At 69.6% G+C, this 230,686-nt stretch carries 187 protein-coding genes, 5 tRNA genes, 3 pseudogenes, 1 CRISPR repeat array and 2 riboswitches (1 of these 198 cut by a window edge); of the genes and pseudogenes, 64 read left to right on the top strand and 131 right to left on the bottom strand.

Annotated elements, in window-relative coordinates:
- Positions 1-752: the 5' portion of an ATP-dependent Clp protease ATP-binding subunit gene (locus D4740_RS07800; protein ID WP_119836364.1), read on the bottom strand. The gene continues 1,846 nt to the left of window position 1, outside the view; the window shows 752 of its 2,598 coding nt (coding positions 1-752); its start codon is at positions 750-752; its stop codon lies off the left edge, out of view.
- A gap of 667 nt (positions 753-1,419) precedes the next feature.
- Here D4740_RS07800 and D4740_RS07795 point away from each other — a divergent pair.
- From D4740_RS07795 to betT, 3 genes are all read left to right on the top strand, one after another.
- Positions 1,420-2,949, top strand: a complete 1,530-nt coding sequence (locus D4740_RS07795) for an aldehyde dehydrogenase family protein (protein ID WP_119836363.1) — start codon at positions 1,420-1,422, stop codon at positions 2,947-2,949.
- A 136-nt stretch (positions 2,950-3,085) separates the two neighbouring features.
- Positions 3,086-4,852, top strand: a complete 1,767-nt coding sequence (gene betA, locus D4740_RS07790) for a choline dehydrogenase (RefSeq protein WP_119836362.1) — start codon at positions 3,086-3,088, stop codon at positions 4,850-4,852.
- A 146-nt stretch (positions 4,853-4,998) separates the two neighbouring features.
- Complete coding sequence (betT, locus tag D4740_RS07785; protein WP_259390733.1) at positions 4,999-6,984, top strand: choline BCCT transporter BetT; 1,986 nt, start codon at positions 4,999-5,001, stop codon at positions 6,982-6,984.
- Between the two features lie 83 nt (positions 6,985-7,067).
- Here betT and D4740_RS07780 read toward each other — a convergent pair whose 3' ends face one another.
- Positions 7,068-8,027, bottom strand: coding sequence for an NAD(P)-dependent alcohol dehydrogenase (locus D4740_RS07780; RefSeq protein WP_119836360.1), 960 nt, complete (start codon positions 8,025-8,027; stop codon positions 7,068-7,070).
- Between the two features lie 273 nt (positions 8,028-8,300).
- On the opposite strand from D4740_RS07780, the gene D4740_RS07775 reads away from it, so the two are divergent.
- Entirely contained in the window at positions 8,301-8,927 is a 627-nt protein-coding gene (locus tag D4740_RS07775; protein ID WP_119836359.1) for a TetR/AcrR family transcriptional regulator, read from the top strand.
- Between the two features lie 47 nt (positions 8,928-8,974).
- Here D4740_RS07775 and D4740_RS07770 read toward each other — a convergent pair whose 3' ends face one another.
- The 7 genes from D4740_RS07770 to D4740_RS07740 all read right to left on the bottom strand — a co-directional run bounded on the left by D4740_RS07770 (position 8,975) and on the right by D4740_RS07740 (position 15,001).
- Positions 8,975-9,961, bottom strand: coding sequence for a hypothetical protein (locus D4740_RS07770; RefSeq protein ID WP_147392874.1), 987 nt, complete (start codon positions 9,959-9,961; stop codon positions 8,975-8,977).
- A 235-nt stretch (positions 9,962-10,196) separates the two neighbouring features.
- The gene (locus D4740_RS07765; protein WP_243106895.1) at positions 10,197-10,856 is read right to left on the bottom strand and encodes a 4'-phosphopantetheinyl transferase; all 660 of its coding nucleotides are present in this window, start codon (positions 10,854-10,856) and stop codon (positions 10,197-10,199) included.
- Positions 10,853-11,314, bottom strand: a complete 462-nt coding sequence (gene dtd / locus D4740_RS07760; protein WP_119836357.1) for a D-aminoacyl-tRNA deacylase — start codon at positions 11,312-11,314, stop codon at positions 10,853-10,855. The genes D4740_RS07765 and dtd overlap by 4 nt, the downstream gene beginning before the upstream one ends.
- Positions 11,314-11,721 (bottom strand): DUF2516 family protein, encoded by a 408-nt coding sequence (locus D4740_RS07755; RefSeq protein ID WP_243106894.1) that lies wholly within the window; start codon positions 11,719-11,721, stop codon positions 11,314-11,316. Before D4740_RS07755 ends, dtd begins: the two co-directional genes overlap by 1 nt.
- A gap of 77 nt (positions 11,722-11,798) precedes the next feature.
- Entirely contained in the window at positions 11,799-13,136 is a 1,338-nt protein-coding gene (locus D4740_RS07750; RefSeq protein ID WP_119836356.1) for a folate-binding protein YgfZ, read from the bottom strand.
- Positions 13,136-13,873, bottom strand: coding sequence for an FABP family protein (locus tag D4740_RS07745; protein ID WP_119836355.1), 738 nt, complete (start codon positions 13,871-13,873; stop codon positions 13,136-13,138). Before D4740_RS07745 ends, D4740_RS07750 begins: the two co-directional genes overlap by 1 nt.
- Positions 13,874-13,933: 60 nt before the next feature.
- A complete protein-coding gene (locus D4740_RS07740) occupies positions 13,934-15,001 on the bottom strand; it encodes a hypothetical protein (RefSeq protein WP_119836354.1) in 1,068 nt (355 codons plus the stop codon).
- A 124-nt stretch (positions 15,002-15,125) separates the two neighbouring features.
- Here D4740_RS07740 and D4740_RS07735 point away from each other — a divergent pair, with 124 nt between their 5' ends.
- The gene (locus D4740_RS07735; RefSeq protein WP_119836353.1) at positions 15,126-15,803 is read left to right on the top strand and encodes a response regulator transcription factor; all 678 of its coding nucleotides are present in this window, start codon (positions 15,126-15,128) and stop codon (positions 15,801-15,803) included.
- Between the two features lie 313 nt (positions 15,804-16,116).
- Here D4740_RS07735 and pstB read toward each other — a convergent pair whose 3' ends face one another.
- The 8 genes from pstB to D4740_RS07695 form a co-directional block, all read right to left on the bottom strand.
- Positions 16,117-16,896: a phosphate ABC transporter ATP-binding protein PstB gene (pstB, locus tag D4740_RS07730; RefSeq protein WP_119836352.1), complete on the bottom strand. Its 780-nt coding sequence runs from the start codon at positions 16,894-16,896 to the stop codon at positions 16,117-16,119.
- A gap of 49 nt (positions 16,897-16,945) precedes the next feature.
- Positions 16,946-18,082, bottom strand: coding sequence for a phosphate ABC transporter permease PstA (gene pstA, locus D4740_RS07725; protein ID WP_119836351.1), 1,137 nt, complete (start codon positions 18,080-18,082; stop codon positions 16,946-16,948).
- The gene (gene pstC / locus D4740_RS07720) at positions 18,079-19,110 is read right to left on the bottom strand and encodes a phosphate ABC transporter permease subunit PstC (protein ID WP_119836350.1); all 1,032 of its coding nucleotides are present in this window, start codon (positions 19,108-19,110) and stop codon (positions 18,079-18,081) included. Before pstC ends, pstA begins: the two co-directional genes overlap by 4 nt.
- Positions 19,111-19,162: 52 nt before the next feature.
- Positions 19,163-20,254, bottom strand: a complete 1,092-nt coding sequence (gene pstS, locus D4740_RS07715; RefSeq protein WP_259390732.1) for a phosphate ABC transporter substrate-binding protein PstS — start codon at positions 20,252-20,254, stop codon at positions 19,163-19,165.
- A 301-nt stretch (positions 20,255-20,555) separates the two neighbouring features.
- Entirely contained in the window at positions 20,556-20,987 is a 432-nt protein-coding gene (locus tag D4740_RS07710) for an SRPBCC family protein (RefSeq protein WP_119836348.1), read from the bottom strand.
- A 119-nt stretch (positions 20,988-21,106) separates the two neighbouring features.
- Entirely contained in the window at positions 21,107-22,198 is a 1,092-nt protein-coding gene (locus D4740_RS07705; protein ID WP_119836347.1) for an NUDIX hydrolase, read from the bottom strand.
- A gap of 7 nt (positions 22,199-22,205) precedes the next feature.
- Complete coding sequence (locus D4740_RS07700; RefSeq protein ID WP_119836346.1) at positions 22,206-24,905, bottom strand: RNA degradosome polyphosphate kinase; 2,700 nt, start codon at positions 24,903-24,905, stop codon at positions 22,206-22,208.
- 172 nt (positions 24,906-25,077) lie between these two features.
- Positions 25,078-25,743 (bottom strand): hypothetical protein, encoded by a 666-nt coding sequence (locus D4740_RS07695; protein WP_119836345.1) that lies wholly within the window; start codon positions 25,741-25,743, stop codon positions 25,078-25,080.
- Positions 25,744-26,011: 268 nt separating this feature from the next.
- On the opposite strand from D4740_RS07695, the gene D4740_RS07690 reads away from it, so the two are divergent.
- Positions 26,012-26,088, top strand: a tRNA-Lys gene (locus D4740_RS07690).
- A gap of 247 nt (positions 26,089-26,335) precedes the next feature.
- Here the strand turns inward: D4740_RS07690 and D4740_RS13310 are convergent.
- From D4740_RS13310 to D4740_RS07670, 5 genes are all read right to left on the bottom strand, one after another.
- Complete coding sequence (locus D4740_RS13310) at positions 26,336-26,695, bottom strand: NYN domain-containing protein (protein WP_259390731.1); 360 nt, start codon at positions 26,693-26,695, stop codon at positions 26,336-26,338.
- 18 nt (positions 26,696-26,713) lie between these two features.
- Positions 26,714-26,977 (bottom strand): hypothetical protein, encoded by a 264-nt coding sequence (locus D4740_RS13305; RefSeq protein WP_259390730.1) that lies wholly within the window; start codon positions 26,975-26,977, stop codon positions 26,714-26,716.
- Positions 26,978-27,212: 235 nt separating this feature from the next.
- Entirely contained in the window at positions 27,213-27,491 is a 279-nt protein-coding gene (locus D4740_RS07680) for a type II toxin-antitoxin system YafQ family toxin (RefSeq protein WP_119836344.1), read from the bottom strand.
- On the bottom strand, positions 27,484-27,738 hold the full coding sequence (locus tag D4740_RS07675) for a type II toxin-antitoxin system RelB/DinJ family antitoxin (RefSeq protein WP_119836343.1): 255 nt from the start codon (positions 27,736-27,738) through the stop codon (positions 27,484-27,486). Before D4740_RS07675 ends, D4740_RS07680 begins: the two co-directional genes overlap by 8 nt.
- A gap of 427 nt (positions 27,739-28,165) precedes the next feature.
- Positions 28,166-28,555, bottom strand: a complete 390-nt coding sequence (locus D4740_RS07670; RefSeq protein WP_147392873.1) for a helix-turn-helix transcriptional regulator — start codon at positions 28,553-28,555, stop codon at positions 28,166-28,168.
- Positions 28,556-28,631: 76 nt separating this feature from the next.
- Between D4740_RS07670 and D4740_RS07665 the strand changes: the two genes are divergently transcribed.
- Complete coding sequence (locus tag D4740_RS07665) at positions 28,632-29,120, top strand: helix-turn-helix domain-containing protein (RefSeq protein WP_119836341.1); 489 nt, start codon at positions 28,632-28,634, stop codon at positions 29,118-29,120.
- Between the two features lie 206 nt (positions 29,121-29,326).
- Here the strand turns inward: D4740_RS07665 and D4740_RS07660 are convergent, their stop codons facing one another.
- From D4740_RS07660 to D4740_RS07620, 8 genes are all read right to left on the bottom strand, one after another.
- Positions 29,327-30,673, bottom strand: a complete 1,347-nt coding sequence (locus D4740_RS07660; protein WP_220475025.1) for a DEAD/DEAH box helicase — start codon at positions 30,671-30,673, stop codon at positions 29,327-29,329.
- A 653-nt stretch (positions 30,674-31,326) separates the two neighbouring features.
- The gene (locus D4740_RS07650) at positions 31,327-32,364 is read right to left on the bottom strand and encodes an AEC family transporter (RefSeq protein WP_119836340.1); all 1,038 of its coding nucleotides are present in this window, start codon (positions 32,362-32,364) and stop codon (positions 31,327-31,329) included.
- Between the two features lie 8 nt (positions 32,365-32,372).
- Entirely contained in the window at positions 32,373-33,347 is a 975-nt protein-coding gene (locus D4740_RS07645; protein ID WP_119836339.1) for an endonuclease/exonuclease/phosphatase family protein, read from the bottom strand.
- Between the two features lie 3 nt (positions 33,348-33,350).
- A complete protein-coding gene (gene msrB, locus D4740_RS07640) occupies positions 33,351-33,845 on the bottom strand; it encodes a peptide-methionine (R)-S-oxide reductase MsrB (protein WP_119836338.1) in 495 nt (164 codons plus the stop codon).
- 176 nt (positions 33,846-34,021) lie between these two features.
- Complete coding sequence (locus tag D4740_RS07635) at positions 34,022-35,782, bottom strand: mechanosensitive ion channel family protein (RefSeq protein WP_119836337.1); 1,761 nt, start codon at positions 35,780-35,782, stop codon at positions 34,022-34,024.
- 228 nt (positions 35,783-36,010) lie between these two features.
- Positions 36,011-36,083 (bottom strand) — tRNA-Phe (locus D4740_RS07630).
- Between the two features lie 51 nt (positions 36,084-36,134).
- Positions 36,135-36,208, bottom strand: a tRNA-Asp gene (locus tag D4740_RS07625).
- A 52-nt stretch (positions 36,209-36,260) separates the two neighbouring features.
- Positions 36,261-36,333 (bottom strand) — tRNA-Glu (locus tag D4740_RS07620).
- Positions 36,334-36,588: 255 nt separating this feature from the next.
- Between D4740_RS07620 and D4740_RS07615 the strand changes: the two genes are divergently transcribed.
- The 10 genes from D4740_RS07615 (at position 36,589) to D4740_RS07570 (ending at position 48,159) form a co-directional block, all read left to right on the top strand.
- On the top strand, positions 36,589-36,990 hold the full coding sequence (locus D4740_RS07615) for a metallopeptidase family protein (RefSeq protein ID WP_119836336.1): 402 nt from the start codon (positions 36,589-36,591) through the stop codon (positions 36,988-36,990).
- Between the two features lie 126 nt (positions 36,991-37,116).
- Positions 37,117-38,478, top strand: coding sequence for a glycoside hydrolase family 3 N-terminal domain-containing protein (locus D4740_RS07610; protein ID WP_119836335.1), 1,362 nt, complete (start codon positions 37,117-37,119; stop codon positions 38,476-38,478).
- 156 nt (positions 38,479-38,634) lie between these two features.
- Positions 38,635-39,516: an ABC transporter ATP-binding protein gene (locus D4740_RS07605; protein WP_119836334.1), complete on the top strand. Its 882-nt coding sequence runs from the start codon at positions 38,635-38,637 to the stop codon at positions 39,514-39,516.
- A 4-nt stretch (positions 39,517-39,520) separates the two neighbouring features.
- Entirely contained in the window at positions 39,521-42,091 is a 2,571-nt protein-coding gene (locus D4740_RS07600; protein WP_119836333.1) for an ABC transporter permease, read from the top strand.
- 277 nt (positions 42,092-42,368) lie between these two features.
- Entirely contained in the window at positions 42,369-44,255 is a 1,887-nt protein-coding gene (locus D4740_RS07595) for an ABC transporter ATP-binding protein (protein WP_119836332.1), read from the top strand.
- Positions 44,255-45,991 carry an ABC transporter ATP-binding protein gene (locus D4740_RS07590; protein ID WP_119836331.1) on the top strand — a complete coding sequence of 579 codons (1,737 nt, stop codon included), beginning with the start codon at positions 44,255-44,257 and terminating at the stop codon, positions 45,989-45,991. Before D4740_RS07595 ends, D4740_RS07590 begins: the two co-directional genes overlap by 1 nt.
- Before the next feature lie 403 nt (positions 45,992-46,394).
- Positions 46,395-46,841, top strand: coding sequence for a phage holin family protein (locus D4740_RS07585; RefSeq protein WP_119836330.1), 447 nt, complete (start codon positions 46,395-46,397; stop codon positions 46,839-46,841).
- Positions 46,838-47,392, top strand: a complete 555-nt coding sequence (locus D4740_RS07580) for a DUF3618 domain-containing protein (protein WP_119836329.1) — start codon at positions 46,838-46,840, stop codon at positions 47,390-47,392. The genes D4740_RS07585 and D4740_RS07580 overlap by 4 nt, the downstream gene beginning before the upstream one ends.
- Positions 47,389-47,706, top strand: a complete 318-nt coding sequence (locus tag D4740_RS07575) for a DUF3618 domain-containing protein (protein ID WP_119836328.1) — start codon at positions 47,389-47,391, stop codon at positions 47,704-47,706. Before D4740_RS07580 ends, D4740_RS07575 begins: the two co-directional genes overlap by 4 nt.
- Positions 47,707-47,955: 249 nt before the next feature.
- Positions 47,956-48,159 carry a DUF3073 domain-containing protein gene (locus tag D4740_RS07570; RefSeq protein ID WP_119836434.1) on the top strand — a complete coding sequence of 68 codons (204 nt, stop codon included), beginning with the start codon at positions 47,956-47,958 and terminating at the stop codon, positions 48,157-48,159.
- 365 nt (positions 48,160-48,524) lie between these two features.
- Here D4740_RS07570 and purM read toward each other — a convergent pair whose 3' ends face one another.
- From purM to D4740_RS07555, 3 genes are all read right to left on the bottom strand, one after another.
- Entirely contained in the window at positions 48,525-49,679 is a 1,155-nt protein-coding gene (purM, locus tag D4740_RS07565; protein ID WP_119836327.1) for a phosphoribosylformylglycinamidine cyclo-ligase, read from the bottom strand.
- A 93-nt stretch (positions 49,680-49,772) separates the two neighbouring features.
- Positions 49,773-51,461 carry an amidophosphoribosyltransferase gene (gene purF / locus D4740_RS07560; RefSeq protein WP_119836433.1) on the bottom strand — a complete coding sequence of 563 codons (1,689 nt, stop codon included), beginning with the start codon at positions 51,459-51,461 and terminating at the stop codon, positions 49,773-49,775.
- A 71-nt stretch (positions 51,462-51,532) separates the two neighbouring features.
- Positions 51,533-51,958 carry a sterol carrier family protein gene (locus tag D4740_RS07555; protein ID WP_119836432.1) on the bottom strand — a complete coding sequence of 142 codons (426 nt, stop codon included), beginning with the start codon at positions 51,956-51,958 and terminating at the stop codon, positions 51,533-51,535.
- Positions 51,959-52,272: 314 nt separating this feature from the next.
- Between D4740_RS07555 and D4740_RS13445 the strand changes: the two are divergent.
- Positions 52,273-52,476 (top strand): annotated as a pseudogene (locus D4740_RS13445) (Abi family protein); the annotation flags it as partial.
- Between the two features lie 296 nt (positions 52,477-52,772).
- Here the strand turns inward: D4740_RS13445 and D4740_RS07545 are convergent.
- The 10 genes from D4740_RS07545 to gdhA all read right to left on the bottom strand — a co-directional run bounded on the left by D4740_RS07545 (position 52,773) and on the right by gdhA (position 65,423).
- Positions 52,773-54,101, bottom strand: a complete 1,329-nt coding sequence (locus D4740_RS07545) for an MFS transporter (RefSeq protein ID WP_147392872.1) — start codon at positions 54,099-54,101, stop codon at positions 52,773-52,775.
- A 408-nt stretch (positions 54,102-54,509) separates the two neighbouring features.
- Positions 54,510-54,644, bottom strand: coding sequence for a hypothetical protein (locus D4740_RS13295; RefSeq protein ID WP_259390729.1), 135 nt, complete (start codon positions 54,642-54,644; stop codon positions 54,510-54,512).
- Between the two features lie 161 nt (positions 54,645-54,805).
- Positions 54,806-54,985 carry a hypothetical protein gene (locus D4740_RS12730; RefSeq protein ID WP_147392871.1) on the bottom strand — a complete coding sequence of 60 codons (180 nt, stop codon included), beginning with the start codon at positions 54,983-54,985 and terminating at the stop codon, positions 54,806-54,808.
- 673 nt (positions 54,986-55,658) lie between these two features.
- Positions 55,659-57,029 carry a GntP family transporter gene (locus D4740_RS07535; protein ID WP_119836324.1) on the bottom strand — a complete coding sequence of 457 codons (1,371 nt, stop codon included), beginning with the start codon at positions 57,027-57,029 and terminating at the stop codon, positions 55,659-55,661.
- A 12-nt stretch (positions 57,030-57,041) separates the two neighbouring features.
- Positions 57,042-58,088, bottom strand: a complete 1,047-nt coding sequence (locus D4740_RS07530) for an NAD(P)-dependent oxidoreductase (protein WP_119836323.1) — start codon at positions 58,086-58,088, stop codon at positions 57,042-57,044.
- A 77-nt stretch (positions 58,089-58,165) separates the two neighbouring features.
- Positions 58,166-59,647 (bottom strand): four-carbon acid sugar kinase family protein, encoded by a 1,482-nt coding sequence (locus tag D4740_RS07525; RefSeq protein WP_119836322.1) that lies wholly within the window; start codon positions 59,645-59,647, stop codon positions 58,166-58,168.
- A gap of 195 nt (positions 59,648-59,842) precedes the next feature.
- A complete protein-coding gene (locus D4740_RS07520) occupies positions 59,843-61,942 on the bottom strand; it encodes a fructose-specific PTS transporter subunit EIIC (RefSeq protein WP_119836321.1) in 2,100 nt (699 codons plus the stop codon).
- A 125-nt stretch (positions 61,943-62,067) separates the two neighbouring features.
- The gene (locus tag D4740_RS07515; RefSeq protein WP_119836320.1) at positions 62,068-63,084 is read right to left on the bottom strand and encodes a 1-phosphofructokinase family hexose kinase; all 1,017 of its coding nucleotides are present in this window, start codon (positions 63,082-63,084) and stop codon (positions 62,068-62,070) included.
- The gene (locus D4740_RS07510) at positions 63,081-63,851 is read right to left on the bottom strand and encodes a DeoR/GlpR family DNA-binding transcription regulator (RefSeq protein WP_119836319.1); all 771 of its coding nucleotides are present in this window, start codon (positions 63,849-63,851) and stop codon (positions 63,081-63,083) included. The genes D4740_RS07515 and D4740_RS07510 overlap by 4 nt, the downstream gene beginning before the upstream one ends.
- A 216-nt stretch (positions 63,852-64,067) precedes the next feature.
- A complete protein-coding gene (gene gdhA / locus D4740_RS07505) occupies positions 64,068-65,423 on the bottom strand; it encodes an NADP-specific glutamate dehydrogenase (protein ID WP_119836318.1) in 1,356 nt (451 codons plus the stop codon).
- A gap of 310 nt (positions 65,424-65,733) precedes the next feature.
- On the opposite strand from gdhA, the gene D4740_RS07500 reads away from it, so the two are divergent.
- Complete coding sequence (locus D4740_RS07500; RefSeq protein WP_119836317.1) at positions 65,734-68,739, top strand: WD40 repeat domain-containing protein; 3,006 nt, start codon at positions 65,734-65,736, stop codon at positions 68,737-68,739.
- Positions 68,740-68,880: 141 nt separating this feature from the next.
- Here the strand turns inward: D4740_RS07500 and purL are convergent, their stop codons facing one another.
- Entirely contained in the window at positions 68,881-71,268 is a 2,388-nt protein-coding gene (gene purL, locus D4740_RS07495) for a phosphoribosylformylglycinamidine synthase subunit PurL (protein ID WP_119836316.1), read from the bottom strand.
- A gap of 262 nt (positions 71,269-71,530) precedes the next feature.
- Here purL and D4740_RS07490 point away from each other — a divergent pair, with 262 nt between their 5' ends.
- Positions 71,531-72,949, top strand: coding sequence for a glycosyltransferase (locus tag D4740_RS07490; RefSeq protein ID WP_119836315.1), 1,419 nt, complete (start codon positions 71,531-71,533; stop codon positions 72,947-72,949).
- A gap of 1,316 nt (positions 72,950-74,265) precedes the next feature.
- Here the strand turns inward: D4740_RS07490 and purQ are convergent.
- The 6 genes and pseudogenes from purQ to purD form a co-directional block, all read right to left on the bottom strand.
- Complete coding sequence (gene purQ / locus D4740_RS07485; protein WP_119836314.1) at positions 74,266-74,973, bottom strand: phosphoribosylformylglycinamidine synthase subunit PurQ; 708 nt, start codon at positions 74,971-74,973, stop codon at positions 74,266-74,268.
- 119 nt (positions 74,974-75,092) lie between these two features.
- A pseudogene (gene purS, locus D4740_RS07480) lies at positions 75,093-75,329 on the bottom strand (phosphoribosylformylglycinamidine synthase subunit PurS); the annotation flags it as partial.
- Between the two features lie 167 nt (positions 75,330-75,496).
- A complete protein-coding gene (locus tag D4740_RS07475) occupies positions 75,497-76,525 on the bottom strand; it encodes a PsbA protein (RefSeq protein WP_259390728.1) in 1,029 nt (342 codons plus the stop codon).
- Complete coding sequence (locus D4740_RS07470) at positions 76,522-77,139, bottom strand: hypothetical protein (RefSeq protein ID WP_119836313.1); 618 nt, start codon at positions 77,137-77,139, stop codon at positions 76,522-76,524. The genes D4740_RS07475 and D4740_RS07470 overlap by 4 nt, the downstream gene beginning before the upstream one ends.
- Before the next feature lie 168 nt (positions 77,140-77,307).
- The gene (locus D4740_RS07465) at positions 77,308-78,342 is read right to left on the bottom strand and encodes a phosphoribosylaminoimidazolesuccinocarboxamide synthase (RefSeq protein WP_119836312.1); all 1,035 of its coding nucleotides are present in this window, start codon (positions 78,340-78,342) and stop codon (positions 77,308-77,310) included.
- 123 nt (positions 78,343-78,465) lie between these two features.
- A complete protein-coding gene (purD, locus tag D4740_RS07460) occupies positions 78,466-79,719 on the bottom strand; it encodes a phosphoribosylamine--glycine ligase (RefSeq protein ID WP_119836311.1) in 1,254 nt (417 codons plus the stop codon).
- 191 nt (positions 79,720-79,910) lie between these two features.
- Here purD and D4740_RS07455 point away from each other — a divergent pair, with 191 nt between their 5' ends.
- Positions 79,911-80,846, top strand: a complete 936-nt coding sequence (locus D4740_RS07455; RefSeq protein WP_259390727.1) for a hypothetical protein — start codon at positions 79,911-79,913, stop codon at positions 80,844-80,846.
- A gap of 202 nt (positions 80,847-81,048) precedes the next feature.
- On the opposite strand, the gene D4740_RS07450 is transcribed toward D4740_RS07455, so the two are convergent.
- A complete protein-coding gene (locus tag D4740_RS07450) occupies positions 81,049-82,896 on the bottom strand; it encodes a phosphoenolpyruvate carboxykinase (GTP) (RefSeq protein ID WP_119836310.1) in 1,848 nt (615 codons plus the stop codon).
- A gap of 285 nt (positions 82,897-83,181) precedes the next feature.
- Between D4740_RS07450 and D4740_RS07445 the strand changes: the two genes are divergently transcribed.
- The gene (locus D4740_RS07445) at positions 83,182-84,036 is read left to right on the top strand and encodes an LppM family (lipo)protein (protein ID WP_119836309.1); all 855 of its coding nucleotides are present in this window, start codon (positions 83,182-83,184) and stop codon (positions 84,034-84,036) included.
- Positions 84,037-84,183: 147 nt separating this feature from the next.
- Here D4740_RS07445 and D4740_RS07440 read toward each other — a convergent pair whose 3' ends face one another.
- The 10 genes from D4740_RS07440 to D4740_RS13280 form a co-directional block, all read right to left on the bottom strand.
- Complete coding sequence (locus D4740_RS07440; RefSeq protein ID WP_119836429.1) at positions 84,184-84,954, bottom strand: anaerobic ribonucleoside-triphosphate reductase activating protein; 771 nt, start codon at positions 84,952-84,954, stop codon at positions 84,184-84,186.
- A 111-nt stretch (positions 84,955-85,065) separates the two neighbouring features.
- A complete protein-coding gene (locus D4740_RS07435) occupies positions 85,066-87,021 on the bottom strand; it encodes a ribonucleoside triphosphate reductase (protein WP_396027236.1) in 1,956 nt (651 codons plus the stop codon).
- A gap of 967 nt (positions 87,022-87,988) precedes the next feature.
- The gene (locus D4740_RS07430; RefSeq protein WP_259390726.1) at positions 87,989-88,396 is read right to left on the bottom strand and encodes a TfoX/Sxy family protein; all 408 of its coding nucleotides are present in this window, start codon (positions 88,394-88,396) and stop codon (positions 87,989-87,991) included.
- Between the two features lie 135 nt (positions 88,397-88,531).
- Positions 88,532-89,050 (bottom strand): nuclear transport factor 2 family protein, encoded by a 519-nt coding sequence (locus tag D4740_RS07425; RefSeq protein WP_259390725.1) that lies wholly within the window; start codon positions 89,048-89,050, stop codon positions 88,532-88,534.
- 109 nt (positions 89,051-89,159) lie between these two features.
- A complete protein-coding gene (locus D4740_RS07420) occupies positions 89,160-89,594 on the bottom strand; it encodes an SRPBCC domain-containing protein (protein ID WP_119836308.1) in 435 nt (144 codons plus the stop codon).
- Positions 89,587-90,177: a helix-turn-helix transcriptional regulator gene (locus D4740_RS07415; protein ID WP_119836307.1), complete on the bottom strand. Its 591-nt coding sequence runs from the start codon at positions 90,175-90,177 to the stop codon at positions 89,587-89,589. The genes D4740_RS07420 and D4740_RS07415 overlap by 8 nt, the downstream gene beginning before the upstream one ends.
- A 333-nt stretch (positions 90,178-90,510) precedes the next feature.
- On the bottom strand, positions 90,511-90,645 hold the full coding sequence (locus D4740_RS13290) for a hypothetical protein (protein ID WP_259390724.1): 135 nt from the start codon (positions 90,643-90,645) through the stop codon (positions 90,511-90,513).
- Between the two features lie 63 nt (positions 90,646-90,708).
- The gene (locus tag D4740_RS07405) at positions 90,709-93,183 is read right to left on the bottom strand and encodes a glycoside hydrolase family 3 N-terminal domain-containing protein (protein WP_182911370.1); all 2,475 of its coding nucleotides are present in this window, start codon (positions 93,181-93,183) and stop codon (positions 90,709-90,711) included.
- A 484-nt stretch (positions 93,184-93,667) separates the two neighbouring features.
- Positions 93,668-93,979: a DUF4143 domain-containing protein gene (locus D4740_RS13285; protein WP_259390723.1), complete on the bottom strand. Its 312-nt coding sequence runs from the start codon at positions 93,977-93,979 to the stop codon at positions 93,668-93,670.
- 27 nt (positions 93,980-94,006) lie between these two features.
- Positions 94,007-94,150: a hypothetical protein gene (locus D4740_RS13280; RefSeq protein ID WP_259390722.1), complete on the bottom strand. Its 144-nt coding sequence runs from the start codon at positions 94,148-94,150 to the stop codon at positions 94,007-94,009.
- A 389-nt stretch (positions 94,151-94,539) separates the two neighbouring features.
- Between D4740_RS13280 and D4740_RS07395 the strand changes: the two genes are divergently transcribed.
- Positions 94,540-95,196: a hypothetical protein gene (locus D4740_RS07395; protein WP_119836306.1), complete on the top strand. Its 657-nt coding sequence runs from the start codon at positions 94,540-94,542 to the stop codon at positions 95,194-95,196.
- On the opposite strand, the gene D4740_RS07390 is transcribed toward D4740_RS07395, so the two are convergent.
- Both D4740_RS07390 and D4740_RS07385 read right to left on the bottom strand, forming a co-directional pair.
- Entirely contained in the window at positions 95,162-95,938 is a 777-nt protein-coding gene (locus D4740_RS07390; protein WP_119836305.1) for an SDR family NAD(P)-dependent oxidoreductase, read from the bottom strand. The genes D4740_RS07395 and D4740_RS07390 overlap by 35 nt on opposite strands.
- A 203-nt stretch (positions 95,939-96,141) precedes the next feature.
- Entirely contained in the window at positions 96,142-97,152 is a 1,011-nt protein-coding gene (locus D4740_RS07385; RefSeq protein ID WP_119836304.1) for an alpha/beta hydrolase, read from the bottom strand.
- A 286-nt stretch (positions 97,153-97,438) separates the two neighbouring features.
- Here D4740_RS07385 and D4740_RS07380 point away from each other — a divergent pair, with 286 nt between their 5' ends.
- Positions 97,439-98,368, top strand: a complete 930-nt coding sequence (locus D4740_RS07380; RefSeq protein WP_119836303.1) for a LysR family transcriptional regulator — start codon at positions 97,439-97,441, stop codon at positions 98,366-98,368.
- Here the strand turns inward: D4740_RS07380 and D4740_RS07375 are convergent.
- Positions 98,347-99,030, bottom strand: coding sequence for a response regulator transcription factor (locus D4740_RS07375; protein WP_119836302.1), 684 nt, complete (start codon positions 99,028-99,030; stop codon positions 98,347-98,349). The two genes, D4740_RS07380 and D4740_RS07375, sit on opposite strands and share 22 nt — an antisense overlap.
- Positions 99,027-100,130: a sensor histidine kinase gene (locus D4740_RS07370; protein ID WP_259390721.1), complete on the bottom strand. Its 1,104-nt coding sequence runs from the start codon at positions 100,128-100,130 to the stop codon at positions 99,027-99,029. Before D4740_RS07370 ends, D4740_RS07375 begins: the two co-directional genes overlap by 4 nt.
- A gap of 242 nt (positions 100,131-100,372) precedes the next feature.
- Here D4740_RS07370 and D4740_RS07365 point away from each other — a divergent pair, with 242 nt between their 5' ends.
- The 9 genes from D4740_RS07365 to D4740_RS07325 all read left to right on the top strand — a co-directional run bounded on the left by D4740_RS07365 (position 100,373) and on the right by D4740_RS07325 (position 115,610).
- Complete coding sequence (locus D4740_RS07365; RefSeq protein ID WP_119836426.1) at positions 100,373-101,431, top strand: ABC transporter ATP-binding protein; 1,059 nt, start codon at positions 100,373-100,375, stop codon at positions 101,429-101,431.
- Between the two features lie 57 nt (positions 101,432-101,488).
- Complete coding sequence (locus D4740_RS07360) at positions 101,489-102,652, top strand: ABC transporter permease (RefSeq protein ID WP_119836300.1); 1,164 nt, start codon at positions 101,489-101,491, stop codon at positions 102,650-102,652.
- Complete coding sequence (locus D4740_RS07355) at positions 102,639-103,826, top strand: ABC transporter permease (RefSeq protein WP_119836299.1); 1,188 nt, start codon at positions 102,639-102,641, stop codon at positions 103,824-103,826. Before D4740_RS07360 ends, D4740_RS07355 begins: the two co-directional genes overlap by 14 nt.
- Positions 103,827-103,854: 28 nt before the next feature.
- Positions 103,855-106,611, top strand: a complete 2,757-nt coding sequence (locus tag D4740_RS07350; RefSeq protein WP_119836298.1) for a DEAD/DEAH box helicase — start codon at positions 103,855-103,857, stop codon at positions 106,609-106,611.
- A 414-nt stretch (positions 106,612-107,025) separates the two neighbouring features.
- Positions 107,026-107,409, top strand: a complete 384-nt coding sequence (locus D4740_RS12885) for a cyclophilin-like fold protein (RefSeq protein ID WP_182911365.1) — start codon at positions 107,026-107,028, stop codon at positions 107,407-107,409.
- Between the two features lie 329 nt (positions 107,410-107,738).
- Entirely contained in the window at positions 107,739-111,014 is a 3,276-nt protein-coding gene (gene cas9, locus D4740_RS07340; protein ID WP_119836296.1) for a type II CRISPR RNA-guided endonuclease Cas9, read from the top strand.
- Positions 111,015-111,023: 9 nt separating this feature from the next.
- Entirely contained in the window at positions 111,024-111,944 is a 921-nt protein-coding gene (gene cas1 / locus D4740_RS07335) for a type II CRISPR-associated endonuclease Cas1 (protein WP_119836295.1), read from the top strand.
- Positions 111,934-112,254 carry a CRISPR-associated endonuclease Cas2 gene (gene cas2 / locus D4740_RS07330; protein ID WP_119836294.1) on the top strand — a complete coding sequence of 107 codons (321 nt, stop codon included), beginning with the start codon at positions 111,934-111,936 and terminating at the stop codon, positions 112,252-112,254. The genes cas1 and cas2 overlap by 11 nt, the downstream gene beginning before the upstream one ends.
- Positions 112,255-112,303: 49 nt before the next feature.
- Positions 112,304-113,682: direct repeats of the CRISPR family, unit length 36 nt; unit sequence GAAGCCTACCAGGGGGAAGGGTGACCGATTCCCAGT.
- Between the two features lie 563 nt (positions 113,683-114,245).
- Positions 114,246-115,610 (top strand): DEAD/DEAH box helicase, encoded by a 1,365-nt coding sequence (locus D4740_RS07325; protein ID WP_259390719.1) that lies wholly within the window; start codon positions 114,246-114,248, stop codon positions 115,608-115,610.
- A gap of 83 nt (positions 115,611-115,693) precedes the next feature.
- Here D4740_RS07325 and D4740_RS07320 read toward each other — a convergent pair whose 3' ends face one another.
- The 8 genes from D4740_RS07320 to D4740_RS07285 all read right to left on the bottom strand — a co-directional run bounded on the left by D4740_RS07320 (position 115,694) and on the right by D4740_RS07285 (position 124,884).
- Complete coding sequence (locus D4740_RS07320; RefSeq protein ID WP_119836293.1) at positions 115,694-116,203, bottom strand: hypothetical protein; 510 nt, start codon at positions 116,201-116,203, stop codon at positions 115,694-115,696.
- A gap of 9 nt (positions 116,204-116,212) precedes the next feature.
- Positions 116,213-117,139 carry a hypothetical protein gene (locus D4740_RS07315; RefSeq protein WP_119836292.1) on the bottom strand — a complete coding sequence of 309 codons (927 nt, stop codon included), beginning with the start codon at positions 117,137-117,139 and terminating at the stop codon, positions 116,213-116,215.
- A gap of 815 nt (positions 117,140-117,954) precedes the next feature.
- Positions 117,955-121,029, bottom strand: a complete 3,075-nt coding sequence (locus D4740_RS07310; protein WP_119836291.1) for a type I restriction endonuclease subunit R — start codon at positions 121,027-121,029, stop codon at positions 117,955-117,957.
- Entirely contained in the window at positions 121,026-122,036 is a 1,011-nt protein-coding gene (locus D4740_RS07305) for a GIY-YIG nuclease family protein (protein WP_119836290.1), read from the bottom strand. The genes D4740_RS07310 and D4740_RS07305 overlap by 4 nt, the downstream gene beginning before the upstream one ends.
- Positions 122,033-122,659 carry a restriction endonuclease subunit S gene (locus tag D4740_RS07300; RefSeq protein ID WP_119836289.1) on the bottom strand — a complete coding sequence of 209 codons (627 nt, stop codon included), beginning with the start codon at positions 122,657-122,659 and terminating at the stop codon, positions 122,033-122,035. The genes D4740_RS07305 and D4740_RS07300 overlap by 4 nt, the downstream gene beginning before the upstream one ends.
- A complete protein-coding gene (locus D4740_RS07295; protein WP_119836288.1) occupies positions 122,656-124,215 on the bottom strand; it encodes a type I restriction-modification system subunit M in 1,560 nt (519 codons plus the stop codon). Before D4740_RS07295 ends, D4740_RS07300 begins: the two co-directional genes overlap by 4 nt.
- Before the next feature lie 147 nt (positions 124,216-124,362).
- Complete coding sequence (locus D4740_RS07290; RefSeq protein ID WP_259390718.1) at positions 124,363-124,560, bottom strand: type II toxin-antitoxin system RelE/ParE family toxin; 198 nt, start codon at positions 124,558-124,560, stop codon at positions 124,363-124,365.
- 63 nt (positions 124,561-124,623) lie between these two features.
- A complete protein-coding gene (locus tag D4740_RS07285; RefSeq protein WP_259390717.1) occupies positions 124,624-124,884 on the bottom strand; it encodes a type II toxin-antitoxin system Phd/YefM family antitoxin in 261 nt (86 codons plus the stop codon).
- 80 nt (positions 124,885-124,964) lie between these two features.
- On the opposite strand from D4740_RS07285, the pseudogene D4740_RS07280 reads away from it, so the two are divergent.
- Positions 124,965-125,183 (top strand): annotated as a pseudogene (locus D4740_RS07280) (hypothetical protein); the annotation flags it as partial.
- Between the two features lie 278 nt (positions 125,184-125,461).
- Here D4740_RS07280 and D4740_RS07275 read toward each other — a convergent pair.
- Entirely contained in the window at positions 125,462-127,021 is a 1,560-nt protein-coding gene (locus D4740_RS07275) for a hypothetical protein (RefSeq protein ID WP_147392870.1), read from the bottom strand.
- Positions 127,022-128,300: 1,279 nt separating this feature from the next.
- Positions 128,301-129,701, bottom strand: a complete 1,401-nt coding sequence (locus D4740_RS07270) for an ATP-binding protein (RefSeq protein WP_220475024.1) — start codon at positions 129,699-129,701, stop codon at positions 128,301-128,303.
- Between the two features lie 497 nt (positions 129,702-130,198).
- On the opposite strand from D4740_RS07270, the gene D4740_RS07265 reads away from it, so the two are divergent.
- Entirely contained in the window at positions 130,199-131,932 is a 1,734-nt protein-coding gene (locus tag D4740_RS07265) for an ABC transporter ATP-binding protein (protein WP_119836286.1), read from the top strand.
- Positions 131,929-133,968 carry an ABC transporter ATP-binding protein gene (locus tag D4740_RS07260; RefSeq protein ID WP_119836285.1) on the top strand — a complete coding sequence of 680 codons (2,040 nt, stop codon included), beginning with the start codon at positions 131,929-131,931 and terminating at the stop codon, positions 133,966-133,968. Before D4740_RS07265 ends, D4740_RS07260 begins: the two co-directional genes overlap by 4 nt.
- Here D4740_RS07260 and D4740_RS07255 read toward each other — a convergent pair.
- The 8 genes from D4740_RS07255 to fbaA form a co-directional block, all read right to left on the bottom strand.
- On the bottom strand, positions 133,958-135,244 hold the full coding sequence (locus tag D4740_RS07255; RefSeq protein WP_119836284.1) for an adenylosuccinate synthase: 1,287 nt from the start codon (positions 135,242-135,244) through the stop codon (positions 133,958-133,960). The genes D4740_RS07260 and D4740_RS07255 overlap by 11 nt on opposite strands.
- Before the next feature lie 165 nt (positions 135,245-135,409).
- Positions 135,410-136,468, bottom strand: coding sequence for a hypothetical protein (locus D4740_RS07250; RefSeq protein ID WP_119836283.1), 1,059 nt, complete (start codon positions 136,466-136,468; stop codon positions 135,410-135,412).
- Positions 136,469-136,638: 170 nt separating this feature from the next.
- Positions 136,639-137,289 carry a hypothetical protein gene (locus tag D4740_RS07245; protein ID WP_119836282.1) on the bottom strand — a complete coding sequence of 217 codons (651 nt, stop codon included), beginning with the start codon at positions 137,287-137,289 and terminating at the stop codon, positions 136,639-136,641.
- Positions 137,286-137,900: a hypothetical protein gene (locus tag D4740_RS07240; RefSeq protein ID WP_119836281.1), complete on the bottom strand. Its 615-nt coding sequence runs from the start codon at positions 137,898-137,900 to the stop codon at positions 137,286-137,288. The genes D4740_RS07245 and D4740_RS07240 overlap by 4 nt, the downstream gene beginning before the upstream one ends.
- An 85-nt stretch (positions 137,901-137,985) precedes the next feature.
- On the bottom strand, positions 137,986-138,606 hold the full coding sequence (locus D4740_RS12880) for a hypothetical protein (RefSeq protein WP_182911364.1): 621 nt from the start codon (positions 138,604-138,606) through the stop codon (positions 137,986-137,988).
- On the bottom strand, positions 138,603-139,217 hold the full coding sequence (locus tag D4740_RS07230) for a hypothetical protein (RefSeq protein WP_119836279.1): 615 nt from the start codon (positions 139,215-139,217) through the stop codon (positions 138,603-138,605). Before D4740_RS07230 ends, D4740_RS12880 begins: the two co-directional genes overlap by 4 nt.
- Positions 139,218-139,254: 37 nt before the next feature.
- Positions 139,255-141,648 (bottom strand): glycoside hydrolase domain-containing protein, encoded by a 2,394-nt coding sequence (locus D4740_RS07225; RefSeq protein WP_119836278.1) that lies wholly within the window; start codon positions 141,646-141,648, stop codon positions 139,255-139,257.
- A 255-nt stretch (positions 141,649-141,903) separates the two neighbouring features.
- Positions 141,904-142,953 (bottom strand): class II fructose-bisphosphate aldolase, encoded by a 1,050-nt coding sequence (gene fbaA, locus D4740_RS07220; RefSeq protein WP_119836277.1) that lies wholly within the window; start codon positions 142,951-142,953, stop codon positions 141,904-141,906.
- Positions 142,954-143,308: 355 nt separating this feature from the next.
- On the opposite strand from fbaA, the gene D4740_RS07215 reads away from it, so the two are divergent.
- Positions 143,309-143,746, top strand: coding sequence for an Hsp20/alpha crystallin family protein (locus tag D4740_RS07215; protein ID WP_119836276.1), 438 nt, complete (start codon positions 143,309-143,311; stop codon positions 143,744-143,746).
- Positions 143,747-143,989: 243 nt separating this feature from the next.
- Here D4740_RS07215 and D4740_RS07210 read toward each other — a convergent pair whose 3' ends face one another.
- From D4740_RS07210 to D4740_RS07180, 7 genes are all read right to left on the bottom strand, one after another.
- Complete coding sequence (locus tag D4740_RS07210; RefSeq protein WP_119836275.1) at positions 143,990-144,667, bottom strand: TrmH family RNA methyltransferase; 678 nt, start codon at positions 144,665-144,667, stop codon at positions 143,990-143,992.
- A 57-nt stretch (positions 144,668-144,724) separates the two neighbouring features.
- Positions 144,725-145,066 carry a hypothetical protein gene (locus D4740_RS12725; RefSeq protein WP_147392869.1) on the bottom strand — a complete coding sequence of 114 codons (342 nt, stop codon included), beginning with the start codon at positions 145,064-145,066 and terminating at the stop codon, positions 144,725-144,727.
- Positions 145,067-145,083: 17 nt separating this feature from the next.
- Positions 145,084-145,317, bottom strand: a complete 234-nt coding sequence (locus D4740_RS07200; RefSeq protein WP_119836273.1) for a hypothetical protein — start codon at positions 145,315-145,317, stop codon at positions 145,084-145,086.
- Positions 145,318-145,319: 2 nt separating this feature from the next.
- On the bottom strand, positions 145,320-145,733 hold the full coding sequence (locus D4740_RS07195) for a hypothetical protein (protein ID WP_147392868.1): 414 nt from the start codon (positions 145,731-145,733) through the stop codon (positions 145,320-145,322).
- Between the two features lie 91 nt (positions 145,734-145,824).
- Positions 145,825-146,394: an orotate phosphoribosyltransferase gene (pyrE, locus tag D4740_RS07190; protein ID WP_119836271.1), complete on the bottom strand. Its 570-nt coding sequence runs from the start codon at positions 146,392-146,394 to the stop codon at positions 145,825-145,827.
- 151 nt (positions 146,395-146,545) lie between these two features.
- Positions 146,546-147,043 carry a thiol peroxidase gene (tpx, locus tag D4740_RS07185; RefSeq protein WP_119836270.1) on the bottom strand — a complete coding sequence of 166 codons (498 nt, stop codon included), beginning with the start codon at positions 147,041-147,043 and terminating at the stop codon, positions 146,546-146,548.
- A 48-nt stretch (positions 147,044-147,091) separates the two neighbouring features.
- The gene (locus tag D4740_RS07180; RefSeq protein ID WP_119836269.1) at positions 147,092-147,952 is read right to left on the bottom strand and encodes an SDR family oxidoreductase; all 861 of its coding nucleotides are present in this window, start codon (positions 147,950-147,952) and stop codon (positions 147,092-147,094) included.
- 124 nt (positions 147,953-148,076) lie between these two features.
- Between D4740_RS07180 and D4740_RS07175 the strand changes: the two genes are divergently transcribed.
- The gene (locus D4740_RS07175) at positions 148,077-149,018 is read left to right on the top strand and encodes an exodeoxyribonuclease III (protein WP_119836268.1); all 942 of its coding nucleotides are present in this window, start codon (positions 148,077-148,079) and stop codon (positions 149,016-149,018) included.
- A 41-nt stretch (positions 149,019-149,059) separates the two neighbouring features.
- Here the strand turns inward: D4740_RS07175 and D4740_RS07170 are convergent, their stop codons facing one another.
- The 3 genes from D4740_RS07170 to D4740_RS07160 all read right to left on the bottom strand — a co-directional run bounded on the left by D4740_RS07170 (position 149,060) and on the right by D4740_RS07160 (position 152,276).
- Complete coding sequence (locus D4740_RS07170) at positions 149,060-150,145, bottom strand: XRE family transcriptional regulator (protein ID WP_182911363.1); 1,086 nt, start codon at positions 150,143-150,145, stop codon at positions 149,060-149,062.
- A gap of 2 nt (positions 150,146-150,147) precedes the next feature.
- Positions 150,148-150,942 carry a hypothetical protein gene (locus D4740_RS07165; RefSeq protein WP_119836266.1) on the bottom strand — a complete coding sequence of 265 codons (795 nt, stop codon included), beginning with the start codon at positions 150,940-150,942 and terminating at the stop codon, positions 150,148-150,150.
- A gap of 266 nt (positions 150,943-151,208) precedes the next feature.
- The gene (locus tag D4740_RS07160) at positions 151,209-152,276 is read right to left on the bottom strand and encodes a serine hydrolase (protein WP_243106875.1); all 1,068 of its coding nucleotides are present in this window, start codon (positions 152,274-152,276) and stop codon (positions 151,209-151,211) included.
- 383 nt (positions 152,277-152,659) lie between these two features.
- Here D4740_RS07160 and D4740_RS07155 point away from each other — a divergent pair, with 383 nt between their 5' ends.
- Both D4740_RS07155 and D4740_RS07150 read left to right on the top strand, forming a co-directional pair.
- Complete coding sequence (locus D4740_RS07155; RefSeq protein WP_119836264.1) at positions 152,660-153,745, top strand: NAD(P)-dependent alcohol dehydrogenase; 1,086 nt, start codon at positions 152,660-152,662, stop codon at positions 153,743-153,745.
- Positions 153,746-154,100: 355 nt separating this feature from the next.
- Entirely contained in the window at positions 154,101-155,093 is a 993-nt protein-coding gene (locus D4740_RS07150) for an AraC family transcriptional regulator (RefSeq protein ID WP_220475023.1), read from the top strand.
- Positions 155,094-155,204: 111 nt separating this feature from the next.
- Here D4740_RS07150 and D4740_RS07145 read toward each other — a convergent pair whose 3' ends face one another.
- Positions 155,205-155,957: a nitroreductase family protein gene (locus D4740_RS07145; RefSeq protein WP_259390744.1), complete on the bottom strand. Its 753-nt coding sequence runs from the start codon at positions 155,955-155,957 to the stop codon at positions 155,205-155,207.
- A gap of 284 nt (positions 155,958-156,241) precedes the next feature.
- On the opposite strand from D4740_RS07145, the gene D4740_RS07140 reads away from it, so the two are divergent.
- Positions 156,242-157,147 carry a 3'-5' exonuclease gene (locus D4740_RS07140; RefSeq protein ID WP_119836262.1) on the top strand — a complete coding sequence of 302 codons (906 nt, stop codon included), beginning with the start codon at positions 156,242-156,244 and terminating at the stop codon, positions 157,145-157,147.
- A 170-nt stretch (positions 157,148-157,317) separates the two neighbouring features.
- Here the strand turns inward: D4740_RS07140 and D4740_RS07135 are convergent, their stop codons facing one another.
- The 5 genes from D4740_RS07135 to D4740_RS07120 all read right to left on the bottom strand — a co-directional run bounded on the left by D4740_RS07135 (position 157,318) and on the right by D4740_RS07120 (position 162,538).
- The gene (locus D4740_RS07135) at positions 157,318-158,445 is read right to left on the bottom strand and encodes a hypothetical protein (RefSeq protein ID WP_119836261.1); all 1,128 of its coding nucleotides are present in this window, start codon (positions 158,443-158,445) and stop codon (positions 157,318-157,320) included.
- The gene (gene dcd / locus D4740_RS07130; protein WP_119836260.1) at positions 158,442-159,152 is read right to left on the bottom strand and encodes a dCTP deaminase; all 711 of its coding nucleotides are present in this window, start codon (positions 159,150-159,152) and stop codon (positions 158,442-158,444) included. Before dcd ends, D4740_RS07135 begins: the two co-directional genes overlap by 4 nt.
- A gap of 252 nt (positions 159,153-159,404) precedes the next feature.
- Positions 159,405-161,156 carry an ABC-ATPase domain-containing protein gene (locus D4740_RS07125; protein ID WP_119836421.1) on the bottom strand — a complete coding sequence of 584 codons (1,752 nt, stop codon included), beginning with the start codon at positions 161,154-161,156 and terminating at the stop codon, positions 159,405-159,407.
- Positions 161,149-161,418 carry a hypothetical protein gene (locus D4740_RS12720; protein ID WP_147392867.1) on the bottom strand — a complete coding sequence of 90 codons (270 nt, stop codon included), beginning with the start codon at positions 161,416-161,418 and terminating at the stop codon, positions 161,149-161,151. Before D4740_RS12720 ends, D4740_RS07125 begins: the two co-directional genes overlap by 8 nt.
- 424 nt (positions 161,419-161,842) lie before the next feature.
- On the bottom strand, positions 161,843-162,538 hold the full coding sequence (locus D4740_RS07120) for a TM2 domain-containing protein (RefSeq protein ID WP_119836420.1): 696 nt from the start codon (positions 162,536-162,538) through the stop codon (positions 161,843-161,845).
- A gap of 190 nt (positions 162,539-162,728) precedes the next feature.
- Here D4740_RS07120 and D4740_RS07115 point away from each other — a divergent pair.
- Positions 162,729-162,799, top strand: a tRNA-Gly gene (locus D4740_RS07115).
- A gap of 111 nt (positions 162,800-162,910) precedes the next feature.
- Here D4740_RS07115 and D4740_RS07110 read toward each other — a convergent pair.
- The 12 genes from D4740_RS07110 to D4740_RS07055 form a co-directional block, all read right to left on the bottom strand.
- Entirely contained in the window at positions 162,911-164,164 is a 1,254-nt protein-coding gene (locus D4740_RS07110; RefSeq protein WP_119836259.1) for an extracellular solute-binding protein, read from the bottom strand.
- 296 nt (positions 164,165-164,460) lie between these two features.
- A complete protein-coding gene (locus tag D4740_RS07105) occupies positions 164,461-165,114 on the bottom strand; it encodes a M50 family metallopeptidase (RefSeq protein ID WP_119836419.1) in 654 nt (217 codons plus the stop codon).
- A 162-nt stretch (positions 165,115-165,276) separates the two neighbouring features.
- On the bottom strand, positions 165,277-166,014 hold the full coding sequence (locus tag D4740_RS07100) for a TetR/AcrR family transcriptional regulator (protein ID WP_119836258.1): 738 nt from the start codon (positions 166,012-166,014) through the stop codon (positions 165,277-165,279).
- Between the two features lie 45 nt (positions 166,015-166,059).
- Positions 166,060-166,578, bottom strand: a complete 519-nt coding sequence (locus tag D4740_RS07095; RefSeq protein WP_119836257.1) for an NUDIX domain-containing protein — start codon at positions 166,576-166,578, stop codon at positions 166,060-166,062.
- A 95-nt stretch (positions 166,579-166,673) separates the two neighbouring features.
- Positions 166,674-167,591, bottom strand: a complete 918-nt coding sequence (locus D4740_RS07090) for a tetratricopeptide repeat protein (RefSeq protein ID WP_119836256.1) — start codon at positions 167,589-167,591, stop codon at positions 166,674-166,676.
- On the bottom strand, positions 167,588-168,670 hold the full coding sequence (locus tag D4740_RS07085; protein ID WP_259390712.1) for a VWA domain-containing protein: 1,083 nt from the start codon (positions 168,668-168,670) through the stop codon (positions 167,588-167,590). The genes D4740_RS07090 and D4740_RS07085 overlap by 4 nt, the downstream gene beginning before the upstream one ends.
- Positions 168,667-169,713: a VWA domain-containing protein gene (locus D4740_RS07080; protein ID WP_259390711.1), complete on the bottom strand. Its 1,047-nt coding sequence runs from the start codon at positions 169,711-169,713 to the stop codon at positions 168,667-168,669. The genes D4740_RS07085 and D4740_RS07080 overlap by 4 nt, the downstream gene beginning before the upstream one ends.
- Positions 169,713-170,234 carry an alpha-amylase gene (locus D4740_RS07075; RefSeq protein ID WP_119836254.1) on the bottom strand — a complete coding sequence of 174 codons (522 nt, stop codon included), beginning with the start codon at positions 170,232-170,234 and terminating at the stop codon, positions 169,713-169,715. Before D4740_RS07075 ends, D4740_RS07080 begins: the two co-directional genes overlap by 1 nt.
- Positions 170,235-170,236: 2 nt before the next feature.
- The gene (locus D4740_RS07070; RefSeq protein ID WP_396027235.1) at positions 170,237-171,325 is read right to left on the bottom strand and encodes a DUF58 domain-containing protein; all 1,089 of its coding nucleotides are present in this window, start codon (positions 171,323-171,325) and stop codon (positions 170,237-170,239) included.
- Between the two features lie 14 nt (positions 171,326-171,339).
- Entirely contained in the window at positions 171,340-172,680 is a 1,341-nt protein-coding gene (locus D4740_RS07065; protein WP_119836253.1) for a MoxR family ATPase, read from the bottom strand.
- A gap of 236 nt (positions 172,681-172,916) precedes the next feature.
- Positions 172,917-173,852: a DUF2993 domain-containing protein gene (locus D4740_RS07060; RefSeq protein ID WP_119837095.1), complete on the bottom strand. Its 936-nt coding sequence runs from the start codon at positions 173,850-173,852 to the stop codon at positions 172,917-172,919.
- A 115-nt stretch (positions 173,853-173,967) separates the two neighbouring features.
- Entirely contained in the window at positions 173,968-174,888 is a 921-nt protein-coding gene (locus D4740_RS07055; protein WP_119836251.1) for a PP2C family serine/threonine-protein phosphatase, read from the bottom strand.
- A gap of 207 nt (positions 174,889-175,095) precedes the next feature.
- On the opposite strand from D4740_RS07055, the gene D4740_RS07050 reads away from it, so the two are divergent.
- The 4 genes from D4740_RS07050 to D4740_RS07035 all read left to right on the top strand — a co-directional run bounded on the left by D4740_RS07050 (position 175,096) and on the right by D4740_RS07035 (position 180,665).
- Entirely contained in the window at positions 175,096-176,643 is a 1,548-nt protein-coding gene (locus tag D4740_RS07050) for a hypothetical protein (protein ID WP_119836250.1), read from the top strand.
- 80 nt (positions 176,644-176,723) lie between these two features.
- Complete coding sequence (locus tag D4740_RS07045; RefSeq protein WP_119836249.1) at positions 176,724-177,959, top strand: MFS transporter; 1,236 nt, start codon at positions 176,724-176,726, stop codon at positions 177,957-177,959.
- 164 nt (positions 177,960-178,123) lie between these two features.
- The gene (locus tag D4740_RS07040; protein WP_396027234.1) at positions 178,124-179,524 is read left to right on the top strand and encodes a glycosyltransferase 87 family protein; all 1,401 of its coding nucleotides are present in this window, start codon (positions 178,124-178,126) and stop codon (positions 179,522-179,524) included.
- A gap of 16 nt (positions 179,525-179,540) precedes the next feature.
- Entirely contained in the window at positions 179,541-180,665 is a 1,125-nt protein-coding gene (locus D4740_RS07035; RefSeq protein WP_119836416.1) for an App1 family protein, read from the top strand.
- Between the two features lie 93 nt (positions 180,666-180,758).
- On the opposite strand, the gene D4740_RS07030 is transcribed toward D4740_RS07035, so the two are convergent.
- Positions 180,759-181,523, bottom strand: coding sequence for a VIT family protein (locus D4740_RS07030; protein ID WP_205570073.1), 765 nt, complete (start codon positions 181,521-181,523; stop codon positions 180,759-180,761).
- A gap of 234 nt (positions 181,524-181,757) precedes the next feature.
- Here D4740_RS07030 and D4740_RS07025 point away from each other — a divergent pair, with 234 nt between their 5' ends.
- The 3 genes from D4740_RS07025 to D4740_RS07015 all read left to right on the top strand — a co-directional run bounded on the left by D4740_RS07025 (position 181,758) and on the right by D4740_RS07015 (position 184,164).
- Positions 181,758-182,042, top strand: coding sequence for a YtxH domain-containing protein (locus tag D4740_RS07025; RefSeq protein WP_119836246.1), 285 nt, complete (start codon positions 181,758-181,760; stop codon positions 182,040-182,042).
- A 129-nt stretch (positions 182,043-182,171) separates the two neighbouring features.
- Positions 182,172-183,089 carry a cation diffusion facilitator family transporter gene (locus tag D4740_RS07020; protein WP_119836245.1) on the top strand — a complete coding sequence of 306 codons (918 nt, stop codon included), beginning with the start codon at positions 182,172-182,174 and terminating at the stop codon, positions 183,087-183,089.
- Positions 183,090-183,225: 136 nt separating this feature from the next.
- Positions 183,226-184,164, top strand: a complete 939-nt coding sequence (locus D4740_RS07015) for a copper homeostasis protein CutC (RefSeq protein WP_119836244.1) — start codon at positions 183,226-183,228, stop codon at positions 184,162-184,164.
- Positions 184,165-184,250: 86 nt separating this feature from the next.
- On the opposite strand, the gene metE is transcribed toward D4740_RS07015, so the two are convergent.
- The 3 genes from metE to D4740_RS07000 form a co-directional block, all read right to left on the bottom strand.
- Positions 184,251-186,632 carry a 5-methyltetrahydropteroyltriglutamate--homocysteine S-methyltransferase gene (gene metE / locus D4740_RS07010; protein WP_119836415.1) on the bottom strand — a complete coding sequence of 794 codons (2,382 nt, stop codon included), beginning with the start codon at positions 186,630-186,632 and terminating at the stop codon, positions 184,251-184,253.
- 384 nt (positions 186,633-187,016) lie between these two features.
- Positions 187,017-187,103: riboswitch (SAM riboswitch) on the bottom strand.
- A 103-nt stretch (positions 187,104-187,206) separates the two neighbouring features.
- Positions 187,207-187,479 carry a hypothetical protein gene (locus D4740_RS07005; protein ID WP_119836243.1) on the bottom strand — a complete coding sequence of 91 codons (273 nt, stop codon included), beginning with the start codon at positions 187,477-187,479 and terminating at the stop codon, positions 187,207-187,209.
- A gap of 225 nt (positions 187,480-187,704) precedes the next feature.
- The gene (locus tag D4740_RS07000) at positions 187,705-188,829 is read right to left on the bottom strand and encodes a methylenetetrahydrofolate reductase (RefSeq protein WP_119836414.1); all 1,125 of its coding nucleotides are present in this window, start codon (positions 188,827-188,829) and stop codon (positions 187,705-187,707) included.
- An 8-nt stretch (positions 188,830-188,837) separates the two neighbouring features.
- A riboswitch (SAM riboswitch) is annotated at positions 188,838-188,920 on the bottom strand.
- Between the two features lie 125 nt (positions 188,921-189,045).
- Between D4740_RS07000 and D4740_RS06995 the strand changes: the two genes are divergently transcribed.
- Positions 189,046-189,849, top strand: a complete 804-nt coding sequence (locus tag D4740_RS06995; RefSeq protein ID WP_119836242.1) for a S9 family peptidase — start codon at positions 189,046-189,048, stop codon at positions 189,847-189,849.
- Positions 189,850-189,969: 120 nt separating this feature from the next.
- On the opposite strand, the gene D4740_RS06990 is transcribed toward D4740_RS06995, so the two are convergent.
- Positions 189,970-191,085: an endonuclease/exonuclease/phosphatase family protein gene (locus D4740_RS06990; RefSeq protein WP_147392866.1), complete on the bottom strand. Its 1,116-nt coding sequence runs from the start codon at positions 191,083-191,085 to the stop codon at positions 189,970-189,972.
- 283 nt (positions 191,086-191,368) lie between these two features.
- Between D4740_RS06990 and D4740_RS06985 the strand changes: the two genes are divergently transcribed.
- The 8 genes from D4740_RS06985 to D4740_RS12870 all read left to right on the top strand — a co-directional run bounded on the left by D4740_RS06985 (position 191,369) and on the right by D4740_RS12870 (position 198,172).
- Complete coding sequence (locus D4740_RS06985) at positions 191,369-191,878, top strand: PTS sugar transporter subunit IIA (protein ID WP_119836240.1); 510 nt, start codon at positions 191,369-191,371, stop codon at positions 191,876-191,878.
- A gap of 1 nt (position 191,879) precedes the next feature.
- A complete protein-coding gene (locus D4740_RS06980) occupies positions 191,880-192,332 on the top strand; it encodes a PTS sugar transporter subunit IIB (RefSeq protein ID WP_119836239.1) in 453 nt (150 codons plus the stop codon).
- Complete coding sequence (locus D4740_RS06975; protein ID WP_119836238.1) at positions 192,329-193,621, top strand: PTS ascorbate transporter subunit IIC; 1,293 nt, start codon at positions 192,329-192,331, stop codon at positions 193,619-193,621. The genes D4740_RS06980 and D4740_RS06975 overlap by 4 nt, the downstream gene beginning before the upstream one ends.
- Before the next feature lie 12 nt (positions 193,622-193,633).
- Positions 193,634-194,239: a tetratricopeptide repeat protein gene (locus D4740_RS06970; protein ID WP_119836237.1), complete on the top strand. Its 606-nt coding sequence runs from the start codon at positions 193,634-193,636 to the stop codon at positions 194,237-194,239.
- A 146-nt stretch (positions 194,240-194,385) separates the two neighbouring features.
- Positions 194,386-195,237: a class II fructose-bisphosphate aldolase gene (locus tag D4740_RS06965; protein WP_119836236.1), complete on the top strand. Its 852-nt coding sequence runs from the start codon at positions 194,386-194,388 to the stop codon at positions 195,235-195,237.
- Positions 195,224-195,880: an AAA family ATPase gene (locus D4740_RS12875; protein WP_119836235.1), complete on the top strand. Its 657-nt coding sequence runs from the start codon at positions 195,224-195,226 to the stop codon at positions 195,878-195,880. Before D4740_RS06965 ends, D4740_RS12875 begins: the two co-directional genes overlap by 14 nt.
- An 8-nt stretch (positions 195,881-195,888) precedes the next feature.
- Positions 195,889-197,925 (top strand): BglG family transcription antiterminator, encoded by a 2,037-nt coding sequence (locus tag D4740_RS06955; protein WP_119836234.1) that lies wholly within the window; start codon positions 195,889-195,891, stop codon positions 197,923-197,925.
- Between the two features lie 82 nt (positions 197,926-198,007).
- A complete protein-coding gene (locus D4740_RS12870; protein WP_162933759.1) occupies positions 198,008-198,172 on the top strand; it encodes a hypothetical protein in 165 nt (54 codons plus the stop codon).
- A gap of 593 nt (positions 198,173-198,765) precedes the next feature.
- Here D4740_RS12870 and D4740_RS06950 read toward each other — a convergent pair.
- A complete protein-coding gene (locus tag D4740_RS06950) occupies positions 198,766-200,562 on the bottom strand; it encodes an ATP-binding protein (RefSeq protein WP_119836413.1) in 1,797 nt (598 codons plus the stop codon).
- A gap of 227 nt (positions 200,563-200,789) precedes the next feature.
- Between D4740_RS06950 and D4740_RS06945 the strand changes: the two genes are divergently transcribed.
- The 4 genes from D4740_RS06945 to D4740_RS06930 all read left to right on the top strand — a co-directional run bounded on the left by D4740_RS06945 (position 200,790) and on the right by D4740_RS06930 (position 209,838).
- Entirely contained in the window at positions 200,790-205,934 is a 5,145-nt protein-coding gene (locus D4740_RS06945; RefSeq protein WP_119836233.1) for a DUF3418 domain-containing protein, read from the top strand.
- Between the two features lie 285 nt (positions 205,935-206,219).
- The gene (locus D4740_RS06940) at positions 206,220-206,876 is read left to right on the top strand and encodes a GPP34 family phosphoprotein (RefSeq protein ID WP_119836232.1); all 657 of its coding nucleotides are present in this window, start codon (positions 206,220-206,222) and stop codon (positions 206,874-206,876) included.
- Between the two features lie 385 nt (positions 206,877-207,261).
- Entirely contained in the window at positions 207,262-208,608 is a 1,347-nt protein-coding gene (locus tag D4740_RS06935) for a DUF4921 family protein (RefSeq protein ID WP_119836231.1), read from the top strand.
- Between the two features lie 252 nt (positions 208,609-208,860).
- Positions 208,861-209,838, top strand: a complete 978-nt coding sequence (locus D4740_RS06930) for a hypothetical protein (RefSeq protein WP_259390710.1) — start codon at positions 208,861-208,863, stop codon at positions 209,836-209,838.
- A 180-nt stretch (positions 209,839-210,018) separates the two neighbouring features.
- On the opposite strand, the gene D4740_RS06925 is transcribed toward D4740_RS06930, so the two are convergent.
- The 11 genes from D4740_RS06925 to D4740_RS06875 all read right to left on the bottom strand — a co-directional run bounded on the left by D4740_RS06925 (position 210,019) and on the right by D4740_RS06875 (position 225,725).
- Entirely contained in the window at positions 210,019-210,495 is a 477-nt protein-coding gene (locus D4740_RS06925; protein WP_119836230.1) for a hypothetical protein, read from the bottom strand.
- Between the two features lie 4 nt (positions 210,496-210,499).
- On the bottom strand, positions 210,500-211,264 hold the full coding sequence (locus D4740_RS06920; protein WP_147392865.1) for a hypothetical protein: 765 nt from the start codon (positions 211,262-211,264) through the stop codon (positions 210,500-210,502).
- A gap of 2 nt (positions 211,265-211,266) precedes the next feature.
- Complete coding sequence (locus D4740_RS06915) at positions 211,267-212,628, bottom strand: hypothetical protein (protein WP_147392864.1); 1,362 nt, start codon at positions 212,626-212,628, stop codon at positions 211,267-211,269.
- Positions 212,629-212,926: 298 nt separating this feature from the next.
- On the bottom strand, positions 212,927-213,790 hold the full coding sequence (locus tag D4740_RS06910) for a glutathione S-transferase C-terminal domain-containing protein (RefSeq protein ID WP_119836227.1): 864 nt from the start codon (positions 213,788-213,790) through the stop codon (positions 212,927-212,929).
- Positions 213,791-213,893: 103 nt separating this feature from the next.
- A complete protein-coding gene (locus tag D4740_RS06905) occupies positions 213,894-217,115 on the bottom strand; it encodes a hypothetical protein (protein ID WP_119836226.1) in 3,222 nt (1,073 codons plus the stop codon).
- Positions 217,116-217,175: 60 nt separating this feature from the next.
- Positions 217,176-218,972, bottom strand: coding sequence for an HSP90 family protein (locus tag D4740_RS06900; RefSeq protein WP_119836225.1), 1,797 nt, complete (start codon positions 218,970-218,972; stop codon positions 217,176-217,178).
- A gap of 229 nt (positions 218,973-219,201) precedes the next feature.
- Positions 219,202-219,921: a DUF6620 family protein gene (locus D4740_RS06895; RefSeq protein WP_119836224.1), complete on the bottom strand. Its 720-nt coding sequence runs from the start codon at positions 219,919-219,921 to the stop codon at positions 219,202-219,204.
- A gap of 70 nt (positions 219,922-219,991) precedes the next feature.
- A complete protein-coding gene (locus D4740_RS06890; protein WP_119836223.1) occupies positions 219,992-221,125 on the bottom strand; it encodes a hypothetical protein in 1,134 nt (377 codons plus the stop codon).
- A gap of 270 nt (positions 221,126-221,395) precedes the next feature.
- The gene (locus D4740_RS06885; protein WP_243106869.1) at positions 221,396-222,703 is read right to left on the bottom strand and encodes an ABC transporter ATP-binding protein; all 1,308 of its coding nucleotides are present in this window, start codon (positions 222,701-222,703) and stop codon (positions 221,396-221,398) included.
- A 2-nt stretch (positions 222,704-222,705) separates the two neighbouring features.
- Complete coding sequence (locus D4740_RS06880; RefSeq protein WP_259390708.1) at positions 222,706-224,541, bottom strand: iron ABC transporter permease; 1,836 nt, start codon at positions 224,539-224,541, stop codon at positions 222,706-222,708.
- Complete coding sequence (locus D4740_RS06875; RefSeq protein WP_310732074.1) at positions 224,538-225,725, bottom strand: thiamine ABC transporter substrate-binding protein; 1,188 nt, start codon at positions 225,723-225,725, stop codon at positions 224,538-224,540. Before D4740_RS06875 ends, D4740_RS06880 begins: the two co-directional genes overlap by 4 nt.
- A gap of 436 nt (positions 225,726-226,161) precedes the next feature.
- Here D4740_RS06875 and D4740_RS06870 point away from each other — a divergent pair, with 436 nt between their 5' ends.
- Positions 226,162-226,734, top strand: coding sequence for a hypothetical protein (locus D4740_RS06870; RefSeq protein WP_147392863.1), 573 nt, complete (start codon positions 226,162-226,164; stop codon positions 226,732-226,734).
- Positions 226,735-226,952: 218 nt separating this feature from the next.
- Positions 226,953-228,017, top strand: coding sequence for a hypothetical protein (locus tag D4740_RS06865; RefSeq protein ID WP_119836221.1), 1,065 nt, complete (start codon positions 226,953-226,955; stop codon positions 228,015-228,017).
- 143 nt (positions 228,018-228,160) lie between these two features.
- Here the strand turns inward: D4740_RS06865 and D4740_RS06860 are convergent, their stop codons facing one another.
- From D4740_RS06860 to D4740_RS06850, 3 genes are all read right to left on the bottom strand, one after another.
- On the bottom strand, positions 228,161-229,240 hold the full coding sequence (locus D4740_RS06860) for a DNA cytosine methyltransferase (protein WP_119836220.1): 1,080 nt from the start codon (positions 229,238-229,240) through the stop codon (positions 228,161-228,163).
- Positions 229,237-229,728 (bottom strand): MAE_28990/MAE_18760 family HEPN-like nuclease, encoded by a 492-nt coding sequence (locus D4740_RS06855; RefSeq protein ID WP_259390742.1) that lies wholly within the window; start codon positions 229,726-229,728, stop codon positions 229,237-229,239. The genes D4740_RS06860 and D4740_RS06855 overlap by 4 nt, the downstream gene beginning before the upstream one ends.
- Positions 229,729-230,047: 319 nt before the next feature.
- Positions 230,048-230,476, bottom strand: a complete 429-nt coding sequence (locus D4740_RS06850) for a hypothetical protein (protein WP_119836218.1) — start codon at positions 230,474-230,476, stop codon at positions 230,048-230,050.
- Positions 230,477-230,686 lie beyond the last annotated feature (210 nt).

The following is a 230,686-nucleotide window of genomic DNA, read 5'->3' as shown; positions in this document are numbered from 1 at the left end:
GAGCCCATGTCCAGGGAGTAGAGCTGCTTGTCCCGCAGCGACTCAGGGACGTCGCCGTGGACGATGGCCTGGCTCAGCCCCTCCACGACGGCTGTCTTGCCCACGCCGGGCTCCCCGATGAGGACGGGGTTGTTCTTGGTGCGGCGGGAGAGGATCTGCATGACCCGCTCCATCTCCTTGTGGCGCCCGATGACCGGGTCCAGCTTGCCCTCACGGGCCGCCGCGGTCAGGTTGCGGCCGAACTGGTCCAGGATGGCGCTGCCCGACGGCGTGCCCTCCTTGGAGGGGCCGCCCGCGTTGACAGTCTCCTTGCCCTCGTAGCCCGACAGCATCTGCAGCACGGTCTGGCGGACGCTGGAGAGGTCCCCGCCCAGGTTGGTCAGCACCTGCGCGGCAACGCCCTCCCCCTCGCGCAGCAGGCCCAGGAGCAGGTGCTCGGTGCCGATGTAGTTGTGGCCGAGCTGGAGCGCCTCACGCATGGACAGCTCGAAGACCTTCTTGCCCCGGGGAGTGAAGGGGATGTGGCCGGTAGGGGCCGACTGCCCCTCGCCGATGATCTCCACCACCTGTGCACGCACGGCATCCAGGGAGATGTCCATGGACTCCAGAGCCTTGGCAGCCACCCCCTCGCCCTCGTGGATGAGGCCAAGAAGGAGGTGCTCGGTGCCGATGTAGTTGTGGTTGAGCGCCCGGGCCTCGTCCTGGGCCAGGACGACGACGCGGCGGGCACGGTCAGTAAAGCGTTCAAACATCAGTGGTTCCTCCTCGGCACGTGCTCGGTGCGGCACCCTCCTGCGTCTCAGGAAGCCAGGTGGCGGAGCGCCTAGGAGCAGAGGGCGCTTGGGCACGTGCTGACAAGGCTAACCAGGACGGACAGGGGCCCATGCCCCTGTTCGCGGTAGGCGTGAGGCAAGGTTGAGTCAGGGCGGCTCAGGAATAGGCGCGCCACCGGGCGACCGGGACAGGCTCGCCGCCCGACACGCATGCCGCCACATACCGGCAAGTTCCAGTGAAATTCATACCCCACTCCACCGGCCCACCGGTCAGCCGAGCACGGCCGCAGAACGGACCACCCAGGCGGTATACGCAATCCGTCTACACATAAGCCTAACGCTCTCATGCAGCCATACAAATACAGTCGGTATAGCCCATAATGACGCCTCCCCCCTGCACTCAGCAACTATCGCCGCTAGGATGAAATCACTTCGTCACCACGGGCCCCGGCTCCTGCCAGCCGCTGCGGCTCCCCGGCCCCGGTCGCGCATGACAACTGCACAGCGGAAGGCCCACCCAGAAGGACCTGGACACGAGCAGCCTCACCAGGTCTACGACCGCATCAGCACCTCGACGTCCACCGACATCATCAGCCCTGAAGACACAGCAACATTCCAGACACCCGACCAGACATAGGGGGCAACCGTGACTCAGGAGACACAGGACACACTCGTCAACCAGCTGCTCATCGGCGGCCAGTGGAGAGCCGCATCAGACGGAGGCACCCGGTCCATCGTGTGCCCGGCTGACGGGACACAGGTGGCCGAGGTCCCCGAGGCCACCGTCCAGGACGCCCGGGCTGCCGTGGCCGCAGCCCGCTACGCCTTCGACCACGGCCCCTGGCCTGGCACCCCGTCCCCCCAGCGCGCCAGGCTCCTGACCGCACTGGCCGACAGGCTCGAGACGGAGTCGGACGCAGTGGCCCGCCTGGAGTCGCTGGACACCGGCAAGCGTCATGTGGAGAGCCTTGTCGACATGGCCGACATCGTGTCCGTGTTCCGCCACTTCGCGTCCCTCGCCCAGGACGAGGCCGGCCGGGTGGTCGACGCCGGGGTGCCCGACGTCGCCAGCCGTGTGGTGACCGAGCCGGTTGGCGTGTGCGCACTGATCACCCCGTGGAACTACCCGCTGCTCCAGACAGCCTGGAAGGTCGCGCCCGCCCTCGCGGCGGGCAACACCTTCGTCCTCAAGCCAGCGGCGCTCACACCCCAGACCGCCGTGTGGCTGTGCCGCACGCTTACCGAGCTCGGCCTGCCCGACGGTGTGGCCAACCTGGTGCTGGGCTCCGGCGGGGTCGTGGGCCCGGTCCTCACGGAGTCGCCCGACGTCGACCTGGTGTCCTTCACCGGCGGGCTGGATACCGGGCGGTCGATCATGGCCTCCGCCTCCGGCACGGTCAAGCGGGTGGCACTGGAGCTGGGCGGCAAGAACCCCAACGTCGTCTTCGCCGACGCCGACCTGGACGCCGCGGTCGACAACGCGCTCACGGCCGTCTTCCTCGACTCCGGGCAGGTCTGCTCAGCGGGTGCACGGCTGGTGGTCGAGGAGTCGGTCCACGACCAGGTGGTCGACGAGCTCGTCCGGCGGGCCGAGGCCATCCGTCTGGGTGGTCCCTTCGACCCCGAGGCGGAGACCGGCCCGCTCATCAGCCAGGCCCACCGAGACAAGGTGGAGCAGTACGTGGCCCAGGCCGTGGCCGAGGGCGCCGTCCTGCGCTGCGGCGGGCAGCGTCCCAGCGGCGCGGGGCTGGAGTCCGGCTGGTACTACCCGCCGACGATCCTGGACGGCTGCACCTCCGATATGGCCTGCGTGCACGAGGAGTCCTTCGGCCCCGTCCTCACCGTCGAGACCTTCAGCGGGTCAGCGCCCCAGGAGGCCGAGGACGCTGCGGTGGCCATCGCCAACGACACCATCTACGGGCTCGCGGGCGCGGTGTGGACCGAGAACGCCGGACGCGCCGAGCGCGTAGCCCGGCGGCTGCGCCACGGGACGATCTGGATCAACGACTACCACCCCTACGTGCCGCAGGCCGAGTGGGGCGGCATGAAGCAGTCCGGGGTCGGCCGCGAGCTGGGAGTCGCCGGCCTGGCCGAGTACCAGGAGCACAAGCACATCTGGCACAACCTCCGGCCGGCACGGGCCGGGTGGTTCGCCGACCCCTGCGCAGCAGGGTAGCCCCGTCGGCGCTACGCGGAGGAGGCGTACAGCAAGGCACATCAAAAAGGCACATCAAAGTCGCAAAGTACAGCAGCCTGCCCGCGAAGAGCACCAGGAAGCACAGGAAACACACCAAGAAGAGGGAGAAGCTCACGTGAAGAAGCGCTACGACTACGTCATCGTCGGAGGAGGATCAGCTGGATCGGCCCTGGCCAACCGCCTGTCTGCGGACCCCGCTACCTCCGTCCTTGTCCTGGAGGCCGGCCGCGCCGACTTCCTCCTCGACCCTCTTGTGCACATGCCGGCCGCGCTCATGTTCCCGGCTGGCAACCCCCTCTACGACTGGGCCTACGAGACGGACCCCGAGCCCTACATGGGGGGACGCCGCGTCAAGCACGCTCGGGGCAAGGTTCTGGGCGGGTCGTCGTCGATCAACGGCATGATCTTCCAGCGCGGCAACCCGGGTGACTACGACCGCTGGGCTGCCAGCCCGGGGATGGAGGAGTGGGACTTCGCCCACTGCCTGCCCTACTTCAGGCGCATGGAGACCCGCCGGGCCGGCGCCAACGCCTGGCGAGGTGGAGCGGGCCCGCTCCACCTGGACCGCGGCCCCGCCACCTCACCACTGTTCCAGGCCTTCTTCGAGGCGGCGGCCCAGGCCGGGTACCCGCATACCGACGACGTCAACGGCTACCGCCAGGAGGGGTTCGCGCCCTTTGACCGCAACACCCGACACGGCTCCCGCTGGAGCGCGGCGCGCGCCTACCTGCGCCCGGTGCGCGACCGCAGGAACCTTGACCTCACCACCCTCGCGTACGTGACAAGGCTGACGTGGAGCGGCACCCGTGTGACCGGCGTCAACTTCAGCCGCCTGGGCAGGTACCACCACGTGGAGGCCGACGAGGTCATCCTGTGCGGTGGCGCCTTCAACACCCCCCAGCTGCTGGAGCTGTCCGGGGTGGGTGACCCCGGGGTGCTGCAGGCCGCGGGCGTGCGGCCGCGCGTCGAGCTGCCAGGCGTCGGTGAGAACCTGCAGGACCACCTGGAGGTCTACCTCCAGCACGAGTGCCTCCAGCCGGTCTCGATCGCCCCGTGGCTGAGGATGTGGAAGGCACCCTACATCGGCGCTCAGTGGCTGTTCCTCGACTCGGGCGTAGGAGCTTCTAACCACTTCGAGGGCGGCGGCTTCATCCGCACCAACGACGACGTGGCCTACCCGAACCTGCAGTTCCACTTCCTGCCCATCGCAGTGCGTTACGACGGCTCCGCCCCGGCCTCCAAGCACGGCTACCAGGTGCACATCGGGCCGATGAACTCCGACGTACGCGGCCGCATCCACATCACGAGCCCCGACGCCGGCGTGCGCCCGTCCATCCTGTTCAACTACCTGTCCACAGAGCGCGACCGACGTGAGTGGGTCGAGGTGGTCCGTGCCGCCCGCCACATCCTGGCCCAGCCGGCCCTGGCCCCCTTCGACGCCGGGGAGATCTCCCCCGGTCCCGAGGTCTCCTCCGACGAGGAGATCCTCCGCTGGGTCGCCCAGGACGCCGAGACCGCACTGCACCCCTCGTGCTCGGCGAAGATGGGTACCGACGACATGTCCGTCGTCGACCCCTCCTCCATGCGGGTCCACGGCACCCAGGGGCTGCGCGTCGTCGACGCCTCGGTCTTCCCGACCATCACCAACGCCAACATCTACGCGCCGGTCATGATGGTGGCGGAGAAGGCGGCCGACCTCATCACCGGCAGCACCCCGCTGGCACCCGAGCACACCCCGGTCTTCAAGGCCGACGGGTCGATGCCGGCCTACCCGCCAGGGGACCCTCGCAACAACAGCTGGGACGCTCCCACGGAGCTCCCCAGCGCCGCGCAGGCCGAGGCGCAGCACCCGGCCTTAGCCCGCCATACCGGGGGTGCCTGATGAAGGAGGCGGGCCAGAAGACGAAACAACTAAGGGAAAAACCGGGAGACAACGACAAAGACGGAGGCAACCAGACACCACGACAACCAGCCCAGGGTGCCCGGCAGGCGGCCGTCCAGGACAGCCTGCCACCCGTCAAGCGACCCGTGCTTATCACCTCCCTGCTGGTCACTGGGCTCATGGCCACCTGGTGCCTGGCGACACCGACGGCGGCGGGCCGCGTCCTGGACACCACCGTGGTGTGGGCTGCCGACCACCTCGGCTGGTTCTACATCACACTGGCCACCGCAGCGCTGCTGTTCGTCATCTACGTGGGCTTCCGCTACGCCAGCGTGCGCCTGGGGGGTGACTACGACCGCCCCCAGTACTCCACCTTCTCCTGGGCGGCCATGCTGTTCGCCGCAGGCATCGGCACGGACCTCATGTTCTACGCCGTCGCCGAGCCTGCGACACAGTTCCTCTCCCCGCCCCAGGTGCCCGGACAGACCGTGGAGGCCGCCCGTGAGTCGACCGTGTGGACGATCTACCACTATGGCGTCACCGGCTGGGGGATGTACGCCCTCATGGGGCTGGCCCTGGGATACTTCGCCCACCGCAAGAAGGCGCCGCTGGCCGTGCGCTCGGTGCTGGTGCCCCTCTTCGGCAAGCGAGTCCGCGGTCCCATCGGGCACTCGATCGACGTCGCGACGGTGATCGGCACGATCTTCGGTGTCGCCACCTCGCTGGGCATCGGCGTGGTTATGCTCAACGTGGGCCTGAACATCCTGTTCGGGGTGCCGCAGGGGCTCGGGGCCCAGACGATGCTGGTGGTCCTGGCGGTAGTCCTGGCCACGGTATCGGCTACCACCGGCGTCGACAGGGGTGTGCGCCTGCTGTCCCAGCTCAACGTGGCGCTGGCGATCGTCCTGGCCGGCTGGGCGCTGGTCACCGGCAGCACCACGTTCCTGCTGCGCGCCATGGTCATGAACGTCGGCGACTTCGTCACCATGTTCCCCGGGATGACCCTGGACACGATGGCCTACAGCTACCCGAGTGAGTGGATGCAGTCCTGGACGCTCTTCTTCTGGGCGTGGTGGATCGCCTGGGCCTCGTTCGTGGGCATGTTCCTGGCACGCATCTCCAAGGGGCGCACGATCGGCCAGTTCGTCCTGGGCACCCTGGTGATCCCCTTCTCCTACATCATCATGTGGATCTCGATCTTCGGCAACACCGCGGTGAAGCGGATCATGGACGGGGACTCCGCGTTCGGGCAGGCCGTGGAGGCCTCCCCGGAGCAGGGGTTCTTCGAGCTGCTCACCACGGTGCCGGGCACCCCCATGCTGGTCGCCCTGTCGACACTCGTAGGGCTGCTGTTCTACGTCACCTCCGCCGACTCCGGCGCCCTGGTCATGGCCAACCTGTGCAGCGAGCTGCCTACGGCCGACACCGACGCCCGCCCCTCGCTGCGCATCCTGTGGGCGGCGGTCACAGGGGCGCTGACGATCGGCATGCTGCTGGTCGGTGGCATCACGGCCCTGCAAAGCGCCACGATCATCATGGCGGTGCCCTTTGCCCTTGTCCTGGTGCTCGTCATGGTGGGCCTCAACCGGGCTCTGCGCGAGGAGCACGAGCACGAGCAGGCGGTCTACCGTTCTTTCGCGGTCCAGTGGACCAGTCCCGAGCCGACGATCTCGGTGGGGTCGTGGCGGCGGCGCCTGTCGCTGTCGCTGGGCTCGGTGTCCTCCCGCCAGGCCGAGCAGCGGCTCCAGAACGTCATCATGCCCGCCCTGGACGAGGTTGCCGCGGCCCTGCAGGAGCGCGGGGTCCCCGCCGTGGTCCGTGAGATATCGGACGGCCTCCAGCACGACGTCTTCAAGCGTGTCCAGCTGGAGGCGCTGTCACAGGACGAGGACGGCGAGGACTTCATCTATCCGGTCCAGATCCGGCGCTCGCGAGCCACCTCCTACGGTGCTCGCATGATCAGGGCAGAGGACACGACGATCCACCTCGAGGTCACGCTTGGGGAGGGGCTGAGCTACAGCATCTACCCCTACGAGGGCAACCAGATCTGCAACGACGTGCTCGACCACTACGAGCGCTACGAACTGGTGGCCGCTTCCAGGGAGGAGTCCCTGGAAGCAGAGCAGTACTGACCTCTGCTGGCCCTATCGGTGTGCCGGGACGCCTTTGTGGCACCCCGTGACGTGGGGAGCAGGCCCAGCAACCCCGGTGCCGCTCAGTGCTGCCCCACAACCACCACACGCTTTCCGCAGGCCGACCGCGCCTGCGCGTCCTCGTGCATCCGGGCGACGTCCTTGAGCTCGTAGCTCGTGTCGATGATGGGGACTAGCGACCCGTCGTCTACACGGTCGGCCAGCCAGGTCAGGTCCTCGGGCACCGACCTGGCCGACATCGTCCGGATCCTGGCACCGGGACTGAGGAGAGACAAGACGACCAGCGGTATCGCAGCCGGGGACAGCGCCATGACCTCGCCTCCGCGGGCAGTCGTCCTCCTGTAGGCGAGCATGCTGGCCCCCGCGGCGTTGACGACGGCGTCGTACTTCCTGGTGATCTGCTCCGGCCCACCAGAGTGGTAGTTGTAGAGCTGCCTCGCGCCAGCCCGCTCAGCCGCCTGACTCTGCCGACCGACCACCGCGTCCACCTCGGCACCGAGCAGGCGAGCCACCTGGATGGTAGCCGACCCGACCCCGCCATTGCCCCCGACGACCAGGACCTGCTTGCCGCTGCCCACACGCAGCGCCCGCAGCGCCTGCAGAGCGGTCAGCCCCACCAGCGGGAGCGCGGCCGCCTCACCCGGGGGTATGGTCCTAGGCGCCCTGGCTACCTGGTCAGCGCCAGTGGCCACGTACTGAGCCGCAGCGGCGGCCCGCCCCGGCGGCTTCAGGCCGGTGTAGCCCCACACCACGTCGCCGTCATCTACTCCTGCTGCACGACCACCGCCCTGCACAACCCTGCCGACGAAGTCCACCCCCGAGCCCTTAGGGAAACCGAACCCCATCATGGGCCGCATCCTCCCGGCCCGCCCGTCCAGGTCCAGCTGGTTGAGGCTGAACGCAGATACCTCGACCAGCACCTGCGCAGCCGAGGGGCTCGGCACAGCCGCCTGCCCCACCTCCATCACCTCGGGTCCGCCGTAGCGGCGGTACTGAACGGCCCACATCTGGCTCTCGTCCATCGAGTCCTCCTCAGACGATGTTTACGAAACGTATCGTAGCACCTCGATGGCGTGCCCCAGCCCTTCGTGAGCACACAGCAACGTGTCGCGTCGGAGTCGACAGGTCCGCGCCCGCCTCAGCAGGTGGCGCAGGCGCTGCCCACCGGGGTGCCAGCGCTGTAGTAGTCTGACTTTCCTCCCAGAACTGTGCGCCAGCGGCGATCACGGCGCGTGCACGCGCACCAGCGGAGCACCGCGGCACTGTTCATGACCACAAGGAGAGACCCCACCACCATGGACCCCGCAGAGCCACGCAGAACCAGCCACTACGCCTCGCGACGCGCCCACACCGATGCACAGCTGGCGGCTGCCGTCAGGGACCTCGTGGTCCAGCACGGCTACACGGGACTAACTATCGAGGGAGTCGCGCAGGAGTCCGGGGTAGCCAAGACCACCATCTACCGCCGGTGGGGCTCCAAGGCGGAGATGGTCTTCGACCTCATTCTCCACCCCACGGCACAGGGCGAGGATGGCCAGGCCGCCAGTGACCCGAGCTGCGTCCAGGACAGCATCCGGCAACTGGCGGAGAGCACTGTGACGATGATCGCCTCCCCCGTCGGCCTGGCTGTCATCCCAGGACTCCTGGCGGAGATGGCGGGCAACCCCAAGCTTCGCGCCTCCATGGAGAGCGTCCTGATCAAGAGTGCCCACGACGACATCTCCTCCGTCCTCAACGAGCCGGTCCCCCACCCTGTCAACATCAACGAGTTTCACGCCACCCTGCTGGGCGTCCCCTACGTCCGCCTCTACCTGCTCAACGAGAAGGACGTGGACAGGATCACCGACCAGCTCACCGACCAGCTCCTCCTCCTCATCGGTTTGCCTCCCCGACCCGATCCCGCCTCATGTCCCTCAGCCTGAGGGCTGAGCGCCCTTGATGTCATCCCGCGACGTGTCATCCCCCGATGTCATCCCCCAATGTCGCTGTAGACGATCATGGCCTGGTCGATCTCGCACACGAGCCTGTCGCCCACCCAGGCCCTGGCTCGGAGCAGAGCCGCGGGGCTGCCGATGTGGTCGGCCTCCACCTCTGCGGTGACCGTGTCCCCGGGGAAGGCGTCACCCAGGAACCTGACGCCCCTGGCCCGCGTGAACAAGGGTGGGGGGCCGTCAGCCCCTCTGCCGCTGCTGTAGGAGCACAGCAGTACCGCAGCCTGGCCGATGAACTCGGTCATCAGGGTCCGCGGCCAGGGAGCGGGGCACGGGGTGTCCGTCAGGCAGGCACCCCGGAAGCAGGGCTCGTCAGTACTGACGCGGTGGGTCGCCCGCACCGTCCTGCCTGCCTCGATGCCGAGGACCTCCGACAGAAGAAGCATCTCACCCCGGTGCGGGATGAGTGAGTGGGTATCCCAGTCACCGGCGGCCTCCCTGCCGACCGGCACCTCGGCCGTCGTCCTAGTCCTGCCTGTCCCTGTTCCTGCTGCTGTTCCTGATGCTGCCGTCGCAGACTCCCCGTCCTCCTCGTCCGCAGCCTCGGCCCGCCGGAGGCGAAGCACCAGGTCTGCCAGGCGCTGGCCGTCGCGCGAGCGCAGGCACTGCGCCCGGACCTCCCAGCAGGAGGCGGACAGCTGGCGCGTCCCGGCCTGTACCGTGAACGAGTCCCCGGGGAACCCGGGGGCGGAGAAACGTGCCCTGCTGACCTCAGCCAGGCAGAGCCGACCACCACCGCGGCTCTCTAGGTAGAGGCACGCCGCCCTGAAGGCCGTCTCTATGAGAAATACCCCGGGATACACGGGGGCACCCGGGTAGTGGCCGTCCTGGTAGGGAGAACTGGCAGGGGCGTGCTGGACAGCCGTAAACCCCTCTGCCTCCTCCTCCATGAGCACGGGAGCCTCCACCGGGGAAGGCGGTTGCCCACGCTGCCCAGCTGGTCCGGCTGGGACCGCACTGCTCACAGGAACCTCCGCTCCATAACTACAGGCGCCGCACGGAGGACGACGTCAGGACGCGCTCCTCTAACAACCAGCGCCTTAACTTTCATATGAAATAACAAGAAGCAGCCTAGCAACCGGTGTCACAGCGGGTCAACCACGTCCCGACCCCTCCTCCCGGCCACGGGGCCTGCCAGGGAGCAGGGAGCTGGTGGGCCGCCCAGCAGCAATCCGGCACCTACCCCGGCACACAGTAGGCCTAGAACGTAGCGGGCATGACCACGACGCTGGCGACATGGCTCCCGCTGCACGCCCACGCCCCCCTCACGCTGTGCCACGGCGCCGCGGCAGCCTGCAGACGGGCCTGAAAGCCACCTCCCAGGTCGATCCGTACCTCGGCGTCGTCGAACCCCAACCAGCAGCGCTCCAGGGGGAACCACGCCTTGTACACGCTCTCCTTGATGCTGAACAGCAGACGGTCAAAGGCGACCTCGGGACGCTGGGCGGACACGGCTCCCAGGTGGTCACGCTCCGCAGCGGAGGCGACGACGTCCAGGACCCCTGAAGGCAGCGGGCTGTTGGGCTCAGCGTCGATACCAAGGGAGGACACCTCCTGCGAGCGCGCGACGCCCGCCGCCCGGTAGCCCTCACAGTGGGTGAGGGAGCCCACCACCCCGTCAGGCCAGGTCGGCTCGCCCCGGTCGCCCGGCACCATGACCGGACGTTGCCGCCCCAGGCCCCGCAGCGCCTGGCGGGCACAGTAGCGCACCGTGGTGAACTCGGCACGCCGCTTGGCGACCGCCCGGGCAATGTGCCTCTCCTCCGCGGGGAACAGCGGCTCCTCGACATCAGTCCCCACCTCGCAGACCACGACACAGGGAGGGACCACGCGGTCTAGCAGGTGCGCCCCAGCGCTCACTGCGCCTCCACCAGGAGCGTCACGGGACCGTCAGCAACCATGTCAATCTCCATGTGCGCCCCGAAGCGACCGCTTGCGACCTCCAGGCCACGAGCGCGCAGGTCAGCCACCACCGCCTCCACCAGCGGTTGGGCCACCTCTGCGGGAGCCGCCCGATTCCAGGTGGGGCGCCGTCCCTTGCGCGCGTCCCCGTAGAGGGTGAACTGGGAGACCACGAGCACCGGCGCACCCAGGTCGGCCACGGAGCGCTCGGGGCCGGGCGCACCCGCGTGGGCGTCCCCGTCATCCTCCAGCAGCCGCAGGTCTGCAATCTTGCGGGCAATGACACCCGCTTGGGCGACGCCGTCCTCGTGGGTCACCCCCACCAGGGCCATGAGCCCCGGCCTGGTGATCTCACCGACCACCTCACCGTCAACCCGCACGGCAGCGCGCCTGACGCGCTGGAGCACGGCGCGCATCAGCGTCCCGGACGCCAGTCGCGAGGACCGCGCCCACCACCGCGCTGGCCCCCCGGCCGCTTTTGCTGGGCACGCCCCGGGATACGGATGGAGGAGCGTACTCGCACCGGGGTGTAGAGACGCAGGGCGGGGCGGACGTCAGCCAGGTACACCGCGCTGGCTACGACCCCTAACAGCCCCAGCAGGGAGGTCGGCGCTGTGAAATAGGCCAGGACGGTGCCAGCGGCGGTGAGACCGACCCAGAACCCCTTGGTGCGCTTGCCCGCAGCCACAAAGTGGGAGGAGTCGCGCATGAGGGCGTCGATGAGTGCCCACACGCCCAGGAGGACAGCGACAAGCTGGCTGAGCCTCCAAGCCCAGAGGACAGCCTGGTCCAGGTAGATCGCAGTCATCACCAGCACATCCACGCCGTCAGTCTACCTTCCGGCCTGGGCCAGCCCTCAGGACGGCCAGAACTGTCCTCTCCCAGCGGAGCCCGGCTGTATCAGCCCTGACCCGTCCCGCGTGTCCCGGCACTGCGCAGCCCGGCCCCGGGACGCTCGGCGGGACTGGCCTGGGCACGCCCCTGAGGGGAGACCAGGGGCTCCTGAGCGGCCGCGACGCGCCCCACCTCACGCAGCTCCTGCGATCCGGTCCCAGAGTCCCTGCCGTCCTGGCCACCGTGGCCAGTCTCCTGGGCCGTCTCCTCCCGGCCGATGTCCTGGTCGGCCTCGGTCACCGCCACCGTCAGCGGCTCACCCAGCGGCACCCCCCGACGCAGCAGAGCCAGCGCCATCGGTCCCAGCTCGTGGTGGCGCGCCACCGAGGTCACGGCGCCCACAGTACGCTCCCCCAGGCGCACCGCCGCACCGGGAGCGGGCAGCTCCCCGCCCAGGCCGTCGAGCTGGAGGACGGTCAGGCGGCGCGGGGGCCGCCCCAGGTTGACGGTGCGCGCCACCGTCTCCTGGCCCGGGTAGCAGCCCTTGGTCAGGTGCACGGCGGTACGCAGCCAGTCCAGCTCGTGGGGGATGGCACGAGCGTCAGCCTCACGCGCCTGGCGCGGGCGCCCCGCCTCCACCCGCAGCGCCTCCCAGGCCATGGAGCCAGCCAGGGCACTCCCGGCGACCGCGTGCTCCCCTCCCTGCGCCCCACTGATCGAGCCGCCCTGCCCGGCAGCCTCCCCGGCGGCGTCCCTGTCCAGGCCGCGCTCGTAGGCGCGCACCACCTCAGGGACGTCACCGGCGGGAACAACCACCCAGCCCGCCCGGTACCCGGCACCGGGGTGCGGGCGCCCCTCCAGGCCGACGTCGTAGCTGGTCCCGCCCTCGACCACCCCCGGCCAGGGGTCACGCCAGGTGCCCAGCCAGTGCTCCGGCCGGGCGGCCTCCTCCAGACGGGCCACGCCGTCTCCCATGGCACCCAGTACGGCCAGCTCCTCGGCAGCCCGCACCTCGACCCGGAGCATGAACCGCATCGACTCCAGGAAGCCCGCCAGGTCCTCGCCGAACCCGGCCTCGGTCACCAGAAGAAGGCGCTGGCCGTCATCAAGAGCCGCCAGGGCGTGGGTGATACGGCCGTGGGCGTCCATGAGCAGGGCCTCAGCCCCGCCGTCGCCGGGGGCAAGATCGGTCAGCACCTGGCTGGACAGGGTGGTCAGCCAGCTCAGGCGATCAGGGCCGGTCACGATCACGACGTCGCGGGCCAGGGCGCTCAGTGCCCGCCCGGCGGCCAGGGCGACCTGCTCGCGCAGCGGGTCCCCGTAGTGGGCGGGCACAGCTGAGTCCGGGTCCCCCCCGGGCCCGGCGACGGCACCGGTACGGCCCAGCAGCGGCGAGGGCAGCATCAGGACGTCCTTCCCCGTCCGCCCCCCTCGGGGCCAGCGCTCCCGGCGCCAACGCCTTGCGCAGCGGCGTCCTCCAGGCCGACACCGCGGCCGCCCGGGGCGGAGGCGGGCGCAGCGGGATCACTGGGAGGGGCGTCAGGCTCCGCCACCCTGCCCAGACGGCCGGAGGCGTAGGTGGTCAGCTCCTCGACACCGAAGGCGGCCATGTCCTGGGTCCACATGAGGTCCCCGCCGACGAGGCCGACCATGCGTGACATCTGGGTCACCGCGGCCGCGGTGCGTGACCGTCCCACCGCCTGGGAGGCCACCTGCGCCCGCGGTCCCTGGATCCAGCCCTCCCAGACGGCGACGTGCCCGGCAGGGTCGGCGGAGACCAGCTCCAGGCGGGTGACAGGGGTGCGGGTGTCGGCGTCATCGGGGTCCGGCTCCTCCTGGGCCACCGGGCGCCAGTAGGCGGTCTCGGTGGACCACACCTGGGCGGGGGCCAGGCGGTCCCCGCCCTCCAGCCCGGGCATCTCGAAGTCGAGGTCCTGGCTGCGGGTGGCGTCCACCGTCCAGATCGTCGTGCGCTGGCGCAGGTAGGGGCCGCCGTCGTGGTCGAAGACCATCTCCTGGTAGACGGCCTGCTCAGGAACGGTCTCGCCGTAGGTGAGGACACCGTAGCCACGCCAGCCGCCGACCAGCCAGGCCAGCGGATAGAGCTCAGGTGCGAGGCCGTCAGGAAAGGTGAACGCCATGACCCTAGCCTACGGCAGGACGTCGGCACGACACGGACCCCGGCAGCGGCCAGCGACCAGTCACCCCGCGATAAAGCCGCCCATGAGCCGGGCGATGGCATACACCGGAACCCCCACCGCCAGGACAGGCACCAGTGCGGAGGCCACGGCGGCCCGCCCCCCCGGGACCCAGCGGTGGGTCCACAGCACCCGGTTGCCCGCCGCCATGAGCACACCCGCCACGAAGCCGACGATGACGCAGGCGGCGGCGCTCTGGAGGGCAGCCGCAGTTCCCGTGTGGGTCACGCCGAAGAAGCCGGCCGAGGCCAGCAGTCCCCCGGCCACACCCGCCGTGAGCACCGGGACAGTGACAGTCAGCAGGTCCAGGACGGTAGCTCGCACCTCCAGGACCGTCAGTGCCGCCCCGACGAACAGGGCCAGGCAGGTGGGGACGGTCACCGCAGGGTCCGCCACCCCGGCCTCCAGGGCGCACCAGGCTGAGCCGGAGACCACCACCAGGCACCCGGACACAGTTGAGGACAGGTCCTCTACCAGGTGGGGCCGGCCGTCACGGCGACAGATCTGAGCCACAAAGGCCGCCAGGACCGACCCGGCCATGACCAGACCCGCCGCGCCGAGGTCGTGACGCAGAAACACCAGGACCGCCGCCAGGAAGCCGCAGGCCGTCAGCACGACCGTCGCACCGCGGTCGTGCTGGGCACGCACCAGGGCCGACCAGCCCTGCGCGGCGGAGGGCACCAGCAGCAGGACGAGCACCAGGCGCACCCACGGCGGCAGGACCGCGCTCACTGCCAGGAGCACAGGAACCAGGCCCGCGAAGGCCAGCCGTGTCCACGCCGGGTCCACGAGGCCAGGCTCGGTGGGAGGGTGGGCGTCGAGCCGGGTGGCGTAGGCGCCGTCCTCCTCGGGGTAGAGGTCCAGGTCACCAACGCCAGCCCCCGCCGTACCCGCACCCGTTCCAGCGGCACGTGCAGCACCGCCCGGACGGGCTGCCGCAGACCCGGCTGCTGGCTTCTGGGAACGTGGTTCCTGAGACCACGGCGGTGCCACGGGGGGCTCGTCCCCGCCCTCGTACCAGGGCCGCGCATCCGGTCGGGAGGGTCCGTGATGGGTGCTCACGAAACGCATCGTGCCACACCAGGCACCCGGACATGTGGTTGACTGGCTCCGGGCCGGGGTGCTGAGGCACGGCCGCCGGGCCAGGAGCAGCCGGGACCGGTGGACGGGGACCGCGGCCAGAGAGGAGAGCGCCGTGCGGATCATCATGTTCACCCGTGAGACGGACGCTTCTGACGTCGTCCCGGCGGCGGCCTTCCTCGACCCCCAGGTCGACTGCCTCCCGCCCGTCCCCGCCTCCTACGTGGCGGTCGACTCCGCCGACGTCGTCATGATCGACGCCCGCGGCGACCTGACCCGGGCCCGCGCCCTCTGTCAGCTCCTGACCGGCCCCATGGAGTGCCCACCCGTCATGCTCGTCCTGGAGGAGGGCGGGGCCGCCGCCCTCCAGAGCGACTGGGGCAGCGCGGACTTTGTCATGCCCACCGCGGGGCCGGCCGAGCTGTCAGCCCGCCTGCGGCTCCTGCGCGCCCACGTCCCCCCCGTCGAGTCGACCAACGACGCCCTCATCGAGGTCGGTGACCTGGTCATCGACGTGACGGCCTACACCGCCAGGCTGCACGGCTCCATCCTGGACCTCACCTACAAGGAGTTCGAGCTGCTGAAGTTCCTGGCAGCCAACCACGGCCGGGTCCTCACTCGCGAGACGCTCCTGGACGAGGTGTGGGGCGAGGACTACATCGGCGGCTCGCGCACGGTTGACGTCCACATCCGGCGCCTGCGTGCCAAGCTTGGCACGGACCACGACCACCTCATCGGAACCGTGCGCAACGTCGGCTACCGTCTGGACGCCCCGCAGGAGCAGGACTCCTAGTCCTCCTGCAGCCCTCCTACCCACTGCCCTCCTAGCGCGGCCTCTGCCCGGCCGACCCGCCAGCCACACCCGTCCCGGCACCTTGTGGCAGGCCCCGGGACACGCCGGGGCCTGAGTACCGTCGGCACCCTGTATGCTGGTGCACGGCGTCGGGTCGCGACGGGCCCCGGGCTCCAACTCAAGCCGCCGCGAGCGGCACACGCGCCGACTGGCGCTCTCCGGCCCGACGTCACCTCTTTCGTAGTCCCCTCGGTCCCTTGCACCCACCCCCGCCAGTGGTCTCTGCCAGTGACTGCCGTGGAGTGTAGGCGCGTCAGCCGAAGCGCCCGGAAATGTAGTCTTCCGTCGCTTTCTGGGACGGGGCGGAAAAGACCTTGGCGGTGGCGTCGTACTCCACCAGCTGGCCGGGCCGCCCGGTAGCCTCCAGGTTGAAGAACCCGGTCATGTCAGACACGCGCGAGGCCTGCTGCATGTTGTGGGTGACGATGACGATCGTGTAGTCGCGCTTAAGCTCGGCGATAAGGTCCTCGACAGCCAGGGTGGAGATCGGGTCCAGGGCGGAGCAGGGCTCGTCCATGAGCAGCACGGAGGGCCTCACAGCAATCGCGCGCGCGATGCACAGGCGCTGCTGCTGCCCACCGGACAGGCCTGCACCGGGACGGTCCAGACGGTCCTTGACCTCGTCCCACAGGTTGGCACCGCGCAGGGAGGTCTCGACCAGCTCCTCGGCCTCGGCCTTCCTGAGCCTGCGGTTGTTGAGGCGCACACCCGCCAGGACGTTCTCCGCGATAGACATCGTGGGGAAGGGGTTGGGCCGCTGGAACACCATGCCGATGGCGCGACGCACCTGGACGGCGTCCACACCGGGGTCGTAGAGGTTGACACCGTCGACGACGACCTGGCCCTCCACGCGCGCACCGGGTATGACCTCGTGCATCCGGTTGAGCGTGCGCAGGAACGTCGACTTCCCGCACCCGGAGGGCCCGATGAGGGCGGTGACCGTGCGTGGCTCGATGCGGACGTTCACGTCCTTGACGGCCAGCACGTCACCGTAGTAGATGCTCTCGTTGATGACGTCGATGCGCTTGGACACGTCAGCTCCTTCCAGTGCTTTCAGGACGGGTCGCGGCCTGGGCGGCTGCTCACCTACGCCCCCGGGGGCTGAAGCGCCAGGCGACCAGCCGGGCTGCCAGGTTGAGCAGCATGACGATGACGATGAGGGTCAGCGCCCCGGCCCAGGCCCGCTCCATGGTCGCGGCCTCCCCCCGGGCGTACTGGTCGTAGACGAGGACCGGCAGGGTCGCCATGGACCCCTCCACCGGGTTGACGTTGGTGCGGATCGTCAGGCCCACGGTGATGAGCAGGGGGGCGGTCTCACCGATGACCCGGGCGACCGCCAGCATGACCGAGGTGGTGATACCGGCGGCTGCGGTGCGCAGGACCACCTTGATGATGGTTAGCCACTTGGGCACCCCCAGCGCGTAGGAGGCCTCCCGCAGGTCGTTGGGGACCAGCTTGAGCATCTCCTCCACCCCGCGCACGACGACCGGGGTCATGAGCACGCTCAGGGCTACCGCCCCGATGACGCCCGCCTGGTAGCGGGGACCGGCCAGCAGCAGGAACAGGGAGTAGGAGAACAGACCCGCCACGATCGAGGGGACCCCGGTCATGACGTCCACGAGGAAGGTCACAGCCCTGGCCAGCCAGCCGCCGTCGTACTCCACCAGGAAGACGGCGGTCAGCAGCCCCAGCGGCACCGAGACGGCCGAGGCGATCGCAGTGATCTCCAGGGTACCGACGATACCGTGGTAGAAGCCTCCGTTGTCCTCCTGCGCCCCGCGCATGCTGGTCAGCAGGAACTCCGGGCCGAAGCGCTGCGCCCCGCCGACAACTGCCATCCACACCAGGGAGACCAGCGGGACCATAACGGCGGCGAAGGCGAGGTAGACCAGGACCGTCATAAGGGTGTCACGTCCCCACCGCTCCCCTTCCGCGACCCAGGAGACGACCGTGGCCGCCACCAGCCAGGTCACGGCCGTCACGGCGAGCACGACGGCAGCCGACCACCCCGCCGCCAGGCCAACGCCACCGGCAAGGACGAAGGCAGCCCCCAGGGCTGCCCAGAGGAACCCCCCGGGAAGGCGGTAGGAGGTCAGCGGCACGCCCTCAATACTGGGAGGGTCGGCCAGAGGGTCCTGGGCAGGGGGCACGCCGCCGCCCGAGGTGGTCTGGGTGGCCCGAGCAGCCGCAGCCCGGACAGTCCGGCTGAACCTGGTCATGCCCGCCTCCTTCTTCCTGCCCTGCCTACGCCCCCGTAGACGGCACCGCGCCGCGCCACGACCCAGCGGGCCAAGGAGTTGACCACGAAGGTGATGATGAACAGGACCAGGCCGGTGGCGATGAGGACGTCGACGCTCAGACCGAAGGCCTCACGGAACTGCGCGGCGATGTTGGCCGCGATGGTCTGGTGCCGCCCTGCCTGGAGGAGGTGAAGGCTGGTGGTCATGCCCGGGGACATGATCATGAGGACCGCCATGGTCTCCCCCAGGGCGCGTCCCAGCCCCAGCATGGAGGCTGAGACGATGCCGGAGCGGGCATAGGGCAGGACCGCCTGGCGGATCATCTCGTAGCGGGTCGCCCCCAGCGCCAGGGAGGCCTCCTGGTGGAGGGTAGGGGTCTGGAGGAAGACCTCCCGCACCGTGGCGGTGATGATCGGCAGGATCATGACCGCCAGGACCAAGGAGGCGGTCATGATGTTCTTGGCGGGTGCCGTGTAGCCGGAGAAGAGAGGGACGAAGCCGAGGGGGCCCTGGCTCAACCAGGTGTAGAAGGGGTCCAGCAGGGGCATCAGCCACAGGAAGCCCCACAGGCCGAAGACGACCGAGGGGACGGCGGCCAGCAGGTCCACCAGGTAGCCCAGCCCCTGGGCCAGGCGGCGGGGAGCAAAGTGGGAGATGAACAGGGCGACCCCGATACTCAGGGGCACCGCTACCGCCAGGGCCAGGAGCGAGGACAGGAGTGTGCCGAACACCAGGGGAGCCACGTACCCCCACAGGTCCCGCCCCCGCATGAAGGAGACGCCCTCCAGATCCTGCGCGGAGGCGGTGAGGGCTGGCAGCGCCCGGTAGACCAGGAAGGCCGTGACCAGGGCGAGCAGGCCCATGATGATGACGCCGGCTCCGTAGGACAGGGCGGTGAAGACGCTGTTGCCCGCCCGGCCCGGTGCCCGGCCCGGGCGGATCACGCCAGCCTCGGAGGTGCTGGCAGCCTGAGGGGCCGGGGAGGGGGTGGAGTAGGTGGTGTCCACTGATGAGCCTTCCGTGTACGTCCGCTGTGTGCGTTCCTGTGCCGCGGAGGTCTCAGGGAGAGATCATGGCGATGGCGGAGGCCGCCCTGGAGCGCAGGGCCTGCGGGACGGGGACGCACCCGGCCCGCAGGGCGGCCAGGTCCTGTCCCTGCGCGGAGACGGCGTAGCTGAGGTAGGCCCGGACCACGGCAGCGGTATCAGCGTCCTCGTAGTCCTGACGGGCGAGCAGGTAGGACACCAGGACAACGGGGTAGGCGCCCGGCGCGTCGTAGTCGAGGGAGTAGGCCAGCCTTGCGCCGCCGTCGCCCTCGACCAGCTGCGAGGAGGACAGGGTCACAGCGGCGGCCTCGCTGGAGCAGGCGACAAAGTCCCCAGGCTCGCCCACTGCCACCGTGCCCAGAGAACCGGGAACCTTGGAGGCATCAGCGTAGCCGATCGTGCCGGGAGCCGCGGAGACCGTCTGGACCACCCCGGAGGTCCCGTCCCCGGACTGCCCCTCCAGAGGCCAGGTCTCGGAGCTGCCGTAGGGCCAGGCCTGTGGGGCGGCAGCGCTAAGGTAGTCGGTGAGGGTCCTGGTGGTCCCGGAGTCGTCAGAGCGGTGCACCACGGTAATGTCCAGGTCAGGAAGGTCGGTCCCCTCGTTGAGGGCGACAAGGGCCGGGTCCTTCCAGGAGGTGATCGTCCCGGCCAGGACACGGGCGAGGACCTCACCGGTCATGCTGACGTGGTCGGTTGCGTCCAGGCCTGGCAGGTTGTAGACGAGCGCGATCGGGGAGACGTACAGGGGCAGCTCGACGACGCCGCCCAGCCCGGCGGCCTCATCGTCGTCCACCGCCACGTCAGAGCCGGCAAAGTCCACCGCGCCAGCGGCGAGCTTGGTGCGTCCCGCCCCGGAGCCACCACCCGCGTAGTCGACAAACGCCTGGAGGTTGGCGTCCATGAAGCCGTTCATCCAGGCCTCCTGGGCAGTGGACTGGGACGTGGCCCCCGCCCCGCGGATCCCTCCCTCCAGGTCGGAGGAGCCGCCGGAGGCAGGGGTGCCTGCGTCTCGCCCGCAGGCCGCCAGCACGGCCACCGAGGCGGCGCCCACGGCACCGAGCGCACCCAGGCAGCGGCGTGTCACAGAACTGTGCGAAAGGAGCACAGGAGCAGTCCTTGTCTCACCTTGTACCTCACCGTGGTGGTGTCTCGTCTTTCTGTCCGGTTTTCTGTCCGGTTCCTGCCCGGTCGTTCTCTGTCTGGTCTTGTCGTGGCCTGCTGCATGGTCACCCACCTTTCCGCGACGTCCCTGGGAATCCTGGTGGAGACCTGCCCCGCTGCCAGGTGCTGCCGGGAACCGCAGGACAGGCCACCACGATAACCGCCCTGGGTGACGGCTCCGGGTGCCATAGGCAAACAGGAGGTTAACGGCGTGTCCGGTACGGCACAGTCTCTGTCAGGCGCTGTCAGGGCTCCGCCAGACCCGGCTCCTCCGCCAGACGGACGAGGTTGCGTATGGCCTGGGGCACTCCGGCAGAACTCGGAGCACCGACCAGCCGGGAGAACAGGAAGGTGAGCGGACCGGTGACCCTGAGACCGTGGGTGACCCGGGTCCCGCCCTCCACCGCCTCCAGAGTGTGGAAGAACTGCAGCCGGGCCAGCGGAAGCCGTGCCGTATCAGTAAAGCTGCGCCCGGGGGTGACCTCGGTGAACGTGAAGGATATCGTCGGGCCGCTGGCAGGCCTCAGCCTGCCTCGTGTCCCAACCCGCACAGGACCGTCCACGCTGACGGATCGCACCGCAGGGTCCCAGCGTTTCCACTGAGCCGGGTCGGCGTAGAACTGCCACACCCGCTCAGGGGCGGCTGCCGTCACCTCGCTGTGAGAAAAGGTCCACATCGTCTTCCTCCGCTCTTTGGCAGGGGTCTCCCACCAGGGTGCGAACCAGGCTAGCGTGAGATAGTGACACAGGAACCGGCATCTGTGCCTTCCCCGAAAGGCGGGTAGACGATACGGGGCTAGCGTCCCTCGGCCAGGACGGGGCGCTGCTTCTCAATCGCCACTGCTCGCACCTTGCCCCGAGGGCGGCGGGCCAGGTGCACCACCAGGATCTCCCCGGTCTTGAGCCACGGGTCGCGATCTGGCACGGAGCGCAGCAGCCGCCCCGGGGCCGCCTGCGCCACGACGTCCATGACCGTCGGCAGGACCGGCCGGTGGGTGCACAGGGCGACCGGCGCCTCCGGGTGGCGCAGCTCGCGGGCCACCACCGCACGTACCTCCTTGGGCTGCTGCGCGTGCGCGGCCTCGGTGAGCGAGCCCACCTGCTCCGCCTCCAGCCCGGCCGCCCGGGCGTAGGGAGCCACGGTGTCAGCACAGCGTCTCCACGGGCTAGTGACGACCCGGGCTACCCCGTAGGCGGACAGGATCGGTACCAGTGCCTGCGCCCGCCCCTCACCCTGGTCACGGGTCAGGGGACGAGTAGCCTCGTCGGTCTCCTTGTCGCGCTTGCGGGGCCGGTTCCACACCGAGCGCTTGACCGCCCGGGCGTGACGCACCAGGACCAGCGTCCAGGTGTCCAGCTTGCCGTCCTCCCACAGGTCCACCAGCTCGCCCAGCAGGTCCCGGTCACGTACGTGGGTCAGGCGCTTGCGGGCCTTCTTGGCGCTCATCCACTCGACGTCGTCAATCTCCCTGCGTGAGGCAGGCTCCACCGCCGGCCGCGCCCTCAGGGGGGCCGAGTCCGCAGGCAGCAGGCGGGCGGCCCAGTAGCTGACCTGCTTACGGGTACCGTCGCCCAGGCGGTAGCGCACAGTGGTCAGCGGCTGGCCCAGGACCACGTGGCGCCCGGTCTCCTCGGCAACCTCCCGCACCGCGCAGGTACGCACCGACTCACCTGGCTCGACCTTCCCCTTGGGGAAAGACCAGTCGTCGTAGCGGGGACGGTGCACCACCAGGACCTCCAGGCGCCCACGCCTGTCACGCCACACCAGCGCCCCGGCCGCTCGAACCGCAGCCTTGCCGCCTTTCCCGGTCTTTCCTCCCCCCTTCTTCGCGGTCTTGCCCCCGGCCGTCTTCCCGGTCTTCTTCTCCGACGTCCTCTCGCTGCTCATGGCACCCTCAGCGGCGACCCTTGACCCGCGAGCGCGCCCGGGCCATAAGGCTGTCCTGGACGTCCTCCAGGCGGCTACCGTCCTCACCGCTCACGTGACGGGTCCACGTGCCGTCGGAGTTGAGGTGCCAGGAGGAGACCTCATCGCTGACGCAGCGGGTCACCAGCTCCTCCAGCTGGGCCAGCATGGCAGGGTCGGTAATGCGGACCAGGGCCTCCACGCGGCGGTCCAGGTTACGGTGCATGAGGTCGGCTGAGCCGATGTAGAGCGCGGTGTCGCCCCCGTTGGCGAAGGCGTAGACCCGCGAGTGCTCCAGGAAGCGCCCCAGGATCGAGCGCACCCGGATATTCTCGCTCAGACCCGGCACCCCAGCCCGGATACCGCAGATACCGCGCACCACGACGTCCACGGGCACCCCGGCACGCGAGGCCCGGTAGAGCGCGTCGATCACTGTCTCGTCAATGATGGAGTTCACCTTGATACGGATCCAGGCAGGCAGGCCTGAACGCTTGTTGGCGATCTCCTTGTCAATGTGCTCCACCAGGCCGTCGCGCAGAGAGCGGGGCGCCACCAGCAGGCGACGGAAACGTGCTCTGGGGGCGTAGCCGGAGAGCTGGTTGAACAAGGTAGTCAGGTCCTGGGCGACATCACGGTCCGTCGTGAGCAGGCCCAGGTCCTCGTAGCCACGTGCTGTCCTGGGGTGGTAGTTGCCGGTACCCACGTGACAGTAGCGGCGCAGCCCGTCGCCCTCCTCCCGGACCACCAGGAGCAGCTTGCAGTGGATCTTGAGCCCCACCATGCCGTAAACCACGTGGACTCCGGCCCGCTCCAGCTTGCGCGCCCAGGAGATGTTGGCCTCCTCGTCAAAACGAGCCTTGATCTCCACCACCGCTACCACCTGCTTGCCGGCCTCGGCGGCATCGATGAGGGCGTCGATGATCGGGGAGTCTCCGCTGGTGCGGTACAGCGTCTGCTTGATGGCCAGCACCTGGGGGTCGGCGGCGGCCTGGGCCACCAGCTCCTGGACCGAGGTGGAGAAGGAGTCGTAGGGGTGGTGGAGCAGGACGTCGTGCTCGCGCATCGCTGCGAAGATGTCCGGTGAGGTGGAGGACTCGTAGGCGGCCAGCCCGGCGGCGGTGACCGGAACGAAGCGCGGGTACCGCAGCGCGGGGATGTCCAGGTCGTGGAGCTCGTTGAGGCAGCGCAGGTCCAGCGGCGCGGGGAGGGCGAAGACGTCATCCTCGCGCAGCCCCAGGGAGCGGGCCAGGTAGCGCCGGGTAAAGGGGGAGATCGTGTCCTCCACCTCCAGACGCACCGAGGCGCCGAAGCGGCGACGCTCCAGCTCACGCTCCATGGCGGTCAGGAGGTTCTCCGCGTCGTCCTCCTCCACCTCCAGGTTCTCGTTGCGGGTGACCCGGAAGAAGTGGTGCTCCAGGATGTCCATCCCGGGGAAGAGGTGGTCCAGGTGCTCACCGATGACCACCTCGATAGGGATGAAGGCCGTGCCCGCCTCCTTGTTGGAGGCGTCAAGCTCACGGCCGGGTACGGTCACCAGGCGCGGCAGGGAGTCAGGAACCTTGATCCGGGCGAAGTGCTCCTTGCCGCTGCGGGGGTTGCGCAGGATGACGGCGAGGTTGAGGGACAGGCCGGAGATGTAGGGGAAGGGGTGGGAGGGGTCCACGGCCAAGGGGGTGAGGACGGGAAAGATGTGGTGGCGGAAGTAGCGGGCCAGTCGCTCCTGCTGCTCCGAGCCCAGCTGGTCCCACATGAGGATCTCGATACCGTGCTCGGCCAGGGCCGGGCGCACGTCCTCCTGGAAGAGAGCCACCTGGCGGGCGGTGAGCTCCTTGGCACGGGCAGTGACCTGGGCCAGCACCTGGTGGGCATCCAGCCCGGAGGCACGCACCGGGGTGATGCCAGCCTTGATGCGGCGCATGAGTCCAGCAACGCGCACCATGTAGAACTCGTCCAGGTTGGAGGAGAAGATCGACAGGAACCAGGCGCGCTCCAGCAGGGGGAGATCACGGTCCTCCGCCTGCTCCAGGACCCGCGCGTTAAAGTCCATCCAGGTGAGCTCCCGGTCGGTGAAGCGGTCCTCGAAGGACTCCAGAGGAGGCAGGACGGAGTCCGGGACCGGGGAGGGAAGCTCCGGGGAGCTGGCCACGGGGGCCTGGCCCGCCTCCGCAGGGCTGGCAGGAGTGCGGCTGGCAGGGGCCGAGCCCGCTGCGGCGCTGCGGGCAGCCTCGGCCGCACCAGCAGCCGGAGCCAGGAGGGCGCCAGCCTCCTCCAGGTCCTCGAAGTCCTCGTCCTCGTACTGGGGACCAGAGTCGTCAGCGAAGTCTCGCGGGTCAGCCGCCTCAATAACGTGCTCCTCAGCGTCCTGGGCGCCCTGCCCGTCCGTGTCCTGGGCACCCTGCGCCACGCCAGAGCCCTGCCCGGCCCACTCCACCTCACCACCGCCGTCAGAGCCGGAGGGGTAGGCGCCGGGCCGGGCGGGCAGCCCACCGCCACCTGTCGCCGCCTCACCCGCAGCAGGCTCCTCCGTCGCAGCCGCATTGAGGCTCTCCGCAGGGGTGGGCGGCGCCACCTCCGCCGGCTCCCCCAGGTCCTGCGGGCCAGGGGCCGCCAGGGGAGCAGGAGGATGGGCACGACCACCGACGAAGGCAGACAGCGGAACGGGATCAGGCTGGGGGGCGTGGCTGGTCATGGGTGCATCGTCCCACGTCCCGGGCCGGGGCGACAGGCCCGGACGCACGCGGCGCGGCCGCAAGGCGGACCAGCCGCACCAGTAGCGACGGGAAGCGAGCAGGCCGCACGGAAGAACCGCCCGCCGACGGCCCGGTGACCGGGCCAGTACCGTGCCAGTGGCGGCAGGCGGCTCAGTCGAGCAGGCCAGCGCGGGCACGACGAGCCGACTCAGCCAGCTCCTCGGCCGTCGCCACCAGGGCGGAGTCCCGGCGGGTGACGCGGTCCGCCAGCTCGTCGGCGTCGTCCTCGATCCACACCGCGCTAGAGCCTGCCGCCAGAGCGCGCAGGAAGCCAGAGGTGACGCCGAGCAGAGGCTCCAGCGCCGTCACCCCGCCCTCAAGCCGTCCGGCCAGGAGCAGGTCAAGGCGCTCCCGGAGCCACTGCGGCGTCGGAGCGCGCCGGGCCTGGGAGCGAGCCTCCTCGAAGCGGGCCTGGGCCTCCTCCCCCGCCCCGGTGAGGTCCACGACAGTGGCGTACCGGCGCTCGACCAGCGCGGGGTCGCGTCGGATCCACTCCCTCACCAGGAACAGGCGCCACAGGGTGCCGGGCAGTGTGGCGGCCGGGGAGTCAGCCCACAGCTCGGCGACGTCGTCCACGCCGTTCCCCGACACCGCCGCGACGACGCTCTCCCGGGTAACGGGGTCGTCCTGCGACCCTGCGACACCGGGGAAGCCCCCGACCAGGGCCTGGGCGGCACGGTGGGCGACCTCTGAGGCAACGGCTGTGTCAGCCGCACCCTCGATCTGCTCGGCAGCCTCAGGGTCAAGGCGAGCCGGACGGTGGAACTGGCGGGCCATGACGGACCCCTCCCTCTAGGACCTGCAGGAGCAGCAGCCGGGCGGCACTGGGCCAGCCGGGTGACCCCGCACAGCGTCGCGCCGGGCTGCCGCCCCCTATTGTGCCGCGAGACAGGCAGGCGGGACACCAGGCGACCAGATAGGCGACCGGCTACACTTGCGCGTAGTTAGCCTGTGCACGGGAAGCGACGGCCTGCCCGCGCCCCACCCGGCCAGGCCAGGTACCTGACGGTGCCAGCCGCCACCGGGAGCAGGACTGTCAGGCAAGGCCCCCTTAGCTCAGTTGGTCAGAGCTGCGGACTTTTAATCCGAAGGTCGTGGGTTCGAGCCCCACAGGGGGTACCAGGGCGGGCGACGGGACGGAGCCGGGCGGCCGCGACCGGAGTAGCCCAGGCTCATCCCAGCGGCCACGCCCCGACCTCAAGTTGGCCGTGGCTGCTGGAACCGGTCGCCAGGACCGTGCTGCCCCTGCGCACCCCAGCGTGTGCTGCACTCCTGGCGCTGGCGCAGGTGCCGCACACTGTGACTACCGGCACGACGCGAGTCCTCGTCCTGGGAGCCCGGCGATGACAAGGGCGGTGAAACAGGCGGGTCAGGGGTAGGTGCGTGGGTCGAGACTGGCCATGAAGTGCTCCCTGGTCATTGATGTGGTCCACAGCCTTGTCTGGGTACGGATGTTTCCATGGGTCCGCCGGTCAGCCGGGTCGTACCACTTGGCGGCCTCGACCTTGGTGCCGCTGGTGCGGGCGGCCGCGTCGAGTGCGGGAGCCAGGTCGGTGTCCCTGGATGCCAGGACCACGACGTCGTAGCGTCCCGAGCGGGCCAGGTCGACCAGGGCCAGGACGCACAGCACGTCAACACCTTTTTCTCTGCGGGACTCCCGTACCGGCACCTTGTGGCCGTCACGGTAGTCCCAGGTGTACTTCAGCGGGCGCAGGGTCACGCTGACCATGCCGTGGTGCCCACGCTCCTACTGTGCGCGCTGGGCCTGGTTACGTCGGTTGGCGTCCAGGTCGTCCTCCGGGACAGGCAGGCCGCGGAAGACCTCAACACGCCCCACCGATGTCCGGTAGCGTTCATTATCGATCTTGGCGTTGCGCGCGCGTGCGAGCTGGCGGGCGAACCGGAGCGGGTCGATCAGGCCCTCCTCAGGAGGTCGCCCAGGGAGGAACAAGGAGGTTCCTGTCAGGTGGACGTTCTGGTAGTCGACAACCACTGCCATCGTGAGGGTCACAGGAGCCTCCCTGAGACAAAGTTAGACCCCGCCAGTCCCGGAGGACGGCGGGGAGTTACAGTGCGAAGGTACGCGGCTGCGGCCGACCGAGTCAAGGTGGCATACCTCACGTCATTCGGAGGTGCAGCCACCGACCACAGTGGTCGGGTGCCCGGTCGCGAACAGCCCACCCGGGTAGCGGGTCACGGAGTACGGTGCCCTCCCACCGGAACGCGGTGATAACGCACCAGAGGCATCATAGGAGCTGGTCGTGGCTGCCGGTGCGTGCCAGGACGAGGGTGCCGTCGTCCTCAATGGCGTAGAGGAGGAGCCAGTCGGCTGTGATGTGCAGCTCGCGGTAGGCTGCGAGCCTGCCAGCGAGCCGGTGGTCGCGGTGCTGCCTGAGCCAGTCAGTGCGGCGTGCGGCAACCGCCCGGATCGCGGTCTTGAGCGCGTCCATGTCGTAGTGCTTGCGCTTGAGGCGCTTCACGTCACGCAGGAAGGCTGGCCGGTAGGCGATCTCGCGCTCACGCACAGTCGATGAGGTCCATCAGCTCGTCGACGTCTCGGACCTTGACGGCGGGCTCAGCCTCGGCCTCACCGATCGCGTCAGCGTAGGGGGTGAGGCTGGGCTGGAAGGGCAGCCTCTGATCGTGGACGACCTGGCTGAGGAACATGTTGATCGCGGTGGGCATGTCGATGCCCATCCGGTCAAGGGTCCTCGTGGCCTGCTCCTTGAGGTGGCGGCTGGTACGCACCTGGATGCGCGTGTCGAGCTCCATAACCCTGGCTCCTCCGTCTCCACCTGTGGGACTGGTGTACTCCTATTGTACTCATTCAGGGGTGATGTCGGCAGCCTACCACCAACCACTCACCCCATGAAGGGTAAGAAGAAGGGCAAGAAGGCGACAGAGGCCGGTGACGGGGCGCGAGCGGCCCTGCGGGGACACGAGATCCCTCCCACGCCCCGGCCCGGGCCAGCACGCCGGGCAGCCCCCGCAGACCCAGGAGGCCCGCACGAGCACCTCGGCGTGCTCGGCGGCCACGACGAGGCGGGCGAGGAGCCGGGCCAGCACGCCCGCCAGGCCCAGCCAGGACAGCTGCGGACTTTTAATCCGAAGGTCATGGGTTCGAGCCCCGCAGGGGGTACCAGGGCGGGGTGGCCGCGACCTGCCCCCAGCCAGACCCCCTCAACATCACTCCTCGTGATCACTCCTGGTGGGGTAGCTGCGACTCCTCGCCGACATCACCCCACTGGCGCGACGCGGCGTGCTCCGGACGGTCCCCGACAGTTCGAGCAGCCCGAGGCTGCGCCTGGGCACCATGCGTCTGCGGGTCCGCACCCCGGCTGCGAAGGCGACGCTCGGCCTCGCGGATTATCTCTGAGCTCTGAAGCTCCAGCACCTCCGCGATCACTGCCAGCTCACCGACCGTCGGCGCAGGACCCTCTGCCCGAAAGATAATGCCGACCCGGTTGAGCGACATCCCTGCCTCGCGGGCCAGCCGACGCTGCGAGACCCCGGCGGCCTTCTGGCGGGCAGCCAGGATGTCGATCACCTCGCGATCAAGCGGTTCCAGCGGCTTAGGCTTCCTTGGCACGTCACAAGAGTACCAACGCCTGCACCAACGTCGGGCACACATTGACTTTGACCCTAAATAGGCCCAAAATAACGCCATGACATGGACCCCGCTTCGGTACATCTTCGACGAGGCGGTCTCCGCCGAGGTCCGCTCCCAAGCGCACCGGACAGGTCTGAGCGCGGAGGATCTCAGCGTCGTCACCGGCCTGAGCCTGGTCACCGTCCAGGATGGGCTCAGCGGTCAGGTCCCCTTCTCGGTCAGCGAGCTCAGCAAGGTCGCCGCCCCGCTGGGGGTCAGCGCCTCCGAGATCATCGCCCGGGCCGAGCGCGTCGTGGCGGCGCAGGGCAACCAGCACCGTACCGCTCCCACACGCCCGGTCCCCGCCACTGAGGAGAGCACTGAGGAGAGTCCGCGCCACGCCGCACCCGCCCCGCGCGCCACGGCCCGCACCACAGGACCGTCCGACGACCAGGCGCCGTTAGGCGCGGAGGCCCTCGACGAGTTCCTCGCCCACATTGACCGCCGACTCAGCGAGGCTGTCCAACATCGCCACTGCTCCCTTGCTGACCAGGACGACGCATAAGCCGGATGCCGACGTAGCCCACATGGCAGGAAACCCCCATACCAGGCTGTGCCCACCCAGCGTCAGAGCCCGCCTGCTCGCAAGAACCAGAGACTGGATCTGACAGCGCTCAGCGCCCAGCCACCGCACCCCGGGGAGCTCGTCGCCCCCGCGCGCGGGACGAGCCCCCTTCCCGGGACGACAGGTTGGGAGATCCCTGCCTACTCCTACCTACTCCTACCCCTGGCACCCTGCCGTCCCCGGGAGCGCCTCCCACCGGTCCTGCTGACTGGCCCAGGCTGCCCAGACTGGTCGCGCCGAGCCCCCTGGACGGCCTGGCCACCGGCCCCGCCCTTGACCGCCACACCCTCGGGCATGTCCTCGGTCGCCACCGGGCCTGCGGCCTCCCCCACCAGGGCAGAGACGACGTCGTCGTCAGGTCGGACGCCACGCCTCGTCTGCGCCCGGATCCGGGCTTGACGCAGCAGCACCTCGACGTCACGCTCCTGCTCGGGCAGGACCAGGGTGACCACCGTGCCCGCGGCTCCTGCGCGCGCGGTGCGCCCCGAGCGATGCAGGTAGGCCTTGTGCTCTGGGGGCGGGTCCACGTGCACCACCAGCTCCACGCCGCTGATGTCGATCCCTCGGGCGGCGATGTCGGTGGCCACCATGACGTGGACCTGCCCGGAGGAGAAGGCTCGCATGGAGCGCTCCCGCGCGTTCTGGCTCATGTTGCCCTGGAGCTCCACGGCGGGGACCCCGTCGCTGGTGAGGTTGCGGGCCAGGCGCCGGGCCTGGTGCTTGGTCCGGGTGAACAGGATCCGCTGACCTGTCCCGGAGGCCAGCCGCCGCACGACAGCATCCTTGGCCGCCTTGTCTGCCACGTGCAGCACCGTGTGGTCCATGGCCTGCACGGGCGAGCTGGCGGGGTCGACGGCATGGTGGAGCGGGTCGTGCAGGAACTCGCGGACCAGCCTGTCCACGCCGTTGTCCAGGGTGGCGGAGAAGAGCAGACGCTGCCCGTGCGCAGGTGTAGCGCGCAGGATGCGCCGGACACCGGGGAGGAAGCCGAGGTCCGCCATGTGGTCGGCCTCGTCCAGGACGGTGACGGCGACCTCGTCGAGGCTGATCATCCCCTGCCCCATGAGGTCCAGGAGCCGCCCGGGGCAGGCGACGACGACGTCCATCCCCCTGGCCAGGGCGCGTTCCTGGGGCCTCTGGGAGACACCGCCGAAGACCGTCGTCACGCTCATGCCTGCCGTGGCGGCCAGGGGCCTGATGACGTCGTGGATCTGCAGGGCCAGCTCCCGGGTCGGGACCAGGACCAGCCCCAGGGGTCGACCTGGGCGCGCCCTGTCCTGCTCAGCCAGACGCTGGACCACAGGGAGGCTGAAGGCGAGGGTCTTTCCGCTGCCAGTGCGGCCCCGCCCCAGTACGTCGCGCCCTGCGAGCGTGTCAGGCAGGGTCGCGGCCTGAATGGGGAACGGGGCGCTAAAGCCCCGGGAGCCGAGGTCGGCGGCAAGGCTGGCCTCCACGCCGAGGGAGGAGAAGGAGGTCTCTGCGTCGGCAAGCACCCGGCCAGAGGTAGGTGCTTCGACAGGTCTGGGGGTCTTGCCGGTTCCCGCCCGCCCGGCGTAGGTGCCGGGGCTGGTCGCCTCTGCTGGCGTGACGGATCGAGCGGGTCGCGCCCGCCGAGCATGACGGGCTGCCTTCACAGGCCTGTCAGATCGAGCAGGTGGAGCGGTCGTGGTCGGCGTAGTCGGCACAGGGGTCCTGTCAGTCGGGGGTATCCGCCACCACGTACCCGACGGCGCGTGCCCGTCCGGGAGCCGCACCGGAGCAGGGCACCGAGCAGGACACCGGTGCGGGGCCGCAGCAGGGCGCCGGGCCAGCCGACATTATGCCGCACGGCCACGACCTGGGCCGCGGTGGCGATCCCTCACCCAGAGCTCCCGCTTGTGAGACGGGACATGGGAGCACCCCTGTGTACCGCCAACCAGGCCACGGTAGTGGAGGGCATAGCACCGAACAGCGAGACCGCGAAGCCTGCGCCGATGTAGGTCGAGGTGGCGGCGCCGATGAACACCAGTGGTGCGGGAACGACGGAGGCTGTAGTGGCCGCCTTCCGGACAGCATACGCGGGTAGCGAGGCACGCACCCGGGCATTCTCGCCCCACCGACAGACCCGGCCGCGCGTCTTCACCTCCCCGGCTGCAAGCCCTCCCGTTCAGCCCAGGAGGGCCGCCTCCAGCACAATCACGGGCACGAAGCCCGCTGTCGTCACCAGGACGGCGTCACGTGCCAGGTCCGTGGCCACCCCGTACCGGGAGGCGTACATGAACACGTTCTGGGCAGTGGGCAGGCTGACCGTCACCACGGGAGCCAGCAGATCGCGCCCCTCCAGACCCGCAGCAAGACCAAGAGCCACAGCCGTGGCGGGCATAACCACCAGCTTCCAGCCCACAGCCCACCACAGGGCCGCAGTGCCCGTGCGGGGGTCCCGACTGCCAGCCCGGTCGCTCTCGGTGTCCCTGGCACCTCCATCGGCACCGCCCTGGACTCCAGGCCCCTGACGCCGCAACGGCGCGGAGCGCCCGCAGCGCAGGGGCCGGGGCGCCCCGGCCAGGCTGGCCCCCAGGGACAGCATCATGAGAGGCACCGCCACCCGTCCCAGCATGTCCAGCAACTGGGCGAGGTAGCCGCCAGCGGCCCCGTGCAGGTCCCACCCTGCCACGTTGAGGACCACCCCCGCCGCTACTGCCCACAGCAGCGGGTTGCGCAGCGGCACGGTCAGGGTGGCGATCCGGGAGGGGCTGCCCCGCCGCGTCACGGTGTCAAGCACCAGGAAGACGACCGGGGTCACGACCAGGAGCTGGAGCAGCAGGACCGGGGTGATGGCCGTCGCGTCCCCCAGGACCAGGACGGTCACCGGTATCCCTAGGTTGGCTGCGTTGACGTAGCCAGAGGCCAGCGCGCCCACGACCGACTCCGCCACGCTGCGCCGCAGCACCAGGTGGTGGAGGAGCCCGGCGGCAAGGAGCGCCACCAGCGCGGAAGCCATGGTCGTCACGGTGGCTGCAGAGGCGACCACGCCCAGGTCCGCCTGGCTGACGGTCGTCAGCAACAGTGCCGGGGTCGCAGCAAAGAAGCACACCCGAGTCAGGACGGCGTCGGCGTCGGAGGGCAGCGCCCGTAGACGCACCAGCAGCCACCCCACGGCGATGACGAGGCCGAAGACCCCCAGCCCGGCGACGACCTCGGCCACGGCAGCCCTCAGGCCTGCGCGGGCGCCAGGTCCACCCAGGTACCTTCGTGGTCGGAGACCACGAAGGTACGGGTACCCCAGCTGAGGGCCCTGAGCGGCGGGGCCTGGCCGGGCCCGCCAGCCTGTCCCTCCAGCGGTTGTCCCTGGGGTCCGGTGGGCCACGGATCGGTCAGGAGGTGGTCGATCCGGCGGGAGGGTGCACCCGCCGGGAACGTGTGGCCCTGTCCGACCTGACGCGCCACACGGAGGGCCGCCACCCTTTCGGCGGGCAGGTTGTAGTCCCCCGCCAGGACGTGCGGCCCGGGCATCCCAGCCAGCGCCTCCCAGGCCCGGCGGAGCTGGCGGGCCGCCGTGTCCTGCCGGGTCGCCAGGTGGGTCGAGGCGACCGAGACCTGCCCCAGGGACGCGCAGGCCCGGCCGTCCAGCTCGACAGTAGCGGCCACCATGACCCTGCTGGAGGCGGGGAACAGCCGGTAGGAGCGCGGGTCCCAGGCGCGGTGTCCGCGACGCACCACGCTGGAGGGGCCACGTCCCAGCCGGGTGACGTGCCAGCTGCTCACCGGGTAGCGGGAGAGGAGGGCGTTGCCGTAGCCGACTGGCCGAGCGCCGACAGCAGCCCGCGCGGGTCCCAGGACGTCGTGGGTGGGCGCCTCCAGCTGGCTGCGCAGGGGTCGGCGCCGCAGCCCCGCCACCGGCCCCGCATAGCTGGCCGCAAACCGGTAGTAGGGCATACCCAGGGCCTGGGCCAGCACAGCAGCCTGGTGGAGGCGTCCGGAGCGAGCCTGGTGCAGGTCCACCTCCTGGAGGGCCACCACGTCGGGCGCGAGCTCAGCGACCTGCTCAGCCAGGGCGACCAGGACCGCCCGGGCGGCACCAGGGTCGGCGATACGGGCCGCGGACAGGGAGCCTGTCAGGGCGCTGCCATCCCCCGCCCCCGGTCCCGGCTGGCCGTGCAGGAGGTTGAGGGTGAGCACGCGCAGCACAGGTCAGGCCTGCTCGGTAGGCCCGGAAGCGTGCGGGCCTCCGGCATCCTCCGGCCCGGTCTCCTCCGCGCCCTCATCCGTAGCCTCAAAGGTGAGGCTGACGGAGTTCATGCAGTAGCGCTGGCCGGTGGGGGTGTGGGGGGCGTCGTCGAAGACGTGCCCCAGGTGGGAGCCGCAGCCAGCGCAACGGACCTCGGTGCGGACCATGCCGTGGGAGGTGTCCGTGCTCAGGGTGACAGCGGTGCTGTCACGGGGGTCGTAGAAGGAGGGCCACCCGCAGTGGGAGTCGAACTTGGTGGCGGAGCGGAACAGCTCCGCCCCGCAGCCACGGCAGCGGTAGATGCCCTCGCGGTGCTCGTCCAGCAGGGCGCCCGTGAAGGGTCGCTCGGTGCCCGCCTCACGCAGCACGTGGTACTCCATGGGGGTCAGTGCAGCCCGCCACTGGGCGTCGGTCCTGGCGGCGGCGGAGGGGTCAAGGGTCGGCTCGGTGCTGGTCATGGCCCCATCGTCGCCCCTCGGACAGCCAGAGAGGGACAGCGTTCACGCAGCGGGAACACACCCCCGGCACCGCTGACCACAGCGCACCCTCCCGGCAGCGGGCTACGGCGAGCAGGGCCGCCTGCAGACCCTCGCTCTGCCTCAGCAGCCCTGATCAGCAGCGTGACTCAGCGACCCTAGGAGGATCCTCCAGGCTGACGCCTCCCGCCCTGGCCCGCAGGTCCGCCCGCCGACGTACCCGGCGTCGCCGGAGCTCCTGACGGATCACTCACTGCCGCCTGCCGTGGCGGCCTGCTCACGGGCTCTCCTGCAGGTCCACCCGTCTGCCTGCCAGTCGCCTCCTCTGCCGACCCGTCGGCGGGCCTGTCCCCCGGCCTGCCCGCTGACCCGCCTGACTCAGCCAAGGTCTCCATCTCCGTGGTGGGGAAGACGGTCGTCGGCTCCTGGCGGCCTGGGCGGGCGGCCTGTGGCTCGGGTGCGGCCTGCTCCTGCGGGTCACGTCGCAGCAGGCTGCGCCTGCGGGCGCGCTCACGCCGGATCCGGCGCAGCGGGGACAGGCCCCTGGCGGCCGCACGCAGCCGGGCCGCCTCAATCGGGTCGCTCGTGGCGGCGATCTGGGCAGTCACCGCCGCAGCGTCGTAGCCCTCCTCGAGACCCTCCGCCCTGGCACTGCCGGGCGTCGGCTGGGCTGCCGCCTGGCCGGAGGCGTTGCCGACCTGAAGTGCGGCCAGCTCCTCCGCCAGACGAGCCACCTGCTCGGGCGCAGGGTCCTGGGCGACCTCAACCTGGTCAACCTCCACTCGGGTACGGGGCAGGGCGTAGGATGCCTGCTTCTGGAACCAGGCGACAAGCTCCTCGTTGACGTAGCACTTCAGTGCCCACACGTCGCTGGGGTTCGCTCCGGACAGGGCGATCCTCAAGGTGACCGACCCTCCGGAGGCGTCGATGACGTCCAGGGAGGCCTGCCTCCCGTCCCAGGCCGGGGAGGAGGCCACGATCCGGGCCAGCTCGGCCCGCACCGCCGAGACCGGGACCCTCCAGTCCAGGTCGATGGTGAGCGTCCCGGTGGTCTGGGTGCCCCGCCGGGACCAGTTGGCGAAAGGGTTCTGGGTGAAGTAGGTGGAGGGCAGCACCAGGCGGCGATCGTCCCAGGTGTGGACCACGACATAGGTCAGGGTGATCTCCTCGATGGTCCCCTGCTCGTCGTCGACGACGACGACGTCGTCCACCCTGATGGCGTCGGAGGTGGCCAGCTGGATGCCGGCGAAGACGTTGCCCAGGGTGGACTGAGCGGCCAGGCCGGCGATGACAGAGACCAGGCCCGCCGAGGCCAGGAGGGAGCCCATGGCGACACGCGCGCTGGGGAAGGTCATGACCACGCCGACCAGGCCGCACACGATGAGGACGACCTGCGCAACACGGCGCATGATCTGGCTCTGGGTCGTGACCCTGCTGGTGCGCCCCTCGTCCCCGGAGGCCCGCACCCCGCTGACCACCGAGGCCTCGACAGCCCTGACCATACCGACCACCAGCCAGGTCCCTGCCATGATCGAGGCGATGAGCAGCAGGCGCGAGACGACCGTGGAGGTGACGGAGTTACTCATGCTTGTCAGGGCGACCTGGACACCGAGGTAGGCCCCTGTCATGGCCCCGAAGACGTAGGCCGCCCGGTGGCAGAAGCGGGCCAGCTCGGCATACAGGCCCCGACGTCGGCCCAGCAGCCGCAGAGTCACCAGGACAACGAAGGCGACGGCCAGCCCGATGAGCGCCCCCACACCCGCGTGCACCGCAAGAGTCAGGAGGCTGATCGTGGTCTGGGTCACCGCCTCCAGGGAGACGTCCACCGTCGGGGAGTCCGAGGGAACCGGGTCGTCCGATTCCCCGGCTGCCGCCAGCAGACCGACAGCAGGCATGGGAGGGAGGGCAGCGGAGAGCATGGAGCCAGGGTAGGACTGGTGCCTGTGGGACTCCTGAGGGAGGCGCGCCGCTGTGACCGCGAACGACGCGGAACAACTCTCCCAGCCGGGGCGCCCGGGTGCCTCAGACACCCCCTACCTCACACCCATACCTCAGCCATCCCAGGCCAACTGGGCCAGCTGCCCGGTCAGCAGCCCGCCAGGACGACGAGACCCCCGGGACCTTGTGAGTCCCGAGGGCCGTCGCAGTGGCTCCGACCGGCGTCGATCCGGTGACCTTTCGATTTTCAGTCGAACGCTCTACCAACTGAGCTACAGAGCCTGGAGACGACGCCGACCCGATCAGACCTGACCGGGTCAGCGCCAGCGTCCGCGACCTCGACGGGACTTGAACCCGCGACCTCCGCCGTGACAGGGCGGCGCGCTAACCAACTGCGCCACGAGGCCTCGTTCGGCACGAAGCCTGGCTCCGAGGAGCTGTTCCACTGTACCCGAGCCGTACCCCCAACGGGATTCGAACCCGTGCTACCGCCGTGAAAGGGCGGGGTCCTAGGCCGCTAGACGATGGGGGCGCTGAGGCCTTGGCGTCCTCGCACCTCGAACCGGGAAGAACACTAGGTGCCTGCTCGCCGTCCACGCAAATCCTCGTGGCGTGACCCTGCTCACCAGCGCTCACCAACGCTCACCGACACATAGCCGATCCTCGGCAACCTGCTTTCTGTGGCCGCACAGAAGGCACGACAGGCAGACGAACAGTGGCAGGACGTCAGGACGTCGGGACGCAGTAAGCAGTGACAAGTACCGGCCACCTGTGACAGGCTCACGGCATGACCCCACCGGTGCACCTGTCGGAGCAGGAGTTTGAGGAGGCCGTCAGTGAGGCGCTCGACCTCATCCCGCCCGACCTCGCCGAGGCGATGGACAACGTCGTGGTCCTGGTGCAGGACGAGCCCGACCCCGACATGCTGCGTGACCGCGACAGCGGTGTCGGCTCACGGCACGGCCCGCCCACGCTGCTGGGGCTCTACCTCGGAGTCCCCCTGACCGAGCGTGACGAGGGCTGGTCCATGGTGCTGCCAGACCGCATCCTCATCTTCCGTGGCCCCCTCCAGCGCTGGTGCTCCACCCGGGAGCAGCTGGTGGAGGAGGTCACAGTCACTGTCATCCACGAGGTCGCCCACCACTTCGGTATCGACGACGCCCGCCTCCACGAGCTCGGCTGGGGGTAGCCTGCTGCGCCCCGCCCCGCGCACCTCAGGCACCGTCCCACGGTCTCGCGCGGGTCCCACGCCCCCGGTGCACGTCCCCACGCGCCCCTGGCGCTGCCCTCCCCCACGGTCCCCTAGTGTCTGACCATGGAAGACCGCCGTCCCACCACTGCGGGCGACCCCCCTCCCACCGGAGCACGCCGCCAGCAACCGATACCAGCCCGGAGCACGGCGAGTGCTCCCCCTGCCTCCAGCGCCCACCCTCCGCTCTCTCCCACCAGCACCCGCCCCCTGCGCCCGAGCCGACGCCGTGCGGTCACGGCCGCCGTCCTGGGTGCCACGGCCCTGGTCGGCTGCTCCCGCGGCACCACCCCCGCCGCAGCCCCCGCAGCCTCCTCGTCGGCGCCCCCGGGTGCCTCCACAGCGTCCTCGGGGTCCCCAGACCCGACAGGCCCGGCCCCCTCCGCCTCTCCAGACCGCCTCGCCGGCTGGAGCCTGGAGGAGATGGTCGGCCAGCTGGTCATGGTCGGTACCGACGCCGACCAGCTCTCCCCCGCAGCCACGGACGCGGTGTCCACTCATCACGTCGGCAGCATCTTCCTGGCCGGGCGCTCCCAGGTCGGCAGCCAGGCCGTCGCTGAGACCGTCGCCGCCCTCACCGGCTCCGCCACCACAGGCACCACCGGCAGCACGCCGATGCTGGTGGCCACCGACCAGGAGGGCGGCGAGGTGCAGGTGCTGTCCGGGCCGGGTTTCTCCGCCATCCCCTCCGCCCGGGACCAGGCGGGGCTGACAGCCGAGGACCTGCGCTCCCAGGCCTTGGCCTGGGGCCAGGAGCTGGCGGCCTCGGGGGTGACGATGAACCTGGCCCCTGTCGCCGACCTGGTCGATATCGCCAGCCCCGCCTCCAACGAGCCTATCGGACGCTGGGGGCGCGGCTACGGCGGTGACGCGGGCACGGTCACCGCCCAGGCGGCTGCCTTCGCGGAGGGGATGCGGGCTGCGGGCGTGGTCCCCACCTGCAAGCACTTCCCCGGACTGGGACGGGTCACCGCCAACACCGACACCGCCAGCGGGGTCACCGACACCGTCACCACCCGCACCCAGGACGAGGCCGTGTCCGTGTTCGCCGGGCTCATCGACGCGGGCGCCGAGGTCATCATGATGTCCTCGGCCGTCTACACCCTGCTGGACGACACAGCGCCCGCCGTCTTCTCCCCGGTGGTCGTCACCGAGATGCTGCGAGGAGACCTGGGCTTTACCGGGGTAGTCATCACCGACGACCTCTCCGCCGCCGCGCAGCTGCAGGAGTGGGAACCCGGGCAGCGGGCGGTGCAGGCGGTGCGAGCCGGATGCGACCTGGTGCTGGCCTCCGCCGACGCCGCTGTGGCCGCTCCCATGGCCCAGGCCCTGGTGGCTGCCGCGCAGTCCGACCCTGTGCTGGCGGCTCGGGTAGAGGAGTCCGCCCTGCGGGTGCTGGCCCTCAAGGACTCGCTGCCAGGAGCGTAGGAGGCTCCCGCTCAGACGCCTCCGCACACGACACCACCCGGCTCCCTGGCTCCGTCAGCACCTGCGGCCGTCTCCTTCCGAAGGAGGAGACGGCCGTCTCGCCCCCCCTGCCCTGGTAGGAGACAAGCCCCCGGGCAGCATGCAAAACTCACCGGCATGAGCAGTCACAGCGTCCCGAACTCACCCCCGGCCTCTTCCCTTCTCGCCCCTCACCGCCACGTGGACGACCCCGTCCTGACCGCCCGCGCCCTGACCAAGGTGTACGGCCGTGGCACGGGCGCAGTCACGGCCCTGGACGCCGTGGACGTGGACATCCCCCGTGCCCGCTTCACTGCGGTCATGGGTCCCTCCGGCTCCGGCAAGTCCACCCTCATGCACTGCCTGGCCGGCCTGGACTCGGTGACCTCGGGCACCATCATGCTCGACGGCGACGAGGTCTCCGCCATGAGCCAGCGCCGCCTGACCAGGCTGCGTCGCGAGCGCATCGGCTTCATCTTCCAGTCCTTCAACCTGGTGCCCACCCTCACCGCCGCCGAGAACATCACCCTCCCCCTGGACATCGCCCGTCAGAAGGTAGACAGGCAGCGCTTCGACCAGGTGGTGGAGGCCGTGGGCCTGTCCGACCGGCTGTCCCACCGCCCCGCCGAGCTCTCCGGCGGACAGGTCCAGCGCGTGGCCTGCGCCCGGGCGCTGGTGGGCAAGCCTGCTGTGGTCTTCGCCGATGAACCCACCGGCAACCTGGACTCCCAGTCCACCCAGCAGGTGCTGGCCATCCTGCGCACCAGCGTGGACGAGCTGGACCAGTCGGTGGTCATGGTGACCCACGAGCCCGACGCGGCCGCCTGGGCCGACACGGTGCTCTTCCTGCGTGACGGCCACGTCGTGGCCGAGCTGGCCGACCCCAGCCGCGACCACGTGCTGGACGCCCTGCGCGAGCTGGGCGACGACCGGCAGGACCAGGGCCAGGGCGGCCAGCAGGACGCCACCGGCCCAGCTGAGTCAACCGGCCCGGCCGACTCAACCGACACGGAGGCCTGATCACATGGTCCGTGTCGCCTGGCGCTCTGTGCGCGCCCATGCCAGACAGTTTGTCCTCACCGCCCTGGCCGTCGTGCTGGGAGTGGCCTTCCTGTCAGGGACCCTCGCCCTGCGCGGGGTCCTGTCCGACACCTTCTCCGCGCTGACCTCCTCGACCATGACCCGTGACCTCTACGTCTCCGGCGAGCCGGTGGAGGGCACCGAGGGGACCGCGTCCTTCGTGACCCAGCCGCTCGACTCCTCGCTGGCGCAGGTGGTTGGCGAGGTCGACGGTGTCGACGTCGCCAACCCGGCCACAAGCCTGATCGGCGTCCTGGTCGCCGCCGACGACACCCCCGTCACCTCCTCCGGCGCTCCCACCCTCCTGCTGCCGATCTTCGACCAGGAGCCGGGACTGACCTGGGTCCAGGGCCGGGCCCCCTCAGGTGAGGGGGAGATCGTCCTGGAGTCTGCTGCCCTGGAGCGCTCCAGCCTGGCTGTCGGGGACACCACCCACGTCGTCGTCCAGGGCGAGCCCCGGGAGGTCACGGTCGTCGGTGAGTTCACCTACGGCACCTCCATGGCGGGGGCCACCCTGGTGGGCATGGACGACGACTGGCTCCTGCCCCTGGCCGCCCCGGACGGCCAGGTCTCCCAGATCGCTGTCACGGTGGAGGACGGTGCCTCAGTCACCGAGGTCAGGGACGCTGTCGCCGAGGTCCTGCCCGACGGCGTGCGCGTCCAGACGCGCCAGGAGAGCATCGACGAGCAGAACGAGTACATCGAGTCGCTCCTGGGCTTCGCCCAGACCTTCCTGCTGGTCTTCGTGGTGCTGGCGATGTTCGTGGGCTCCTTCATCATCATGAACTCCTTCGCCATGAGCGTGCGCCAGCGCCAGAAGGAGTTCGCCCTCCTGCGGGCGGTGGGAGCCTCGCCTGCCTCCGTGTTCGGCACGGTATTCCTCCAGGCTGTCATTATCGGCCTGGCCGGCTCGCTCCTGGGCGTGGCCGCGGGCGCCGGGCTGCTCCAGGGCATCGTGGCCCTGCTGGAGGCCGCAGGGATGCCGCTGACCGACGGGATATCCATGTCGGGCGGGGTTGTCGTCACCTCCGTCGTGGTGGGGCTGCTGGTCACCGTGGTGGGTGCCCTGCTGCCCGCCCGTGACGCCGCCCTGACCCACCCCGTGGAGGCGATGCGCGACGTGTCCGGGGCACGGGAGAAGTCCCTGGTGCTGCGCACCGTCATCGGCGGCCTCCTCCTGGCGGCTGGCACGGCGGCTGTGACCGCCGCCTGGGTCAACGAGGGCCTGGAGCAGCGCACCCTGGTGCTGGGTCTGGGGGCTGGCGGGGTCATCCTGGGGCTCCTGACGGTCTCCCCGGTGCTGGCACGGCCCGTCGTCTCCCTCCTGGGGCTGCCCTTCCGGGCGCTGCGCCCCTCCGGGCGCCTGGCGGTACGCAACATCATCCACAACCCCCGGCGCACCGCCAACACCTCCGGCGCCCTCATGGTGGGGATGGCCCTGGTGTGCGCGGGGGCCACGATAGCCGCCTCCACGAACTCCTCGGTGTCAGACGCGGTCAACGACTCGATGAAGGCCGACTTCCTCATCCAGCCCGCCTCAGCCACGACCGTCTCCGCCCAGATCCCCTCCGGTATCGCCACCGACCTGGGCGAGATCGACGGGGTGGCGGGTACGGCGCCCTTTGTCTACGCCTCGGTGTCAGCCACTGCGGAGGACAGCTTCCAGGAGCCGATGGCCGGGCTCAACGTCTCCGACTCCCTCGCCTTCCTGGAGGCCTATGACCTGGAGGTCACCGAGGGGGACATGGCCGACCTGGACTCCACCCACGTGGCCGCCTACAGGAGCACCGAGCTGCACGTGGGGGACACGGTGACCCTGACCGGCCCCCTGGGGGCGGTGGAGGCCACCGTGGCGGCGGTCATCGACCCGCAGGGTCTCTCCGGCAGCTTCAGCGCACCTCCCGAGCTGGCCGTAGAGCTAGGTTCCTGGACGGGGGCGCTGCCCACCGACCCCGATCAGGTCCTGGCCTCCCCCTCCGGTACCTTCCTCACCCTGGAGGAGGGGGCAGACGCGGACCAGGTGCGCCGCGAGGCCGAGGACATCCTGGCTCCCACCTACCAGTACGCGGTGCTGGACGCCGACGAGCTCTCTGACATGGTCGGCCAGCAGGTCAACCAGATCCTCGCCATCCTCTACGGCCTGCTGGGACTGTCGATCGTCATCGCCGTCCTGGGCATCGTCAACACCCTGGTGCTCTCGGTGGCGGAGCGCACCCGGGAGATCGGCCTCATGCGCGCCGTCGGCCTGGGCCGCGCCCAGCTGGGCGGGGAGGTCATGGTGGAGTCGGTCCTCACCTCCCTGTACGGCACCGTCGTGGGCGGTGCTGCCGGGCTGCTGCTGGCTGCGGCCCTGCGAGCCGTCCTGGAGGACGACGGGCTGACCACCCTGACCATCCCCTGGGGACAGATGGTGGGGATGCTGGTCCTGTCCGTGGTGGTCGGCGTTGTCGCCGCCGTATGGCCCGCGATGAGGGCCTCCCGCCTGCCGGTCCTCGACGCCATCGCCACCGAGTAGGAGGACGAGCAGGGGGAAGAACCACGGGACCCTGACGGCTGCCACGCCAACCACGGCGGCCCTCACGCGAGGGGGCGGGCTGAGCCAGCGGCTAGGCCGCGCACTCAGCCCGCCCCCTCGTCACCCGCCCCGGGGCCTGTCCCTGGGCTTCACTCGTCCTGTAGAGAAAGGCTCTCCGGCCCTCCTCGACCACCTGTAGCACCTACCGGGCAACGCGTCGGATATCACGAGGCCGTCACCACCGCAGCACGCCCTGCTGGGGTAGCCTGCTAATCTCATGCCCTCTTTGACCTCCGTCCTCCCTGCACCTGACACCCCCCTGCCTCAGCCGCCCGCCACCGGAGCCGCTGCCCTCATGCGGTGGCTCCTGCGCCGGGCAGCCGTCCCCATTGCTGTCGGCGCCCTGGCGGCCACGGTCTCCAACGTCATCCAGGCCATCGTGCCCGCCTTCCTGGGGGCGGCCCTGGACTCCGGCATCGAGGACGGCCTCAACGCCCGGGTCTGGGGCATCGGCCTGCTGCTCCTGGTGCTGTTCGTCGTCTACGCCGTCGGGGACACCGGCATGTCCTACTTTGGTGTCATCGCCTCCATGCGCACCACCTTTGACGTGGACAGACTAGTAGGCCGCCAGGTCTCCATCACAGGCAGCTCCCTGCCCCGCCAGGCCTCTACCGGCGAGGTCGCCTCCATCGTCGCCTCCGACGCCCAGTACCTGGGGCAGTTCGTCAACTCCGTGCCCCAGCTGGTTGGCGCGGGGCTCAGCTTTGCCGTGGTCGCCGTGCTCATGCTGAGGACATCAGTGCTCCTGGGGACCATTGTCATCGTCGGCATGCCCCTGGTGGCCTGGGTCGTCACCCTGGTCATCAGGCCTCTCCAGCGCCGCCAGGCCGTCCAGCGCGAGGCCCAGGCCGAGGTCACCACGGTGACCACAGACACCGTGGCGGGCCTGCGTATCCTGCGCGGCATCGGTGGGGAGGAGGTCTTTGCCCAGCGCTACCGGGACGCCTCCCAGGAGCTGCGCCGCCGGGGTGTGGACGTGGCCCGCCCCCAGTCGCTCCTCATGAGCCTCCAGGTCCTCCTGCCCGGCCTGTTCGTGGCCATGGTCGTGTGGGTGGCCGCGCGCATGGCAGTCTCGGGCACCATCACCGCCGGGGAGCTGGTGACTTTCTACGGCTACACCGCCTACCTGGCGTGGCCGCTGGCAGTCTTCTCCATGGCCGTGCAGAACTTCACCCGGGCGGTGGTGGGGGCACGCCGCCTGGCCCGCCTGCTGCACGTCACCCCGGCCGCCGGGACCGTTCCCGAGCGGCTGGACCTCGACCCCTCCCACGGCGAGCAGGTCAGCGGGGACCTGGTGGACACCGCCAGCGGGGTGCGCCTGGCCCAGGGGCGGATGACCGCCCTGGTGGCCCCCGACCCGGACGTCTCCGCCGGGCTGGCCACCCGCCTGGGCCGCTTCACCGACGCCGGACCAGCCGTGACCCTGGACGGGCGGCCCCTGACGGACATGCCTCTGGAGGGGGTGCGCGCCAGCGTCGTCGTCTCCGGCGCCACCGCCCAGCTGTTCACCGGCACCCTGCGCGAGGCCCTGGACGTGCGCGAGGGCCCCGTGCCCCAACCCGTGGACGTGCGCACCCTGGTCCAGGCCGAGGCACGCCGGGAGGGCGTGGCCGACGTCGACCAGCAGGTGCGCCCCCAGCCCCGCCACGTCCTAGGCGACGAGCGCCTGGAAGCGGCTATCGAGGTCGCCGACGCCGCTGACGTGCTTACCTCCCTGGAGGAGGGCCTGGCCGGGATGATTACCGAGAAAGGACGCTCGCTGTCCGGCGGCCAGCGCCAGCGGGTGGCCTTGGCCCGCGCCCTGCTCACCGAGGCGCCCACCCTGGTGCTCATCGAGCCGACCTCTGCCCTGGACTCCCACACGGAGTCCCGCGTGGCCCGACGCGTGGCCGCGGCCCGCCGGGGCCGCACCACAGTCGTGGTCACTGCCTCCCCCCTGGTCCTGGAAGCCTGTGACGAGGTGGTCCTCCTGGCCGACGACGGCACGCAGCGCCTGCGCTCCACCCACCGCGACCTGCTGGCCCGCTCCCGGGCCGGGGAGCCCGCTGCCCAGGACTACCGACGTATCGTGGCCCGGGCCACCGGCGAGGAGGTGAGCCGCTGATGGCGCTGCCTGTGGCGCCCGGTCGGGTGGCGATGCGCAAGACCTTTGGCATCATGGCCTCCTACCGCTGGCGCTTCGTGGTCGCACTGATCCTGCAGATCCTGGGGATCCTGGCCCCTCTGGTGGCGCCCCAGCTGCTGGGGCGCCTGGTCTCGCGCGTGTCTGCCGGGACCGCCACCGTCGGCTACGTGGACCGGGTGGTCCTGGCCATCGCCGTCGTCACGCTCGTGGGCGCCGTGGTCAACCGCTACGCCCAGATGTACGCCCGCACCCTGGGGGAGTCGGTCTTCGCCGACCTGCGCGAGCGCATGATGGGGCGGGTGGTGCGCCTGCCCCTGAGCGCGGTGGAGACTGCAGGCACCGGGGACCTGGTGGGGCGCACCACCAACGACGTCTCCCGCATCGAGTTCCTGGTGCGCGTGGGCATCCCCCAGATCATGGTGTGCACGGTGACGATCACCTTCACCCTGGTGGCCGCAGCCGTCTCCGACCCGCTGCTGGCCCTGGGGCTGCTGGTCATCGTCCCCCCGGTGTGGGCGATGATGAGCTGGTACCTGCCGGTGTCCGTGCCCGCCTACCGTGCGTCCTCGGCGGCCTACGCACGGCTCAACGGGGCGGTCTCCGAGACGGTGGACCACGCCGAGACGGTGGACGCCCTGGGCATGGGGGCACGCCGGGAGGCCACCATCCTCACCGCGGTCACGGAGGCCTGGTCCCTGGACCGCTACACCGCAGCCCTGAGGGTGCGCCTGTTCATGGTGCTCGACGTGGCCTGGCGGGCGCCGGTGGTGGTTATCCTCCTGTGGGGCGGGTTCCTGGCCGCCCGTGGCTACGCCTCACTGGGGGCGATCACCACGGTCAGCCTCTACGCCATGGAGCTGCGCAGGCCGGTGGGCCAGCTCATGTTCTGGATCGACCAGGTCCAGATCGCCCAGGCATCCCTGTCACGTATCCTCGGTGTGGAGGAGGTGCCCGAGGACCGCTCCCCTACCGGCGAGCAGCCCGCCGACAGGCGCATACGCCTGCACGACGTACGCTTCTCCTACCGGGAGGGCACGGAGGTGCTCCACGGCATCAGCCTGGACCTGGTCCCGGGCGAGCGCCTGGCGGTGGTCGGCCCCTCCGGCTCGGGCAAGTCCACGCTGGGGCGGATGCTGGCGGGCATCAACCCGCCTACCTCCGGCGAGGTAACGGTGGGAGGGGTGCCCCTGACCGACCTGAGCGAGGAGGAGTTACGGCGCAACGTCGCGCTGATCACCCAGGAGCACCACGTGTTCGTGGGCTCGGTCGCCGACAACGTGCGCCTGGGCAGCCCGCAGGCTGAGGACGCGACGATCCGGGGGGCTATCGAGGCTATCGGGGCCAGCGGCTGGGTGGACAACCTGCCCCAGGGAATGGACACGATGGTGGGCTCAGGCCACCTCGCGCTGAGCCCCGCGCAGGCCCAGGAGCTGGCGCTAGCCCGGTTGGTGCTGCTGGACCCGCACACGCTGGTCCTGGACGAGGCCACCTCCCTGCTGGACCCCCACGCGGCCCGCGCCCTGGAGCGGACCCTGTCCACCGCCCTGGCCGGGCGCACGGTGGTGGAGGTCGCCCACCGCCTCTACACCGCCCAGGACGCCGACCGGGTGGCCGTGGTCATGGACGGGCGCGTCGTCGAGCTGGGCACCCACGAGGAGCTGGTGGCCCTGGGCGGGGAGTACGCCAGCCTGTGGCAGGCCTGGAGCCAGGAGTGAGGGCGGGGGCCGAGCCTGAGGCTGAGCCCGCTTCCGGGAGCGGGACGATGCCGGGCAGCAGGACGTCAGCACAGACGGACCCCCTCATCACCACGCTCCTTGACGAGGTAGGGTGCTGCGCTAGAAAGACGTAGCTCTCGGCGCTCTCGGCGCACCTGAGCGCTCCCGAGTTGCTCCTGAACGCCCCTCCCGGGGGCGCCTCCCTCCTCCCAGCAGCCAACGACCGTACCCCGGGCACTAAGGCTGCACATGCGTGCACCGCCCCGTCCAGCGCCCGCCTTCGCCCCTAGTGTGGAGATGTGAGATTCTTGCCGTGTGGACTAAGGTTCGTACCAGCCGTACGCCGCGCACCTCACGCCCCGTACCGCACGCCACACAGAGCACACTGAGAAGGTCATCAACCATGTCCCAGTACCAGCCTCCTGCTCCACCGCCGCCTTCGGGCTCCCAGCCCACGCTCGGCGAGCTTGTCGCCCGCATCTCCGAGAACATCTCCCTGCTGATCCGCGGAGAGATCGACCTCGCCAGGGCCAAGGGTCAGCGCATGGCCAGGAAGATAGGCGTGGGAGTCGGGCTTCTGGCCGCCGCCGGCGTCGTGGCTCTCTACGCCGTGGGCATGCTGCTGGCGTCGCTGGCCCACGGCATCGGCGAGGCCCTGCCCCTGTGGGCCGGCTACCTCATTGTCGCCGTGCTCTTGCTCATCGTGGTAGCGGTCCTCGCTCTCGTGGGAGTGAGACGGCTCCAGGCGGCCAGGGCGGACACCCCCGCCCCCCAGGAGGGCCTGAAGAGCAGCGTCGAGACAGTCAGGACCGCTGTCGCCTCCGGCCTGGAGAGGGGGAACTCCCAGTGAGCACCACGAACGCCTCCCTTCCGGCAGGCCCGCAGCCCTCGGCGCCCCCGCCCTCTGGCGCTCCGTCCCCCACCGCGGCGCAGCCTCCCCAGGCTCAGCACGCCCCTGCGGCTCCCTCCCGTTCCGTCGAGGAGATCGCGGCGGACTTGGAGGCGCGCCGTCGCGCCCTGGCCTCCGACGTGGACGAGGTCGCCGCCAGGCTCGCTCCTGCCAGCCTCAAACGCATGGCTCAGGAGACGGCGGACGCGGCGGCCGCCAGCCTGCGCAGCCGCACCCAGGCCCTGCGCGAGCGGGCCGAGGAGCTTACCTCGCAGGCGGGGCTCACCTCCCCGCCCCACTCGGCCTCCGTCTACGGGGGTGATCCCGGCACGCCACCGCTCACCGAGGCCGCACCAGGCGCTACGGAGCCGCTGACCCTGTCCCAGCGTCTGACCCGCTTGCTTGACGACGCTCGCGACGGGGACCCGGTCTCGTTGGCCGTTGTGACCGCCGCGGGTCTCACGGTTGCCGGACTGGGCATCCTCACCCTGACCCGGGTGATCCGCTCATGAGCAGCACCACGGGACAGGACGGTCCCGCCACTACGCGCGAGCGGGTCCCCGAGCAGATCGAGGAGCGTCTACGCGCCCAGCGCCAGGCGCTGGCAGCCAGCGTCGACGAGCTGGCGGCTCGGGTTGACCCGCGGACCCAGGCCCGTCAGACCAGCCAGCAGCTGCGCGGCCGGGCAGAGGCCAGGATCGCCGTCCTGCGCCAGCGCGCGGAGGCCTACGGGGTCAGCACCGAGATGGCCGCTGCCCTCGGCGCAGCCGCCGTCGCCAGCCTGCTAGCGGCCGTGCTAACGGCCAGCAGGCTGGCGCGTCGCTGAGTCCTGCGGGAACGGTGGGCGCGACTGCGCAGCCGTCGCAGGACGGCGTCTGCGTCAGTACCGACCGCACACAGTGCTACAGAACCAACCGGGCCGCAACAGCCCTCAGGGTGGGAGTCACCACGGCTCTCCCCCCGGTGTACGAATGGTGTTCCCATACGTCAACGTTGTACGGTTGGCCCACGACATATTTGACCAGGAAGAGCGCGCCCACGAGCGCGCCGTGACACGTTGGAGGGGGTCGAGCCTATGGGGCGCGGCCGTCAGAAGGCCAAGGCAACCAAGGTTGCCCGCAAGCTCAAGTACTTCAGTCCAGAGACCGACTACGCGGCTCTCGAGCGTGAGCTCGTGTCAGCCTCGTCCGGCTCCGAGGCTGACGACGACATCGACTACGAGAAGCTGGCCGCCAAGTATGCCGTCGATGACGACGACTGGGATGAGGACGACAGGTAACCGCCACGGTGCGCGCGGGACCACTGGTCTCGCGTCTCCTCCGTCCAGGACCGTACTGCGTACAGCACCTGGCACCTCCTGGGTACCTCTTCTGGGAAAGCGGGGCCTGACCTTGCTCCCCCAGGGGACGTAAGACCTGACACGGCGCCGGATGTGCCGGTGACAGCAGCCTCGTCGTGACTGACTCGCCACCAGGTGTCAGTCACGACGAGGCTGCTGTCGCTGCGGCTGCCGCCACCGGCGTGGCAGTCGCAGGGACCGCTCCCGCGCGGCGCTGCTCAGCAGCAGCCGCTGTCAGGCTGCCAGCTCCACTACCACGGCGCGAGACCGCCCCTGCGACTCCCTTGAGCACTGTCTCCCACCTCTCAGCCAGTCACGTAGCTGCCATGAATATCTACTGCCCCGCCGTCGACACCCTTGGTTCCCGCGACCAGCCGCCCCAGCACCTGCCTGTCAGCGGCCTCGCTGACCTCCCCCAGGACCCAGGCCGGGATACCCGCCCCCTGGGCCACGGTCACCACTGCGTCGACTCCTCGCGCATCGACGACAGCCACCATTCCCACCCCCATGTTGAGCGTCGCCTCCAGGTCCTCCCAGGGCACCTGCCCCAGGGAACGCACCAGGCTAAAGACCGGCGGGAGCAGCCAGGAGCTGCGGTCCACCTGTGCCACGAGCCCCGGGGGCAGCACACGAGCAAGGTTGGCCGCCAGCCCGCCCCCGGTGACGTGGCTGAGGGCGTGGATGGTCGGGGGCGCCGCCGCTGAGGACAAGGTGTCCAACATGGCCAGGCAGACACGCGCGTACAGGCGGGTAGGCTCCAGCAGCTCCTCACCCAGGGTCCGCCCCAGCTCGGGGACGTGACGCTCCAGGCCCCAGCCTGCCCGGGCGACCACGTGGCGCACCAGGGAGTACCCGTTGGAGTGCAGTCCGGAGGAGCCCATGGCCACCAGCACGTCGCCCGCGCTAACCCTGTCCGCCCCCAGGAGACGGTCGGCCTCCACCACCCCGGTGGCAGCACCCGCCAGGTCATACTCGTCGGGCCTCATCAGGCCGGGGTGCTCCGCAGTCTCCCCACCCAGCAGGGGGGTGTCCACAGCGGCGCAGGCCTGGGCGACACCGCGCACGATGTCCGCCACCCGCTCAGGCACGACGTGGCCGCAGGCAATGTAGTCGGTCATGAGCAGGGGCCGGGCGCCGACGACGACAATGTCGTCCACCACCATGCCTACTAGGTCCTGCCCGATCGTGTCGTGGATGCCCAGGGCCTGGGCCACGGCGACCTTGGTGCCGACCCCGTCGGTGGAGGTGGCCAGCAGAGGGCGGCGGTAGTCACGCAGGTCGGTGACGTCCACCAGCCCGGCGAAGCCACCCACGCCACCGACAACAGCAGGGTTCATGGTCGCAGCCACCGAGGCTCTCATCAGCGCCACGGCCTGGTCCCCCGCAGCCGTGTCCACCCCGGCGGCGGCGTAGGTGGCACCCGGGTAAGGGCCGTCAGAGCGGTTGGGGTCGTCAGTCATGAGGCTGGCTCCTTCAGTGGTCAGGGCCCGGCTGGGCCACGGGCACAGTGCTCGGGTTCCCGGCACCGGCCTGCCCAGCCCGGGACGAGGTCCTCATGACCCGGAGCCGGGCGGGCTGCCCAACCTCAGGTCAGGACGGGTCACGCCCTGGGGCGCAGCAGGTACCGCAGCCTCCACGAGGCCGTCCTGGCTGCGCGCACGGTCATGGTCCTCACGACCACGGCCCGTACGACCCTGCGGACGCCGCCGGTAGACGGCGGGGACCGGGCTGACCGGGATCGTGGCCACCGACGCCCCCGCCACCGGAGGAGGTACCGGGTAGTCGCCAGTGAAGCAGGCTATGCACAGGCTGTCACGCTGCTGGCCCGTGGCCTCCACCATCCCGTTCACGGACAGGAACCCCAGGGTGTCGGCGCCGATGGAGTGGCAGATCTGGTCCACGCTCATGCCTGCGGCGATGAGCTCGGCCCGGGTGGCGAAGTCGATGCCGTAGAAGCAGGGCCACAGCACCGGCGGGGAGGAGATACGTACGTGGACCTCCGCCGCCCCGGCCTCGCGCAGCATCCGCACCAGGGCGCGCTGAGTGTTGCCACGTACGATCGAGTCGTCGACGACGACCAGGCGCCTGCCCTCAATGACCTCACGCAGGGGGTTGAGCTTGAGGCGGATACCCAGCTGGCGCAGGGTCTGGGTGGGCTGGATGAAGGTACGCCCCACGTAGGCGTTCTTGACCAGCCCCTGCCCGTAGGGAATCCCTGAGGCCTGGGCGTAGCCGATGGCCGCAGGTGTCCCGGACTCGGGGGTGGCGATAATGAGGTCCGCCTCCACCGGGTGCTCCCGGGCCAGGGCAGCCCCCATGGCATTGCGGGCGGCGTTGACGCTGCGGCCCGCGATACGGGTGTCGGGGCGGGCCAGGTAGACGTACTCGAAGACGCAGCCGGCCCGCCTCGCAGCGGCGAAACGGGTGGAGCGCACGCCCTCGTCGTCGATCTCAAGCAGCTCGCCCGGCTCCACCTCGCGCACAAAGGTGGCCCCCACGATGTCCAGGGCGGCAGTCTCCGAGGCCACCGTCCAGCCGCGCTCCAGGCGGCCGAGCACCAGCGGCCGGATCCCCTGGGGGTCGCGGGCGGCGTAGAGGGTACGCTCGTCCATAAAGACCAGGGAGAAGGCCCCACGCAGCATGGGCAGGACCCGGCGTGCCGCCTGGTGCAGCGTGAGCGGGGCAGGCGCGGAGTAGGCCTGGGTCAGCTCCTCCTCATCGGTGACGCCGGAGACGACGACGTCGGCAGCGCTGTCCCAGCCCTCCAGGGCGCCTCGCTCGCCCACGAGGTTCATCAGGGCAGCGATCACCGCGGTGTCCGTGGAGGAGCCACGGCCGAGCTCGCCGGTGAGGTCCTCCCCGCTGGTGGCGTGGACGGCCTCCACAAGCTCGCGGGTGTTGGTGAGGTTACCGTTGTGGGCCAGGGCGAGCGTGGAGCCTGAGGCCGGCCCCAGCATCGGCTGGGCGTTCTCCCAGGTGGTGGCCCCCGTGGTGGCGTAGCGTACGTGGCCCACCGCTATGTGCCCGCTGAGGTTAGTCAGGGCCAGGTCGTCAAAGACCTGGGAGACCAGGCCCAGGTCCTTGTAGACCAGGATCTGGGAACCGTTGGAGGTGGCGATCCCCGCAGCCTCCTGGCCCCGGTGCTGCAGGGCGTACAGACCGAAGTAGGTCAGCCGGGAGACCTCCTCCCCGGGTGCCCAGACTCCGAAAACGCCGCACTCCTCCGCAGGAGGGGAGTCCATCTCACCAGTGTGCACGCCCCCAGTCTCCCACGTCGCGCGGCCAGGCGGGACGAGCCCGTGGGGGCGCGGCCTCACATCCGCAGCAGGGGAAGGTAGGGCGACAGGTCACAGCGCTCCCCGGAGGCGTGCAGCGCCCCCGAGGCCAGGGCCTGGGGCCAGGTCAAAGTCCCGGTGGCCAGGGCCAGCCAGGTGGGGGCGTCGGTCTCGACCACGGAGGGCGGAGTCCCCCGGCGGTGGACGGTGCCCGCCACGGCCTGGGTAACGCCGAAGGGCGGGACCCGCACCTCCACGGCGCGCCCGGGGGCGCGGGCGGCCAGCTCCTCCAGGGTGTAGCGCACGGCGGTCGCGGTGACCTGGCGTTCGGGCAGCCGGTGCTGTCGACGCTGTCGGAGCTGCGCGGCGTCCTCACCCGCAGGGGCGTCCGGCTGCGCCTGGGCGGCCCACTGGCGCAGGGCCTGGGCGCCAGCGGCGGGGTCGATGCGTCGGCGTGGTGGCACGGCCTGATCGTACCCGGGGACGCAGAGGAACCCAGGAGTCCTGGGAGCTCCGGGCACCAGCCAGAGACTGAGGCGGCCCCGGCAGGTAGCCACGGGTACCGGGTAGGTACTGGGTAGGTTGCACATCTTCGGATACATGGTGATCGCGGGGAACAGAGACTGCTTCTTTACCGGAGCCGAGGAGAATTGAGAGATCCGCATGTTTCTGCGGACTACGCTGGGACCAATGCGTGTGGGTGCGAGGCCGCTCCTCCAGCAGCCGACCCCTCCCACAAGCACCCGAGACAAGCCGCGCCGTCACCTGACACAGCCTCATCACGCTGTACGAGGAGCGCGGCCTTCTCGTTCCTGACTACGACCGCGCCAAGAGGTACCTGCGGCACATCGGCTACTACCGGCTGTCTCCCTACACCCTGCCCTTCCAGACAAGCCACCAGCCCCACCGCTTCAAGGAAGAAACGACCTTTGACGACGTGCTCACGCTCTACATCTTCGACCGCGAACTGCGCCTCCTCGTCATGGACGCCCGGGAACGTGTCGAGGTAGCCGTCAGGTCCGCGCCCTCAGGCACCATGGCGGGGACAGCGCCAGGGGAAGCATTAGGGCAAAGAAGCAGGTCGCCCGCACCGTGGCCACCGGTCTCACCGACACCGTGCCTGAGTCCTGGCTGCAGAGCTACGTCCGGGTACGAAGCATATGCGCCCGCCACGAAAGGCTCTGGAACAGGGTTCTTGGCACCTACCCGGCCGAAGTCTTGCGCGTGCGGCTCAGTCCACAAATCTCGAGGCCTACTCGACCGCCTCCGGAGAGCAGCTCACCCGGTTTGTGACTCTTGGACCGCTCGGCGCACGCGTTTGTTGAGCAGGAACAGCGCGTTGACTACGACCCAGAAGATAACCAGCGCCCAGTCGGCGGCGGCCACCGAGGTACCTGCTATGAGCCAGGCTGTCAGGAAGATACCAAGGGGTCCAATAACCATGGAGATGGAGTTCTGCAATCCGTTGAGCCTTCCCCTCATCTCTTCGGGCGTCACTTGCAGTGAGACAACCCCGGTTACAGCTCCCACGGCGGCGGAACTGATACCGAAAAGGAAGCACATGACAACCGTGTAAATAACCGAGTGGAATTGCACCAGCAGCGCGAGACCCACCACATTTAAAAGTGACGCTCCTAGCGTCAGCGGCCAACCAGGAACCCTAGCCCCGATTAAAGCATATATAAGGCCGCCGGCGAGCAGCCCCAGTCCAACGGAGGCCAAAGCATACCCGTTCGCGTAGTCGACGCCCCTCAGTGTCATAAACACGGGAATCAGGAGCCCCTGAAGGATAGTCACCAGCATAACGCTCGCAACGTTCAAGCCCGTAAGGGCTCGTAAGACAGCGTTCTTTCTCCTGCCTAAAAATACAATTCCATCTCGGAAGGAGCTCCAATAGGCGATTTTCGAACTCCCGCCTTCCGAGGTATCCATGCGCCCATAGGCTCTAGGTGTGGCGAGGCAGAGCGCGCCGGCAGCGAGGGACGTGGCAGCTGTGACCCAAAGAACGGACCGCGCGTCGAAAAAGTTCATCAGCAGTCCCGCGAAGGTAGGCCCTAAGACAATAGCCAGGGCACTGACCGTTTCCCGGACCCCTACCAAGGTCTGAAGCGCGACCCCCGAATGCCGCTGCACCCCATAGATCATAGCTTCCCGCGCATTCCACGCTGGCATGTCGCCAATGCCGCTCAGAAAAGCCGAAATTATGAACCATGTTAGTGACAGCTCACCAAAAGTGCCCACAGCGGCGAGTAGTGCGATACTAGAGGCTGAAACGAGGTCGCCCGCAGATGCCAAGAGACGCCGGTCGTACCGGTCAATCAATGGGCCAGAAAGCAGGCCAAACACGAATGTGCTGGCACCACTAGCAACTGCTACTATGCCCGCCGCCAAAACTTCTCCGGTAGATACGAGTACCAGGACCGGCAAGACGACGTTCGCGATCGAATTACCGAATAAAGAAAAGGCGAAAGACGTGAAATAAGTAACTAACTGCATCGCACAACACCCCAGAGTCGGCTCACCGAACTGCTCTAACCTTCCTAATTGGCCACGACGGCAGGGAGTCGTCACATCCGCCCGGATCGAATTGGTAAGAATCGTGAGCACTGGCAATATTGAACCCCGCTTCGGTCAACAGTGCCTCGATTCTGTTCCGGCTGTGGACCACAGGCTTGTGTGATGCGTACTCCCGACAATCTGCTCCATCCGTCTTGAGAAAAGCTCGTCTTGGGCGCGCCGTAAAGCGCTTGGATCTGGCTGGCAACATTCACGTGCCTCACGCCAGTGGTCCGAACTGTCGACGTACATAATCCACGATATCCACGGTGTTAACCAAACCACCTTCACCAGGAGCCAGAGAATAGGCCGACAAACCCGCCGTCGTGCCGAGCACGTGTATGCCGTGCGGTTGTAAGTCGCTCATTGCATTTTTAACCGGAGGATAGAATTTAGTCTGCCCTGGCAAGGATGGTGCGACAAGTACCGAAACTTTCGACACCACGGGGACGTAGAGTGTTAGGGAATTGAGGTTGCCTCAGCGAAGTCGGCAGTGCCGCCCGGCATGTTATCGATCTCGGCCGAGATCGAGTCGATGATAGCGGGCAGGCCGTCATTGAAAACTTCGGTGGCAGTGGAGTGGGCAGTGTTCACGTCTCTCGCTTTCCGTTGGTGCGACATGGGTACGCAACTCGATGTGACTAAGGAGCATTCCGAGCGCCAGGCGGACGAATGCCCACTTATACTTATTCTAACTGAACTATCTCGCCTCATCAAGGGATTGCTGAGACTCATGGCTCTTCCAGTTTGAGGGGTTAGACGGGGTGGCGTGAGGGGTGGGCGGGGTCAAGGTGCTGGGTGACCATGGGGCTGCTCAGGACTGACCATGATGCCGAGGCGATCTCCCACACTACCTGCCCCGCCCCGCCGACCGGGGATGATCCTGTTAATCCTGATTGCCTGCTGGGACCGGGGGCCACCAGCCAGAAGGTCATCGGCTCGATTGGCCGCCAGAGGCCGTGGGTCCGGTGCCGCTCTGTGTAGGGAGCTGATGATGAGCGCTCGCTCTGCACCTTGTGCGGGGCGATGGGGCGGATGAGAGGCGCTGACGTGTGTGTCCTGGACACTCCCGATCGCTGGGAGGGCCACTCGGCTGCTGGCGAGAGTCTCTGAGATGGCCTGGGCGCAGGGTGCAAGCGCCAGTAGAGGGTCGCCATAGAGCTCCTGAACCGAGGACAGGATGGAGTACTCCTCAACGTCATAGCCCGGGGCTGGGCCCTGGGACAGCTCCTGGTGCTGGCGCCGAACAGCCTCCTCGTCAAGGCCTGCCAGCATGGTGGTCAGCCGGGTCTCCTCCTGGCGGAGCTCCTTGATCCTGCTGGCGGAGAAACCCCGCTCCAGGCGCAGGACGGTCGCGGCACCAGTGGGGTCAAGGTCCCCGAGCCGTCCGTAGCGGAAGTAACGGCGCAGGTGCGGTCCGCAGCAGGCCCTCCCTTGTACCGGGGGGCTATCACGAGGGGCTGGTCCGGGTCGATCACGGCCTCGTCTCCTTGAGGAAAGGGAACTTATCAGGCTGTGGCCCTCCCTGCGCTTCTGCTGCACGTCTGTCACAGGATGTAGCTCACGTAACACAACCGGCAACGCCAGCCTCTCGGACGCCCCCGCCCCTCACACCACCGCCCACAAGGCGGCTGTGACCAGGAACCCCGTCGTACCGGCCACTGTGGACAGCACCGTCCACGTCCGCAGGCCGTCGGCCACTGACAGGCCCATGTACTTGGTGACGATCCAGAAGCCGGAGTCGTTGACGTGGGACACGCACAGGGCGCCAAAGCCCACGGCCATCTGGATGAGGGCGACCTGGAGCGTGGAGTACCCGCCCTGGGCCACGGCATCGCTGAGCAGGCCCCCGGCGGTGAGGATGGCGACGGTCGCCGAGCCCTGAGAGGCGCGTATCGCCAAGGAGATGACGAAGGCGCTCAGCAGCACGGGCAGGTGGGCGGCGACCAGGGCCTGGGCCAGGGCCTCGCCGATGCCGCTGGCCACGAGCACGGCAGCAAACACGCCTCCCGCCCCGGTGACGAAGACGATGGTGGCCACGTCGGGCAGTGCCGAGTCCAGGACCTGCCCCCGCCGCTCCAGGGACCAGCGCTGCTGGTGGCCGACGACGAGGTAGGCCAGCACGACAGCAGTCAGCAGGGCCAGAGGCGAGGAGCCGACGAAGCCGAGCACGGCGTGAGCAGTGCCGCCCTCGGTGGCAACCATCTGCCCGACCGTGCCCACCATGATCTGGGCTATCGGCGCGATAATGAGCAGCACCACGGTACCTGGGCCGGTGCCGTGGGCACGGGGGACGGCCCCGCCAGGGATGTAGGTCTCCTCAGCAACCTGCCTGGCAGAGCCCAGCGGCCCCTCACCGGTCTCGACCTTCTCCAGCCCCAGTCGCCTGGAGGCCAGGTAGGAGACCGCGCTCACCACAGCGCACACAGGCAGGGAGACCAGCACCAGGACGCCGATGTCGGTCCCCAGGGAGGCTGCGGCGGCCACGGGTCCAGGGTGGGGCGGGACCACGACATGGAGGGCCATGAGGGTCGCTGCCACCGGCAGCCCGATGGTCAGGGGCCTCATCCCGGTGACGTGAGCGAAGCCGAAGACAATGGGAGCCAGGATGATAAAGCCCACGTCGAAGAAGATCGGGATGCCCAGGACAAAGGCCGCCGCTGTCACGGCCACAGCCACCCGGTGACGCCCCAGCACCCGGGTGAAGCGATCAGCCAGGACCTCGGCGCCCCCGGCCGCCTCGACGACGCGTCCCAGCATGGCCCCCAGGCCGACGACCATGGCCACCGACCCCAGGGTCGCCCCCATGCCGTCGGTCATGGTCTGGGCGATGTCGCCCACGGGTACCCGGGTCGCCAGCGCCAGGACGACCGAGACCAGCAGCATTGCCACGAAGGCGGACATCCTGACCCGGATAACCAGCAGGAGCAGGACGACGATGGCGGCAACAGCCAGCAGGAGCAGGACAGGAACTGACATGGCTGGTCCTCCTCACCGCCGGTCCGACCCCGGGCCGGGGGCGAGCACGGTAATGACCGAGGAGTCGTCCCGGGCCGCCAGACCCCGGCTGGCTCCCTGGAGGTAGAGCTGCTCGGCGGCAGCGGCCACCGGGGTGGGCAGGCCCGCGCCCCGGGCGGCCGCAGTGACGATCCCCATGTCCTTGACAAAGATGTCCAGGCGGGAGCGGACCTCGACGCCCTCGGCCTCCCGGGGATCCCGGGCCCCGTCGTCCCTCTCAGTCTCGCAGGCCTGGAGGGCCTGGAGCATGCGGGGTCCCCGGTCGCCCAGCATGAAGGAGCTGGCAGCACCGGCCATGAGGGCCTCCAGCGCGGCCCGCGGGTCCAGCCCCAGCGCCCGGGCCAGGGCAAGGGCCTCCGCGGCGGCGGCGATATGTATCCCGCACAAGAGCTGGTTGACGGTCTTCATGGCCTGGCCGGAGCCGGGCTCGCGCCCCACCCGCACCAGCGTGGAGCTCATGGCCTCCAGGACGTCATGGGCAGCCTCCCAGGCCTGGTCGTCAGCACCGACAACGACAAGCAGGTCCCCCGCCCCGGCGCGCTTCGGCCCTCCGGAGACGGGGGCGTCCACGAGCCCGACCCCCGCCTGGCAGAGCCGGGCGGCCACGGCGCGCGCGCCCTGCTCACCGACCGTAGAGGTCAGGACGACGACGGCACCCGGGCTCATGCTCGCGGCGACGGCGGGCTCGCCGAAGAGCAGCTCGTCAAGCTGGTCCTGGTCGCGCACGGCAACCAGGACCACGTCGGCACCACGGGCGGCGTCGGCCGCGCTGGGGGCGGGGCTGACGCCGGCCGTGGTCGCCAGGTCAAGACGTGCCTGGGAAAGGTCGTAACCGCGCACGTCCAGGCCCGCCCCGCCTGCGTCACGGGACGTACTGAGGTGGGTGGCCATGGGCAGTCCCATGGCACCCAGGCCCAGGACGGCGACGGCGGTACGGTCTGGAACGCCTGCGGAGGCGGTGGCGCTAGGCGCTGGACCGCCACCAGCAGCAGTACCGGGAGGCGGAGCGGGTAGGGTCATGGTGGTCTCCTGAGGTCGTTGCGGAGCAGGCTGGCAGGTAGTGTCGATGGTGCTGGTAGTGTCACAGAGGCGGCGGCTCAGGCGCTCAGGACGGAGACGACCTGGGTTAGGGAGTCGTCGTCGCCCACGTTGCCGGCAAAGACGATGTAGGGCACGCCTGCGGCGGGACCGTCCTGGGGCTCCCACAGGGAGACGATGCCGGGCAGCATCGGGCCGCGCACCAGCGCCCGGCGGATACCCAGGCCGCGGCTGGCCACGTCGGAGGAGGTGATGCCGCCCTTGGCGATGACGAAGCGCGGGCAGCGCCGGGCCACCACCTGCTGGACCACCTCGACCACGGCGTCGGAGACGGCCCGGGCGAAGGCCAGGGACTCCTGCGCGTCGCGGCCGGGCACGAATGCCCCGCCACGGCGCACCACGACGCTGCCCTCCCCCAGGACGGCGGCCGCTTGGGAGGCGACCTGGGCGACGTGGGCGTCACGGTCCCGGGCACGCAGCACCGTGGGGACGTCCAGGACTACCTCGGGAGTGCCCGTGGCAGTGCGCAGGGCCTCGACCTGGCGGCCGGTGAGCCCCACGTGGGAGCCCACGACCACCAGCCCGCCCGCGGCGTCGATGTCGGGGGCGGTGTCGCCGGGGCGGGCCTGGCTGGCGGTCAGCGGCGGGTGGGGCTCCTGGCCGATGCGGGCACGCACGAAGGGCGGCCCCACCCGGTAGACGAAGGTGGAACCCGCCTCCTCGGCACGCTGGAGGGCTCGGGCCAGCAGGCGTAGGTCGTTCTCCTCCACGCAGTCCACGGCCACCGGCTGCCGCCCGCCAAGGGCCGTGAGGGTGGCTACGACAGCATCCTCGTCACCACGCAGGAGCCCCAGGTCCACCACCGGGACCGAGGATGCCCTCACCACGCCCCCGGTCTTCTCCTCCACCCACTGGGGCAGGCTGGAGGAACGGTAGCCAAAGGTCGCGTCCCCGGCGAACTCGGTGTCCCCCACGGGAACGAACCCGGTACCCGGTGATCCCGCGTAGTGGACGCCGTGGACGGTGACGCGCCCGGCGTCGGGGAAGGCGGGCGACACGACGATACCGTCCACCGGCGTGCCGCCCTCCTCCAGCAGGTCGGCGATCGTGTCCGGCTCCAGGGGGAAGTGGCCGCGCAGGGTGGAGTCGGAGCGAGAGACAAAGGTGACTGGGCGGCCGGTGGCCTGGGAGGCGGCCAGCGCGGACGTGACTGCCTCCCGGTTGACCCGCTGGGCGTCTGCCGGGTCGAGGGAGCGGGAGTTGGTCATGACATAGACGGCAGGCGCCCCTGTGCCCAGCGCCCAGGCGAGGTCAGCCTCCTCCCAGCGGGTCACCACGGGCAGGCCCGCGACGGACTGGGTACCGGTGGGGTCGTCGTCCAGGACCACCAGGGCGCGGGTGAGCCGGGCGGCGACCGTGGACGCCTCCACGGGCGGTCCGTCGGGCAGGCCGTGGGTGAGGTCCGCCAGCCCCACCGGGGCTGGCCCGGGCGAGGACCCGGCTGGACGGTCCGGACTGGCTGGGTGGGCACACTTCGTCATGTCTCGCTCCTTTGCGACACCAGTGCCCCTCACGTGCCGACACCCGTGGTTCCCAGGGCGTCACAGGCAGTGTCGGCTCTGGGGCACCCCTCCAGCATAGAACGTACCTCCTCCTCGCGGAGTGCCCGGGGGGCGGGTTCCCGACTGGAACCAACGAGGAGGAGGTACGTTCTGTGGGGTGGAGCGCAGCTGGGCTCAGGCGGCCACGGCGGCGGGGGCCTGCGAAGACTGGCGCAGCCCCTTGAGGAGGACGACAAGCGCGGTGGTCACGACCGTCCCGGCCAGGATCGCCAGGATGAAGCCCAGGAAGTTGTTGATGGCGAAGGCCACGAACACGCCACCGTGTGGGGCGCGCGATCCCACGCCCAGGGCCATGGTCAGAGCCCCGGTCACTGCTCCCCCAGCCATAGTGGCAGGGATGACGCGCAGCGGGTCGGCCGCAGCGAAGGGGATGGCGCCCTCAGAGATGAAGGACAGCCCCAGCAGCCAGGCGCTGCGGCCGTTCTCGGCCTCTGCCTCGGTGAACAGCCTGCGGCGCAGGAAGGTCGCCGCCGACATGGCCAGGGGCGGGACCATGCCTGCCGCCATGACCGCGGCCATGATCTCGTAGGAGGCGTCCGTAGCGGCGGACAGCCCGGCGGTGGCGAAGAGGTAGGCCGCCTTGTTGACCGGCCCGCCCAGGTCGAAGCACATCATGAGGCCCAGGATGACGCCCAGGAGGACTGCGGAGCCCCCGCCGGACATGGAGGTCAGCCCGTCCTGGAGGCCGTTCATGAGGGAGGCCAGGGGGCGGCCCAGGACCATGTACATGAGCGCGCCCACCACCAGGGTGGTACCCAGGGGGATGACGACGACGGGCATGAGGCCCCGCAGCCACCGGGGAACATCCAGCCCAGCCAGCCAGGCGGCCACGTAGCCGGCGATGATGCCTCCGATGAGGCCCCCGATGAACCCGGAGTCAACCGCGACGGCCACCGCGCCCATGGCGAATCCGGGAGCGATACCGGGCCTCCCAGCCAGCCCGAAGGCGACGTACCCGGCCAGCGCGGGTACGAGGAACCCCATGGCGGCGTTGCCGATCGTGAACAGGACCGCCCCGACGTAGGCCGCCAGCGCGGACCCGCCCAGGGCATTGGGCGCGGCGAGGTCGGGACTGTTCAGGTCCGGGAGGTTCCACAGGCTGGAGCCGGTGACGATGTTCTCCGCCGTCTCGGTAATGTCGTAGCCACCGAAGAGGAAGCCCAGGGCGATGAGCAGACCGCCCGCGGCCACGAAGGGGATCATGTAGGACACTCCGGTCATGACAGAGCGCTGGAGGCGGCGGGCCCAGTGCTCGCTGCCCCCCTCGCTGCTGTCAGCGGAGTCCTCGCCGCCGCCGGACTGCACCCGGGCCGCCTGCGGGTCGTTGATGGCAGCCAGAGCCTGGTCCACCAGAGAGCCTGCATCGTTGACGGCGGCCTTGACGCCGACGTCGACCACCGGCTTGCCAGCGAAGCGCTCACGTCCCTTGACCGGCAGGTCGTGGGCGAAGATGACGGCGTCGGCCTTCTCGATAAGAGCCGGGTCCAGGGCGTCGATCCTGCCTGAGCCCTGCCCCTCAATGGCCACGGTGATACCACGATCCTTGCCCGCCTGCTCCAGCGCCTCGGCGGCCATGAAGGTGTGGGCGATACCGGTGGGGCAGGAGGAGACGCCCACGATGACGGTGCCAGCCGCCTCAGCCGCACCTGCACCTGCGCTGCCAGCAGCCTCACCCGCCTCACCGGCACCGCCGACCGCCGCCGCGGAGCCGGCACCGGTGTCACCGGTGCTCTCAGCGTCCTCCAGCAGCTCGGGCTGGACCTGCCGGGTGACGACGCGCGCAACCTCCTCTGCGCTGGAGGCGGCACGCAGGGCGTCGGTGAACTCCGTCTGCATGAGGCCCCGGGCGAGCTTGGCCAGGAGCTGGAGGTGGAAGTCGTCGGCGCCGTCAGGGGCTGCGATCATAAAGACCAGGTCGGCTGCCTGCCCATCTGCAGCCCCGAAGTCCACGCCCTCAGTCAGGCGGGCGAAGCCCAGGCTGGGGGCCAGGACGTGGGGGCTGCGGCAGTGCGGGATGGCAATGCCACCGGGGATACCGGTGGGTGCGGTGGCCTCACGCGCCCTGGCGTCGGCGGCCAGGCCGTCGGGGCTGCTGGCACGTCCGGCGCTGGCGACCGTGCGTGCCAGGAAGTCGATGACATCCTCCTTGCCGGGGCCGGCGCTGGCGTCCAGCGCCACCAGCTCGGGGATGATGAGGGGGGTCGTCTCGGTCATGGGTCTTCCTTGTTTTCCGAGTGGGTCCGCCTCGCGGGTACGAGGTCGGTAGGTCGTCGAGGTAGTCAACGGGCAGTCGGTCGGTAAAGGCCGCACGGACAGGCCCGGCGGCCGGTGGAGGTGGCTTAGGTCAGGGGGGTCACGCGGGCGGGCTCCTGCGGCAGGTCGGCGGGAACAGGCAGAGAGGTTCCTGGCAGGGAGGCAGCGGCAGAGCCGTAGGCCATGGCGGTGCGCAGCCGCTGTGCCTCGTCCCCGCCCCGGACGTCAGCCAGCACGTAGCCGGCCACAGAGGAGTCCCCCGCCCCCACGGTAGAGACCACAGGCACCTCGGGGGCGCTGGCGTGCCAGGCTCCTTCAGGGGTGGCCAGGACGGCACCGGCAGGCCCCAGGGTAGCCATGACCGCGCCGACACCCAGCTCCACGAGGACCCGCGCGGCGGCAGCCACCGGGGCAAGGTCCCCGGCGACGGCAGCCTCCTCCAGGTCGGTGGCCCCGGTGCCTGCCAGCTGGGCGAGCTCCTCCCCGTTGGGCTTGATGAGGTCGGGGGCGCTTCCCGGCAGGGCCGCGGCCAGGGCCGCCAGGGGGGCGTCAGAGGTGTCCACGGCGATACGCACCCCCAGGGGGCGCAGGAGATCCACCAGGCGGACGTACCAGTCCACCGGGGCGCCGGGGGGCAGCGAGCCGGACAGGACAGCCCAGGACGGCTCCCCCGCACCTGAGCCACTGGAGAGTTCTGCCGAGCCCGGGGCGACGCCTCCCAGGGCCGCCAGGAGCGCCCGCTCAACAGCCTCCACCTCCTGAGGGGCCAGCCCGGCGCCGGGCTCGTTGATCTTGGTCGTGGTGCCGTCAGGCTCGGTGACTGCGGTGTTGACACGGGCCGTCGCGGCGACGCTCACGGGAAGCGCCGTCAGCCCCGGCAGGGCGAGGTCCGCGATGGCCCCCAGGAGCGGGTCGTGCCCGGCCGCCGGGAGCAGGGCTGTGGCTGCCTGCCCCGAGCAGGCCAGGACCCGCGCGACGTTGACACCCTTGCCGCCGGGCTCCACGGTGACGGTCTCCAGCCGGTTGACCGCGCCTCGTTGGAGAGGACCCGGCAGGGTGACGGTACGGTCCAGCGACGGGTTGGGGGTGAGTGTCAGGATCATGCGAGCAGGACCTCTGTTCCGGTAGTGGTGAGCTGGGTGGACAGTGCTGGGGGCGGGTCGGCGTCGGTGACAATGAGGTTGACGTCGTCCAGGGCGGCGAAGGAGACCAGGTGCTCCTGGCCGATCTTGGTGGAGTCCGCCAGGACCGCGACGTAACGGGCGGCACCGACCATGGCCGCCTTGACCGTGGCCTCGTCAGGGTCGGGCGTGGACAGCCCGTGGGTGGGGCTGATCCCGTTGGTCCCCATGAGCGCGAGGTCGACCCTCAGGGCGGACAGGGTCGCCAGGGCCTCAGGCCCCACCGCAGCCTGGGTCAGCCCACGTACGTGGCCGCCCAGCATCCGCACCGTCAACCCGCTACGGGAGGCCAGGTGGGCAGCGATGAGGACCGAGTTGGTGAGAACGGTCAGGTCACGGTCCCCGGGCAGGAGGCGGGCCAGCGCCCCCGTGGTGGTCCCGGCATCGACGAGCACCGAGGTGCCCGGGGCCAGGTCCAGGTGCCCCAGCGCCGCCCGGGCGATCGCGTTCTTGGCCGCCGTGTTGAGACGCTCACGGTGGCTGACACCGGTCTCGGGCAGGGCGAGGGCGGAGGCGGGCACGGCTCCGCCGTGGACCTTGCGCAGCGCGCCGGAGCGGTCCAGAGCGGTCAGGTCCCGGCGGATGGTCTCGGGGGTGACGTCAAGGCGCTCCGCCAGGTCGGTGACGACGACACGGCCGACGGACTCCACCTGCTCGATAATGAGACGATGCCTGCCGCTGGCGTCCATGTTCCCACCTCCTGACGTCCTTGTCGCCCGTTCGGACACGAGACTACCTCAGATCGTGCACACATGTCGAGCCCCTTGCGCCCGATCGGACATCTTGACCGGACGCACACGGACTTAGCGGACTCAGTGCGCCCCTACACGCTAACGGGCGCCGCCCCCAGCCGGGGGCGGCGCCCGTTAGCGCCTCACGCAGGTCCTGCCGGACCCCCGCGAGCCTCAGACGATGCCGTGGGCTGCCATGACGTCGGCGACCCGGGTGAACCCTGCCGCGTTGGCGCCCAGCACGTAGTCACCGGGACGCCCGTAGTCCTCGGCGGCGGCCACGCAGGAGTCGTGGATGTCCTGCATGATGTCGGCCAGCTTGGCCTCTGCGGTCTCGAAGCTCCAGCGGGTGCGTCCGGCGTTCTGCTCCATCTCCAGGGCGGAGGTGGCTACGCCTCCGGCGTTGGCGGCCTTGCCGGGGGCAAACAGGATGCCTGCGGACTGGAAGGCCTCGACGGCCTCAGGAGTGGAGGGCATGTTGGCACCCTCGGAGACCACGCCGCAGCCGCCACGCAGCAGGGCGGCCGCAGCCGCGCCGTCGAGCTCGTTCTGGGTGGCGCAGGGCAGGGCGACGTCACAGGGCACGTCCCACACGGAGCCGCCAGTGCCCCCGCTGCCGCGAGCGACCAGCCGGGCGCCGGGACGGCGCTCGACGTAGTCGGCCACACGCCCGCGCTCGACCTCCTTGACCTGCTGGAGCAGGTCAAGATCCACTCCGGCCTCGTCAACGACGTAGCCGGAGGAGTCGGAGAAGGTGACCGGCACCGCGCCCAGCTGCTGGGCCTTCTTGATGGCGTAGATCGCCACGTTCCCCGAGCCGGAGACAACGACCTTCTTGCCCTCCAGCGAGTCACCCTTGGTGGCCAGCATCGACTGGGCGAACAGGACGGCGCCGTATCCGGTGGCCTCGGTACGCACCAGGGACCCACCCCAGGCCAGCCCCTTACCGGTCAGCACGCCGGCGTCGTAGGAGTTGCGCAGCCGCTTGTACTGGCCGAAGAGATAGCCGATCTCGCGCCCCCCCACGCCGATGTCCCCGGCAGGGACGTCGGTGCTGGGGCCGATGTGGCGGCAGAGCTCGGTCATGAAGGACTGGCAGAAACGCATGACCTCGGCGTCGGAGCGGCCGTGGGGGTCAAAGTCGGAGCCGCCCTTGCCGCCCCCGATCCCCTGGGCGGTCAGGGCGTTCTTGAAGATCTGCTCGAAGCCGAGGAACTTAATGATGCCGACGTTGACGCTGGGGTGGAACCGCAGACCGCCCTTGTAGGGACCAAGCGCGGAGTTGAACTCGACGCGGAAGCCGCGGTTCACCTGGACGTTGCCGGCGTCGTCCACCCACGGGACGCGGAAGATTATCTGGCGCTCCGGCTCGACAAGACGCTCCAGGAGCCCGTCGTCAGCGTAGCGGGGGTGCTTGGCGATAACCGGGCCAAGGGAGTCCAGCACCTCACGGACAGCCTGGTGGAACTCGTTTTCCCCGCGGTTGCGGGCCACCACCCGCTCATAGACCTTCTCGACAACTTCATGCATAGAGGACTCCTTACGTCACTGGGCAACGGGGCGGTCGCGCGTGCGCGACAGCCACCTTGGCGCGGCCAGGAGACTCCCACGACACCGTTCACTGAGGCGAAATATCTCGACATCCGGGTGAAACCTGTCAGCCCGGGCCGTCACGGACACCTTGCAGCAGCCACGCCCTGGGCCGCCGCCACGACCTCGACACGACCCGACGACATCTTGAAGCCGCTCTGGAGGTAGCGTACATCCAGCTTAGAGGAAAAGCTCTCGCGAGGGGCGGAAGACTCAGCGGACTTCAAGGCGTGCTCCTTAGACTTCACGCATGACTGAGCCATCAGAGACCTCTGAGAGTATTGACCCGCGCGAGGTGTCCCTGTACACCGGCCACTTCGACGGGCTGTGGGGACTGGCCTGGAGCCCGGACGGCTCACGCATCCTCTCAGGGTCCCACGACGGCACCGCGCGCGTGTGGGATGCCGCCACCGGTCGTGAGGTCTTCGCCCTGACCGGCCACTCGATGTCCGTCAACGCCGTGGCCTGGAGCCCGGACGGCAGCCAGCTGGCCACCTCCTCCGAGGACCACACCGCGCGCGTGTGGGACGCCGCCACCGGGGAGCACCTCCTCACCTTGGAGGTCGGCGGTGAGGGCGTGGGCGGGGCGCTGGCCTGGAGCCCGGACTCCACCCGCCTTCTCACCCACTTCGGCAACGCCGAGGCCCGCATCTGGGACACCGCCACCGGCCAGGCCGTGCGTACGCTGGCGGAGCACACCAGCAAGGTGACCGCCGTGGCCTGGAGCCCGGACCGCACCCGGGTCGCCACCGCCTCCGACGACGGCACCGCGCGCGTGTGGGACGTCACCACGGGCACCGGGCTCCTCCACGTCGGCCCCCTGCCCGGAGCGGCAGCCCACCCTGACGGGAACCCCACTGGCACGAACGCGCAGGATGACGCGCAGGACCCGCACGGACCGGCGGAAGGCGCCGCCGGGGCCGAGGACGTCAGACACACCGAGAACGCTACCGAGGGCGCTGAGGACGTCGAGCCGATGACCGGCATCGCCTGGAGCCCGGACTCCCGCCACCTCATCACCGCCTTCGACGGCACCCTGCCACGGGTGTGGGACGCCGTCACGGGCGAGGAGGTCGTGTCCCTGACCAGTCCCGGCACCGACCTGGTCAGCACGGTGGCCTGGAGCCCCGACGGGACCCGGGTCCTCACCGACAACCTGCGTGCCGCGACCGCCCATGTCTGGGACCCGGTGACGGGAACGGAGCAGATGGCCCTGTCCGGCCACGACACCTGGGCCTGCTCCCTGGCGTGGAGCCCTGACTCCACCCGGGTGGCCACCGGCTCCTACGACCGCACGGTCCGGGTCTGGGACGCTGCCACCGGCCAGGCCCTGGCCGTGCTCGGCCCCGGGTGCTCGGTGGAGACTGCCTCCTGGAGCCCTGACGGGACCCGGGTCGTCGTGGGGACCACGGTCGGCCCCACCCGAGTCTGGGACCTGACCACCGGCGAGACCGCCGTGGAACTGGAGGCAACCAGCGGCGAGCTCAGCACCGTCAGCTGGAGCCCGGACGGCACACGCCTGGCCGTGGACTCCTACTACTCGGAGAGTGTCGCCGTCCTGGACGCGGCCACCGGGAGGCTGGAGCGGTCGCTGGGTGCCCGCTCAGCCGCCGTCAACGCCTTCGCCTGGAGCCCTGACGGCAGCAGGGCGCTCACCGGCGTGGGCCTGGACCTGGCCGTGGTGTGGGACGTGGGCACCGGTGAGGTCGCGCTCAGGCTCGAGGGCCACCACGACGTCGTGACCTCCGTGGCGTGGAGCCCCAACGGTGCCCGCGTGCTGACTGCCTCCCAGGACGGGACCGCGCAGATCTGGGACACCACGACCGGCCAGGCGGTCCACACCTTCAGCCACGACTGGCTGCGTGAGGTGGTCTGGACCCGTGGCGGCCCCCGGGTGGTCACTGGCAGCAGGGAGGGGATCGGGCACGTCTGGGACGCCATCACCGGGGGCGAGCTGGTGACCCTGGCAGGAGACGGGGCGATGCTTCGCTCCTTCTCCTGGAGCCCCGACGGGAAGCGGGTCGCAGCCGGCTTCAACGACGGTACCGTGCGGGTCTGGGACGAGGTCGCGGGCACAGAGGTACTGCGCCTGGAGGGCCACCGCTTTGGCATCACCACCTTGCAGTGGAGCCCGGACGGCACCCGGGTGCTCACCGGCTCCGAGGACGGGACCCTGCGCCTGTGGGACGCCGCCACCGGAGAGGCGACGGGCATCATGCTCTGCTTCCTGCCCGACGGCCAGGCAGCAGCGCTGGACACCGCCACCCTGGGGCTGCGCGCGGGCTCACAGGCCGTGTGGGACTACCTGGGTCGCTCCGTCCTGGCCGACGGGCAGCGCACGCGCCTGCCCGTGGAACCCTCCCAGGCCCCGCCCCTCTCCTCCCCGCAGGGCCAGTCCTCCCCGTCCCAGGAGGAGGACGCGCAGGGACCGGGACACATCCCGCAGGAGCCTGCGGCGGCGGACGCTGGCGGGCACGATCTCACCGACGTCGGCGCACCAGGTGGTGAGGGCTCTACCTCAGAGGGCACAGGCGCCGCAGCAGGAACGCAGGCAGGCATCCTGGCAGAGGCTGAGGCAGCCAGCCCCGACGCTGTCAGGCCCGACGCTGTCGGTTCCCAGGCATCCCGCGTGACCGCTGAAGCCCGGGCAGACCAGTCCGGGGCACCGTTCATCACCTCCTCGGCCCCCGGACCCTGGGACGTCATCCCCGTCATCGACAGCCCGGACCCGGGCGGGCAGGCAGGCACGGCCGCCACACCCTCCCTGGCTGGCCCGACCGACCAGGACCAGGCCGAGCCAGTCACAGGGTCAGCCACGGGCCTGCGGGTAGAGGAGCAGCAGGCAGAGGACCGGCAGGTGGAGACTTCGACCCAGGCGCCCGCCCCGTGGGGAGACCCCACCCTGCGCCGTCAGGTCCACGCCGAGGTGGAGGAGTTCGTCGCGGTCCTGGCCAGGCGCGACCTCAACGAGCTGGCCAGCCGTTACGGCATATCCGGGGACCCGCTGGCAGCGCTGGACCAGCAGCTGGAGAGGCTGCCCGTCCCCGCCTCCGAGCTGGAGCTCTACCCGCTGGAACGTGCTGACGACTACGTCAACGACCACCACCGGCTGACCCTCAGCGAGCTGGACGGGGGCGGTGGTGCCGTTATCGAGTCCGAGCTGTGGCACAACGGGGCCGACACCGGCGCCCGCCTCGTGGCCTACTGGGTCCCCATGGGCATCTTCCAGTTCGACTTCCGCGAGCTGCGGTCCTAGGAGGTCTGCGGTCCTAGGAGGTCGGGGGCGAGCACCATGTCCTCTGTTGTCCTCTGTCACCATGCCTGACACAGCGACCAGATGAGCGTCCTCGCCCCGTTCCAGCCACGTGCCCGCCCCCCGTCAGTTACCTGCCCCGCCTCAGCCGAACAGCGTCGGCAGGGTGGACCCCACCTGTGCCCCCAGCTCCTCCAGGTCCAGGACAAGGGGCTGCCCACCCCCGCCGTCTGCCAGCAGGTCAGAGCCGGTGACCACGAGCATGTCCCCGCCCGTAGTTCCCAGGCGGGCGGCTGCCACGCCCTCAGCCTCGGCGGCAGCCAGCACGGCCGGGACCGCCCACTCGGGCACTGCCACTACGGCCCGGGCACCGGACTCGGAGAACAGGGCGGTGAGGTCGTCAACACCCTCCTCCCCCTGCACGGCCGCCAGGTCCACGCTGGCCCCCACGCCACAGCGCAGGCAGGAGTCCGCCAGGGTCTGGACCAGGCCGCCGGCGGAGCAGTCGTGGGCGGCCCGCACCAGGCGCTCGCCGCGGGGACCGTCCGCCTCGTGGAGGGCCAGGAGCACGCGGCCCAGGGCGGCCTCCGCCTCCAGGTCCACCTGCGGCGGCAGGCCTCCCAGGTGGTCGTGGACCACGCGCGCCCAGGCTGAGCCGTCCAGCTCGGCACGGGTACGCCCCAAAGACATGAGCGCCAGGCCCTCCTCGTGCCACCCTGAGGGGACCACCCGGCTCACGTCGTCCATGACCCCCAGGACACCCACGACGGGGGTGGGGTTGATGGAGGAGTCGATCCGTCCCTTGTCCGGCCCGTGCGAGTTGTACAGGGAGACGTTGCCCCCGGTGACCGGCACCTCCAGGACGGCGCAGGCCTGGGCCAGGCCGTTGACAGCCTCCACCAGCTGCCACATGGCGTCGGGGTCCTCCGGGGAGCCGAAGTTGAGACAGTCGGTAACGGCCAGGGGCCGCGCGCCCACAGTGCACACGTTGCGGTAGGACTCGGCCAGGGCCTGGGCGGCCCCGGTGGCCGGGTCGAGCTTGGTGAAGCGCCCGTTGGCGTCGGTGGCGATGGCGACACCGCGACCAGTGGCCTCGTCCACACGGATGACGCCAGCGTCGTCGGGCTGGGACAGGGCGGTGGCGCCGCGCACGAAGCGGTCGTACTGGTCGGTGACCCAGGCAGGTGACGCCTGGTTGGGGCTGGTAAGGACCTCGCGCACCTGGGCGCTCAGCCCGGCGGCGGTGCCCGGACGCTCCAGGCGGTCGGTGGTGTCGGCGTTCAGTGCGTCCTGCCAGGCGGGGCGGGCGTAGGGCCGGTTGTAGGCAGGACCCTCGTGCGCCACGGTGCGCGGGTCGACGTCGACGATGCGCTCCCCGAAGTGGTCAATGGTCAGGCGTCCCGAGCCGTTGACCTCCCCGATGACGCTGGCCTCGACGTCCCAGGTGTCCATGACCGCCATGAAGGCGTCAAGCCTGTCCGGGGCGACGACAGCCATCATCCGCTCCTGGGACTCGCTCATGAGGATCTCCCCGGCGGTGAGGGTGGGGTCGCGCAGGAGGACCTTCTCCAGGTCCACGTGCATGCCCCCGTCCCCGTTGGAGGCCAGCTCGGAGGTGGCGCAGGAGATGCCCGCCGCGCCCAGGTCCTGGATGCCCAGCACCAGGCCCGCGCCGAACAGCTCCAGGCAGCACTCGATGAGCACCTTCTCCATGAAGGGGTCCCCCACCTGCACGCTGGGGCGCTTGGCAGGCACGCCGTCCTCGAAGGACTCACTGGCCAGGATGGAGGCGCCACCGATGCCGTCGCCACCGGTGCGCGCCCCGAAGAGCACCACCTTGTTGCCCGCCCCGGACGCAGAGGCCCGGTGGATGTCCTCGTGACGCAGCACCCCCACGCACAGGGCGTTGACCAGGGGGTTGTCCTGGTAGGAGGGGTCGAACTCGGTCTCGCCGCCGATGTTGGGCAGGCCCAGGCTGTTGCCGTAGGTGCCCACGCCGGCCACGACCCCGTGGACCACGCGGGCGGTGTCGGGGTGGTCCACCGCACCGAAGCGCAGCTGGTCCATGACCGCCACAGGGCGCGCCCCCATGGAGATGATGTCGCGCACGATCCCGCCCACTCCGGTGGCCGCCCCCTGGTAGGGCTCCACGAAGCTGGGGTGGTTGTGGGACTCCACCTTGTAGGTCACGGCCCAGCCGTCCCCGATGTCGACCACGCCGGCGTTCTCCCCCATGCCCACCAGGAGGTGCTCGCGCATCCGGGGCGTGGTGGTCTCGCCGAAGCGGCGCAGGTGGACCTTGGACGACTTGTAGGAGCAGTGCTCGGACCACATGACCGAGTACATGGCCAGCTCGGCGGCCGTGGGCCGCCTGCCCAGCAGGGAGCGGATGGAGTCGTACTCCTCCGCCTTGAGGCCAAGCTCGGCCCAGGGCATCTCCCGGTCAGGAGTGGTCCGGGCGTCAGCCACCGTGTCGGGGTGCTCCGCAGGAGCGGGGACGTGCGGGGCGCGGGCGTCGCGGTCGGGGGCCATGGGTGCTCCTGGTGGTCGAGTCCTGGTAGTCGATGGTGGGCCGAGAACGGTGGCCGAGGAGGCGCACGGGTCCGCAGGCGAGAATACCTGCCCTCCCCTACCCGCCCGGTGTCACCTGTACCCGAACTCCCTCGCAAGAGTGCCGACAGCCCGTCCCCTACCCGCCCGGTGTCACCGTCGTCGCTCCCCCTCACCCTGAGCCGCACGACACTCAGGAGATCAAAGTGCTGCCCCTCACACGATTTCGGGGGAAGATCGGACCATGAGAGCCATCGACGTCGCCCCGCTGCCGCTGTCGCACCTTGAGAGCCACCTTGACGAGGTCGCTGTCCGTCGTCTGCGCGACACCGTGACCGCAGCCCACGCCCTGCTGGAAGGCCGCACCGTATGGACGGTGACGCCCTCGGCCGCCGGGGCCGGTCCTGCCGAGATCACGGGGCCGCTGGTGGGCTATGCCCGTGGGGCAGGCCTGGACGCCCGGTGGCTGACGCTGGACGCCCCCGCGCAGTTCCAGCAGATCGCCGCCCGCCTGTACGCGGGCGTCCACGGCGACCAGGGAGACGGCGGCAGGCTCGGGGACAGACAGCGCGACGTCTATGAGCACGTCCTGGCCTCCAACGCGGACAACGTCGTCGAGGAGCTGCGCGAGGGCGACGTCGTGATCCTGCACGACCCGCCCACCGCGGGCCTGGCCAAGGCCGTGCGGGCCACAGGGGCCTCCGTGGTGTGGCGCTGCCACGCCGGGGCGGCCGCGACCGGGGACGCCGCGGACTACGCCTGGGCCTTCCTGGACAGGTACCTGGAGGACGTGGACCTGGTGGTGGTGTCCCGGCCCGAGTACCGGCCGCCCTACATCGAGGAGGAGCGCTGCGCCGTCCTGGCGCCCTCCATCGACGCCGACTCGCCCAAGAACCGGGTCCTGGACCTGGACGAGTCCTGGTCGGTGGCTCGGCTGTCGGGTATCTTCGCCGGGGAGGCGCCCTTCCAGGCGGTCCCCTTCGTCCGCCACGACGGGCGTGCAGACGCCTTCCGGGGACTGGCGGAGGACCCCGTCCTGGCGGGCGGGCCGGTTCCGCTGGGCTGCCGGGTCGTCACCCAGGTCAGCCGCTGGGACCGCCTCAAGGGCGGGCTGGAGCTGGTGGAGGCCTTTACCCGACACCTCAGCCTGCTGCCGCAGGACTGCCACCTGCTGCTCCTGGGCCCTGCACCGGATCCCGGTCACGACCCGGAGGCGGCCGCGGTCCTGGCAGCCGTGGTGGAACGGTGCTCAGTGCTGCCGGAGTCGGTGGCCTCCCGCATCCACGTGGCCGCAGCAAGCATGGAGGACCGCGAGGTCAACGCCACGGTGGTCAACGCGGTACAGCGGGTCAGCTCGGTGGTCACCCAGCGCTCCCTGGTAGAGGCCTTCGGGCTGACTGTCGCCGAGGCCATGTGGAAGAAGGTCCCTGTCGTGGCCTCAGCCGTCGGCGGTATCCGCGACCAGATCGAGGACGGGGTGGACGGGGTCCTGGTGGACCCGGCCGATGGCGCCGCCTGGGCCAGTGCCGTGGCGGACCTGCTGCTGTTCCCGGAGCGTGCGGCAGAGATGGGCGCGGCCGCGCACGAGTCCGTGCGCCGGGAGTTCCTGCCCAACCGCCACCTGCAGGACATGCTGGAGATCCTCACCCGCGTCGTCCCGTGACGGCACAGGCCCCGTAGCGCCCACAAGATCCTGAAACCGCCACGCACGGTTCCTTCCCCGAGCCCGGCAGGTACGGTGCATCCTGGTTCGCTGCACCACTGGTCTGGGTTCCTTCCCCCGAGCCCGGCAGGTACCCGACACCGCCAGAGCCCGGCCTCGGGAAGCCAGGTACACCTGGACACAACCGGATATAAATCGGCACTTCCGGTTGTGGGACAGGGGCCGACATCGTCTCCTCCTGTCCCAGGCACGCGCTACAGCACCACCGACCGAGGCGGCAGGTAGTGCGGGTCGGCATAGCCCGTCCCGGGTCACCGGTACTCTTCTCCACAGGCACTATCCACAGGCGGCTGTCCCCCGGTGGGGAATCGCAGAGCACCGGTACCGTCCCTTCGGCAGAGAGACGACAGACGTCTCACCGCAACCTGGAGCACAGGCCTCCGCGCCCTGGAGGAGGGCGGGTCACCGGACCGGACGGTAACGGCGGGGTGGGTCACCCGGTCTCTCCGGTATCCCGCAGAGCACTTCCCGCCGCCCGCACGCTCGCCGTACCGCCATCCGCAACAGCGCAAAACACTGTGAGACCAAGGAAAACAATGCGTCATGGAATCAGTACGCCCCTGCGGTGGCACACATCGAGCCGGGGGCCGCGTGGCGAGCCGACGGTCAGCGGCCCACCTGCCACGGTCCTCGTCCCACGCGGTCCAGCTCTCAAGACGAACAGGTAGCAGCACAAGGACGGTTACATCTCACACCCGCCGGACACGGGTGGTCACGCCGATCGATCCCCATGACCCCGCTCCTCTGAGGCACGTAACCCACAAGGCTGACGAGGTTCTGTGGACAACCACAAAGACACCTGGCTCCGAATCTGGTAGGGGCCGGGGCACCCCACCCCACACGGTCGCGGCCCTCGTCTCCCGGCTGCGTGCCCGCTCGGACGAGGAGCCGGAACAACTACAGCACCAGGCGCCTCCGGAGGGCGTGTCGCAAGGAGCACTCGGTCCCTACCCGGCACCCTCGACCACACTGGGACCCGCCTGCCTACGGAGCGCCCCGCAGAGCAGCCTTAGCAGTGTCCATACCTGATCTGGGACCCGCTTGCCTACGGAGCTCCCGCTGTCGCCCGGTCTCTCGCAGAGACGCTCGCGTCCGCTCCTGGGACTGACCGCCCCAGGCCTCCTGCTCTAGCCAGGCCTCTCTCAGAGCCCGCCTCTACCGGCGCAGCAGGGGACAGGGCGACGGACAAGCGTCGGGCACCAGGCAGCCACAGGTCAGCCCAGACAGCATCTCAGGCGCGCGCCTCAGACAGGATGTCAGGCCGTCACAAGGGACCGGACGGCAGAGCAGAAGACCCCCAGTCCATCAGTACCCGTGCGCGGCCCGGCTGGCGAGGCCGGGCCGAAGCCTGGCTCCACGGCGTGCTCAGGGTGAGGCATGAGCCCCACCACGTTGCCGCGCTCGTTACGCACCCCGGCGATGTCACGCGCCGACCCGTTGGGGTTGCCCCCTAGGTAGCGGAAGACCACCAGCCCCTCCCCCTCCAGCCGATCGAGCTCGTCCGAGGAAGCGATGAAGTTCCCCTCCCCGTTCTTCATGGGGACGACAATCTCCTGGCCGTCGTCGTAGTGGCTGGTCCAGGCTGTGTCACAGGACTCCACCCTCAGACGCTGCTCGGTGCAGACAAAGCGCTGGTGGTCGTTACGGATGAGGGCACCGGGCAGCAGGTGAGCCTCGGCAAGCACCTGGAAGCCGTTGCAGATACCCAGTACCGGCATGCCCCGCCCGGCAGCGGCGAGAACCTCCCCCATGACCGGGGCGAAGCGGGCGATCGCACCGCAGCGCAGGTAGTCGCCGTAGGAGAAGCCTCCGGGGATCACGACGGCGTCCACGCCGTGCAGGTCCGCGTCTTTGTGCCACAGGCGCACCGGCTCCGCCCCGGCCAGGCGCACGGCCCGGGCGGCGTCGATGTCGTCCAGGGTCCCGGGAAAGGTGATGACACCGATGCGGACGAGCGTGCTCACGCCTGGGCCTCCTCGGCGTCGTAGCGCCCGCTGCCTGCCGCAGGAGCACCAGCCTCAACCGCACCAGTCAACCCAGCCACCTGCGCGGCGGCGTCACCGAAGGAGTCGCCGGGAAGCTCGGCAACAGAGACGACGTCCTCGATGATCGGGTTGGACAGGAGCGTGTCGGCCGCCTGACGAGCCGCGTCAAGGTGGGCCTGGGTGACCGGCCCCTCCACGGTCAGCTCGAAGCGTCGGCCCTGGCGTACCGCAGTGAACTGCTCGAACCCGAGGCGAGGCAGACTGGCCACGACAGCCTTACCCTGAGGGTCCAGGATCTCGGGCTTAGGCATAACCTCGACGACGATGCGTCCCATCGGTGCTCCTGAGAACGGTGGGGATGGATGCTGACCCCAGCCTACCCGGCTCCCTCTCCCACCCTGCACATCCTGGACTCCTTGTCTACCGGTGCGCAGAGGAGGAACCGCAGAGTCGGCAGTGGCTCAGTGCACCGCCGCAGGAGCTGACACCAAAAATGTGCCGCTCAGACGACTCCCAGCCAGTCACCTGCCAACCTGACGGACACCAGCCCGCCCAGGGACAGGGCAGCGGTTGCGATGAGCCAGGACGGCCCCAGCACCAGGGCAAGAACCGCGCAGACCACCGCCGCCGCCATCATGAAGCCGCCTACCGCCCCGGCTACCCCCGCAGGCGCGTGCACGGACTGCTCCACGGTCGAGGCCCCCATGATCGGCCGGGGTGCCGAGTTCACGCTCACCCGCAGGGGCGGGGAGCCTTCCGCGGCCCTGTCCGGCTGGCCAGGGACACCCCCGGCGGTCCCGCCAGGCTCGGCGCCCCGGCCGGTCCCGGCCCGCCCGTCAGGCCGTCCGTCGACCCCGTCGAGGTACGCGTCCCCGGAGTCGCCCTGCCCGCTCCCGGAGCCTGCGAGGAGCCGGGCCGGGTCAGCAACCTGCACCCTCCCGGCTGTCAGACCAGCCGCAGCGTCCAGGAGCCGGGGCTGCCAGCGCTGCTCCTCGTGGCGCACCGGGGCGCCTCCGGCCCAGGCCAGGTAGCCGGCCGCAGCAACCAGCCCCGCCCCACCCAGGACAGCCACTAGCCACGGCGGGACCCACAGGCGTCCGGCCTCGGCGTTCTCGGCCAGGTTCATGGCGGAGAAGGTGGCCGTGACCAGGCCGACCAGGGCGAAGACCACCCCCGCCAGGCGCTGCCTGCGCACGGAAGCAGGCCAGGGGGTTCGTGCCCGCTGCCCCGGCGTAGGCTCGTGAGGTGCTGGTCCGCGGCCCACGCCCCAGTCGGGACCGCCAGGCTTGTCTGACCTACCTGGGTCGTCAGTGTCGCCAACGGTGGGGCCGCTAGCCGTACGGGCACTACCAGCCGCACCGGCACTCTCAGCGTTTCCGGCCCTTCCAGCCTGGCTCCCGCCGCCCCGCCAGGCTCCTCCGGTCCCGACGTCGACGCGGGAGCGGCCCGGACGGGCCTGGCCTGCGGACCTGCCGGTCCCCCAGTCCACCGGTCCCTGCTCCTCCTCGGGACGACGATCACGCGGTGTCACGACAGCACCTGCCCCAGAATCGAGGCCAGGCCCAGTGCGAGAAGGATGAAGCCGAGGGCACCGGCAAGCAGCTGGCCGACCCGCACCAGGGTCTCCCCCGTCGTCGTCCCGGCCAGGCGCTCGTCGGCGGCACGGCCGACCCGGGTCGCAGCCAGCGCCGTCGTCACCGGCCCGGAGACGACGTCCAGCGTGGTCAGCTCCCTCCTGCCCGTAGACTCAGGGATGACCACGTCGGTACCCGGCACCACCATCGGCACGAGCGCGCCCTCGGGTGAGTCGTCTCGGAGCCCCCTGCGCCTGTCGGCCCGGCCTCGGCTCCCGTGTAAGCCATCCGCCTCGCGCTGCCTGCTGCGCTCCCGCGCCGCCCTGGCCCGGTTGCGCTCCAGGCGCAGGCGGGGGGCGTTGACCACCAGGGACCGGGCCGGGACCCTCAGTACCGCCAGGAGCCCGAGCCCCACCAGGACAAGGGCGGTTCCACCCAGGATGCTCGAGGCTCCCCGCGCACCCAGGGCGCCGCTGACCGCCGCCGCCAGCGCCAGGACGACCACAAGGACGGCCAGCCCCAGGGCCACGCCGAAGCCGAGGCCAGGGCGAAAAGATCGTGAGGGTGTCATACAGGCTGCTTCCTGTCGATGCGGAGGCCACGGGAGGCCAGGCTAGGGCATGGGCCAGGCAAAGGACCCGGTCCGGGCCAGGACGCGGACCCGGACGACCAGGAGGCTGGGACGGTCCTGCGGGCGCGGCGGCCCGCGCCGTCCTCACCCGGGTGCGCCACGACCACCTCAGGCTGCCAGAGGACCACCGGTAAGCCGCTCGTAGGCCTCCAGGTAGCGCTGCCGGGTGCGGTCTACGACGTCGTCGGGCAGGGGCGGGGGCGCCTGGCCGCTAGCAGGGTCCCACCCACAGGCGGGTGAGGTGAGCCAGTCTCGCACGTACTGCTTGTCAAAGGACGGGGTGGGCTGCCCAGGCGTCCAGGCGTCGGCGGGCCAGAACCGGGAGGAGTCGGGGGTGAGGACCTCGTCGGCCAGGACCAGGCGCCCCCCGACATCGGTGCCGAGCTCGAGCTTGGTGTCAGCCAGGATGATGCCGCGTTCGTGGGCGAGGTCTGCCGCTCGGGCGTAGACCTCCAGGGTGGTACGACGCAGGTCCGAGGCCGCCTGGGAACCAACCAGGGCCTGAACCTGCTCGAAGGTGATGTTCTCGTCGTGACTGCCCAGACCGGCCTTGGCAGCGGGGGTGAAGACCGGCTCGGGCAGGCGGGAGGCCTCCCCCAGGCCGCCGGGCAGGCCTATGCCGCACACGGTTCCGTGGGCGCGGTACTCGGCCAGGCCGGAGCCGGTGAGGTAGCCGCGGGCCACGCACTCCACGGGGTACATGTCCAGGCGCTGGCAGACCATGGCCCGCCCGGCCACCTCCTGGGGCACGTCCAGGCTGAGCAGGTGGCCCGCGACGATGTCCGACAGCTGGTCGAGCCACCAGGCGGTCAGGGCGGTCAGTACCGCGCCCTTGCCCGGGACGGGGGTGGGAAGGACGTGGTCGTAGGCGCTGATGCGGTCCGAGGCGACGACGAGGAGGACGTCACGCCCCGCCCAGGGGCCGTGCGCAGCGGGCACGTAGACGTCACGCACCTTCCCGCTGAGGTGGTGCTCCCACCCGGGCAGCCGGGGCGGGACGGGAACCTCCCCGGGTGAGTGCGGACCAGCGCGGTGACCCGGACGCGTGGAGCCCGTGCCCTCACGGGCTCCACGTCCCGGCTCCACGGCACCGGGGACAACGTGCGGGGCCGCCGAGGGAGCAGGGTTGGCGGGAGAAGTCATGACCGCATCCTGCCACTGCGCGGGCCAGGGTGCGAGGACGCTGCTGGGAGCCTGCAGAGCCCAAGCGGCCCAGCCCTTCATACGCGAACCGGGCGGCTCACGCGCGAACCGGGCGGGCCGGACTCACCGCCCCGCTGCAATGTCCCGGCGGTAGTGGGCACCGCCGAGGTGGATCCTGGCCACCGCCTCATAGGCACGCGCCCGGGCAGCGGCCACGTCCGCCCCCACAGCGACCACGGACAGGACCCGCCCCCCGGCGGCGACCAGCCTCCCCTCCTCGTCCCGGGAGGTGCCGGCGTGGAGCACGTGCACCCCATCGAGCGCCTCTGCAGCCTCCACCCCGGTCACGTGCCCGCCGGTAGTCACCGTACCGGGATATCCGGGAGCGGCCAGGACGACGTCAACCGCAGCCTGGTCGCTCCAGGTGGGCTCAGGCACCTCGCCCAGGTGACCGGTAGCGGCGGCGTGTAGCAGCTCAGGCAGGGAGGAGGTCAGGCGAGCCAGGACCGCCTGGGTCTCCGGGTCGCCGAAGCGCGCGTTGAACTCCACCACGCGCAGCCCCTCCCGGGTCAGGGCCAGGCCGCAGTACAGCAGGCCGATAAAGCGGGTACCACGTCGGGCCATCTCGTCAACAACCGGCTGGGCAACCTCCCGCACCACGCGCTCTGCCAGGTCGGCTGGCGCCCAGCCCAAGGGGGTGTAGGCACCCATACCACCGGTGTTGGGGCCCTCGTCGCCGTCACCCAGGCGCTTGAAGTCCTGGGCGGGCGCCAGGGGGCGGACGGTGGCTCCGTCGCTGACGCAGAAGACGGAGACCTCCGGGCCGTCCAGGTAGTCCTCGACGACAACACGCCCTCCCTCCCTGGCCAGGCAGGCCAGACCGTGCTCCAGGGCAGCCTCACGGTCGGGGGTGACCACGACACCCTTGCCTGCGGCCAGGCCGTCCTCCTTGACCACGTAGGGGGCGCCAAAGCGGTCCAGGGCTGCACGCAGGTCCTCCGGGGTGGAGCACGCGACCGAGGCTGCCGTGGGCACCCCGGCTGCAGCCATGACCTCCTTGGCGAAGGACTTGGATCCCTCCAGACGGGCCGCCTGCGCACCAGGGCCGAAGCAGGGCACGCCCGCCTCGCGCACGGCGTCGGCCACACCCGCCACCAGGGGCGCCTCCGGGCCGACAACCACCAGGTCCGCCTCCATCTGGCTGGCTAGGTCCACGACCTCATCCGGAGCACTAGGGTCGATGTGGAGATTAGTGCCCACGTTCGCGGTGCCGGGGTTGCCGGGAGCGACAACGAGCTCGGTGGTGGCAGGGTCGGAAGCAAGGGCGCGGGCCAGGGCGTGCTCGCGCGCGCCGGACCCCAGCAACAGGATCTTCACGGCCCTAGCCTAGCGAGACAGACCTGGGTGACGACAGTAGGTGTGGCAGGCGTACTCGGCTGTGTGCCGGTCAGCCGCTTCCCTGACCAGCATCCAGCAAGGGCCCCACAGGGGACCTGCGTAACGTCCCTGTCCGCAGGGCCTATTCGACCTCCTTGCCCTCCTGCCTGCCCCGTTCCGACGATGGCTCCATGGACAGCAGAGACGACATCCTGGCGCGAGTACGCGGCTGCTACGGAGCAGTCCGGATGCGGGACCTGCGTCTCGACCGCACCGAGCGCAGGCAGGTGGCCCGGCTCGTTGAGGCCAACGATCTCCTCTCTCACCCCCACGGGGTCATCGCAGTGCCCGGCACGGAGAACGCCATCCTCCTAGCCCGGATCCACGGAGGGGTCATGACCTGCCGGACTGCTGCCCGCTACTACGGGTATCCGACCACCGGGCCCGAGCAACCGATCCACATCGCTGTTCCGGACAAGCGCAGGTTCGCACCGGTGCGCCGGGAAGTCCTCCACGTCGAGCGCGCACTGACTCCGCCGTCCCCCACAAGCTTTCCGGTTGCGCCAGTTGACCTCGCGCTGGCTCGGTTCCTGCGCTGCCACCCCAGTGCCGAGGCCCCGCTCATGGCCTGCGACGCCGCCCTCCACGAGGAGGACACCACGTCCTCTGCCATCAAGGCGCTGCTTCACGGACCTGGCTCAGCCCGAGCCAGGGAACGTCTGAGCCTAGCCAGTCCTCGTTCGCGCTCGCCGTTGGAGACGCTGGCGCGGCTGCAGCTGTGTCGTGTGGGTGTCGCGTTCGAGGACGGGGTGGTCGTGCCTGGGGTCGGTGAGGTGGACATCGTTGTCGAGGGCTGGCTGGTGCTGGAGCTGGACGGCTACGCCTACCACGCCAGCGAGTACCGGTTCGGTCTGGACCGCCGCCGGGACCGCGAGCTGGTGCGCCGGGGGTTCGGTGTCGCCCGCTTCACGGGCAAGGACGTCCGCCAGGGGAAGGTCGCCCAGGAGGTGCCCGGGCTCCTGCTCTCCAGGCAGCGTCACCAGGCCGAGGTGTCCAAGGCGGCCACAAACGGGTCAGCCGCACCCCGGGCAGGACACCAGAAGGCCCCAATCACGCGGTTCTCTTAAAGGATCATGTAACCAGCCGAGGCGTTTGTGTCCGCTGTGGACACGCCAACACCGCGCGACGCGACCAACCAGCCAGACACGCCTAACCACACACAAAGGCACGTCCCTGCCAGCAGACAGATCGCGCCCACACGCCAGTAACGAGGCTCCCGACCCTCAGGGTCGGGAGCCTCGTCAACGGCAGCGCACCACCGTGATGGCGTCAGGCCTTGCGGGCCTCCTCAATGCGCTCGCGGAACTTCGCGAGCTGCTCGGTGATAGCAGCGGGGAGCTTGTCACCGAACTGCTTGAAGTACTCCTCGGTGTCGTCCATCTCCGCAGCCCAGGCGTCGGGGTTGATCTCGAAGAGCTTGGCCCAGTCAGCCTCGTCCAGGTCAGTCCCCTCCAGGTTGAAGTCCTCGAACTTGGGGTAGCGGCCCGTCACACCGTCAACGGCCTCGACCTCGCCAGCGGCCCGGCGCACGATCCAATCCAGCACGCGGGAGTTGTCACCGAAGCCGGGCCAGATGAACTTGCCGTCCTCGTCCTTGCGGAACCAGTTGACCTGGTACACCTTGGGGAACTTGTCCCCCAGCTTCTCCTGCATCTCCAGCCAGTGGGACCAGTAGTCGGCCATGTGGTAGCCGCAGAAGGGCAGCATGGCGAAGGGGTCGTGTCGCAGCGAGCCAACCTTGGCGTCCAGGGCAGCGGCGGTGACCTCGGAGGCCACGGAGGCGCCGATGAACACGCCGTGGGCGGCCTCGTACTGCTCGGCCACCAGAGGGACGTTGGAGGCACGGCGCCCGCCGAAGAGGATGGCGTCGATAGCCACGCCCTCAGGGGCCTCCCAGTCCGGGCAGATGATTGGGCACTGTGAGGCCGGGGTAGTGAAGCGGGAGTTGGGGTGGGCAGCCTTCTTGCCGGCCTCGGCGTCGGCCGGGGTGTAGTCGTTGCCCTGCCAGTCGATAAGGTGGTCGGGCAGCGGGGCGTCGATGCCCTCCCACCACACGTCACCGTCGTCGGTCAGGGCCACGTTGGTGAAGATGGTGTTCTCACGCATCGTGTCCATGGCCATCGGGTTGGTGTCGTAGGAGGTACCCGGCGCCACACCAAAGAAGCCGGCCTCAGGGTTGATGGCGCGCAGGGTGCCGTCCGGCCCGGGACGCATCCAGGCGATGTCGTCGCCGACGGTCTCCACCTTGTACCCGGGGATGGTGGGACGCAGCATGGCGAGGTTGGTCTTGCCGCAGGCGCTGGGGAAGGCGGCGCTCACGTGGTACTGCTTGCCGGACTTCTCCTCAGTGAGGCGCAGGATGAGCATGTGCTCAGCCATCCAGCCGTCGCGGCGGGCCATGGTGGAGGCGATGCGCAGCGCGTAGCACTTCTTGCCCAGCAGCGCGTTGCCGCCGTAGCCCGAGCCGTAGGACCAGATCTCGTTGGTCTCGGGGAAGTGGGTGATGTACTTCTCCTCGTTACAGGGCCACGCAGTGTCCTTCTCCCCCGGGGCCAGGGGGGCGCCCACGGAGTGGACGGCGGGCACCCAGGTGCGGCCCTCGTTGATGAGGTCCATGGCGGCAGCACCCATGCGGGTCATGATGCGCATGTTGACCACGACGTAGGGGGAGTCGGTGATCTCGATGCCCAGCTGGGAGATGGGGCCGCCCAGGGGACCCATGGAGAAGGGGATCACGTAGAGGGTGCGGCCGCGCATGGCGCCGTCAAACTTCTCGTTGAGGATCTTCTTCATCTCCGCTGGGTCGTACCAGTTGTTGGTCGGCCCGGCGTCCTCCTCCTTCTCGGAGCAGATGAAGGTGCGGGACTCCACGCGAGCGACGTCGCTGGGCAGCGAGCGCGCCAGGAAGGAGTTGGGACGCTTGTCGGGGTTGAGGCGGACGAAGGTGCCGGACTCCACCATTTCCGTGGTGAGGCGGTCCCACTCCTCGTCGCTGCCGTCGGCGAAGTAGACGCTTTCGGGCTTACCGAGCTCGGCGATGCGCGTGACGAACTCGATCACGTCCTCGGGAGCGTTGGCGGGAGCAGCGGAGCGGACGTCCTGCTCGGACACAGTCATGCGAGTCCCTTCCTAAGGGGGTCAGTTACTGACAGAGGTAGTCAGCACCTATCCTTCCCCACCGCAGCTGCGGGGTCACGTCGCCGAAGGTCCCAGCAGTACCCCGCAGAGACCCGCGACAGGGATGCTTTCGCCCACATAAAGCGGTTTTTGCCCTCTGGGCGGGAGTACGGCATCCCTGTTCCGCCCTCAGTGAAGACGGTAACGACGCGGTGGCGACGCGGTGGCGACGCGGTCCGGGCGTGCCCGGGCGAGCTGCGCCATGACGCATGTAGCCTGCCTCATATGTCCCAGCACTCCCGCCCGCACCGCCTGGGAAGGCCCGCCGTGTCCTGCGCCCTGGCCTGCCTGGCCCTGTCGGGCTGCACCCTGGAGATGGACATGACGATCACCCCGACGGGCACCTATGACATCACCCTGGAGATGCGAGACACTACCGGGGAGGTAATCGGCAGCGAGGGGGACTGCGCCACGATGGCGGACCCCGAGGTCCTTGAGGTCTCCCAGGACGCCCAGGTCGAGGCCGAGCCCCTCTCCGGCGGCAACGACGAGGTCGGCTGCCTGGTGACAATTACCGGCGTGGCGGTCCCGGAGGCCTCCGAGGCCGGGGAGGGTGCGATCGTGGTGCGTGACGGCGACGTCTACACCGTCAACCTTGCCGCCCCCGACCTGGGGGGCGACCCTGCGGCGCTGGACCCCACGCAGGGAGATCAGGACACCACGGGGGGCTCCACCGCCGCCTCCTTCAACACCCTGGTGGACACCCGGGTCTCGGTGACCTTCCCCGGGAGCGTCACCGAGGCCGAGGGCGGCTCAGTATCCGGCAGGACCGTCACCTGGGAGGACGCGGACGCCCTGACCGAGGGGGTCACCGCCTCCGGCTATGCCGAACAGTCCCGGGACACCTCCTGGACCACCAACCCTGCCACCTGGGTCACCGCCGCCCTGGTGATGACGGGAGCCGCCCTGGGACTGGTGGTCGCGGCCAGGAGGCGAGGAGCCCAACGGCCCCGGCGCACCCGGGAGAAACAGCGGAAGGCCGGGAGGGGCCGACAGATCACCCGGAAGGACAAGGGGGTGGGAAAGAAGCAGAAGCGGCAGCAGGCCGAGCGCCCCCGGACCCGCCGGAAGCGGCGCTGAGCAGCGTGCCTCCCTGAGTCCCGTAGCCCTCAGGGAGGCACGCTGCGCGCTGGCGGGGGGCGGGCCGCGTACAGCCCGCCTGGACCAGGTGCTTACCGGAGCCCCCACGCACGACCGCAGCGCTCCGAGCAGCCGGGACGCCCCGGGTCAGGCTGGCCGGTAGGTGAACCTCTCCCACCCCAGGGCCTCGATGCGGGCAGCCAGGTCCTCGCACTGGGCGTCCCACCCGGGGGCGGTGGCGACGAACCCCTCCCGTGTCCCCTTGCTACGGGCCTGCTGGAGAGCGTAGGTGTGCGCACCCATGTCGTGCACGCGCCGGGCGACCTCGTAGACGTCGTCAGCAGTGACATCCCCGGGCACCACGGTGGTGCGCACCTCGACGTCGGGGAGCCTGCCCGGCGCGCTGCCGCCTGGGCTCCTGCCGCGCAGGCCTCCGCCGTGCGACCCCCCGCGGCCCGCGCCCGCCTCCAGGAGAACCCGCAGGCTCTCCCAGGCCCTGGCCCCGGCGTGCGGGCGGCCGACCACCTCCTGGTAGTGCTCGGGCAGGGCCTTGACGTCCAGGCCCACCCAGTCGAGCAGGCCCTGCCTCACCAGGTCGCGCAGCCTGCGGGGGTAGGCACCCGCCGTGTGCAGGCCGACGGCGAACCCTGCCTCGCGCACCTCGGCGGCAGCGTCGGCCAGAGCAGCCTGGCGCAGGGGCTCTCCCCCGGTGAGGACGACGCCGTCGAGCAGGCCCGCTCGCCTGGCCAGCAGGTCGCGGACCTCCCGCCAGGCCACCAGGCCCGGCGCCTGTGTGGGGATGAGAGCCTGGTTGTGGCAGTAGGTGCACCTCCAGGGGCAACCCTGGGTGAAGACCGTGGCGGTCAGGTGGTCGGGCCAGTCGACGGTGCTCAGGGGGACCAGCCCGGCAATGACCAGGTCGTCAGCACGGCGACAGGCACGGGCTTGGTCCTTCCCCCCGCTGCCAGGTAACGCAGCGGGGGGAGACGGTGGGAGGTGCGCAGGCACGGCCGAGGCAGGACGCGTCCGTCAGGCGCCCACCGTCGCCAGGCGAGAGACCGGCTCACCGTGGTCACCTGCCGCCTGCTCGGTGAACATCTGCCGCTCGGCGTACTCGCCCTTCTTGCCGATATTGAAGGAGCGCACGGGGCGGAAGTAGCCCATGACCCGGGTCCACACCTCGCACTCCACCGGCTCGGCCTCGGGATGCGCGGCGGCGCACCTGCCGCAGGTGGCGTGCTCCCCGACCAGGTAGCCGTGGACGGGGCAGATGGAGAAGGTGGGGGTAATCGTGATGTAGGGGGTGCGGAAGGCGGTGAGGCTGCGGCGCACCAGCTCCTTACAGGCCTGCGCGGAGGAGATGCGCTCGTTCATGTAGAGGTGGAGCACGGTGCCGCCGGTGTACCTGGTCTGGAGCTCCTCCTGCATCTCCTGGGCGGTGAAGGGGTCGTCGGTGTAGCCCACGGGCAGCTGGGAGGAGTTGGTGTAGTACGGGTTGGAGTCGGTGCCGGCCTGGAGGATGTCGGGGTAGCGCCTACGGTCCTCCTTGGCGAACCGGTAGGTGGTGCCCTCGGCGGGCGTTGCCTCCAGGTTGTAGAGGTGCCCGGTGGCCTCCTGGAAGGCCACCATGCGCTGGCGCACGTGGTCGAGGATGCGCACGCACATGGCGTGACCGCGCGGGTCGGTGATGTCGTAGCCGCCACCGGGCTCGTGGCGGGTGAAGTTGCGGACCATCTCGTTCATGCCGTTGACGCCCAGTGTGGAGAAGTGGTTGTCCAGGGTGCCCAGGTACCGCTTGGTGAAGGGAAACAGCCCGGCGTCGATGTGGTGCTGGATGACCTCGCGCTTGAGCTCCAGGGTGTCGCGCCCGACCTCCAGGAGCTCGTCCAGGCGGGCGGTCAGGGCGGACTCGTCCCCGGCGTGCAGGTAGCCCAGGCGGGCCATGTTGACGGTGACCACGCCGACGGAGCCAGTCTGCTCGGCGGAGCCGAACAGACCGTTGCCGCGCTTGAGCAGCTCGCGCAGGTCCAGCTGGAGGCGGCAGCACATGGAGCGGATCATGCCGGGGTCAAGCTCGGAGTTGATGAAGTTCTGGAAGTAGGGCAGGCCGTACTTCGCGGTCATGGCGAACAGGAGGTCGGCGTTGGGGGCGTCCCAGTCGAAGTCCCGGGTGATGTTGTAGGTGGGGATGGGGAAGGTGAACACCCGGCCCTCGGCGTCGCCCTCGGTCATGACCTCCATGAAGGCACGGTTGATGAGGTCCATCTCCGCCTGGAGGTCGCCGTAGGCGAAGTCGCACACCTCATCACCGATGAGCGGGTGCTGGTCGCGCAGGTCGGCGGGGCAGGTCCAGTCGAAGGTGAGGTTGGTAAAGGGGGTCTGGGTGCCCCACCGGGAGGGAACGTTGAGGTTGAAGATGAGCTCCTGCATGCACTGCCTGACCTGCTTGTAGGTCATGGAGTCCAGGCGGACGAAGGGCGCCATGTAGGTGTCGAAGGAGGAGAAGGCCTGCGCCCCGGCCCACTCGTTTTGCAGCGTTCCCAGGAAGTTGACGATCTGGCCCACGGCGGAGGAGAAGTGCCGGGCCGGGCCGGCGGCAATGGCGCCGGGGACGCCGTTGAGACCCTGCTGAAGGAGGTCCTTGAGCGACCAGCCCGCGCAGTACCCGGCAAACATGTCCAGGTCGTGGATGTGCAGGTCGGCGTCGCGGTGGGCCTGCCCGGCCACGGCGGGGTAGACGTGGGACAGCCAGTAGTTGGCCACCACCTTGCCGGAGGTGTTGAGCATCATGCCGCCCAGGGAGTAGCCCTGGTTGGCGTTGGCGTTGACGCGCCAGTCAGAGCGGTCCAGGTACTCGGTGATGGTGGACACCGCGTCCACCTGGGGGCGGTCCCCCTGCACGACGGCGGAGTCCGCAGAGCCCGGGGCGGCGGTGTCCGAGACAGCGGGAGCCGGGACATCGGTGTCCGAGGCAGCGGAGCCCAGGGCAGCAGGGGCCAGGGCAGCAGGGGCCAGGGCAGCGGCACCCTCGCCGCCACCCACACTGCTGATGACGTCAGTGTCGTGGTCGGTGTCGCCAGTGAGGTCGTTGGTGTGGTCAAGCACGGGTCTCTCCGATGGCGTGGTCAGGTTCGGTGTCGGTGGAGGCTGTTCTTGTACGGCCCAGGGCCTGCAGACCCTGGGCGCCATGGTGCCCGCTGGCACTGACACGACCAGCTCCGGCGGGCGCCGTCGCCACCCTCGCAGACCTCCCGGACGGCGGCGACAGCCTTGAGCCTACTCCTTAAGGGAGCCACCTCCAACCACCACAACACATCATCTGGTATCGCGATTCCCTCACAGACACAATATATTGTGGTATCGGTAAGGACTTTTGCCCCGATAGGCCTAGCTTCCGCGTGGCCGCCCATCGTAGGCCCCCTGGCGCACCAGCAGTCGGAAGGCGGCTCACAAGCAGCCCTCTACCTGCTGTGCCCGTCCCGACAGCCCACTCAGCCAGCCCTACCGCCAGAGAAGACCTGGCACAGACGCTCCGGGCCGGAGCGCAGGGCGGAGAGCACCTCCGCCCGAGGAGACCTGGCACAGACCGGCTGCCCGCAGCCGGTCACCAGCCCGAGCCGACGCCCATGACGCTGGAGCTGGCGACACGCCCACCCTCCTCCGTATCTATACGAATCCGCGGAATCACGCCGTTTCACCACACGGGCTCGCAGGGTCTGAAAGGCTCCCATGTGCATCGCGCTCCTTGATGCACATGGGAGCCCCGCACACCGGTCACGCGTCAAACCAGGATCCGCGTAATCACGCGGCTTTCGCGCCCGACCCCAGAACGAGCGTGTGCAACCCAGCCCACGAGCCACGACCACCAGCCCCCAGACGCACCACCAGAGGAGCGTACAAATCCCGCCACCACACAACGGGCCCCAGCACAGCCAGGCCCCGAGGCGCCCGCCTACCGCCCGCGCGCGGCGAGCGCCCTGTCCCCGGCGGCGCTGACTGCTCTGGCCTCATCTACCGCCCGCGCGCGGCGAGCGCCCTGTTGTGCTCGAGCGCCAGCGCCAGCCAGGAAGACAGTACCGGGCGGTCCACCAAGAGCAGATGCCCCGACCTCGAGCCAGCCCGGTCCCATGCTGCGCCCGGCACCCATCTGCGCCTGTGACGCTCCCGGCCGGGCCAGCAGCTCGTCGTGCCGACTGGCGTCCACCCGCACCAGAAGGCCACCGTCCTTGAGGGCGCTGACCACAAGCCTCTCGTTGACCATGAAGGACCACCCACCGAACATGAAGACCTCCCGCACCACCGCCTTGCCTGCCAGAAGCGCACGGAGACGCTCCACGAGCTCCGACTGCCCCGGGCTCACGAGGAGCGCACCCCCTCGGGTCCGCCAGCACTGCCGCCAGTCCGGACCTTTCCTTCGGCCCGACCAGGAGCCTCGTCCTCGTCCGGCTTCCCGCTCCCACCGGCACCAGGCGCCTCAACCGCAGACCAGCGGCCCTCAGGGTCGCCGACATCCCCGGCTGGGGCCCCCGGTCCCAGGCGAGGCAGGCTCGGGACCCGAGGCCGGACCAGGCCCGGCCGGGACGTAGGCGATGCGGTCGAAGGCCAGCACGCTCTCGGCGATCCTGCCGTCCCTGACCGTGAAGAGCTCAGCAGCCGGGGTCGTGGAGGTCACTGCGGTCTGCGGGTAGTAGAACAGCGCGATCCGGACCCCCTCGGCTGGCTCCTCATCCAGCACCTCAACCATCTCAGCGATCCAGCCGATGCCGGTGAGCTCAGGGGCGAAGCTGGCGATATAGTCCCGATAGTCCTCCTTGCCCCTGAAGTCGGCTTCTGGCGCCCGGCAGAAGATGTCGTCAGCGACATAACGCATGGCACCCTCGACATCGCCAGTAGTCCAGGCCTGGTGATAACCCCGCACGACGGCAAGAGCAGCAAGAGTGGCGTCTCTCGGGGCGCCTGGGGCGTTCCCGCGCGCAGCGTCCTCAGTCAGGTCCTCAGTCACGGTTTCAGTCACGGTTATGGTCCTCTCATTGTCTGGGTCGTTGGAGTGTGCGATCCAGCCGCACCAGCCGACGGACCCGGGCGGCCTCCGACGGGGAGGCCCCGGGACAGGCCGAGACGGGTCAGTGTGGCAGCGGCAGCCAGTAGTCGGGTCCGGCGTTGCCACCGGCACCGGCAGCGGCTAGGCGGGGCAGGAAGTTCGCCCACCCGTCGGCGTGCCCGGGCACCTGGGCGTCGGGCAGGTCATAGTGGCGCAGGTCCACCCTCGTGCCCTCGCGGGTGGGGGTCAGACGGAACTCCACCGTCGAGGCCCCAGCGGGCAGCTCATCGCTTCCCGCGAAGCCCCACGACACCACGACCCGGTGCGGCGGCTCGACGTGGAGAAACTCGCCCCGTACGGGGTAACCCGCGATATTGACGGCGAACCGGCCGCCGGGCACCGGGTCGAGGTCCGCGTACTCCCCCATCCACGCCGTCATCCCCTCCGCGGTAGTGAGGTAGGCAAAGACCGCCTCCGGCGGGGCGGCGATCCCGATGGAGTCGGTGAACTCATCCATGCCCGGCAAACTCCCCCGGCTCCCCCCGGCTCTCCCGGCCCCTCGGAGCCTCCCGGGTCTGCCCACCCTCCTCGACAGCCGCCTTGAGCGCAGCCAGCCGGGTAGGCCAGAAGCCGTCCAGGTAGGAGCGCACCGCAGCCAGGCCGTCCGTTCTCACCGCGTAGAGGTGGCGGGTGCCCTCGCGGGCGCTCACGGCGAGCCCGGCCCGGCTCAGCACCCCCAGGTGGTGGGAGGCCGCCTGCTGCGACAGGCCTACCTCCTGGGCTATTACCCCCACCGGCTGGGGCGCGGCGCGGATGACCTCCAGGATCGCCCGCCGGTTGCCGTCAGCCAACGCGCGCAGCGCCTGGTCGACCTCGGGCTGCGCGCCCGCGCCCACCTGCCGGGAAGCACCCTCCTGTGGCAGCTCAGGCACCAGGGCGCCTGGGCTGGCGCCCGCCTGCTGGGCGGCCGCCCCTGGGGCAGCGTGCTGCCTCCCGGGGGCGAGACGACCAGCGTCCGCCTGACGAGGCGCGCCACCAGCCCTTGGCCGCCCCTCCCCCGCACCCTGCGACCCTTGTGGCTCCCGCGCCTGCGCCGCCATCACTGCCCTCCTTCCAGGATGTCCGCCGGGCCGTCCGCACGCCCAGGCGAACGGCCCGGCCGACGGCCGAGCATCCATCACGACGGCCCCGGCCGACCGGCCAGGCCGACCGTATCACAAGTGTATATTTGTACTCAAGAGAGTGAGTGGATGAGGTCTGCCTCGACCAGGCGCCGAGCCTCCGTCTGCGCCTCATCACCCACCCCCGCGCGTCAGCAGCCCCTCTCACCCCAGGTGACGCGTGGAGGTACGTCACCGACTGGCTCGACGCCGACCAGGTCTGGGTACCCGCTCCGGGAATCCGCCACCGTGACATTCTCGGCCAGCTTCTCATCAGCGGCGACCTGCGCGGAAACGCGGAAACGCGGAAACATGGTGACCGATGCCCACCTCGCCGCGCTTGCCCTTGAGCACGGAACCAGCGTCTGCTCCTTTGACAGCGACTTTGCCCGCTTCAAAGATCTTCACTGGGTTACTCCCGAGCACACGTAGCAGCGCGGGCAGGCCCGGCTCGGGACCTGCCCGCAGTGATCACGCCTGCGGCGCGGGGGCGACGTCGCCCAGCCGGTGAGCCATGCGCACCACCCGGGCGGCCTGCTTCTCCAGCTCAGCGCGGGTCAGGCTCACCCCGGACTCGGCCTGGCCGTGCAGGGCGGCCAGGACATCCTGGCGGTCCTCCTCACAGCCGGGCATGAACAGCTCGTTGCCCGCCTTGATGGTAGCCGCCGCAGTGGCGCGCGGGTAGGTGAGGTCGGTACGGGTCATGGCGCGCACCACCCAGTCGGTCATGACCAGGCCGGCGAAGCCCCACTCCTGGCGCAGGATCGTCTCCAGCAGCCCGGCTGACTCAGAGGTGTGCACGCCGTTGACCAGGTTGTAGGAGGTCATGACCGCGTGGGGCTGGGCCTGGCGGACCACGATCTCAAAGCTGCGCAGGTACAGGTCCCGGGCGGCCCGCTGGGACACGCGGCTGTTGGAGTTGAAGCGGTTGGTCTCCTGGTTGTTGAAGGCGAAGTGCTTGACAGTCACCCCGCGCCCCGGGTGGGACTGCACGCCGCGGGTGATGCCTGCGGCCACGCGCCCGGCCAGCAGCGGGTCCTCGGAGAGGTACTCGAAGTTGCGCCCGCACAGGATGGAGCGGTGCAGGTTGAAGGCCGGGGCCAGCCACAGGTGGGCACCGAAATGGTCCATCTCCGCGCCGACCAGGTCACCGTAGGACTCAGCCAGGTCTGGGTTCCAGGACTGGGCCACAGCAGTACCGATCGGGATGGCAGTGGCGTACTGCTCAAAGGTGCGCTCCGGCACGCGCTGGGTGCCGCCGTCAACCTCACCGCCCAGCGCGACGACGGACTCCTCGTCCATGAGCTCGGCGAACAGGCCCCCCAGCGCCTCCCCCAGCGGGAACCGGCCCTGGGCGTCCTCACCCACCTGGGGCGCCAGGCGCAGGCCCGCGGGGCCGTCAGCCATGACCAGGGAGGGCAGCCCCTCGACACGCGTGGTCGTCTGGCCCGCGGCACCCACGAGGGCCTGGGAGGCCTGGCCGACGACAGACTGCCTGTCCGCGCTGTCCGCGTACTGGCCCAGCACGACGTAGGCCAGCTCGTCGTCGGGCAGGTCCGTAACCCTGCCGAGGGCCTCGGCCAGGTCAACGGGCTCCTGGGTATCCTCCTGGCGCAGGTCCGCGGCAGCCACGGCCAGCCGCGGGACGTCGGCAGGCACCTCCACGAGCGTGGGCGAGACCGGTCTGAAGTCGGTGAAGCCAGGGTCTCCCAGGACGTCGTGGAGCTGGCGGACCACCGCCGTCTCAGCCAGCTCCACGACGGCGGCCACGATGGTGTCCCGGCTGGAGGCGCCCACACGAACCACGTAGTCGCCCGCCTCCAGGACGGTAGCGCTCCTGGAGGCGTCATAGGAGGCGAGGTCGGTCAGGTCAACGGTGACGGTGACCTCCTGCGTGGCTCCGGGGGCGAGCTCGCCGGTCTTGGTGAACCCGGCCAGCGCCTGATAGGGCTGGTCGAGGCGGCCAGCGGGCACGCAGACGTAGACCTGGACGACCTCCTTACCTGCGGCGGCACCGGTGTTGGTGACGGTGGTCTTGACAGTGATCTCGGAGATCTGGGAGATCTCGGAGCCGGAGGCGCTGACGGTGGGAGCGCCGATGGAGAAGGTCGTGTAGCCCAGACCGTAGCCGAAGGGGAAGATCGGGACCTTGCCTACCGAGTCGAAGTAGCGGTAGCCGACGTAGACGCCCTCGCGGTAGCTGGTGTCGTCCGGGTCGCCGAAGTCACCCTCGGTGGAGTAGTCCTCCCAGGCAGCCCAGGTGGTGGACAGCCTGCCAGAGGGGTAGCTCCTGCCCAGCAGGACGTCGGCAAAGGCGTCACCGGTGACCGCCCCCAGCTGGGAGAGCAGGAGGATGTTGGCGACGTCGGCCACCGGGCCCAGGTCCACGACTCCGCCGACGTTGAGGACCAGGAGGAACCGCTCGTGCGCCGCCGCGAGCGCGGTGATGTCGCGGACCTCCGAGGCGGTGAGCCGCACGTCGCCGGCCTGGGAGCTGCGGTCGCTGCCCTCCCCGGAGTCGCGGGCGAGGACGTATACGGCGGCCTCGCCATCACCCTCCAGCGGCAGGTCGTAGTCGGGGGCGAGCTCCACCGCGCCCATGCCCACCATGATGGCAGGCCGCCCCTCCTGCCTGGCCTGCTCCCGGATACCGGCGACGAAGGCCCGGTGGTGCTCCTCGGCAATGCGGTCGTAGGCGTCCAGCCAGGCCTTGGTGGTGATGGTGAAGCCCGCCTTCTCCAGCCCCTCCTCGACTGTGACGACGTGGCGGGAGTTGACGTCGCCGGAGCCGGTGCCGCCCTTGACGGTGCGCCGCGCCCCCGCCCCGTACAGAGCCAGGCGCCCGGGACGCTCCAGGGGGAAGGAGCCGTCGCTGCTGAGCAGCACCATGGACTCGGGCGCGCCCGCGCGCACTGCTGCCAAGTGGTCGATCTCGTACTGGTTCATCTCGTGCTGGTTCATGGTGTCATCAGCCTCCCGGCTCGTGTCCTGCACTAACTACACCTGCTACCTGGCCCTGTGCCCGGCCTGCCGCCCGGGTCCTGTCCTGGCACCTGGTCCGTGCCGTCCTGTTCGCTGCCCCACGGCGGATCGCCTCCCCCCGAGGACTAGCCGAGCTGGTCACGCACCTGCATGCGGTTGGCCGACGGCGCGTGAGGCCAGCTGTGCGCTCACCGTCGAGCACGAGGGCAGCATAGCCCATCCGCCCGGCCTGTTTCTGGAACTACTTCCGGAGATGGCTCCGGAGCCCCGGCACGGCCCGGTCGCTGCTGCCGAGCGGCTCAGCCTCACCGTCAGGTCAGTCACGCAGCGAGCAGCCCCAGACAGCGCACGCCGACCGCAGCCACCCTCCAGACCTACCAAATCCTCGCCGAGAACCGAATCCTCAGGATGTAGCGAATCTTCACAGAAGACCGACGTGCCGGTCGCCCTATGAGGCAACAGAAACGTCGTAGGACAACATGGTGCCGTGTTGTCCTACGACGTTTCTGTTGCCTGAGCGCGCGAGCGTGCGTGCCGTGTCGATACCAGCGACGGCGTCCGCCTCCTTACCTGCCTTGTCCCGGTAGTGGTACACCCGGCCATCCAGCGCCTCGGCGAAGACCCGCAGGTGCTGGACCACCTGGGACTCAAACCACAGCCCCGCAGTCGGGAGGTCGTGCATGAGACGCGGTGCCGAGGTCGAGGTGACCGCCGCCGCCAGTGCCGGGTCAACGAGGTGCAGCGTGGGGGAGGTCTGCACGGCGTACCGGGATCGCAGGTACGGCGCTCACGTCGGCTGCTCCTCGACAACAAAGAGCCGCTTGAGGGCATTGACGTAGGCGACAGCGGTCTGCGTCCTCATCGACTGGGTGGAGGCGTCCCTGACAAGGGTGGCAAAGGACGCCTCCGTGCCGACCTTCCGCGTCCCCATCGGCTTTCCCCTTGGTCAACCGGTCATGTGGAGCGTTTCCAACCGGTCAGACGGCGCCTGCTGCGGGCGAAGAGGTCTACAGGCCCCACTGAGCCACGACGGGGAGGAGACCCGTTGCCGTCGGCTGCAGCGCCGCACGAGTCCTCGCTCCCGACAGGGGCGTGCGAACTGACCTACGTCTCTGACGCAGCGCTGCACGCCCCCCTGCCCATGCAGCCGACAACAGGGACCGAGCGTTGGCAGCCTCGTGGCCGCCCGGACCTGCCGACCGCGGAGTCGCAGATGCTCCCTCAGGTGTCCACAGCCGCCCAACCAGCTTGCGTCCCCGTTATGGAGGCGTTATGTTAACCGCACTCCCGTCACCAGACAAAGACCTGGAGAATCTCCGCATGCCCGAATCCGCAGACTGGAAGAAAGTCCTCCTCCTCTCTGTTCTTCTCGGCACTGCCTCCTTGGTCCTCAACATCTCGTTCCAGGAGGAGATAGAAGGCGGCTGGCAGACCTACTCAGGATTTCGGAAGACTGGCGCCAAGCTGGTCAACTCCGGCTCCCTGTGGGCAGCCCTGGCCTTCTACTGCGGCAGCCTGACGGCGACTCCCCGGGCAGGGGCGCTCGCCGGGGTGCTGAGCGCCCAGTGCGCCCTGGGAACCCACTACACGCTGGGAATCCTCACGCCCGTCTACAACCACAGCGCGATGCTCGCCAACATCGAGTGGTTCATCGCAGGAGCGGTGCTGTGCTGCCCCCTGGGAGTACTCGGGTGGCTCTCACAGCAGCGAGGAGCCCTGCCACTGCTAGCTCGCCTTGTCCCGGCGGCATGCGTCATCGCCGACCCCATTGCCACCCAGAGGCTGTCCATCGCACCAGCTGAAATCCCCTGGTCTGAGCGGTACTCGGACCTGTTAAGCGGGCTCCTTCTCCTTATCGCCGGCCTCACCTGGCTGAGCTACACCATCTACCAGACTGCGACCGGGAAAAGAAGAGCACCCGAGCACCCTCACGCGGCCAGCCTCACACGATGGTCATCCCGCCGTCCACGGCGATGAACTGCCCCTGGACGTAGCTGCAGGCGTCGGAGGACAGGAACAGCACCGGGCCGTTGAGCTCGCCGGAGGCCCCGGGGCGCCCAGCCGGGTTCAGCGTGTTGTAGGCGGCCAGGAACTCCTGGGAGGCGAACAGGGTGTGCTGCGTCATCTCCGAGGAGAACAGGCCCGGCCCCAGGGCGTTGACGGTGATGCCGTAGCGGGCGTAGGAGGCGGCCATGCCCCGGGTCAGTCCGGTGACCGCCGCCTTGGAGGCGTTGTAGGAGTGGCGGATGAAGGCGTCGGTCTTGTCGGCGATGACGGCGTTGACCGAGGCGATGTTGACCACGTGCCCGTAGCCAGCCTCCTTCATGTGGGGGATGACGTACTTGGAGACGTGGGCGATGCCCTTGACGTTGGTCCCCAGGGAGGTGTCCCAGTCCTCGTCGCTGAGGGTGTCCACCCCTCCAAACACGGCGACGCCGGCGTTGTTGAGCAGGATGTCGATGGTGCCCAACTCGGCGAGGACCTTCTCCACCGCCGCCTGGCAGCTGGCCTCGTCGGTGACGTCGCAGCCCGCGGCCACCACGGTGACGCCGTGGGCCTCCAGCTCGGGCCTCAGGGCCTCCAGACGGTCGGTACGCCGGGCCAGGAGCGCGACGTTGGCCCCCGCCTGGGCGTAGGCGCGGGCGGCGTCGGCCCCCAGGCCGGAGCTGGCCCCTACGACGACGGCGTTCTTGCCCCGGATACTGAACAGGTCTGTCACTGCTTGGCTCCTCTCTGCTTCGCGGCCCGCGACACCACGGGCCGGACCTGCCGGTGCTGCGGGCCAGGCATGTCACCGGGCATGTCAGTGCGGCCTGCTGACCGCACTGTGCACCCGAGGGTACGCCTGTGGGAGCGCAGAGCCAGCTGACGCGCGGCCCCAGACACGCCCCCAGCCCCAGCGCCGCCCGGTCGCCCCGGGCCTCACCCCAGGTTTGCCGTGAGGAACTCGGCGATCCTCTCCCACGGGATGGCCTCCTTGCCGCCACCGTCGTAGAGGTCGGTGTGGGAGGCGCCCGGCACGGTCACCATCTCCTTGTTGTCACCCTGGAGCCTGGCGAAGGCGTCCTTACCCATGTAGTAGGAGTGCGCCGCGTCCCCGTGGAGGATCATCACCGCGTTCTCGATCTCCTCGATGTAGCCCAGCAAGGTCGCGTTCATCAGGGAGGAGCCGCCGATCACCGTCCAGCCGTCGTTGGAGTTCAGCGAACGGGGGTGGTAGCCCCGCGGCGTCTTGTAGTAGGCGTAGTAGTCCTTGGCGAAGTCGGGGGCGTCGTCGGGAAGGGGGTCCACCACGCCGCCAGCCATGGCATAGGTGCCGGACCGGTAGTCGGCGGTGCGCTGCGCCGCCACGGAGGCGCGCATCTGGTTGCGGGCCTCGGCGGAGTCGGAGGAGTCGAAGTAGCCGTTGGCGGCCACCCGGCTCAGGTCGTACATGGTGGAGACCACCGTGGCCTTGATGCGCGGGTCCGCGGCCGCCGCGGCCAGGGCCATGCCGCCCCAGCCGCAGACGCCGATGACGCCGAGACGCTCGGGGTCGACGTCCTCGCGCACGGACAGGTAGTCGACGGCGGCCTGGAAGTCCTCGATGTTGATGTCCGGGGAGGCCATGTAGCGGGGTGCGCCCCCGGACTCGCCGGTAAAGCTGGGGTCGAAGGCGACGGCCAGGAAGCCGCGCTCAGCCATGGCCTGGGCGTACAGGCCGCTGGACTGCTCCTTGACGGCACCGAAGGGACCGGACACGGCCAGCGCGGGCAGCGGCCCCTCGGCACCCTGAGGCCGGTAGAGGTCGGCCGCCAGGGTGGTGCCGAACCGGTTGTGGAAGGTGACCTTGGCGTGGTCCACCTGGGTGGAGCGAGGGAACACCTTGTCCCACTCCTGCGTCAGCTCCAGCGTGTCCTCACGGGGGCCGGGTGTGCTGTCCGTCCTGGTCATGGTCCTTACTCCTCGCTCCTGGGTCAGGCCCCCACAGCCCGACCGGTCACCACCTATTCTCACCAGCAGCATGACATAACGCTAATGGCGATTCAGCATCCTGGATATTCCTAAGTAGAATATCTGCGTCGGGCACTCCTGTGGGCACACCCGGCACGCGCCCCATACGCCGCCCGCCCGCACGCACGGCGCCCGCCGCGACGCGCCCGACGCGCGGCACACACCGCACCCGCACATGCCCGCACGCCGCACCCCCGAACCTCGCAGACAGGGAGCCGACCGCATCATGGAGATCCAGACACTGCGCTACTTCCTCGCGGTCGCGCGCGAGGAGAACATGACCCGGGCCGCCGGAGCGCTCCACGTCACGCAGCCCACGCTGTCCAAGCAGGTGAGGTCGCTGGAGCGCGAGCTGGGGCACAAGCTGTTCACCCGGCACTCCTTCAGCATCGAGCTGACGGAGGAGGGCAGGCTCCTGCGCGAGCGCGCCACCGACCTCGTCCGCATGGCGGACCGTATCGAGACCGAGTTCCGTGGCCTGGACGACGTCACCGGCGGTGACCTGCACCTGGGCCTGGCCGAGTCCTGGCAGGTCAGCATCCTCGCCCAGGAGATCAGCCACCTCAGGAGGCACTGCCCCCGCCTGCGCTATCACGTCACCAGCGGCGGCACCGCACAGGTCACCGACAGCCTTGACCGCGGGCTGCTCGACTTCGCCGCGCTCGTCGAGCCGCCGGACGCCACCAGGTACGGGAGCCTTCCCCTGCCGGTCATCGACGTGTGGGGGGTCGTCATGCGCAGCGACAGCACCCTGGCAGCCAAGGAGGCCGTCACCGTCGAGGATCTGGTCGGCCTGCCGCTGCTGTGCTCCGAGCAGTCCTGGGAGCGTGACATCCCGGGCTGGGCCGGGGAGCGCATGGGGGAGCTCACCCTGGAGGGGACCTTCCAGCTGGCCTACAACGGCGCCGTCTTCGCCCGGGCGGGGCTGGGCTACCTGCTCGCCTTCGACCACCTGGTAGACACCAGCCCGTCCAGCGGCCTCACCTTCCGCCCGCTGAAGCCCACGCTGACCTCACACATGTACCTCATCTGGCGCCGGGAACAGGTCCTCTCGCCCATCGCGCAACGCTTCCTGGCCCAGGTGCGCTCCTCGCTCGGGGGCTTGCAGGACCCCCAGGATCCCACAGCCACCGGTCACGCCCCGGCGGAGCGGTAGTAGAGCACCGCAACCTGGGTGCGGTTGCGCAGCCCGAGCTTTGCCAGCACCGCGCTGATGTGGTTGCGCACGGTGCCCTCGCTCATGAACAGCCGCCCAGCCACCTCGGCGTTGTCCAGGCCCTCGGACAGCGCCTCGACCACCTCGTACTCGCGCTCGGTCAGCGAGGCGAAGACCGCTGACCGCTCCCCGTATCCCCGGGGCTGGGGCGCCCGCAGGGAGCCTGTCGGCGCCTCCATGGTTTCCCCCATGGTCGCCCCCATGGTCGCGGTACGCTCCAGGACCTGGCCCTCCATGACGGTCAGCCCAGCCATGACGCTGCGCAGGGCCGGGGCCACCTGGGCCACGTCCTGCTTGATGAGGTAGCCGCGCGCGCCCATCCGCAGCGCCCGCACGATGTAGTCGTCGTCGGAGAAGGTGGTGAGGAAGACGATGCGGGCCTGCCTGTCATGCTCCAGGACCTGCTCCGCCGCGCTCAGCCCGTCACCGCCGGGCATGCGGATGTCCATGAGCAGGATGTCGGGCTGGTGGCGGGCGTACCCGGCCACGGCCTGCGGGCCGCTGCCGCCCTGGCCGACGACCTCGATATCGTCTTCCGCCGACAGGATCGTGGCCAAGGAGCTGGCGACGATGGCGTCGTCGTCAACAATGAGCACCCTCATGCGTCCCCCTTCGGGATGGTGGCGAAGACCGTGAACCTCGGGGAGGGGGTGACACGCAGGACTCCCCCCAGCATCTCGACCCGCTCCCTCATGGAGCGCAGGCCCATGCCCACGGGATCGGGACGGGCGGACCGGCCCGGCACCGCGCCATCGTTGCTGATAGTGACCTGCCAGAACGCCGGGTACTCGGCCAGGGCGACCCGGGCGGAGTCGGCTGCGCCGTGGCGCACGGCGTTGGTCAGCGCCTCCCGGGTCACCGCCAGCAGGCAGTGGGAGACGTCGGTGGGCGGGGCCTGGTCCAGCAGGCAGCTGACCGCGACGTCCTTGATGCCACAGCGCAGCCCCAGCAGGTTGAGGGCCGTGGGCAGGTCCTCGCCCTCCTCGGACAGGGCGTGCACGCTGCGCCGCACGGAGCCCAGCGCCTCCTCAAGAGTGGCACCCACCTCCTCCAGCTGCGACGGCAGGGTGGGGTGGTCACGGTGGAGCACCTGGAGCGCCCTGACCCTCAGGGTGAGGCGGGTCAGCAGGTGCCCCACCGTGTCGTGGATGTCGCGGGCGATCCTGGTGCGCTCTGACAGGGCGGCCGCCCGCACCTCGTGGTCCTGGGCCTCCAGAAGGCGGGCGTTGGTGCGCTCCAGGGCGACCACCTTGACCTGCAGGTCGTCCCGCAGACGGTACAAGTGACCCCGGGTCAGGTCCCCTTGCGCGGTGCGCACACCCAGGAGCACCGCCACGGCGCACAGGACGGCCGCCAGGACCACAGCCGTCGGCGGCAGCCGCGCCCCTGTCGCTGCCGCCAGCACAGGCCCCCCGCACAGCAGGAGCAGCCAGGTGCCGCCTGCCCGTAGGGTGGTGGAACGGGCCAGGTCGTAGGCGGCCAGGGGCGCGCCGAGCACGGACTCCGGCGACAGGCAGCCCGCCACCAGGTAGGCAGCCGGGGCGACGACGGCCCCGCGCCTGCCCTCCACCAGGACGCACAGGCTGCTCAGCACCACCGCCACCAGCACCCAGACGACCCGGACGACACCGGGTACGCCGACCACCAGCATCAGGGCGGTGCAGCCACCCAGGACGATGCTCTTGTCCACCAGTGGTCCCACAGGACGATTATCCGGCATATCTCGGCAGGCCGTCCTGGCACAGGGCCGGAAGGCGCCTACACGGGAAGCACCGACGAAACCGTTCCGTGACAGATGTCATGGGACGACCCTGGACCCGTGACAGCGCTCAGCTGTGCGGGCTGACAGGCCTGCGCCACCATGGCGAGCAGACACAGACCGGAGCAGACGCAACGGGCAGGAGACCCGCCGACAAGGACCTCGAAGGAGACGAGATGCCTGACATGACAGCTGACGCCTCCAGCACCTCCCCGGGGGCAGCAAGCAGCACGGCCTCGGCTCCCGGCACCACTGCCGGTACCGCCGCTACCGCCAGCACCGGCAGTGTCGGCAGCGCAGTAGCGGTGGAGGGCCTGGTCAAGCGCTACGGGGACCTGGTCGCGGTGGACAACCTGACGCTGCGGATCGCCTCGGGTGAGATCTTCGGACTGCTGGGGCCCAACGGCTCGGGCAAGACCACCACGATCAGCTGCATCCTCCAGCTCCTGACTCGCGACCGCGGCGAGATCAGCGTCCTGGGGCAGCCGATGAGGGCCACCTCCTACGACCTCAAGCGCCGCATCGGCATCGTCCCCCAGGAGGTCGCCGTCTTCGACGAGCTCACGGTAAGGGAGAACATCGACGCCTTCTGCGCCCTCTACGTCCCCGGCCGCAGGCAGCGCCGGGCCCTGGTGGAGGAGGCCATCGACTTCGTCGACCTGGGTCGCTTTGCGGGATTCCGGCCCGCCAGGCTTTCCGGAGGCCTGCTGCGCAGGCTCAACATCGCCTGCGGTATCGCCCACAGGCCTGAGCTCATCATCCTCGACGAGCCGACGGTAGCGGTGGACCCCCAGAGCCGCAACGCCATCCTCGACGGCATCAGGGACCTCAACCGGCAGGGGGCGACCATCATCTACACCAGCCACTACATGGAGGAGGTGGAGCAGCTGTGCACCCGGATCATGATCGTCGACGGCGGCAAGGAGGTCGCCAGCGGCACCACCAGCGAGCTGAAGTCGATGATCGGGGTCGGTGAGCGCATCCGCGTTGAGGTAGTCGCCCCCGAGGCCCCTGGGGAGGAGGCCCTCGAGCAGGTGCGCCGCCTGGGCCACGTGCGCTCCGCGGCCTGGCAGGCTCCCGAGCTGCTCGTCGAGTGCGCCCCCGGCGCCCACAACCTCTCCGACGTCATGGAGGTGCTGGCAGCGCAGGAGGTCACCTGCGGGCGCGTCACCTCCGAGCCGCCCACGCTCAACGACGTCTTCCTGGAGATGACCGGGCGTGCCCTGCGCGACGAGGCCGCCTGAGGAGCCCGTGATGTCAGTGGTGTCTGCTATGTCTGCGTTGTTCAAGGCGGTGTGGTGATGTCAGCGGTGTCAGAGGTCGTGACGATCGGCGCCTACCAGGCGCTGCGCCTGGTCCGCGACAGGGTGCTGCTGCTGTGGACGCTGGGGCTGCCTGTCATCCTGTCACTCATCTTCTCCAGCATGTTCTCCGGCATGGACGAGCTCTACCAGGCCGACCCCGTCGAGCTGGGGGTGGTCCTGGATGAGCCCTACCGCGACGCGGAGGGGCTGGAGGAGGTGGTCACTGCCGTCTCCTCCCAGGACGGGGAGATGCACCTGGTCAACACCCACCCCGTGTCCTCCCCCGCTGAGGCGGAGGACGCGGCCCTAGAGGGGGAGACGATCGGCTACCTGGCCGTGGAGGACGGCGAGCCGGTCCTCCACGTCTCTCCCGCCAGCAGCGACGAGGCGACAGTCCCCGTGCTGCGGGCTGTCCTGGAGTCCTACCTGAGCACCAGGGCCGAGTACGCCGCGCTCACCGCCCAGGGGCTCGGCCCCGAGCAGATGGCGGCCACCCAGGTGTCGCGGACCCACACCCAGGAGGTCCAGGTCACCCAGGAGCCCGCGGACCCGCAGGTGCGCTTCTACTACGCCCTGCTCGCCTTCGCCTGCGGCACGGGGGCGGCTGTCTCCGTCATCGCCGCCCAGGGGGTCGTGGCAACGTCCTCACCGCTGGGTGCCCGCCGCAGCCTGGCGGGGAGCGCCCGGTGGAGGGTGGTGCTGGGGACGCTGGCCGGCTCGTGGGTGTGCATCGTCGCCTGCCTGCTTATCGCCTTCTACGTCATCCGGGCGGTGGCCGACATCAGCTTCGGGCCGAGCATCTGGCTGTGCCACGTGGCCATCGCCGTGGCCAGCCTCATGACCTGCGCCGCCGGGGCCGCCCTGGGCACGGTGCGTAGCATGAGCCTGGGGATCGTCTCCGGTATCGTGGCCCTGCTGTCGCTGCTCACCGGGCTGTACGGTCCCGGCGCGCAGCAGCTGGCCGACACCGTGGAGCAGTCCGCCCCCCTGCTTGCCCAGGCCAACCCCCTGTGGCAGATTGCGCACAGCTTCTTTGCGCTGCTCTACTACGACAGCCTTGAGCCCTTCGCCCGCTGCTGTGCCGTTATGGGGGGTATGACCCTCCTGTTCCTGGCCGTCGCGCTGGTGCGCATGAGGAGGCTGAGCCATGAGCATCTTTAGGACGTCACTGCGTATCGTCGCCGCGCACCGACTGTACGTCCTGGTCTACCTGGTCCTGCTGAGCATGCTGGGCCTGCTCACTGCCGCAGTCGCCTCCAGCTCGCAGGAGGACGGTCAGGTCGTCGAGGAGGATCCCGCCGTCGCCGTCATCGACCGGGACGGCTCCACCATCTCCCAGGGGCTCACCAGCTACGTGGAGTCCCAGGGGGACACCGTCTCCCTAGAGGACACCAGGAGGGCGCTCCAGGACGCCGCCGCCCAGGACCGGGTCCAGTACGTCCTCATCATCCCCGAGGGATACGGAGAGGAGCTCGTCGCCGCAGCCCAGGAGGGACAGGACCCCCCGGTGCTGGACACCGTGGTCAGCTACCAGTCCGCAACGGGCTCGCGCGTGGACGTGCGCTCCAGCGCCTTCCTGGACCAGGTCTACGACCACCTGTCGCTGTCGGGGGCCACCGCCCAGGAGGCGGTCACGCTGGCGCGCGAGGCAGTGGACCAGTCCGTACGGGCCGAGGTGATCAGCGTGGCCTCCCCGTCCCTGCCGGAACGCTTCAGGGTCTTCGCCGAGTTCTCCCTCTACCCGCTGTTCGCCTTCGGCCTGGTGTCCGTCTCCACGCTCATGCTGGCGCTGAGCCGCCGGCCGGTGCGCTCGCGCCTGGCCTCCGCCCCGACCAGCGGGGTCGTGCGCAGCCTTGGCGTCATGGCGACCTGCCTCATGGTTGGCACCGTGGGGTGGCTGTGGGTCCTCGGCCTGGGCACGGTGGCCTTCACCGGCGCGGACGCGGCAGACTCGGCGCTGCCCCTGGGACTGGTGGGCCTGGCGCTGTTCTCCTACATGCTCTTCTCCGTTGCGGTCGGGTTCCTCCTGGGCCAGCTGGGGGCGGGCCGCAACGTGGCCAACGCCGTGGCGAACATCCTCGGTATGGTGCTCACGTTCCTGTCGGGGGCGTGGATGCCGCTGGAGTACATGCCTGACGCGCTGGCGCCACTGACCAGGATCACGCCCAGCTACTGGGTGGACCAGGTGATTCAGACGGCGTCTACCGCGCCCTCGCTCAACAGCGACACCATCACGACGATGGTGAGCCAGTGCGCGGTGTGCGCCCTGTTCGCCCTGGCCGTCTTCAGCGCCGGGGTCGCCGTGGGGCGGCCCCGGGCCAGGTCCTCCCTGTAGCCCTTGCGGTGAGGGCACACTTGGGCGCATGACCACGCGTGACCTCACCGAGCTGTTGGAGTCGATCGGTGCGGGCGACGGGCGCCTGGTGCACCTGGAGCACGTCCCGGCTCGCCCTGGGCGCCAGGCCGACTGGCCCGCCTGGGCCGACACCGACCTGGTGGCCGCCTACCACCGCACCGGCATCACCCGCCCCTGGACCCACCAGGTGGAGGCCGCTGAGGCGCTGCACGCCGGGCACCACACGGTCCTGGCCACGGGCACCGGCTCCGGCAAGTCCCTGGCCGCCTGGCTGCCCGCCCTCAGCGACGTCCTGACGGCACAGGCGGAGCACCCGGCCCCGGACGGCAGCCAACCGCGTGGGGGAGGCCGTGAGAACGTCCGGGAGAAGGGGCGAGAGAGGGTCTCTGCCCTGCGGCAGCGGCCCGCCGTCATGTACCTGGCCCCCACCAAGGCCCTGGCTGCCGACCAGGCTGCGGGCCTGGAGCGCCTGGTCGCCGCGCTGGAGGCCGTCCAGGCGGAGCACTGTCAGGAGTGCTGCCACAAGCGCCGCCAGGAGCCCCTCCCCAAGCACAGCCACGAGCGCGACCACGAGCACAGCCGACCCGCTGGTGCCGGGAGTACCGGTCCCGCCGTCGGGCTGCGCACGGTGCGCACCGGCACCTGCGACGGGGACACGCCGATGGCCGAGCGGGACTGGGTACGCGCCCACGCCGACGTCGTGCTGACTAACCCGGACTTCCTCCACTTCTCCCTCCTACCCGGCCACGAGCGCTGGACCCGCCTGCTACGGGGCCTGCGCTACGTCGTCGTCGACGAGTGCCATGCCTACCGGGGCGTGCTGGGGGCGCACGTGGCGCTGGTGCTGCGGCGGCTCCTGCGCCTGGTGCGTCGGCTGCGGCCCGACGGCCCCCAGCCGGTGGTCCTGTGCGCCTCGGCGACCGCCGCCGAGCCCGCCCTGACCGCCGCCCGGCTCATCGGGACGGAGCCGAGCGAGGTCGTCACGGTCAGCAAGGACGGCGCCCCGGCAGGGCAGCGCAGCCTGGCCCTGTGGCAGCCTGCCCTGCGTGACCCGTGGGTGGTGGCTGCCCCAGCCGATCCAGGCGGCCCGGCAGCCCTCACTGACCTCTCCGGTCTTTCCGGCCCCGGCGGCCCGGCTGGCCTCAGCGACCCGGCGGCCCTTACCGATCCCGAGGACACGACAGCCCGGCGCTCGGCGCTGGTGGAGGCCTCCGAGCTGACAGTGGACCTGCTCAGCGTGGGGGCCCGGGTGCTGGTCTTTGTCCGCTCCCGCCGCAGCGCGGAGATCGTGGCCGAGCGCACCCGTCACACTCTGGGGCTGTCCCTGCCTGAGCTGGCGGGCACAGTGGCCGCCTACCGTGGCGGCTACCTGCCGGAGGAGCGCCGCGCCCTGGAGACGGACCTGCGCCGCGGGCGTCTGCGCGCCCTGGCCACCACCAGCGCCCTGGAGCTGGGGATCGACGTCACCGACCTGGACGCGGTGGTCATCGCCGGGTGGCCGGGTACCCGCACGTCGCTGAGCCAGCAGGCGGGCCGGGCCGGGCGGGCCGGCGGGCGCGGCCTGGCTGTCCTCATCGCCTCCGACAACCCCCTGGACGCCTACCTGGTCCACCACCCTGAGGCGGTCTTCGCCTCCCCGGAGGCCACCGTCTTCGACCCGGCCAACCCCTACGTGCTGGCCCCGCACCTGTGCGCGGCGGCCTCGGAGTCCCCACTGAGGCAGGAGGACCTGGCCCTGTTCGGCCTGGCTGACGAATCCCTGCTGGTCGAGCTGGAGGAGCGCGGCGCCCTGCGGCGGCGCCCCACCGGGTGGTTCTGGAACGTGACCCTGCCCGGACGGCCGCAGGACCTCACCTCCCTGCGCGGGGACGGCCCGCCAGCCGTCCCCGTGGTGGAGACGGGCACGGGGACGGTCGTCGGCACCGTGGACGGCGCGGCGGCGGACTCCACCGTGCACGAGGGGGCCGTCTACGTGCACCAGGGGACGGTGTACGTGGTGGAGGAGCTCACCGAGGAGGCGGCCTTCGTACGCCAGCAGGCGGCGGTCGGCTACCGTACCCGGGCCCGCTCGCGCACCAGCGTGCGCATCCTGGCCGAGCGTGAGCGCCAGGAGTGGGTGGTGCCGCAGGATGGCGGGCAGCCGGAGGACGGGCTGCCGGGTGGACGCAAGGAGTCGGAGGCGCCCGCCGTCGCCTGGTCCTTCGGCTCGGTGGAGGTCACCAGCCAGGTGACCGGCTACAGCAGGCTGGCGCTACCCGGCATGGAGGTGGTCTCCCAGCACCCGCTGGACATGCCCGAGCGCGTGCTGCCCACCGCCGCCACCTGGTGGACGCTGCCCCGAGAGCTCTGCGAGAGCGCGGGGCTGGGAGACGACGTGCTGCCCGGGGCGCTGCACGCCGCCGAGCACGCTGCCATCGGGATCCTGCCTCTGGTGGCGACCTGTGACCGCTGGGACATCGGCGGGCTGTCCACGGCGCTGCACCCCCAGACGGCGCAGCCCACCGTCTTCGTCCACGACGGCCACGCCGGAGGGGCCGGGTTCGCCGAGCGCGGGTATCGAGCCGGACGGCAGTGGCTGGCCGCGACCCTGGGCGTCATCGAGCAGTGCGGGTGCACCAACGGCTGCCCCAGCTGCGTCCAGTCCCCCAAGTGCGGCAACAACAACGAGCCCCTGGACAAGCAAGGGGCCGCCGCCCTGCTGAGGCTGCTGGTGCAGGCCGCGCCCCCCGAAGGCGATGCAGCAAAGGACCATGCAGCACGGTAGCAGCACGGTAGTGGCCCTCGCCTCTGTCGCACTACGGCCTGCTCCCGAGAAGGAGCAGGCCTCAGCTGAGGAGAAGGAGGGGCGCAGCCCAGCAGGCCACGTCCCGTCAGACAACGACGGCGGGCTGCGAATACCGGGCCGCGAATACCGGGCGGCGAATACGGTAAGCCGGGCATGAGAACCTGGAACCAGCTCCTGCGGGCAGGGCCGGGGCACGGCAGGAGACGGGTCCACGGCAAGCGGGGCAAGCGGCCCCAGGGGAGGCCTGTGCGGGCCTCCCAGCCGCTAGCAGCCCGGTCTAGAGTCATGCTCGAGCACCCGATCAGGGGAACCGCCCGGCGCTGCGGCACAAGCGGACCCGGCACAGCGCCGAACAGGGCACCACGCTCCGCCCTCTCCCAGACAGGAGAACCCATGAGCACCACAACACACCCCATTACCATCACCCTGGGCAGCTCCCTCCTCGCAGCCACCCTGGACGACTCCCCAGCCAGCCGCTCCCTGCTGCGCCAGCTGCCCGTCACAGTGTCCTTCTCCGACTACGCCGGGCAGGAGATCCTGGCCGCCCTGCCCGAGGCACTGGACGTGACCGGGATGTCAGCCGCTGCGCCCCAGGCTGGCGACATCGCCTGGTACACACCCAACAAGGTACTCGTCCTGGCCTACTCCTCAGTGGGGCACTGGCCGGGCCTGTACGTCATCGGGCGCATCAGTGGAGACACCACCAGGACCGCCAGCACGCTCAGGAGCATGACGGGACCGGTTGAGGCGGTTATTAGGCGGGCCCGGGGGCGGTGAAGGCCTCGGCTCAGGCTTGCCGCTATCCGCCTGGCAGACGGGGCGGAGACGCCCTGCCAGCACCGAGGGCATTCAGCCTGGGCAGGCAGGATCTGAGGTCCTTTCCGTGGCGTGCATCCATGATGTGCCGCTTGTCGGGACCTTGCGCACCAGGACGCCTGGCGATAGAGTGCACACGACTGATTCCCAGTAAGCCGCACCGTGCTTGTGCGGACGAAGGCTCCACCGGCTTGCCGGTCCCGCTGCCCGGCCCCTCCGGGGTCGGGCAGCTTTCATATTCTCACACGGTTTCCCTGCGAGAACTTACGGGGACGTGATAGGAACTCCCCATGGCAACGAGGCACATCAACGTGGGGATCGACGTCGGCTCGCACTCGGTCGGCCTGGCCGCTATCGAGGTCGACGGGAACGGTGTTCCCACCCGGGTCCTGTCCGCCCTGTCCCACATCCACGACTCAGGCCTGGACAAGGACGGGGCCAAGAACGCGTTGACCCGCCGCAACACCTCCGGTGCGGCCCGGCGCACCAGACGGCTCATACGCAGGCGGCGTCGGCGTCTGAAGAACCTCGACGACACCCTGCAACGCCTTGGCTACCCGGTCCCAGACTACGGGGACGACAAGGACCCTTACCTTATCTGGCGGGTACGCGCCGAGCTTGCCGATCACCCCCTTCCCGAGGAGGCGCGTCGCCCTGCCATCGCCATGGCGGTGCGTCACATCGCCCGTCACCGCGGGTGGCGCAACCCTTACACCAAGGCGGAGTCGCTGCTTGAGCCCGCGCCGGACTCCTCCTTCATGGAGGCGGTGCGGAACCGGATTACCGAGCGCACAGGCGAGATCCTGGAGGACGGGCTGACTCCCGGCCAGATCATGCAGCAGGTCGCGCTGACAAGGCGCCTTCCCATGCGGGGACAGACAGGGCTGCTCGGAAAGATCCACCAGAGCGATAACGCCAATGAGATCCGCCGGATCTGCGCGGTGCAGGGCGTCAGCGACGAGGACTGTCGGGCCATCATCCTGGCTGTCTTCGCAGCGGAGTCCCCACGTGGTTCGGCCGTCGGCCGGGTCGGCCGCGATCCTCTACCGGGCCAGGAGGCGCTGCCACGCGCGCCGAAGTGTGACCCCGAGTTCCAGCGGTACCGGATTATCTCCATCACGGCCAACCTCAGAATCCACGACAACGGTGAGGCCCGGCCCCTGAGCGCGGACGAGCGCCGTCGTGTCGTTAGCTTCCTGCTCGGGTCATCCACAGACGATCCTGGCTGGGACGACGTCTCCGACCTGCTTGGCATCGCCCGCCAGGACCTGCACGGCACCGCCCGGCTCACTGCCGACGGCGAGCGCTCTGCCGCCCGGCCCCCGATCGACGCCACCGACCGGGTCGTGCGCAAGTGCCCGATCAAGGCACTGCAGTCCTGGTGGGCTGAGGCTGACACCGAGCGCCGCAGCGCGATGGTCCACCAGCTCTACGAGGCGACCGAGGACTCGGAGTGCGCCGAGTTCCTATCCTCGTTGTCAGAGAAGGAGCAAGGGGCGCTGGACAAGGTCCACCTCCCGGTCGGCCGGGCCGCCTACTCCCGCGACTCGCTCACACGGCTCAACGAGCACATGCTCACCACGACCGATGACCTGCACGAGGCGCGCAAGGCCGTCTTCGGTGTTGACGACGAGTGGGTCCCGCCAGCCGAGCCAATTGGCACCCCGGTGGGGAACCCGGCGGTGGACCGCACGGTCAAGGTCGTCGCACGCTTCCTCAACGCGGTCAAGGACGTGTACGGCGTCCCGGAACGTATCCAGGTGGAGCACGTGCGTGACGGCTTCGTGAGCGAGCGCATGGCGCGCGAGATCGACCTGGAGAATAAACGGCGCTTTGAGCAGAACCAGAGGACGATCGCCCAGATTCATGAGGCGCTGGGACGCGGGGGTGAGGTGCGCAGGTCAGACGTCATCCGGTACGAGGCGATCACGCTGCAGGACAGCAAGTGCCTGTACTGCGGGAACCCCATCGGGTACGACGATGCGGAGCTCGACCATATTGTCCCTCAGGCGGGCACAGGATCCAACAACCACCGTGAGAACCTCGTTGCCGTGTGCGGACCCTGCAACCAGCAGAAGTCAAAGAAGATCTTCTCAGAGTGGGCCGCGTCCTGCGACAGGCCTGGGGTGAGCGTAGAGGCCGCCGTCAAGCGTGTCAGGGCGTGGAGGAACCAACCGGAATCAATGGACCGCACAGAGCTGAGCCGCCTGAAGAAAGATGTCATCACACGCCTGCGCCGCACCCGGGAGGACCCGCCGATCGACGAGCGGAGCATGGAGTCCGTGGCCTGGATGGCCAATGAGCTGCGGCACCGGATTGCTGCCGCGTTCCCCGAGCCTCGCACCCAGGTCGCCGTGTACCGGGGCAGCGCGACTGCGGCGGCGCGGCGTGCCGCTGGCATCGACTCGCGCGTCAACCTCCTTGGGGAGAAGGGGAGAAAGGACCGCCTGGACCGCAGGCACCACGCTGTGGACGCGGCTGTCGTCGCCCTCATGCGCCCGGGGATCGCCAAGACCCTGGCCGAGCGCTCCAGCCTGCGCTGGGAGCAGCTCTATAGGAGGGAGAATCAGACCTGGCGGGACAATGCATGGCTGAGCCCAGAAGCCAGGGAGAAGTTCGAGCAGTGGAAGAACTCAATGCTCCGGCTCGTCGAGCTGCTGAACGCGGCACTGGCGGAGGACACGATCTATGTGACGGAGAATATACGTCTGCGCCTGGGGGACGGCGCGGCCCACGACGACACCATTCGCTCGCTCGGCCGGGTCCGCCTGGGGGACGGCCTCACTGCGGCGCAGGTTGACCGGGCCTCCTCGGAGGCGCTGTGGTGTGCGCTGACGCGCCAGCCCGACTATGACCAGAAGAAGGGGCTCCCGGCCGATCCGCAACGGGTGATACGGGTCCACGGCACACCTGTCAGGGCTGAGGAGCAGGTCACGGTCTTCACCAAGAACAAGAAGTCAGGCAGCCCCACCGAGAAGCCCTTTGCGGCCATCCCGGTGCGCGGCGGGTACGCAGAGATCAGCTCAACGATCCACCACGCCCGCATCTACCGCATTGAGGGAAGGAAGCCCGCCTACGCCATGCTGCGGGTCTTCTCCTACGACCTCCAGCGGCACCGCACTGAGAACCTCTTTGCCGTGGAGGTCCTGCCCCAGTCGATCTCCATGCGCTGCGCCGAGCCCAAGCTCCGGGCAGCGCTGAGGAACCATACGGCCACCTACCTGGGGTGGGTCGTTGTTGGCGACGAGCTCGAGGTCCCCATGTCCGGCTTCAGCAGCAAGGGAAAGATCGGAGATTTCCTTGTGGAGTACCCAGACACCCGCCGGTGGCGAGTCCACGGGTTCTACAGCGAGACACGACTGAGACTGCGCCCCTCCCAGATAGCCGCTGAGGGGCTCCCCGACGACGCCCCCGATGCCGTGCACAAGACGCTCGGTACCCCAGGCTGGGTCATCGCTGTCAACGCGCTGGGCGCGTCGCACCCACGAGTGGTCCGCCGTGACACCCTGGGGCGCCCCCGCACAGCGAGCACAGCGGGGCTGCCGGTGTCGTGGCGCATCGAGTAGGCGGCCTCCGTGGACACCGCCTGGCGCATCCTCGACTGCTCGTCACTTACTGGTTCGATCCGCTCCGCGCGCGGAGCCATTGAGATTCGCCCGGAGGAGGGAGCTTTCCAGTCAGTCCCGGTCGCCGATGTGGCCGTGGTCCTCCTAGGTACCAGGGTCGCGATCTCCACCGCAGTCATGCACCGGCTGCTGGACGCCGACGTCGTCGTCATGTTCTGCGACTGGCGTGGTGTCCCCGAGGGGGCTGCCTACCCCTGGCGCGCGCATACGCGCGTCGGGGCCAGGCAGCGGGCGCAGGCAGAGCTCTCACTTCCCCGGCAGAAGAACGCGTGGGGGAGGCTCGTGCGAGCCAAGGTCCTCGGCCAGGCGCACGTCCTGTCTACGGTGGATAAGTCCACCGCCCTGCGCCTGCGAAACCTGGCGAAGTCGGTGCACTCCGGGGACCCGGAAAACGTGGAGGGCCAGGCGGCACGACTGTACTGGGCCCGCCTGTTCGGCCCGGACCAGTCCTTTCTACGACTGCCAGAGTCCGAGGACCCCTGGAACACCTATCTCAATTACGGTTACGGGGTCCTGAGGGCTCACGGGGTCCGGGCTGTCGTGGGTGCGGGGCTCAACCCCACGCTCGGTCTCTTCCACCGGGGCAGGTCAAACTACTTCAACCTTGTCGACGACCTTATCGAGCCCTTCCGCCCGGCTGTCGACGCCACGGTCCTGACCCTCCCGGCTGAAGGATCGCTGGCGGACCGCTCAGTCAAGCAACGGCTTGTACAGGCAGTGCTCCAGCCCTTCAACGCAGGCGGCGACACCCTGCCCACAGTCCTCGAGCGCCTGGCACAGCACCTGGGGCAGTACGTGGAAGGAGACCGTAAGCGGCTGGACGTGCCGCAGTGGACAGGCCCTCACCGGGATCGTGACGATGGCAGATGACCCGATGTGGTGCGTTGTCATGTTCGACCTGCCGGTGGGCACCAAGAAGCAGCGCCGTGAGGCCACACGCTTCCGCAATCTTCTGCTTGACGAGGGCTACTGGCGGGCGCAGTACTCGGTGTACGTGCGCTACTCCCCAACCGTGGCAGGCGAGAACCGTAGGGTGAACGCCATCAAGGCCAACCTGCCCGCGGGCGGGGAGGTCCGTATCCTCTACGTCACCGACCGCGAGTGGGCACGGACGCTCTGCTTCCAGAACGAGGCACCCGTCAAGGTCGAGAAGGAGCCCCAGCAGCTCACGATCTTTTGACGTCGAACCTCGACCTTTCATTGGAATCTTCCCCCTAGCAGGCTATGACGAAGCCTACCAGGGGGAAGGGTGACCGATTCCCAGTGTCGCGGCGGCGGGGCTAGTGGTGTGGGGAAGCCTACCAGGGGGAAGGGTGACCGATTCCCAGTCCAGGACCTGCTCCCTGACTCCGGCGTCGAAGCCTACCAGGGGGAAGGGTGACCGATTCCCAGTCGTCGAGGGCGTGGCTGCTGGGGTGCGGGAAGCCTACCAGGGGGAAGGGTGACCGATTCCCAGTCCAGCGGGCATGCGGGGCCGGACCACGGGAAGCCTACCAGGGGGAAGGGTGACCGATTCCCAGTCTGCGGGGCTGCGGTGGTGCGCGGCCGTGAAGCCTACCAGGGGGAAGGGTGACCGATTCCCAGTGGCTGCCGCGCCTGGGGGACTCCCCGTTGAAGCCTACCAGGGGGAAGGGTGACCGATTCCCAGTTGGTGTCGATAGTGCGGATGCACAGGAGGAAGCCTACCAGGGGGAAGGGTGACCGATTCCCAGTCCACCGGGGAGCAGGTCGTCCTGGTGGAGAAGCCTACCAGGGGGAAGGGTGACCGATTCCCAGTTTCCTTTCTGGTTTCGTGTCCTGGCTTGGAAGCCTACCAGGGGGAAGGGTGACCGATTCCCAATACGGGCACGACAGGCACCCCGCCACAGCGAAGCCTACCAGGGGGAAGGGTGACCGATTCCCAGTGTGGGGGCCGTAGGCATGAGTGCCTGCCGAAGCCTACCAGGGGGAAGGGTGACCGATTCCCAGTACACACGCCCAGTGGGAGTCCACGGCCAGAAGCCTACCAGGGGGAAGGGTGACCGATTCCCAGTCCAGGGGGTCATCGGTGTCGGCGGGGGTGAAGCCTACCAGGGGGAAGGGTGACCGATTCCCAGTCGTGGTCCACGTGGTCGGCCTCGGCTCCGAAGCCTACCAGGGGGAAGGGTGACCGATTCCCAGTCCGTGACCTGCCCGGCGACAGGGGCCAGGAAGCCTACCAGGGGGAAGGGTGACCGATTCCCAGTTATGACCACCACGCAGACGCATATAAGCGAAGCCTACCAGGGGGAAGGGTGCCCGATTCCCAGTACCTGGTGGTCCACCACCTCGACGGGAGGAAGCCTACCAGGGGGAAGGGTGACCGATTCCCAGTGGTCGCCTGCGAGGCCGTTGCCTGCTCAGAAGCCTACCAGGGGGAAGGGTGACCGATTCCCAGTTGACGAGGAGGACGCTGGCTGACCTATGGAAGCCTACCAGGGGAAGGGTGACCGATTCCCAGTCCGCCTCGGAGGTGTAGGAGCCGACCACGAAGCCTACCAGGGGGAAGGGTGACCGATTCCCAGTGAGTCGAACCCGCCCTGCGACCGTCCGGGAAGCCTACCAGGGGGAAGGGTGACCGATTCCCAGCCCTTCCGCCCTCAATACCCCTGCTGCACATCTTCAACCGGCCTCATTCCACGCAACGCCAGGAGAAGTGCCAGACTTGCGCGAAATCACGCGCAACGAGCAGGTGTGACGCAGCGGGCCACAACCAGACGTCGGCTCCACGATGTGCAAGGCACCCTTCAGCGCACATCGTGGACCCGACGAGACGGCCACTTCCTTACACCTATCGGCCGCACGCCTTTGGAATCTGGCGAAACAAAGCGGATCGCGGAGGCCGCTCTTCTCTGCTGTCCGAGGACCCCCGTCACGGGCACCTGTCTCGCAGGGAGGCCGCCTCACTCGTTCGCTATGTTCCTCCCCTCATGGTCCTCTCCTTTCCCCTCTGCCCCTATCCGCGGATCCGCAGCACCGGGTTCTCAAGCAGGCATGGTCCTCTCCTTTCCCCTCTGCCCCTATCCGCGCCGGTCAGCCCCTATCCGCGCCGGTCAGCGTAGCCCCGCGATACCACCCTCTCCAGATCACAACTCAACGACCCGCTTCTTGCCCAGTCCCGCGATACCGTACCTGTTCCTTAGGATCGTGCCCGTGACCACAGCCGTTCCCTGCGTGCCCACTGGCCCACCCTCCGCATCCCCTGACACCACGCCCACTCCTACTCCCCCGCCCTCCCTGGACGTCGCCCCGGGCTCGGTGGTACGGGTACGCGACGAGGACTGGCTGGTCACCCAGGTCTCCGCCAACTCCGACGGCACCCTGGTCACGGTGCAGGGACTCTCCGAGCTGGTACGCGACACCACCGCCCAGTTCTCCGCTGGGATCGACCACATCGAGCCCGTGGACCCGCGCCGCACCCGCGTGGTCGCGGACACCTCCACCCGGCATCGCCTTTCGCGCCTGTGGCTGGAGGCGACGCTGCGCAAGACGGCGTTGCCGGCCGGCTCCACGGAGATGGCGGTGGTGGGCGACATGCTGGCCGACCCGCTCCCCTACCAGCTCACGGCCGTCCGGCAGGCGCTGGACCCGGCCAACCTGCGCCCGCGCATCTTGCTGGCGGACACCGTGGGTCTGGGCAAGACCCTGGAGATCGGCATGATCCTGGCGGAGCTGGTGCGCCGGGGACGCGGGGACCGGATTCTGGTCGTCACGCCCCGGCACGTGCTGGAGCAGATGCAGCATGAGATGTGGTCGCGCTTCGCCCTTCCCTTTGTGCGCCTGGACTCGGTGGGTATTCAGCGGGTGCGGCGCACCATCCCGGCCACCCGCAACCCCTTCTCCGTCTACCACCGGGCGATCATCTCCATCGACACGCTCAAGTCCGACCGCTACCTCAATCATCTGCGCAGGCAGCGCTGGGACGCCGTGGTCATTGACGAGTCGCACAATGTCACCAACAAGGGCACGCTCAACAATCGTCTGGCAGACATCCTGGCCCGCCAGACGAACGCCCTGATCCTGGCCTCGGCCACGCCTCACAATGGCGATCCGAAGTCCTTCGCGGAGCTGATTCGCCTGCTGGAGCCGACGGCGGTCCGCGCGGACGGCTCGCTGGATCGCGAGGCTGTGCGTCGGCTGGTGATCCGCCGTCACCGCCACTCCGAGGAGGTGCGCGACGTCGTGGGCGACCGTTGGAAGGAGCGACTGACCCCGGTCAACCGGCTGGTGGCGCCCTCCCCGGCGGAGGACACGGTGGCCGGAGAGCTGTCCCGCTCCTGGCTGCACCGGCCCGACGGCGCAGCCGCCCCGAGCGCTCCCGGCGGGGGTACTGCGGGTAACGGCGGCAATGCGCTGTTTTCCTGGACGTTGGCGAAGGCCTTCCTGTCCTCCCCAGCGGCGCTGATTCAGACGATTGACGAGCGCTTGGCGCGGCGGCCTCGGGCGGACAACCTAAGGATACTAGCAGACTCAAAACTACCCCAATTATTCGCGTCGCAAATAAATCGAATGGGCTGAGAACGTAAATAAGAGCAACTCTAAAGTCTCCGCATACTAGCGACCTCACCAGGCATATCCCTCCCACCCTCAACGGACGACGATTACAAGTTGCGCATAGCAATACGCTCATAGGCGCGCCGCAAACGTTTTATGCACATCATGATGACTGCGAGGAAATGAAGTGCCGCCGCAACCGCAATTCCGGTAAAAATCGGACCAGAGCGCCTATCGCCAATCCAATTACCGGCACCTGCGACGATCAGATACAGGGTGAAAACTAAGCCCCAAACTATTGCCCACAAAGTATTGGCCATACATTCATCAACAAGCCGATAGTCGAACTCAGTTAGCCGACTATCACGGGCGAACGTCATCCGCAACTGAAAAAGGAATACCGACATGGAAAACAACAGGCCAGAAACGATCGAAACACCAGCGACAACATCGCCTACATCTACAAGCCTTGCGTTCATCAAATACGCGACAACACCACCCGCAAACGGAATACCTACCTGGCTGGCCCAGGCCCTCCAGTCAGGTTTGCCGGTCCTCGCATCATAAAGCGTGCTGAAATGACTAACCGGAACCCGCCACAACGATGCCTTTCCCATACGGATGCTTCACTCCTCCGACTGGTTGCTCCACGCCGATTCCCAAACTCCACCATGACGCTGGAGCAAATCTGACACGCGCTCAGCACAACGCTCGACGAGGATCTTGTCAGACAACGGCGCCTCTCCCGCCTCAGTCATCACTTCGCGAATCGCAGGCCCGGAATTCTGGCCAAGAAGAAACTTCTTCGATCTTCTATCGCGTTCCATCGTAACGTAAACCTCGTAGTCGGTATCGAACTCAGGAACGGACACCACTTCTTTGAGAATATCCTGACGTGACAACTTCCCTAGCAGTTTCTGAGGGAAAAACTTCAATCCTCGTTCAGGTCGCGCGATATAGGACAACCTGCCAACCTTAACAATCGACCCATCTTCTATGTTAACGCTCTTCCCCGCGACTCGCACCTCGACTTCAGTCAGATTTGCGAGCTCAATCCAAGCCTCCGCCTCCACCTCTCTGGCTGTATCCATGGTCACAGAGTCCGAGTAGTTCGAAAAGTATCGCTTGAACATCCCCATGATACGGCCACCCGCAGAACCTCGCGAAGACTCTTCGGCAAAAAAATAAGCACGTTCACCTTTTTCGGGCACGAACAATAGCGCACGAATAGAGCCCACTGGAGCCTCATCGTCGGTGATCTCATGGACCACCTCGCCTGTACTCACATCCAGTACCTCGCCACGTTCACCATATGAGCCAACACGCATGTCAAGCAGTTCTACGCGAGGAGCGACTCGGCGAGCAGAGGTGACGCTGACCCAGGTCTGTTGCTTGCTGAAGGCACGATCCTCGTCAGGGATAGCAACGGCCCAGTTATGGAACACATCGATTAAGTCGTCTCCGTTCAGATCCGACGGGGCGTAGGTCGCTGCGTTACGCTGGTATTTCTCATGGAATGTCATCACGGTCGCGGTGAGGACTCGCCGACCCATAAATACTCCTAAATCAGAAAACAAAAACTATTGAATTTCACTAACAGAATCAGGGAGGCTCGAACCTTGCGCAGCCAACCGTGACACCACAGATATCCTATGCCTCCCTTATATCTTCACCTCTCACCGACCCAGCGTCAAATGATTCGGCAAAGCCTGCGGGCGGTTGTCTCGCAATCAGAACTATCCGCGTACCGAAAAAGTCTGCAGAACATACCACACGATACAACAGTACTCCTCCGCATCCAAGGGGCAACAAGAGCCGCATAACTATATCATATCAATCGTGCCGCTGATGATCAACAACGCATGAACTGGGTAGTGCGCGCCTCGCGCCGGTGATGTCCAGAGCCTCGCGAGCGGTAGCGGGACAGCAGTCGCTGAAATACGTCAAATTTGCGGAAATGACGGCCACTCTGGTGACCTCGGCCAACCACCAAAACATTATAGACAACCTGGAGCCACGGTGCGGCAACCCTCCGCCGAGAGCGGGCGTCTCGGCAACGGCGACGGACAACCCGATAACCCACCGCAGTACTCACAACCTGACCCAGGAGCGTCAAGGATAACAAAAACAACAACACACAGCATCCTGATCCAAAGTTCTTTCAACTGAAACAGAGGCTACCAGAATACTCCGCGCCCAGCCGCCCCGACATGCTTCACTCTTTCCGCCCCTCCCCCATAACCCCCCGCCTCAACATCAACGAGGATGATCCATCATAAATAGATCTCCCCCGCAACTATAGTTGCAGTTCTAGTGAAACGACACGACTGAACACAAACGCTTCCCGCCCTAAAATACGCTTAACCGCTCACGCCAGGTCTCCAAACCTCGCCACATACGCCGTCAGTGCCTCAACGACGCGAGCCTTGCGCTCATCGCGGCTCTGGCCAGCAGCGGCCTCGCGGAAGCGGGAGACGTGTGGGAGCAGACGTGTGATCGCCATACCCTCTGTCGGCACAAACCCATCGCGCAGAGCAGCAGCCACGAACTTCTCAGTCTCTGCCTCGCGTAGCCCCTCGGTCACGACGATGGTGTCCAGTTCGGAGGCCATGCGCTCCGCGATGAATGCCTTCCACTGCTCGTCCACGGTCCCGTTGCTGGAGACTGACCCGACGAAATCCTCAATAAGATCGCGCTTGGAGTGGAGCGTGGGGCTGGAGGCGATCGCACGGCTGATCTCCACCGGAATCTCACGGTCCTCACCGTCACCCCGCTCGGCACGCTTGTCCTCCACGAGGTGCAGGATGTAGTCGACACCGACCTCGACCTGCTTGATGAGTTCGATCTCGAAGACGAGGTCATCATCGACTACCTCCTTCTCCGTCTTGGCCGCCGCACGCATCTGGGCGTGGATCTCCAGGTACATGCTGGTGTAGTCGGCAAGATCGGCGTCGTTGAGGCCACCCATGTTGTCCTCGGAGAACTCGTCGAAGGAGACGAGGATGTTGCGCAGCCGGAGAATCTGGCCGAGCAGCATTACGAACTCCTTCTGGGCCACCTCTGAGGCGATCACCTCACCGGGCTGCCACTTGCCGCGCAACTGCGCTACCTTGGCGATGAACTCCTCCAGGTACTCACGGTAGGAGCGCAGGAGGATGGTTCCGCTAGCGTTCTTGTTGCCGAACAGGGCGATAGCGGCGTCGGTCTCAGCCTGGAGATTGCGGAAGCAGACGATGTTCCCGTAGCTCTTGACCGCGTTGAGGATGCGGTTAGTGCGGGAGAAGGCCTGGATGAGGCCGTGAGTGTGCAGTGATTTGTCGACCCACAGGGTGTTGAGTGTTTTGGAGTCGAAGCCGGTGAGAAACATGTTGACGACGATAACAAGGTCGATCTGCCGCTTAGCAAGACGGTCGGAGACATCCGCGTAGTAGTTCTCAAACCCTGAGGCGCTGGTGTCGTAGTTGGTTCCGAACTGCCGGTTGTAGTCGGCGATGGCGGCGTTGAGGAAGGCCCTGTCGTCGGCGGACAGCGCGGTGGGGTCGGTGGATTCCTCGGCGAGTGAGTCGCCAGGTGCTTCGGCGTTGGCGGCGTAGGAGTAGATGATGCCGACGCTGAGCCGCTGGTCGCCCGGCAAACCCTGCTGCTGACGGGCGAACTCCTGGTAGTAGGCGCGCGCGGCGGGGATGGAGGCGGTGGCAAGCAGCGAGTTGAATCCGGCCAGGCGCTGCTGCCCGAGCGTGTAAGTCCGGTTGCGCCGCGTCTTCTGGTTGAAGTGCTCGCGGATGTAGGTGACGACCTGCGCAATCCGCCCTGGTGCCATAAGCGCTCGTTCGGTGTCGATAGCGCTGACTTCGGTGTCGACGACATCGTCGCGACTGTGCACAGTGTCGATGTAGTCGATGCGGAAGGGCAGGACGTTCTTGTCGCCGATGGCGTCGACGATCGTGTAGGAGTGAAGTTGGTCGCCGAAGGCCTGGGCGGTGGTGCGCAGCTGTATGTTGCCGCTGGAGCCCGCGTTCTCGGCGAAGATGGGGGTGCCGGTGAAGCCGAAGAGGTGGTAGTTGCAGAATGCCTTGGTGATAGCGGTGTGCATGTCGCCAAACTGGCTGCGGTGACACTCGTCAAAGACGAGGACGACGTGCCCAGTGTAGACGGCGTGCTTGCGGTTGCGCCCGACGAAGGTGGACAGTTTCTGGATCGTGGTGACGATGATCTTAACCGTCGGGTCATTGATCTGGGCGGCGAGTTGGACGGTGGACTGGTTGGCGGAGACGGTACCTTCGGCGAAGCGGTTGTACTCCTTGATAGTTTGGTGGTCGAGGTCTTTGCGGTCGACGACGAAGATGACTTTGTCGATCTCCCCCATCCCGGCGGCGAGCTTGGCCGTTTTGAAAGAGGTAAGGGTCTTACCGCTGCCGGTGGTGTGCCAGATGTACCCGCCAGCAGCAAGGGTGCCGGTCTGGCGGGCGTTGGTGGAGGTGTTGATGCGCTGAAGGATCGCCTCGGTGGCGGCGATCTGGTAGGGCCGCATGACCAGAAGCTTGCGGTCGGATAGGGCGTCGGCAACGCTAAAGACGCAGTAGCGTGTCAGGACCGCTAGCAACGTGTGCTTAGACAGGAAGGTGCGGGTGAAATCGACGAGGTCGGTGATGCGCTGGTTGGTGGCGTCGGTCCACCAGGAGGTGAACTCGTAGGCGTCCGACGTCGCAGCCTTGACCCGCCGCTGGGTGCCACGGTTCTCGGTTACGTGGTCTTGGCGGGTCGTGTTGGCGTAGTACTTAGTGTAGGTGCCGTTCGAGATGATGAAGATCTGGACGTATCCGAACAGGCCCGCCCCGGACCAGAAAGAGTCGCGCTGGTAACGGCTGATCTGGTTGAAGGCCTCGCGGATGTCGACGCCGCGCCGTTTAAGCTCGACGTGGACCAGCGGCAGCCCGTTGACCAAGATGGTGACGTCGTACCTGTTGAAGTGTGAGCCGTTGGTAGCGACGTACTGGTTGGTGACCTGCAGGCGGTTGTTGTGGATGTGACGCTTGTCGATCAGGCGGATGTTCTTGAACTCGCCGTTGTCTCGGGTGAGAACTTGGACGTGGTCCTCCTGGATGCGTCGGGTCTTCTCGACCACATCGGACGCTCCCCCTGCGGTCTGGATGGAGCGTTCGAAGAAGCGCTTCCACTCGGTGTCGGTGAAGCGGTAGTCGTTGAGCGCCTCAAGCTGAGCACGGAGGTTGGCAATGAACTCTTTCTCAGCATTCTCCGGCGTAAACCTGACGTACTCGTAGGCCTGCTCCTGCAACTGGGTAATGAAAGCGCGTTCGAGGTCCGCTTCGGACTGATATGCCTTGCTGGTGCGTTCGCTCGGCTCGTAAGTGCCCACGACGGTGGAGTCGTCGGTCAGAACGACCGGCTCGATGCGCACGGCCTGGGCTTCACGGATGGTCATGTCAGTGTTATCTCTCTGCGTTCCAGTCGCGGGCCGACGACGGCGATTCTGGTCGCCTCGCCCTGCCCTTCTTCGACTTCAGTATTGGATGGAGGCAGGTCTTCGTTCTCCCAGTCGGCGTATGTGCCTCCTTCCCAGGTCCAGCTTGTCCGTCCGTTGCAGGAGCGCCCGAGCGCGATCGCTCCCGCAGTGGATGGAGAACTGAAGGGGATATCGCGAGTCAAGGTAGCAGTAGAACCCTTCACAACAATCGAGCCGTCATAGATAAGTTTCTCATGCTGCGCGCGGTACGATGCGTATAGCCGCCTAGTGCTCTGACTATGACCCTCATTATCCTGACCAGAGTCTCCCCATGACCCTACAATAATTGATCCTTCAAGCATGATGAATTCGGACCCACTTACGCGTGCGCGCGCATTAACCCCTCTCCCTTGACTGAGCAACCGGAATGTCGGCGAGTCAAAATCACTCAGAGACGCTACGCCGCTTCGCTCCGGCCTGACATTACTCAGCACGTTCACACCGAGGACAGGCAAAACAGAACGAACCTGCGCCAAGAAAGCATCGGCATCCGAGACTTGAGCTTCTGAAAGCTTACGTGGCTTCGGGGTCTGGAGGTTATCCGTCAGAGAACATCTTTTCGCTTCCGCCGCGATCTCTAACATGCGGGATTCCAGGTAGCCCCAGTGACCTTGGTTGAAGGCATCTTCGCGAGATGAGATAACAACCGCCCGCGTCCACCAGTCCTTCTTGCGATCATGGTCAACAAACCGCTCTGCGAAGTTCTCAGTCTTGCCGATGTAGCATCGGGTGGACGCGAGGGCCTCAGGATCCTCGCCAAGAAGCAGGTATACACCGTTCGTTTGCGCATCCGATCGGGCACGGAGTTCTTTAAGCATAGTTCTCGGCCCAGCAAGGATGTGTCCAGTCCAGCCTGAAACATCTGCCGTCGTGATCCCACCAGACTTGCCGTCCACCAAGAAGATCTCAATATGCTTGCCGGTCATGCTGATGCGCCCTTCTCCGGGAAAGTCAGGAGCCTGTCCCGGTAATACTCGTACTGCTTGCGCCGCGCCTCCAGCTCCGCCTCCAGCAGGGTGAACTGATCCAATATTCTCACAATTTCCCGCTGCACCGCAAGCGGAGGAATCGGGAACAGGAACCGCTTGAAGCCGACCATGTCAACTGACTGAAAACTCGAGACCGTAGTGTTCTTCTTGCACCACTCATCCAGACGAAAGCAGTAGTAGTACAGGAACTTTATATCGAAGCAGTTGCGATACTCATCCTTCAACGTGAGACAGGTAAACCTCTGGTTCGAGAGATGCGGCACCCTAATAAGTGCATGCTCCCCGATCGTTGCGGATGTTGCTACCAAGATCGAATCCGAGGCGAACAGCCGACCGCCTTTAACCGCGGACTTTGATATCCGCTGTATCGAATCACTGAGAATTCTACCGTTAGCCCGGATGTCTTCCATCCTGAACCAAGGCACCTCATCGCCAGACCATGCCTCGGCGTCAGTCTTCCGCGGGGTGTAGCCATTCCGCGTATCGAACAACGTCGCCAGCGGCTTGTACTCCACGCCGTCGGGGCACAGTTCCTTGACCAAGTCATCGATGCGGCTCACTTTGCACCTCTCTCCAGGTCGGCAACGATCTCGTCGATGCTGGCACGCAGCTCAGCCTGGCGCGCCACGATGCGCGCAATCTCGGCGTTCAGCGCCACGATGTCTACTTCCTCGCGGGTATCTTCTGCCTCCACATAGGCCGACACCGACAGGTTGTAGCCATTCTCAGCAAACTGCTCGGCACCCACCACAGCGGAACGGTGCGCCACCACCTCCCGCTTCGCCACGGCGTCGACAATGAAGTCGCGGTGCTCGGCCGCGAGCCGGTTCTTGTTGCCGGTGCGGACGAACTGGTCGGAGGCGTCGAGGAAGAAGACGTCGTTGGTGGTCTTCGACTTCTTGAGCGCGATGACGCAGGTTCCGATCGTCGTGCCGAAGAACAGGTCGGGCGGCAGCTGGATGACCGCCTCCACGTAGTTGTTCTCGATCAGGTATTTGCGGATCTTCTGCTCAGCCCCGCCCCGGTACAGGACACCGGGAAACTCGACGATCGCTGCTGTTCCCTTGACGTCTAGCCAGGACAGCATGTGCATGGTGAAGGCCAGATCCGCCCTCGACTTCGGAGCGAGAACTCCAGCGGGCGCGAAGCGCGGGTCGTTGATCAGAGTTGGGTCGTCCTTGCCGACCCAGTGCGTCGAGTACGGCGGGTTGGAGACGATCGCTTCGAAAGGCTGATCGTCCCAGTGCTCCGGGTGTAGCAGGGTGTCGCCGTGCGCAATGCTGAAGTCCGCGAAGTTGACATCGTGAAGGAACATGTTGATGCGGCACAAGTTGTAGGTGGTCAGGTTGACCTCCTGACCGAAGAACCCACCGCGTACGTTCTCCCTGCCGAGCACCTTAGCGAACTGAAGCAGCAATGATCCCGACCCGCAGGCCGGGTCGTAAACCCGCTCTACGCTCGTCTTACCAGCCACGGCGATTCGAGCGAGGACCTCGCTGACCTCCTGCGGAGTGAAGAACTCACCCCCGCTCTTGCCCGCCGAGGAAGCATACATGGTCATCAGGTACTCGTAGGCGTCCCCGAAGGTGTCGATGGCCGAGTCACCGTAGGACAGGTCAAGATCGCCGACGGCATCAAGGATCCGCACCAACTTCTCGTTGCGCTGCGCGACCGTGGAGCCGAGCTTGTTGGAGTTGACATCAACGTCGTCGAACAAGCCGTGCAGGTCCGACTCCGCACCTGTGCCGATGGCGGAACGCTCGATATTCTTGAAGATCCTGTCCAGGGTTTCGTTGAGGTTCTCATCGCGCGGGGCACGCTCACGCACATTGTCGAACAACTCCGACGGTGCGATGAAGAATCCCTTCTCGTTGATGATCCCGTCGCGAGCATCACGCACCTGAGAGTCGCCCATGGCAGCGTAGTCGAAGTCCGGGTCTCCGGCGTCGCGCTCGCCGACGTTGATGTACTCGGTGAGGTTCTCCGATATGAACCGGTAGAAGAGGAAGCCCAGGACGTAGGCCTTGAAGTCCCAGCCGTCCACGCTCCCGCGTAGCCCGTTGGCGACCTTCCAGATCGTCCGGTGGAGCTCGGCGCGCTCGGTCTCTTTGCTCACGGGGTTCCTCGTTCTCCTTGCTAGGGCTCTCGCGGTCCATGCAGGTACCGCTGAACGGTTAAGATAGTGGCTCGGTCACGGTTACACAGCAGGCGGCAGCCAGCTCAGACAGTCCCGGCGCCTATGAGTCGCCAAGGAAGCTCGCCGTCACCTGCGGCGGCAGCCCTCGCGACGGTGGCCGACGGCAAGGACGAGTAGCAGCAGCACCCCGTCGTCAACCGTGTAGACGATTCGGTAGTCCCCGGAACGTGCCCGCCGCTCACCACGCCCTCCAACGAACTTCCTGGCACCGGCAGGACGAGGGTCCCGAGCAAGCAACTCGACAACCCCTGGACCCGACGCCACACCGGGCAGTCCAGCGTGCACAACTGGCGCGCGGCCCCGGGGGGGTGAGCACAACCCGGTAGGTCATGCGAGGCCGACCTCCGCCTTGACCCCGTCCCAGGGAACAGCACCCTTCTCAGCGAGTGCCGCGCGGGCAGCCTGGGCTGCCTTGATGTCCGCCAGGTCCTCTGCAGCCTCGGTCAGGCGCTCAAGGTCCTCCGCGTCGATCACTGCGGCCACACGACGGCCTCGGCGAGTGAGGAAGACCGGGGCGCGGTGCGCGCGAGAGTCGTCAATGACGTCAGCAAGCCGACTGCGCGCGGCAGAGACAGTCATGTCAGCCATGATGCACATCATGCGCCAAACACGCTCACATGTACATGGTGCTGCCCCGGCCCCCGTCCCGCCATGCAGTAAACCCAATCCTGAGCCACTACGGCATCCAGGTGCGGGGGCGCTCCAGGCGGCTGACCAGAAACTACCGCACTACCCGGCAGAACCTGGCCCTGGCCTTCGGGCTCCTGGACCCGGGCAGGTATGAGGACCTGGAGGGGCAGGAGGAGGACCACCGCTACGTGCCGCCCAGGTCAGGGCCTGAGCCCCAGCCGCTGTACGTGGCCGCCACCCGCGCCTGCGACCAGCTCGCCATCTCCTGGAGCGGTCAGGCGAGTCCGTTGCTGGAAGGGATCAGTAAGGCGGAATAGTCGATAGTGTGTGCGGCCTGCCGCAACTCGTGCTCGCGACGGCGTGCTGCAAGAGAGACCGCATGCTGGTCGCGACACCGCATCGGGGTGTGGAGAGCCGACGCCGATGCACCCCGTCGTCACAATCACAGTGCACGCGTCACAGGGGTGGTCACAGCGTCAGCAGGAACCGAGAACGTTAGTTGTGCTCGCACCCCGCCCACGGCACGCACGCTCGCCTATCTACGGCGAGCCGCCTTCAACTGCCCGACCCCAAGCACAAGCAGCACTCCCGCCAGGGCGATTATCCCGCCACAAGACTGCTGGTGACCACAATGACCCGTGACGCGTCTGCTCGCCTTCTCCGCAGATGCAGACTCACGGCCGCCGCCCGAGCGTTCCGCCGCCGCCGGCAACTGATCAGCCTCCTTCGGCGCCGGAACCGAGTCACGCCCCTCACGCAGACGATCGGAGCCAGTGCCGTTGCCAGCACCTAGATCGGCCACGATCGACCCTGAATTTTCTTCCCGAACGGCGATCTTCTCCTCCTGGTCACGCAACCACACCAACTCGTCACTCCGGCGCATCACCCGACGAGCACGAGTCACAGTTACCGGATGCTTTGCGCCCTCAAGGCCAAACATGACTACGACCAACCACACAAACACCAGCGTAGCGACTAGAATCAGCCTGAGCGCGAAAACCACCGGGGCCGATGTCGACAAAGTATAAACCAGTAAATACGTAGTCGTCAGCACCAAGAATCCTCCCACCAATAGGGCCACCACTATCATGACGCCCCCTCCAGCCTTACCCCAACTCCAGGCGTAGGCCACACAGCGCACGCAGAAAGCATCGAGCATTGCCAGAAAGGAGAGCGGCCCAAGAACTCGAATCATCGGAAGAGGAACTGCTGCCCACACTAGCAGCGAGGTGACAAGCAGTGCCGCCCCGAAAACAAACCACCGGCCAACACGCGCCGCCTCACCGTACTTCCGCACCGCGTCTCGAGCCTCCCGATCTGATGCAGCCTTACTTCGAATCGTGCAGTAAGTATGCTCATAGTCCCACCAGATTTCGCGGCGCCGACGCCCAACGTCCTCCAGCACGTACTCCACAGTATTTCCATACAACCATATTGGGACAACAATCGACGCAACCGCAACGACCCACATTGGCCACACCGATTCAACCAATACCAGTAATGGTCGCTCCAAAAATATCTCAAAGTCGGGCGTCCACAGCAGGCAGGCACAGAGCATGGGAACCCACAGGCAGTACATCGCCAACCAGAACAGCAGCGCCCCTCCCGGTGCCCCCAAGACGCGGTCGCCAATCGTCGCGGCGGAACCTTCGCTCCGCCTGACAGATGCGCGAACTCGAAACCCTAGTACCGCGACCACGCCGCACTCAACAGTAAAAAGGCTCGAGACCAGCGTTACCCCCGTGGACACCGAGGAATCCATACCGAACGGGCAATGATTGAGCCGCTCCGCCTCGACAAGTTCAACAGCAGCCAGACACTGCCTGCCCGCACTCCTAATATCCATCAACCTCAAGAAGAACACCTCTGGAGAATAGTCAAGCGGATGCTCGACCATCACCCACAACACCCACACACAAACACCCAACAGTCCGGGCACTGTCAACATAGCGAGGTTGCCGCCATGCTCCCACATCAATTTTCTCTCATAACGTATATTCCGCTTCTCCCTTGGACTTCCCGCAGTCCCTCGACCTTCTCCCAAACTCGGATCCACCCCCAAGTGAGGAGGCACAAACACGTCCTTGCCCTTCAAGGAAGAGCGCCCTCGAATTAGCCGGGCCAGGAACCTCCCCTTACCCCCCAACCACCCCGCCCCCGAACCGCTCTCGGCCTCCTTCTTGTGCGCGGCCTCCCGCAACTCAGGATCCTGACCTGCACTACTCTTCGTAACCTCACCCTCCACAATCATCTCTTTTGGCAAACATGCCGCATCACCACACACGCCTTCATGCTCATTCATGACTGCCTCGGTTCTCGTCGGTCGGCCAAGTTTGTGGGCGGAGCCAGCAGCCCCCACCCGCAGCCACACTGCCACGAAGGTCCGACATGATCATGTCTGGGGCGCACGAACCGCAAGCCAGTACCCATGAGCCACCAACCACCAGCCGTGAACAACGCCGAAGTCAGCATCTTGTCGGCGCGAAACGCGGACAGTCCCAACAGCGCACACAGTCAGCGGTCACCTCTCTGCTCGTAGGCATGCCAGTCCAGTAGCCGTACCCGGCCCTCAATGGCGTAAGGCAAGCAGGGGATCGTGCACGCGGACCGATCCTTGGCACCGCTGGCCCGCACGCTTGGCCCCGGCACCCTCCGGTGTCCCGCGCCATCCGATCCGTCGTAGGCGCCCCCGACTCGGGCTCCGTGCCGGTAACGTCAGCGCCAGGTACAGAGGCAGACTCACCTTCGGGCGTGCAGCGCTGCCACAGGCCGCTCCTGCCAGGCCTGTGCGCAATCACCGGCCTCCGGTCTGCCCCACCGACCCAGCCACCAGCCACACCCGTCCCGCGGCAGAAGGCACTGATTCCTCACAAACCACAGATCCTCACAAGTGACTGACCTGCCAGTACCTCTATGAGGATTCGGTCCGTCTCGGCGCATTCGGTATACTTCGCCCCCCCACACCAGCCTTCTACCTCTCCGCAGCCGACAAGGAGGAACACCTCGAGCTCAGCGAGCACCGAGACGCCTTCATTGCCGAGCCGAGTCCTCTGATTCCCTAGACCGCCAGGGCATGAGCCCCCAGCAGGCACTCGACCTGCCGCACCAAACTGACCGCCTGGGCGCTGCCGCCGCACCAAGGGCAGGTATCTACGCGCCCTTCCTCCCTGGCCTTGGCGCGCTGGCCTCCGTGCTGACCGTCGCCCTCTACCTGGTGGTCCTCACCAATGAGAGGCTAGTCCTGCTCCCCCTGAGCGTCCTCCTGGTCTGGGTCGCCATCCTCATCGCCGCCACGACCATGACCGCCCGCGCCACCCGCAGCAACCAGCTACCTGCACCCAAGCCCGTGCCACCGCCTTCATGGTCTCCTGCACCTAGACCACCCTCCAGGTCGCCCGCGGGTCTCGTGGGCTCTCTCCTTCCCACACCACCAGCCCTGCGCCGCGAAGCGCAGCAAGATGGCGCAGCACCGTCGGCCGGGCCATCCCGACCAGCTCAACCACCTGCCCAGTCCCCAGCGGCCGCTGTGCTAGCCGGAGCGCGTCAAGGATCCTCATCGCGCTCGGTCCCACCTGATGAGCAACGCTCTCGGGAACCGTGCTACTGGCCAGCAGCGTCAACCGCACCGCCTCGGGCGCCTGCTGGTAGACGGGCTCAGACAGTCCCACCCGCCGCATCTCGGCAAAGATACGCCTGATCCCCTCTCCCAACTCCTGTGTGATCCCCAGGTCCGCACAGACCCGTGCAATACGCGGGTTACGCGCGTGGCGGCTGATCGACTCCGGGTCGGCTGGGTCCGCGAGACCCGGGAACCTTCCCGGGCTGGTGATCTCGATACGGTTGGGGAAGATCTCAACACGTACGTGGTCCCCACCGATGCTGTAGGACCGGTGCACGACGGCGTTGACCAGCCCCTCCAACCACGCGTCCCTGGGAATGATAGTGGTCGGCTCGAAACGTCCCGAGTCGGTCAGGGCACGACGCCGAGGCGCCAGTGCCTCAATCGCCTCCGCAGCCCGTGCTATCTGGTCCGAGACCGCGCCCTCGCACCGCACATCGGCCTCCTCCTCGACCGTGAGCGCACGCCCCACGCCACGCTCATTACGGTTGTACCTGAGGACCCGGACGTGGGCACTGGGGTAGAGCATCTGAGGGCGATCCGCTAGCAACAGATATGCGGCAACGGAAACGGCGCCGTCGCGGGTCAACAGGTCACGAGCACGAAGCGCCAACTCGGGCGAGGAGGACCCTAGAGCCTCTTGGAAGGCAGACAGCCGTGCGCCATCGAGATCCGCCTCGGTGATACCCGGCGCAGGAGTACCGTCGAAGCTTGCGACCCCTCGATCCCACTCCAGCTCCTGCCGCTGCGCATAGGTGAGTCTGCGGGACTCGTCCCCGATACGCTGGTAGCAGTCACCCCGGTTCGTCTCGTGCACGTGCTCCCCGGGCGCCACGCGAAATACAAGGACCCGTCCCCGACTCGTCGCCAGCTCAGTGACGTGTGCCCGCACTCGCGGCACCGTGAAGTCAGCAGGAACCTGCCGCAGCGCGTTTGCCGCCTTGTCGCTCACCGGGACAACCTGCCCGCCGTGAAGACCAGCGACCACGACGCCTCCCTCGGCATTAGCCATAGCAACCAGGGGTGCGGCAAGGTCCTGAGGCCTGACCGCGCCAGACTTGCGCTCAAACCACTGGTCCTCGGGCAGTGCCAGCAGCCGGGAGGCCGCATCATCTGCCGACAGGCTGAGTGCCTGATCAACCGCCACAGGGAACATGCTCTAACTCTAACATTCTTAGAGTACGTAAGAGTACGGTGGGATCAGGCTGTCGCCTTCACGCCGACGGAAGGCGTGGCCGCAAGCCGCAGACCGGCACGTGCCGAGCAACCCGCCCCTGAAGCAGCAGAGCACCAGGCGGTCACGCGAGGCACACTCTCACTCTCACATTCTTAGAGTACGTAAGAGCCGGGGCCACCCTGTCCACCCCCACCCTGCCGAGGCCGCTCCTTCGCTCCCCCTCACCCCTGCTCGCTCCCGGCCCCGCCTCCCCTCTTGCCCTGACGCGGCGTCAGGGCGATAGGCTCCTCCGTGCCGGGCGAGACCGAACCGGGGCGCCCGGCGCCTCGGGGAGTCAGCCCCACCAGCAACGACTACGTATCCGGAACCTTCCACGAACCCACCTCCACAAACCTCTTTAAGGCCTGTCACAAGCCGCCCGAGGACCTTCTACACCACCATCTGAGGACCCGCCCGGGGACCATCTGAGGACACTGATGCTTCTTCGACTCCTACGTACCTTCCTGCGCCCCTACACGCCTCTGCTCGCGGGCGTCCTGGTACTCCAGTTCGCCCAGGTCATGGCCACCCTGTTCCTGCCCACCCTCAACGCCGACATCATCGACCGGGGGGTGGCCACGGGCGACACCGCCTACATCTGGCGCGTCGGCGCCCTCATGCTGGCGGTCAGCCTGGCGCAGGGCGCCTGCTCGGTGGCGGCCACCTGGCTGGCGGCCCGCTCCGCCATGGGGATGGGCCGCGACCTGCGGGGCAGGATATTCGAGCGGGTGAGCAGCTTCTCGGAGCGGGAGGTCTCCGCCTTCGGGGCGGGCTCCCTCATCACCCGTAACACAAACGACGTCCAGCAGGTGCAGATGCTGGTCCTCATGAGCTGCACCATGCTGGTGACGGCTCCGGTCATGGCGGTGGGCGGCGTCGTCATGGCGGTCAGCCGGGCACCGTCGCTGTCGTGGATCATCGCGGTGAGCGTGTCGGTGCTGCTGGTGATCGCCGTCCTCATCGTGCGCCAGATGATCCCTCTGTTCCGCTCCTACCAGGAGCGCCTGGACGCCATCAACCGGGTCCTGCGCGAGCAGCTCACCGGCATCCGGGTCATCCGGGCCTTTGTGCGTGAGGAGGCGGAGAGGCGGCGGTTCGAGTCCGCCAACCACGACATCGCCTGGGTGGGTGAGCGGGTCGGGCGCCTGTTCGTCACCCTGTTCCCCCTGGTCATGCTGGTCCTGGACGTCTCAGTCACCGCGGTCATCTGGTTCGGCGGCCGCCAGGTGGAGCAGGGGCAGGTCGAGGTCGGCACCCTGGTGGCCTTCATGGCCTACCTCATGCAGATCCTCACCGGCATCATGATGGCGGGCTTCATGAGCGTCATGATCCCGCGGGCCGCCGTGTGCGCCGAGCGCATCAGCGACGTCCTGGGCACCGACCCCACCCTGACGGTCGCCCCCGGTGCCGCCACCTCCTTCCCCTCACCGGGGACAGTAGAGATGCGAGGCGTCTTCTTCCGCTACCCCGACGCCGAGGAGAGCGTCCTGGAGGACGTCAGCTTCACCGCGCAGCCGGGGACGACGACGGCGGTGGTCGGCTCCACCGGCTCGGGCAAGTCCACCGTCGTGTCCCTGCTGACACGCCTGGCCGACGTCTCCCAGGGCCAGGTGCTCATCGGCGGGGTGGATGTGCGCCAGGCCGACCCGGAGGCCCTGTGGCGCCAACTGGGCCTGGTGCCTCAGAAGGCCTTCCTCTTCGCGGGGACCGTCGCCTCCAACCTGCGCCTGGGCCGGGAGGAGGCCACCGACGAGGAGCTGTGGGCGGCCCTGGAGGTCGCCCAGGCCAAGGAATTCGTCGAGAACATGGAGGGCGGCCTTGAGGCCCCGATCGCCCAGGGTGGCACCAACGTCTCCGGAGGCCAGCGCCAGCGCCTGGCCATCGCCCGCGCCCTGGTGCGCCGTCCGGGAGTTCTTCTCTTCGACGACTCCTTCTCCGCCCTGGACGTGGCCACCGACGCCCGGCTGCGGGCGGCCCTGGGGCCGGCCACCCTCGGGGTCACCAAGATCGTCGTGGCCCAGCGGGTCTCCACCGTCACCGACGCCGACCAGATCCTGGTCCTGGACTCGGGGCGCCTGGTAGCCCGGGGCACGCACGCCGAGCTGCTGGACAGCTCGGAGATCTATCGTGAGATCGTCACCTCCCAGCTGGGACAGGAGGCAGCCGCATGACCACCCCCCACAGCGCCACTGAGTCCTCCGTGCCCTCCGGCCAGCAGGAGGCTGACCCGGGCGAGCAGGAGGTCGAGCTGGCCGCCCAGACCCAGGCCTCCTCCGACGACTGGTCCGCAGGCCCGCCCCCGGGACGCGCCCAGGCCTTCTGGCCCTCCTTCACCCGGATGCTGGGCCTGCTCACCGCTTACAAGGGCACGCTGGTGGTTGTCGTGACCACCAGCGTCGTGGCGGTCGTGCTGTCGGTGGCCGCCCCCAGGGTCCTGGGCGAGGCCACCAACGTCATCTTCGAGGGCGTGGTCTCCCTGATAATGCCGGAAGGCTCCACCCGGGAGCAGGCCGTGGCCACCTTGCGGGAGCGGGGCATGGACGACCTGGCCGCCATGGTGGAGACCATGGAGGTCACTCCCGGAGCGGGGATCGACTTCTCCCGGCTGGGCCAGATCCTGCTGCTGGTGCTGGCGCTCTACGTCGGCTCTGCCTTCCTCATGTGGTTGCAGGGCTTCCTGCTCAACCGCATCACTATCACCTCCATGTACCGGCTGCGCGCCCAGGTGGAGCACAAGATCCACCACCTGCCCCTGAGCCACTTCGACCGCGTCCAGCGCGGGGAGCTCCTCAGCCGGGTCACCAACGACGTCGACAACATCACCAACACCCTCCAGCAGTCCCTGTCCGGGGCGGTGACCTCGATCCTCACTGTCGTAGGCGTCCTGGCGATGATGCTGTCCATCTCCTGGCGGCTGGCGCTGGTGGCCATGATCATGGTCCCGCTCATGGGGGCGGTCTTCGGCGTCATCGGCCCGCGCTCCCAGAAGGCCTTCACCCACCAGTGGGCTCGCACCGGGCGCCTCAACACACGCGTGGAGGAGTCCTTCTCCGGCCACGCCCTGGTGCGCGTCTACGGGCGCACCGACTCCGTGCGCGATGCCTTCGCCCAGGAGAACGAGGAGCTCTACCGCTCAGCCCTGCGCGCTCAGTTCCTCTCCGGGATCATGATGCCGCTCATGCTGTTCATCTCTAACCTGTCCTACGTGGCCGTGGCCGTGGTCGGCGGGTTCATGGTGGCCTCGGGCAGCCTGCGGCTGGGTGATGTCCAGGCCTTCATCCAGTACTCCCAGCAGTTCTCCCAGCCCCTGGGCGAGCTGGGGGGCATGGCCACGGCCGTCCAGTCGGGCACCGCCTCCGCAGAGCGAGTCTTCAACCTGCTCGACGCCGAGGAGGAGCGCCCTGACCGCCCCGCCGCTCAGACAGCTAAGACCGCTGGCAGCGTGACGCGGGCCGGGGAGAACGGCGAGGCGGGCCGCAGCGGCACCATCGTCATGGAGCACGTGCGCTTCTCCTACTCTCCCGACACCGAGCTCATCCGCGACCTGTCCCTGCAGGTGGAGCCGGGGCAGACCGTGGCGATCGTCGGCCCCACCGGGGCGGGCAAGACCACGCTGGTCAACCTGCTCATGCGCTTCTACGAGGTGGACGGCGGCCGCATCCTCCTGGACGGGCAGGACACCGCCGCCATGACCCGCCAGGAGGTGCGCCGTCGTACCGGCATGGTCCTACAGGACCCGTGGCTGTTCGAGGGGACCGTGCGGGACAACATCCGCTACGGCCGCCCCGACGCCACCGACGAGCAGGTGGAGGCCGCCGCCCGAGCCTGCTACGCCGACCACATCATCCGTGCCCTGCCGCAGGGCTACGACACGGTCCTGGAGGAGGACGCGGCCAACATCTCCGCCGGGGAGCGCCAGCTGCTGACGATCGCGCGCGCCTTCGTGGCCGACCCCTCCGTCCTCATCCTGGACGAGGCCACCAGCTCGGTGGACACGCGCACCGAGCTGCTGGTCCAGCAGGCCATGAACGCCCTGCGCCAGGGCCGGACCAGCTTCATCATCGCCCACCGCCTGTCCACGATCCGCGACGCGGACACAATCCTGGTCATGGAGCACGGCGACATCGTGGAGCAGGGCGGCCACGCCGAGCTGCTGGAGCGCGGGGGCGCCTACGCGCGTCTCTACGCCGCCCAGCTCAGCCGATGAGGCGGTGGCGGGAGATCGTGGCCTCCCGCCCCGGCCCCACGCCGACGGCGGAGACCCGGCACCCGGCCAGCTCCTCGATGCGCAGCACGTAGTCCTGGGCGGCGCGGGGCAGGTCGGCAAAGCGGCGCACCCCGGTAATGTCCTCGCTCCACCCGGGCAGCTCCTCGTAAACAGGCACCGCGTGGTGGAAGCCGGTCTGGGTCAGCGGCATCTCCGAGGTGACCTGGCCGTCGATGTCATAGGCCACGCACACGGGGATCGTCTCATGGCCGGTGAGGACGTCGAGCTTGGTCATGACCAGGTCGGTCAGGCCGTTGACCCGGGCGGCGTAGCGGGTGACGACGGCGTCGTGCCAGCCGCAGCGGCGCGGGCGGCCCGTGGTGACCCCGTACTCGCCGCCCTCGGCGCGCAGGCGCTCGCCCACGGCGTCGTGCAGCTCGGTGGGGAAGGGCCCCTCGCCCACGCGGGTGGTGTAGGCCTTGACCACGCCCACCACGGAGTCGATCCGGGTGGGGCCCACACCGGTGCCGGTGCACGCGCCCCCGGCCGTGGGGCTGGAGGAGGTGACAAACGGGTAGGTTCCGTGGTCGATGTCAAGCATGGTGGCCTGGCCGGCCTCGAACAGGACCGTCCTGCCCTCGTCAAGAGCCCGGTTGAGCACCAGGGAGCAGTCCACCACCATGGGGCGGATGCGCTCGGCGTAGGAGAGCAGGTCGTCGGCCACGGCGTCGGGGTCGATGGCAGCCCGGTTGAAGACCTTGAGCAGCAGGCTGTTCTTCTGGTCCAGGGCGGAGTGGACCTTCTGACGCAGGATCGAGGGGTCGAACAGGTCCTGGACGCGGATGCCCACCCGGTTCATCTTGTCGGCGTAGGTGGGGCCGATACCCCGCCCGGTGGTGCCCAGCTGGCGCGCTCCCAGGAAGCGCTCGGTGGTGCGGTCCAGGACCCGGTTGTAGGAGGGGATGATGTGGGCGTCAGCGCTGACGAGCAGGCTGGAGGCGTCCTTGCCCCGGGAGGTGATCTCCTCGATCTCGTTGAACAGCACCTCCAAGTCTACCACGACTCCGTTACCGATGACAGGGGTGACGCCGGGGGTGAGGACACCTGCGGGCAGGAGGTGGAAGGCGAAGCTCTCCCCGTCGATGACCACCGTGTGGCCGGCGTTGTTGCCGCCGTTGAACTTGACGACGTAGTCGACGTCCTGACCGAGCTGGTCAGTCGCCTTGCCCTTTCCCTCGTCCCCCCACTGGGTCCCGACGACGACAACGGCTGGCATGGCCTCTCCTGCTGTGGTGATGCGGTGACGACGTGCGGCGCGGCGACAGGGCAGACACGTGCGGTGCCCGGACAGCACGGGACAGCACGGCGCCATGTACGGCTACGCTACGCACGCCGCAGGCCAGCCTACCCGAGGGGCGCGGCACCTATCCGGGCTGGCACCTCAGCCCACACCGTAGCGCAGGCGGGTGGCCTCATCGTAGGCGTCGTCAGCGCGGCTGACAGACTCCCAACCCGTGGAGCGCTGGGTCCTGGCCGCCTCAGGACTGCTGACAGTGACCACGGTCGGCTCAAGGTGGTCCAGCGGACCGTCGAGGTCGCGGGCCTCCACGGTGACGGGCAGGGTGAGCATCTGCCCCTCGGTCAGCCCCGGGGTGGTGTAGGTGGCCGACAGGACCGTGCCCACGGTAACTGCGGTAACGGCGTCAGCGCCCTGCCCCAGGACCAGGCTGGCCAGCACCTGGGCGTCGGCCTGCACCGTGAGGCGGCTGCCCGCAGGGACCGGGGCGGGTCCTGCGGAGCGCAGGGTAACGCTGCCGGGGTACCACACGTGGTAGCCCTCCCCCCAGGTCAGCATCTGCCACCCTGCACCCACACTGGCTCCCCACAGCTCGGTGGTCTGTGTGCCAGAGGCCTGCGCCTCCTGCTGCGCCTGGGCCGGGCCCGCTGGTAGGGAGACGGTGATGCTGGTCCCCTCCGGCGCCTCCACGGTGTCCTGCGGGTAGGTGAGGCTCCTCGTGGATCCCAGGCACAGCAGGTAGGAGCGGCCCTGGGGCAGCGCCTCCCCGAGGACGACCGTGGCCTGGGCAGGAGCTGAGGAGGGCGTAGAGGGGGCCGTGCCGGAGGGAGCGTTGCTGTAGGAGCACTCCAGGGCCTCTCCGTCCACGGTGAGGACCGGAGCGGGGTTGGCCTCGTACAGCCGGGGGTCCCAGGTCACGCGGACCTCAGTACCCTCGGGCAGCGGCGCCGACCCGACGCTCAGGAGGCCGCCGAGGACAGTCGGCACCTGCACGACCGCACCGTCAGCGGTGGCCACCTCGACGAGATCGCCGCCCGCCTCAATGGTGACCTCCGGGTCCGCCGCCCGTGCCGGGGCCGCCTGGAGCAGGCCCAGGCAGGCCGTACCGGTGGTGACGGCCACGGCGATCAGGACGCTGCGGCGCCCCACCGTCCGGGTGGTGCGGGTGGTTAGAACACTGTCACAGTAGTCTGATGTCGTCATGTCCTGTGGTCCTTATCTCTAGGCTCTCTTCTCCAGGGTCTCTTCTCCGGAGCCTCTTCTCTCTGGTCTCTCCAGACTCCGTAACTCCTGTGTCTGTCGTATCTGTGGTGCCGCCTCGCGCCGTCTTGTCGCGCCCCGCCCCTGTCTTGCCTGTCCTGGTCCTGCGACTGCTACCCCATCCCGCAGACGACCTCGCTTGTCGTTGCCGCCAGGCTCTGCCAGGGCGGTGGTCCCTGGAGGAAGGGCAGCACCCACGGCTGCCACACCAGGGCCAGCAGAAGCATCAAGGTGATGAACACCAGTGCGGGAACTACCCGACGCACCCACACCACCACGCGCTCAGCCCACCACCCCAGCACTATCACCACCACCAGGGTCACAGCCATCGGAGCAGACACCACCACCGCCTGCCAGTACAGCGGCCAGCACCCCTCGTACAGGCACGGAGCATGGTCCGGCAGCGCAAACTGAAGATTCTGAGTAAAGACGACAAGCCCCGCACCAAGCACACCGGTCCAGCAGGCCACCGCAATCGCCCACGCATCACGCCCCTGGTGACGCACCGCCCCCGCGCTCAGGCCAAAACCAGCACCGTAGAGGAGAGTCCATCCCAGCCAGTCCCAGCGCCACAGCGCCCGCATCGGGTCCCCCGCCGTCCGGGTGGACTCGGACCATGACGACCCGATGTAGTCAAAGCCTGCGTGCGAGGCTGTCACCCAGAACACGGCACACATCGGCACTACTGCTGAGGCCACGACCAGCAGGTCGTGGGCCGCCGTCCTCAGCAGCTGCGCCAGCCGCCACGCCGCAGGAGAGCTCACAGGGCAGCCCCCTGCCAGGGCGGTGGTCCCTGGAGAAAGGGCAGCACCCACGGCTGCCACACCAGGGCCAGCAGAAGCATCAAGGTGATGAACACCAGTGCGGGAACTACCCGACGCACCCACACCCCCACACGACCAGCCCACCACCCCAGCACTATCACCACCACCAGGGTCACGATCGCCGGAGTGGACAGGACCAGTCCCTGCCAGTACAACGGCCAGCAGCCCGAGTACGTGCAGTCCTGGCTGTCAGGACCCACGAACTGGATCCCCTGGCCAACCCATACCAGCGCACCTCCAGACACCAGGGTCCAGCAGGCCACCACAATGGCCCACCAGTCGCGGCCTCCACGCCACAGCACACCCGCGCTCAGACCAAAACCAGCACCATAGAGGGCGATCCACCCCAGCCAGTCCCAGTCCCACAAGTCGTTGCTGAGCCCTAGCCGGTAGCGGGAGGCAGCGCTCCAGCCCGAGTACACGAACCCAAAATCTGCTTGAGCAAACGCGATCCACACTGCCGCACAGCCAGGAACGACCACGGAGGCCACGACCACCAGGTCACGGACCGCCGCCCGCAGGAGTCTCGTCAGCCGCTCCACCACAGGCATCACACCACCGCCCCTCCAGGCCGGTGTGTCAGGGACCAACCGGCCTGCTGGACCAAGGAGGCCGTAGAAGGCACCGCAGAAGACCTCACGGGGCAACCCCCTGCCAGGGCGGGGGACCCTGGAGGAAGGGCAGCACCCACGGCTGCCACACCAGGGCCAGCAGAAGCATCAGACCCACGAACACCACCCCCGGGACCACCCGACGCACCCACACCCCCACACGACCAGCCCACCACCCCAGCAGCACCACGACCACCAGGGCCACCAGCATCGGCATCCCCACCACCACCGCCTGCCAGTACAGCGGCCAGCACCCCTCGTAGGTACAGTCCCGGTTCTCGGGATGCATGAACTGGATACCCTGAGAGACATAGGCGCACGCCGCCCACCAGAAGGCAGTCGAGCAAGCCACCACAATGGCCCACCAGTCGCGGACACGATATCGGACGGCTCCGGCACTCAGACCAAGACCCACACCAAACAGCACCGTCCAGCCCAGCCACCCAGGCGTCCACAGCCTGTTATGAGTTCCCATCAGATGCCGTGTCTCCACCGGCCAGTCAGAGAACACGTACCCGAACCTGGCGTTGACAAGACCCACCCAGCAGGCCACGCACCATGGTGCTACCGCTGAGGCCACGACCAGCAGGTCGTGGGCCGCCGTCCTCAGCAGCTGCGCCAGCCGCCACGCCGCAGGAGACCTCACGGGGCGGCCCCCTGCCAGGGCGGGGGCCCCTGGAGGAAGGGCAGCACCCACGGCTCCCACACCAGGGCCAGCAGAAACATCAGACCCACGAACACCAATCCGGGGACCACCCGACGCACCCACACCCCCACACGACCAGCCCACCACCCCAGCACTATCACCACCACCAGGGTCACAGCCATCGGAGCAGACACCACCACCGCCTGCCAGTACAGCGGCCAGCACCCCTCGTACAGGCACGGAGCATGGTCCGGCAGCGCAAACTGAAGATTCTCGCCAAAGTGCATCAGCGCAGCCCCGGACAGCAGCGACCAGCAGGCCACCGTAATCGCCCACGCATCACGCCCCTGGTGACGCACCGCCCCCGCGCTCAGACCAAAACCAGCACCAAAGAAGACAGTCCACCACAGCCACCCAGGCGTCCACAAGGACTGCGACGCGTCCCTGCTGGTCCGCAACGGAACTGGGTGAATAGCCATAACATAGTCGAACCCAGCAAAGTGACCCCACAGCCAGAGCACGGCGCAGGTCGGAACCACCAGCGAGGCCACCACCAGCAGGTCACGGGCCGCCCTCCCCAGGAACCGCGCCAGCCACCGCCCCACAGGCATCACGCCACCATCCCTCCAGGCCAGTGCACTAAGGTGCTCACGCCGTCAGCCTCTCCAGTGCCTGGGCAAAGAGCTCGCCGCAGATTCGAGCCTGCTCCGGGGTCGGCGCCGTTTTAGCTCCGGCACCTCCCCTCAGCCGATCGCCAGACAAAGGAAAGTTGACTCCACCCACATCTATCCCGTCCACCATGGCGGAGAACATGCTGACCACGTTCTGCGGGGAGCTGTCAAAGCGCCCGGAGTAGAAGGCCCGCAGACGCTCCTGCTGCGACATGGCGAGCTGGGTGCGCAAGGTGTCCGACGTCCGTGCCGGGCTGGGCTCGGCCAGGCCCACTACCGTCAGCCAGGCGTCGGCGTCAGCCACCAGGTCCGCCACCCCGAAGCCGGACTCCACTCCCTCCACCGCGAGCCTGGCCCGCATCCAGGTCTCCTGGTCCTCTCCGCCACCTCCCGTCTGCCACTGACCGAAGAGCTGGTAGAGGTCGAGCATCCACCCGCCCAGGTCCCCCAGCCCGTAGGTGGTGGGATCGGAGGAGCCGGGCCAGGTCACATACCCCATGGCCGCAGCCGCCCAGTGGGCGACGTCCGTGGTGACGGCCGGCCTGGAGCCCATGACGGAGGTCAGCCTCCCCTCGCACAGGATCCTGGCTGAGGCCAGCCCCGCGTCGTCGTCGGTGTCAGGGGTGTAGACCATCCACATGCCGCTGGCGGCGGCGTACCAGTAGTCCGGCTTGCGCAGCCACCCCAGGACGAAGGAGCCCACCATGGGCAGGTACCGCCTCAGGTCCGTCAGGTCCGGGGTCCGTGCCTGGGTCAGCGCCAGCTCGCAGACCACCTCGGCCCGCACGAACCACTCGAACAGGACGTGAAAGCCGGTCTCAGTCGCAGCACCGTCCACCTCCAGCGGCGGGGAGACCACCCCCGCCAGGTCAACCGCCTCCGCCCGCCGGGACACCACCACATGGTCCACCGGGGTGGCCCTACCCCCCAGGTCCTCACTGACCTCCACGATCTGGTTGTAGTGCCACCCCTGCGGCATGGGGAAGCCCATGTTCCCGGAGAACCCGGTGGACATCCCCAGCACGTAGGCGGCCACCGCGTAGTCCTGGGCCATGACCAGGCGGCACACGTTGCGCGTGGCGTAGACCCCCACCCGGAACCGGTAGGAGTCCACCTCCCCCATCACCTCGTTGACGCCCCGGAAGAAGTCCATGACCGGCCCCACCACGGCGTCGCCGACCGGGTCGAAGTCCACGGTGAAGTAGATGATGCTGTCTGCGGGCAGCCCCAGCACGCGTCCGCGCTCCAGGGCCTCCTGCCCCTGGGTGCGCCCCTCCTCGTAGGTCATGTGGGAGACGTCGTTGTTCCAGCGCTGGTGGATCGGCACCAGCCTCAGACCCGCGCTGCGCAGCGCATCCAGCTCGGGCCCGGTGATGAACTTGCCCGACCCCACAGTATACCTGCCCGCGTGGGTGTAGCCGCGGTCTGCCGCGCCCTGCGCCCGGCCGCCCAGCAGCTGGGCGCTGGTGTCAAAACCCTTGGTGGCCACGCTGGTGTCACCGCTGGACACCAGCAGGCTGCACCAGGTGGTGTAGTCGCCCGCGCCCGTCTCCGGGATCTCCATGAAGGACTGGAACACCCGGACCACCGCCTCCGTGCCCGCACCGAAGGAGGAGGCCAGGGACACGTCGTACCCGTTGAGGATCATCGCCGCATGGAAGAGCCGGACGAACCGCGTCGCCCCGTCGGTGCTGCCGCTCCTCACCTGCGCCGAGCCCCTCAGGCCGGAGCGCGTGCCCTCCCCGAAGTTGCCGTTGGCCTCCCCGTCAGCCATCCCCATCTCGAACTGGAGCGCCATCAGCAGGGCTGTCTGCACCTGGCGGGAGTGGACACCGTCGCAGGGCACCAGGGCGAAGTCCCGGCGCCCCGCATAGGTCCCGTTGAGCCACTGCTGGACCTGGCGCACCTGGGGCACCCCGCCGTAGTCCTCCAGCACGTCGTAGGCGTCCATGGACAGCAGGGAGGCCATGAGCTTGACGTCCACGTAGCTGCCTCCGCCCAGGCCCAGGTCCTCACGCACCCGCTCCACGGAAGGGACCATGGCGCCATAGGTGACCGTGACCAGGTCGTCCAGGATGACGCCGGTGCGGCCCTTGCACCACAGGGCACCGCTGAGGACACGCAGGATGTTCTCAGACACGGTGGCCTGGGAGTCGATCCGGCCCACCCGCTCCTGGAATGCGGCCGTCGTCGCCGGGCCGAAGCCGGACGACAGCGGGGAAACGCCCAGCTCGTGCTGGAGGGCGCGGCGCAGCCCGTAGATCGTCGCCCACCCCGTCTGCCCGTCCTGCTCCAGGGGCACCCACCCCGTGACGCCGGAGTAGGTCTCGTTCAGCCACCTCTGGGTGCCGAACACCTGCGGGTCAAACATGCCTCGCCCCTCCTTGGACGCACAGGGACCCGCGCTCCTACGGCGCGGACGCTCACGACTACGGGGAACCGTGAGCGCCCTCACCGTATCAAAAAGGTGTCCCTGAAGGAAGACCCGGAGGACAGCCCTGACCCGTCCGCGCCCAGCCGACAATGGTCCGGCAAGGGACCCAGACCACGACGTCGGCCCCGGCACCACAGGGGTACCGGGGCCGAGCCTCAGCGCCTCACCGGCGCCGCAGCAGCGTCATCAGGCTCAGCGCCTGGCCGAGCCCACCGAGCCCAGGCGCTCGCAGGCCTCCACCACGCGGGCGGCCATGCCCTCCTCAGCGGCCTTGCCCCAGGCGCGCGGGTCGTAGGTCTTCTTGTTGCCGACCTCGCCGTCGATCTTGAGGACGCCGTCGTAGTTCTTGAGCATCCAGTCCGCCACGGGGCGGGTGTAGGCGTACTGGGTGTCGGTGTCCACGTTCATCTTGATGACGCCGTTGCGCACCGCGGTGGCGATCTCCTCATCGGTGGAGCCGGAGCCGCCGTGCATGACCAGGTCGAAGGGCGAGCTGGTGTCACCCACCTTGGTGGACAGGCGCTCGCCCAGGCGTGCTGCGACGTCGTCCTGGATCTCGCCCAGGATCTCGGGGCGGAGCTTGACGAAGCCCGGCTTGTAGGAGCCGTGGACGTTGCCGAAGGTCAGGGCGGTGATGTAGCGGCCGTTCTCACCCAGGCCCAGGGCCTCAATGGCGCGCCAGGCGTCGTCGGCGGTGGTGTAGAGGTTGGCGTTCTCCTCCCCCTTGATGCCGTCCTCCTCGCCGCCGACGGCGCCGATCTCGATCTCCAGGACGGTGTTGGCGGCCTTGGCGCGCGCCAGCATGTCCACGGCGATCTCGATGTTGTCGTCCAGGGACTCCGCCGAGCCGTCCCACATGTGGGAGTTGAACATCGGCACCTCACCCCGCTTGACCTGCTCGGCCTCCATCTCCAGCAGCGGGAGGATCCAGGGCTCCAGCATCTTCTTGGGGCAGTGGTCGGTGTGGAGGCCGATGGTCACGGGGTACAGGTCACCCACCGCACGGGCGTAGGCGGCAAAGGCGACAGAACCCTTGACGCGGTCCGCCCGGGAGGAGCCGGACCAGTAGGCCGCACCACCGTTGGAGATCTGGACGATGCCGTCAGACTCGGCGTCAGCGAAGCCCTTGAGGGCGGCGGACAGGGTCTGGGACGAGGTGACGTTGATCGCGGGGATCGCGTACTTGCCGGCCTTGGCGCGGTCAAGCATGTCTGCGTAGGACTCCGGGGTCGCGATGGCCACTGGTGCCTCCTTGAGGTGAGTGATGTGTCAGTGGTACAGGACTGATTCTTCCACGACTTGGCGTCGAGGTGTAGCAGATGATGGTCCCAGGTGCAGCGCGTGAGCTCGGGGATGGCGTCTGCCGCCCCGAGCCGCCCCACCCGTCTACGTGCTGCCCGGCAGGCTGAGGTTCCTGCGCCGGGCCTCGAGCTGCGGCCTTGAACCGAGACCTTCGCTGACGGCGACAACTGTCAGCGCAACCGTACCGACCGCGCGAGAATATAAGGCACAACCACATGGGGCCTCCCGGGCGACCGCCGCCCGCCCCGCCCCAGGCCCGGACCGTCCGGGCCCCTGACTACTGGAGGTGGCTGACATGGCACCAACACCCTTTGACACCTTCCGTGACCTGGACCGCTGGCTGACCAACGGCCCGGTCCGTACGCCCGCGTCCGTGGGCCTTCCCCTGGACCTGTACCGCGAGGGCGAGCACTTTGTTGCCCGCATCGACCTGCCCGGGGTCGACCCGTCCACGATTGACGTCGACGTCGAGGAGCGCACCCTGACCATCCGTGCCGAGCGTCCCGCCAACACGGCCAAGGACATCCAGTGGCTGGCCCACGAGCGTCCCTCCGGGACCTTCGCCCGCCAGCTCACGCTGGGCTACGGGCTGGCCCTGGACCGGATCTCCGCGGAGTACGCCGACGGCGTCCTGACCCTGACGATCCCGGTGGCCGAGGAGGCCAAGCCTCGCAAGATCGAGGTCACCCACGCCTCGCCCGACCACCGGGTCATTGAGGCCGACCAGGCGTGAGCACCGGCCCCTCGGGGCCCTGGGAGACGTGTGGGAGTCGGCGACGGGGCCGACCTGACCAGGTCGGCCCCGCAGGACCACGGGAGCCCTGGCCCCCGGGACCTGCACCCCCCCAGGACCTGCACTCCCCCGGGACCTGAATTCGCTTGACGCGAAGCAGGTGGAACACCGTGTGATAGTGACCTGAGGCTCACCTTTCACTCTGACGACCCGTAGCGACAAAGCGCAAAGCGCGCAGTGGCCCTAGTCCGGTGCGGGCCCGGCGTGCTGGAGGACCCAGGCGTGCATAGCAACTGCCGCAGCCGCGGCCACGTTGATGGAGCGGGTGGATCCGTACTGGCCGATGCGCAGCAGCCGGGAGCAGCTCTCCTGCAGCCCGGGGCTGATCCCCTCCCCCTCGGAGCCGAACACCATGAGGCAGTGCCGGGGCAGGGCGGCCCGCTCCAGCAGCCCCGCCCCGGGGCCGTTGTCGATACCGACCACCTCGTAGCCTTCCTCGTGTGCCCAGGCCAGGAGGTCGTCCGGCTGGGCGTGGTGGTGCACCTCCAGATAGCGGTCAGTAACCATGGCCCCGCGCCTGTTCCAGCGCCGCCGCCCGACAATGTGGACCCCGGCCACGTTGAAGGCGTTGGCACTGCGCACGATGGAGCCGATATTGAGGTCCTGGCTGACGTTCTCGATCGCGACGTGCAGCAGGTGGGCGCGCCCAGCCAGGTCGGCCCGGATCGCCTCCATGCTCCAGTAGCGGTAGCGGTCCACCACGTTGCGCCGGTCCCCCTGGGCGAGCAGGACAGGGTCGTAGCGGGGGTCATCGGGCCAGGCCTGCGGGCCACCCGGCCACGGCCCCACCCCGACCTCACGGGTGTCAGCTGGGACGTCGGGCTCGGGAGCGGGAGGCAGCACGCTACCGCAGTCTGTCATGGCCGCTGGCACTTTTCCTGTTCTGCCACACAAAGTACCTGACCACGGGCAGGACAATCACGGCGAGCGCCCGCTCCCTCGCTTCTTGCGTAGAAGCCTTTCCACCAGCCGGTCGTAGCCCCCAGCATCCGACGGGCGGACGTGCCTGTCATTGTCACGCAAGGTGTCCAGGTAGTCGTGCACCTGTGAGCGCGTCACCCAGCCCGCCGCCTCGAAGTAGGCGAGCAGCTCTGCGGTACCGAGGCACCGGTCCACAGCATTCTCCGCATCCGCATGGGACCGGGCACCTCGATCATCAGTAAGAAATATAGAGCCATAGAGCTCCGGGCGCCTGCGGATGACGACGATCGTCTCTGCTTCACCGAAGTGGCTGGTAGGACCGTCGTCGGGACCGAGCATGCGGTCCCGCAGCGCCTTTATATCAACATGGTCGGCCTCGTCAGGATGAATCGGCGTCCACAGAGACCACGAACCTGCCGGTCCGCCCCACCGAGCTCAAGAATCCTCTGACTACGACGCCACTCGTGCTCAATGGACGCGCACCAACGACCCCGCCCTCTGGTGAAGCGCTCCAGCAGGTCCACCCTGCCCAGGACCGCCATGTTGATGAGAACCGTGTTGTCAGGGAAGAAGAAGGGGATATCCGTCACGATCAGAACAGCCCGTCAAGAAGGTCGGTGCGAAGCTCATCGCCCATGCTGTCAGCCTGGTCGTCAGGGCTGGCATCCTCCTCCTCGACCGGAGTACCGAGCACCCACGCCAGGGACGCCTGGGAGGCACGGCCGGAGTCAACCGCGCTGCGCAGGTCAGTCAGCAGCCTAAGGGGAAACCTTCGTCGTGCACTCAGGGCCATCCGCTCCGTCACGTCCTGGGCAGACGCCACCGCTGACGAAAGGTGCTCCGTGACGAGCCTCTGAGTAGCGAGCTGGAGGGCTGCTGCCCCTTGCCCTGGCACATCGAGGCGCAGGTAGCGCAACCGGGTGCGCAGGGCCTGGGTGGACACGCCCAGCCCCCAGACCCGCTGCGCGAGGACGGCAGGGGTGACCGCCCAGTCGAGAGCACGCATATGCTCAGCCGGCATCAGCAGCTCAGCGGCGAAGGCGTTTGCCCTCGACGAGTCCAACCAGGCACTGTAGGCGATGAAGACTCCGCCCGGTTCATCCGAGCCCCAGGTCCTCCAGACCCAGGGCCGCGTGGTAGGGCAGGCCCGCAGCCTCGATGCGCTCGCGCGCCCCGGTGGAGCGGTCCACCACCACGGCCACGGCCTGAACGTCGGCGTCAGCCTCACGCAGAGCCTCGACAGCCTCCAGCGGGGAACCCCCGGTGGTGGAGGTGTCCTCCAGGACCACTACGCGCCGACCAGCCACCTGCGGCCCCTCGATCCGGCGCCGCATACCGTGGTCCTTGGCAGCCTTGCGCACCACGAAGGCGTCCAGGTCCAGGCCGCGCGACGCCGCCGCGTGCAGCATGGCGGCTGCCACCGGGTCCGCCCCCATAGTCAGTCCGCCGACGGCGTCGACCTCCTCCGGCCCCAGCCCCGCCTCCTCCAGCATGTCCAGCATGACGTGCCCGATGAGCGGGGCCGCCTCGTGGTGGAGGGTGGCGCGGCGCATGTCCACGTAGAAGTCCGACTCAAGCCCGGAGGCCAGGGTGACCCTTCCTCGGACCACAGCCAGCTCGTTGACAAGCCCGGCCAGGCGGGTGATGTGGGAGTCGTTGGTGCTCACGCCCCGGAGTCTAGCCGCTGCGGCCCAGGACGCTGGCAGCACCGGGCGCAGCCCGCTACCACCCGCCACGACTCGGCTCGTAACGGCACCAGGAGGCAGCGCGCAGTACCGCCCCGCTCAGGCAGGTCCTGCCCGGGCGAGGCAGCCTTGTTCAGGCCAGGACGGCGACCGCGGCGTCGTAGTCCGGCTCAGTGCGGATCTCCGGCACCTGCTGGGCGTGAAGGACTGTGCCATCAGCGTCCAGGACCACCACGGAGCGCGACAGCAGCCCAGCCATGGGGCCGTCCGCCATAGTCACGCCGTAGTCCGTGCCAAAGGTGGAGCGGAACGAGGATCCGGTGACCACGTTGTCCAGACCCTCGGCGCCGCAGAAGCGGGCGGCGGCGAAGGGGAGGTCGGCCGAGACGCAGACGACGGTCGTGTTGTCCAGCCCGGAGGCGAGCGCGTTGAACTGGCGGACGGAGGTAGCGCACACACCCGTGTCCACCGAGGGGAAGATGTTGAGGACCACGCGGCGTCCTGCGAGGGACTGGCTGGACACAGGCCCCAGGTCCGCACCGACCAGCTCAAAGTCCGGGGCCTGGGTGCCCACGGCAGGAAGGTCACCGACGGTGCTGACGGGGTCTCCTTGGAGAGTAATGGAAGCCATGGGACAACGGTCCCAGGTCCTCGGCAGACACGCTAGGGAGTGTCCGGCCTATTCCGCTGGCTGCGTAGGAGGCGCGGCGCCGGCAGACGCGGAGCGGGAGGTCCCCGCCACCCGCCGCACGAACCAGCGGGGCGCGGTGCGCAGCAGGGCGCTGGCACTGCGGTAGCGCAAGCTCGGGGTGCAGATCACCTGGCCTCGACGCACCGCCGCCAGGCCCTCAGCCGCCACACGCTCGGCGTCCAGCCACACCGGCCCCCTCCAGGTGGACTCGTCCACCCCGGCGGCAGCGTGGAAGCCGGTACGGACCAGACCGGGGCACAGCGCCGTGGCGGTGACACCGGTGCCCTCCAGCTCGCTGGCCAGGCCCTCAGTAAAGCTGAGGACCCAGGCCTTGTGGGCGGCGTAGGTCCCCATGGCGGTGCGCGCCGTCATTGAGGAGACGTTGAGGATCGCTCCGTGGCCGCGTGCGGCCATGGCCTCGGCAGCCGCGTGGGACAGGACGAGGACCGCGCGGACCATGACGTCCAGCGCCCGCTCCTCGCGGGCCAGGTCCCCGCCGACGAAGGACTGCCCCAGGCCAAAACCCGCGTTGTTGACCAGCAGGTCCACGGGCCGGGAGGCCACCTGCTCAGCGGTGTGTGGGGCCGAGGCATCGCCAGGCCCGCTGGGAGCCGACTGTCCTCCTTGGCGTAGGCGTGTCGCCACCCGGGCGCAGTCCTCAGGCACTGCCAGGTCGGCGGCCAGCACCTGGGCGCCGACACCCGCGATCTGGTGAAGCTCGTCGGCAAGGTGGCGCAGCCGCTGCTCGTCACGGGCGATGAGGACCAGGTCGTGGTGGGCCTGGGCGAGCTGCCAGGCAAACTCTAGGCCGAGCCCGCTGGTGGCGCCGGTGACAAGTGCGGTTCCCATGGGGCCAGGCTAGCGCGCCTCGGGGCAGCGACCGTCGGGCAGCTCCGGTGCCCGGTCAGGTGCTGAAGGCTCAGGCCGCCAGTCACGACCGCAGCATCGAGTCGGCAACCGGTACCCTGCCCGTATGCGTCTTGCTACCTGGAACGTCAACTCCGTCCGCACCCGGGTCGAGCGAGTCACCGCCTTCCTGGAGCGCGAGGACATCGACGTGCTGGCCATGCAGGAGATCAAGTGCCGACCTGACCAGTTCCCGTACCAGGCCCTTGAGGCTGCCGGGTACGAGGTAGCGGTCCACGGCCTGGACCAGTGGAACGGGGTGGCGGTAGCCTCCCGCGTCGGGCTGTCAGATGTCGCGACCTCGTTCCCTGGCCAGCCGGGCTGGGTCCGCCAGGAGGGCCAGGAGCCCGTGGTGGAGGCCCGGGCTCTGGGAGTAACGGTCGGCGGGCAGGCGGCGGTCGGCGGCGGGCTGGCAGAGAACAGCGATATGCAGACACCAGCCAGCAGCGGGCAGGAGGACAGTGCCGCCCTGCCAGCAGGGGACACCACCGGCTCCCCAGGTGACGGCCCGGGCACGACGACCAGGACCGCGCCGCTGCGGCTGTGGAGCCTGTACGTGCCCAACGGCCGTGAACTGGACCACCCCCACTACCGCTACAAGCTGGACTGGCTGGCCGCGCTGCGCCAGGCCGCTGTCGGCTGGCTGGAGGCAGATCCGGGCCTGGCACTGGCACTGGTGGGCGACTGGAACGTCGCCCCGCGCGACGAGGACGTCTGGGACGTCACTGCCTTCGACGGCGCCACGCACGTGTCGGCACCGGAGCGGGAGGCCTTCGCCGCCTTCGAGTCGGTCGGCCTGAGCGAGGTGACGCGGGAGCGGGTCACCAACTACACCTACTGGGACTACCAGAAGCTGCGATTCCCCCGCAACGAGGGGATGCGTATCGACTTCGTCTACGCCTCACCCGCCCTGGCCTCCCGGGTCGGCGGTGCCGCCATCGACCGCGACGAGCGCAAGGGCAAGGGCGCCAGCGACCACGTGCCTGTCATCGTGGACCTGGAGGGGTAGGCGAGGTGCCGCCTACGGGGTCATGCGCACCACCGGCGGCCTCAGCCGGGGACGAGGGACAGGGCCTGGCCCAGCATGAAGGCGGCGACGTCGTCAGGGTGCTGCCCGATGGACCTGGCCCACTGCGGGACCGACTGGCCCCGCTGGCGCAGCCAGTCAAGCACGGTGCGGTAGACCCGGGACTGCTCGTAGCCGAGCCGACTCCCGGGCTCCCCGGTGGAGAAGCCCCGCGAGGCCAGCTGCGCCGACATCTGCCGGTACTCCCACTCCGACAGGCAGCCCGCGTCCCACGCGGCCCGGGCGGCCGCCACCGCGGAGGTCCCGAACCTCTCCTTGAGCCCCAGCACCGCATGCAACGACGGGCTGCGCCCCAGGACGGCGCGCACAGCAGCGCGAGGCAGGAGGAGCTCACCGGCGAAGGCGTGCGCCTCCGCCTCCACGACGCGGTCGGTGCGCTCGTCCGTGCGGGTCACCCCGCCGTGGAGCACTAGGTGGCCGATCTCGTGGGCCAGGTCGAACCGGGAGCGCTCAGCGGTCTTGTGACGCGCCAGGAAGATGTAGGGGCACCCGTCTGCGCCCCAGAAGCTGAAGGCGTCCACGTCACGCTGGGCGCGCGGGAGCCCCAGCACCCTCACACCGTGGGCCTCCGCCAGCTGGACGAGGTTGGGGGCGGGCAGCTCCCCCAGGCCCCAGACGGTCCGCAGCTCGCGCGCTGCCTCCTGCGCTTCGGTCAGCGAGAGTGGTGCGGAAGGCCCGGGCTGCGCCGCCAGTACAGCCCCCTCCGGCAGGTCCAGCGCCGGCAGGCGGAAGTGCTGGGTCACCTCCGCGTAGAAGTCCGTGCCCAGAGCCCCCAGGGCAGTGGCGACGTGCCTGAGCCGGGCAGGCGACCTCCTGCGCGCCCGGAAGAAGACGGCCTCCTCGGCCACCTCCTCCACCGGGTGGCGCTGGAGGAACGACACCGGCACCATGGTCGCGGCCGCCAGCCCCTCCGCCCGGGACGGGGGCGCGCCCTCGGACTCCCAGGTGGTGACGGTGCGCGTGCTGACGCCCGTGCGCTGGGCCAGTTCCTGCTTGGACAGGCCCGCACGCTGCCTGGCCAGGCGGACCCGGCAGGGGTGCACACCCACCCTCAGACCGCCTGGATGACAAAGTCGACGTCGTCGGAGGGCAGCGCGCCGACCTGCCCGGATGCCAGCCCGCCCAGCTCCTCCGGCGGCAAGATGATGCGGGTACGCCACCGAGTGACGACACCGTCCTCACAGGCCACCGGCAGCGACAGCTCGCTGCGCACCACGTTGTCCGAGCGGTCCCAGAAATAGAGCAGCAGCCAGGTATGCGGCAAGCGGGCCAGGTCACCGGCCGAACGGGCCGAGACGTCCAGGGCCAGCATGGTGCCAAGCACCGGCTGGTAGTGCTGGCCGTAGACGTCTGCTGCGCTGCCGCCCCCTGCCTCAGAGCCCGCGAGAAACTGGGCGTTGACGGCGACGCCGTCCACGAACACCCGGCCCCGCGCACGAGCGTTGGTGGGACGGGCACCGACCTGCCCTGTGGCGGCAGTCCCCCTGATGGCGGCAATGCTGAAGCGACCGTCGCCGCTGACCGAACGCGGCGCGTTGAGGATGTCGCGGCTGTCCCACCCCTGCTCCGCCAGGGCCTCACGCAGCGCTGCGACGGTCTTGGCCCAGTGCTGGTAGCCGAAGGCCGTACTGGGCTCGTAGGAGGAGTGCTGGTTGACGGCTGCTTGGAGGCCTGCTGCGCACGCCCCGGTCAGCAGCTGCGGGGTCAGCCCCATCCGGGCGAGGGCCTCCTGGGCAGCAGCGCCCGTGAGGTCACCCCGCAGCTCAGCCACCGAGAAAGACTGCGGCTGCGTAGGCGCAGGCTCCTGCTGGCCCGCAGCCAGACGGTCCTGACCCTTCCGTACCACGACGGCCTCCCCTCCTCACGCTTCCGCGATGCCTGTACCCGCACGGCCCGGGCGGCCCGGGAAGCGCGCTACTCGGTCAAGTGCTCAGAACCAGAAGGTAGCACCAGCATGAGACACCATCGGGCAGCGGCTCGTCCCAGTACCGGATACAAGCCACCGCACCTAGGACGGGTCAGCGGTCGCGTCGACCCCAACCAGGCCCGAGTCCCCGAGTCCCCGAGTCCCCGAGAACACGACCTTTGGGAACACGGCCCCTGGGAACACGGTCAGAACCGCACCGAGGCCACGTCCGTCAGCCCCAGCACCTGGTCACTGAGCCTCGGCCAGACCTCCTGGTGCACCGCCCCGAACGGCTTGCTCCCCAGGAACACCGCCTGCCGACCCGCCACCGGGTCCACCCAGAGGAAGGATCCCGACTGCCCGAAGTGCCCGAAAGTCTGCGGACTGTTCGCGGCACCGGTCCAGTGCGGGTGCTTGCGCCCCCGGACCTCCAGTCCCAGCCCGAAGTCGTTGGGCGACTGGCGGCCATACCCGGGCAGGACGCCGTCGAGCCCGGGGAAGGCCGGCTGGCAGGCCTCACGCGCGAGCCCGGAAGAGATCAGCCGGGGCGCCGCCAACTCGGCCGCGAACAGCGCCAGGTCCCGGGCGGTTCCCTCACCGGAGTGCGCGGCGGAGCCCTCCACCATGACGCTGGCCATCCCCAGCGGCTCCAGCACCGAGGTCTCCACCCACGCCGACACCGGCATGGCGGTGGCCTCCGCCAGCACCCGCCCCAGGAGCTCGTAGCCCCGGTTGGAGTAGATGCGCCGGGAGCCGGGGGCAGCCAGAAGGTCCGCGCTGTCCGGGGCGACTCCCGAGGCGTGGGCCAGCAGGTGACGGGCTGTGGGGGCGAGGCCTGTCGGGGCGAGGCGGGCGGGGTTCGCCGGAGCAGAGTCGCCCTGGAGGGGCTTGGGACCTCCCCCACCGGTCCCGGCCTGGCCTGGCTCGTGCCCGCCCGCAGCCGCTGCTGCGGCAACGGGGTCGTCGCTGACCAGGGCGTCCAGGGCAGCCAGGTCCAGGCCTGCGTCCAGGTCCAGCATGCCCCGCTCGGCCGCCACCAGGGCCGACCACGCCACGATCGGCTTGGTCACCGAGGCGAAGGGGAAGACCGTGTCCACCTCACCCGCCTCGACGAGGATACGCCCGCCCTGGGTGAGGACCAGCGCGAAGGGAAAGCCGAGGGCGTCCAGGGCAGGCAGGGCGGCCCGCGCCCCGGAGCCGGTCAGGACCGGGGAGCACGGACCTAGCGCAGGGCCGGGGGCTTGGCTGGAGGAGTCGGTCATGCCCGGATTCATGACCGGATTGTGGCACGCTCCCGACGCGGAGGCTGCCACAGCAGGCCTGCCCCCACCACCTCCGCACCCTGCGGCCGCAGCGCCTGCACACCCAGCCCGGCGGCCCCCAGCCCGGGAGCCCACCCGCGCAAGAAAGTACCAGGAGCCAGCATGGCCGCCCCTGGTCACTCTCCCCCCGGTCTGGGCACTCTTGTCCTAGCCACGGAGCGTCCACGCACGCCCGGGCTGCGGGGGTCCAGCCGCAGGCCGACGGAGGGAGCAACCCCCTGCTGCCACGAGTACCGGCCGCACGGGGGCGGCCCCGGCCGCGGCCACCCCCGCCCGTCACCGGCTCATCAACTGCACATCATCTGCTCATCACCGTCTCAACGAGGAGGACCACGATGACAACCCAGACACCTGCACCCTCGGCGACGACCGGGCCGCGCGCCGCCCTCAAGGCCGTCGTCCTGGAGCGTCAGCACGAGATCAGCGTCCGCGAGGTCCCAGGCAACCTTGTCTGCGGCCCCGGCCAGCTACGTATCGCCCCGCACACCGTGGGCATCTGCGGCTCCGACGTCCACTACTACACCCACGGCCGGATCGGCCGCTACGTGGTCGAGGCTCCTATGATCCTGGGCCATGAGGCCTCTGGCACCGTTGTCGAAGTCGGCGAGGGCGTCACGGACTTCGCCGTCGGCGACCGCGTGGCCATGGAACCCGGTGTGCCCGACATGAGCTCGCGCGCCTCCCGCGCGGGCATGTACAACGTGGACCCGGCGGTCTCCTTCTGGGCCACGCCCCCGGTGGACGGCTGCCTGGTGGAGGAGGTCATCCACCCGGCCGCCTTCACCTACCACCTGCCCGACCAGGTCTCCTTCGGCGAGGGCGCGCTCCTGGAGCCGCTGGCCGTGGGGATGCACGCCGCGACCAAGGCCTCCATCCACCCCGGCGACGTCGCCGTGGTCACCGGCTGCGGCACGGTCGGCATGCTGACCGCCGCAGCTGCCCTGGCAGGCGGCGCCTCCACGGCCATCGTCTCCGACGTCTCCCCGGTCAAGCTGGAGATGGCCTCACAGGTTCCCGGGGTGGTTCCCGTAGACCTGCGCTCCCAGCGGCTGCTCGACGTCGTCCAGGAGCGTACCGGGGGCTGGGGCGCCGACGTCGTCTTCGAGGCCTCCGGGCACCCCTCCGCCTACGAGGACCTGTGGCAGCTGGGGGCACCAGGCAACCGCACGGTTCTGGTGGGCATCCCCGTAGACCCCGTCAGTGTCGACGTCACCGAGGTCCAGGCCCGCGAGACCACCATTGAGACAGTCTTCCGCTACGCCAACGTCTACCAGCGCGCGATCGACCTGGTCGCTGCCGGGAAGATCAACCTGACGCCCTTCATCACCGAGACCTTCCCGATGGAGCGCGCCAAGGAGGTGTTCGACCGAGTGGCCGAGGGACGTCCCGGCGACGTCAAGCTCCAGATCACCGTCGGCTGAGACAACTGGCCCCGGGCGGGCAGAGGCGTCCTCACGGGACGTGCCGAATCCTCACAGGGGGATGCAGTCCTCACCGTGCGCCGAATCCTCATAGAGGACGGCATGCCGGTCGTCCTATGCGGAAACGGTTACCCTGTCAGTAAACGGTACATCTCACGAGGGCGGGGAAGGCAGCAGGGAGGGCAGAAGGAAGGACCGAGCAGGGACAGGCCAAGGCACAGGCAGAGAAGGCCGGGCACCCCTGCGCCAGCAGGCGCCCTCAGCCCTGTTCACCCCGGCTGCTCCCGGCCCAGACCTGCTGCCCGCCCGCCAGACCAGCCGTCACGCACGACAACCTGCACGATGTGGCCCACACATGACGACGACGCACGCACCGCGCAACAGCTCCGACCCCGGCGCAGGGGCCGAGTCGGCCATGCCCGCCATCACCTCCCTGACCGCCCCGGCCTCGCACGCCGGAGCGGGCGTAGGGGATCTGGAGGTGGTCGTCCCCGACCTCGGGTCAACCGTACGCTGGTTCCAGCACGGCTACCCCAGTCCCCTGGCACGCTGGCACCACCACCCGGAGATCGAGTTCCACCTTATCCGCAGCGGATCCGGCCAGCTGCTGGCCGGGGACCAGGCCATCAGCTTCCGTGCCGGGCACGTCTCGCTCATGGGACCGAACCTGCCTCACAACTGGCTGTCCGACCTGGGACCGCAGGAGGTCCTGCCCAGCCGCGACGTCCTGTGCCAGGTCCACCCGCAGCGGCTGGCCGAGGCGGCCACCCACATGCCCGAGCTGATCAGCGTGCAGGAGCTGGCGCACCGTGCCCGGCGTGGTGTCATCCTCAGCGGCCCCAGCGCCGAGCACGCGGCGCGTGTCCTGGTGGGCATGGAGCAGCAGTCCCGACTGAGGCGGATGGCCTCCCTCCTGGAGCTGGTCGACATCTTTCTCCAGGCACCGCCCGGCCAGTGGCACCCGATCGTGGCCGAGGGCTATGTACCCAGCCTGGACGACGAGACCACGCACCGGGTCAACACGGTCCTGGACTACATCGAGCACAACCTGGACGGGGAGGTGAGCATGACCCAGGCGGCCCGCCTGGTCGCCATGAGCTCCTCCGCCTTCTCCCGGTTCTTCCGCGCCACAGCCGGGCTGACCTTCTCCGACCTCGTGAGACGGCGCCGGATCGCCCGGGCCTGCCACCTGCTGCGGTCCACGGACCTGCCCGTGTCCCGGGTCAGCACGATGAGCGGGTACACCAACCTCGCCAACTTCAACCGGCGCTTCCGCACCGAGACTGGCACCACGCCCACGGCCTACAGGCGCGGCGCCAGTCTCCCAGAAGGCGCAGCCTCCCCGTAGGGACGCGTCTTCTCCTCCCAGGAGGTCACCCCAGCCGTAGCGCAGAACCTGGCGAGGAGCAGGTCGGCGGCAGGAGGCCCCTCCCCGGAGTCCTGCCCGGGGCCAGACGGCTCAGCCCAGGGCCAGCCGCTGCTCGTGCAGCACCTGGAGGACCGGCGCCGTCGAGGCCGCCCCCGTGCCCAGGTTCCGGGCGATCTGGCTGGTGAAGGAGTCCACCCGGGCACTGGTGTCGCGCAGGTCGTAGTACTCACGCACCACCTCGTCGTAGACGGCCAGCGCCTCCATGTGGTCTTCTGGCTCCGGGTAGCGGTCCGTACCCACAGTGACCTCACGCGGCAGCCGGGGCTTGTACTGGGGCACCTGTGCAGGGTGCCCCACCAGCAGGCCCAGCAGTGGGAAGGTCCGCAGAGGCAGGTGCAGCGCCCGGATGAGCCCGCGCAGCCCACCACGCAGCGATCCCAGGTAGACGGTCCCCAGCCCCAGTGACTCCGCGGCGACTACCAGGTTCTGCGCCGCGATGACCGTGTCCTCCACCCCCTGGAGGAACAGGCTCATACGCTCCAGCGGCTCCAGGCAGACCCCGGCGCGCTGCCGGATGACGGCGTTGCGGTGCAGGTCCACCACAAGGACCAGGAGCTCACCGCGGTGGCCTCCGACGTAGGGCTGCCCCGAGGCTGCGTGGACCGCCTCACGCACCTCGGGATCCTTCACCCGGATGATGGTGGTCTGCTGCTGGAAGGAGGAGGTGGCACCGTGCCGGGCCACGTCCAGCAGGGTGGTCATGATCTCCTCCCCCACGGGTTCCTCGCTGAAGGCGCGGATCGAGCGGTGAGCCATCTGGGTGGCGATCGTGGCGCTAGACACTGGCGTGGTCTCGGGAGCGGACAGGGCCGGGGAGGGGGCGTCCGTAGGGGCAGCAGCGGGCCCGCCCCTCGGGCCGTCCGATCCCTCGACAGTGTCAGTGACGTCATTCGCAGTCATGAGAACTCTCCCTCCGGTCCTGCCCCGGTCCCACCGCTCCTGCCGGTACTGCCGCCATCCTAGATGAACCCAGGCACCCCGGCGGCAGCGACGGAGCCCGGGCAGCGAGGAGGTAGGACGGGCCGGCCACGAGCACGTCAGGGTGTCACGACGGTAGGCTCCCGGTGATGCCCTTCTTCCACCGCCCGCCCCACGACCGGGGACCCCTGCGGCCGCGGCTCCCCGCTCCCTCTCCCGGCAACCCTCCGTCTCAGGGGGGCGACCGTCCTTGCGCGGGCAGCACGTCCCCCTCGCTCAGCATCTCGGCCTCCCACGTACCAGCGTCCCTCTGCGCCCCGGTCTCCCCCGTACCGCCGTCAGCCAACACCCTGTCCAGAGCACCCAGCGATGCACTGACTGAGACTGAGCTGCGAGCCGCCGCCCAGGTCGGCTACGCCGTCATCGACCTGGAGACCACCGGCTTGTCCCCCGTGTCTGACACGATCCTGGAGGTCGCCGTCGTCCTCACTGATCCCAGCGGCTGTACACAGACCAGCTGGTCCACGCTCATCAACCCAGGCCGTGGCACGGACGTCGGACCCACTCACATCCACGGCCTGATAGCGCAGGACCTCCTGGACGCCCCCAGCCTCGACGAGGTCGCCGACCGGCTGGCCCGCGACCTGGCAGGACGCGCGGTCGTTGCCCACAACGCTCGCTTCGACGTCGGCTTCCTCACCCAGGCCCTGGGGCGCCGTCGCCTCCTGGACCCCGGAGCGCCCATCCCACGCGTGTGCACCATGGAGTGGTCACGCCACTTCATGGCGACCCCCTCACGCCGTCTGACCACCTGCTGCGAGGTGGCCGGGGTGGAGATCGGCAGGCATCACTCGGCGCTGGACGACGCCCGGGCCGCTGCGGGTCTGCTGCGCCACTACATGAGCGTAGGCCGCGCGCGCGGTGAGGAGCCGGTGGCCTGGACCAGGTCCCTGGTGGACGCCTGGCGCTTTACCGGGTGGCACTGGGACGACGAGCGCGCCCAGGGCGCAGACGAGCGGCTTGTCACCCGCCAACGCCCCGGCGCCCTGCGCTAGCCCCCAAAGCCGCTGCGCATCTTCAGCACCTGCCGTCGGTGACCCACATACCACCAGGTCTCCATGACTGCGGAACTATGCGCCGTACATCCTGACGCCCCCACCTGCTTCCCGGGACAGAGGAGGTGGAGGTAGCCAGGAAGGAACAGGCATCCGGGACTGGCTCGGGTCTAGCGGCTCTCCTCCGGTCCCAGGGATACGAGGAACCCGTCGTCGTCAACGGCCACGCCGGAGACAGCCCCCACCAGGACGGTGGCCAGCTGCTCGACCAGGTCGCGCGCGGCCTGGCGCTCCCGGCGGCGCGCCCGTGAGACCACCTCCAGGTAGGCCTCCGTCTCGTCCACGGGCTTCCACCTCAGGTCGTAGGACAGGACCGCCCCGCGCGCCCACCTCTCCCCACGCACAGCCAGCGGCAGGCCGTCGGTGGCACCGACCTGCACCTCGATCCGCCCCCAGCCCTCACGCTCGGGATCCACCGGCGCGACGACCGCGTACCTGTCGCGCACCTCCTCAATGTAGCCTCCAGAGGCGGCCACACGCGCCTCCTCCGCCTCGGCCTGCGCCCGGGCGCGCTCAGAGGTGCGCCAGGCCTCCTCAAAGACGTCGGCCCCGATGCGCTCCACGAGGCGCTCCAGCTTGTCGGGGTCAACCGCGTCCAGGCCGACGGCGCCGGTGGGGTGCGGAGCGGTCAGGGCGGGGCTCATACCGGGCGCGACCTCGCCCAGCAGGGCGGAGAGGTCCTCCGGCCCCATCCACACCGGGGCGTAGACGGTCAGGGAGACGGAAACCTCAGGGCTAGGCTCCACGATGACGGGCTGGTTGCCGTTGGGCGCACCGGGCACCAGGCGCAGCGCCCCCGCCAGGCGGCGGGCAATAGAGCGCAGGCGGGACAGAGCCTCCAGCTCCACCCCGGTGGGCTGGGCCACCGGGAAGGCGTCCGACAGCGGGTCCAGCCCCGCCAATTCCCTGGGCTGGGCGCCGGCACGGGTCCGGGGGCAGTCCAGGATCATCAGCTGGGTGGTCCACTCCGGGGCCTCCAGGAGACCTCGCATCTGCGCGTCCACCTCCCAGGGGCCCTGGAGCGTCACGCCGGGGAACAGCTGGAGGCTGGAGACGCCGACCCACCCCGCCTGGACGTCCTGGGACAGTGCCAGGGCCTCGACCTCGTCGGAGGTGACGTCGTCGGCCAGGAGGAGGACGTGGTGGGTGTCCAGGTGGCCGACAGGCAGCATGGACCCGGCGGAGAAGGTACCGGTGTCGGTGGGCAGGGAGACGGCGAGGTCGGTGGGGTCGCTCATGGGCGCTCCTGGGGGGTTGTCGGTTCGGTGGGGGAGGTGGCGTGCGGGGACGGCGCGCCGCCACTGTCCCCGAGACCCTCACGACCCGGCGCAGCGGTAGCGGCCGTGCCGTGCGGAGATGTCCCGGCGTCGGCGATACGCAGCCGGTGGAAGGACAGGTGGGACCGCGAGGCGGTGGGGCCGCGCTGGCCCTGGTAGCGCGATCCTGCGGCCGCGCTACCGTAGGGTACCTGGGCGGGGCTGGACAGGCGGAAGAAGCACAGCTGGCCTACCTTCATTCCCGGCCACAGCATGATCGGCATAGTAGCGGTGTTGGACAGCTCCAGGGTCACGTGCCCGGTGAAGCCGGGGTCGATAAAGCCCGCCGTGGAGTGGGTGAGCAGGCCCAGGCGGCCCAGGCTGGACTTGCCCTCCAGGCGCGCGGCGACCGTGTCCGGCAGGGTGAGGCGCTCGTAGGTCGCCCCCAGGACGAACTCACCGGGGTGAAGCACAAAGGGCTCATCAGGGCCGACGTCCACCAGGTGGGTGAGGTCGTCCTGGGGCTGGGAGGGGTCGATGACCGGGTAGCGGTGGTTGTCGAAGAGACGGAACCACCTGTCCAGACGCACGTCTACCGAGGCCGCCTGGAGCATCTGCGGATCGTAGGGGTCCAGGACGACACGCCCGGCCTCGAGCTCACAGCGAATGTCGCGGTCGGAGAGAAGCACGAGGCTGATTGTGCCAGGTGGGGCCAGTCAGTGCCGGGACGGGCATGCTGACCGCTCAGGCGGGCAGGAGCCGCCCACGGTCCTTACTGAGATGTGCCGACTCCCCGCCAGTGGCACGCACAGCGGCCACTGGCGGGGAGTCGGCACGTCCTACGCAGACCTACCCCGCAACGCCCAGGCAGGCCCACTCGCGACCGCCCGCCTTAGCGGGGTAGTCCCGTAGCCCTCATCTAGATCTCATTGCCCAAGATCTCACTGCCTAGCGTCTAGCCTGCGGTAGCGGTTGACCGCCGCATGGAGCTCGTGACGGCGAGGGCGGGTGAGGTGTCCCGGGTGTCCACGGTAGGGTGAGAGCCAGTCGAGCCCGTCACGGTCAATACGACGCAACACGGCGTCAACAGCCTCGGACAAGGTTGTTGGACGGCTTGTCCCCCCGGGCAGACTGGCTGCCCGGTCCAGCAGCCCCGGCAGACGGTCCAGCGCCCAGGCCACAGCCTGGGTCTGGGCCGCGTCAACCAGCTGTGGAACCGCAGCAAGGTCAATGGTGTCGCCACCGTAGAGGATGCTGCCTCGGCCACGGACCTTGGCTGGCTTTCCACCACTGCGTCCCAAGGTGACTGACCGCCGGGCCCCCGGGGCGGGAAGAGCCGCACCCGCTGCAGCACGAGAGGAGCCAGAAGCGGCCCCGGCCACCTCACGGGCTTCTCGTGTGACATCGCTGGGCCTGTAGTGGTTGACCGCGATCACGTGGTCGGCGACGTCAAAAAAGGCTCCCGACCCTCCAGCGACAAGGACGGTGGACACACCGCGCTCCGTGAGCAGGGGGCGCACACGCTCGACGAACGGTGTGATGGGCTCCTGGTCCACCGGGATGACGGCTCGCATCTGCTCGTCACGGATCATGAAGTTCGTAGCAGAGGTGTCCTCATCAATGAGTAGCACCGAGGCTCCGGCGTCAACGGCCTCAACGAGGTTGGCCGCCTGCGAGGTGGAGCCGCTGGCGTTAGTGGTGCTAAAGAACCGCGTGTCAGTGCCAGAGGGCAGGTTAGAGATGAACGGGGAGATATCGACTCCCGTAACAGCACGTCCGTCCTCAGCCCGCACCGTGACAGCATCGGGACGGGTGACAACCCACTCGCGCCCGTCACCGGCCACGTGGGGGTAGACACCACGCTCAAGCGCCCGCAGCAAGGTGGACTTACCGTGGTAGCCACCGCCGATGATGACGGTGACCCCCTCGGGGATCCCCATACCCTCGATACGTCGCCCGCTGGGCAGGTCAAAGGCAGTGCGCAGGCTGGGAGGACTAGCGAACGGGACTACGGTGGCCCCAGTCAGGGGAAGATCGGAGTCACCGGAACGACGCGGCAGCACCGCCCCGTCCCCGACGAACGCGACCAGGCCTCGCTGGGGCAGCGAGGAGCGGATGTAGTCCTGATCGTGCGCAAGCTCGACGTGAGCGTCCATGGCGTCCTGAGCCTGGTGGCCGAGGTTGGTATAGACCAGCGTCTCCTCAGCCAGTTGAAGCAGCACATCGGTGAGGAGCCTCGCAGCCTCGCGACCACGGATTCTGCGGCCGGAGGCCGGCAGCCCCACCTCAAGGCGGGCCTCGACCCGGGCACCGCCGCCCTCAGGGGTGACCACGATGCTGGTGCGTTCCAGAACCTCCTGACCGGGCTCCCCCGTGGTGACGATACCGCTGCTTCCGGTACCGGTCGGCCTCGGGGCCAGCCGACGGGCAGCCTGCGCGAGCCGACGCAGAAGGAAGTCGGCCACGGCAGTTCGTGTCAGCGCGTCGCGTGCAAGCCGGGCAGGCAAGCGCGTCTGCGCCGGGGACGCGGACAGCCTCATGCGCGACGGTGGCGCGTACGGGTCCACCTGGACGTGATCGATGTCGAGATGGAACGGACCCAGCTGGTAGCTGCCGGCAAGGCGCTTGTATGCGCCGTAGCTCTGACCGTCCATCTGGGCGACTACGCGCCCCAGAGCTGCTGCGTCACGCATGACGGCCCCCTGCGACGACAGGATCCACGACACCCGAGTCACCTGCGGCAGCGGTGGCGGGCTGCAACGCAGGCAGACGGGTCAGGGCTACGCCGCCAAGCAGAGCCAGCACGGCCGCCGATAGAACCACTGCGGGATACAGGAACAACGCAGGTACAGCCAGTTCCCGAAGAAGCGTGTCAGTAAACAGGGTCGCAGCCGCAACGAAGGTCGCCATGACAGGCACCACATTAGCCGCAGGAACTCCACGTGAAGTTATCATGTCATATCTCCAGAAGTCCGAGTTGTCAGTTCGTACATGAGCGCAGGAGCCACACCCAGGCCTGCGCCGACGCACTCCAATAGCAGGACCGCGTCATCAAGCCGCGCTCCAAACCTCCAACTCGCACTCCAGCCTCACACGCTACACACTGGAACCGACGTACCGACCACCTCCATGCTCCCTCAACAAGATCACGACGACTGCCAGCCAGCTCAAGCCCCGGACAGGGCATCCCCAAATCCGCAGCCAACTAGCATTCTTACACGCTATACCACGCCGTAAGGGCAGTCAATACCGCAGACCCGACAAAGCAGCGGACCCTGCAGGGAAAGGTTCATGCACCCCTTCAGTCGGCAGGCACACGCCGCGCCGACCTCCACGGAACGACGAGCCTGACCTCTGCCCGCTTGGCCAGCCACCCACCTCACTCAGTCAGAGGGACTCCCTGGGCGTCCATGCCCCAGGGCCGCGTCCCAGAGGGGGAGGACAGGATCATGATCCCCTCGATCAGTCCCCAGATGCTCGTCCCCATGATGATCAAGAAACCGATGCCGAGGATCAGGGTGAGGAGGCCACAGATCGTCAGGCACAGCTGACCAGCACCCTTGCCCCCGTACCCGAGGTAGAAGTTGTGGACCCCCAGCCACCCGAAGAGGATGCCGAGGACACCCGCGGCGACCTTCGACTTGCCCACCGGGTAGGCCAGGTACTGCGGGCCGTGGACGACAGGTTGCGGGTAGGCACCCGGGTAGGCGCCCCCGGGAACCTGGCCGGGGGCTTGGTAGTACCCGGCCAGGGGATAACCGCCCGGGTAGGCGGCGCCGGACTGGGAGTAGCCGGGCTGCTGGTAGCCACCGGGAGAGGCCGCGCCATCCTGCGGATAGGGGTGGGTGCTCGCCTGCGTATAGCCCGCTGGCCAGGCCGCGGCGTTACCAGTCCCGGCTGCCGGACCGCTGGAGACCGCCGGCCCCACGACCGAGGCCGGGTCGGCAGCAGACGAGCCGGAGACGGCAGCGCCACTGCTCCCCGAAGCGGCACTACCGCCACCTGGGTACCCCGGGTACCAGGCCGCGTCGTCAGGCTGGGGACCGGCGATATCGTAAGGACTGGACGATGTCATGGAGCGCATGATGCCAGAAAGAGCCTGCCCCCGGGGGCGGTCATGGACGCCACTGACAAGAACCTCACACGCCCCACCCACCCGCCAGCTTGGCAGCCACCTGCTGGCAGGGTATGCTGCATCCGCGTCATCGCCGATATGGTCGACCATGACCGACGGTGCCAGCAGCAGTGCTGGCGGAACCGTTGTCGCGGGTGTAGTTCAATGGTAGAACTTCAGCTTCCCAAGCTGACAGCGCGGGTTCGATTCCCGTCACCCGCTCGGGCAAGGGCCTCCACCCAGTGGGTGGAGGCCCTTCGGCTGTCTCCTGTACGCCATACCGTCCGGGCGGCAGGCGCTTGCTTCCTGCCGCCCTCAGACCCGGCGGGTGCCTCAGGCGGTCGCAGCCTCCAGGTTGACCTGGAGCGGCCCCAGAATGGCCTCGGGCTCAGTGTCCGCCAGCGAGGCCAGCTGGTCCTCGAAGCCCTGCAGGACCTCCGCCACGCCGTCACCCAGCGGGGCGTAGACAGCGTGCTCCGCACCAGCAACGAAGGCGACGGACACCGGGTCCTCACCCGCCCACTGGTCGGCCGCTGACCTCACCGAGGGGACCAGCCCCTGGGTCGCGGCAAGCTCCACCTGGACACCGGCCGAGGTCAGGTGCTCCACCAGCCGCAGCGCGTCCTCCTTCCTGGCCGAGCCCTCGGCCACGCCGTAGAAGGCCGCCTGCTGGACCGTCGCCCGACCCGCGCTCCCCTCAGGCAGCTCGATGACAGCAAATCCGAGCTCCGGGTAGTCGGCCTCCAGCACACTTACCAGCCCGTAGCCCGCTATGGTCATCCCGGCCTGCCCCTGGGCGAAGACGTCACCACCCGAGCCCTCGTCCAGGGAGGAGGACAGCACTGCGGCGCCGGAGTCCACCAGGGCCTTCATCTGGGACAGCCCCGCCACGGAGGCCTGTGAGTCCGCGGTCACCGTGACCCCCTCGGCACTGTCGGAGCTGTCCACCAGCCCGCCGCCTGCCTGAGCCATGAAGGCGTCCGCAGTGGCGTAGTCGGGAGTCAGGACCAGGCCAGCCGTGCCGCCAGCGGCGAGCGCGGCCGCCGTCGTCTCGAGCTCGGCCCAGGTGGCAGGGTAGTCCTGCGGTGTCAGCCCCGCCGCCTCCCACAGCTCGGTGTTAAGAAACAGTGCCAGGGTGGACAAGCCCCTCGGGGCGCCGTAGACCTCCCCCCGGTAGGTCGCGTTGGCCACCAGGGACGGGTAGTAGTCACCGGCTGCGGGCAGCTGGTCCCCGTAGGCGTGCAGGGCACCTGCGTCCGCGTAGGAGACCAGCTGGTGGGGGTCCAGGTAGAACACGTCGACCGGGGAGTCAGAGGCCAGGCTCTGGGAGAGCTCCTGGTCCAGGTCCGTGGCTGGCAGGAGCCTCACGGCCACACCGGTGTCCTCGGTGAAGGAGGTCAGGGCGTCACGCACGGCGGAGGTCTCCGCCTCGCCGGAGGAGGAGATCATAAGGGTGAGGCCGTCCTCGCCCGCCTCGGTGCCGGAGTCCTCACCGTCCCCCGTGCACGCTGCCAGCACGGCGGTAACAGCCGTGGTCATGGTGAGGGCCGCGGCGTACCTGCCGAGGCGGCGGCGAGAGATCATCATGGTGCGTCCTTTGCACGTCCAGGTCGGGCCAGGGATCGGGTGGGACAGGGGCGGCCCGCCCCTGCCCGGTGGCGTGCCAGGGTCCCACAGCCCGGTGATCCTAGCCGCAGCGCCCGCCGCCGGGCGCGCCAGGAGCCACAGGGTTACCTGCTCGGTACACACCCCGGCGCCCCTGCGGGCCGCCTCACGGTCTTGCAGGAGGCCGCCGACCGCTCGGCGCTACAGGCCGTCACCTCTGACTGCCCAGCAGGGCTCCGCGAAGACCCTCAGGGCCTCCCCCGGTCTCACAGCTGGCCTCACAGCGCCGGAACCTGCCACAGGTCCCGCACCGCAAGCACGACGGCCGCGGTGGCCGCCGCGTCCACCAGGAACCACGTCGCCAGCCACGCCCCCGCGGGCAGCGGGGTCAGCTGCGCCAGCGTGCGGTGGTCCTGGCCCGGGTCACGGGTGCCAGCGACGTCGCGCAGGGAGTCCCAGGCCCCCACGAGCATGGCCATCCCCGTGCCCGCCACGACGCCCGCACGCCACGGTCCTCCCCACCACCACAGCGCCGCTGCCAGGAGCCCGACCAGGATCACGAGACCAGCCGTGCGTACGGAGCGTGACATCACCAGCAGGACCACCATGACCACCACTGCAGCCACCAGGACCGGCCCGGCCCAGCCGCGCAACGCCGCCAGGGCCACGAGCGCACCCAGCACCGCCGGGGCGGGGTACCCGGCCCAGGTGGTCAGCACCCGTCCGGGCCCCCGCACCGGGCCGCTGGTCACCGCGTGCCCCGATAGGTCCCTGTCCACCACGAAGCCCAGGAATCGCCGCCCGACCAGGACACCCACGCCCGCGTGCCCTGCCTCGTGGACGATCGTCACCAGGGTACGGCCCCAGCGCCGGGCAGGTGGCCAGGTCAGGACGACAGCCAGCACCACCAGCGCCACCCACAGGACGGTCATGGCAGGGGTGCCGTCAGGGACAGCGTGGTCGACAAGACGGTCAGCAAGACGGTCAACAAGACGGTCAGCAAGACTGTTCCAGGACACACTCCGGCTCAGGGTCACGGGGACAGTCTGCCAGAGCGGCTGCGCACCGGTACCACCACGGCCCGATCCGCTGCCTCAGCCTGCCTGAGTCCCCTGGGGCGCTGTGGAGGCGGCTCCGCAGGCTGCTGCGGACCCGCTCACCTGACCGCTCTGGCTACCGGGGGCGTCAGCGGCCTCGGTCCCGTGCGGGCTGGGGATACGCGGGACCTCGTGGTCAGGCTGGGCCGCCCCCACCGCACGCAGCACGAAGGTGTCCAGGGAGTCCAGGTAGGCGCGGCGCTCCTGCGGGTCGGAGGGGGTGGGGCGCCCGCCCATGACCGTGGCGTGGATAAGGGGAATGACGTGGGCTGGGTCCTGCTGGGGGATGAGACCCTGCGCCATCGCCTCGGACAGGATGGAGGAGAGCATCTGGGTCAGAAGGGTGCCGTGCGCCCGCAGTCGACTGGCGGCGCTGCGCGACACCGAGCTCGCTAGCGGGCCGGTGGTGGGGAAGTGGTAATGAGGCTTGATGAGGGCCTGCTGGCGCACGTAGACGCGCAGGCGGTCGATAGGGTCCCTGGTGCCCGCCAGCGCGCGGGAGAGCTCCTCGGCGTAGCGCTGGGCCTCGTAGTCCATGAGGGCCAGGAGGAGGTCCTCCTTGTCCGTGAAGTGGTTGTAGACGGCGGTACGCCCCACACCGGCGTGGGCGGCCACGTCCGACAGGGTGATCCTGTCGAAGCTGCGCTGCCTCAGGAGCTCGGAGAGCGACTCGAACAGAGCGCTGCGTGTGCGCTTGCGGTGCTCGGCCAGCGAGCCCCCCGTAATCTTCGGCATGAGGTCAGCCTAACCCACAAGATGACGGCTTGGCTAGGAACGTCATCAAAAACGTCGTGGCAGGCGCCCCAGCTCCTCCAAGAGGGTGTCAATGATTGCGACGTCAGCCTCAAGCCAGGGGAGGCCGGTCACTACGTCCAGGGCGGTCCACTCCAGCAGCTGGTGGCTCGTTCCTGCCGTCCCGGTGTCGGTGTGGTCAGCCGGCTCGGCCAGCCACACCCGCATCCGCAGCCCTGCGGTCACCGGCCAGGCCGGGGCGTCGTCGCCATATGCAGCAGCCGACGGCTGGGCGGGAGACGCGCACGGTGGGGCCGCAGCCCGGCCAGCAGGCGGCACCAGCTCAGTCCCCAGGCGCACCGTGAGGCTGACCTCCTCAGCCAGCTCACGCACCAGCGCCTGGGTCGGGGTCTCACCCGGTTCCACCTTGCCCCCGGGAAGCTCGAAGCGTCCCGCTAGCTCGGGCGGGTAGGAGCGCGCTGCACACAGCAGCGCCGTGGGCTCAGACAGGGAGTCGACCACGGCAGCGGCGACGACAAGCCGGGAGAGCCGGGAGATGGCAGGCACGCGCCGAGCCTACCCGCTGACGCCTGCCCAGCACTCACCAGGTTCCTGCCAGGACCTGGCAGCGCCCAGCCCGGCCTGGCAAGTCCTGCCAAGACCTACCAGGGACGGTAGTCGGAGCCGTCCTGGTCGTCCCCGGGCACGACGGTGCCGCCTCCCTCAGGGGATCCCTGGTTGCGGTTGCGCAGGCGCTGCTCCCGCTCGTCGTCAGGGTCTGCCGAGGGGCTCACCGAGGCCTCCTGGGAGGGTCCCGCCGAGGAGGAGGTCTGCGGGGAGGCCTCGGCAGAAGGCGTCGGCGTGGGGGAGCCCGGCTCCGGCGACGGGGTCGCTGCGGAGCTTCCGCCGGAGGAGGGCTGCTCCTGCGGCTCGGCCGTCCCCGGGTCCCCGGAGGGGGTGCCAGAGGGGGAGGCGCTGGGATCCTGGCTGGGGTCGTCAGCGGACTGTGGCGAGGGCACCTCACACTCCCCGGCAGCCCGGGCCGCAGCGCCCACGTGCTCCTCAAAGGCCTGCGTCCCGCCCTCATCCTGGGCCTGGGCGGCTAGAGCCAGGTGAGTGAGGGCCAGGTTGTAGCGCACTCGGCACTCCGGGGAGTCGGCGGGCTTGTAGCCGGTCTCGGGATCAATGGACTCCTCCTGCGGCACCTCCTCCAGAGCCGTCTCCAGGAGCCCCTGGGCGCCCGTGAGGTCCCCGGCGGAGTACAGGGCGGTACCGATGTTGTAGTGCACGCGCCACTGCTCCAGCCAGGGGTTGAGCGCAGCCACCTGGCGGTAGCGGGAGGAGGCCGTCTCATAGTCGCCGTCCGTGTAGGCCCGCCCGGCCGCCAGCGTGAGACCGAACACCGCCAGGCACCACGCCGTCAGCACCACCAGGACGGTGGCGGGCAGCGCCCCCACCAGCAGCAGCCGACGACGGCGACGCAGGCGAGCCGTGCGACGCGCCGGGTCCTCCGGCCCCTCCTGCCGCTGCCCGTCCCGCCTGCCGGGGCCGCCGGCCCCTGCCCTCCGTCGGATCCTCACGTCCCTGTCCTCCCCGCGGTCAGGGCACGCAGCCGACGGTCGGCGCGCACCAGATCGCCAGCCTCCCACACGAGCAGGAGGCTGGCGGCCAGGGCCAGCGGCCACACCACGTAGCGCCTGGCCCGGCCCGAGGCCTGCCCGTCGGACACGACCGCCTCCAGGTCGATGTCGGTAAAGACCTGCGTCGGGTCGTCCTGACTGCCCCCGGTCCGGTGGAGGTAGTCCAGCCCGAGGGAGGTCGCCACCGAGCCCAGCCGCTCCTCGTCGATGACCGAGACAGCGGGCTGGCCACCGTCGTCCTCCATGATGTAGTCCGCGTCGGTGTGCTCGCCCGTCGCGGCAGTACCGTCGTAGGAGCGCATAGGGCCGCCCTCGGCAGTCCCGTACCCCAGGACAGCCCCGCCGTCCACCACCCCGGCCAGGGACTGCCACGTCCACCCGCCCTCGGCCGCCTCCTGGGCACCCTTTCCGCCGTCGGTGTCCTCACCGTCGGACAGGACATAGACCAGGCGGATCGCGTCAGGGTCCTCCTCGTAGGAGCGCGACAGGGTCTGGCCCAGCAGCGGCAGGGCGGTATCCAGGGAGGACCCGGTAGAGCGGTCGGTGACCTCCTGGGTCAGCGACCCCACCCAGGCGTCTACCGCGTCCACGTCGTTGCTCAGCGGAAGCTCGACGGCGGCGGCGGAGTCCAGGGCCAGGATCGAGTAGCGGGCAGAGGGATGGGCCTCGCGCACAGCGGCCAGGTCGGCCCTGACACCGTCCAGGCGAGTGGCAGCGGGGCTGGCCACGCCGTCGGGGGCTGGTCCCGCCCAGTCCTCCGCCGCCATGGAGCCGGTACGGTCCACCAGCAGGTAGACCTCCACGTTGGAGACGCTGACGGACTCCGTGCTACGCAGCGCCGGGCCGACCAGGATGAGGACCACCAGGCAGGCCAGCGCCACCCGCCTCCACCAGGAGCGGTAGGCGGCAGGCTCGGCGCGGGCGCCGTCCAGCCGGGCGCGCGCCAGCCACAGCAGCAGCACGACCAGGACCGCCGCCAGGGCCAGGACAGGCCAGGGAAGCATCGGCAGAAGGGTCACAGTCGCCTCCACGCCGCCAGGACCAGGACAACCACCACAGCCGCACCTAGGACGGCAGCCAGGTGCTCGGGGGTGTCGGTACGGCGCGTCTCCACGCCCCCGGCCAGCTCGGCGACCTGGGTCTCCTCCAGCTGCCTGACGATGTCGCCCCCGGTACCGGAGTCCTCGACGTCGTAGAAGCGGCCGCCGCTGTCCTGCGTCAGCGTCGCCAGCTCCCCACGCGCCTCCTCCGGCGTCTTCTCGGTGACCCACAGGTCGTACTGGTCCGGATCGGTCCCGTAGACAGAGAACAACCGGATGGAGCGCTCCCCCAGGACCTGGACGGAGTCCGCCAGGCTGTAGATCTGCTCCCCGTCGGGGTCGATGATGAGGTTATCGGTGGCGAGGACGACCGAGCGGGAGCGCTCCAGCCCCTGATTGTCGAAGGCCATGGCGCACGAGGCCAGGCCGTCGCCGGCCAGGGAGGAGCCCACCACCGAGTAGCTCATGGTGCCGCTGAGCGCGTCCTCGTAGGCGGTGACCTGCCGGGAGGTGGGGTTGGCCGGGTCGATGTCCAGCACGTCGGCCAGGTCCTCCATCTGGCGGCCCAGGAGGTCGTAGTCGTCAGTGAGCGGCACGATCGTCTGGGCCGTGGAGTTCCAGGCCACCAGGGCGACGCGCTCCCCGTCAAAAGAGTCCAGCAGCTCGGAGAAGGTCTCCAGCACAGAGGCGTCGATAGTGATCATTGAGGTGGACACGTCCAGGCACAGGACGATGTCGCGGTTGGCCAGACGGTCAGAGCGCTCCACCTCGGAGACCGGACGGGCCGAGACCCCCGCTGCGGCCAGGAGCGCGATCAGGACCAGCAGCCCTGCCCCGGCGTGGAGCCAGCGCTGCTGGCGCACGCGGGAGCGAACCCGGGGCAGGAGAAACATGCCCGCAGAGTTAGCCACCCGTCGCGGCGGCTCCGCCTCCCTGCGGCGGCCGGTCCCGCCCGGCCTGACCGCCGCCAGCACCGCTACAGCCGCCGCCACGACGAGCAGCAGCCAGAACAGCCATGGCATCACCACTGGGAGACCACCCACCCCGCCCTGTCGATGGCCTCCTGGGCGGCCGCCTCAGGCTCCCGGTCGAAGGAGGGCTGCTCCCACACTGCCAGGAGCTCGCCCACGTAGCCCAGGGGGTTGGTGTCCACGGGACGTCCCTCCCGGCGGGCACGGCGCAGCCTGTCCATGACGGCGCGGGGGCCGCTCGTGTCAGCCATGTCCAGGATCTCGGTGACCGTCGCCGTGGTCACCTCCTGCCCGGAGCGGGCCTGGGCGAAGCCGCGCACCAGGGACGCCAGCTCCAGGTGCAGCCCACGCAGGTCCAGCTCCCCGGCCTCCCAGCGGGAGGTGATCGTCGTCAGCTGGTCGCCCCAGCGCTGCCGCTCGTCGGCAGCCATGGGGATGTCTCCGACCTCCAGGGACAGGTCGCGGCGTGTGACCAGGAAGGTGCGCAGCAGCCAGATAGCCACGGCGGCGGCGCCTAGTGCCGCTACCAGCGCCACCCACGCCGGCATGAGGACGGGGGGGACAGCCTCCACGGCTACCTCCTCCCCCGGGCCACGGCCGCCCGCTCCCGCATGAGCAGCTCGGCCACCGAGTCGATGAGAGTCTGCCCGGAGTCCACCACGCCCGACTCGATGTGGCGCTGCTCCAGCAGGGAGGCCGCAGCCTGGCGGCGGGCCAGAGCAGCCTGGCCGACCTCCGCGGCCACGCGGGGGTCCGAACGCAGGAAGGCAGGCAGCTCGGCCACCGAGTCGACGTCGTGCGCCCGACCAGCTCCCTCACGCAGCGGGTCGTCATCCTCGACCTGGACCACCACCAGCTCGTGCTGGGCGGGAAGGCGGCGCAGCCAGACCGTGCAGTCCTCACCGGGGTGAGCGGTGTCGGTGACAAGCACCACCAGGCTGCGGCGCCGGTGCCAGCGGGAGACCCGCTCCAGGACCACTGGCAGGCTGGAGGCCGGGGCGTCGGCAGCCAGACCCGGCGCCCCCGAAGACCGCGGGCGGGAGGAGCCCCGTGCCACGGCCTCCTTCCTCCCGGCATCCCACCCGGTATCTCGCCCGGCGCCCTGCTCGGCGTCCAGGGACCACAGTGCCCGTGACAGGAGGGCCAGCAGCGTCTGCGCGTGCTTGGCGCCCGAGCGTGCCGGGCGCGAGACCATGCGCCTGGAGTCGCCCGCGACCAGGCCCACCGGGTCGCCTCGCATACGGGCCAGGTAGGAGAAGACCTCAGCGACCCCCAGGACCAGGTCGCGCTTGTCGTCCCCGTGGGGGGTCTGGGCGGCCATGGTCCGCCCAGTGTCCACCGCCAGCACCAGCGGCACGGAGGACTCCCGCTGGTAGCGCTTGATAACCGGGTAGCCGACCCGCGCCGAGGACTTCCAGTCGATGTCGGAGACGTCGTCGCCGGGACGGTAGAAGGACATGTCGTCAAAGTCCTGCCCCTGCCCCAGGAACACCGACTTGTGGCGCCCGTCAAGCATCCCCGTGGCCCGCCGCAGGGTCGGCAGGGACAGGGCGGCGCGCAGGCGCTGCGCCCGACCCCCCTGACTGGGCGAACGGGGCTGGGAGAAGGGCTGCGCAGGCCCCGGGTCCTGCCCAGGGGCTGCCTCCTGCGTCTCCTGCTGCACGGTCGTCACGGGGCTCACGGCGTGGGAACGGCTGCGAAGATCGCGTCGATGATCGACTCGGGGGCCACCGCGTCCGCCAGGGCGTCGTAGGTCAGCACCAGGCGGTGGCGCAGCACGGCGTGGCGCAGCAGGCGCACGTCGTCGGGGATGACGTAGCCGCGCCCCTCCTGCAGGGCGATCGCCTGGGCCACCTTCATGAGTGCGATGCCCCCGCGCGGCGAGGCGCCCACCCGCACCTGGGCGTCCAGGCCAGTCACCGGGCGGGGGCCGCCCCCGCGGGAAGTGTTGACCAGGGCGACGATGTACTGCTTGATGACCGGGTCCACGTAGACGTGCTCTGCCGTGGCCTGGAGCCACTCGACGTCATCGGTGGAGATCGGTGCCTCGACAACCGGCCTGTCGAAGGAGCCGTCGCTGATCCGGTCGAGGACGTCGACCTCCTCGGTGGGACGCGGGTAGGTCAGGACCTCCTTCACGAGGAAGCGGTCCATCTGGGCCTCGGGCAGGACGTAGGTGCCTTCCTCCTCAATGGGGTTCTGCGTGGCCAGCACCATGAAGGGCTGCGGGAGGGGGTAGACGACGCCGCCGATGGAGGTCTGCCGCTCCTGCATGGCCTCCAGCATCGCCGACTGTGTCTTGGCGCTGGAGCGGTTGATCTCGTCCAGCAGGACGATGTTGGCGTGGACGGGCCCCAGCTGGGTGGTCATCTCGCCGGTGGCGTAGTTGAGGATCTGGGTGCCCACGATGTCGTTGGGCATGAGGTCGGGGGTGCACTGGATGCGGCGAAAGGAGCCCGACACCGCTGAGGCCAGGGTCTGGGCGGCCGTGGTCTTGGCCAGACCGGGCACGGACTCCAGCAGCACGTGGCCGCCCGAGACCAGGGTGGTGACCAGGACGGTGCGCAGCTGGTCCTGCCCGACGACGCGCTGGGAGAAGATCCGGGCGACACGGTCCAGCAGCGTCCCGGCACGCTGGATGTCAGCCTCCGTGACCCCCCTAGAGCCCTGGGAGTGGGAGGAGGCGCCTGCGTGCTGGGGCACCCGGGAGCGGGTAGGCGGGGTCACAGCTCCGCCCCCCTGAGCGGGAGCAGGCGCGGTCCGGGGAGCAGGCGGGGAGGCGGGAGCAGGCACGGGCGGGGCCACCGTCCCGGGAGCCTGCTGGGCGGTAGGCGTCCGAGCGCCCGGTGGGGCAGCAGGGCCGACGGGGTATCCCACATCCGCCTCGGGCCTAGCCGACGGGGCCTGGCTCGGGGCGGCCGCGCCTGCCGTACCACCGGTACCGGCCGTCGGCTGGCGCTGGGCCGGGTAGCCCTGACGCAGGTCTGCGGGACCTGTCTGGTCAGGCTGCGTGCTCATGGCTCTCCTGTGTGCTCAGCGTCTGCTCGGTTGCCCGGTCGCGTGCTGCCGCAGGCCCCGCACGACCGGCGCCTGCTGGTCCTCGCAGCGCAGGAGCGCCCGCAGGACCAGGCCCCACCAGCACGCGGCAGGCACCAGGCAGGAGCCGCCGCCCGGGCAGGGCGCCCCCAGCGTGCCACACGCAGGCACGTCCCGACACCGCCGGGCACAGTGCGACACCCCACGCGCGCGCTCGGTCACATCTGTGACAGCGCCACGTCCTCGCCCTCAAGGCGGACGCGCAGCCCCTCCGGGGCCACGATCGCCCCCGACAGGCCCAGCCCGCCGGGCAGGAGCTCGGCCGGGACCTCGACCTGGGACCCTTCCAGGGCCAGGGAGGCAGCCAGGTCGCCGACCGCCCCCAGACCAGTGCCCGTCTCCTCCTGGGAACCACCCAGGGAGACCGAGGTGATGTCAAGCGCCAGTCCCCCGTCCTCACCGACGGCGGGAACGAGCCCGATCTCCACCTCCTGCCCTAGTATCGAGGCGCTCGCCGTGGCGGAGCCCGGGTCCTGGGCCGAGGTGCCGACCTGGTCGGCGGTCACAGCGACGTCAGTGCCCGAGAAGAGGTCCGAGGAGACCCCCGGGAAGGAGACCCCCGGGAAGGAGGCCTCCTCCATCGCGGCACCCACCTGCTCCCAGGGAACTGTGGCCGAGATGTCGACGCTGGCAGCCGTGACCGGGGCGCGCAGCCCGACCTGCCTCATCGAGACGCTCAGGTCGGCCAGGCTGAGGTCCTCGCCCTGGTCCTCGCCCTGGCCCTCACTGCCACGCCCCCCGGCCCCAGCGCCCCCTGCGCTCTCCAGGGCCAGGCTGGAAGCCGTGACGTCCAGGCTCCTCAACGACATCTGAGCGGCCTGGAGCAGCACGATCCCCTCCGTGGTGACCTTGGCGTCCTGGCTCAGGCCCGGCAGCGCGTCACGCACCTCAGTCTCCACCCGACCCCGGGCGTAGTGCTCGGCAGCGACCCCGGCACCTCCCAGGACCAGGAGCAGCACGAGGAGGACGACGGGCCACCGGCGTCGCCGACCGGCACGAGGACGGCCCCGGGTAGGGTCGCCGCCCACCGCCCTGGTCGCCTCGCCGTACCGGGGGTCTAGCCCTGCTGCTACCACGTGCCTGCGCTCCCTCACCGTCGGCTGCTGCCATTACTCACGGGCCGCGTCACGCTCCCGGCTCGTCGGGGTCCACGCGCCCGGGCGGGTCGCAGGACCCCGGCGGCATCCTTGCCCTCCCGGGCACCTCCCGTCAAGAACCTGCGGCTGCGGCACCGGTAGCACCGGCAGCGCCAGCAGCGCCGCGGGCACGACCGCCGTCGGCGACATCAACGATATCGACCACCACTGCGGTGGTGTTGTCGTGCCCTCCCTCCTCCAGGGAGGCCGCGACCAGCAGGTCAGCCGTGCGTTGCGGGGGGAAGCCCGCCGTGAGGACCACGGCCAGGGAGTCGTCGTCCAGCTCGTCGCTCAGCCCGTCGGAGCAGACCAGGACACGGTCCCCGGCCTCCACGGGGACGGTGCACAGGTCGGGGACGGCAGAGTCGGCAATGCCTCCGCCCAGGGCCCGCGTGACGATGTTGCGCCGGGGGTCCACGCGGGCGTCCTCTGGGGTGAGGTAGCCGCTGTCAATAAGGTCCTGGACCTGTGAGTGGTCCCGGGTCAGCTGGCTGAGCACGCCGTCGCGCAACAGGTAGGTGCGGGCGTCCCCGATGTTGAAGACGAGCCAGGTCAGACGCGTGCCCGCTCCCGCAGGACTCCCCGCTGCCACGGGCTCCGGCAGGTGAGTCCGGCCGTCGGGGGCGCTCTGCCCGGCAGGAGGCTCCTCCAGGTCGGCCAGCACCGCCCCCGCCACCGTGGCCCCGGGGAGGAAGGCCGCGTGGGAGGGGATGTCCACGATCGCCTCCTGGGCAGCAGCCACAGCCCGCAGCACCTCCTCGACACGGGTGACTCTCCTGCCAGCCAGGCTGTACAGCACCCCCAGTGCCGCCTGGGTCGCGGCTCTTCCGGCGGCGTGACCTCCCATGCCGTCCACGACCACGAAGGCGGGGCTGACCGCCAGGTAGCCGTCCTCGTTGACGACACGCAGGCGCCCGACGTCGGTCGCCGCACCAGCCACGACTCCGGCGGCCCAGGCCGGGACGGCACGGTTGGGATCGCTGGGATCAGCCATCAGCTCCCTTTCTCGGAGGTGAGATCACAAAGGGTGAGGTCTTGCGCCGGGGCGCTCCTTGGGTCACCGTATAACGGTCCGGGTGCGACAATACCGGGGAGCCGCCCCAGCGCAGCGCTCCCTCACCGCCCCAGGACGTCGTTTCCCGGCGCACGCCGCACCAGGAGCCCGGTACGCCCTGTACCCCGAACCAGCGAAGGACCCAGGATGCCTCAGGCCAAGGACGAGCTGACCGCTCGCGCGCAAGACCCCAACGCACCTCTGGAGACCCTGCACCAGCTGGCGCAGAACTACCCCGACCTGCGTCCCTACATCGCAGCCAATCCGCGGACCTACCCCGCGCTGCTGGAGTGGCTGGGCACACTGGACGACCCCGCTGTCGACGCCGCTCTCGCCGCCCGTGCCAGCGGGATGGCAGGCGGGACCGTGACCGCCTCCACGCAGGTCCTGCCTCAGCCTCCCCAGGCCTCCCCCGCAGCGACCTCCCCCGTCGCGACGCCGAGCACCGCAGGCCACACCATCGCCCGTACCGTAGGGAGCGCAGGCGCAAGCAGCCCGGGGGAGGCAGGAGGGCAGGGCAGCCCCTCAGCCGCTCCCTCAGTAGTCGCCCCGGGCACCGGGGGCGCTCCCAGCACCCAGGCCTCAGGTCCTGCAGCCTCCCCCGACCCGCACCTCCAGGCTACGCAGGCTATCCCCTCCCAGCCGACCTCCGACCCTGAGGCCACCCGGCCACAGCCGGTGCCACGTTCGCCCTACCAGACCTCCCAGGCCTCCCAGACCTCAGCCTTCTCCGCCGCCTCACCGCAGCAGCCTCCGCCCTACACGGCCGCCCAGCAGCCGATACCCGCGTACTCGCCCACCTCCCCCGCACCCGCCGTCCCTACGGCACACGCCCCCGCCCGGCCGGGAGCCGAGGCGCCCACGCAGGCGGTCGCCGCCGCCTCCGCCCGCCCCGCAGCCCTGGGGACCGGCGCCCCGGCTGCTGTCGGACAGCCTGGGCAGCCCTACCAGCCCGCTCCACCTCGTCGGCCCAGACAGACCACGGCCGCAGCCGGCTACGCCGCGACCTCCGCCCGCCCGGGGGGTACACCGGGCGCCGAGGCGGCGGAGGCGACGGTCTTCGGCGTGGGGACGGCAGAGGCCGAGGAGACCGCCTCCGACAGTCCCTCTGGACGTTTCCTGTGGATCCTCGCCGCCATCGTCGCGGCCCTGCTGGTCTTCGTCATGACCTGGATCCTGACCGGCGGGGAGAACGACTCCTCCACCGGCGCCCAGGGCTCGCAGCCCACCGCCCCGGCGCAGCAGGCCACACAGGCCGCGCCCTCGGCGTCCCCCAGCGCGACCGCCTCGGCCTCCTCCACCCCCAGCGCCACACCGTCCCCGGACCTGAGCGCCCCCGCTCCTGACGACGCCCTGGAGATGAGCGTCTTCACCACGCCCAGCGGGAACATTAGCTGCTTGCTGGGGGAGGACTCCGTGTCCTGCACGATCAACGACCACGACTTCGTGGGCAACGACTCCTCCTGCAGCGGCTCCAGCGAGCCGTTCACTGCCTCCGTCGGCGTCGAGGGCGAGGCCAGCGGGTCCTGCGGGGAGGACTTCGCCAGCACGGGCGCCAGCCTCCAGTACGGCGCCTCGGCGAAGAACGACACCTTTGCCTGCACCTCCTCCGAGGAGGGCATCGAGTGCTGGAGCCAGGTCACGGGCCAGGGCTTCACCCTGTCGCGGGCCTCCTCCGAGACCACCCAGCGCTGACACCACACATTTGGGCCGGGTCCCCTGGCAGTGACCTCACTCGAGCTCAGCGGTGACCTCATGACTACCTCCTGCCCCAGATGACCACCTCCTACTCCAGGATCCTTGCCTACCCGGGTGCCGCAGCCTTCTCCGCTGCGGGCCTGGTAGCCCGCTTCCCCGTGTCCATGACGGGAATCTCCACCATCCTGGCCGTCCAGGACGCCTACGGCTCCTACACCGCCGCCGGCCTCGTCAGTGCGGCAAACATCGTGGCCGTGGCCCTGGGCTCGCCGCTGCTGGCACGGCTGGTGGACGCCTACGGGCAGTCACGGGTCATGCTGCCCGCCGTCCTGGGCTCAGCAGCCGGACTGGCCGGGCTGGCTGCAGCTACCGGGGCACGGGCGCCCCTGGCTGTCCTGGTCGCCCTGGCCGTCCTGGCCGGCGCCCTCGCCGGGTCCATGGGATCCCTGGTGCGGGCCCGGTGGACGGGCATCCTGCGCACCCCCCAGGAGACCCACACCGCCTTCTCCCTGGAGGCCGCCCTGGACGAGGTCACCTTTATCATCGGGCCGGTCCTGGCCACTGCCCTGTGCACCGCCCCCGTCCTGCCGGTGACCTCGGGATGGCTGGCGGCCCTGCTCCTGCAGGTCGGCGGCGGCTCGTGGTTCCTGTCCCAGCGTGCCACCGAGCCCGCTGCCCACGGCAGGCCGGGGCGCGCAGCGACCCCAGGAGGCGCCGCGCACCACAGCGTGCTGCGTCACGGGGCCGTCATCGTGGTCATCGCCGTCTTTCTCCTGTCCGGCGCGATGTTCGGCGCCAACGACGTGGCCGCCGTCGCCTTCGCCACCGAGCAGGGGCACGCCTCCGCCTCAGGGGTCATCCTGGCCGCCTGGGGGGTGGGCTCCCTGACCGCCGCCCTCGCCTACGGCTCCCGCTCCTGGGGCTGGCCGCTGCGGACCCGGCTCCTCCTGGGAGTGGTCGCGCTGGCCGTGGGCTCCTCCACCTTCGCCCTGGCACCCAACCTCGTCGTCCTGAGCGTGCTCATGGTCCTCACGGGGACGGCCATCGCCCCTACGGTCGTCAACGGCAACAACATCATCCAGGTGACTGTAGCTGCCTCCCAGCTGACCGAGGGCCTGGCCTGGGTCAGTACCGCGCTCAACATCGGCGTCTCCCTAGGTGCCCTGCTTGCTGGCAGCGTCATCGACGCGGCCGGGTCACGCGGCGGCTACCTGGTCATGGCAGCCTGCGCCTGGGCCGCCGTGGCAGCCGCGGTGGCGGGCTCCAGGGTGCTACGAGGAGCACGTACCCGCAGCACCCTGGAGGGGCAGTGACAGGAGGGCCGGCAGCGGCGTCGTCCTGCCCACTGCGCAGACCGGGCAAGGCGATGCCCTAGACTCCTCGGGTGCGCAGGAGGAGGCAGGCGACGGCACCCGCAGCAGAGGCAGCGACCGTGCGGGTGGCCCGGCGCCTCCGGCACCGGGCCCTCGGCTCGCCCCTGACCGAGGAGGTAGGGCGACTGGCCCTCCTGGTCGCCGCCTACGTCTCCCTGACCGACGCGGGCTCATGGGTCTTCAAGCTGGACTCCTACGTCTACTACGCCGCCGTCGAGCAGTGGCAGGACGGCGGCGACCTCTACCGCTGGTACGCCAACCCCGGTCAACAGCTGTGGCCCTTCACCTACACCCCCCTGGCCGCGTGGCTCCTCGTCCCGCTGACCGGTCTCACCTACGAGTGGGCCACCGCCCTGCTCGTAGCCGCAACACCTGCGTGTGCCGCGGTGACCGCCTGGGCCGTCCTGCACACCCTGCGAGACCGTCCACCGCCGGGAGGACCTCCCCCCTCCCCGCCTGTGACCCCCTCCTCCCGGGCACCGGGCACCGACCCACCAGGTGATGCCTGGCTCCCGCACGCCCTGTCCGCCCGGGAGGCGCGCAGCCTGGCCCCGTGGCTGGGACTGCTGGCCGTCATGGTCCTGGAGCCCTTCCCCAAGACCATGGAGTACGGGCAGGTCAACGCCGTGCTCATGGCACTGGTCGCCGTGGACGTGCTGGTCCTGCCCGAGGAGTCGCGCTGGCGCGGAGTGCTCAGCGGGCTGGCCGCAGCAGTCAAGCTGACCCCGGCGGTGGCCGTCCTGGTCTTCCTGGCGGGCAGGCAGTGGCGCAGCGCCGCGACCATGGTGGCCTCCGCAGCCGGGGCGACCCTGCTGGCGGCCCTGGCCAGCCCCGAGGAGACCTGGGACTTCTTCACCTGGGCCATGTGGGATACCGGCCGGGCCGGGTTCCGCGACTTCTCCGGCAACCAGAACATCCAGGGGGCTGTCGCCCGGTCGCTGCCCGAGTCGCTGTGGACCCCCGCCTGGGCGCTGGGCACGACCCTGGCCGTCCTGGGCGCCTGGCTGCTGTGCCGCCGCCTGGACGCCCTGGCACCGGCGGGTAGTCCAGCAGCGTCAGCGGGCGCGCCAGCAGCGCCGACGGCTACCACGCTGCTACTACCGCCGACCCGGGGCCTGGTCGTGACCCTCCAGCTGAGCGTGACCATGGTGCTGGGGCTGCTCGTCTCCCCGATCTCCTGGTCGCACCACTGGGTGTGGGCGCTGCCGGCACTCGTGTCGCTGGTAGCAGCCGCCTGGCGGTGGCGCTCCGCGGGCCTGCTGGCCGCATCCGTCGCAGGAGCCGTCGTGTTCTTCCTGGCGGCGCACTGGTGGTTCCCCGAGCAGAACCACGTGGAGCAGGACTGGCCCGCCTGGGCCAAGCTGGTGGGCTCGAGCTACACCTGGTGGGCGCTGGGAAGTGGTGCCGTCCTGTGGCTCGTCTCTGGTCAGGTACTGAGCCGTCGGCACCGTGGCACTGACGCGGAGTTCTTCCCCCAGGAGTCAGGAGAATCAGTCTGCCCCTAGGATGCCCCTTGTGCCTGTGCCTTTCTCCGCCGTCCCCCGCGCTGTCGAGGACCAGTTCCACCGCGACCTGATCCCCGTGCTCAGGCACAGGGGATGGCACCCCCGCGTCATCCCCTACGACGGCTACGGCACCACCTCCGGCTCCGCAGGAACCTCCATGGTGCGGGTCCTGGCCCGCATGGTCATGCGTCCCAAGGACGCGCCCAGCGAGGGGCCGCTGCTCAGCTCCCTGCCCGAGACCCTGCCGACCACTGCGGCCCAGGCCCGTGACATGGCCGTCACCAGCCTCATGGAGGCCCAGCGCGGGTGGCGCCTGTTCATCGACGCCCCCGTCCCCTACCTGCCGGTCACGGTACGTGCCGGGGGAACCAGCGTGCGCACCCGGGCGGACCGCGGCGGCTACGTCGACGTCGTCGTGCGCGGCCACGACCTGGAGCCGGGCTGGCACACGGTCGAGATCGACGCGGCGGGAGCCGGGACTGTGCGCGCCAGGGTGCTCGTCGTCCCACCCGGCCCCCGGCTGGGGATCGTCTCCGACATCGATGACACGGCCATGGTCAGCCACGTGCCCCGCGTCCTGGTGGCCGCATGGAACCAGCTGGTGAAGTACACCTCCTCCCGCGAGCCCGTCCCCGGGATGGCCGAGCTCTACACCCGGATCCAGGCCAGCCACCCAGGAACGCCGGTGATGTACCTGTCCACCGGTGCGTGGAACGTGCTGCCTACGCTGCGATCCTTCTTCCAGCGCCACGGGTTCCCTGACGGACCCAAGCTCATGACGGACTGGGGACCCACCAACACCGGCTGGTTCCGCTCAGGTATCGAGCACAAGCGCACCGAGCTGCGTCGCCTCATGATCGACCTGCCGGAGGTGTCCTGGCTGCTGGTGGGCGACGACGGCCAGCACGACCCGCTCATCTACGGCGAGGCGGCCCGGCACCACTCCGAGCGCGTCCGGGCCGTGGCCATCAGGAAGCTGACCCCGGCGCAGCAGGTGCTCGCTGGCGGCCTGGCCGTCCCCCAGATGGGGATCAGCCCCGAGTCGCGCACCCTCGCGGAGGCCGACGTCCCCGTTGTCGTGGGGGCCGACGGCTACGACCTGGCCAGGCGGCTGCCTCCCGAGCTGGTGGACGGGCGCTGAGACGCACGCTCCCGGGGGGAGAGGCCCCCGGAAACGCCTGCAGGAGACGCCCGGCACAGGCAGTCGACCCACGGCTGTGGGCGCCGGGAAGGCTCACACCGCTGTGCCGACGAGGCTGCCGATCCCCCAGGTCACCCCCATGGCCAGCGCCCCGCCAGCCACGACCCGCACCACAGCGCGTCCCGCCGGGGCGTGCCCCAGCAGGGCCGAGACCCAGCCGGTCAACGCCAGGCCCGCCAGCACTGCCGCCATGGTGAGGGGCACGTCGAGCGGGGACGGGACCACCAGGATCGTCAGCACCGGGAGGGCCGCCCCCAGGACGAAGGCCACCGCCGACGCCGCCGCTGCCGCCCAGGGGCTGGTGTAGTCGTCCTCCCGCAGGCCCGGGCCCGCCTCCAGGTGGGCGGCGACGGCGTCGTGGGCGGTCAGCTCGCGGGCCACCTGGAGGGCCGTGGCCGCGCTCAGCCCCCTGTCCTGGTACCGGGAGGCCAGGTCAGCCAGACCCGCGTCGGGGTCGTGGGCCAGCCCTGCCCGGATCCGGCCGACCTCAGCCCGCTCGGTGTCAGCCTGGGTCGATACCGACACGTACTCCCCGGCCGCCATGGAGACCGCGCCAGCCAGGACGCCGGCGACCGCCGCCGTGAGGATCACCCGGGTCGCGCCCGGGTTGGCGGCAGCGACCCCGACAACGAGCCCGGCCACCGACACGATGCCGTCGTTGGCCCCCAGCACCCCGGCACGCAGCCAGTTGAGGCGCGAGGCGAGCTGCGAGGCCTGCGACACCTGGTTCGACGCGGCCGCGCCCTCCAGGTCGTGCTCACCGCGCCTACCGGGTGCCAGCATCTCAAAAGCGCTCATAGCACTATGGTAGAAATGATAAATTCCCTTGTATAGCAAAGGTTAACTTACCTTACAAAGGCTCGGCTGCCCTCGCCTGGCACTGCCTGCCACCCGGTGGGAGCAGGTGCGACGCGGTAGGCTGGAGCAGGGCGCACAGGAGGCGCCCACCCACCCGAGCAGCTGGCCCGCCCCCCGGCGGACACAGGCGACCAGTCGGCACCTGTCCAGCCACAACGAGCCCAGGAGGCACGCATGGCCACAAAGATCCCCTTCGCCATCGGAATGGGCGTCGGCTACGTCCTGGGGGCACGGGCGGGACGTGCCCAGTACGAGCGCATCAAGGCCGCGGCGGCCCGGGTGGCCGAGCAGCCCTTCGTCCGTCAGAAGATCGACACCGCCTCCGCCCGGGTCAGCCAGGCGGTCCGTGCTCAGGGGGAAGCCGTGACGGACAAGGTAGCCGATGCCGTCAAGGACAGGCTCTTCGGCCCCTCCTCAGCAGGCTCAGCAGGCTCCTCCTCCACGCCGTCAGCCACCTAGTCTAGTCGGCGCACGCCTGGCTGGCGCAGGTCAGCGTCAGCGTAGTCGCCGCTGGGGATCCTCCAGGTTGCTTACGGCTTCCCGAAACCCTGGTTGCGGTCGGCGTGGGTGAGCCGGGAGGATCGCGGCGTGCGCCCACCTCGCTACGCTCCGCCGAAGGACCTCAGCCCCTACGCCTGGCTGTCGGTCGGCGCCGCGGTCACGACCATCACCCTCAAAGGTATGGCCGCCTGGCTAACCGGGTCCGTGGGTCTGCTCTCCGACGCGGCGGAGTCCGTGGTCAACCTTGTCGCCGCCGTCACGACGCTTGTCGTCCTGCGGATCGCAGTCCGCCCGGCCGACGACGACCACCAGTTCGGCCACTCCAAGGCCGAGTACTTCTCAGCTGCTGTCGAGGGCGTCATGATCTTCGCCGCCTCCGCCCTCATCGTCGTCTCCGCAGTGGAGCGGCTGGTCTCCCCCCGCATGCCCGAGCAGCTGGGAACGGGGCTGGTTGTCTGCGTCGCGGCCTCCCTCGTCAACGGGGCCGTGGCCTGGGTCCTGTACCGCAAGGGCCGTCAGGAGCGCTCTGCGGCCCTGGTTGCCGACGCCAGGCACCTAGCCACCGACGTCACTACCTCGGCGGCCGTCCTGCTCGGGGTGGGCCTGGTCGCCGTCTTCCGCGCCCCGGTCCTCGACGCCGTCGTGGCCCTGCTGGCGGGCCTCAACATCATGCGCACCGGGCTCGCGCTGGTCAGGGAGTCGGTGGCCGGGCTCATGGACGCGGCCCCGTCCGCGCAGACGCTGGCGAGGGTGGATAACGTGCTGGAGCGCTACCGTCAGCCGGGCACCATCGACTTCCACGCGGTGCGAGTGCGCGAGGCGGGCTCGCGGCGCTTCATGGACCTGCACGTGCTGGTCCCCGCAGCCTGGAACGTCAAGCAGGGCCACGACCTCACCGAGCGGCTCATCGATGATCTCGTCGCGGCCGACCCCATCCTGCGGGTCTCCGCCCACCTGGAGCCTATCGAGGACCCCAAGTCCTACGAGGACGTCGCTGACGTCTAGGGACCGGCTCGTCCCAGCGCCAACGGGTCCACGCGTACCAGCCAGCCTATGGCCGCGCTCCGCTGCCGCGGTCCGCAGCCAACACCACCCGACACCCCAGTTTCCTTATTCTTCGTTACATGTCAGACTCAACCCTATGAATGCAACGCGGCTCTCCAGGTCGGCGCCGTCACTGCGCCAGCACCCGGCACGACGACCGTCATCTCCTCCCTTCTGGCGCCGACCGGGCCACCTGGTCCTGGAGACCTGCGTGGAGGACGTGGAGGGGGTTCGCATCTCCGCAAGAGTCGGGGCCGACCGGGCAGAGCTCGGGGAGAACCTCACCGCCTCCGGTACCACACCGTCAATCGGCACCGTGGAGGCCGCCATCTTCGCCGCGGCGGAGCAGGTCGAGGAGCGCCGCACACGCCTGGGAGCGCACTGGGCACAGACGGCGCAGTCAGCGCCCTTCGGACTGCGCGTCCTCATCAGGCCGCGCGGAGGCCCCTACGTCTACAACTCCGACGAGGGACGGGCCATGATCGCTGACGTGCGACGCATCGCCGCCCTGGCGCGGGAGATGGGGGAGTTCACCCGGCCCCAGGTGGTGGCGGGTGCGGGCACGCACCTGCCACCTGCCGTCGAGCTGGGCTTCGTCGTCGGGGCGCTCACTGACGACGGCGCTGTGGACCGTGGGCTGGTGCGGCTGCTGGTGTCCATGGCGGACGGCGCCCCCGTCACCTTCCACCGGGCCTTCGACCAGTGCCGGGACACGGTGGAGGCCTACGGCGACCTGGGCGGCCTGGGCGTGGACTATGTCCTCACTTCTGGCGCCTCCGACTCCCCGGAGGAGGCCTCTGCCATGATCGCCGGGCTGACAACTAGCGACGGCCCCACTGTCATCGCAGCCTCCGGCGGGCTGGGTATCGGCCCGGAGGGCCTTGGCTCCCTGGTGGCAGCGACCGGGGTACGGGAGGTGCACATGCGCTGCCCCCAACCGGGTATCGGCCCGGGGGAGCCGCAGCGTACTGACCAGGAGATGGTGCGCCGCGCCGTGGAGGCAGCCCGGGCCGTCACCCTGCCGCCGCGCGCGTGAGCCGGAGCCTGGCAGGTGTGGCTGACCCGCCCTGGGACAGGCCAGCCACACACACCTATAAGACCGCCCAGACGGTTCCTCCTGCCTCAGGAGTCCTTCGCCTGCTCCGCGGCTCGAACCTGCGCGGCCGCCTGGACCAGGTTGCGCAGGGAGGCCTGCACCTCCTCATAGCCGCGGGTCTTGAGACCACAGTCCGGGTTAGCCCATAGCCGCTGCGCCCCCAGGGCCGCCACCGCGCGCTCCAGCAGCTCCACGCACTCCTGGGTGCTGGGCACGCGCGGGGAGTGGATGTCCCACACGCCCGGTCCCAGCTGGCGTTCAAAGCCGTGCTCGGCCACCGCGGGCAGGATGTCCATGCGCGAGCGCGAGGCCTCGATGGAGGTGACGTCGGCGTCCAGGTGGTCCACGGCGTCGATGACGACGTCGAACTCCGAGTAGCACAGGTGGGTGTGGACCTGGGTGGCCGGGGCGGCCCCGCCGGTGGCCAGGCGGAAGGACCCCACCGACCAGGCCAGGTACTCCTCCCGATCGGCGCGACGCAGGGGCAGGGTCTCGCGGATGGCCGGCTCGTCGACCTGGACGACCCCGATCCCGGCCGCCTCCAGGTCGGCCACCTCGGCACGCAGGGCCAGGCCGAGCTGGTCGGCCACCTGAGCGCGCGGCACGTCGTCGCGCACGAAGGACCAGGCCATGATGGTGACCGGGCCGGTAAGCATGCCCTTGAGAGGCCTGTCAGTCAGCGACTGCGCGTAGGAGGACCAGGCCACCGTCATCGGCGCGGGGCGTACCACGTCGCCCCACAGGACGGAGGGACGGGTGCAGCGTGACCCGTAGGACTGGACCCACCCGTGCTCGGTGGTGGCAAAACCGTCCAGGAGCTCGGCGAAGTACTGGACCATGTCGTTGCGCTCGGCCTCACCGTGGACCAGGACGTCCAGGCCGATCTCCTCCTGGAGACGCACCACTGAGGCGATCTCGGCGCGCATCGCCTCCTCGTAGGCGGCCTGGTCGAGCTCGCCGCGCCGGTAGGCGGCACGCGCCCGGCGGATCTGGGAGGTCTGGGGGAAGGAGCCGATGGTGGTCGTGGGCAGGACGGGCAGCCCCAGACGCGCCTGCTGGGCTACCTGACGCTCGGCGTAGGGGGCGCGGGTGCGGTCCGCCTCGGTGACCGCAGCTACCGCCTGACGGACCTCCGGCCGGCTGACCCCCGGGTGGGCGGCACGCTCAGCCCGCAGACGGGCGTCCTCGGCCAGCTCGGCGGCCACCGCCTCACGCCCCTGTGCCAGCCCCCGGGCAAGCACCTGCACCTCACCCACCTTCTGGTCGGCGAAGGCCAGCCAGGAGCGCACCTGCGGGTCAAGGGCGGTCTCCCGCTCGACGTCGTGGGGCACGTGCAGCAGCGAGGTGGAGGTGGTCACGGTCACCGGCGTGCCCGGGGGCAGGGCATCACGCAGCCGCTCCAAGGCAGTCAGGGCGGCGTCCAGGTCGGTGCGCCAGATGTTGCGCCCGGAGACCACCCCGGCCGCCACCGACTTGCCCGCCAGGGCGGCCAGGTCCTGGTCGTGGGGCAGGCCGCCCGCCACCAGGTCCAGGCCGACGGCATCCACGGGCGTAGCCCCCAGGACGGGCAGGGCGTCGCCCAAGGACCCGTAGGAGCCGGCCACGAGCAGGCGGGGCCGCTCCACAACCGCCCCCAGCCAGGTGTAGGCGTCACGCACCGCCTCCAGGACCCGAGCGCGCCCCACGGCCCAGGAGTCGCTGGCCAGGGCCGGCTCATCGAGCTGGACCCACTGGGCACCAGCCTCATGCAGGTCCATGAGGAGGTGGCCGTAGGCGTCAATGACGTCGCCCAGGCGGTCCAGGGGGGTAAAACCGGGGGCGGCGTCGTCGCTAGGCTTGGCCAGCAGCAGGTAGGTGACTGGGCCCACCACCACCGGGCGCGGGAGGGTGCCCGCGGCCACGGCATCACGCACCTGGTCAGCGGGGCTGGCCGTGCCAGCGGCAGCCGAGCCGACGTAGCTGATGGGGGTGTCCTGGTCGATCTCGGGGACCAGGTAGTGGTAGTTGGAGTCCAGCCACTTGGTCATCTCCAGGGCCGGGCGGTCCCCCTCCCCCCGGGCCAGCGTGAAGTAGCCGTCCAGGTCCAGGCCGCCGTGCTCGTCGCACAGGTCGCGGAAACGGGCTGGGACCGCGCCCAGGGCGGCGGTGACGTCGAGGACCTGGTCGTAGAGGGTGGAGTCGGCCGGGACGGCGGAGGCGGCGTCCAGGCCCAGGGCGGCCAGGCGGGCGCGGGTGGCCTGGCGCAGGCTGGCGGTGGCCTCGCGCAGGTCCGCAGCGGTGGCAGCCCCTTTCCAGTAGGACTCGACGGCACGCTTGAGCTCGCGGTCGGGGCCGATGCGCGGGTAGCCCAGGATGGTGGCCGCGGGGAGCGGGGCAGGTGCGGTGGGCTGGGTGTCAGAGGCGCTCATGGGGGTCTCCTTGCAGGGCAGGGTACGAACGAGGATGCGGTGGGCGACGCCCGGTAGCGGGCAGGCGACGAGGACAGCGGCCCGGTCAGGTGGCGCAGGAAGCATGTCGGTAGGCATGCCGCCCTGGAACCGCCGGGAGTGGTCTCCACGGAACCGGTGCACGGCGCAGGCCAGCACAGCGCTCAGGCTGGGGCAACGGCACCGCCTCAGGCACTGTCTGTCACCATTGGACACTGCTGGGGGCTGCTCTCCTGCTTCCGGGTATCCGGGACGTGGCGGCGTCAGGTCCTCGCCGCCCCGGGCATTCGACCACCGGGGGCAGGGGTGGTCCGCGGCGCGAACACACCCGTGACATCGGTGCTGGGTAGCCTGAGCAGCATCGCCTCTCCATCGGTCGTGGCGGAAGCACCCTGCCGGGGCGGGTTGCTGCGGCGTCACCGAGCCACGTCTCTCAGCCGCTCTGGATAGAAGGCCCGGACCGGGCCTAGGTGGACCGGGCCAACCCTACCCCAGCCGCGCCGATCACCACACACCGTCCGGACGGTGGACAGCGATGGACGGCCGATGGGGCGGCTCAGCGCGGGCGCGCGGTACGGACTCGGTAGAGGACATAGGCAGCCGCGACAAGGACTGACAGCCCGGCAGCACCCCGGACGTGGGGGACAAAGCTCAGCGCCGGCAAGCTGTTCACCTCGGTAGGCCACACCGTGTACACCCACGGGATCGACACCGACGCATCAGCGGCAAGAGCGACGAGGGCAGCCCCGGCACACAGCAGGAACACGCTACAGGCGCCGAGGACAAGGCTAGCCACGACCAACGAGGTCACCCGGAGGACAGAGAACATGAGAATCTCCTTGTCATCTTAATGACGTGACACGAGCGTCAACCGCCCTGCCACGGTAACACCGCAATATCATTACCTCCGGCAGCCCCGCCGGACCACTCCGGTGCCGCCTCCGTGACGCGAAGACAGCCTGCGCTCATACGCTCATATATGTCTCGCCCCCACGGTCCTCCCTACGCTACGACCTGGCTCTACCCGCCCACCAGCTCCCTCCCTACCAGACCCCTACCAGACAGAGGGACGCCGGTCCCCGCCGGGAGTGGCGTTGAGGTAGGCCAGGTCCACCTCGTGCTGGGTCTCCCGGTCGGGCTCCTGCCCCCGGAAGATCCCTCCCAGACGCAGGTGGGAGACCACGTCCAGCGCGGGCCGGGTCCGGTTGAATGTGTAGAGGTGCACCCCGGGGGCACCTCCGTCGAGCACCTGGGTGGCCAGGCGCAGGGTGGCGTCGATCCCCGCCGCCACAGCCTGGGCGCCCTCGGCCCGCCGTAGGGTGGCACTCAGGTCGGCCGGGACCTGCACACCGGTCAGCGACTCCAGGCGGGTCAGGCGGCGCAGGTCCGTCAGGGGGATGATGCCGGGAAGGACAGGCATGACCACCCCGCTGTAGGAAGCGGCACGCGACAGCGACAGGTAGTCCTGCGCGTCGTAGAAGACCTGGGTTATGGCCAGGTCGGCACCCGCCTCCTGCTTGGCGGCCAGGACCTCCACCTCAGCCTCCAGGTCCTCGCAGGCAGGGTAGGCAGCCACGGCCACCTGCAGGTGCCGGGCGCCGTCACCGAAGTACTCGTCCTCGACCTCGCGGATCACGCGCACCAGGTCGCTGGCGTAGCGCAGCTCACCGGGGACGTCGCTCGCCCTGGTCCCGCGCGGCGGGTCGCCCCGCAGCGCCAGGAAGCGGCGCACCCCCAAGCCCAGGAAGAGGCGCACAATCTCCACCACGTCGCGCCTGCGGTAGCCGATACAGGTCAGGTGGGCCATGAGCGGCACCCGGCTGGTGGCCAGCACGTGGGTGACGACGTCCTCAGCCGGGTTGTGCTCCCGCACCGCGCACACCCCGGGGCCGCCGTCAGGGTCGGGCGCGAAGGTCGGCCGGTAGGTGACTGAGACGAAGTCGGGGAGCACCCCCAGCAGCCGGTCCAGCGCTCCCCACGTCTGCGAGGCATGGACACCGGGGCGGGGAGGGAAGAGCTCCAGGGACAGCGAGGGCAGCCCCGCCGGGGCCAGCGCGGCACCAGCGGCACCCGGGGACGCAGCCCGCTGGGGCGCGACAGGCCCCGCTGCAGGCAGGGGCGGCCCGGTCACGGGAACCAGGTCTGCGTCGTACTGGTCCACTCGGTCCACTCGGTCCATGGTGCGGCCCTCCATCGGTCCTGGCGGAAGCACCCGGAGGGGGTTGCTGCGGCGTCACGGAGCCAGGTCTCTCAGCCACTCTAGATGGAACAGCCCAAGGGTAGACGAACCCCAGGACCACGGGCACAGCTACAGGCTCACGCTGGAAGCGCAATTCCCCTGGGCGCCCTCCGCGACCTGGTGACCCGCGCCAGCTTCTAGCCTAAGCTTGTACGCATGAGCATGGTGCGTATCGACACCCCGCGCGGTGTCACCCTGGTGGGCTCCTTCGTCCGCCCCGACGGCACCCCGCCGCAGGACGGCGAGAGCGGCACGGGCGTGCCGACCCGCCGGGAGGGCGTGGTGCTGCTGGCCCACGACTTCCTCGCGGACCGGCACGGAGAGCAGGGGCGCCTGGACCTGGTCTCGGCCAGCTACCAGAAGGCGGGCATGGCCACCCTCAGCATCGACTTCTCCGGACTGGGCGAGTCCGACGACGACGTCATCACCCTGGCCAACGAGGCCGAGGACCTCAGGGCGGTGTCCGGCTGGCTGGCCGAGCGCGGCTACACCCGCCAGGCCATCCACGCCAACGGCTTCGGCGCGACCGCCGCTCTCCTGGCCCGGCCCGAGCAGGTACGCACCGCCGTCCTGGTAGGGGCCGTGGTCGGCCCCCAGTCAGTCCTGTGGGAGCAGGTCTTCTCCCCCCACCAGCTCGACGAGCTCGCCCGCCACGGCCTGACCCGGCTGGTGGACGACAACCCGAACCCGCGCCAGTGGAACGTGCTGAGCAAGGAGACCCTCGCCGACTTCTCCATGCAGGAGCCCCACACCACCATGGCGGAGGTTCCGTGGCCGGTCCTTATGATCTACGGGGCGCTGACCCACGAGATGCCCGATACCGCGGCAGACGCCCAGAAGGGCTTCCCGCTCCTGAAGGACGGCAGCCAGCTGGTGCAGGTACGCAAGGACCACCCGCAGGAGGCCCAGGCGGAGGTGGCTCGGCTGGGTACTGAATGGGTGACACGACACCTGCGCTGAGCCGCACCCAGGTGAGCGGATACGGTCACCCTGCGGACCCCGGGTGGCCCTGGCTCCCGCCCTGTCAGCCCCGCCCTGTCATCGTCGTCTCGGCCTTACCCGTCTAGGCCTTGCCCATGTCTAGGCCTTGCCCAGACGGACCACCACTGCCCGGTGGTCCGTCTGGGGCAGCGTGAGGACCTCGCCTGACTGCCCCACCCAGGCGGAGGCGTCCACGAGGACGTGGTCAATGGTTGCCCCCAGGAGCCTGGTCCCGGTGTGGGTGGGCCAGGTCGCCAGGCCACCGACACCCGCCTGCTCCCCCGCGCTCGCGCAGGCGTGCAGGTCACGCAGCAGGGCGTGGTCGCGGGTGGCGTTGAAGTCACCGACCATGACCAGCCCCTCGGGCGGGTCCTGGCACAGGCCGGCCACCGTGGTCAGCGAGGACCTCCACTCCCCCATGAGCCCCGGCACCGGCGGGTAGGTGTGCACCCCGGTGATGACAGGCCCTGACCCGTCCACGGGCTCCAGCACGACCATTCCGCGCCCCGCACCCGCCACCCCCTCCGTCTGCCGGTAGCCCCCCAGGCGCTCGGAGACGAGGACCGTCGTAGCGCGCACCGGGTCGATGCCGTGATGCGCCCCGGAGTCGTCGTCGGCACCGTCGCCGTCCTCGTCGTTCCACCCGTAGGGCGGGCTGACTGCGGTGTAGACCGTCAGCTCCCCAGCCGCGCCCCGCAGCAGCCCTGCCAGCTCCTCGCCGTAGGCGGCTGTCGTCTCCGGCAGGACGACGACGTCGGCCTGCACGGCCCGGGCGGTCTCGGCCACGGCCTGGACGGGCGCGTCCTCCCTCTCGGTGTTAAGGGACATGACGGTGAAAGCAGCCTTGTCCGAGGGGGTGTCCGAGGAGGTATCAGAGGTTTCAAGAGGTCCCAGGGACATGCCGCGCCCTAGGAGGACGCCACCGTGGGCGAGGGCGACGAGGACAAGGACCAGCCCGAGGGCACCGGTGCGCAGTCCGGCACGCGACGAGGAGGACGCACGCCCAGCCCGGGACCGGGCCAGCCTGCGTCGCAGGAGGGCGGTGGCCAGCAGGAGGAGGCCCAGGAGCCCCCACCCGAGCGTCATGAAGGTGCGCAGCGCCACGACCTGGGCGACAAAGGGCTGCATGGTCAGAGGAGGACGCAGGCTCACCAGCGCCACGGCTGCCGCGAGCGCGACCACACCCCATCCCAGGCCATGAAGGTAACGACTCATGCACGACATTCAACCAGAGCTCGTGAGAAAGTCCGGGCAGCGAGAGGAGCACGCGCAGCGGCCATGGTCTCGCGGCTGCTGCCTGCCAGGTCCCTGGACCAGCCGGTCCCGCCCATCTTCCGCCTGCACGCCCTGAGGCGGAAGGAGACGTGCTGGCCCGCCTCAGACGCGGGCGCGGATACTCGCAGTGCATCAACCACGAGCCACGCGGGCCAGGAGCCGAGCACATGCTGCCGAGCACAATCACCGAGCACGACCTCTGTCCGCGTCATGGAGCCAAGCCATGGACAGTGCACTGACCGACCTCATCACCGACGACCGTGTCGTCATCCGCCAGCGGGTCAACGACTGGCGCCAGGCCATCACGCTCGCCGCCGAGCCACTGGTGTCCGACGGCTCCGTCTCACGTGCCTACGTCCGCTCCATGATCCGCTCCGTGGAGACGTACGGCCCCTACATCGTCCTGGCTCCCCACACAGCCCTGGCCCACGCGCGCCCCGACGGCGAGGTCTACCGACAGGCCATGAGCCTGCTCACCCTGTCAGACCCTGTGACCTTCGGCCATGAGGACAACGACCCGGTGTCCCTCGTGTTCTGTCTGGCGGCTGTAGACAGCGCCTCCCACCTGGCCGCCCTGCAGCAGTTCGTGTCCCTGGTCACCGACGTCACACGGCTGAGGCTCCTGGTTGCAGCGAGAACCGTCACCGAGCTCCAGCGGGCACTCCGCCACGGGCACGGCGCATCCACCACGTCACCGACAGACACCGGCAGCCACCGACAAAGGAGTACCTGACATGGCACGTTCCGCCCGCACGGCCGACACACCCAGGAAGCCCGACATCTACTTCGTCTGCGGGGCCGGCCTAGGCTCCAGCCTCGCCTGCCAGATGGAGGCCGAGGAGGTCCTCCGCCAGGCCGACCTGCCCGCCAGCCTCCACCACGACGGGATCTCCGCCCTGCCCGGTATCCAGGCCGACATCATCGTCTCGGCGGAGAACTTCCGGCCTATGATCGACAAGCACGGTCCTGACCCCTCGATCACCCTTGTGTTCCTTCACAACGTCGTGGACAAGGAGGAGATCCGCGACCGGCTCGTCCCTGTCGTCACAGCGTTTGTCACAGGGTTGCGGGACGGACACCGTGACCAGGACGCTCGCACGTCACCGGGTAGCGGGCCTGGGGCGGCTCTTCCCGAGACCAGCACGTCGGCCACCTCGCCCTCCATGACCCAGGAGCCCCAGCCATGAGCGCCCTGGGCTGGGTCATCTCCAACATCTTGACCCAGGCCGGGATCGTCATCGCCCTCATCGCGATGCTCGGCCTGGTCCTTCAGGGCAAGGGCGTAGGTGCCACCGTCGTCGGCACCTTCAAGACCCTTCTGGGCTTCTACGTCCTGGCCGCCGGCTCGGCGATCCTGGTGGACACCCTGACCTACTTCGGTACCGTGTTCCAGGCAGCCTTCAACATGACCGGCGTGGTGCCCAGCATCGAGGCGGTTAACGGCTACGCCACCAACAACCTCCAGCTGGGCGGCCAGATCGCCCTGACCTTCCTGGGGATCTTCGTGGTCAACATCCTCCTGGCCCGCCTCACCCCGTGGAAGTACATCTTCCTCACCGGGCAGGCCCTACTGTGGATGGCCACCATGACCGTGGTCCTGGGACACGCTGCCGGGCTGCACGGAGCCTGGCTCATCGCCGCAGCCAGCCTGGTGGGTGGGGTCTTCGCCGTGGGCATGCCCGCCGCCGCCCAGCCGATCGTGCGCAGGATCACCGGCAACGACGCCATCGCCCTGGGGCACTTCTGCACCATCGGCTACCTGGTCGAGGCCGGGGTAGCCTGGCTGGTGCGCAGGCGGGGCACAGACAGACAGCCCTCCACCGAGGAGGTCACGCTACCCCGCTCCCTGGAGTTCCTCCAGGACACCTACATGTCCCTGGCGGTGGTTATGGTGCCGCTCTACCTTGTCACCGCCGCCTTCGCCGGGGCGGATCCCGTGGCCGACCAAACCGGGGACATGAACCACATGGTGCACGCCTTCATCCAGGCGGTGCAGTTCGTCGTGGGCGTCTACGTCCTCATGGCCGGGGTGCGCCTCCTGCTGGGAGAGATTGTCCCCGCCTTCCGGGGCATCTCCATGAGGCTGGTCCCTGACTCCAGGCCGGCTCTGGACTGCCCGGTCCTGTTCCCCTACGCACCCAACGCTGTCGTGGTCGGCTTCATCACTACGACCCTGGGCACCGTCATCGCCATGCTCGCCCTGCCCGCCCTCGGCTTCGCCGTCATCGTGCCGGGCATGCTCACCAACTTCTTCGCCGGAGGCACGGCGGGGATCTTCGGCAACGCGGTGGGCGGCAGGCGAGGGGCGCTAGTGGGCGGGGTCGTCCACGGGCTGTTCATCACCCTCCTGCCCGCCCTCCTGGTGACCACCTTCCTCAACCTGGGCTTCCCCAACCTGTCCGCCACCGACGTCGACACCATCACGGCGGGGCTGGTCTTCGCCTACGTCATCGGCCCGATCATGCGGGCCTTCTGAGAGGAGGAGGCCATGAGACTGGGAAAGAGGTCGTGGGGGCGCAAGGGCCGCGGGAGCCGTGGGAGCCTGGAGAACCACGGAGCCGTGACGCCCGGTGAAGAAGGCAGTGCTGCCAGCGCTACCAGCGCTACCAGCGCCGCCAACGCCGCCAGTGCCGCAGCAGCCCCGTCGCTGCCGGTCCCACCACAGCGCGAGGCCGAGCTGCGAACCACCATCGCCTCGCTGACCGACCAGCTGGTGGCGCTGGGTGGGGCAGGAGTCGGCCCAGCACCGGAGACAAGTGCCCTGTCCCAGGCACCGGCCGGGCAGGGCCAGGTGCCGACAGGACCGGCCCAGGAAGTCGGCACCGGCGGGACCGACCAGCGCGTCACCGTCCTCAACGAGCTGGGTGCCGCCTGCGCCGAGCTGGGGGACACCGAGGCTGCTATCGCCCACTACGAGGCCTCCATGGCCTTGCACGAGCAGTTCGGCCCCGCCTACCGCGGGCTGCTCACCCTGTACAACAACATGCTCCGTCAGGCCGCCGCTGCCAAGGACGACGACGGCGTCCGGCACTGGAGCTCCAGGCTCGACGACCTGACGGCCCTGTCCAAGCGCGTCATGCGCTCACAGTACTGACCCGGCACTGACCCGGCACCAGCCCGGCACTGACCGCGCATCGGTGAGAGCGCCGCCCGGCACCGTCAGCAGGTGGCAGGCGGCTCCCACCCGGGAAGCAGCCCGCAGGGAGCCGTCGTACCTGAGACCCTCGTGAAAGGATCCCCATGTACGTATCCATGACCCCGATGCTGGCCGAGGCGGCCGCCGTGGGCTATATGGTCGGCGCGTTCAACGCCCACAGCCTGGAGATGGTGCCACCTATCATCCGGGCAGCCCGCGACCTCGGCGCCCCGGTCATCGTCCAGACCTCTCCGGGCACCGCCCGGTACGTCGGCATGCGCAACCTGGTGGCCGTATGCCGCTCCATGGCGGAGGACGAGGTCGTCGACGTCGCCCTCCACCTCGATCACGCCACCAGCCTGACCGATATCCGCGACGCCGTGGAGGCGGGCTACTCCTCGGTCATGTTCGACGGCTCCCTCATGGCCGTGAGCCGCAACGTGGCCACCTCGCGCCGCGTCATCGACTACGCCCGCAGCCGCGGCGTCTCCGTGGAGGTAGAGATCGGCACCATCGGCGGGACCGAGGAGGGGGTGAGCAGCACCGGGGGCCTGCGCACCCAGCCCCAGGAGGCCGTGTGGTTCCTGGAGCAGGTGGACGCCGACGCCCTGGCCGTGAGCATCGGCACCAGTCACGGCCAGTTCCGCTCCACCACCGACATCGACCTCGACCTTCTCTCCCGGATCCACCAGGCTGTGGACCTCCCCCTGGTCATCCACGGCGGTACCGGCGTGGACGAGGCCGACTACCCCTCCCTAAGCGCCAACGGGGTGCGCAAGTTCAACGTCGGCACCGAGCTCCTCGTGGGCTGGACCCGCCAGGCCCAGGAGCAGTTCGCAGCCACCGAGGTCAGCACCTCCCTTCGCCGCAACATCGAGCCGTGCAACGACGTCGTCCGCGATATCGTCGCCCGCAAGATCAGCCTGTTCCTGGGTGAGACCCGTGAGCCGCAGTGAGGCCAGCCAGGCCGGGGGCACGCTTATCCTCGTGGCAGGCCCCCCGGGCACCGGCAAGAGCTGGATGGCCCGCCTGGTCCTGCGCCACCTGGAGGACCATGTCCTGGCCCCGGGCGAGCGCTGCCAGCAGGTGTCGCTGGACCAGGTCAAGGAGGGCCTGTGGGACCGCCTAGGCTTCTCCGGGCCGCAGGAGAAGGCCTTGCTGGACCGGGAGGCGCTGAAGGAGTACGAGCGGGCTGTGGGGGCGGCCATGGGCCACAGCCGTGTGGTGGTCTCCGACTACCCTTTCAGCACCAGGCAGCACGACCTGCTGTCACGCCTGTGCTGCCAGCACGGGTTCACCCCCCTGACCGTACGTCTCGTGGCCGACACCGACGTCCTCTACGAGCGCCAACGGCACCGCGACCTAGAGACCTCCCGGCATCCGGGCCATCTGCTGACCTCCTACCGTCCGGGGCAGGTCCTGTTCGACCGGACCGAGGCCGACGCGCTGGTGTCCCGGGAAGAACTAGCCCGCCGCTGTGCCGAGCGCGGCTACTCCTCCTTCACGCTCGGGCAGACGCTGGAGGTCGATGTCAGCGACCTTGATGCCGTGAGCTACCCGGCTGTGCTGGCCTGGGTGGAGGAGCAGCTGAGGGGGTAGCGAGGCCCGTGGCACGGTTCAACGACATCATCCCCATCCTGGAGGACTCTCCCGGCCTCCGCGTGCCTGCGGCCCGGATCGCGCGCCGCCTAGGTGTGTCCACACGCACCGTGCGCAACTACGTCTCTGCCGCCAACCGCCGCTACGGCAACGTCGTGACCTCCACCAGAGCGGGCTACAGCCTGGACACCGAGGCCTGGGAGCGCGCGGGAGCCACGGGGCGGCGCGCCCCCCGTCCAGGTGACGGGCCCGTCGAGCGGCTCGCCCACCTGCTGCGTCTGCTCATGACCACCAGTAGCGGCCTCAGCGTGTTCGGGCTGGCGGAGGAGCTCTGCGTCTCGGAGTCCACCATCGAGTCCGACCTGACCCGCGCCCGGGTGCTCCTGGCCCACTCCGGCCTGCGCATCACCCGCACCGGTGAGACGGTGCGCATGGAGGGCGAGGAGGTAGCCCAGCGCCGCCTCATGCGCGGCCTCCTCACCAAGGCGGCGGCCAGCCGCCGTCAGGTCATCGACGTTGAGGAAGTGGCCCGCCAGCTGGACGAGCCCACCCTGCCCGGTCTGAGACAGCGGATGATCTCGGTGCTGGGCGACGTCGACCTGGTGGTCAACGACCGCACGGCCGACGAGCTCGTGGCCCACATCGCCGTCATGGTGGAGCGCGTACGCGCCGGCCACACGATCACCTGGCTGTCCGGTGCCAGCGGCCAGGCGGTGCTGCGCCCCATGTCCCAGGCGGTGGCCACGCTCGTGGAGGAGCAGTTCGGCATTCACCTGCCCGACCAGGAGATCACCTACCTGGCTCTGCTCCTCCTGGAGAAGGCGGCACCCGCCCACCCCGAGGGGCGCCCCCGGCCTGAGGTGCAGGCGTTCCTGGAGCCCCGCTACGTCAGGCTCGTCTCCGACATCGTGAGCAGGGTCAATGACAACTACCTCATCGACCTCAGCGACGAGCGGTTCATCTCCTTCCTCGCCCTGCACGTGCGCCGCCTGGTCGACCGCGCCTGCCAGCACACGGCGGTCCCGGTCCCTGCCGGGCAGTCGGTGAAGAACACCCACCCACTGGTCCACGAGCTCGCCGTGTTCATCGCCCAGCAGGTTGAGCGCAGTACAGGGGTGGAGGTGGCTGAGGACGAGATCGGGTTCCTCGCCTTCCACGTGGGCGGACGACTGCTGTCCATGCACGAGCGTGACGACCAGGTGGATGTCACGCTGGTCCTCCCCCGCTACTACGACGCCGGGGACGTCTTCCGCCAGGCGGTGGAGGGGGTTCTGGCAGGCAGAGGCAGGGTGGGACGAGTGGTGGCTGACCTGGATGAGGTGGACGGGGCAGACGAGGCAGGTGCCGGCAGTACCGACGCCGGGAACGACGGCTCCGGGGCCGGGTGGCCGGTCGGGGCGTCCAGGACCGTGCGCGGAAGAGGCACCGACCTGGTGGTTGTCGCTGGCACGGCCCGACCGTTCTCCCGGCTTTCGGCACGCCCCCGACGACGCCAGCCCAGGCCCGCCGTGGTACGCACCGGGGTCCTGCCCTCTCATGAGGACCTGGAGCGGGTCCGCTCCGCGGTCGCCGACGTCGCTGCTGGGCGCAGGCGCCTTGAGGTGGCCTCCTGGCTGGCTGCTGTCATGGACCCGAGCCTGTTTCTGCGGGTCGAGGGCGGGGGCCAGCGAGACGACGTGCTTCCGGTCATGGCACAGGCCCTGGTCTCCCGTGCGGCGGCGGGCGAGGGGTTCCTGGAGCAGGTCATGGAGCGTGAGCGGCTGTCAAGCACGGCCTTTGCCTCCGGGGCGGCCCTCCCCCACACCATCGAGATGACGGCGGCCAGGTCCGCCGTCATGGTGTGCCTGGCACGTCAGCCCGTGGACTGGGACGGGACCCCCGTGAGGCTGGTCGCCCTGCTGTGCCTGTCCGAGGACAGTCGCACCACCTTCGGCGACGTGTTCGACAACCTGGTCCACGCCCTCCTCGACAAGGAGGTGGTGACCCGGCTGGCCGCGTCCACCTCCTACGACGAGCTTGTCCAGACAGTGCTGGAGGTGGTGTAGGCCGGTCCCCGGCCGCAAGGTGCGTCGGCCCCAGCGCCATGACCCGCCACGGCCTGCTCCGACAGGAGGAACCGAAGGAAGCGTGGAGCACCTGGAGGTCTGCCGGACCGGGGAGGACGGAGCAATCCGGCGCGTCGGGTCCCTGGACCTGCTGGTCTCAGCCCGGATACGACAGTTCTCCTACGCGTCAGAGTGGCTGGAGCACGGCTTCGCGCTCGGCCGGGCGCAGCCTGGAGCAACTGCTTGACATGGACTGGGGGCTGGCCCGGGGCGAGGTCCTGCGCCTGGTGACCCGGGTGGCGCAGGTGGCACGCGGCACGTGGGACCGGGCGCCCAGGGGGCTTCGGCCTTGACGCCGGGACCGCCGCCGCCTGCCACCGTCGCGTTAAGGAGGACTGCGACTTCGGCACCGTCCTGGACGGCAGCGACCCGAGGCTCACCAGCTGAGGTCTTTGACACGCCCGCCTGGCGGTGCGATCGCGGGCCAGTGGGGGCTGGCCGCGGGACCGGTTGCACGCTCACCTTTTCGGACAAGAGACGAGGACCGCGCGATTCCGCGGATCTCGGCCTAGGGTGTGACCGACGTACGGCACTCCCATGTGCATCAAGGATCTCGTTGCACATGGGAGCCTTCCAGGCCCTTCCACCCAGTCTGGCGAAACGGTGTCATTCCGCTAATCCGCATAAGCACGGGGAAAGGTGAGCGTGCCGTTCGCTCCTGGGGCGCAAGATGTCACCTCTGCTGGCCCGGATGTGCCTGAGGAGCGTGCCGTTCGCTCCTGGGGCGCAGGCTGCCAGCCGCAGGCACCAGACCAGCGGCTGGCGTCATACCCGACCGCGTCAGGTCATACCCCCGGCACGCAGGTAGGCGCGCCTGCGGCTGGTCGGCGGGGCAGTGGCCACGGCGTGCCCGTCAGCCACGAGCTTCCTGAGCACGGGTCTGAGCGTCCCCGGGGTCTTGCCGGTCTGCTGGGCAAGGTCGTGGACGGTCCTGGGCTGGTCCGCGTCAAGCAGGGACAGGACCTCGGCTCGCACGCCGGTCACCCTGGGCGTGCCGGCCTCCTCTGCCTCCCGGTCAACGGCCGCCGGGTGGGAGGCATCCCCCGGTGACGTGTAGCCGGGTACGGCCTCCTGGTCGCCGGGCGCCACAACGTAGGGGCCGTCCCCCAGGCCGGCAAGGGACCCTCTCTTCGCCAGGGCAGCCAGCAGCTGGCGGGCGTCGTCAGAGTCATGTCCAAGAGTGCCGCGCAGGTCCGTGACGCTCACGTGCCCGTCACGGCGGGCCAGGGCCAGGGCGGCCTTCTCGCGGCTGGAGAAGGGCGCGCCAGGCAGCGTGTCCAGCCAGGCGGCTACCTTTTCGTCAAGCAGCCCGAACCGGCTGAGCCGGACCACCACCTGACCCAGGTCGGACCCGGAGTAGTCGGGGGCCGGAAGGCCGCTGTCACGCATGGCCGCGATCATGCGCGGCACTCCGGAGCCCTGGTTCTCGCACAGCACCCCGGCACCGTCTGCGCGAGGCACCAGCGTGAGCAGGCGGGCCAGGTCCGGGTTACGGGAGTCGGAACGTCCTTCTCCGACGTTCTGCGCGGTCCGGGTCCCGTAGAAGCCACCTGGGCTGATGACCTCTACCCGGTCGGGGTAGACGTCAACGGCGACCTGGCGCCCCAGGGCGTCCCGGCTGTAGTCGCGGTGGGTGACCGCGTTGGTGATCGCCTCCCGCAGCACCTCCTCGGGGATCTCCAGGACGTCCACCCCGGCCATGCCCTCTACCCGGCGACTGCGCCCCAGGTGGCGCGCCACGGCGTTGACCGCGTCCTCAACCGCCACGGGAAGGTGCCCGTCACAGGTCCTGCGGTCCACGAACCTGACGTCGCCACGGTGCGACTTGGTGGTCTCAGGGTGGACGGCGACGTCAACCGTCAACTTCGAAAGGCGCTGCTGGGGGTAGGTGGCCAGGCAGAGGAACCCGGCCAGGGTCGGGGCGTCGTCGACGTCCAGCGCGCCCAGGCGTCTCAGGGCGCCCCGGACGTCGTCACCCGCCAGGCCGTCCAGCGCGTGGGAGCCGGTGGCCCGGAGCCGAGCCAGCATGCGCTGCACCAGCTCTGGTGACAGGTCTTCAAGGGCAGCACCGGGGACGACCGCCCGGTCGGTCCCCTGCGGCTGGCGGGAGGTCTGGAGCATGTAGATCTCGTAGGTGGTCAGGCGCCGGTCCTGGTCATCCACCCGCTTGTAGCTCCCCTGCGCGACCCCCCGGGCGACAACGTGGCAGGGCAGGTGGGCACCAGGATACTCACGCAGGGAGTCCACCTCCAGGACGACAACGGGGGCACCGTCGACAACAGCGCGCTCAATGCGATACGCCCCTTCCTGGACCGGCCTGACCTTCGGGTCCTGCTGCAGGCCTGCCACGAGCGCGTCCATGATCCTGTCCGCGTCAAACCCCTCAGCGGGTGCGAAGCCCTCGCGCTCGTCCAGACCGAGGATGATGGTGCCACCGTCAGTGTTCGCGAAGGCCGACACCGTCTCCCACAGGCTCTTGGGCAGCCCGCCAGCGGCCGACTTGACCTCGGTGCGGGCGTCATCGCTGCCGTGCGCCCGCACCTGGGCGACCCGCTCAGTCAGCTCCTCATCAGTCACAGGCTCAGTGTCGTCCACTGAGGGCCTCACTTTCTACACTGACGGCCTCACTGTAATCCACTGAGGGCCTCACTTTCTACACTGACGAGCTCACTGCAGCTCACTGAGAACCTCAGCCACCACACTGACAACACGAGAAACATTCATGAAAAATGGGGTCTCGCCTGACTCGGTGGGAGACCCCGGCTGACAACACACGAGCCGTGAGTGAGCGACAATGGCCTCCTATGGCACAGGGAGAGGACACGCCGCACCGCACGGCACCGGGTCGGCAGGGCCGGACTGGTCGGCAGGCTCAGGAGACAGCACAGCCACGGGGCCATGGTGACCGACCGGGCAGCGGAGCCGTCGGGCAGCCAGGCGCCGGACAGCCGGGCCGCAGGCCTGGCCGCCCGAACAGGTCAGGCCGCCGCCGCGGGCGCGGCTCCGCCAGGTCCTCCGGCCCCCACCGCCCCTGGCCAGGCTTCACCCCCGACCAGCTCGCCGCGCGCGCCGCCAGCGTCCCCGCCCTCGTCTACCCTGAGGAGCTGCCGGTCAGCGCCCGCCGCGAGGAGATCGCCGCAGCCGTGCGCGACCACCAGGTCGTCGTCGTCGCCGGGGAGACCGGCTCGGGCAAGACCACCCAGCTGCCCAAGATCTGCCTGGAGCTGGGCCGGGGCGTGACCGGGATGATCGGCCACACCCAGCCGCGCCGCATCGCCGCCCGCTCTGTGGCCGAGCGGATCGCCACCGAGCTGAGCACACCCATTGGACGTGACGGCGTGGTCGGCTACCAGGTCCGATTCACCGAGGAGACCGGTCCCACCACCCTGGTCAAGCTCATGACCGACGGCATCCTCCTGGCGGAGATCCAGTCCGACCCCATGCTGGAGCGCTACGACACCATCATCGTGGACGAGGCCCACGAGCGCAGCCTCAACATCGACTTCATCCTGGGCTACCTGGCCCGGCTGCTGCCCAGCCGCCCCGACCTCAAGGTCATCATCACCTCCGCCACCATCGACTCCGCACGCTTCGCCCAGCACTTCGCCCGCTACCTGCCCGTGACCACCACGCGCCCCGGCTCCAGCGGCACCGCCGACACCAGCACCACCGACGCCACCGGAGCAGGCAGCCGGCCGACCACGGACGGACGCTCAGACAGGGGCAGGGACAGCCAGTCAGGCAACCAGTCAGCCACGGAGCGCGTCCCGGTCATTGAGGTGTCGGGGCGCACCTACCCGGTCGAGGTCCGCTACCGCCCCCTGACGGCCGAGGACGTGACCGAGGGCGTGACCGAGGACCACGACTCCGTGCCTGAGAATGCCTCGGGTACCGGGGGCTCCGGGGACCTCGCCGGGGCCTCCCCCGCCCCTGCCGGGACCCACGCCCCGCGCGGGACACCTACTGCGGGGCCGGGAGAGCTGACCGAGGCCGAGCTGGACGCCCTGACCTCCCCGGACCCGGCCGTGCGGGCCGCCGCCCGCGCTCGCCGAGAGGCAGTGCGCTCCTCGTCGCCCGGTCAGGGCCGGGTGGGCGGCACCGGCTCCCGGGGAGGAGGTCGCCCCGGCTCGCGCGCTGCCCGCTCCGGAGGCGGTCAGCGTACCCGGGAGGAGGACCGCGACCAGGTCACCGGGATCCTCGACGCCGTTGACGAGCTCATGGCTGAGCCCCCGGGCGACATCCTGGTGTTCCTGGCCGGGGAGCGCGACATCCGCGACACCGAGGCGGCCCTCATCGACCACCTGGGTCCGCGCTACACCCCCGACGGGCGGGCCCGCACGCCCGGGGCCGTGGAGGTCGTCCCCCTGTACTCCCGCCTGAGCGCGGCCGAGCAGCACCGGGTCTTCGAGGCCCACTCCTGCCAGCGGGTCGTCCTGGCCACCAACGTGGCCGAGACCTCCCTGACCGTCCCCGGCATCCGCTACGTCGTCGACCCGGGCGTGGCCCGCATCTCCCGCTACTCCAACCGCACCAAGGTGCAGCGCCTGCCCATCGAGCCGGTCAGCCAGGCCAGCGCCGACCAGCGCTCAGGCAGGTGCGGGCGCCTGGCCGACGGCATCGCCGTGCGCCTGTACTCCCGCGAGGACTACGACTCCCGCCCGCGCTACACCGAGCCGGAGATCCTACGCACCTCCCTGGCCAGCGTCATCCTGCAGATGGCGGCCCTGGGACTGGGCTCGGTCCAGGACTTCCCCTTCCTCGACGCCCCTGACCCCAGGCAGGTCCGCGACGGCCTCCAGCTGCTCACCGAGATCGGGGCCGTCGTACCCGACGACGCGGGCGGGAGCGCCCGCAGGCGCACTGCCCCTCCTCACGCACCCGGCAGCGGCAGGGGCGCTGTCCCTGCCTCCGATGCGGCCCAGGGCCCCCGGCTGACCTCGGTGGGGCGCCGCCTGGCCCGCCTGCCCATCGACCCTCGCCTGGGCCGCATGCTCCTGGAGGCCGGGGAGCGCGGGTGCGCCGGGGAGGTCATGGTCATCGTGGCCGCCCTGTCCATCCAGGACGTCCGCGAGCGCCCGGCGGACAAGCAGGAGGCCTCCGACGCCGCGCACCGGCGCTTCGCCGACCCCACCAGCGACTTCCTCACCTACCTCAACCTGTGGCGCTACCTGCGCACCCAGGCACGCGAGCTGTCCGGCTCAGCCTTCCGCCGCATGTGCCGCGCCGAGTTCCTCCACTACCTGCGGGTGCGCGAGTGGCAGGACGTCCACGCCCAGCTGCGCCAGCTGGCCCGTCCCCTGGGGCTGGACGCCGCCCCCGTGGAGCTGCCTACGCCCACGGCGATCCGGGCGGCGGGGGACGCGCTGGAGCGTGGACACCACGGCTCCCAGGCGCCCCACGGGGACGTGGCTGCCGCCGTGGTCGCCCTGGGTCGCAGCGCGGACACCCCCGACGCCGAGGCTGTCCACCGCTCGCTGCTAGTGGGGCTGCTGTCCAACGTGGGCGGGTGGGACGAGCGCCGTCGGGAGTACTCCGGCGCCCGGGGCACCCGCTTCACCATCTGGCCCGGCTCCGGGCTGCGGCGCAAGACCTACGACTGGGTCATGACCGCCGAGCTGGTGGAGACCTCCCGGTTGTTCGCCCGCACCGTGGCCAGGGTGGAGCCCGACTGGGTGGAGGAGGCCGCCGACCGTGCCGGGCTGCTGCGCCGGGTCTACGGGGATGCGTACTGGTCCACCCGGCGTGGCGCGGCCATGGTCCACCAGCGCACCATGCTTTACGGGATGACCCTGGCAGCCGACCGTCCGGCCACCCTGGTCTCGGTGGGAACCCGGCAGGCCCGGGAGCTGGCCCGGGAGATGTTCCTGCGCTGCGGCCTGGTGGAGGGCGGCTGGCACGCCCGCCACGCCTTCGTGGAGCGCAACCGGGAGCTGGTCGAGGACCTGCGCGGGCTGGAGCAGCGGCGCCGTGTCCACGGGCTACTGGCCGACGACGAGGTGCTCTACGACTTCTACGACGAGCGCGTGCCACAGGAGGTGACCTCAGCAGCGGCCTTCGACGCCTGGTGGAAGGACCAGCGGCGCCTGGAACCGGACCTGCTGGACTTCACCCGCGAGCTGCTGCTGCCCGGCGATCGGGACGACCATGACATGTCCGGCTACCCCGACACCTGGGTCCAGGATGACCTGACACTGCCCCTGGACTACGCCTTCGACCCCGGTAGCGAGGCCGACGGGGTCAGCGTGCAGGTGCCGGTGGAGGTCCTGGGGCGGCTGGGGCCGCAGGGATTCGACTGGCTGGTCCCGGGGCTGCGGCCCGAGCTGTGCGTAGCCACGATCCGCGCCCTGCCCAAGCGGGTGCGCCGACAGCTGGTGCCCGCCCCGGACGTCGGTGCCCAGGTGTGGGCTGAGGTGTCCCGCCGGTTCCCGGCACCGGAGGGTGCCAGCGCGCCGGGGACGTCCTTCCAGGAGGCGTTTACCGAGGTCGTCGCCGACCTGCGGGAGGTCGCTCTTACCCGGGACGACTGGCAGGAGGCGCACGAGCGGCTGCCCGACCACCTGCGCATGACCTTCGTGGTGCTGGACGACCGCGACGAGGTCCTGGGGCAGGGCAAGGACCTGGTGGCCCTGCAGAAGGAGCTGTCCAGAAGCACCGAGGCGGCAGTGCGCTCCGTGGTGCGCGGGGCGGTGGCCCAGGCCATGGCCGAGGCCCGCGCCCGTCAGCGCGCCGGGGCGGGCCCGGGCTCCGGAGGGGCCAAAGGTGCCCGGAGCGCCCGGGGCTCTGGGCGCCCCCGGAAGGGGCGTGGTCGTCGGGGTGCTGGCGACCGGGGGACCGCTGGCGCGCAGACGGCCCTGGGGCCTGGCACCGCAGCCACTGAATCCACAGCAACCTCTGCCTCTGATGCCAGCACCTCGACTGCCACCACTGAGGCTGCCGTAGCGACCGGTCCCGCGAGCCCACTAGCCACCACCCTCGCGCCAGCAGCCGACCCCCTGACCTCGGGACTGGCCGAGCGTGAGGGGCTCACGGACTGGCCGCAGGGCGTGCCCGGGCTGGAGGGGCCGCAGGCCTCGACGATCCCGGGCACAGTGGAGTCCACCGGCCGGGCGGGCCTGGTGGTGCGTGGGTACCCGGCGCTGGTAGCGCGCGGACACCAAGCCGCAGACCTGCGGGTCCTGCCCGACGCCGCCGCGCAGGCGGGCGCCCACGGCGCCGGGGTCACCGCCCTGGCCCTGGCGCGCACGGCACTGCCCACCGGGCGGGTGACCAGCCGGTGGGACGCCACCCAGTCCCTGGTCCTGGCCGCCAGCCCCTACCCCTCCACCGAGGCCCTCGTGGCTGACGTCCAGCTGGCGGCGGCACGTCTGGTAGCCGGGCGCTGGGAGGAGTCCTCGGGGACGCCACTGGCCCAGGTCCGTGAGCGGGCGGTGTTTGAGCGGCTGGTCGCCGTGGCGCGCGAGGAGCTGGAGGACGAGGTCTACCGGGTGGCCTCGCAGGTGGCGCAGGCTGTGAGCGCGGCCCAGGAGGTGGAGCGGGTAGTGGCGCGGCACACCTCCCTGTCGCTGCTGTCCACGCTGCAGGAGGTGCGCAGCCAGGCGGCCGGGCTGACCGGTGACAGGTTCGTCACCGCCACCCCAGCCAGCCAGCTGGCCCACCTGCCCCGTTACCTGAAGGCGCTGGCGATGCGGGTGAAGCGGGCGGCGTCCTCACCCTCGGCCGCCTCCCAGGACGCGGCCCTGGCCTTCCAGGTGAGCCAGGCCTTGGACGTCGTGGAGCAGGCCCGCACCCGGGCGGCGTCCCTGCCCGCGGACCCGCAGCGTCAGGCGGTGCTGGAGGAGGCCCGCTGGATGGTCGAGGAGCTGCGGGTCAGCCTGTTCGCCCAGACCCTGGGCACCGCCCGGAAGGTGAGCCTCAAGCGCATCTCCCGGCTGGTGTCGGGGATCGGGTGAGTGCCACAGCCCGCCGCCCCCGCTTTGCTGCATATCTTCATCAGTCCCCGGGCACCAAGCAGGCGTAGCGCTAGCCGCGGCACAAGCGATCTACGTGCCAGCGCTGCCCGCGAGGAGCCTGAAGATGTGCAGCGGCCGGTTTGGAGGGGGCAGGGGACGCTGATGGACGTCCTCCGGGCCGCGGCCGAGGTGCCGGGTCACTCCTCCTTCCGGAGGACATTAGGGGACAGCGGGTCCGCCCACCAGTGGATACCTATCACCTGAGCCTCTTCGTACCCTGGGCTCATGCTGATCTGCGAAGAGCTGTTCCTGCTGCTGACCAAGGACTCCGGGACCCCCGAGGTGTGGGGAGGAAACGAAGACTACGGGCTGCGAGGTGCCCTCCTGGCTGACCTCGCCCTCCACCAGCGGCTCACGGTCGAAGGGGGCACGGATCCCCGCTTCCGCCTCCTGGACACCACGCCCACCGGCCACCCTGCCATGGACCACGCCCTGGCGGCCCTGCCCGCCAAGGACGGCAAGCGGGTGTCCTCCCTCATGTCGTGGACACGGCTTGACCCTCGCCCCGGCATTGTGAGCTCACTGGCCTCGGCCGGCACCATCTCAGTGGCCAAGGGAGGCTTCCTGGGGATGCAGACCATCTACCCCACACTCAACCCCGGACCGGAGCAGGCTCTGCGCCAGCGCCTCTACGCCGTGCTGCACGGCCAGGCAGTCCCCACCCAGGCCGACCGTACGCTGCTGGCTGTCCTCCAGGGCCTGGGCCACGCGTCAACGGTCCTGCCCCGCCAGTACACCGGCATGAGCGGGCGGGACCTCAAGCGCAGGATCACCGAGCTGGCCAAGGGGGACCCGGCCGGGGACGCCGTGTCGCGCGCCGTTGAGGCGGTCGACGCTGCGCTCATAACTGCCGTCATCGTCCCGACAGTGGTCACCTCCTGAGCACATCCCCGCCCAGGGCCAGGGGCTGCACAGGCCCTCTGGACCACGCTGCGGCCACCGGCTGGCTGGCGGGGCCGGCGGGACTGGCGGGCTGCACATCTTCAGCGGGGACCACGCACGGCTCCGACGAGCCCGCCCGCGCCATCCCAAGGAAGCACCCGCCAGGACCGACCCCGCCTCGCCCCCCCTCCCCGACCCGAAGATGTGCACCACCGTCTCTCCTGCACATCTTCACCCCACCAGACCAGCCACCAGCCGCGCAATCCCGCCAACCCACCCGCCCCACACCACCAAACCAGACCCTGAAGATGTGCAGCTCCATACAACCCCACCACAGAGAGCGGCCGACCTGCCCCCGTCGGTCCGAGGCGTCACAATGGTGCCTATGCTGACGCCGTACTCCCCCGCACCCGAGCCCCTGACCCGCATGGCCGACGGCACCGTCAAGCAGATCAGCCCCTTCACCGGCACGCAGGTGTGGACAGTACCCGGCCGGGGCAATCGTCCGATCTCCCAGCCGGTGGACAAGGTCCGTCCTCTCACCGACGCCGACCGCACCCGGGCCTGCACCTTCTGCTCACGGCGCTATACGGACACCCCACCGGAGAAGTCGCGCGTGGTGCGCGACCCCGCCGGTGGCTTCGTCCAGCACGACGCCCTTCTGGCCTCCCAGCTGGACGACACCGTGGCGGAGTTCCGCCGCGTGCCCAACCTCTTTGAGATCCTCTCCTACGACTACTGGCACGCCAACCACGGCTACGAGATCCCCGAGGCCGCCCGGGAGCGCATGGGCACCTACCTGGCTGACCCGGTGGGCCGCGAGCACGTCATGGGGGTGCTGCGCGCCAAGCTGCGGGCGGCGGGAGGTACTACCACCCAGTGGGAGACGATGGGCGACGCCGAGCGGATGCGGCACATGATCGGCTTCTTCGCCGGGGGCCACGACGTCATTATCGCCCGGCGCCACTACACCGACGACGCCGTGGACACCTCCGGCCTGGCCAGCTCAGGCACGCTGAGCGTAGAGGAGCACCGCGCCTACACGCGCCTGGCGGTGGACTCCATGCGGGACCTGTACGCGGCCAACCGGTGGGTGCGCTACGTCGCGGTGTTCCAGAACTGGCTGCGCCCGGCGGGAGCGAGCTTTGACCACCTGCACAAGCAGCTGGTCAGCATCGACGAGCGTGGGGTCAGCTCCGAGCTGGAGCTGACCCGGGTGCGGGCCAACCCCAACCTGTACAACGAGATGGCGGTGGACTACGCCGCCTACCGGGGCCTGCTGGTGGCCAGCAACGAGCACGCGGTGGCCTTCGCCGGCTTCGGGCACCGCTACCCCACCCTGGAGGTGTACTCCACCTCCCCCACCACCGAGCCCTGGCTCATGGGCACCCAGGAGGTCGACGCCGTGTCCGACCTGGTCCACGCCCTGCACGCGGCCACCGGCGTGCACGTGCCCTGCAACGAGGAGTGGCACCACAAGCCCGCCGACGTCGACCAGCCCATGCCCTGGCACGTGACCCTGAAGTGGCGGGTCTCCACCCTGGCGGGCTTCGAGGGCGGCACCAAGATCTACCTCAACACGATCGACCCGTGGCGGCTGCGCGACCGCGTGGTGGTGCGCCTGGAGGACCTGCGTGCTAGCGGGCGCATCGCCCCGATGGACGTCGGCCATGAGTGCCCCACCTCTCCCAACCGGCTCCTGTACAACCCGGTCCTGGCCGCCCGGGCCTAAGCCTGCCCGTCGGAGCGTGCCAAGGGTGTCCAGGCAGGGTCGCAGCAGCTCGCAGACGGCAGTGGCGCGGCACGCCTGGAGCCACCGCACCTGGCACGACACCACACCACCCCACTGTCCCTGATGCCACTCCTTTGATAGCAGGACCCGAAATCACGATATAGACAAGAATATAGAGCCTCAGAGAAAAATGGGTACGATGGCGGGCGGCGTTCCTCCACGCCATCCCTGTCACACGAAATAGGAGTACCCATGACAATCCCCAACCACTATCCCGACCCTCCCACACCTGCTGGCTCGCCTTTTAACGCCTCCCCCGCAGCGGCTCCCGGCACACCCGGGGAACCTGCCTCCGGGACACCCCAGGGAACACCTTTTAGCGCCCCTGGATCCCCTCCCGGAACACCCCCTTACGCGCCCGCGCAAAAGCGGCGCAATACAATTGGAATCATTGCCCTGGTCTGCGCGGTCGTCGGGTTCATCTTTGCCTGCGTCCCGGGGGCGCTCATTATCGGCTGGGTGCTGCTCCCCGTGTCGTTCGTCCTCGGACTTGTGGCCCTGTTCCGCAGGGGAGAGACCCTCTGGCAGGCAATTGTCGCCATTGTCCTGTCCATCGTGGGGACAGCTGTCGGCGCGGTGGTGTTCCTGGGGCTGGCCGCCGGCAGCCTGGGCGAGGCGCTCGACGGCGGGCCAGTGACCACCTCCTCCCCAGGCTCCGACGCCGAGGCCGCCTCCGACACTACCTCCGACTCCGACAGCGACACGGGCGCTGACCAGCAGGGCTCCTCCGCAGCAGACCAGCCCGGGACCCGGGAGGACCCGCTCCCCCTAGGCACTGAAATCAGCAACAGCGAGTGGAAGGTGGTCGTGAACTCAGTGGAACTCGACGCCACCGACACCGTGATGGCGGAGAACCCGTTCAACGAGGCGCCTCCTGAGGGCTACCAGTACATTCTGGTCAACTACACCATCACCTACCTGGGAGACGACCCGAACGGGGGCACTCCCATGTCCACCGTCAGCTATGTCTCCGCCGACGGGACGACGATGACCACCCTCGACACGCTGGCCGTGGCCCCGGACGCGATCGACACCCTGACCACCCTGTACAGCGGCGGCAGCGTCACCGGGAACGAGGCCATCGCCGTGCCCTCCGACTCGGCCCAGGACGGCGTGCTGGCGGTCCAGCCGGGGATACTGGACGACAAGGTCTTCGTCACCCTCGGCTAGGGCGGCCGCGGGCTGCGCGCAAGGGCTGACCGGGGCGGGCTCAGGCCCACCGGGCAGCCAGTCGGGGACTGGGCACCGCGAGGCCTGGCACCAAGAATGACACCAAGAACGTCATAGGACAACAAGATTTTCTGTTGTCCTATGACGTTCTTGTCTCCTAGGGGTGGAGGACACCGCCGGTCACACGCGGCGCGCTCCCAGCCCCCGTACCAGGGGGACGGCCAGCAGACTACCCGCGACCAGCGCCGCAGCCTCCAGAAGCGTGTCAGCACTCAGGCCCGACAGCACGAGATCACCGCCACAGATGACGACGACCGCTATCGCCGCATAGAGCAGCGCGTGGACCAGGAAGAAGGACGGGGCGGCGCCCTCGGACACTCCTACGGGGTCCCAGGGGCCGGGGACCGGGACGCCGTCCCTGCCTCGCCCGCGCCCCTCCTGCCTGTTGCGCAGCGCCACGAGCCCCACCAGGCTCACCACAGCGGCACGCAGCACCTCAACGAGGTAGAACGGCCTCAGCGGCCCCGCGTCGAACAGGCCCAGGGCCTCCCCGGCCGGACGCGCCACAGCCAGCGCCACGAACACCACCAGGTAGACGACCACGCCCACGAGCCCCGTCACCACGACGTTGCCCCACCGGACACGACCACCGCTCATCTGCTCACTCCCCGATCCTCGCGCTAAGAAGGGTGTCCATGACCGGGCTGGACCCGGACAGCAGCTGCCCCGGTCCGGCCACCGCCAGCACCGCCCACATCCCCGTAGCCCCGTCACTGATCCACAGGGACGCGCACTCACCAGGGCTCTGCGAGGTCCATCCCCGCTGGGTGTCCACGTGGTACCAGGTCATGTAGTAGGCCTCCTCCGTACCCGGCCACTGCTCACGGCTACGGACCACGTACGGGTTAGTGCCGCGCTGGACCGCCAGCAGGGAGATCTCCTGGTACTGGCTCTCCGCTAGCAGGGAGCGCCCCAGGTCCGGGGCGTAGAAGGTGTGGACGTCGGGTGAGGGGTCCCCCTCCAGGTCAGGGAAGAGGATGGTCGTCTGCTCCTGGCCGCCGCTGGACTCCCCCTTCTCCACAGTAGTTCCCTCGGGGGCGGTGAGGGTGAGACCGTCCTGGGTCACGGCCTGCCCCTCCTGGGTCACCTGCTTAATATTCCGCGACGCGTACTCCGGCTCCAGCCGCACCTGGTTGGGGTTGCGCCACTCCACCGGGGTCGCTGTCGCCGCAGCCGCCTGCTGGTCCCCCTCCTGCTGCTCCGCGTCCTGCCGGGCGCACCCCGCCTGGCCCGCCACCAGCAGCGCACCTGGCAGGGCCAGGGCCGAGCGACGCGGGAGAGCCAGGGGGCCGCCCCTGGGCCGACGTGGCAGAGCGCGCCTCCCCATAGTCGCCACAGCCGTCATCAGGCTCGTCACAGTCGTCATGGTCACTCGCACCCTTCCCACGGCAGCCACTCGTCACCCTCCAGGTACCGGCCGTTAGAGTACGTGGTGGAGGAGCTCTCGTCAGAGTACCCGAAGCCGAAGCCGATCCCGCCCGGCTTGAAGTTCGCACTGAGCCCGAAGTCGGTCTGTCCCTCAGTCTCCACGTCCTGCGCGGTGACGGTCCCGTTCTCCCTCGCCTGGGCAATGTAGTCGGCCAGGGCGAAGTGCGCCCCGATGGGGTTGGAGGACGCTCCCGCGGCCCCCACCGCCCGGGCCAGCGCCCAGCCCTGCTCGGCGTCCGGACCGGTCAGGTCGATCGTCGCCTCATAGATGCGTCCACCGGAGGCCGGAGCCGTGGTCCAGTCGTCGCCGAAGGGGTTTGTTGCCGACGCCTCCGCGTTCCCTGCGTACATCAGCTGCATCGAGGTCTCGATCGGCTCCCCGTCCTTGTCAAAGGTGACCGCCACGACCGCCTCCTGCTCACCGGAGGCCTCTCCCTCGCTCTGGTTGATCCCGGGCACGCCGTTGTTCCCCTGGACCGAGCCGTCCACCTTGGCACTGTAGTACACGGTCGTCGTCCCGTCGCCGGGGGAGGTGGTGACTCCCAGCATGTTGGCCTGGTTGACGCCCGCCTCCACGTGCGTGGAACCACCGGTGGCACTGGTACTGGCACTCGTGGTCACCCCGCCGGCGTAGGTGACGGAGGTCGGCTCCGGCGGGGTGTAGCTGCGAGCACCGTTCCTGTCCGTGACGTAGTTGTAGGCGGAGTACAGAAAACCGCCCACACCAGAGACGGCCGAGACAGCCTGCTCCTCCTCCGCCTGCTGCAGGTAGGCCCGCAGCTGCTCGGCCTCCTCAGCGGAGTTGACGGTGTAGGTCGCGGTAGCCTCCCCCTTCAGCCCCGCACCGATACCAGCGCTGGCACCACCCCCGTAGGTGTTGCCGTCAACCGTCACCTCAAGGCCGTAGTCAGTTCCCTTGCCCTCCCCGATAGAGATGTTGGCCGTGTTGGTGGCGGAGACCTGGTAGGTCCCGTCGCTCATCTCCACCACCGTGATCGTCCCGGTCCCGTCAGCGGTCGCGAACACCGACACGCTCACGCTTCTGCTGCGTGACGACTCAGAGAGCTTGCACGGCCCATCCGGCTCGTGGGTCTCCTCGGCCTCGGTGCTGGCCTCCCCGCACTCCAGCTCCGGGCCTCCCACCGCCCGGCTCACCGTGGAGACCAGCTCGCAGCCGATCTGGCGGGCTGCCGGGGAGACGGCGATAACCACCGCCAGGAGCAGCGCGACCACGATGAGAACAGCCCCGACGTACTCCACAGTCGCCTGACCGGACTCGCGATGACGTGTGCTCCTGCTCACTGCTGCTCTTCCTTCCCGCCCCCGCCTGCCGGGGTCCGCCCACCATCTCAGCAGGAGCAGCGAGCCTGTCACAGGGGCGATCGCCCCAACGAGCGACCTGACGACCGCCCTGGCGAGCCACGGAAGACCAAGGCGGGGCGAATAGCGCAGGAGGGAGGCGCAAGAAGAACAGGAAGAGGGCGGGAACCAGGACGGCGGTCAGGGACTCAGGGGCAGAGCTAATCCCCCCTGAACGTGAATGTGTTCCCCGCATACGGCGGCCAGGGACTCTAGGGACAGAGCCCCCAGCCCAGCTGCCTCACAGTCCCAGGGCGCTGCGCTCCTCAGGGCCGACCCATCCGGCACGTCCCTCCAGCGCCCGGAACCAGCGGGCCAGGGCAGGCCAGAAGGAGATCGGCGGGGCCTCCCCGTCCGGGTAGCCCTGCCGTCCGCGGTACTCGTAGTCCTGCACCGTGGTGAACAGGCGGATGTCACTGCCCGTGGGGGCGTCCCCGCACAGGAACTGGCCGATGGAGACCAGCGAGGACAGGGGCGGGCCGTCCAGCATAGTCAGCCCAGCCTCCCGGGAGGCCTCCATCCCTGTTGCCCGGGCCAGCAGGGTGTCGATGACGTCGAAGGCCACCAGGACCCCGTTGGCGGCCTCGGCCGCCGCCGCCTCGTCCTGGGAGTGGGTGGCCACGGCGTGCCCTCGGTTGACGTGCTCACCGACCCACCGGTCCCAGGCGTCGGTGGAGTTGCGCCGCCCCAGGGGGTAGAGGTCGGGGGCGCCGTCGCGGTGCAGGTCCCACCAGGCTGTGGCCAGGTCGAACAGGAGGGAGCCGGAGTCGTCGCTGACGACCTGCCCGGTCGTGGTGTCCACCAGGGCGGGGACCGTGGGAGGCGGCTCGTAGCCGGGGGTGGTGGCATAGACCTCCGCCAGCGACCGAGCGCCCAGGACAGGGTCCTCCCCGGGGGCGCCGTCCGGGCCGGTCAGCTCCCAGTAGCCGTCCTCACCTCTGCCGTAGGTCCACGACACCGGGATCGCCTCTGTCAGCCCCAGCAGGCGACGGGCGATGAGCACCCGGCGGCACCACGGGCAGCTCCCTGAGGCGACCAGGCGGTAACGACCTGCTTCCACAGGAAGGTCGTCGTCAGTAAATCGGTGGGATACTGCCAGGCCCATGTGCGCCTCCTGGGTCAAGATGGGGCTCGGTCGTGCTCAGGAGTCAATCATCCCCCGACCAGCCCCGGCAGGCCCCATATTCTCAGGTGGCGAACCGACAGGCTCAGCCCAGACTGGCCTCGATACTGTCCACGAGCCCCAGGGCGTCGTGACCGTCCCAGCGGGGGTGAGCCAGGAGATCACGCACCCGCGCGCACGCAGCCAGGGCCTCCCCCTTCTCGCCACGCTGGGCGTGCAGGCGGGCGAGAAGGCACAGCGGCCGGGCGGCCGACTCACGGTCGTGGGAGACCATGTAGCCGGAGAAGGCCTTCTCGCAGTGCTCCAGGGCAGGGCCGCTCTCACCGGTGCGCCACAGGATCCACGCCATGTCGTCGTGCCAGTCGCCCAGCTCCCAGGCGGCGGGGTATCCGACGGTGTCAGGCACGTCCTCAACAAGCCCCCTGGCCTCCTGCATGAGGGCGAGGGCCTCCTCCAGGCGGGAGCGGGCCGTGGACAGGGGGCTGTCGTCCACCAGCGCCCGCGCCGCCCGACGCAGGAGCCTGCCCCGCTCTGCCCGCTCCGAGTCTGTGCTGGAGTCCTTGGTGGCGGCGGCCCGCTGGAACAGGGCTGCCGCCCAGGTGCTGTCACCGGTGCTCGCGGCGGCCGCGGCCGCGCAGGCGAGGTGCTCGCCAGCCGCTGCCTGCCGCCCCTGAGCCTCTAGGACCTGTGCGGCTGCCAGAGAGTGGTCCACCACGTCGTGGTACTCGCCCAGCGCCGTAGTCGTCTGGGCCAGCTCCCGGTGCAGATAGGCCACCAGGCTGCCTGCACCGGCCCTGTCAGCCAGGGACAAGGCCGTCTCCAGGACCTCGGCGCTCTCCAGGTAGCGCTCACAGGCACCTAGCGCCGTCCCCAGCGACAGCAGGGAGGTCACCGTGTACATGGCGATCCCGGCAGACATCATGACGCTGGTCTGCTCACGGAAGTGCGTGACCGCCTCGGGGAGCCGCCCCGTCCGCATCGCGGCGACCCCCAGGGTGCGCCGTCCCCGAACAGCCAGCACCGGGGAGACCCGCTCATGACGGCGCAGGACCTCCTCCGCCAGCCGTCCTCCGGTGTCGGCGTCGCCGCACTCGGCCAGCACCTCCGCACGGGCCATGTCCAGGATGTCCTCGATCCTCTCGGCGTGGCGGTCAGCAGGTAGCGCTGCGGCCGCGACGGCAGCCGCCTCCAAGGCGTGCAGCGCCTCCTCCCGGGCCTCCAGGTCCGTCAGGACCGAGGCGCCCGCCATGAGGGCGTCGGCAGCCAGCACCAGGAGGTCGCCCGCACTGCCCCTGCCTGGGCTTCCCGGCCCTGTGTGCCCGTGCTCCTCCACGGCACCGACGGGAGAGGGACCGCCTGGGGCAGCGTGTCTGCCACTGGTGCGCGAACCACCACCGGTGAGCCTCTCGACCGTCGCCGCGATCCGGCTGGTCAGCCGCGTGGCCCGCTCCAGGCGCTGTTCACGCTCACCGGCCTGGTCCCGATCGGCGATGCTGTCAGCGGTGATCTCGTTGTCCAGGTTCAGCAGGTCGATGTAGCAGGCCCCCAGCGGCCCGTAGTCCGCCTGGAGCCGGGGGCGCACCCGCAGGCGCTGCGTGACGGCCTCGTCCATGTCCCCACGGCAGGTCAGGGCTGCCGCCCGCAGCAGCCCTGTCTGCGCCTCCAGCCCCTCCACGACCAGGTCGGGGGGCAGGAGGTCGCGGGTGGCGACCTGGTCCACCACGAACCAGTGGTCCAGGGAGGAGGAGCCCACGACCCTGCGCAGCTCGGCATAGCGGCGCACGGCGTCCTGGCCGTCGCGCACCGGCTCCGGAGGAGCCAGGTCCGTCGGCGGGAGGGGCTGACCCTGCTCTGCCGACTCCTCCCCGGGCTCGTCCCCCCGGGCCTGCACGGGCTGCGGCCCACGGGAGGCGGCCACATCCGTAGTGCCGGGCGCCGGGGTGCCGAGCGCCGCCTCCTGTCCCGAGCCGGGAGGGATGATCCCTAGGGCGGAGGCGACATCAGCGTCGTCGCCGGCCTCGACGGGCGACAGGTCGGTGGGTGCGGGCTCAGGCAGGGGCTCGGGCACCCGCAGCAGGCCGAGGCTCCCCGGACTCCCCAGCCTCCCCGCTGCACGGCCGTCAGCCCCGCCCACAGTGCCGCTGTCAGCGCCGCCCCCATAAGCGTGACGGTCAGCATGACCGTCAGCGGCACCCTCGGTGAGAGGGGCACGGATGAGGCTGCGCTCCAGGTGGTCGGAGACTGTCGTGTTGCCGTTGCGACGATCGTAGGCTGCCGCCAGCCGACGGGCCCAGGCGGACAGCCCGGCGTAGGCCTGGGACACGGGGGTGCCCGTCCCCATGGCAGGGTGGGGGCACCACAGGGCCTCAGCGGGCACGACCACACCCAGTGCCTCCTCCCCGGCCCCGGCGCGCTCGACCTCCCTGAGCACCAGGCTCATCCCGCACAGGGCGGCCAGCAGCACGTGGGCCGACTCCGCCTGGTCCAGCCAACCCACGTGCCGACGCAGGACCTCCATACCCCGCTCCCACCTGCCTGCCAGCGCCAGGTACTCCAGATGATGTCCCACGGCCAGCAGGGCACCCGGATCCCGCCGCAGCCCTCGGTAGGAGCGTAGGTGGGTGTTCCAGGCCGCCCCGGGGCGCCCGGAGGCCAGCAGGGGCAGGAGCACTCGTGACTGCACCGTACGGGCCTGAAGACCGCAACCGACCTCCCCGCGCAGCACAGGCACCGCTGTGGCGACCGCCAGCTCCCACCTCTCCGTCCGGTAGGCGAAGGCCACCTGGCGCGCGGGGTCGCAGCCCTCGCAGTCAGAGCTGTCGTCACGGGGCGTGGCCCTCCACGCGGCTAGCTCCTCAGCGGCCTCCTCCTCCAGTCCCAGCAATCCGGCCACCGTGGCCCGCACACCGTGGACCACGTGCATGGAGGCGCCCTCGCTGCGGTAGAGCTCCTCCAGGCTGGCCTCCAGCTGGCGCACCTGGCCCTTGGCCACCCTCGGGTTGGCGGCGGCCACGGCAACCACCCGCGTGAAGTGCCGACGCAGCCTGCGGGCCTGGTCGGCGTCGAACAGGTCCGGGCGCTCCTGGTAGCGCGCGAGGTTGCGCACAAAGGGTTCCAGCGCCTTCCACTCCTCGTTGCCGTGCAGGTAGCCGTCGGTCAGAGCCAGGCGCGCCACGACCTGAAGATCCTCCTCGCCCAGGGCGTCTGCCCAGGTGACGGCCTCGGCGACCAGCGCGGAGGCCCGGGGGTCGCGTCTCAGGGCGTCGGCGTAGGCGAGGCGCTCACGGATGTCTTCACGTGTGGTCATGGGTGGTTCCTTCCGGTCAGGAGCGCAGGAGGCGGCGTCAGGAGCGGCGGCGTCGCGGCGTCATGGCTGCGGCCCCGGCAGGGCTGCGTCCAGCAGGGCACCGAGCGTCTCGGCGGCCCACGAGCGCTCCCTGGGTCCCAGGGTCTGCCTGCCCTGGAGGAGGCACTGGATATAGAGGCCGCGCAGCATCTGCACGACGACGGCGTCATCCGCCCCTGCTGTCACCAGCCGGACGATCAGCGGGTTGGCCCGGTTGAGGACGAGGCGGGGCACGCGGGTGCCTGCGAGCGGGTCAGCCACACCCAGGACCTGCGACCACACGCCGGAGGCCGCCGGGTGGGAGACGCGCACGGCCACAAGGCCGGCCAGGTCAGGGTCGGGCAGGTAGAGGGCCGGCAGGCTGGTCGGCTCGAAGCGGCGCATGACCACCTCGCAGTCCTGGGGGTCGATTGCCTGGGAAGCGAGCACGAGGACGTCGAGGGCCTGCGCCTCCTCCGCCGGGGAGCAGGGGGTGAAGGCCTCCAGCAGCTCGCCGGGGTCCACCAGCGCGATGTCCGCCCTGGCACCCAGGAGGTCGGCGCGGGCCAGGAAGGCGGAGACGACCTCCTCCTCATAGGCGTAGCCCGCGTTGACCAGGACGATGCCCTGGGCAGCGGCTACGTCCGCCAGCGCCCGGTACTGGTCCACGGTCCGGGTAAACCGGACTCTCTGCCCGCTGGAGGCCAGCTGGGAGAGAGTCCTCGGCCCCAGGGTCGTCTCCATCGGCGCGTAGGACACCACCAGCTCCAGCATGGCGCCGTCGCTGACGGCGACGCTGCGCAGCCCCACGGCGTGGGCGGCCATGAACTCGGCGAAGCCCCCGGGGTCGGTACGCGCCAGGCGCTCCAGCCAGGCGCGCACCGCCTGGCCGACTGCCTCTTGGGTGTGGCAGCGCAGGTCGTCGTCCACGAGCTGCTCGCGCGAGGCGGTCAGGCGCAGGTGGGAGGCATCGGCCACCACCCGCACGAAGTAGGCCCACTCCGGGGCCAGCCCCTCCGCGTGGCGCGAGACGAGCATGCGCCTGACATAGGCGGTGTGGTGGGCGCCGGCCGTGGGGTGGGCCGCAGTCACCACTACCGCGATCCCACGCAGCCCGGCGGCAGGCACCTTCAGATCGATGACGTCGAAGGGGTCGACCCCCAGGTGCTCACGGCACCAGTCCTCCTGCTCCTGGCGGGTCAGTTCCCACGGGGCGGCCTGGCGGGCGTGGCGGGTGAGGGTCCCCCCACCACTGCGTACCTGGACCTCGACCGGGAGCAGGGAGCCGAACTCGTCCACCAGGGCACGCACCGTGGCCGACTCCAGCCACGGCTCGCCGGGCAGGCCGGTCAGCGTGACGCTGGTGCCCGGATGGTCCAGGCTGGTGGGGTCGCCAGGGTCCAGGGCGCGCACCTCGTAGGTCCCGTCGGTGCTGCCCGTCCAGGTCACAGTGGGGCTGTCCGGGGCACGGGCGGACCGGGAGCGCACCAGGATCTCGCTGGAGACCATAAAGCACGACAGCATGCCGATACCGAACTGGCCCAGGTAGTCGCCACGCGCCAGCCCCAGCTCGTCACGCTTGGAGGAGGTACCGATGGTTGACAGGAGTTCTCCGGCCTCCTCCAGCGTCAGCCCGACACCGGTGTCGTGGCAGGTCAGGCCTCCGTCGGCGACAGTGAGGGTGACCTCGGCGGGGCAGCCCGGGTCCAGGGCGCGCCGGGCCGCGATGGCGTCCACCGTGTTCTGGAGCAGCTCGCGGACATAGACACGGGGGCCCGAGTAGAGGTTGCGCGAGAGGAGGTCCACCATCCCGCGCAGGTCAACCTGGAATGCTGCCATCGGCTCAGAGAGCTCCTTCCTGTCTGGTCCCCGCGTCGCGTCTCCCGTGCCGTGCAGGTCCGCCCTGGAACGGCGGTGCCAGGGCGTCACGGACCGCCCGCCTGGCCAGGCGGCCTCGGCTGCCGAGCCTAGCCGGGTCCGGCCAGGTCCGTCGCCCAGTGTCCGTCAGCTTGCTGGAAGCCTCATCACAACGCGGGCGGCCCGTCCGCTCCGGGACGGGCCAGGCGTCTCAGAACTCGATGTCAGCGGCAATGTCCCGGGGCGTGTCCCAGGGCGTGTCCCAGGGCGTGTCCCGGGGCGTGTCCCGGGGCGTGTCATTGAAAGCGTCCGGTACGTCGCTGGGCACGCGCCTGGACGCGTCGAGCTGGCCGACCGGCTCCGCCTCTGCGGCCAGGTCGGCCGGATCCGCCTCCTCGACCTGGGCGGTCACCGTGACGGTAGGGCTGGCCAGGAAGAGCGCCACGAAGCGGTTGAGGTCGATGTGGAGGTCACCGATAGCCAGGTGGGCGGTACCGACAGCCTCCGAGTCGTCCCCACCAGCAGCACGGACCCGCATGAACTCCCGCAGCGCGTCGACGACGTCGGCAAAGCGTCCCTCGATCTCGTCGGAGCCGATCACCAGGGTGCGCCCTCCCTGGAAGTCACCCATCTGGTGCGCGTCGGCACTGGCCCGCAGGACGGACTGCTCCCAGTTGTAGAGCAGCTGCTCGGCCTGGGGGATGTTGCCCGCCTCAGCGGCACGAGCGACGTCGATGTGCCCGTCGAGCAGGGGGCTCCAGGTCTGCCACCAGGCCTGAGCGTACTCGGCAGCGCCCGGGGGCAGGTTCGCGGGCACCTGCGGATAGTGCAGGTGGACCATCTCCTCCCCCGGTATCCCCACGTTCATGGGACGGCTGAAGCCGTGGGGCAGGTCCAGGCGGTAGTAGCTCTCGGCGCTGTATCCGGACATGGTGGAGTCCTCTCGGAGGGGTCGTCGGGCAGGTCCAGGACAGGGGCGGGTCAGCCTCCGGTCACGCCGGTCAACGCGGCAGGGCGTCGGGCAGCCGCAGGGCCGCGTCGGCACGCTGCTGGTAGGCGGCCTCGGTGTAGGTGCCCTCCAGCACGCTGTGAGCCAGGGCGTCCCCGGGGCGCATGACCGAGCGCACCACAGCGAGCAGCAGCTCCAGGTGAGCGGCGAGCCCCTGCTGGCGGAGCACGGCTGCGTAGTCCCCGAAGGAGCCGATGATGTTGACGTACTCCATCTCGGCGTAGCGGGAACTCTGCGGGCTGCTCTGCGGCTGGTAGCAGGAGCCCAGCTCGCCCAGGAAAGCCTGCCTCCTGGTCCTGGCGTAGAAGGGCAGCATGCTGGAGAGCGCGTGGAACCAGGCCAGCCGGTAGTACACGTCGTGGACCAGCCTCATCCCCGGGGCCGACTCCTGGGCGGTCTGCTCCTCATAGCGGCGTCTCTGCGGGGCAGCCTGCTCCTGCGCCAGCTCCTCCGCCCACTCCGGTGCCGCCTGCATGGCGGGGGAGGGCTGGAAGACGACCCGGGAGCCGCAACCCGGGCAGGTGAGGTAGACCGCCACGTGGTAGAGCTCGGGAAGAGGCACGCGGGTGCCGCACCGCTGACAGGTGAAGGAGGCCTGGGCCAGCCTCCAGTCCTCGACCGCCCTGTCCCACCCCGCGGACTGGGGCACGTCGTGGTAGGGCAGGTCCTGCTGAGCAAGGTCCTGCCGGGGCTGTTCAGGGGGCTGGTACGCCGGGATCTGGTCGGTAGCCTGGTCCTCCAGGCCTGGCCGGGACCGGGTGGGCGCCCCGTCCACGACACGCTCCAGCCGGGTCCGAAAGTCGCCCACCATAGCCCTGGCCGTCTCCAGGAGGTTCTCCAGGGCAGCGCGCTCCTGCGGGGTGAGGTGGTCGTCGTCGATCCTGCCAAAGGGAGCAAGATGCTGGTCGAAGGTGCGCTGCGCCTTGGTGTGGAGGTACATGACGGTGCGACGGACCTCTGCACGGTGCTCCTGTGCGGCCCCGGGGTCGCTCACCTGGAGCCCGGCGGTCACGGAGGCGGCCTGGGCGGTGTACTCGCGAGCGCGCGCCTCCAGGCGGTCCAGGTAGACCCGCAGGCGCTCAGTCAGCGCCTCCAGCTGGCTGCGGTAGTGGGCATAGGTGGGCACAACTGCCTCCTTGCGCTGGGAAGGTGACGACAGGCAAAAGACGAGAAAGACGGAGAAGACAGAACGGAAAGGCAGAAGAGAGACGGGCGGTGGTGGACAGGTGGCCAGAGGCGGGGCCGCCGTGTCCCGGCAGCACCCACCGGCACAAGGCTACGGGATGCTGCTACCTCTCACTTACCTCTCACTGACCCGCCTGCCCGTCACAGTCCGGCAGCCGCCCACGTCCCCGCCCCTCGCACAGGATCGCGGCGTCCACCGCCAGGCCCACCGTCATGAGGCCGGCTCCCCGCCCCCTGCGTACCGAGGCAGGAGCGCGGTCCTTGTCAGGTCGAGCAGCGCGATCACCGGCTCACCTGGCTGACTGGCAGCCCTGGCCACGACGGCAACCCGCTCGCGCCCCGTGGTCACGAACCGGTCGGCACCCAGAGTGACCACCTGGCCGGGCCCGAGGAGGACCTCCACCTCCCACCTGCCCCGGCGCACCCTCGAGCCCAGGGTGGCGCCGACCAGCCTGACCGGCGGCTGCGTCCTCAGACCCGGTGCTCCCGTCTGCTCCCCTGCCTTCCCGGTGGCTGCCGACTCCCCGGCACCGACCTGCCCGGAGCCTGTGCCTGGTGAGACCCTCAGAGTCTCCCCGGACTCCTGTGCCCGCAGCGCCCCGGGCGCCAGGGCGAGGCAGGACCCGCCCCCCGCCCCCGCGGCCAGGAACGGCCCGAAGCCGAGGAACCTGGCGACCTCGTCGCTGCCCGGGTGCGCCCACAGCCTCTCGGGGGTGTCCAGCCGCAGGAGGCGGCCCGAACCCATGACACCGACACGGTCAGCCACAGTCATCGCCTCGTCCTGGTCGTGGGTGACATAGAGGGCGGTGGTTCCCTGGGCACGCAGGATGGAGCGCAGGTCTGCGGCCAGCTGGTCACGCAGGGCACGGTCCAGGGAGGACAGGGGCTCGTCCAGCAGGAGGAGCCGTGGGGAGGGGGCCAGTGAGCGGGCCAGGGCCACACGCTGGGCCTGGCCGCCCGACAGCGTCGCCACCCGGCGCCGCCCCAGGCCGGACAGCCCCACGAGCGCCAGCATCTCCTCCACCCTCTGGGCACGTTGGCCCCGCGGGAGCCGCCTCAGCCCGTAGGCGACGTTCCCGGCCACGTCGCGGTGCTCAAAGAGCTGCCCGTCCTGGAACATCAGCCCGAACCCGCGCCGGTGGACAGGCAGGCCCACCACGTCCTCACCGTCCCAGCGGACCTCCCCGGCGGCCAGGTCCTCCAGGCCTGCCACGGCGCGCAGCAGCGAGGACTTGCCACAGCCGGAGGGACCCAGGAGCGCGACGACCTCCCCGGGGGCCACGTCAAGGTCGAGGCCGCTGACGGCACCGGTAGCAGTGCGCCCCCCATAGGTCACGGCGAGGCCGCGTACGGACAGGCCCCTGGCGCCCGGGCCGGCCGTGCTGGCTGTACCGGCGGCCTCACCTGTGGCGGCGCCACTGGTCCCGGGCGCACCGCTAGTCGTACCGGCCGTACCGTTGCTGCTGGTCCCGGGACTCATGCTGGTCATGATCCTCCTGGTCATGATCGTCCTGGTCATGGTCATCGCTCCTGTCCTCTCAGCTCAGCCACGCGCGCCAGCGCCTCGCATCCCAGCATGACCAGTCCCGCCCCCACGGCGAGCACGACCCCGGCGGCCAGGGCCATCCCCTGGTTCTGCGCCCCCGGGCTGGAGATGAGGCGGTAGACCACCACCGGCAAGGTGGGCTCCTGGGGGCGGGCCAGGAACGACGTCGCCCCGAACTCGCCCAGGGAGGTCGCCAGGGCCAGACCTGCGGCCAGCCCGCCCGAGCGCAGCGCCTGGGGGCCGTCCACGCTCAGCAGCACTCGGCCCGGCCCGGCTCCCAGGGCGGCGGCGGCCTGGCGCTGGCGGGGGTCGACAGCGCGCAGGGACGGCAGGAGAGTGCGCACCACCAGGGGGACGGCCACCACCGCCTGGGCCAGGGGCAGCACCCACCAGGAGCGAGTCAGGGACAGGGGCGGGCGGCTCAGGGTGATGAGGAAGCCGAAGCCCACGGTGACCGCGGAGACCCCCAGAGGCAGCATGAAGACGGCGTCCAGGACGACCAGCGCCCGGGCGAGCCAGCGCCCCCGGGGCCGTCGGGACAGGAGCAGGCTGACAGCCACCCCCACCACCAGGGCGATGATGGCGGCGACCACGGCCACCCGCACGGAGGCTGCGGCCGCCTGCCACACGGTGACCACCAACGCGTTGCGCCCCCCGGTGGTGGCCAGGTCGGCATAGTTGGCCAGGGTCCAGGCGCCGTCGCGCTGTAGGGAGCGCGTCACCAGGACCGCCATGGGGGCCACCAGCAACCCGGCGACGGTGGCAGCGGTGACCAGGAGGGCGGGCAGGTCGGCAGGGCTCAGGCGGGTGGGCCTCACCTCGGTACGCGTGCGCAGGCGCACCTGGGTGGCCCGTCGGGCACGCTCGGCCACCCACAGGGCCGCAGCGACGACACCGAGCTGGAGCATGGACAGGACGGCCGCCGCCCGCAGGTCGAGGTACTGGGTGGTGAGCACATAGATCTCGGTCTCGACGGTGCCCGTGCTCGGGCCGCCCAGCACCAGGACCACCCCGTAGGCAGTGGCGCTGAACAGGAAGGTCAGCGAGGCGGAGGAGGCCACGGCAGGAGCCAGGGCGGGCAGGGTGACGGTAGCCAGGGCACGGGCCGGTGAGGCCCCCAGCGCCCGGGCGGCCTCCACGGCGCGGGGGTCCAGCCGGGACCACATGGTGCCCACAGTGCGTACCACCAGGCCGTAGTTGAAGAAGGCCAGGGCGGCGACCACCGCCGTCGTCGTCCCGTCCAGGCCCAGCGCCTCCAGGGGGCCGCCGGTGGTGACCAGCGCGTGGAAGGCGGTGCCCACCACGACGGTGGGCAGCACGAAGGGGACGGTGACCACGGCGCGCAGCAGGCCCCGCCCAGGGAAGCGGCGTCGGTAGAGGACCAGCGCCCCGGGCACGCCCAGGACCACGCAGGCGGTGGTGGCCAGGGCGGCCTGGACCAGGGTCTGTCGCAGGACCCGCCAGGTGCGCTCCCGGGTAAGGACCTCGGCGACACCACCGGGGTCGGGCACGCCCTCGGGGGCCAGGCCGCGCGCCACCAGGGTGGCCACCGGCCAGGCGAACAGGAGGGCGAGCAGGCCCAGAGGCAGGGCGAGCGCCAGGGTCCAGCCCAGGCGCTCCGCCCAGCTGGGCCTCGGGCCGGGCGGGCCGGCCCGGGACAGGGGCGCTCCTGCCCGGCCGACGTGACCGCCGGACCTGGGGTGCCCGGGCTCACCGGTACGCCCGTGCCCGCCCCGTCGCGTGACCGGGGCAAGGCTGTCGGGCTCGCTGTTCCCCGGGCGCTCGGGCACCCCGCCTGCTGCCGGGCTCACGCGCCGACAGCCTCGCTCCAGGCGCTCAGCCACTCCTCCCGGTGGGCGGTGATGTCCTGGGGGCTGACAGTGACGGGGTCGGGAGCCAGCGGCCCGAAGGACTCCAGCTCGGGGGGCAGGGAGGCCTCGGCATCCACGGGGTACATGTACATCTGGCCGGGGATGTCCTCCTGGACCGCCCGGGAGAGCATCCACTCCACGAAGGCCCGGCCTCCTTCCGGGTTGGCGGCCCCGGTGAGCACCCCGGCGTACTCCACCTGGCGGAAGGCGGTGGCAGGCAGGGCCGCGGTGGTGGTGGCCGAGCCGTCGTCGGTGAGGGTGTAGGCGGGCGAGGAGGAGTAGGACACCACGACCGGGTAGGAGCCCTGGCCGCCGCCTGCGGTGAAGTCGGTGTAGTAGGCGTCGGACCACCCGGCGTCGATGCGGGTCCCGCCCTCGACCAGCGTCTTCCAGTAGCTGGCGAAGCCGGAGCCGGCACCGGTGCCGAAGTGGCCGACGGTGGCCAGCATCCAGGCCAGGCCGGTGGAGGAGGTGGAGGGGTCGATGGCCACCAGGAGGGGGGCGTAGTCGCTGTCGGCGAGGTCCTCAAAGGTGCTCGGTGCAGCGAGGTCGCGGTCGGCGAAGTAGGCGGTGTCGATGTTGAGGCAGACGTCGCCGACGTCGACGGGGGCCAGGGCAGGGGTGTCCTCGACGACGTAGCCGTCGGCCCCCGGGGGCAGGGCGGGGACGGCGGTGGTGTCGATGACGCCCTCGGCCAGGGCTCGGGAGGCGTAGGTGTTGTCGATGCCGTAGACGGCGTCGCCCAGGGGGGCGTCCTTGGTGAGAACAAGCCGGTTGACCAGCTCGCCGGTGTCACCGGAGGGCAGGGTGGTCAGCGTGTAGCCGGTGTCGGCCTCGAAGGCGGCGAGGAGGTCCTCGGAGAGGCTGAAGGAGTCGTGGGTGACCACAGTGACGGTGCTGCCGGAGGCTGCGCCGCCGGGGTCCCCGCCTGAGCAGGCGGCCAGGGCGGCCGACAGCGTGGCCGCCAGCGCCCCGGCGCCCCCGGCGGTGAGAAGGCTGCGGCGGGAAGGGGTGGGGCTGAGGCGGGCGGCGCAGGTGGGGGCGGGGCTGAGGCGGGAACGGGAGCGTCCCGGCCCCAGCCGGGTCAGTGGCTGCGGAACCAGCAGCCGGGGGCCAGTGCGCACCTGGGAACGGCTGCACGGCTGGGCGTGAGCGCACGGCCGGAGTCGGCTGCTCTGGGGTGTCTGTGTTGTTGTCATGGTTGTCATGGCTGTGCCTCCAGGATGGTGGTCCGGAGGGCCTGGGCAGGCGGCACGCTGGCCACGGTGCTGCGCGCACTGCCCAGGGAGATGTCTCGACTTCCTTCGCCGGTGCTAGCCGGAGCAGGTTCGAGGGTCTGCGGGTGCCCGCACTCTCAGCGCCGCTGCCGCTGACGGGGCCGGGTTGGCCGTGGTGGTTGGCACGCTGGCCGGACCCGGGCTGCCTGGCGGCGGGGCGCTCCCCTGTCGCAGGGTCCATGGTAGCGGGTGGTGGCGGGGCCGTGTGGTGGGTGTAGGCAGGCTGTTCTGGCTTGGAGACGCAGACGCTGAAGAACACCGCCCGTTCGGCTATTGTTCATCCGTGACGGTGACGGCTTACGGCGATGAGAGCATCCGTCGCACAGGTGTACCCGAGTCGATGTACTTGCTCGGCGCCTATCTTCATGACGACGCCCTCCCGGACCCGATCAGCCCCCTGAAGAAACTCGCGCGAGGACCCAAGCTCCACTGGCGGGACTCCGTGCCCCACGTCAGGAAAGAGGCGTGTCGCGTCATCGGCTCCTCCTCTGCCCGCCATCTGATTGTCCTCGCCTCTCCCTTGGTGCATGGTGCTCACGAAGAGCAGGCACGCCAGCAGGCGCTCATGACGCTAGTGACAATTCTTGCCTGTGACTACGATGTCGGGAGGTTGGTGCTTGAGCACAGGCAACGGAAGCAGGACGACAAGGATCAAGCCACTGTCGCTATCGCTCGTCAAAGCGGGATGATCTCCACACGCTTCAGCCTGCAGCACGCCTACGGTGATGAAGAACCGCATCTGTGGGTACCTGACCAGGTTCTTGGTGCTTACGGCGACGCGAGGACAGGGAAAACCACAAACTGGAACCTGCTGGCTGCTTCCGTCCGGCTGGAGACGATGCAGCCCACCAGGTAGCGCGAACGCCGGGCCCTATGACCTCACAGGCGCCCGGCGTCTACTTCCGCTCCGCACCGTAATGCAGCGGCACACAGAGTATGACATGACCCCGTCTAGGAAGCAACCCCATGCGCTCCACTAGTCGGTGACAGGGCGCTCCCCTGTCGCAGGGACCATGGTAGCGGGTGGTAGGGGTGGCGTCCGCGACAGCGGCACGTCTTGCTACGGTTGGAGGGGTGAGCACCGACGCCTCCAGCAGCCCTGGCCTGAGAACCCGCGACCTGCCCGACGTCGAGACCATGACCCGCCATATCGCGGTGGACGCAGCCCTCATGAACGCCTCCCTCAACAGGGTCGGCGGCCCCCGCGCCGGGGACACCGGGGAGCCTGGGGACACCGTGCTGGTCCCTCCGCACTACACCGGAGCGCAGCCCCACGGGTGGTACTACAGTGACGGCGGCGGCTCCTGGGCGCAGTTGATCCAGCTCACTGGTGGCCGGGCACTGCTGGCGGGCTTCGACCGGGACGTGTCCTTCGGCTACTCCGGCGAGGAGGACCCGCGCCGGGGCCTGCCGGAGTGGGCTGCCCGGCTCCTGCCTTGGAGACCACAGGACAGACAGACCCGGCACGTCCAGTGGTGGACTGTTGCCGCGCTCTACGACGGGCAGCAGTGGTGGGAACCTGACACCGACGACGCTGGTGTCGAGCTGAGCGGACTGGAGATGCTGGCAGCGGGTGATGAGTGCCTGCAGCAGTACGCTGACGACTCCTTCTCCGACTACTTCTTCGGGGTGGACCTCAGCCCTAGAAAGCCTCCCACCGATGAGAGGGAGGCGCGCCTGCGGGCACTGACGGACGAGGTCGTCAACGAGTTCTTCTTTGGCGGCGGCCCCGGCACTGGCCCCGGCCTTGGCCCTGAGGAGCCTCCCGCCGATGACCCGCTGGCCGCGGACCCGCTGATGACCGTGGAAGGTGTCCGTGAGGTCCTCGCACGCGTCCCGGACATTCCCGGGCCTGTCCTGCAGAAGCTGATGGACATGGCGCACGACTTTCGGATCCACCACAGACCGAGGCAGGAGGCACGCGCCCTGGCCCGTGACGTCGAGGAGGCCTTCGACACCTGCCGCAGGCACGCCCTGCGCCGTGCTGTTAGCCAGGGAGCCGACCTGACCGAGGAGGCACTGCTGGCCCTGGCGGGCAGCCCGGAGTGCAGCCTGACTACCGGGGTGCAGGCCGCCCGCAGGTTTGCCAGCATCACCCCGCTGCCCGACGGCGCCGATCTCGGCTACCCCCTGGGCTAGGGCATCGCGGGCTACTAGCTGTGAGCCGTGAGACACCTGGTGCTTACGAACGGACCTTGATGTGCCGCCCGGTCGTTAAGCCGCGTGCCACGGTTCCGCTCCCAGCCTGACGCCATACGAGCCCCTCGCTGACGCAGCCGCCCTCAGTGCGCCTCCACGGCGTGGTTTGGACGAGTGAACTGTGCGGCATGCGCCACCAGCGTCTGCCCCACCGCCTCTCCCAGGCGCACGGGAACAGCGTTACCTATGAGGCGGCCCAGGACGTTGAACCGGACAGGCTCATCGGGCCGCACAAACTTGTACTTCGGCGGGAAGGTCTGCAAGATCGCGGCCTCGCGAAGTGAGATGGCCCGATCCTGCTCGGGATGCCCGAAACGCCCGTTGCCGTATCCGAAGCACTGAGTAGTGATGGTCGGACTCGCCTCATCCCAGGACATGCGTCCGTACACGCTCGGGTAGGTCGCACCACTGGTCTTGCGGTGACACGCGGCTCGGAGGTCCTCGGGCCAGTCACGCCACGTCCCCCCCGGCTTCGAATGACGTATCCGCTCCAGGTTCACCCTGCTCAGCCGAGAGGCTACGTGCAGCCGGTCCTCGGGGTCCGACTCGCCAGCCCTGATGGGGCGGAGTCCCCCGATAGCCTGACGCACAGTCCTTGCTTCCTTCCCCTCCTGCGAGAGGGGAAGGCCGACGTCGCCGAGTCGTGAGGCGACCAGGACAAGACGCTTTCTTGTCTGCGGGACACCAATACGAGCGGCCTGGACTACGGACCACCCGACCGAGTAGCCACTCAGGTCCTCCACGAACCGGCTAAATACCGGATGGTCCAGCAGCTGCGGCACATTCTCCATCGTCACGAGGTCAGGCTGGACCTCTCGCACCAGCCTGCCAAACGTCTCAACAAGCTGCCAGTCGCTACCGCGCCTCTTGCTGCGGCCAGAGCGGCTGTATGTCGAGAACGGCTGGCAGGGCGCGCACCCGGCAATCAGGCTGACATCAGCTCCACCGACGAGCCGCTCTACCTCTGACGCCTCAAGGTCATTCACGTCGCCTTCAACGAACCTCGCCTCATTGTTAGCCTCATAGGGATACCTGCATGCGGGATCAATATCGATCCCGGCTACGACGTCTATGCCAGCCCGGGCGAGGCCGTGGGTGAGTCCACCGACTCCACAGAACAGATCAACAGCACGGATCGAGAGGGTGCCGACCTCCTTTCTCACGAAACTCGCACCTCCCGTCTTCTTTCCCGTCTCCTCTTGCCTACGATCTCACGCGCGATGAAGCTATCGAAGCAGCCGACGGCTTCTCGCAGGTAGTCACTGACCGCGTCGGCAACCTCCTTGAGCTCACCGACTGTCACGGTTTCCCCACAGCACTCGACAAAGGACAGCGAGCCGTGCGCCAGCCTGTTACGGCGGTCCTTGACAAGCTTCAACGCACCCATATTGTCTCTGATATGGCGCTTGGCTGCCTGAGATACATCCCGGGAGATCACCAACCTGCAACCGACGCGCTCGCAGAGCTCCTTGATAGAGACGTCATCCCAGTTCCCTCCTCCACCAGGGTCGATCTTGAAGCCCTTGACCGGCACCTGGTCCAGGAGCTGTTCGCACATGCCGAGAGCAGCCTCCAGCCGTCTCTTAGGGCCGAGGTCGTTTCCGACAGGCTGCACAGGCCTGCCTTGAGGATATCGTGGCGAGAGCGCCATCGTCGACACGGCGGGCTGGTGATCCCTAAGCCCGTTTCCGGGAGAGTACCAGGAGATACCGACGCCTTCTACACCCTGGATCTGGGCTGTGTATTGTCGACACGACACGATGGGATCGCAGCCTGGACAAAGCGGAGGGAACTACCCGGCCGCCCGAGTCCGCCTGAGACCCTCGGCAGATAGTTCATCTGAGCCGCCAGCCTCGGGGGGTCACCTGGCGGCAACCGGGTGACCCCCATCATGCGCTACGGTCGGGGACCGCCAGCGTCGCCCCCTGGACCAGGCCCCTTTGTCAGAACGTCGCTCCTGGGCCAGACTGTCAACGCCGTCCCTGAGCCAGCCAGTCGGGGGTGGCCCGGGGGTCACGGGGGAAGAGACGCAGCTCCTCGGCACAGTCGTCCGCGGTGACGGGGGGGGTGAGCTGGGGCTGGTGGTCGTAGTCGAAGTCGGAGGCCAGCTGGTAGTCACGGCTGCTCATGGTCAGCGACGCCCATGTCCACGCGCCTCCTCCGGGGCGGGCCATGGGCGAGCGCAGGCGCACTGACTCCTCCACGATCGGGCCAGGGACCACGTTCTCCTCCCAGTCGCCTCCTGGGCGCAGAGCGCGGGTGCGGGCGGCGGCTCGCGTGCCCACGCACTGGACCTCGACCACCACCTCGCTCACGCCTGCGGAGCGCATAAACTCGGCCAGGTGGGTCTGCAGGCTGTCAACAGCCTCCATCTGGGCTTCAAAGGACCACTCGGGCATGAGATCTCCTATCCGCCCGGGCGCACCGGGCTCAAACCGCCTCTGCCGCGGCGCTTGGGAACCTGTGTCCCCAAGCCTACAAGCCAGAGGCAGCACCGGCGGGTAACGCAGAAATATCTCCCGGATACGTCCCGCCTGTCCTGGCATGTGAGCTCAGAGGTCGGCGGTCCCGCCCCGGCGTGACGGACACCAGGGCGCGGGGGAGGCGGA

This window comes from Actinomyces sp. 2119, from assembly GCF_003591215.1.
GTDB classification, from domain to species: Bacteria; Actinomycetota; Actinomycetes; order Actinomycetales; family Actinomycetaceae; genus Actinomyces; species Actinomyces lilanjuaniae.
This window is presented reverse-complemented; position numbering and strand designations above follow the sequence as displayed.

What these genes read in the sequence shown, in the direction of transcription:
- metE (WP_119836415.1), bottom strand. Translation starts at nt 186,632, where the DNA reads ATGAGCGCCTCTGACACCCAGCCCACCGCACCTGCCCCGCTCCCCGCG.
- D4740_RS07065 (WP_119836253.1), bottom strand. Translation starts at nt 172,680, where the DNA reads ATGAGCACGCAGCCTGACCAGACAGGTCCCGCAGACCTGCGTCAGGGC.
- D4740_RS06945 (WP_119836233.1), top strand. Translation starts at nt 200,790, where the DNA reads ATGGCACAGGGAGAGGACACGCCGCACCGCACGGCACCGGGTCGGCAG.
- D4740_RS06965 (WP_119836236.1), top strand. Translation starts at nt 194,386, where the DNA reads ATGTACGTATCCATGACCCCGATGCTGGCCGAGGCGGCCGCCGTGGGC.
- D4740_RS06995 (WP_119836242.1), top strand. Translation starts at nt 189,046, where the DNA reads ATGAGCATGGTGCGTATCGACACCCCGCGCGGTGTCACCCTGGTGGGC.
- D4740_RS07155 (WP_119836264.1), top strand. Translation starts at nt 152,660, where the DNA reads ATGACAACCCAGACACCTGCACCCTCGGCGACGACCGGGCCGCGCGCC.
- D4740_RS07140 (WP_119836262.1), top strand. Translation starts at nt 156,242, where the DNA reads ATGCCCTTCTTCCACCGCCCGCCCCACGACCGGGGACCCCTGCGGCCG.
- D4740_RS07590 (WP_119836331.1), top strand. Translation starts at nt 44,255, where the DNA reads ATGGCGCTGCCTGTGGCGCCCGGTCGGGTGGCGATGCGCAAGACCTTT.
- D4740_RS13280 (WP_259390722.1), bottom strand. Translation starts at nt 94,150, where the DNA reads ATGGGGACGCGGAAGGTCGGCACGGAGGCGTCCTTTGCCACCCTTGTC.
- D4740_RS07350 (WP_119836298.1), top strand. Translation starts at nt 103,855, where the DNA reads ATGACCACGCGTGACCTCACCGAGCTGTTGGAGTCGATCGGTGCGGGC.
- tpx (WP_119836270.1), bottom strand. Translation starts at nt 147,043, where the DNA reads ATGGCTTCCATTACTCTCCAAGGAGACCCCGTCAGCACCGTCGGTGAC.
- D4740_RS07420 (WP_119836308.1), bottom strand. Translation starts at nt 89,594, where the DNA reads ATGGATGAGTTCACCGACTCCATCGGGATCGCCGCCCCGCCGGAGGCG.
- D4740_RS07080 (WP_259390711.1), bottom strand. Translation starts at nt 169,713, where the DNA reads ATGCCATGGCTGTTCTGGCTGCTGCTCGTCGTGGCGGCGGCTGTAGCG.
- D4740_RS07575 (WP_119836328.1), top strand. Translation starts at nt 47,389, where the DNA reads ATGAGCAGCACCACGGGACAGGACGGTCCCGCCACTACGCGCGAGCGG.
- D4740_RS07005 (WP_119836243.1), bottom strand. Translation starts at nt 187,479, where the DNA reads ATGTTCTCTGTCCTCCGGGTGACCTCGTTGGTCGTGGCTAGCCTTGTC.
- D4740_RS07355 (WP_119836299.1), top strand. Translation starts at nt 102,639, where the DNA reads ATGAGCATCTTTAGGACGTCACTGCGTATCGTCGCCGCGCACCGACTG.
- D4740_RS07530 (WP_119836323.1), bottom strand. Translation starts at nt 58,088, where the DNA reads ATGACCCTACCCGCTCCGCCTCCCGGTACTGCTGCTGGTGGCGGTCCA.
- D4740_RS07175 (WP_119836268.1), top strand. Translation starts at nt 148,077, where the DNA reads ATGCGTCTTGCTACCTGGAACGTCAACTCCGTCCGCACCCGGGTCGAG.
- purF (WP_119836433.1), bottom strand. Translation starts at nt 51,461, where the DNA reads ATGGACTCCCCTCCTGCGGAGGAGTGCGGCGTTTTCGGAGTCTGGGCA.
- D4740_RS06990 (WP_147392866.1), bottom strand. Translation starts at nt 191,085, where the DNA reads ATGAGTCGTTACCTTCATGGCCTGGGATGGGGTGTGGTCGCGCTCGCG.
- D4740_RS07055 (WP_119836251.1), bottom strand. Translation starts at nt 174,888, where the DNA reads ATGGCTGATCCCAGCGATCCCAACCGTGCCGTCCCGGCCTGGGCCGCC.
- D4740_RS07160 (WP_243106875.1), bottom strand. Translation starts at nt 152,276, where the DNA reads ATGAATCCGGGCATGACCGACTCCTCCAGCCAAGCCCCCGGCCCTGCG.
- D4740_RS07120 (WP_119836420.1), bottom strand. Translation starts at nt 162,538, where the DNA reads ATGACATCGTCCAGTCCTTACGATATCGCCGGTCCCCAGCCTGACGAC.
- D4740_RS06925 (WP_119836230.1), bottom strand. Translation starts at nt 210,495, where the DNA reads ATGAGCGGTGGTCGTGTCCGGTGGGGCAACGTCGTGGTGACGGGGCTC.
- D4740_RS07310 (WP_119836291.1), bottom strand. Translation starts at nt 121,029, where the DNA reads ATGACCATCCGTGAAGCCCAGGCCGTGCGCATCGAGCCGGTCGTTCTG.
- D4740_RS07695 (WP_119836345.1), bottom strand. Translation starts at nt 25,743, where the DNA reads ATGGCCCGCCAGTTCCACCGTCCGGCTCGCCTTGACCCTGAGGCTGCC.
- D4740_RS06935 (WP_119836231.1), top strand. Translation starts at nt 207,262, where the DNA reads ATGCTGACGCCGTACTCCCCCGCACCCGAGCCCCTGACCCGCATGGCC.
- D4740_RS06885 (WP_243106869.1), bottom strand. Translation starts at nt 222,703, where the DNA reads ATGACCAGGACGATCATGACCAGGAGGATCATGACCAGCATGAGTCCC.
- D4740_RS07745 (WP_119836355.1), bottom strand. Translation starts at nt 13,873, where the DNA reads ATGGCGTTCACCTTTCCTGACGGCCTCGCACCTGAGCTCTATCCGCTG.
- D4740_RS07315 (WP_119836292.1), bottom strand. Translation starts at nt 117,139, where the DNA reads ATGGGTCGGCGAGTCCTCACCGCGACCGTGATGACATTCCATGAGAAA.
- D4740_RS07500 (WP_119836317.1), top strand. Translation starts at nt 65,734, where the DNA reads ATGACTGAGCCATCAGAGACCTCTGAGAGTATTGACCCGCGCGAGGTG.
- D4740_RS07105 (WP_119836419.1), bottom strand. Translation starts at nt 165,114, where the DNA reads ATGACCGTCCTGTGGGTGGCGCTGGTGGTGCTGGCTGTCGTCCTGACC.
- D4740_RS07215 (WP_119836276.1), top strand. Translation starts at nt 143,309, where the DNA reads ATGGCACCAACACCCTTTGACACCTTCCGTGACCTGGACCGCTGGCTG.
- D4740_RS07595 (WP_119836332.1), top strand. Translation starts at nt 42,369, where the DNA reads ATGCCCTCTTTGACCTCCGTCCTCCCTGCACCTGACACCCCCCTGCCT.
- cas9 (WP_119836296.1), top strand. Translation starts at nt 107,739, where the DNA reads ATGGCAACGAGGCACATCAACGTGGGGATCGACGTCGGCTCGCACTCG.
- D4740_RS07260 (WP_119836285.1), top strand. Translation starts at nt 131,929, where the DNA reads ATGACCACCCCCCACAGCGCCACTGAGTCCTCCGTGCCCTCCGGCCAG.
- D4740_RS07535 (WP_119836324.1), bottom strand. Translation starts at nt 57,029, where the DNA reads ATGTCAGTTCCTGTCCTGCTCCTGCTGGCTGTTGCCGCCATCGTCGTC.
- D4740_RS06895 (WP_119836224.1), bottom strand. Translation starts at nt 219,921, where the DNA reads ATGTCCGGATACAGCGCCGAGAGCTACTACCGCCTGGACCTGCCCCAC.
- D4740_RS07490 (WP_119836315.1), top strand. Translation starts at nt 71,531, where the DNA reads ATGAGAGCCATCGACGTCGCCCCGCTGCCGCTGTCGCACCTTGAGAGC.
- D4740_RS07570 (WP_119836434.1), top strand. Translation starts at nt 47,956, where the DNA reads ATGGGGCGCGGCCGTCAGAAGGCCAAGGCAACCAAGGTTGCCCGCAAG.
- D4740_RS07255 (WP_119836284.1), bottom strand. Translation starts at nt 135,244, where the DNA reads ATGCCAGCCGTTGTCGTCGTCGGGACCCAGTGGGGGGACGAGGGAAAG.
- D4740_RS06905 (WP_119836226.1), bottom strand. Translation starts at nt 217,115, where the DNA reads ATGACCACACGTGAAGACATCCGTGAGCGCCTCGCCTACGCCGACGCC.
- D4740_RS07045 (WP_119836249.1), top strand. Translation starts at nt 176,724, where the DNA reads ATGACCACCTCCTACTCCAGGATCCTTGCCTACCCGGGTGCCGCAGCC.
- D4740_RS06920 (WP_147392865.1), bottom strand. Translation starts at nt 211,264, where the DNA reads ATGACGACTGTGACGAGCCTGATGACGGCTGTGGCGACTATGGGGAGG.
- D4740_RS07615 (WP_119836336.1), top strand. Translation starts at nt 36,589, where the DNA reads ATGACCCCACCGGTGCACCTGTCGGAGCAGGAGTTTGAGGAGGCCGTC.
- D4740_RS07125 (WP_119836421.1), bottom strand. Translation starts at nt 161,156, where the DNA reads ATGCGTGACGCAGCAGCTCTGGGGCGCGTAGTCGCCCAGATGGACGGT.
- msrB (WP_119836338.1), bottom strand. Translation starts at nt 33,845, where the DNA reads ATGACCAGCACCGAGCCGACCCTTGACCCCTCCGCCGCCGCCAGGACC.
- D4740_RS07585 (WP_119836330.1), top strand. Translation starts at nt 46,395, where the DNA reads ATGTCCCAGTACCAGCCTCCTGCTCCACCGCCGCCTTCGGGCTCCCAG.
- D4740_RS07450 (WP_119836310.1), bottom strand. Translation starts at nt 82,896, where the DNA reads ATGACTGTGTCCGAGCAGGACGTCCGCTCCGCTGCTCCCGCCAACGCT.
- D4740_RS06930 (WP_259390710.1), top strand. Translation starts at nt 208,861, where the DNA reads ATGACAATCCCCAACCACTATCCCGACCCTCCCACACCTGCTGGCTCG.
- D4740_RS07470 (WP_119836313.1), bottom strand. Translation starts at nt 77,139, where the DNA reads ATGACACCCTCACGATCTTTTCGCCCTGGCCTCGGCTTCGGCGTGGCC.
- D4740_RS07405 (WP_182911370.1), bottom strand. Translation starts at nt 93,183, where the DNA reads ATGAACCAGTACGAGATCGACCACTTGGCAGCAGTGCGCGCGGGCGCG.
- D4740_RS06970 (WP_119836237.1), top strand. Translation starts at nt 193,634, where the DNA reads ATGAGACTGGGAAAGAGGTCGTGGGGGCGCAAGGGCCGCGGGAGCCGT.
- D4740_RS07360 (WP_119836300.1), top strand. Translation starts at nt 101,489, where the DNA reads ATGTCAGCGGTGTCAGAGGTCGTGACGATCGGCGCCTACCAGGCGCTG.
- D4740_RS07150 (WP_220475023.1), top strand. Translation starts at nt 154,101, where the DNA reads ATGACGACGACGCACGCACCGCGCAACAGCTCCGACCCCGGCGCAGGG.
- D4740_RS07710 (WP_119836348.1), bottom strand. Translation starts at nt 20,987, where the DNA reads ATGTGGACCTTTTCTCACAGCGAGGTGACGGCAGCCGCCCCTGAGCGG.
- D4740_RS07180 (WP_119836269.1), bottom strand. Translation starts at nt 147,952, where the DNA reads ATGGGAACCGCACTTGTCACCGGCGCCACCAGCGGGCTCGGCCTAGAG.
- D4740_RS07750 (WP_119836356.1), bottom strand. Translation starts at nt 13,136, where the DNA reads ATGCTGCCCTCGCCGCTGCTGGGCCGTACCGGTGCCGTCGCCGGGCCC.
- D4740_RS06900 (WP_119836225.1), bottom strand. Translation starts at nt 218,972, where the DNA reads ATGGCAGCATTCCAGGTTGACCTGCGCGGGATGGTGGACCTCCTCTCG.
- D4740_RS07375 (WP_119836302.1), bottom strand. Translation starts at nt 99,030, where the DNA reads ATGAGGGTGCTCATTGTTGACGACGACGCCATCGTCGCCAGCTCCTTG.
- D4740_RS07030 (WP_205570073.1), bottom strand. Translation starts at nt 181,523, where the DNA reads ATGAGCGCTTTTGAGATGCTGGCACCCGGTAGGCGCGGTGAGCACGAC.
- cas2 (WP_119836294.1), top strand. Translation starts at nt 111,934, where the DNA reads ATGGCAGATGACCCGATGTGGTGCGTTGTCATGTTCGACCTGCCGGTG.
- D4740_RS07305 (WP_119836290.1), bottom strand. Translation starts at nt 122,036, where the DNA reads ATGACCGGCAAGCATATTGAGATCTTCTTGGTGGACGGCAAGTCTGGT.
- D4740_RS06980 (WP_119836239.1), top strand. Translation starts at nt 191,880, where the DNA reads ATGGCACGTTCCGCCCGCACGGCCGACACACCCAGGAAGCCCGACATC.
- D4740_RS07265 (WP_119836286.1), top strand. Translation starts at nt 130,199, where the DNA reads ATGCTTCTTCGACTCCTACGTACCTTCCTGCGCCCCTACACGCCTCTG.
- D4740_RS07705 (WP_119836347.1), bottom strand. Translation starts at nt 22,198, where the DNA reads ATGAGCAGCGAGAGGACGTCGGAGAAGAAGACCGGGAAGACGGCCGGG.
- D4740_RS12725 (WP_147392869.1), bottom strand. Translation starts at nt 145,066, where the DNA reads ATGCTCGGTCCCGACGACGGTCCTACCAGCCACTTCGGTGAAGCAGAG.
- D4740_RS07510 (WP_119836319.1), bottom strand. Translation starts at nt 63,851, where the DNA reads ATGGACGCCAGCGGCAGGCATCGTCTCATTATCGAGCAGGTGGAGTCC.
- D4740_RS07270 (WP_220475024.1), bottom strand. Translation starts at nt 129,701, where the DNA reads ATGTTCCCTGTGGCGGTTGATCAGGCACTCAGCCTGTCGGCAGATGAT.
- D4740_RS06850 (WP_119836218.1), bottom strand. Translation starts at nt 230,476, where the DNA reads ATGCCCGAGTGGTCCTTTGAAGCCCAGATGGAGGCTGTTGACAGCCTG.
- D4740_RS07465 (WP_119836312.1), bottom strand. Translation starts at nt 78,342, where the DNA reads ATGACTTCTCCCGCCAACCCTGCTCCCTCGGCGGCCCCGCACGTTGTC.
- D4740_RS07025 (WP_119836246.1), top strand. Translation starts at nt 181,758, where the DNA reads ATGGCCACAAAGATCCCCTTCGCCATCGGAATGGGCGTCGGCTACGTC.
- D4740_RS07700 (WP_119836346.1), bottom strand. Translation starts at nt 24,905, where the DNA reads ATGACCAGCCACGCCCCCCAGCCTGATCCCGTTCCGCTGTCTGCCTTC.
- D4740_RS07775 (WP_119836359.1), top strand. Translation starts at nt 8,301, where the DNA reads ATGGACCCCGCAGAGCCACGCAGAACCAGCCACTACGCCTCGCGACGC.
- D4740_RS06985 (WP_119836240.1), top strand. Translation starts at nt 191,369, where the DNA reads ATGGACAGTGCACTGACCGACCTCATCACCGACGACCGTGTCGTCATC.
- pstA (WP_119836351.1), bottom strand. Translation starts at nt 18,082, where the DNA reads ATGACCAGGTTCAGCCGGACTGTCCGGGCTGCGGCTGCTCGGGCCACC.
- purL (WP_119836316.1), bottom strand. Translation starts at nt 71,268, where the DNA reads ATGGCCCCCGACCGCGACGCCCGCGCCCCGCACGTCCCCGCTCCTGCG.
- D4740_RS07415 (WP_119836307.1), bottom strand. Translation starts at nt 90,177, where the DNA reads ATGGCGGCGCAGGCGCGGGAGCCACAAGGGTCGCAGGGTGCGGGGGAG.
- D4740_RS07320 (WP_119836293.1), bottom strand. Translation starts at nt 116,203, where the DNA reads ATGGGAAAGGCATCGTTGTGGCGGGTTCCGGTTAGTCATTTCAGCACG.
- D4740_RS07395 (WP_119836306.1), top strand. Translation starts at nt 94,540, where the DNA reads ATGCCCGAATCCGCAGACTGGAAGAAAGTCCTCCTCCTCTCTGTTCTT.
- D4740_RS07230 (WP_119836279.1), bottom strand. Translation starts at nt 139,217, where the DNA reads ATGCCTGTGGGGCGGTGGCTGGCGCGGTTCCTGGGGAGGGCGGCCCGT.
- D4740_RS07110 (WP_119836259.1), bottom strand. Translation starts at nt 164,164, where the DNA reads ATGATGATCTCTCGCCGCCGCCTCGGCAGGTACGCCGCGGCCCTCACC.
- gdhA (WP_119836318.1), bottom strand. Translation starts at nt 65,423, where the DNA reads ATGCATGAAGTTGTCGAGAAGGTCTATGAGCGGGTGGTGGCCCGCAAC.
- D4740_RS07250 (WP_119836283.1), bottom strand. Translation starts at nt 136,468, where the DNA reads ATGACGACATCAGACTACTGTGACAGTGTTCTAACCACCCGCACCACC.
- D4740_RS07600 (WP_119836333.1), top strand. Translation starts at nt 39,521, where the DNA reads ATGGTCCGTGTCGCCTGGCGCTCTGTGCGCGCCCATGCCAGACAGTTT.
- D4740_RS07195 (WP_147392868.1), bottom strand. Translation starts at nt 145,733, where the DNA reads ATGCGTGCTCTCGACTGGGCGGTCACCCCTGCCGTCCTCGCGCAGCGG.
- D4740_RS06940 (WP_119836232.1), top strand. Translation starts at nt 206,220, where the DNA reads ATGCTGATCTGCGAAGAGCTGTTCCTGCTGCTGACCAAGGACTCCGGG.
- D4740_RS07000 (WP_119836414.1), bottom strand. Translation starts at nt 188,829, where the DNA reads ATGGACCGAGTGGACCGAGTGGACCAGTACGACGCAGACCTGGTTCCC.
- D4740_RS12730 (WP_147392871.1), bottom strand. Translation starts at nt 54,985, where the DNA reads ATGACCTTCTGGCTGGTGGCCCCCGGTCCCAGCAGGCAATCAGGATTA.
- D4740_RS07225 (WP_119836278.1), bottom strand. Translation starts at nt 141,648, where the DNA reads ATGTTTGACCCGCAGGTGTTCGGCACCCAGAGGTGGCTGAACGAGACC.
- D4740_RS06855 (WP_259390742.1), bottom strand. Translation starts at nt 229,728, where the DNA reads ATGGCGCTCTCGCCACGATATCCTCAAGGCAGGCCTGTGCAGCCTGTC.
- D4740_RS07515 (WP_119836320.1), bottom strand. Translation starts at nt 63,084, where the DNA reads ATGATCCTGACACTCACCCCCAACCCGTCGCTGGACCGTACCGTCACC.
- D4740_RS07740 (WP_119836354.1), bottom strand. Translation starts at nt 15,001, where the DNA reads ATGCGTTTCGTGAGCACCCATCACGGACCCTCCCGACCGGATGCGCGG.
- D4740_RS07665 (WP_119836341.1), top strand. Translation starts at nt 28,632, where the DNA reads ATGACATGGACCCCGCTTCGGTACATCTTCGACGAGGCGGTCTCCGCC.
- D4740_RS07605 (WP_119836334.1), top strand. Translation starts at nt 38,635, where the DNA reads ATGAGCAGTCACAGCGTCCCGAACTCACCCCCGGCCTCTTCCCTTCTC.
- D4740_RS07635 (WP_119836337.1), bottom strand. Translation starts at nt 35,782, where the DNA reads ATGCTCTCCGCTGCCCTCCCTCCCATGCCTGCTGTCGGTCTGCTGGCG.
- D4740_RS12885 (WP_182911365.1), top strand. Translation starts at nt 107,026, where the DNA reads ATGAGCACCACAACACACCCCATTACCATCACCCTGGGCAGCTCCCTC.
- D4740_RS12720 (WP_147392867.1), bottom strand. Translation starts at nt 161,418, where the DNA reads ATGATAACTTCACGTGGAGTTCCTGCGGCTAATGTGGTGCCTGTCATG.
- D4740_RS07525 (WP_119836322.1), bottom strand. Translation starts at nt 59,647, where the DNA reads ATGACGAAGTGTGCCCACCCAGCCAGTCCGGACCGTCCAGCCGGGTCC.
- D4740_RS06910 (WP_119836227.1), bottom strand. Translation starts at nt 213,790, where the DNA reads ATGGGCCTGGCAGTATCCCACCGATTTACTGACGACGACCTTCCTGTG.
- purM (WP_119836327.1), bottom strand. Translation starts at nt 49,679, where the DNA reads ATGACTGACGACCCCAACCGCTCTGACGGCCCTTACCCGGGTGCCACC.
- D4740_RS07100 (WP_119836258.1), bottom strand. Translation starts at nt 166,014, where the DNA reads ATGCCGAAGATTACGGGGGGCTCGCTGGCCGAGCACCGCAAGCGCACA.
- D4740_RS07520 (WP_119836321.1), bottom strand. Translation starts at nt 61,942, where the DNA reads ATGACCGAGACGACCCCCCTCATCATCCCCGAGCTGGTGGCGCTGGAC.
- D4740_RS13310 (WP_259390731.1), bottom strand. Translation starts at nt 26,695, where the DNA reads ATGGTCAGCGTGACCCTGCGCCCGCTGAAGTACACCTGGGACTACCGT.
- D4740_RS07385 (WP_119836304.1), bottom strand. Translation starts at nt 97,152, where the DNA reads ATGACCAGGACGGACAGCACACCCGGCCCCCGTGAGGACACGCTGGAG.
- dtd (WP_119836357.1), bottom strand. Translation starts at nt 11,314, where the DNA reads ATGCGCGCCGTGCTCCAGCGCGTCAGGCGCGCTGCCGTGCGGGTTGAC.
- D4740_RS06975 (WP_119836238.1), top strand. Translation starts at nt 192,329, where the DNA reads ATGAGCGCCCTGGGCTGGGTCATCTCCAACATCTTGACCCAGGCCGGG.
- D4740_RS07365 (WP_119836426.1), top strand. Translation starts at nt 100,373, where the DNA reads ATGACAGCTGACGCCTCCAGCACCTCCCCGGGGGCAGCAAGCAGCACG.
- D4740_RS07610 (WP_119836335.1), top strand. Translation starts at nt 37,117, where the DNA reads ATGGAAGACCGCCGTCCCACCACTGCGGGCGACCCCCCTCCCACCGGA.
- D4740_RS07780 (WP_119836360.1), bottom strand. Translation starts at nt 8,027, where the DNA reads ATGGACGAGAGCCAGATGTGGGCCGTTCAGTACCGCCGCTACGGCGGA.
- D4740_RS07015 (WP_119836244.1), top strand. Translation starts at nt 183,226, where the DNA reads ATGAATGCAACGCGGCTCTCCAGGTCGGCGCCGTCACTGCGCCAGCAC.
- D4740_RS07135 (WP_119836261.1), bottom strand. Translation starts at nt 158,445, where the DNA reads ATGAGCGACCCCACCGACCTCGCCGTCTCCCTGCCCACCGACACCGGT.
- D4740_RS07240 (WP_119836281.1), bottom strand. Translation starts at nt 137,900, where the DNA reads ATGCCTGTGGTGGAGCGGCTGACGAGACTCCTGCGGGCGGCGGTCCGT.
- D4740_RS07380 (WP_119836303.1), top strand. Translation starts at nt 97,439, where the DNA reads ATGGAGATCCAGACACTGCGCTACTTCCTCGCGGTCGCGCGCGAGGAG.
- D4740_RS07050 (WP_119836250.1), top strand. Translation starts at nt 175,096, where the DNA reads ATGCCTCAGGCCAAGGACGAGCTGACCGCTCGCGCGCAAGACCCCAAC.
- D4740_RS07455 (WP_259390727.1), top strand. Translation starts at nt 79,911, where the DNA reads ATGGACAGCAGAGACGACATCCTGGCGCGAGTACGCGGCTGCTACGGA.
- D4740_RS07445 (WP_119836309.1), top strand. Translation starts at nt 83,182, where the DNA reads ATGTCCCAGCACTCCCGCCCGCACCGCCTGGGAAGGCCCGCCGTGTCC.
- D4740_RS07675 (WP_119836343.1), bottom strand. Translation starts at nt 27,738, where the DNA reads ATGGAGCTCGACACGCGCATCCAGGTGCGTACCAGCCGCCACCTCAAG.
- D4740_RS07285 (WP_259390717.1), bottom strand. Translation starts at nt 124,884, where the DNA reads ATGGCTGACATGACTGTCTCTGCCGCGCGCAGTCGGCTTGCTGACGTC.
- D4740_RS07210 (WP_119836275.1), bottom strand. Translation starts at nt 144,667, where the DNA reads ATGACAGACTGCGGTAGCGTGCTGCCTCCCGCTCCCGAGCCCGACGTC.